Annotated in this window: 259 protein-coding genes, 5 tRNA genes and 6 pseudogenes (1 of these 270 only partly in view); 89 read left to right on the forward strand and 181 right to left on the reverse strand. The window is 52.6% G+C overall.

What is annotated here, in order from left to right:
* Positions 1 to 65: 65 nt before the first annotated feature.
* A complete protein-coding gene (gene mntP / locus FNY10_RS11315) occupies positions 66 to 632 on the forward strand; it encodes a manganese efflux pump MntP (RefSeq protein WP_160704496.1) in 567 nt (188 codons plus the stop codon).
* 3 nt (positions 633 to 635) lie between these two features.
* On the opposite strand, the gene rlmA is transcribed toward mntP, so the two are convergent.
* From rlmA to mgrB, 6 genes are all read right to left on the reverse strand, one after another.
* Entirely contained in the window at positions 636 to 1,430 is a 795-nt protein-coding gene (gene rlmA / locus FNY10_RS11320) for a 23S rRNA (guanine(745)-N(1))-methyltransferase (RefSeq protein WP_131047788.1), read from the reverse strand.
* A gap of 61 nt (positions 1,431 to 1,491) precedes the next feature.
* Complete coding sequence (gene ftsI, locus FNY10_RS11325; protein WP_100682333.1) at positions 1,492 to 3,237, reverse strand: peptidoglycan glycosyltransferase FtsI; 1,746 nt, start codon at positions 3,235 to 3,237, stop codon at positions 1,492 to 1,494.
* A 191-nt stretch (positions 3,238 to 3,428) separates the two neighbouring features.
* Positions 3,429 to 3,638 (reverse strand): transcription antiterminator/RNA stability regulator CspE, encoded by a 210-nt coding sequence (gene cspE, locus FNY10_RS11330; protein ID WP_001062678.1) that lies wholly within the window; start codon positions 3,636 to 3,638, stop codon positions 3,429 to 3,431.
* Between the two features lie 40 nt (positions 3,639 to 3,678).
* Entirely contained in the window at positions 3,679 to 3,795 is a 117-nt protein-coding gene (locus FNY10_RS11335) for a DUF2627 domain-containing protein (protein WP_049267871.1), read from the reverse strand.
* Between the two features lie 636 nt (positions 3,796 to 4,431).
* Positions 4,432 to 4,716 (reverse strand): YebO family protein, encoded by a 285-nt coding sequence (locus FNY10_RS11340; protein ID WP_100682332.1) that lies wholly within the window; start codon positions 4,714 to 4,716, stop codon positions 4,432 to 4,434.
* A 74-nt stretch (positions 4,717 to 4,790) separates the two neighbouring features.
* Entirely contained in the window at positions 4,791 to 4,934 is a 144-nt protein-coding gene (gene mgrB / locus FNY10_RS11345; RefSeq protein ID WP_002911375.1) for a PhoP/PhoQ regulator MgrB, read from the reverse strand.
* Between the two features lie 159 nt (positions 4,935 to 5,093).
* Between mgrB and FNY10_RS11350 the strand changes: the two genes are divergently transcribed.
* Positions 5,094 to 5,333 carry a YobH family protein gene (locus tag FNY10_RS11350; RefSeq protein WP_004863927.1) on the forward strand — a complete coding sequence of 80 codons (240 nt, stop codon included), beginning with the start codon at positions 5,094 to 5,096 and terminating at the stop codon, positions 5,331 to 5,333.
* A gap of 64 nt (positions 5,334 to 5,397) precedes the next feature.
* On the opposite strand, the gene kdgR is transcribed toward FNY10_RS11350, so the two are convergent.
* Entirely contained in the window at positions 5,398 to 6,189 is a 792-nt protein-coding gene (kdgR, locus tag FNY10_RS11355; RefSeq protein WP_100682331.1) for a DNA-binding transcriptional regulator KdgR, read from the reverse strand.
* A 177-nt stretch (positions 6,190 to 6,366) separates the two neighbouring features.
* Between kdgR and FNY10_RS11360 the strand changes: the two genes are divergently transcribed.
* Entirely contained in the window at positions 6,367 to 7,740 is a 1,374-nt protein-coding gene (locus tag FNY10_RS11360) for an MFS transporter (protein WP_100682330.1), read from the forward strand.
* Positions 7,741 to 7,816: 76 nt separating this feature from the next.
* On the opposite strand, the gene htpX is transcribed toward FNY10_RS11360, so the two are convergent.
* The 4 genes and pseudogenes from htpX to FNY10_RS11380 form a co-directional block, all read right to left on the reverse strand.
* Positions 7,817 to 8,698 carry a protease HtpX gene (gene htpX / locus FNY10_RS11365; RefSeq protein WP_004863936.1) on the reverse strand — a complete coding sequence of 294 codons (882 nt, stop codon included), beginning with the start codon at positions 8,696 to 8,698 and terminating at the stop codon, positions 7,817 to 7,819.
* A 236-nt stretch (positions 8,699 to 8,934) separates the two neighbouring features.
* The gene (gene prc / locus FNY10_RS11370; RefSeq protein ID WP_141964346.1) at positions 8,935 to 10,983 is read right to left on the reverse strand and encodes a carboxy terminal-processing peptidase; all 2,049 of its coding nucleotides are present in this window, start codon (positions 10,981 to 10,983) and stop codon (positions 8,935 to 8,937) included.
* Positions 10,984 to 11,002: 19 nt separating this feature from the next.
* Positions 11,003 to 11,677, reverse strand: coding sequence for an RNA chaperone ProQ (gene proQ, locus FNY10_RS11375; protein ID WP_004863942.1), 675 nt, complete (start codon positions 11,675 to 11,677; stop codon positions 11,003 to 11,005).
* An 81-nt stretch (positions 11,678 to 11,758) separates the two neighbouring features.
* Positions 11,759 to 12,272 (reverse strand): annotated as a pseudogene (locus FNY10_RS11380) (GAF domain-containing protein).
* Positions 12,273 to 12,404: 132 nt separating this feature from the next.
* Between FNY10_RS11380 and yebS the strand changes: the two are divergent.
* The 5 genes from yebS (at position 12,405) to FNY10_RS11405 (ending at position 18,436) form a co-directional block, all read left to right on the forward strand.
* Positions 12,405 to 13,688, forward strand: coding sequence for a membrane integrity lipid transport subunit YebS (gene yebS / locus FNY10_RS11385; protein WP_100682327.1), 1,284 nt, complete (start codon positions 12,405 to 12,407; stop codon positions 13,686 to 13,688).
* Positions 13,657 to 16,290 (forward strand): PqiB family protein, encoded by a 2,634-nt coding sequence (locus tag FNY10_RS11390; RefSeq protein WP_141964345.1) that lies wholly within the window; start codon positions 13,657 to 13,659, stop codon positions 16,288 to 16,290. The genes yebS and FNY10_RS11390 overlap by 32 nt, the downstream gene beginning before the upstream one ends.
* A 74-nt stretch (positions 16,291 to 16,364) precedes the next feature.
* Positions 16,365 to 17,798: a 16S rRNA (cytosine(1407)-C(5))-methyltransferase RsmF gene (gene rsmF / locus FNY10_RS11395; RefSeq protein WP_141964344.1), complete on the forward strand. Its 1,434-nt coding sequence runs from the start codon at positions 16,365 to 16,367 to the stop codon at positions 17,796 to 17,798.
* Positions 17,799 to 17,912: 114 nt separating this feature from the next.
* The gene (locus FNY10_RS11400; protein ID WP_100682324.1) at positions 17,913 to 18,152 is read left to right on the forward strand and encodes a YebV family protein; all 240 of its coding nucleotides are present in this window, start codon (positions 17,913 to 17,915) and stop codon (positions 18,150 to 18,152) included.
* A gap of 92 nt (positions 18,153 to 18,244) precedes the next feature.
* On the forward strand, positions 18,245 to 18,436 hold the full coding sequence (locus tag FNY10_RS11405) for a YebW family protein (RefSeq protein WP_100682323.1): 192 nt from the start codon (positions 18,245 to 18,247) through the stop codon (positions 18,434 to 18,436).
* On the opposite strand, the gene pphA is transcribed toward FNY10_RS11405, so the two are convergent.
* Complete coding sequence (pphA, locus tag FNY10_RS11410) at positions 18,433 to 19,086, reverse strand: protein-serine/threonine phosphatase (protein ID WP_131047781.1); 654 nt, start codon at positions 19,084 to 19,086, stop codon at positions 18,433 to 18,435. The genes FNY10_RS11405 and pphA overlap by 4 nt on opposite strands.
* Before the next feature lie 143 nt (positions 19,087 to 19,229).
* On the opposite strand from pphA, the gene FNY10_RS11415 reads away from it, so the two are divergent.
* Together FNY10_RS11415 and FNY10_RS11420 are read left to right on the forward strand one after the other, a co-directional pair.
* Positions 19,230 to 20,201, forward strand: a complete 972-nt coding sequence (locus FNY10_RS11415; protein WP_208764247.1) for a VirK/YbjX family protein — start codon at positions 19,230 to 19,232, stop codon at positions 20,199 to 20,201.
* 121 nt (positions 20,202 to 20,322) lie between these two features.
* On the forward strand, positions 20,323 to 20,466 hold the full coding sequence (locus FNY10_RS11420; protein WP_141964342.1) for an Ecr family regulatory small membrane protein: 144 nt from the start codon (positions 20,323 to 20,325) through the stop codon (positions 20,464 to 20,466).
* A 543-nt stretch (positions 20,467 to 21,009) separates the two neighbouring features.
* On the opposite strand, the gene FNY10_RS11425 is transcribed toward FNY10_RS11420, so the two are convergent.
* From FNY10_RS11425 to FNY10_RS11700, 56 genes and pseudogenes are all read right to left on the reverse strand, one after another.
* A complete protein-coding gene (locus FNY10_RS11425) occupies positions 21,010 to 21,249 on the reverse strand; it encodes a hypothetical protein (protein ID WP_160704492.1) in 240 nt (79 codons plus the stop codon).
* A 97-nt stretch (positions 21,250 to 21,346) separates the two neighbouring features.
* Positions 21,347 to 21,634, reverse strand: a complete 288-nt coding sequence (locus FNY10_RS11430) for a hypothetical protein (protein ID WP_160726281.1) — start codon at positions 21,632 to 21,634, stop codon at positions 21,347 to 21,349.
* Positions 21,635 to 21,643: 9 nt separating this feature from the next.
* Positions 21,644 to 24,487: a hypothetical protein gene (locus tag FNY10_RS27325; RefSeq protein WP_160726284.1), complete on the reverse strand. Its 2,844-nt coding sequence runs from the start codon at positions 24,485 to 24,487 to the stop codon at positions 21,644 to 21,646.
* A gap of 9 nt (positions 24,488 to 24,496) precedes the next feature.
* Entirely contained in the window at positions 24,497 to 25,540 is a 1,044-nt protein-coding gene (locus FNY10_RS11440) for a hypothetical protein (RefSeq protein ID WP_160705044.1), read from the reverse strand.
* A 1-nt stretch (position 25,541) separates the two neighbouring features.
* Positions 25,542 to 26,129: a DUF2612 domain-containing protein gene (locus tag FNY10_RS11445; RefSeq protein WP_160705045.1), complete on the reverse strand. Its 588-nt coding sequence runs from the start codon at positions 26,127 to 26,129 to the stop codon at positions 25,542 to 25,544.
* Positions 26,122 to 27,354, reverse strand: a complete 1,233-nt coding sequence (locus tag FNY10_RS11450) for a baseplate J/gp47 family protein (protein ID WP_160705046.1) — start codon at positions 27,352 to 27,354, stop codon at positions 26,122 to 26,124. The genes FNY10_RS11445 and FNY10_RS11450 overlap by 8 nt, the downstream gene beginning before the upstream one ends.
* Positions 27,355 to 27,361: 7 nt before the next feature.
* Positions 27,362 to 27,718 carry a hypothetical protein gene (locus tag FNY10_RS11455; protein ID WP_160705047.1) on the reverse strand — a complete coding sequence of 119 codons (357 nt, stop codon included), beginning with the start codon at positions 27,716 to 27,718 and terminating at the stop codon, positions 27,362 to 27,364.
* A gap of 89 nt (positions 27,719 to 27,807) precedes the next feature.
* Positions 27,808 to 28,188 carry a zinc ribbon domain-containing protein gene (locus tag FNY10_RS26910; protein ID WP_227699367.1) on the reverse strand — a complete coding sequence of 127 codons (381 nt, stop codon included), beginning with the start codon at positions 28,186 to 28,188 and terminating at the stop codon, positions 27,808 to 27,810.
* An 11-nt stretch (positions 28,189 to 28,199) separates the two neighbouring features.
* Positions 28,200 to 28,790, reverse strand: a complete 591-nt coding sequence (locus FNY10_RS11460) for a hypothetical protein (RefSeq protein WP_160705048.1) — start codon at positions 28,788 to 28,790, stop codon at positions 28,200 to 28,202.
* The gene (locus FNY10_RS11465) at positions 28,768 to 29,649 is read right to left on the reverse strand and encodes a baseplate hub protein (RefSeq protein WP_160705049.1); all 882 of its coding nucleotides are present in this window, start codon (positions 29,647 to 29,649) and stop codon (positions 28,768 to 28,770) included. Before FNY10_RS11465 ends, FNY10_RS11460 begins: the two co-directional genes overlap by 23 nt.
* Positions 29,646 to 29,951, reverse strand: coding sequence for a phage baseplate plug family protein (locus FNY10_RS11470; protein WP_160705050.1), 306 nt, complete (start codon positions 29,949 to 29,951; stop codon positions 29,646 to 29,648). The genes FNY10_RS11465 and FNY10_RS11470 overlap by 4 nt, the downstream gene beginning before the upstream one ends.
* A 1-nt stretch (position 29,952) precedes the next feature.
* A complete protein-coding gene (locus FNY10_RS11475; protein ID WP_160705051.1) occupies positions 29,953 to 30,792 on the reverse strand; it encodes a phage baseplate protein in 840 nt (279 codons plus the stop codon).
* 3 nt (positions 30,793 to 30,795) lie between these two features.
* Positions 30,796 to 32,754 (reverse strand): lytic transglycosylase domain-containing protein, encoded by a 1,959-nt coding sequence (locus FNY10_RS11480; RefSeq protein ID WP_160705052.1) that lies wholly within the window; start codon positions 32,752 to 32,754, stop codon positions 30,796 to 30,798.
* A 201-nt stretch (positions 32,755 to 32,955) separates the two neighbouring features.
* Positions 32,956 to 33,432 (reverse strand): hypothetical protein, encoded by a 477-nt coding sequence (locus tag FNY10_RS11490; protein ID WP_160705053.1) that lies wholly within the window; start codon positions 33,430 to 33,432, stop codon positions 32,956 to 32,958.
* A gap of 61 nt (positions 33,433 to 33,493) precedes the next feature.
* Complete coding sequence (locus FNY10_RS11495; RefSeq protein ID WP_160705054.1) at positions 33,494 to 34,024, reverse strand: KilA-N domain-containing protein; 531 nt, start codon at positions 34,022 to 34,024, stop codon at positions 33,494 to 33,496.
* A 177-nt stretch (positions 34,025 to 34,201) separates the two neighbouring features.
* Positions 34,202 to 34,645: a phage tail fiber protein gene (locus tag FNY10_RS11500; protein ID WP_160705055.1), complete on the reverse strand. Its 444-nt coding sequence runs from the start codon at positions 34,643 to 34,645 to the stop codon at positions 34,202 to 34,204.
* Complete coding sequence (locus FNY10_RS11505; RefSeq protein ID WP_160705056.1) at positions 34,646 to 36,127, reverse strand: DUF3383 domain-containing protein; 1,482 nt, start codon at positions 36,125 to 36,127, stop codon at positions 34,646 to 34,648.
* Positions 36,128 to 36,130: 3 nt separating this feature from the next.
* Positions 36,131 to 36,682 carry an LIC_12616 family protein gene (locus tag FNY10_RS11510; protein WP_160705057.1) on the reverse strand — a complete coding sequence of 184 codons (552 nt, stop codon included), beginning with the start codon at positions 36,680 to 36,682 and terminating at the stop codon, positions 36,131 to 36,133.
* Complete coding sequence (locus tag FNY10_RS11515; protein WP_131050691.1) at positions 36,664 to 37,032, reverse strand: hypothetical protein; 369 nt, start codon at positions 37,030 to 37,032, stop codon at positions 36,664 to 36,666. The genes FNY10_RS11510 and FNY10_RS11515 overlap by 19 nt, the downstream gene beginning before the upstream one ends.
* Positions 37,029 to 37,478, reverse strand: coding sequence for a hypothetical protein (locus tag FNY10_RS11520; protein WP_160705058.1), 450 nt, complete (start codon positions 37,476 to 37,478; stop codon positions 37,029 to 37,031). Before FNY10_RS11520 ends, FNY10_RS11515 begins: the two co-directional genes overlap by 4 nt.
* On the reverse strand, positions 37,471 to 37,875 hold the full coding sequence (locus tag FNY10_RS11525) for a DUF4054 domain-containing protein (RefSeq protein WP_160705059.1): 405 nt from the start codon (positions 37,873 to 37,875) through the stop codon (positions 37,471 to 37,473). Before FNY10_RS11525 ends, FNY10_RS11520 begins: the two co-directional genes overlap by 8 nt.
* A gap of 3 nt (positions 37,876 to 37,878) precedes the next feature.
* Positions 37,879 to 38,205, reverse strand: coding sequence for a hypothetical protein (locus FNY10_RS11530; RefSeq protein ID WP_160705060.1), 327 nt, complete (start codon positions 38,203 to 38,205; stop codon positions 37,879 to 37,881).
* Positions 38,205 to 39,224 carry a major capsid family protein gene (locus FNY10_RS11535; protein WP_160705061.1) on the reverse strand — a complete coding sequence of 340 codons (1,020 nt, stop codon included), beginning with the start codon at positions 39,222 to 39,224 and terminating at the stop codon, positions 38,205 to 38,207. Before FNY10_RS11535 ends, FNY10_RS11530 begins: the two co-directional genes overlap by 1 nt.
* The gene (locus FNY10_RS11540) at positions 39,224 to 39,721 is read right to left on the reverse strand and encodes a hypothetical protein (RefSeq protein WP_160705062.1); all 498 of its coding nucleotides are present in this window, start codon (positions 39,719 to 39,721) and stop codon (positions 39,224 to 39,226) included. Before FNY10_RS11540 ends, FNY10_RS11535 begins: the two co-directional genes overlap by 1 nt.
* Positions 39,721 to 40,905, reverse strand: coding sequence for a DUF2213 domain-containing protein (locus FNY10_RS11545; RefSeq protein ID WP_160705063.1), 1,185 nt, complete (start codon positions 40,903 to 40,905; stop codon positions 39,721 to 39,723). Before FNY10_RS11545 ends, FNY10_RS11540 begins: the two co-directional genes overlap by 1 nt.
* Before the next feature lie 11 nt (positions 40,906 to 40,916).
* Positions 40,917 to 41,093, reverse strand: a complete 177-nt coding sequence (locus FNY10_RS11550) for a hypothetical protein (protein ID WP_160705064.1) — start codon at positions 41,091 to 41,093, stop codon at positions 40,917 to 40,919.
* A gap of 60 nt (positions 41,094 to 41,153) precedes the next feature.
* The gene (locus tag FNY10_RS11555) at positions 41,154 to 41,963 is read right to left on the reverse strand and encodes a phage minor head protein (RefSeq protein WP_227699368.1); all 810 of its coding nucleotides are present in this window, start codon (positions 41,961 to 41,963) and stop codon (positions 41,154 to 41,156) included.
* Positions 41,920 to 43,347, reverse strand: a complete 1,428-nt coding sequence (locus tag FNY10_RS11560; RefSeq protein WP_160705065.1) for a DUF1073 domain-containing protein — start codon at positions 43,345 to 43,347, stop codon at positions 41,920 to 41,922. The genes FNY10_RS11555 and FNY10_RS11560 overlap by 44 nt, the downstream gene beginning before the upstream one ends.
* Positions 43,344 to 44,713: pseudogene (locus tag FNY10_RS11565) on the reverse strand (PBSX family phage terminase large subunit). Before FNY10_RS11565 ends, FNY10_RS11560 begins: the two are co-directional and overlap by 4 nt.
* Complete coding sequence (locus FNY10_RS11570; RefSeq protein ID WP_160705066.1) at positions 44,700 to 45,281, reverse strand: terminase small subunit; 582 nt, start codon at positions 45,279 to 45,281, stop codon at positions 44,700 to 44,702. The pseudogene FNY10_RS11565 and the gene FNY10_RS11570 overlap by 14 nt, the downstream one beginning before the upstream one ends.
* Positions 45,282 to 45,328: 47 nt before the next feature.
* Positions 45,329 to 45,544: a hypothetical protein gene (locus FNY10_RS11575; RefSeq protein WP_160705067.1), complete on the reverse strand. Its 216-nt coding sequence runs from the start codon at positions 45,542 to 45,544 to the stop codon at positions 45,329 to 45,331.
* A gap of 682 nt (positions 45,545 to 46,226) precedes the next feature.
* Positions 46,227 to 47,045 carry a hypothetical protein gene (locus FNY10_RS11580; protein ID WP_160705068.1) on the reverse strand — a complete coding sequence of 273 codons (819 nt, stop codon included), beginning with the start codon at positions 47,043 to 47,045 and terminating at the stop codon, positions 46,227 to 46,229.
* Between the two features lie 127 nt (positions 47,046 to 47,172).
* Positions 47,173 to 47,349, reverse strand: coding sequence for a hypothetical protein (locus tag FNY10_RS26610; protein ID WP_014837649.1), 177 nt, complete (start codon positions 47,347 to 47,349; stop codon positions 47,173 to 47,175).
* A 15-nt stretch (positions 47,350 to 47,364) separates the two neighbouring features.
* Positions 47,365 to 47,817, reverse strand: a complete 453-nt coding sequence (locus FNY10_RS11585; protein WP_160705069.1) for a lysozyme — start codon at positions 47,815 to 47,817, stop codon at positions 47,365 to 47,367.
* On the reverse strand, positions 47,804 to 48,121 hold the full coding sequence (locus tag FNY10_RS11590; RefSeq protein WP_160705070.1) for a phage holin, lambda family: 318 nt from the start codon (positions 48,119 to 48,121) through the stop codon (positions 47,804 to 47,806). The genes FNY10_RS11585 and FNY10_RS11590 overlap by 14 nt, the downstream gene beginning before the upstream one ends.
* A 398-nt stretch (positions 48,122 to 48,519) precedes the next feature.
* Positions 48,520 to 49,299, reverse strand: a complete 780-nt coding sequence (locus FNY10_RS11595) for an antitermination protein (RefSeq protein ID WP_160705071.1) — start codon at positions 49,297 to 49,299, stop codon at positions 48,520 to 48,522.
* Entirely contained in the window at positions 49,296 to 49,457 is a 162-nt protein-coding gene (locus FNY10_RS11600; RefSeq protein ID WP_160705072.1) for a hypothetical protein, read from the reverse strand. Before FNY10_RS11600 ends, FNY10_RS11595 begins: the two co-directional genes overlap by 4 nt.
* Entirely contained in the window at positions 49,451 to 49,585 is a 135-nt protein-coding gene (locus FNY10_RS27330; protein ID WP_160705073.1) for a YlcG family protein, read from the reverse strand. The genes FNY10_RS11600 and FNY10_RS27330 overlap by 7 nt, the downstream gene beginning before the upstream one ends.
* Positions 49,582 to 50,043 (reverse strand): hypothetical protein, encoded by a 462-nt coding sequence (locus tag FNY10_RS11610; protein ID WP_160705074.1) that lies wholly within the window; start codon positions 50,041 to 50,043, stop codon positions 49,582 to 49,584. Before FNY10_RS11610 ends, FNY10_RS27330 begins: the two co-directional genes overlap by 4 nt.
* Positions 50,024 to 50,215, reverse strand: coding sequence for a NinE family protein (locus tag FNY10_RS11615; protein ID WP_160705075.1), 192 nt, complete (start codon positions 50,213 to 50,215; stop codon positions 50,024 to 50,026). The genes FNY10_RS11610 and FNY10_RS11615 overlap by 20 nt, the downstream gene beginning before the upstream one ends.
* A 211-nt stretch (positions 50,216 to 50,426) precedes the next feature.
* Positions 50,427 to 50,849 carry a hypothetical protein gene (locus FNY10_RS11620; RefSeq protein ID WP_160705076.1) on the reverse strand — a complete coding sequence of 141 codons (423 nt, stop codon included), beginning with the start codon at positions 50,847 to 50,849 and terminating at the stop codon, positions 50,427 to 50,429.
* Between the two features lie 45 nt (positions 50,850 to 50,894).
* Entirely contained in the window at positions 50,895 to 51,137 is a 243-nt protein-coding gene (locus FNY10_RS26915; RefSeq protein WP_160705077.1) for a hypothetical protein, read from the reverse strand.
* The gene (locus FNY10_RS26920) at positions 51,130 to 52,197 is read right to left on the reverse strand and encodes a hypothetical protein (protein WP_227699369.1); all 1,068 of its coding nucleotides are present in this window, start codon (positions 52,195 to 52,197) and stop codon (positions 51,130 to 51,132) included. The genes FNY10_RS26915 and FNY10_RS26920 overlap by 8 nt, the downstream gene beginning before the upstream one ends.
* Positions 52,194 to 52,511 (reverse strand): hypothetical protein, encoded by a 318-nt coding sequence (locus FNY10_RS11640; protein ID WP_131050841.1) that lies wholly within the window; start codon positions 52,509 to 52,511, stop codon positions 52,194 to 52,196. The genes FNY10_RS26920 and FNY10_RS11640 overlap by 4 nt, the downstream gene beginning before the upstream one ends.
* A complete protein-coding gene (locus FNY10_RS26925; RefSeq protein WP_227699370.1) occupies positions 52,511 to 52,879 on the reverse strand; it encodes a hypothetical protein in 369 nt (122 codons plus the stop codon). The genes FNY10_RS11640 and FNY10_RS26925 overlap by 1 nt, the downstream gene beginning before the upstream one ends.
* Positions 52,872 to 53,096, reverse strand: coding sequence for a hypothetical protein (locus FNY10_RS11650; protein ID WP_160705126.1), 225 nt, complete (start codon positions 53,094 to 53,096; stop codon positions 52,872 to 52,874). Before FNY10_RS11650 ends, FNY10_RS26925 begins: the two co-directional genes overlap by 8 nt.
* Entirely contained in the window at positions 53,093 to 53,575 is a 483-nt protein-coding gene (locus FNY10_RS11655) for a class I SAM-dependent methyltransferase (RefSeq protein WP_160705127.1), read from the reverse strand. The genes FNY10_RS11650 and FNY10_RS11655 overlap by 4 nt, the downstream gene beginning before the upstream one ends.
* Positions 53,576 to 53,768: 193 nt before the next feature.
* Positions 53,769 to 53,972, reverse strand: a complete 204-nt coding sequence (locus FNY10_RS11660) for a hypothetical protein (RefSeq protein WP_160705128.1) — start codon at positions 53,970 to 53,972, stop codon at positions 53,769 to 53,771.
* Positions 53,969 to 54,565: a hypothetical protein gene (locus FNY10_RS11665; RefSeq protein WP_160726285.1), complete on the reverse strand. Its 597-nt coding sequence runs from the start codon at positions 54,563 to 54,565 to the stop codon at positions 53,969 to 53,971. The genes FNY10_RS11660 and FNY10_RS11665 overlap by 4 nt, the downstream gene beginning before the upstream one ends.
* A gap of 42 nt (positions 54,566 to 54,607) precedes the next feature.
* The gene (locus FNY10_RS11670; RefSeq protein ID WP_160704965.1) at positions 54,608 to 54,961 is read right to left on the reverse strand and encodes a hypothetical protein; all 354 of its coding nucleotides are present in this window, start codon (positions 54,959 to 54,961) and stop codon (positions 54,608 to 54,610) included.
* Between the two features lie 85 nt (positions 54,962 to 55,046).
* Positions 55,047 to 55,412 carry a DUF977 family protein gene (locus tag FNY10_RS11675; protein WP_160704966.1) on the reverse strand — a complete coding sequence of 122 codons (366 nt, stop codon included), beginning with the start codon at positions 55,410 to 55,412 and terminating at the stop codon, positions 55,047 to 55,049.
* A gap of 4 nt (positions 55,413 to 55,416) precedes the next feature.
* Positions 55,417 to 56,751 carry a DnaB-like helicase C-terminal domain-containing protein gene (locus FNY10_RS11680; RefSeq protein ID WP_160704967.1) on the reverse strand — a complete coding sequence of 445 codons (1,335 nt, stop codon included), beginning with the start codon at positions 56,749 to 56,751 and terminating at the stop codon, positions 55,417 to 55,419.
* Positions 56,751 to 57,641: a replication protein gene (locus FNY10_RS11685; protein ID WP_160704968.1), complete on the reverse strand. Its 891-nt coding sequence runs from the start codon at positions 57,639 to 57,641 to the stop codon at positions 56,751 to 56,753. The genes FNY10_RS11680 and FNY10_RS11685 overlap by 1 nt, the downstream gene beginning before the upstream one ends.
* Positions 57,634 to 57,777, reverse strand: coding sequence for a DUF2740 family protein (locus FNY10_RS11690; protein WP_160704969.1), 144 nt, complete (start codon positions 57,775 to 57,777; stop codon positions 57,634 to 57,636). Before FNY10_RS11690 ends, FNY10_RS11685 begins: the two co-directional genes overlap by 8 nt.
* A 24-nt stretch (positions 57,778 to 57,801) precedes the next feature.
* Positions 57,802 to 58,101 (reverse strand): CII family transcriptional regulator, encoded by a 300-nt coding sequence (locus FNY10_RS11695; protein ID WP_160704970.1) that lies wholly within the window; start codon positions 58,099 to 58,101, stop codon positions 57,802 to 57,804.
* Positions 58,102 to 58,237: 136 nt separating this feature from the next.
* Entirely contained in the window at positions 58,238 to 58,465 is a 228-nt protein-coding gene (locus FNY10_RS11700) for a YdaS family helix-turn-helix protein (RefSeq protein WP_160704971.1), read from the reverse strand.
* An 87-nt stretch (positions 58,466 to 58,552) separates the two neighbouring features.
* On the opposite strand from FNY10_RS11700, the gene FNY10_RS11705 reads away from it, so the two are divergent.
* Entirely contained in the window at positions 58,553 to 59,188 is a 636-nt protein-coding gene (locus FNY10_RS11705) for a S24 family peptidase (protein WP_202395539.1), read from the forward strand.
* A gap of 532 nt (positions 59,189 to 59,720) precedes the next feature.
* Here the strand turns inward: FNY10_RS11705 and FNY10_RS11710 are convergent.
* A complete protein-coding gene (locus FNY10_RS11710; RefSeq protein WP_160704973.1) occupies positions 59,721 to 59,945 on the reverse strand; it encodes a hypothetical protein in 225 nt (74 codons plus the stop codon).
* A 329-nt stretch (positions 59,946 to 60,274) separates the two neighbouring features.
* Here FNY10_RS11710 and FNY10_RS11715 point away from each other — a divergent pair, with 329 nt between their 5' ends.
* The 19 genes and pseudogenes from FNY10_RS11715 to FNY10_RS11805 all read left to right on the forward strand — a co-directional run bounded on the left by FNY10_RS11715 (position 60,275) and on the right by FNY10_RS11805 (position 68,976).
* Positions 60,275 to 60,637, forward strand: a complete 363-nt coding sequence (locus FNY10_RS11715; protein ID WP_160704974.1) for an antitermination protein — start codon at positions 60,275 to 60,277, stop codon at positions 60,635 to 60,637.
* Positions 60,638 to 60,647: 10 nt separating this feature from the next.
* Positions 60,648 to 61,091: a hypothetical protein gene (locus FNY10_RS11720; RefSeq protein ID WP_160704975.1), complete on the forward strand. Its 444-nt coding sequence runs from the start codon at positions 60,648 to 60,650 to the stop codon at positions 61,089 to 61,091.
* A 31-nt stretch (positions 61,092 to 61,122) separates the two neighbouring features.
* Positions 61,123 to 61,455, forward strand: a complete 333-nt coding sequence (locus FNY10_RS26935) for a transcriptional regulator (RefSeq protein WP_227699372.1) — start codon at positions 61,123 to 61,125, stop codon at positions 61,453 to 61,455.
* Between the two features lie 113 nt (positions 61,456 to 61,568).
* Positions 61,569 to 61,832 (forward strand): hypothetical protein, encoded by a 264-nt coding sequence (locus FNY10_RS11730; RefSeq protein ID WP_160704976.1) that lies wholly within the window; start codon positions 61,569 to 61,571, stop codon positions 61,830 to 61,832.
* A 39-nt stretch (positions 61,833 to 61,871) separates the two neighbouring features.
* Positions 61,872 to 62,393, forward strand: a complete 522-nt coding sequence (locus FNY10_RS11735; protein WP_160704977.1) for a pentapeptide repeat-containing protein — start codon at positions 61,872 to 61,874, stop codon at positions 62,391 to 62,393.
* A 100-nt stretch (positions 62,394 to 62,493) separates the two neighbouring features.
* Positions 62,494 to 62,745, forward strand: coding sequence for a hypothetical protein (locus FNY10_RS11740; RefSeq protein WP_160704978.1), 252 nt, complete (start codon positions 62,494 to 62,496; stop codon positions 62,743 to 62,745).
* 236 nt (positions 62,746 to 62,981) lie between these two features.
* Positions 62,982 to 63,311 (forward strand): hypothetical protein, encoded by a 330-nt coding sequence (locus FNY10_RS11750; RefSeq protein WP_160704979.1) that lies wholly within the window; start codon positions 62,982 to 62,984, stop codon positions 63,309 to 63,311.
* Positions 63,311 to 63,532 carry a DUF551 domain-containing protein gene (locus FNY10_RS11755; RefSeq protein ID WP_160704980.1) on the forward strand — a complete coding sequence of 74 codons (222 nt, stop codon included), beginning with the start codon at positions 63,311 to 63,313 and terminating at the stop codon, positions 63,530 to 63,532. The genes FNY10_RS11750 and FNY10_RS11755 overlap by 1 nt, the downstream gene beginning before the upstream one ends.
* 67 nt (positions 63,533 to 63,599) lie before the next feature.
* The gene (gamL, locus tag FNY10_RS11760) at positions 63,600 to 63,881 is read left to right on the forward strand and encodes a host nuclease inhibitor GamL (protein ID WP_160704981.1); all 282 of its coding nucleotides are present in this window, start codon (positions 63,600 to 63,602) and stop codon (positions 63,879 to 63,881) included.
* Positions 63,878 to 64,771, forward strand: coding sequence for a RecT family recombinase (locus FNY10_RS11765; protein ID WP_160704982.1), 894 nt, complete (start codon positions 63,878 to 63,880; stop codon positions 64,769 to 64,771). Before gamL ends, FNY10_RS11765 begins: the two co-directional genes overlap by 4 nt.
* Positions 64,764 to 65,246, forward strand: coding sequence for a siphovirus Gp157 family protein (locus FNY10_RS11770; RefSeq protein ID WP_160704983.1), 483 nt, complete (start codon positions 64,764 to 64,766; stop codon positions 65,244 to 65,246). The genes FNY10_RS11765 and FNY10_RS11770 overlap by 8 nt, the downstream gene beginning before the upstream one ends.
* Positions 65,247 to 65,544: 298 nt before the next feature.
* On the forward strand, positions 65,545 to 65,847 hold the full coding sequence (locus FNY10_RS11775) for a DUF5405 family protein (RefSeq protein WP_227699373.1): 303 nt from the start codon (positions 65,545 to 65,547) through the stop codon (positions 65,845 to 65,847).
* Entirely contained in the window at positions 65,844 to 66,485 is a 642-nt protein-coding gene (locus tag FNY10_RS11780) for a hypothetical protein (RefSeq protein WP_160704984.1), read from the forward strand. Before FNY10_RS11775 ends, FNY10_RS11780 begins: the two co-directional genes overlap by 4 nt.
* On the forward strand, positions 66,482 to 66,703 hold the full coding sequence (locus tag FNY10_RS11785; RefSeq protein WP_160704985.1) for a TraR/DksA family transcriptional regulator: 222 nt from the start codon (positions 66,482 to 66,484) through the stop codon (positions 66,701 to 66,703). Before FNY10_RS11780 ends, FNY10_RS11785 begins: the two co-directional genes overlap by 4 nt.
* Positions 66,703 to 66,960 carry a hypothetical protein gene (locus FNY10_RS26615; protein WP_202395546.1) on the forward strand — a complete coding sequence of 86 codons (258 nt, stop codon included), beginning with the start codon at positions 66,703 to 66,705 and terminating at the stop codon, positions 66,958 to 66,960. The genes FNY10_RS11785 and FNY10_RS26615 overlap by 1 nt, the downstream gene beginning before the upstream one ends.
* Before the next feature lie 110 nt (positions 66,961 to 67,070).
* Positions 67,071 to 67,349 (forward strand): hypothetical protein, encoded by a 279-nt coding sequence (locus FNY10_RS11790; RefSeq protein ID WP_160704986.1) that lies wholly within the window; start codon positions 67,071 to 67,073, stop codon positions 67,347 to 67,349.
* 50 nt (positions 67,350 to 67,399) lie between these two features.
* Positions 67,400 to 67,492: pseudogene (locus tag FNY10_RS11795) on the forward strand (DNA polymerase III subunit theta); the annotation flags it as partial.
* Between the two features lie 157 nt (positions 67,493 to 67,649).
* Complete coding sequence (locus FNY10_RS11800; RefSeq protein ID WP_160704987.1) at positions 67,650 to 67,922, forward strand: excisionase; 273 nt, start codon at positions 67,650 to 67,652, stop codon at positions 67,920 to 67,922.
* Positions 67,891 to 68,976, forward strand: coding sequence for a tyrosine-type recombinase/integrase (locus FNY10_RS11805; protein WP_160704988.1), 1,086 nt, complete (start codon positions 67,891 to 67,893; stop codon positions 68,974 to 68,976). Before FNY10_RS11800 ends, FNY10_RS11805 begins: the two co-directional genes overlap by 32 nt.
* Positions 68,977 to 69,313: 337 nt before the next feature.
* Here the strand turns inward: FNY10_RS11805 and FNY10_RS11810 are convergent, their stop codons facing one another.
* From FNY10_RS11810 to yobA, 3 genes are read right to left on the reverse strand one after another with little or no spacing between them, the layout of a single operon-like run.
* Positions 69,314 to 69,655 (reverse strand): YebY family protein, encoded by a 342-nt coding sequence (locus FNY10_RS11810; protein ID WP_131050311.1) that lies wholly within the window; start codon positions 69,653 to 69,655, stop codon positions 69,314 to 69,316.
* Positions 69,656 to 69,668: 13 nt separating this feature from the next.
* Positions 69,669 to 70,538: a copper homeostasis membrane protein CopD gene (gene copD / locus FNY10_RS11815; protein WP_141964341.1), complete on the reverse strand. Its 870-nt coding sequence runs from the start codon at positions 70,536 to 70,538 to the stop codon at positions 69,669 to 69,671.
* Between the two features lie 3 nt (positions 70,539 to 70,541).
* The gene (gene yobA, locus FNY10_RS11820; protein ID WP_142255865.1) at positions 70,542 to 70,916 is read right to left on the reverse strand and encodes a CopC domain-containing protein YobA; all 375 of its coding nucleotides are present in this window, start codon (positions 70,914 to 70,916) and stop codon (positions 70,542 to 70,544) included.
* A 126-nt stretch (positions 70,917 to 71,042) separates the two neighbouring features.
* Here yobA and FNY10_RS11825 point away from each other — a divergent pair, with 126 nt between their 5' ends.
* Both FNY10_RS11825 and exoX read left to right on the forward strand, forming a co-directional pair.
* On the forward strand, positions 71,043 to 71,273 hold the full coding sequence (locus FNY10_RS11825; RefSeq protein WP_004863978.1) for a DNA polymerase III subunit theta: 231 nt from the start codon (positions 71,043 to 71,045) through the stop codon (positions 71,271 to 71,273).
* Between the two features lie 78 nt (positions 71,274 to 71,351).
* On the forward strand, positions 71,352 to 72,011 hold the full coding sequence (exoX, locus tag FNY10_RS11830; protein WP_131050313.1) for an exodeoxyribonuclease X: 660 nt from the start codon (positions 71,352 to 71,354) through the stop codon (positions 72,009 to 72,011).
* 5 nt (positions 72,012 to 72,016) lie between these two features.
* Here exoX and ptrB read toward each other — a convergent pair whose 3' ends face one another.
* From ptrB to FNY10_RS11845, 3 genes are all read right to left on the reverse strand, one after another.
* On the reverse strand, positions 72,017 to 74,077 hold the full coding sequence (gene ptrB, locus FNY10_RS11835) for an oligopeptidase B (RefSeq protein ID WP_141964340.1): 2,061 nt from the start codon (positions 74,075 to 74,077) through the stop codon (positions 72,017 to 72,019).
* Between the two features lie 117 nt (positions 74,078 to 74,194).
* Positions 74,195 to 74,881: a tellurite resistance TerB family protein gene (locus tag FNY10_RS11840; RefSeq protein WP_141964339.1), complete on the reverse strand. Its 687-nt coding sequence runs from the start codon at positions 74,879 to 74,881 to the stop codon at positions 74,195 to 74,197.
* A gap of 97 nt (positions 74,882 to 74,978) precedes the next feature.
* Positions 74,979 to 75,371 carry a YebG family protein gene (locus tag FNY10_RS11845; protein ID WP_160704990.1) on the reverse strand — a complete coding sequence of 131 codons (393 nt, stop codon included), beginning with the start codon at positions 75,369 to 75,371 and terminating at the stop codon, positions 74,979 to 74,981.
* 134 nt (positions 75,372 to 75,505) lie between these two features.
* Between FNY10_RS11845 and purT the strand changes: the two genes are divergently transcribed.
* Positions 75,506 to 76,684, forward strand: a complete 1,179-nt coding sequence (gene purT, locus FNY10_RS11850) for a formate-dependent phosphoribosylglycinamide formyltransferase (RefSeq protein WP_141964337.1) — start codon at positions 75,506 to 75,508, stop codon at positions 76,682 to 76,684.
* A gap of 62 nt (positions 76,685 to 76,746) precedes the next feature.
* Here the strand turns inward: purT and FNY10_RS11855 are convergent, their stop codons facing one another.
* The 3 genes from FNY10_RS11855 to zwf all read right to left on the reverse strand — a co-directional run bounded on the left by FNY10_RS11855 (position 76,747) and on the right by zwf (position 80,936).
* Positions 76,747 to 77,388 carry a bifunctional 4-hydroxy-2-oxoglutarate aldolase/2-dehydro-3-deoxy-phosphogluconate aldolase gene (locus FNY10_RS11855; protein ID WP_100682312.1) on the reverse strand — a complete coding sequence of 214 codons (642 nt, stop codon included), beginning with the start codon at positions 77,386 to 77,388 and terminating at the stop codon, positions 76,747 to 76,749.
* A 39-nt stretch (positions 77,389 to 77,427) separates the two neighbouring features.
* The gene (gene edd, locus FNY10_RS11860) at positions 77,428 to 79,239 is read right to left on the reverse strand and encodes a phosphogluconate dehydratase (RefSeq protein WP_032686931.1); all 1,812 of its coding nucleotides are present in this window, start codon (positions 79,237 to 79,239) and stop codon (positions 77,428 to 77,430) included.
* Positions 79,240 to 79,460: 221 nt separating this feature from the next.
* On the reverse strand, positions 79,461 to 80,936 hold the full coding sequence (gene zwf / locus FNY10_RS11865; RefSeq protein WP_100682311.1) for a glucose-6-phosphate dehydrogenase: 1,476 nt from the start codon (positions 80,934 to 80,936) through the stop codon (positions 79,461 to 79,463).
* A 319-nt stretch (positions 80,937 to 81,255) separates the two neighbouring features.
* On the opposite strand from zwf, the gene FNY10_RS11870 reads away from it, so the two are divergent.
* A complete protein-coding gene (locus tag FNY10_RS11870; protein ID WP_160704991.1) occupies positions 81,256 to 82,161 on the forward strand; it encodes a MurR/RpiR family transcriptional regulator in 906 nt (301 codons plus the stop codon).
* A 126-nt stretch (positions 82,162 to 82,287) separates the two neighbouring features.
* Entirely contained in the window at positions 82,288 to 83,730 is a 1,443-nt protein-coding gene (pyk, locus tag FNY10_RS11875; RefSeq protein WP_100682309.1) for a pyruvate kinase, read from the forward strand.
* A gap of 61 nt (positions 83,731 to 83,791) precedes the next feature.
* On the opposite strand, the gene FNY10_RS11880 is transcribed toward pyk, so the two are convergent.
* Positions 83,792 to 85,135, reverse strand: a complete 1,344-nt coding sequence (locus tag FNY10_RS11880) for a 2-hydroxycarboxylate transporter family protein (protein WP_141964336.1) — start codon at positions 85,133 to 85,135, stop codon at positions 83,792 to 83,794.
* 424 nt (positions 85,136 to 85,559) lie between these two features.
* Between FNY10_RS11880 and FNY10_RS11885 the strand changes: the two genes are divergently transcribed.
* The 3 genes from FNY10_RS11885 to dcuR all read left to right on the forward strand — a co-directional run bounded on the left by FNY10_RS11885 (position 85,560) and on the right by dcuR (position 89,062).
* Positions 85,560 to 86,507, forward strand: coding sequence for an AEC family transporter (locus FNY10_RS11885; protein ID WP_100682307.1), 948 nt, complete (start codon positions 85,560 to 85,562; stop codon positions 86,505 to 86,507).
* Positions 86,508 to 86,580: 73 nt separating this feature from the next.
* Positions 86,581 to 88,266, forward strand: coding sequence for an NAD-dependent malic enzyme (locus FNY10_RS11890; protein WP_131050319.1), 1,686 nt, complete (start codon positions 86,581 to 86,583; stop codon positions 88,264 to 88,266).
* A 79-nt stretch (positions 88,267 to 88,345) separates the two neighbouring features.
* Positions 88,346 to 89,062, forward strand: coding sequence for a two-component system response regulator DcuR (dcuR, locus tag FNY10_RS11895; protein ID WP_160704992.1), 717 nt, complete (start codon positions 88,346 to 88,348; stop codon positions 89,060 to 89,062).
* A gap of 54 nt (positions 89,063 to 89,116) precedes the next feature.
* On the opposite strand, the gene lpxM is transcribed toward dcuR, so the two are convergent.
* The 3 genes from lpxM to znuA all read right to left on the reverse strand — a co-directional run bounded on the left by lpxM (position 89,117) and on the right by znuA (position 92,562).
* The gene (gene lpxM, locus FNY10_RS11900) at positions 89,117 to 90,091 is read right to left on the reverse strand and encodes a lauroyl-Kdo(2)-lipid IV(A) myristoyltransferase (protein ID WP_100682304.1); all 975 of its coding nucleotides are present in this window, start codon (positions 90,089 to 90,091) and stop codon (positions 89,117 to 89,119) included.
* Positions 90,092 to 90,282: 191 nt separating this feature from the next.
* Entirely contained in the window at positions 90,283 to 91,602 is a 1,320-nt protein-coding gene (gene mepM / locus FNY10_RS11905; RefSeq protein ID WP_160704993.1) for a murein DD-endopeptidase MepM, read from the reverse strand.
* A gap of 15 nt (positions 91,603 to 91,617) precedes the next feature.
* The gene (gene znuA / locus FNY10_RS11910; RefSeq protein ID WP_100682302.1) at positions 91,618 to 92,562 is read right to left on the reverse strand and encodes a zinc ABC transporter substrate-binding protein ZnuA; all 945 of its coding nucleotides are present in this window, start codon (positions 92,560 to 92,562) and stop codon (positions 91,618 to 91,620) included.
* 78 nt (positions 92,563 to 92,640) lie between these two features.
* On the opposite strand from znuA, the gene znuC reads away from it, so the two are divergent.
* Together znuC and znuB are read left to right on the forward strand one after the other, a co-directional pair.
* A complete protein-coding gene (znuC, locus tag FNY10_RS11915; RefSeq protein ID WP_131050322.1) occupies positions 92,641 to 93,393 on the forward strand; it encodes a zinc ABC transporter ATP-binding protein ZnuC in 753 nt (250 codons plus the stop codon).
* Positions 93,393 to 94,178: a zinc ABC transporter permease subunit ZnuB gene (znuB, locus tag FNY10_RS11920; RefSeq protein WP_131050323.1), complete on the forward strand. Its 786-nt coding sequence runs from the start codon at positions 93,393 to 93,395 to the stop codon at positions 94,176 to 94,178. Before znuC ends, znuB begins: the two co-directional genes overlap by 1 nt.
* 92 nt (positions 94,179 to 94,270) lie before the next feature.
* Here znuB and ruvB read toward each other — a convergent pair whose 3' ends face one another.
* From ruvB to aspS, 6 genes are all read right to left on the reverse strand, one after another.
* The gene (gene ruvB / locus FNY10_RS11925) at positions 94,271 to 95,281 is read right to left on the reverse strand and encodes a Holliday junction branch migration DNA helicase RuvB (protein WP_100682299.1); all 1,011 of its coding nucleotides are present in this window, start codon (positions 95,279 to 95,281) and stop codon (positions 94,271 to 94,273) included.
* An 8-nt stretch (positions 95,282 to 95,289) separates the two neighbouring features.
* Complete coding sequence (gene ruvA / locus FNY10_RS11930; RefSeq protein ID WP_160704994.1) at positions 95,290 to 95,901, reverse strand: Holliday junction branch migration protein RuvA; 612 nt, start codon at positions 95,899 to 95,901, stop codon at positions 95,290 to 95,292.
* 79 nt (positions 95,902 to 95,980) lie between these two features.
* Positions 95,981 to 96,502, reverse strand: a complete 522-nt coding sequence (gene ruvC / locus FNY10_RS11935; protein WP_100682297.1) for a crossover junction endodeoxyribonuclease RuvC — start codon at positions 96,500 to 96,502, stop codon at positions 95,981 to 95,983.
* Positions 96,503 to 96,539: 37 nt separating this feature from the next.
* Positions 96,540 to 97,280 (reverse strand): YebC/PmpR family DNA-binding transcriptional regulator, encoded by a 741-nt coding sequence (locus FNY10_RS11940; RefSeq protein WP_100682296.1) that lies wholly within the window; start codon positions 97,278 to 97,280, stop codon positions 96,540 to 96,542.
* Between the two features lie 61 nt (positions 97,281 to 97,341).
* Positions 97,342 to 97,785, reverse strand: a complete 444-nt coding sequence (gene nudB, locus FNY10_RS11945; RefSeq protein WP_131050325.1) for a dihydroneopterin triphosphate diphosphatase — start codon at positions 97,783 to 97,785, stop codon at positions 97,342 to 97,344.
* 1 nt (position 97,786) lies between these two features.
* Complete coding sequence (aspS, locus tag FNY10_RS11950) at positions 97,787 to 99,574, reverse strand: aspartate--tRNA ligase (protein ID WP_131050326.1); 1,788 nt, start codon at positions 99,572 to 99,574, stop codon at positions 97,787 to 97,789.
* Positions 99,575 to 99,842: 268 nt separating this feature from the next.
* Here aspS and FNY10_RS11955 point away from each other — a divergent pair, with 268 nt between their 5' ends.
* On the forward strand, positions 99,843 to 100,409 hold the full coding sequence (locus FNY10_RS11955) for a hydrolase (RefSeq protein WP_131050327.1): 567 nt from the start codon (positions 99,843 to 99,845) through the stop codon (positions 100,407 to 100,409).
* A pseudogene (locus FNY10_RS26940) lies at positions 100,406 to 100,501 on the forward strand (hypothetical protein); the annotation flags it as partial. The gene FNY10_RS11955 and the pseudogene FNY10_RS26940, both read left to right, overlap by 4 nt.
* 131 nt (positions 100,502 to 100,632) lie before the next feature.
* Here the strand turns inward: FNY10_RS26940 and FNY10_RS11960 are convergent.
* The 33 genes from FNY10_RS11960 to FNY10_RS12115 all read right to left on the reverse strand — a co-directional run bounded on the left by FNY10_RS11960 (position 100,633) and on the right by FNY10_RS12115 (position 128,471).
* Positions 100,633 to 101,691: a hypothetical protein gene (locus tag FNY10_RS11960; RefSeq protein WP_160704995.1), complete on the reverse strand. Its 1,059-nt coding sequence runs from the start codon at positions 101,689 to 101,691 to the stop codon at positions 100,633 to 100,635.
* A 46-nt stretch (positions 101,692 to 101,737) separates the two neighbouring features.
* Positions 101,738 to 101,977 carry a hypothetical protein gene (locus FNY10_RS11965; protein WP_160704996.1) on the reverse strand — a complete coding sequence of 80 codons (240 nt, stop codon included), beginning with the start codon at positions 101,975 to 101,977 and terminating at the stop codon, positions 101,738 to 101,740.
* Between the two features lie 97 nt (positions 101,978 to 102,074).
* A complete protein-coding gene (locus FNY10_RS11970; protein ID WP_160704997.1) occupies positions 102,075 to 102,362 on the reverse strand; it encodes a hypothetical protein in 288 nt (95 codons plus the stop codon).
* A 31-nt stretch (positions 102,363 to 102,393) separates the two neighbouring features.
* Positions 102,394 to 102,651, reverse strand: coding sequence for a hypothetical protein (locus FNY10_RS11975; protein WP_160704998.1), 258 nt, complete (start codon positions 102,649 to 102,651; stop codon positions 102,394 to 102,396).
* 10 nt (positions 102,652 to 102,661) lie between these two features.
* Complete coding sequence (locus tag FNY10_RS26945; RefSeq protein WP_227699374.1) at positions 102,662 to 105,514, reverse strand: SGNH/GDSL hydrolase family protein; 2,853 nt, start codon at positions 105,512 to 105,514, stop codon at positions 102,662 to 102,664.
* A gap of 80 nt (positions 105,515 to 105,594) precedes the next feature.
* Positions 105,595 to 106,056 (reverse strand): hypothetical protein, encoded by a 462-nt coding sequence (locus tag FNY10_RS11985; protein WP_227699375.1) that lies wholly within the window; start codon positions 106,054 to 106,056, stop codon positions 105,595 to 105,597.
* Positions 106,057 to 106,112: 56 nt separating this feature from the next.
* Entirely contained in the window at positions 106,113 to 106,817 is a 705-nt protein-coding gene (locus FNY10_RS11990; RefSeq protein ID WP_160704999.1) for a hypothetical protein, read from the reverse strand.
* A gap of 1 nt (position 106,818) precedes the next feature.
* Positions 106,819 to 108,237, reverse strand: a complete 1,419-nt coding sequence (locus FNY10_RS11995; protein ID WP_160705000.1) for a ubiquitin-activating E1 FCCH domain-containing protein — start codon at positions 108,235 to 108,237, stop codon at positions 106,819 to 106,821.
* Positions 108,234 to 108,566, reverse strand: a complete 333-nt coding sequence (locus FNY10_RS12000) for a hypothetical protein (RefSeq protein WP_098066412.1) — start codon at positions 108,564 to 108,566, stop codon at positions 108,234 to 108,236. Before FNY10_RS12000 ends, FNY10_RS11995 begins: the two co-directional genes overlap by 4 nt.
* Positions 108,563 to 109,279 carry a hypothetical protein gene (locus FNY10_RS12005; protein WP_160705001.1) on the reverse strand — a complete coding sequence of 239 codons (717 nt, stop codon included), beginning with the start codon at positions 109,277 to 109,279 and terminating at the stop codon, positions 108,563 to 108,565. Before FNY10_RS12005 ends, FNY10_RS12000 begins: the two co-directional genes overlap by 4 nt.
* On the reverse strand, positions 109,276 to 110,313 hold the full coding sequence (locus FNY10_RS12010; RefSeq protein WP_160705002.1) for a hypothetical protein: 1,038 nt from the start codon (positions 110,311 to 110,313) through the stop codon (positions 109,276 to 109,278). Before FNY10_RS12010 ends, FNY10_RS12005 begins: the two co-directional genes overlap by 4 nt.
* Positions 110,310 to 110,588: a hypothetical protein gene (locus FNY10_RS12015; protein WP_160705003.1), complete on the reverse strand. Its 279-nt coding sequence runs from the start codon at positions 110,586 to 110,588 to the stop codon at positions 110,310 to 110,312. The genes FNY10_RS12010 and FNY10_RS12015 overlap by 4 nt, the downstream gene beginning before the upstream one ends.
* Entirely contained in the window at positions 110,585 to 111,295 is a 711-nt protein-coding gene (locus tag FNY10_RS12020; RefSeq protein WP_160705004.1) for a hypothetical protein, read from the reverse strand. Before FNY10_RS12020 ends, FNY10_RS12015 begins: the two co-directional genes overlap by 4 nt.
* Positions 111,295 to 113,130, reverse strand: a complete 1,836-nt coding sequence (locus FNY10_RS12025; RefSeq protein WP_160705005.1) for a hypothetical protein — start codon at positions 113,128 to 113,130, stop codon at positions 111,295 to 111,297. Before FNY10_RS12025 ends, FNY10_RS12020 begins: the two co-directional genes overlap by 1 nt.
* Positions 113,131 to 113,253: 123 nt before the next feature.
* Positions 113,254 to 113,856, reverse strand: a complete 603-nt coding sequence (locus tag FNY10_RS12030; RefSeq protein WP_160705006.1) for a hypothetical protein — start codon at positions 113,854 to 113,856, stop codon at positions 113,254 to 113,256.
* Between the two features lie 3 nt (positions 113,857 to 113,859).
* Positions 113,860 to 114,297, reverse strand: a complete 438-nt coding sequence (locus tag FNY10_RS12035; RefSeq protein WP_160705007.1) for a hypothetical protein — start codon at positions 114,295 to 114,297, stop codon at positions 113,860 to 113,862.
* Positions 114,298 to 114,300: 3 nt separating this feature from the next.
* Positions 114,301 to 115,695 carry a hypothetical protein gene (locus FNY10_RS12040; protein ID WP_160705008.1) on the reverse strand — a complete coding sequence of 465 codons (1,395 nt, stop codon included), beginning with the start codon at positions 115,693 to 115,695 and terminating at the stop codon, positions 114,301 to 114,303.
* A 4-nt stretch (positions 115,696 to 115,699) separates the two neighbouring features.
* Complete coding sequence (locus FNY10_RS12045; protein WP_160705009.1) at positions 115,700 to 116,638, reverse strand: hypothetical protein; 939 nt, start codon at positions 116,636 to 116,638, stop codon at positions 115,700 to 115,702.
* On the reverse strand, positions 116,622 to 117,056 hold the full coding sequence (locus tag FNY10_RS12050; protein ID WP_160705010.1) for a hypothetical protein: 435 nt from the start codon (positions 117,054 to 117,056) through the stop codon (positions 116,622 to 116,624). The genes FNY10_RS12045 and FNY10_RS12050 overlap by 17 nt, the downstream gene beginning before the upstream one ends.
* Positions 117,053 to 117,481, reverse strand: coding sequence for a hypothetical protein (locus tag FNY10_RS12055; protein ID WP_160705011.1), 429 nt, complete (start codon positions 117,479 to 117,481; stop codon positions 117,053 to 117,055). The genes FNY10_RS12050 and FNY10_RS12055 overlap by 4 nt, the downstream gene beginning before the upstream one ends.
* Positions 117,478 to 117,960 (reverse strand): hypothetical protein, encoded by a 483-nt coding sequence (locus FNY10_RS12060; protein WP_160705012.1) that lies wholly within the window; start codon positions 117,958 to 117,960, stop codon positions 117,478 to 117,480. The genes FNY10_RS12055 and FNY10_RS12060 overlap by 4 nt, the downstream gene beginning before the upstream one ends.
* Positions 117,961 to 118,028: 68 nt before the next feature.
* Positions 118,029 to 119,060 (reverse strand): DUF2184 domain-containing protein, encoded by a 1,032-nt coding sequence (locus FNY10_RS12065; protein ID WP_160705013.1) that lies wholly within the window; start codon positions 119,058 to 119,060, stop codon positions 118,029 to 118,031.
* Between the two features lie 16 nt (positions 119,061 to 119,076).
* Positions 119,077 to 119,946: a hypothetical protein gene (locus tag FNY10_RS12070; RefSeq protein WP_160705014.1), complete on the reverse strand. Its 870-nt coding sequence runs from the start codon at positions 119,944 to 119,946 to the stop codon at positions 119,077 to 119,079.
* A 15-nt stretch (positions 119,947 to 119,961) separates the two neighbouring features.
* The gene (locus tag FNY10_RS12075; RefSeq protein WP_160705015.1) at positions 119,962 to 121,608 is read right to left on the reverse strand and encodes an NUDIX hydrolase; all 1,647 of its coding nucleotides are present in this window, start codon (positions 121,606 to 121,608) and stop codon (positions 119,962 to 119,964) included.
* Between the two features lie 12 nt (positions 121,609 to 121,620).
* Complete coding sequence (locus FNY10_RS12080) at positions 121,621 to 122,442, reverse strand: hypothetical protein (RefSeq protein ID WP_160705016.1); 822 nt, start codon at positions 122,440 to 122,442, stop codon at positions 121,621 to 121,623.
* Positions 122,439 to 123,854, reverse strand: coding sequence for an anti-CBASS protein Acb1 family protein (locus FNY10_RS12085; protein WP_160705017.1), 1,416 nt, complete (start codon positions 123,852 to 123,854; stop codon positions 122,439 to 122,441). Before FNY10_RS12085 ends, FNY10_RS12080 begins: the two co-directional genes overlap by 4 nt.
* Positions 123,855 to 123,865: 11 nt before the next feature.
* Positions 123,866 to 125,197: a terminase large subunit domain-containing protein gene (locus FNY10_RS12090; RefSeq protein ID WP_160705018.1), complete on the reverse strand. Its 1,332-nt coding sequence runs from the start codon at positions 125,195 to 125,197 to the stop codon at positions 123,866 to 123,868.
* Between the two features lie 2 nt (positions 125,198 to 125,199).
* Entirely contained in the window at positions 125,200 to 126,243 is a 1,044-nt protein-coding gene (locus FNY10_RS12095) for a terminase small subunit (RefSeq protein WP_160705019.1), read from the reverse strand.
* Between the two features lie 60 nt (positions 126,244 to 126,303).
* Positions 126,304 to 127,020, reverse strand: a complete 717-nt coding sequence (locus FNY10_RS12100) for a hypothetical protein (protein WP_160705020.1) — start codon at positions 127,018 to 127,020, stop codon at positions 126,304 to 126,306.
* A 138-nt stretch (positions 127,021 to 127,158) separates the two neighbouring features.
* Complete coding sequence (locus tag FNY10_RS26950) at positions 127,159 to 127,416, reverse strand: Rz1 lytic protein (RefSeq protein ID WP_416309058.1); 258 nt, start codon at positions 127,414 to 127,416, stop codon at positions 127,159 to 127,161.
* Positions 127,301 to 127,690, reverse strand: coding sequence for a DUF2570 domain-containing protein (locus FNY10_RS12105; RefSeq protein WP_160705021.1), 390 nt, complete (start codon positions 127,688 to 127,690; stop codon positions 127,301 to 127,303). The genes FNY10_RS26950 and FNY10_RS12105 overlap by 116 nt, the downstream gene beginning before the upstream one ends.
* Positions 127,690 to 128,256 (reverse strand): lysozyme, encoded by a 567-nt coding sequence (locus tag FNY10_RS12110; protein WP_160705022.1) that lies wholly within the window; start codon positions 128,254 to 128,256, stop codon positions 127,690 to 127,692. The genes FNY10_RS12105 and FNY10_RS12110 overlap by 1 nt, the downstream gene beginning before the upstream one ends.
* On the reverse strand, positions 128,256 to 128,471 hold the full coding sequence (locus FNY10_RS12115; protein WP_131050591.1) for a class II holin family protein: 216 nt from the start codon (positions 128,469 to 128,471) through the stop codon (positions 128,256 to 128,258). Before FNY10_RS12115 ends, FNY10_RS12110 begins: the two co-directional genes overlap by 1 nt.
* 84 nt (positions 128,472 to 128,555) lie before the next feature.
* Here FNY10_RS12115 and FNY10_RS26620 point away from each other — a divergent pair, with 84 nt between their 5' ends.
* A complete protein-coding gene (locus tag FNY10_RS26620; RefSeq protein WP_202395547.1) occupies positions 128,556 to 128,780 on the forward strand; it encodes a hypothetical protein in 225 nt (74 codons plus the stop codon).
* 371 nt (positions 128,781 to 129,151) lie between these two features.
* Here the strand turns inward: FNY10_RS26620 and FNY10_RS12120 are convergent, their stop codons facing one another.
* From FNY10_RS12120 to FNY10_RS12210, 19 genes and pseudogenes are all read right to left on the reverse strand, one after another.
* The gene (locus tag FNY10_RS12120) at positions 129,152 to 129,961 is read right to left on the reverse strand and encodes an antitermination protein (RefSeq protein WP_160705023.1); all 810 of its coding nucleotides are present in this window, start codon (positions 129,959 to 129,961) and stop codon (positions 129,152 to 129,154) included.
* On the reverse strand, positions 129,958 to 130,098 hold the full coding sequence (locus FNY10_RS12125; protein ID WP_160705024.1) for a YlcG family protein: 141 nt from the start codon (positions 130,096 to 130,098) through the stop codon (positions 129,958 to 129,960). The genes FNY10_RS12120 and FNY10_RS12125 overlap by 4 nt, the downstream gene beginning before the upstream one ends.
* The gene (locus FNY10_RS12130; protein WP_160705025.1) at positions 130,095 to 130,739 is read right to left on the reverse strand and encodes a phage N-6-adenine-methyltransferase; all 645 of its coding nucleotides are present in this window, start codon (positions 130,737 to 130,739) and stop codon (positions 130,095 to 130,097) included. The genes FNY10_RS12125 and FNY10_RS12130 overlap by 4 nt, the downstream gene beginning before the upstream one ends.
* Positions 130,736 to 131,329: a recombination protein NinG gene (locus FNY10_RS12135; protein ID WP_160705026.1), complete on the reverse strand. Its 594-nt coding sequence runs from the start codon at positions 131,327 to 131,329 to the stop codon at positions 130,736 to 130,738. Before FNY10_RS12135 ends, FNY10_RS12130 begins: the two co-directional genes overlap by 4 nt.
* Positions 131,330 to 131,495: 166 nt before the next feature.
* Positions 131,496 to 131,678 carry a hypothetical protein gene (locus FNY10_RS12140; RefSeq protein ID WP_160705027.1) on the reverse strand — a complete coding sequence of 61 codons (183 nt, stop codon included), beginning with the start codon at positions 131,676 to 131,678 and terminating at the stop codon, positions 131,496 to 131,498.
* Positions 131,679 to 131,821: 143 nt separating this feature from the next.
* Positions 131,822 to 132,091 carry a hypothetical protein gene (locus tag FNY10_RS12145; protein WP_160705028.1) on the reverse strand — a complete coding sequence of 90 codons (270 nt, stop codon included), beginning with the start codon at positions 132,089 to 132,091 and terminating at the stop codon, positions 131,822 to 131,824.
* Between the two features lie 77 nt (positions 132,092 to 132,168).
* Positions 132,169 to 132,564, reverse strand: a complete 396-nt coding sequence (locus FNY10_RS12150) for a hypothetical protein (protein WP_160705029.1) — start codon at positions 132,562 to 132,564, stop codon at positions 132,169 to 132,171.
* Between the two features lie 288 nt (positions 132,565 to 132,852).
* Positions 132,853 to 133,186, reverse strand: a pseudogene (locus FNY10_RS27335) (DUF550 domain-containing protein); the annotation flags it as partial.
* 461 nt (positions 133,187 to 133,647) lie between these two features.
* A complete protein-coding gene (locus FNY10_RS12160; protein ID WP_160705030.1) occupies positions 133,648 to 133,842 on the reverse strand; it encodes a hypothetical protein in 195 nt (64 codons plus the stop codon).
* Positions 133,842 to 134,507, reverse strand: coding sequence for an ead/Ea22-like family protein (locus tag FNY10_RS26960; RefSeq protein ID WP_227699378.1), 666 nt, complete (start codon positions 134,505 to 134,507; stop codon positions 133,842 to 133,844). Before FNY10_RS26960 ends, FNY10_RS12160 begins: the two co-directional genes overlap by 1 nt.
* A complete protein-coding gene (locus FNY10_RS12170) occupies positions 134,500 to 134,724 on the reverse strand; it encodes a hypothetical protein (protein WP_160705126.1) in 225 nt (74 codons plus the stop codon). Before FNY10_RS12170 ends, FNY10_RS26960 begins: the two co-directional genes overlap by 8 nt.
* Positions 134,721 to 135,203, reverse strand: coding sequence for a class I SAM-dependent methyltransferase (locus FNY10_RS12175; RefSeq protein ID WP_160705127.1), 483 nt, complete (start codon positions 135,201 to 135,203; stop codon positions 134,721 to 134,723). The genes FNY10_RS12170 and FNY10_RS12175 overlap by 4 nt, the downstream gene beginning before the upstream one ends.
* Positions 135,204 to 135,396: 193 nt before the next feature.
* Complete coding sequence (locus FNY10_RS26965) at positions 135,397 to 136,038, reverse strand: hypothetical protein (RefSeq protein ID WP_227699341.1); 642 nt, start codon at positions 136,036 to 136,038, stop codon at positions 135,397 to 135,399.
* Positions 136,035 to 136,859, reverse strand: a complete 825-nt coding sequence (locus FNY10_RS12185) for a ParB N-terminal domain-containing protein (RefSeq protein WP_160705119.1) — start codon at positions 136,857 to 136,859, stop codon at positions 136,035 to 136,037. Before FNY10_RS12185 ends, FNY10_RS26965 begins: the two co-directional genes overlap by 4 nt.
* The gene (locus FNY10_RS12190; RefSeq protein ID WP_160726286.1) at positions 136,852 to 137,064 is read right to left on the reverse strand and encodes a hypothetical protein; all 213 of its coding nucleotides are present in this window, start codon (positions 137,062 to 137,064) and stop codon (positions 136,852 to 136,854) included. The genes FNY10_RS12185 and FNY10_RS12190 overlap by 8 nt, the downstream gene beginning before the upstream one ends.
* Positions 137,061 to 137,351, reverse strand: coding sequence for a MarR family transcriptional regulator (locus tag FNY10_RS12195; RefSeq protein ID WP_160705117.1), 291 nt, complete (start codon positions 137,349 to 137,351; stop codon positions 137,061 to 137,063). Before FNY10_RS12195 ends, FNY10_RS12190 begins: the two co-directional genes overlap by 4 nt.
* Before the next feature lie 9 nt (positions 137,352 to 137,360).
* Complete coding sequence (locus tag FNY10_RS12200) at positions 137,361 to 138,449, reverse strand: hypothetical protein (protein WP_160726287.1); 1,089 nt, start codon at positions 138,447 to 138,449, stop codon at positions 137,361 to 137,363.
* 260 nt (positions 138,450 to 138,709) lie between these two features.
* Complete coding sequence (locus FNY10_RS12205; protein WP_160705124.1) at positions 138,710 to 139,135, reverse strand: toxin YdaT family protein; 426 nt, start codon at positions 139,133 to 139,135, stop codon at positions 138,710 to 138,712.
* Positions 139,119 to 139,346 (reverse strand): Cro/CI family transcriptional regulator, encoded by a 228-nt coding sequence (locus FNY10_RS12210; protein ID WP_160705123.1) that lies wholly within the window; start codon positions 139,344 to 139,346, stop codon positions 139,119 to 139,121. Before FNY10_RS12210 ends, FNY10_RS12205 begins: the two co-directional genes overlap by 17 nt.
* A gap of 79 nt (positions 139,347 to 139,425) precedes the next feature.
* On the opposite strand from FNY10_RS12210, the gene FNY10_RS12215 reads away from it, so the two are divergent.
* The 14 genes from FNY10_RS12215 to cmoB all read left to right on the forward strand — a co-directional run bounded on the left by FNY10_RS12215 (position 139,426) and on the right by cmoB (position 147,032).
* Positions 139,426 to 139,830, forward strand: a complete 405-nt coding sequence (locus tag FNY10_RS12215; protein ID WP_160705125.1) for a helix-turn-helix domain-containing protein — start codon at positions 139,426 to 139,428, stop codon at positions 139,828 to 139,830.
* 382 nt (positions 139,831 to 140,212) lie between these two features.
* Entirely contained in the window at positions 140,213 to 140,413 is a 201-nt protein-coding gene (locus FNY10_RS12220; RefSeq protein ID WP_160705130.1) for a hypothetical protein, read from the forward strand.
* Between the two features lie 127 nt (positions 140,414 to 140,540).
* Complete coding sequence (locus tag FNY10_RS27340; RefSeq protein WP_285236998.1) at positions 140,541 to 140,651, forward strand: hypothetical protein; 111 nt, start codon at positions 140,541 to 140,543, stop codon at positions 140,649 to 140,651.
* Positions 140,644 to 140,937: a host cell division inhibitory peptide Kil gene (locus tag FNY10_RS12225; protein WP_160726288.1), complete on the forward strand. Its 294-nt coding sequence runs from the start codon at positions 140,644 to 140,646 to the stop codon at positions 140,935 to 140,937. Before FNY10_RS27340 ends, FNY10_RS12225 begins: the two co-directional genes overlap by 8 nt.
* A gap of 71 nt (positions 140,938 to 141,008) precedes the next feature.
* Entirely contained in the window at positions 141,009 to 141,242 is a 234-nt protein-coding gene (locus FNY10_RS12230; RefSeq protein ID WP_160702600.1) for a hypothetical protein, read from the forward strand.
* Between the two features lie 14 nt (positions 141,243 to 141,256).
* Positions 141,257 to 141,703 carry an ASCH domain-containing protein gene (locus FNY10_RS12235; protein WP_160702602.1) on the forward strand — a complete coding sequence of 149 codons (447 nt, stop codon included), beginning with the start codon at positions 141,257 to 141,259 and terminating at the stop codon, positions 141,701 to 141,703.
* The gene (locus tag FNY10_RS12240) at positions 141,700 to 142,077 is read left to right on the forward strand and encodes a hypothetical protein (protein ID WP_160702604.1); all 378 of its coding nucleotides are present in this window, start codon (positions 141,700 to 141,702) and stop codon (positions 142,075 to 142,077) included. The genes FNY10_RS12235 and FNY10_RS12240 overlap by 4 nt, the downstream gene beginning before the upstream one ends.
* Positions 142,078 to 142,142: 65 nt before the next feature.
* Positions 142,143 to 142,367 carry a hypothetical protein gene (locus tag FNY10_RS12245; RefSeq protein WP_160702606.1) on the forward strand — a complete coding sequence of 75 codons (225 nt, stop codon included), beginning with the start codon at positions 142,143 to 142,145 and terminating at the stop codon, positions 142,365 to 142,367.
* Positions 142,368 to 142,463: 96 nt separating this feature from the next.
* Positions 142,464 to 142,706: an excisionase family protein gene (locus FNY10_RS12250; protein ID WP_160702608.1), complete on the forward strand. Its 243-nt coding sequence runs from the start codon at positions 142,464 to 142,466 to the stop codon at positions 142,704 to 142,706.
* 42 nt (positions 142,707 to 142,748) lie between these two features.
* The gene (locus FNY10_RS12255; RefSeq protein ID WP_160702610.1) at positions 142,749 to 144,014 is read left to right on the forward strand and encodes a site-specific integrase; all 1,266 of its coding nucleotides are present in this window, start codon (positions 142,749 to 142,751) and stop codon (positions 144,012 to 144,014) included.
* Positions 144,011 to 144,790: a DUF72 domain-containing protein gene (locus FNY10_RS12260; RefSeq protein ID WP_160702612.1), complete on the forward strand. Its 780-nt coding sequence runs from the start codon at positions 144,011 to 144,013 to the stop codon at positions 144,788 to 144,790. The genes FNY10_RS12255 and FNY10_RS12260 overlap by 4 nt, the downstream gene beginning before the upstream one ends.
* A 53-nt stretch (positions 144,791 to 144,843) precedes the next feature.
* A complete protein-coding gene (locus tag FNY10_RS12265) occupies positions 144,844 to 145,239 on the forward strand; it encodes an MAPEG family protein (protein WP_100682291.1) in 396 nt (131 codons plus the stop codon).
* Positions 145,240 to 145,278: 39 nt separating this feature from the next.
* On the forward strand, positions 145,279 to 146,022 hold the full coding sequence (gene cmoA, locus FNY10_RS12270) for a carboxy-S-adenosyl-L-methionine synthase CmoA (protein ID WP_141964331.1): 744 nt from the start codon (positions 145,279 to 145,281) through the stop codon (positions 146,020 to 146,022).
* Positions 146,019 to 147,032 (forward strand): tRNA 5-methoxyuridine(34)/uridine 5-oxyacetic acid(34) synthase CmoB, encoded by a 1,014-nt coding sequence (gene cmoB / locus FNY10_RS12275; RefSeq protein WP_141964330.1) that lies wholly within the window; start codon positions 146,019 to 146,021, stop codon positions 147,030 to 147,032. The genes cmoA and cmoB overlap by 4 nt, the downstream gene beginning before the upstream one ends.
* An 88-nt stretch (positions 147,033 to 147,120) precedes the next feature.
* Here cmoB and cutC read toward each other — a convergent pair whose 3' ends face one another.
* Positions 147,121 to 147,864: a copper homeostasis protein CutC gene (gene cutC, locus FNY10_RS12280; protein ID WP_131050330.1), complete on the reverse strand. Its 744-nt coding sequence runs from the start codon at positions 147,862 to 147,864 to the stop codon at positions 147,121 to 147,123.
* Positions 147,865 to 147,938: 74 nt separating this feature from the next.
* A complete protein-coding gene (locus tag FNY10_RS12285; protein ID WP_131050331.1) occupies positions 147,939 to 148,508 on the reverse strand; it encodes a VOC family protein in 570 nt (189 codons plus the stop codon).
* Positions 148,509 to 148,736: 228 nt separating this feature from the next.
* On the opposite strand from FNY10_RS12285, the gene argS reads away from it, so the two are divergent.
* Together argS and uspC are read left to right on the forward strand one after the other, a co-directional pair.
* The gene (argS, locus tag FNY10_RS12290; RefSeq protein ID WP_160702614.1) at positions 148,737 to 150,470 is read left to right on the forward strand and encodes an arginine--tRNA ligase; all 1,734 of its coding nucleotides are present in this window, start codon (positions 148,737 to 148,739) and stop codon (positions 150,468 to 150,470) included.
* 687 nt (positions 150,471 to 151,157) lie between these two features.
* A complete protein-coding gene (gene uspC, locus FNY10_RS12295; protein WP_100682285.1) occupies positions 151,158 to 151,586 on the forward strand; it encodes a universal stress protein UspC in 429 nt (142 codons plus the stop codon).
* Between the two features lie 35 nt (positions 151,587 to 151,621).
* Here the strand turns inward: uspC and otsA are convergent, their stop codons facing one another.
* The 5 genes from otsA to FNY10_RS12320 form a co-directional block, all read right to left on the reverse strand.
* A complete protein-coding gene (gene otsA, locus FNY10_RS12300; RefSeq protein WP_131050333.1) occupies positions 151,622 to 153,046 on the reverse strand; it encodes an alpha,alpha-trehalose-phosphate synthase in 1,425 nt (474 codons plus the stop codon).
* Entirely contained in the window at positions 153,021 to 153,824 is an 804-nt protein-coding gene (gene otsB / locus FNY10_RS12305) for a trehalose-phosphatase (RefSeq protein ID WP_141964328.1), read from the reverse strand. The genes otsA and otsB overlap by 26 nt, the downstream gene beginning before the upstream one ends.
* A gap of 161 nt (positions 153,825 to 153,985) precedes the next feature.
* On the reverse strand, positions 153,986 to 154,966 hold the full coding sequence (gene araH, locus FNY10_RS12310; protein ID WP_142255864.1) for an L-arabinose ABC transporter permease AraH: 981 nt from the start codon (positions 154,964 to 154,966) through the stop codon (positions 153,986 to 153,988).
* 14 nt (positions 154,967 to 154,980) lie between these two features.
* The gene (gene araG, locus FNY10_RS12315; RefSeq protein ID WP_100682281.1) at positions 154,981 to 156,495 is read right to left on the reverse strand and encodes an L-arabinose ABC transporter ATP-binding protein AraG; all 1,515 of its coding nucleotides are present in this window, start codon (positions 156,493 to 156,495) and stop codon (positions 154,981 to 154,983) included.
* A 62-nt stretch (positions 156,496 to 156,557) separates the two neighbouring features.
* Positions 156,558 to 157,538 carry an arabinose ABC transporter substrate-binding protein gene (locus FNY10_RS12320; RefSeq protein WP_100682280.1) on the reverse strand — a complete coding sequence of 327 codons (981 nt, stop codon included), beginning with the start codon at positions 157,536 to 157,538 and terminating at the stop codon, positions 156,558 to 156,560.
* 871 nt (positions 157,539 to 158,409) lie between these two features.
* Here FNY10_RS12320 and FNY10_RS12325 point away from each other — a divergent pair.
* Both FNY10_RS12325 and FNY10_RS12330 read left to right on the forward strand, forming a co-directional pair.
* Positions 158,410 to 158,913, forward strand: a complete 504-nt coding sequence (locus tag FNY10_RS12325; RefSeq protein WP_100682279.1) for a non-heme ferritin-like protein — start codon at positions 158,410 to 158,412, stop codon at positions 158,911 to 158,913.
* Between the two features lie 476 nt (positions 158,914 to 159,389).
* Complete coding sequence (locus FNY10_RS12330; protein WP_160703282.1) at positions 159,390 to 160,901, forward strand: MFS transporter; 1,512 nt, start codon at positions 159,390 to 159,392, stop codon at positions 160,899 to 160,901.
* Between the two features lie 48 nt (positions 160,902 to 160,949).
* On the opposite strand, the gene FNY10_RS12335 is transcribed toward FNY10_RS12330, so the two are convergent.
* Together FNY10_RS12335 and azuC are read right to left on the reverse strand one after the other, a co-directional pair.
* The gene (locus FNY10_RS12335; RefSeq protein ID WP_004864113.1) at positions 160,950 to 161,201 is read right to left on the reverse strand and encodes a DUF2766 family protein; all 252 of its coding nucleotides are present in this window, start codon (positions 161,199 to 161,201) and stop codon (positions 160,950 to 160,952) included.
* Positions 161,202 to 161,280: 79 nt separating this feature from the next.
* On the reverse strand, positions 161,281 to 161,364 hold the full coding sequence (azuC, locus tag FNY10_RS12340; RefSeq protein ID WP_015583995.1) for a stress response protein AzuC: 84 nt from the start codon (positions 161,362 to 161,364) through the stop codon (positions 161,281 to 161,283).
* A 207-nt stretch (positions 161,365 to 161,571) separates the two neighbouring features.
* Here azuC and FNY10_RS12345 point away from each other — a divergent pair, with 207 nt between their 5' ends.
* Positions 161,572 to 162,993 carry an MFS transporter gene (locus FNY10_RS12345; protein ID WP_141964326.1) on the forward strand — a complete coding sequence of 474 codons (1,422 nt, stop codon included), beginning with the start codon at positions 161,572 to 161,574 and terminating at the stop codon, positions 162,991 to 162,993.
* Between the two features lie 47 nt (positions 162,994 to 163,040).
* On the opposite strand, the gene FNY10_RS12350 is transcribed toward FNY10_RS12345, so the two are convergent.
* Complete coding sequence (locus FNY10_RS12350; RefSeq protein WP_100682277.1) at positions 163,041 to 163,679, reverse strand: RpiB/LacA/LacB family sugar-phosphate isomerase; 639 nt, start codon at positions 163,677 to 163,679, stop codon at positions 163,041 to 163,043.
* Between the two features lie 432 nt (positions 163,680 to 164,111).
* Between FNY10_RS12350 and ftnA the strand changes: the two genes are divergently transcribed.
* A complete protein-coding gene (gene ftnA, locus FNY10_RS12355; protein ID WP_100682276.1) occupies positions 164,112 to 164,609 on the forward strand; it encodes a non-heme ferritin in 498 nt (165 codons plus the stop codon).
* A 36-nt stretch (positions 164,610 to 164,645) separates the two neighbouring features.
* Here the strand turns inward: ftnA and FNY10_RS12360 are convergent, their stop codons facing one another.
* Entirely contained in the window at positions 164,646 to 164,885 is a 240-nt protein-coding gene (locus FNY10_RS12360) for a YecH family metal-binding protein (protein ID WP_100682275.1), read from the reverse strand.
* Positions 164,886 to 165,078: 193 nt separating this feature from the next.
* Here FNY10_RS12360 and tyrP point away from each other — a divergent pair, with 193 nt between their 5' ends.
* Positions 165,079 to 166,290: a tyrosine transporter TyrP gene (tyrP, locus tag FNY10_RS12365; RefSeq protein ID WP_131050337.1), complete on the forward strand. Its 1,212-nt coding sequence runs from the start codon at positions 165,079 to 165,081 to the stop codon at positions 166,288 to 166,290.
* A 25-nt stretch (positions 166,291 to 166,315) separates the two neighbouring features.
* Here the strand turns inward: tyrP and FNY10_RS12370 are convergent, their stop codons facing one another.
* The 9 genes from FNY10_RS12370 to uvrY all read right to left on the reverse strand — a co-directional run bounded on the left by FNY10_RS12370 (position 166,316) and on the right by uvrY (position 172,548).
* Complete coding sequence (locus FNY10_RS12370; protein ID WP_141964324.1) at positions 166,316 to 166,984, reverse strand: YecA family protein; 669 nt, start codon at positions 166,982 to 166,984, stop codon at positions 166,316 to 166,318.
* Between the two features lie 85 nt (positions 166,985 to 167,069).
* Positions 167,070 to 167,645, reverse strand: coding sequence for a DUF805 domain-containing protein (locus FNY10_RS12375; RefSeq protein WP_131050339.1), 576 nt, complete (start codon positions 167,643 to 167,645; stop codon positions 167,070 to 167,072).
* A 144-nt stretch (positions 167,646 to 167,789) separates the two neighbouring features.
* A complete protein-coding gene (locus tag FNY10_RS12380; RefSeq protein WP_285237205.1) occupies positions 167,790 to 168,809 on the reverse strand; it encodes a metallophosphoesterase in 1,020 nt (339 codons plus the stop codon).
* 208 nt (positions 168,810 to 169,017) lie between these two features.
* Positions 169,018 to 169,103 (reverse strand) — tRNA-Leu (locus tag FNY10_RS12385).
* Positions 169,104 to 169,116: 13 nt separating this feature from the next.
* Positions 169,117 to 169,190: transfer RNA gene (locus FNY10_RS12390), tRNA-Cys, on the reverse strand.
* A gap of 39 nt (positions 169,191 to 169,229) precedes the next feature.
* A tRNA-Gly gene (locus FNY10_RS12395) sits at positions 169,230 to 169,305 on the reverse strand.
* A 151-nt stretch (positions 169,306 to 169,456) separates the two neighbouring features.
* The gene (pgsA, locus tag FNY10_RS12400) at positions 169,457 to 170,005 is read right to left on the reverse strand and encodes a CDP-diacylglycerol--glycerol-3-phosphate 3-phosphatidyltransferase (protein ID WP_100682265.1); all 549 of its coding nucleotides are present in this window, start codon (positions 170,003 to 170,005) and stop codon (positions 169,457 to 169,459) included.
* A gap of 57 nt (positions 170,006 to 170,062) precedes the next feature.
* Positions 170,063 to 171,895: an excinuclease ABC subunit UvrC gene (uvrC, locus tag FNY10_RS12405; protein WP_131050567.1), complete on the reverse strand. Its 1,833-nt coding sequence runs from the start codon at positions 171,893 to 171,895 to the stop codon at positions 170,063 to 170,065.
* Positions 171,892 to 172,548, reverse strand: a complete 657-nt coding sequence (gene uvrY, locus FNY10_RS12410; protein ID WP_032686893.1) for a UvrY/SirA/GacA family response regulator transcription factor — start codon at positions 172,546 to 172,548, stop codon at positions 171,892 to 171,894. The genes uvrC and uvrY overlap by 4 nt, the downstream gene beginning before the upstream one ends.
* 463 nt (positions 172,549 to 173,011) lie before the next feature.
* Here uvrY and FNY10_RS12415 point away from each other — a divergent pair, with 463 nt between their 5' ends.
* Positions 173,012 to 173,236, forward strand: a complete 225-nt coding sequence (locus FNY10_RS12415) for a DUF2594 family protein (RefSeq protein ID WP_004864152.1) — start codon at positions 173,012 to 173,014, stop codon at positions 173,234 to 173,236.
* Between the two features lie 66 nt (positions 173,237 to 173,302).
* On the opposite strand, the gene sdiA is transcribed toward FNY10_RS12415, so the two are convergent.
* Complete coding sequence (gene sdiA, locus FNY10_RS12420; RefSeq protein WP_100682263.1) at positions 173,303 to 174,025, reverse strand: transcriptional regulator SdiA; 723 nt, start codon at positions 174,023 to 174,025, stop codon at positions 173,303 to 173,305.
* A 299-nt stretch (positions 174,026 to 174,324) separates the two neighbouring features.
* Between sdiA and FNY10_RS12425 the strand changes: the two are divergent.
* Positions 174,325 to 174,791 (forward strand): annotated as a pseudogene (locus tag FNY10_RS12425) (CoA transferase); the annotation flags it as partial.
* A gap of 54 nt (positions 174,792 to 174,845) precedes the next feature.
* On the opposite strand, the gene tcyN reads toward FNY10_RS12425, so the two are convergent.
* The 4 genes from tcyN to tcyJ form a co-directional block, all read right to left on the reverse strand.
* Complete coding sequence (gene tcyN / locus FNY10_RS12430) at positions 174,846 to 175,598, reverse strand: L-cystine ABC transporter ATP-binding protein TcyN (protein WP_100682262.1); 753 nt, start codon at positions 175,596 to 175,598, stop codon at positions 174,846 to 174,848.
* A complete protein-coding gene (gene tcyL / locus FNY10_RS12435) occupies positions 175,595 to 176,263 on the reverse strand; it encodes a cystine ABC transporter permease (RefSeq protein ID WP_100682261.1) in 669 nt (222 codons plus the stop codon). The genes tcyN and tcyL overlap by 4 nt, the downstream gene beginning before the upstream one ends.
* 15 nt (positions 176,264 to 176,278) lie before the next feature.
* On the reverse strand, positions 176,279 to 177,265 hold the full coding sequence (dcyD, locus tag FNY10_RS12440) for a D-cysteine desulfhydrase (RefSeq protein ID WP_160702616.1): 987 nt from the start codon (positions 177,263 to 177,265) through the stop codon (positions 176,279 to 176,281).
* A gap of 94 nt (positions 177,266 to 177,359) precedes the next feature.
* Entirely contained in the window at positions 177,360 to 178,160 is an 801-nt protein-coding gene (gene tcyJ, locus FNY10_RS12445; protein ID WP_100682259.1) for a cystine ABC transporter substrate-binding protein, read from the reverse strand.
* Between the two features lie 200 nt (positions 178,161 to 178,360).
* Between tcyJ and amyA the strand changes: the two genes are divergently transcribed.
* The gene (gene amyA / locus FNY10_RS12450) at positions 178,361 to 179,848 is read left to right on the forward strand and encodes an alpha-amylase (protein ID WP_202395300.1); all 1,488 of its coding nucleotides are present in this window, start codon (positions 178,361 to 178,363) and stop codon (positions 179,846 to 179,848) included.
* A gap of 45 nt (positions 179,849 to 179,893) precedes the next feature.
* On the opposite strand, the gene yedD is transcribed toward amyA, so the two are convergent.
* Positions 179,894 to 180,307, reverse strand: coding sequence for a lipoprotein YedD (gene yedD / locus FNY10_RS12455; protein WP_131050757.1), 414 nt, complete (start codon positions 180,305 to 180,307; stop codon positions 179,894 to 179,896).
* A 473-nt stretch (positions 180,308 to 180,780) separates the two neighbouring features.
* Between yedD and rcsA the strand changes: the two genes are divergently transcribed.
* Positions 180,781 to 181,404 carry a transcriptional regulator RcsA gene (gene rcsA, locus FNY10_RS12460; RefSeq protein WP_100682256.1) on the forward strand — a complete coding sequence of 208 codons (624 nt, stop codon included), beginning with the start codon at positions 180,781 to 180,783 and terminating at the stop codon, positions 181,402 to 181,404.
* Positions 181,405 to 181,458: 54 nt separating this feature from the next.
* Here rcsA and dsrB read toward each other — a convergent pair whose 3' ends face one another.
* Positions 181,459 to 181,647, reverse strand: coding sequence for a protein DsrB (gene dsrB, locus FNY10_RS12465; protein WP_100682255.1), 189 nt, complete (start codon positions 181,645 to 181,647; stop codon positions 181,459 to 181,461).
* A 167-nt stretch (positions 181,648 to 181,814) separates the two neighbouring features.
* Between dsrB and yodD the strand changes: the two genes are divergently transcribed.
* Positions 181,815 to 182,042 carry a YodD family peroxide/acid resistance protein gene (gene yodD, locus FNY10_RS12470; protein WP_100682254.1) on the forward strand — a complete coding sequence of 76 codons (228 nt, stop codon included), beginning with the start codon at positions 181,815 to 181,817 and terminating at the stop codon, positions 182,040 to 182,042.
* A 272-nt stretch (positions 182,043 to 182,314) separates the two neighbouring features.
* Here yodD and dgcQ read toward each other — a convergent pair whose 3' ends face one another.
* The 3 genes from dgcQ to FNY10_RS12485 form a co-directional block, all read right to left on the reverse strand.
* Positions 182,315 to 184,009: a cellulose biosynthesis regulator diguanylate cyclase DgcQ gene (dgcQ, locus tag FNY10_RS12475; protein ID WP_141964318.1), complete on the reverse strand. Its 1,695-nt coding sequence runs from the start codon at positions 184,007 to 184,009 to the stop codon at positions 182,315 to 182,317.
* A gap of 144 nt (positions 184,010 to 184,153) precedes the next feature.
* Positions 184,154 to 184,297 (reverse strand): YodC family protein, encoded by a 144-nt coding sequence (locus tag FNY10_RS12480; protein WP_160702620.1) that lies wholly within the window; start codon positions 184,295 to 184,297, stop codon positions 184,154 to 184,156.
* A gap of 76 nt (positions 184,298 to 184,373) precedes the next feature.
* Positions 184,374 to 185,285, reverse strand: coding sequence for a DUF808 domain-containing protein (locus FNY10_RS12485; RefSeq protein WP_141964317.1), 912 nt, complete (start codon positions 185,283 to 185,285; stop codon positions 184,374 to 184,376).
* Between the two features lie 228 nt (positions 185,286 to 185,513).
* Between FNY10_RS12485 and yedA the strand changes: the two genes are divergently transcribed.
* The gene (gene yedA / locus FNY10_RS12490; RefSeq protein WP_131050761.1) at positions 185,514 to 186,425 is read left to right on the forward strand and encodes a drug/metabolite exporter YedA; all 912 of its coding nucleotides are present in this window, start codon (positions 185,514 to 185,516) and stop codon (positions 186,423 to 186,425) included.
* Here the strand turns inward: yedA and FNY10_RS12495 are convergent.
* The 4 genes from FNY10_RS12495 to drpB form a co-directional block, all read right to left on the reverse strand.
* Positions 186,400 to 186,855: a very short patch repair endonuclease gene (locus FNY10_RS12495; protein WP_202395339.1), complete on the reverse strand. Its 456-nt coding sequence runs from the start codon at positions 186,853 to 186,855 to the stop codon at positions 186,400 to 186,402. The two genes, yedA and FNY10_RS12495, sit on opposite strands and share 26 nt — an antisense overlap.
* A gap of 19 nt (positions 186,856 to 186,874) precedes the next feature.
* The gene (locus FNY10_RS12500) at positions 186,875 to 188,275 is read right to left on the reverse strand and encodes a DNA cytosine methyltransferase (protein ID WP_160703285.1); all 1,401 of its coding nucleotides are present in this window, start codon (positions 188,273 to 188,275) and stop codon (positions 186,875 to 186,877) included.
* An 89-nt stretch (positions 188,276 to 188,364) separates the two neighbouring features.
* A complete protein-coding gene (locus FNY10_RS12505; protein WP_141964315.1) occupies positions 188,365 to 189,060 on the reverse strand; it encodes a phosphohydrolase in 696 nt (231 codons plus the stop codon).
* A gap of 42 nt (positions 189,061 to 189,102) precedes the next feature.
* Complete coding sequence (gene drpB / locus FNY10_RS12510; protein WP_100682246.1) at positions 189,103 to 189,384, reverse strand: cell division protein DrpB; 282 nt, start codon at positions 189,382 to 189,384, stop codon at positions 189,103 to 189,105.
* Between the two features lie 589 nt (positions 189,385 to 189,973).
* On the opposite strand from drpB, the gene FNY10_RS12515 reads away from it, so the two are divergent.
* Positions 189,974 to 191,044 carry a porin gene (locus tag FNY10_RS12515; protein ID WP_131050765.1) on the forward strand — a complete coding sequence of 357 codons (1,071 nt, stop codon included), beginning with the start codon at positions 189,974 to 189,976 and terminating at the stop codon, positions 191,042 to 191,044.
* Positions 191,045 to 191,134: 90 nt separating this feature from the next.
* Here the strand turns inward: FNY10_RS12515 and FNY10_RS12520 are convergent, their stop codons facing one another.
* Together FNY10_RS12520 and FNY10_RS12525 are read right to left on the reverse strand one after the other, a co-directional pair.
* On the reverse strand, positions 191,135 to 191,245 hold the full coding sequence (locus FNY10_RS12520; protein ID WP_131050768.1) for an IS3 family transposase: 111 nt from the start codon (positions 191,243 to 191,245) through the stop codon (positions 191,135 to 191,137).
* Positions 191,246 to 191,551: 306 nt separating this feature from the next.
* Positions 191,552 to 191,641 (reverse strand) — tRNA-Ser (locus tag FNY10_RS12525).
* Positions 191,642 to 191,728: 87 nt separating this feature from the next.
* Here FNY10_RS12525 and mtfA point away from each other — a divergent pair.
* From mtfA to FNY10_RS12540, 3 genes are all read left to right on the forward strand, one after another.
* A complete protein-coding gene (mtfA, locus tag FNY10_RS12530) occupies positions 191,729 to 192,529 on the forward strand; it encodes a DgsA anti-repressor MtfA (RefSeq protein WP_160702622.1) in 801 nt (266 codons plus the stop codon).
* Between the two features lie 100 nt (positions 192,530 to 192,629).
* A tRNA-Asn gene (locus FNY10_RS12535) sits at positions 192,630 to 192,705 on the forward strand.
* 288 nt (positions 192,706 to 192,993) lie between these two features.
* A complete protein-coding gene (locus FNY10_RS12540; protein WP_227699379.1) occupies positions 192,994 to 196,599 on the forward strand; it encodes an AAA domain-containing protein in 3,606 nt (1,201 codons plus the stop codon).
* A 418-nt stretch (positions 196,600 to 197,017) separates the two neighbouring features.
* Here the strand turns inward: FNY10_RS12540 and FNY10_RS12545 are convergent, their stop codons facing one another.
* Both FNY10_RS12545 and sfnG read right to left on the reverse strand, forming a co-directional pair.
* A complete protein-coding gene (locus tag FNY10_RS12545; protein ID WP_160702624.1) occupies positions 197,018 to 197,317 on the reverse strand; it encodes a hypothetical protein in 300 nt (99 codons plus the stop codon).
* A 19-nt stretch (positions 197,318 to 197,336) separates the two neighbouring features.
* A complete protein-coding gene (gene sfnG, locus FNY10_RS12550; protein WP_160702626.1) occupies positions 197,337 to 198,446 on the reverse strand; it encodes a dimethylsulfone monooxygenase SfnG in 1,110 nt (369 codons plus the stop codon).
* Positions 198,447 to 199,187: 741 nt separating this feature from the next.
* On the opposite strand from sfnG, the gene FNY10_RS12555 reads away from it, so the two are divergent.
* From FNY10_RS12555 to FNY10_RS12620, 14 genes are all read left to right on the forward strand, one after another.
* Positions 199,188 to 199,328 carry a hypothetical protein gene (locus tag FNY10_RS12555; RefSeq protein WP_160702628.1) on the forward strand — a complete coding sequence of 47 codons (141 nt, stop codon included), beginning with the start codon at positions 199,188 to 199,190 and terminating at the stop codon, positions 199,326 to 199,328.
* A gap of 10 nt (positions 199,329 to 199,338) precedes the next feature.
* A complete protein-coding gene (locus tag FNY10_RS12560) occupies positions 199,339 to 201,996 on the forward strand; it encodes a beta-N-acetylhexosaminidase (RefSeq protein WP_160702630.1) in 2,658 nt (885 codons plus the stop codon).
* A 673-nt stretch (positions 201,997 to 202,669) separates the two neighbouring features.
* Complete coding sequence (locus FNY10_RS12565) at positions 202,670 to 203,221, forward strand: fimbrial protein (RefSeq protein WP_141964313.1); 552 nt, start codon at positions 202,670 to 202,672, stop codon at positions 203,219 to 203,221.
* Between the two features lie 120 nt (positions 203,222 to 203,341).
* The gene (locus FNY10_RS12570; protein ID WP_160702632.1) at positions 203,342 to 204,067 is read left to right on the forward strand and encodes a fimbria/pilus periplasmic chaperone; all 726 of its coding nucleotides are present in this window, start codon (positions 203,342 to 203,344) and stop codon (positions 204,065 to 204,067) included.
* A gap of 34 nt (positions 204,068 to 204,101) precedes the next feature.
* Positions 204,102 to 206,636 (forward strand): fimbrial outer membrane usher protein, encoded by a 2,535-nt coding sequence (locus FNY10_RS12575; RefSeq protein WP_227699380.1) that lies wholly within the window; start codon positions 204,102 to 204,104, stop codon positions 206,634 to 206,636.
* 8 nt (positions 206,637 to 206,644) lie between these two features.
* Positions 206,645 to 208,003: a fimbrial protein gene (locus FNY10_RS12580; protein ID WP_141964310.1), complete on the forward strand. Its 1,359-nt coding sequence runs from the start codon at positions 206,645 to 206,647 to the stop codon at positions 208,001 to 208,003.
* Between the two features lie 13 nt (positions 208,004 to 208,016).
* On the forward strand, positions 208,017 to 208,697 hold the full coding sequence (locus FNY10_RS12585) for a fimbria/pilus periplasmic chaperone (RefSeq protein ID WP_131050462.1): 681 nt from the start codon (positions 208,017 to 208,019) through the stop codon (positions 208,695 to 208,697).
* 113 nt (positions 208,698 to 208,810) lie between these two features.
* Positions 208,811 to 209,779, forward strand: a complete 969-nt coding sequence (locus FNY10_RS12590; protein WP_013815099.1) for an IS5-like element IS903B family transposase — start codon at positions 208,811 to 208,813, stop codon at positions 209,777 to 209,779.
* A 127-nt stretch (positions 209,780 to 209,906) separates the two neighbouring features.
* Positions 209,907 to 210,512, forward strand: coding sequence for a helix-turn-helix transcriptional regulator (locus FNY10_RS12595; RefSeq protein ID WP_160702636.1), 606 nt, complete (start codon positions 209,907 to 209,909; stop codon positions 210,510 to 210,512).
* A 15-nt stretch (positions 210,513 to 210,527) separates the two neighbouring features.
* Entirely contained in the window at positions 210,528 to 211,847 is a 1,320-nt protein-coding gene (locus tag FNY10_RS12600) for a TolC family outer membrane protein (RefSeq protein ID WP_160702638.1), read from the forward strand.
* 15 nt (positions 211,848 to 211,862) lie between these two features.
* Positions 211,863 to 213,125, forward strand: a complete 1,263-nt coding sequence (locus tag FNY10_RS12605; protein WP_160702640.1) for an HlyD family efflux transporter periplasmic adaptor subunit — start codon at positions 211,863 to 211,865, stop codon at positions 213,123 to 213,125.
* Between the two features lie 24 nt (positions 213,126 to 213,149).
* Positions 213,150 to 215,315 (forward strand): peptidase domain-containing ABC transporter, encoded by a 2,166-nt coding sequence (locus tag FNY10_RS12610; RefSeq protein ID WP_160702642.1) that lies wholly within the window; start codon positions 213,150 to 213,152, stop codon positions 215,313 to 215,315.
* Positions 215,316 to 215,375: 60 nt separating this feature from the next.
* Complete coding sequence (locus FNY10_RS12615; RefSeq protein WP_131050457.1) at positions 215,376 to 215,804, forward strand: DcrB-related protein; 429 nt, start codon at positions 215,376 to 215,378, stop codon at positions 215,802 to 215,804.
* 200 nt (positions 215,805 to 216,004) lie between these two features.
* Complete coding sequence (locus FNY10_RS12620; protein WP_131050456.1) at positions 216,005 to 216,328, forward strand: colicin V synthesis protein; 324 nt, start codon at positions 216,005 to 216,007, stop codon at positions 216,326 to 216,328.
* 61 nt (positions 216,329 to 216,389) lie between these two features.
* On the opposite strand, the gene FNY10_RS12625 is transcribed toward FNY10_RS12620, so the two are convergent.
* Together FNY10_RS12625 and FNY10_RS12630 are read right to left on the reverse strand one after the other, a co-directional pair.
* A complete protein-coding gene (locus FNY10_RS12625; protein ID WP_160702644.1) occupies positions 216,390 to 216,863 on the reverse strand; it encodes a hypothetical protein in 474 nt (157 codons plus the stop codon).
* Positions 216,864 to 217,745, reverse strand: a complete 882-nt coding sequence (locus tag FNY10_RS12630; RefSeq protein ID WP_141964305.1) for a winged helix-turn-helix domain-containing protein — start codon at positions 217,743 to 217,745, stop codon at positions 216,864 to 216,866.
* Between the two features lie 401 nt (positions 217,746 to 218,146).
* Between FNY10_RS12630 and FNY10_RS12635 the strand changes: the two genes are divergently transcribed.
* A complete protein-coding gene (locus FNY10_RS12635) occupies positions 218,147 to 219,115 on the forward strand; it encodes an IS5-like element IS903B family transposase (RefSeq protein ID WP_013815099.1) in 969 nt (322 codons plus the stop codon).
* A gap of 619 nt (positions 219,116 to 219,734) precedes the next feature.
* Here the strand turns inward: FNY10_RS12635 and ldtA are convergent.
* Positions 219,735 to 220,490, reverse strand: the 3' portion of a protein-coding gene (gene ldtA / locus FNY10_RS12640) for a L,D-transpeptidase (protein ID WP_160703289.1). It continues 186 nt past the right edge of the window; 756 of the gene's 942 nt are visible here — the last part of the coding sequence; its start codon lies beyond the right edge, outside the window; it ends in the stop codon at positions 219,735 to 219,737.

A 220,490-nucleotide genomic window follows, 5' to 3' on the forward strand; every position in this document is an offset into this window, starting at 1 on the left:
GGGCTGCGTATATCTACTGGGGGCGGTGATGTGTCATATGGATTTTCCCCGGTCAGGACGCAATCATGAACATCTCCGCTACCATTCTTCTTGCCTTTGGCATGTCCATGGACGCCTTCGCGGCCTCTATCGGTAAAGGCGCTACCTTACACAAACCTAAGTTCTCCGAAGCGCTGCGCACCGGGTTAATTTTTGGCGCCATCGAAACGCTCACCCCGCTTGTCGGCTGGGGAATGGGGATGCTCGCCAGCCAGTTCGTGCTGGAGTGGAATCACTGGATCGCGTTCGTGCTGCTGGTCTTTCTCGGCGGACGTATGGTCATTGAAGGTTTTCGCGCAACCGAAGATGAGGCAAGTGAAGCGCCTCGCCGCCATGGTTTCTGGCTGCTGGTCACCACCGCCTTCGCCACCAGTCTCGATGCGATGGCCGTCGGCGTCGGCCTGGCGTTCCTGCAGGTGAACATTATCGCCACCGCGCTGGCTATCGGCTGCGCGACGCTGGTGATGTCGACGCTGGGGATTATGGTCGGGCGATTTATCGGCCCGATGCTGGGCAAACGGGCCGAAATTCTTGGGGGTATTGTCCTGATAGGTATCGGCGCCCAGATTCTCTGGAGCCATTTCGCCGGCTAATTCTCAGGCCTCACGCTGCCAGCAGTGGATCATAAAATCGGTCTGGCAGCGGAAAGTCGCCTGCGCGCGCAGCGTTTCACGCACCGCTGGCTTCGCCCGCCACGCGAATGGCGTCATCTGCAACAACGCTTCCGCCTCGGAGCCGGTCAGCTGCATCGGATAGGCCAGCTGCTGCTGCTGGTTTAATGTAAAACCGGCCATCTGTTCATGATTTTGCTCATGCAGACGCACCTCGTCATAAATCAACCCTTTCAGCTCCAGCAAATGACGCGGTCCCGGCGTGGCGGTAATGACCCAGCCGCCGGGCCTGACCACCCGCGCCAGCTCCTGCGCGTTACAAGGGGCGTAGATTCGGACCACCGCATCAAGGCTGGCATCTTCGAACGGCAGACGCTGGCTCGATGCGACGCAAAAATTGACCTGCGGATAGCGTCTGGCCGCCGCGCGAATAGCCGACTTTGAGACATCCAGCCCCCAGCAATGAGCGGCGATGGCGGCAAACGCGTGGGTGTAATACCCTTCCCCGCAGCCGATATCGAGCAGACGCTCAGGCGCGGCGACGCAGAGAAAGTCGCGGATCGCGTCACGCAGAGGCTGATAGTGGCCCGCATCGAGAAATGCCCGCCGCGCCTGCATCATCTCCGCGCTATCGCCCGGATCGCGAGACCGCTTAAACTGCACCGGCAGTAAATTGACATACCCCTCTTTCGCCAGATCGAACTGGTGCCGCTGCGGGCAGATATAGCTGTTATCGCGGCGGGAAAGCGGCGCGTGGCAAAGTGGGCAACTGTATGACATGACAACTCCGGTGTCGCTGAAAGGGCGAAAGTGTAGCGCTATTCGCCCTTTCAGACCACTGTTACAGCGCCGGCGGCGCGGCATCACCGTTATGCATCACAATCAGATTTTCCGAGCCTTGCGGCATACCGTCCGGCAGCACATTTTCCAGCCGCAGCACATCGCCCATGATCTGGCTAAAGACCGGTGCGGAAACCGCCCCGCCATAATAGGCACCATTGCTGGGATCGTTAATCACCACCACCAGCGCAAATTGCGGACGGCTGGCGGGCGCCACACCTGCGGTATACGCCACATATTTATCGATATATTTACCGTCGGGACCGATTTTTTTCGCGGTCCCGGTTTTCACCGCAATGCGATAATCGCGCACCGCCGCCTTGGTGCCGCCGCCGCCCGGCAGCGCCACGCTCTCCATCATATGCTCCACTTCATGCACGATGCTTTCCGGCATCACCTGCGTCCCGATGACCGGCGGATCGATGCGGGTAATCGAGAGCGGTCGCTCAATACCGAAACCGCCGATAGTGGCATAAACGTGTGCCAGCTGCAGCGGGGTCACCATCAGGCCATAGCCGAAGGAAAAGGTCGCGCGGTCCAGCTGGCCCCAATAGCGCCGTTGCGGCATCAGCCCGGCGCTTTCGCCGGTCAGCCCCAGCCCGGTCGGGTCGCCAAAGCCAAACGCTTTATAGGTATCGATCAGGTGTTGCACGGGCATAGCCAGCGACAGATGCGACACGCCGATATCGCTGGATTTTTGCAAAATACCGGTCAACGACAGTTCGGGATAATAGCCAACATCGCGAATACGGTGACCATCAAGCACAAAGGGGTGGGTATCCACTACGCTGTCCGGCTGCACAATCCCCTGCTGTAGCGCCGTCATCACCACCAGCGGTTTGACCGTCGAGCCCGGCTCAAAGGTATCGCTGATGGCGCGGTTGCGAAAATCATCCAGTTTGGCGTCGTCACGGTTATTGGGATTGAAGTCCGGATAGCTGGCCATCGCCATGATCTCGCCGGTATCAATCTTAACCAGTACCGCCGCCCCCGATTCCGCCTTATTCCAGTTTACGGCGTTATCCAGCGCATCTTCGGTGACCGTCTGCAGGCGCTCGTCGATACTCAGCTGAATATTATGCGCAGGCACTGCCGGCATCTCGGTGATATTTTCGATCACGTGACCATGACGATCTTTACGCACCAGCCGGCGCCCCGGCTTTCCGGTGAGCTGAGCATTAAAGCTTTTTTCAATCCCTTCAATGCCCTGGTTATCGATATTGGTAAATCCCAACAGGTTAGCCGCCACGTGCCCGGCAGGGTAAAAGCGGCGCGACTCATCACGCAGGTTAATCCCCGGCAGGTGCAGCTTGTCGATCCATTCGGCCTGTTCCGGGTTAACCTGGCGGGCCAGATAGATAAACCGCATATGCGGATGGCTCTCAACGCGTTTGGCCAGATCGCTCAGATTGAGGTGCAGCGCCTCCGCCATCCCCTGCCAGCGCGGGCCATAGCCGACGCCGCCCTTTTGCATAATGGTTTGCGGGTCGGCCCAGATGGCGCTCACCGGCACGCTAACCGCCAGCGGGCGGTTCTCACGATCGCTGATGGTTCCACGCTGCACATCGATGGGTTCTTCGCGCAACGAGCGCATATCTTCTTGTTTGACAAGGTTATCTGGAGAAATTATTTGTAGCCAGGCCACCCGCCCCAACAGTATTCCGAGACAACCGAGAATCGCCACGCACAACAGCCCAAAACGAAGAGGGGTGAAATGAGCAACTGACTTATTTTTGTACTTTAGCACCGTAGCTCCAGCATTATATTGCAACCCTCTGATTTAACAGAAAATCGGCACAACAGAATGCGAAACTATGCGAATAAGGATGTTGTTTTGCAACAAAGCGCGACGGAAGGGGAAAAATGGACATATTTTGCAATAAAGACTAAAAAGCCCCGCAGAGGCGAGGCTTTTCTTACAAGATGAGTGGTCTTGAATCAGATAGCAGTAACGTTAACTGCAGCCGGACCTTTCTGGCCGTCCTGAATTTCGAACTCAACGTTCTGGCCTTCAGCCAGAGTTTTGAAGCCATTACCCTGGATAGCGGAGAAGTGTACGAACACGTCTTTGCTGCCATCAGCCGGAGTAATGAAACCAAAACCTTTAGACTCGTTGAACCACTTAACTTGACCTTTAATCTTTGCCATTTGCAAAATTCCTTAGACTGTTTTCTTCGCCCACAGGCGCTTACATAGATAAAACTGACACGTTACTGCATGAGGCACTAATATAAGGTTCGGCAGAGAAGCGGTATTCAACGACAACGTGTTTACTCAGGACTTCTTTACTGAAAATGCCACACATAAACAGAACTGTACCTCGTTTAACCCGAAAGGTGTTATCACATACAACGTAAATAATGGCAAGCCATTTTTAAACGTGTCTCGATCCTTCGCACAAATTATAAGGGAATCATTTGATCACCTGCACATTTATGCGTCTTTACCGCCGAGGGCTACCCTTGCCGCTGCCACGGGATTCGCTCTATCGCCAACCCTATGGTTGCAACTTTTTTTACCCTAGCTCAACAACTTCGCTTCGTCCAGACAACGGGCTATTCTGCCAGCGCATTTCAGCAGCCAGGGTCAGGGCCGGTGCATAATGATGCGTATAAAAGGTCATATCTATAGTCGAAATTTCGCTTAAATTCTGCGGAGGTAGAGATATAAAATTGTCACACGATTACGTTATAAATATTATTTATATTACAATTCAAACATGAAGCATTCATGACGATATTTTTTCATCAGACAATTAAAACAGATTGTTATTATTTAATTTGAATAACTAAAAAATCAATGGCGTCAATAGCCAGAATTGGGAGCAGGGACACATTCAGCGTGCGAGGAAGTGTAACAAAACGATCGGAAAGGATAAGAAAAAGTTATAGAGCCCCATTGATCCAGGTGCACACCGAGGCGGTGCACACCTGTCAGTCAGTTACCGTTCGGCGACGAGACGGATAAAGTCGTCATCGTCTTTCTCTCCCGCCGAAGTCTTAGTAACCTCTTCTTTCTCAGGCTCATTGGCTTCACAGAGACGGCGCAGCAGCGCATTTTGCCGCTTTTGCTGGTCCAGTAACGCCTGCAGCAGTTCAATCTGCGCGTTGGTGCGCGAGCTTGCGCGATTAACAAAAAACCATAACAACAAACCGACAAGCAGCAGCACGACGGACAGTGCCAGCGATGCCAGATTTAAGAACCCAGGATTCAGTAACTCACTCATTTCACCACCTCAAAGAGAAGGCGTACATTCTACCACTCGCGCAGCAGAAGGAAATCGGTCGTCAGAAAAATGTCTTACCAGGGGATAAACTTGTTGATTGTGCAGATGCCGCTGAAAAACTGTACATCTTGATCGCACATTACGTTAAGCATCTGAGTCCACAGCAACAAACAGCCCGCTATGATGACTATCAGCAAAACCCAGCGTAATTTTTTCACTCCATTCTCCGCATCAGTATCAGATGGTTCCAGGATAACATGAGCATCTTAAACCGTGGCTAACTGTAATACGAAAGACAAGTTTAGGAATCATAGACTTGTTTCAAGACGTGTAGCTGGCAAAATAAACTCAGGGATAACGCAAACTATGAGGCAACAATGCGATTAATCATTCGTTCCATTGTCGTACTGGCTATTGTATGGATTGGGATATTATTGAGCGGCTATGGCATTCTGATTGGCAGCAATGAGAACGCTGCGGGGCTGGGGCTTCAGTGTAAATATCTGACGGCTCGCGGCACCAGTACCGCACAATATGTTCATTCTGATAGCGGTATTATCGGTGTTACCGACTGCCCGATTTTACGTAAAAGCGAAACCGTTATCGATAAAGGTTGATGCATAAACGCGATAGCGGGAAACGCATCCCCGCTGTCGCTCAACCGACCAGACCGCCATTCGGTCAGAATGGATAGTCGTTATACCCCATCTGCTCAGAAATCTTACGCGCCGCCGTGTGCAACATTGCCACGTATTCACTCAGACGCTCTTCGGAGAAACGCAGCGTCGGGAAGGAGATGCTCAGGCCCGCAATCACTACGCCAAAGCGGTCGAAAACCGGTACGCCGATGCAGCGCAGCCCTTCTTCCTGCTCTTCATTATCTTCGCCGTAGCCCTGCTGACGAACCTGATCCAGAACGCCCAGCAGCGCTTGCGTACTGGTAATGGTCCTCTCGGTGCTACGTTTGTATTCCACGCCTTCAAGAATCTGCTCAACTTCAGCGCGATCGCGCCACGCCAGCAGCACCTTACCAATAGCGGTGCTGTACAGCGGGTTACGGCGGCCAATGCGTGAGTACATCCGCAGGTTGTACATGGAGTCGATTTTGTGGATATAGACGATGCTGTCTTCATCCAGCGCCCCCAGGTGGATCGTCTCTTTGGTCAGCCGCGAAAGCTCGCGCATCTGGATGTCGGCGCTGCGGACCAGATCGACATTCTGTAGCGCACGCGCGCCCAGTTCGAACAGCTTGAGCGTCAGCGAGTATTTCTCAGATTCGCCTTCCTGCGCCACATAGCCCAGCGATTTCATGGTTTGCAAAAAGCGATAAACGGTGCTTTTTGACATCATGACGCGCTGGGACAGTTCGGTAATGCCAATTTCACGCTCTTCGCCAAGCGCCTGCAGAATGCCAAAAACCTTCAATACCGAAGAGACAGAATCTGGCTGTTTATCCAAATCTGCAACTGCCATTTATCACCTCATCGTAACTGTTTTATAAAAATCAGAACCGGTTTTTATTATAAATTCGCATCGCGCCCCTCGCAATCGTTCTTCTGCTCATTCGTTACAAATCTGCGACATACAGCTGAATAATCAATGCTAAAATCATTACTCAGAGAATAATTACCATCAAGAAGCATATTCAACATGGATAAAAATATTTCCGATGGCCTGCCTTTGCCGCAGCGCTACGGCGCAATGCTGACCATCGTTTTAGGGCTGGCCATGGCGGTGCTCGACGGCGCAATAGCCAACGTGGCTCTGCCGACTATCGCCACCGATTTAAACGCTTCACCGGCGGCGTCAATCTGGATTGTCAACGCCTACCAGATAGCCATCGTCATTGCCCTTCTGCCGCTCTCTTTTCTCGGTGATATGTTCGGCTATCGACGTATTTATAAAATCGGCCTTGCGCTGTTTACTCTCACTTCGCTCGCCTGCGCGCTTTCCCATAGTCTACAGATGCTGACGCTGGCCCGCGTCGCGCAGGGCCTTGGCGGCGCCGCGCTGATGAGCGTCAATACGGCGCTGATCCGGCTGATTTTCCCACAGCGTTTTCTGGGGCGCGGCATGGGGATTAACTCCTTTGTGGTGGCAGTTTCATCAGCCGCCGGTCCCACCATTGCGGCGGCGATTCTCTCGGTCGCCTCCTGGCAATGGCTGTTTTTTATTAATATCCCACTCGGGATTGTGTCGCTTATCCTCGCCCTGCGTTACCTGCCGGCGAACGTTGGCCGGAGTAAAATCACTCGCTTCGATCTCCCCAGCGCCATCATGAATGCGCTGACGTTTGGCCTGTTGATCACCGCTCTCGGCGGTTTTGCCCAGGGCCAGTCGGGACGGGTCGTGCTTGCGGAAGTGGTCGCGATGCTGGTCATCGGTTTTTTCTTTGTGCGCCGCCAGCTGCAGATGCCGGTCCCGCTGTTGCCGATTGATCTGCTGCGCATCCCGCTGTTTTCCCTTTCTATCTGCACCTCCATTTGCTCATTCTGCGCGCAAATGCTGGCGCTGGTTTCTCTGCCCTTCTTCCTGCAATCGATGATGGGCCGCAGCGAAGTCGAAACCGGCTTGCTGCTGACGCCATGGCCTCTGGCTACTATGGTGATGGCGCCGCTGGCGGGTTATATGATTGAGAAAGTACACGCGGGATTACTGGGGGCCATCGGCCTGCTGGTGATGGCCTGCGGTCTGTTTGGCCTCGCGCTGTTGCCCGCGTCGCCCTCCGATCTGGATATTATCTGGCGCATGGCGCTGTGCGGCGCGGGTTTTGGCCTGTTCCAGTCGCCGAACAACCATACCATCATCTCTTCCGCCCCGGGCCATCGCAGCGGCGGTGCCAGCGGAATGCTGGGGACCGCGCGTCTGCTCGGTCAAAGTACCGGCGCGGCGCTGGTTGCCCTGCTGCTTAACCTGCAGGGCAACAGCGGCACCCACAGCGCGCTGCTGCTGGCCGGTGGACTGGCGGTGATTGCCGCCGCCGTCAGCGGGCTCCGCGTGACTCAGCCTCGACCGGGACAGTAGCCGCTCTCGCCAGGCTGCGGCCATAAAAAAATCCGCTGCCCGAAGGTCGCGGATTTTTTATCTACTCTGCCACACGTTACTTCAGGTATTCACCGCTGCGCAGCGCTTCAATACGTTTATCCAGCGGCGGGTGCGTCATGAACAGTTCACTCATCGACTTCGCCTTGCCGTTAATGCAGAACGCCATCATGCTGCTGGCTTCCTGCGGCTCATAGCTGGTTTTCAGGCGCTGCAGCGCGGCAATCATTTTCTCACGGCCAACCAGTCTGGCAGACCCGGCATCGGCGTGGAATTCACGGTAGCGCGAGAACCACATGGTAATAATGCTGGCCAGAATACCGAACACCAGTTCCAGCACGGTCGCTACGGCAAAGTAAATCAGCGGGTTGCCATTGCTGCTTTCACTGTCATCCCGGTTTCCGCCCAAAAAGCCGGCGGCAATCTGCGCGATAACACGCGAGATAAAGATAACGAAGGTGTTCACTACCCCCTGAATCAGCGTCATCGTGACCATGTCGCCGTTGGCGATGTGGCTGATTTCGTGGGCGATGACCGCTTCAGCTTCGTCACGACTCATGTTTTGCAACAGCCCGGTGCTTACGGCGACCAGAGAAGCATCGCGGCGTGCGCCGGTGGCAAACGCGTTGATATCCGGCGCGTGGTAGATAGCAACCTGCGGCATGCCGATACCCGCCTGCTGCGCCTGCTGCGCGACGGTGTTCATCAGCCAGCGTTCTGTTTCATTGCGCGGCTGCTCAATGACTTCCCCACCTACGGATTTCAGCGCCATCCATTTCGACATCATCAGCGAAACGATCGAACCACCAAAACCAAAAAGCAGCGCCATGATCAGTAACCCGGTCATGCTGCTTGACTGAATTCCCGTCAGGCTTAACACCAGCCCGAATACCACCATCACTGCCAGGTTGGTCAACAGGAAAAGCGCGATTCGCATCATAATTTTCTTTTAACCTCGATTTAACAAAACGCACTATGCGATTACCCATATCGTATGGGTAGAACGTTAATTTTCAACGATCAGGCCCCGCTAAGTCACGAGAAAAACACAACTTTACATTTTGTCACATCGAACTGACATCCACATAAGTTGTTGACATTTTGTATGTATCAGAGAGGTCGTTCTGGCGGGTGACGGAAAGAAAAACGGGCACAATGATTGTGCCCGTTGGGTGCTTATTTGCTGACCGGCGGTTCTACCGCGGGCATCTCTTTCTCAAGATGCGCGAGGTCGACCGCAATGCGGACCGTCTCATCAAGATACGGATCCGGCTCCTGGTAGTCCTTCGGCAGATCGTCCAGTTTCTTCAGCAGCGGCTTACCTTCGCGTTTCAGGCGGTCGTTAATCCGTGCCAGGCGCGTCGCATCGTCTTCTTCGTTCTCTTTCTCACGCTGAGCGTAGTTGAGAGAAACAATATAACGCTTATCTTTCATTGCGTTATAGCGAGCGATGTCCTTCATGATGTACTGGAACTCAGGATCTTTGGCGATCCGCGCCTCGTGCAGCTTCAGCAACTGCGGATTAAACGGCTGTAAATCACCAGATTTCACGTAGGTCGCCGCATTGACGCTATCCCACGGCAGCGCGTTATCTTCATACTGCTCGCCGGTCTCACGCTCTTCGCTACCGGTCGGCATCATGATGTCCGGCGTGACGCCCTTGCGCTGAGTACTACCGCCGTTGATGCGATAGAATTTCTGGATGGTGTACTGTACGGAACCCAGCGCCGGCCAGTCAGGGCGCAGCATCTGATCGTAGATACGGTTCAGCGAACGGTACTGCTGGACGGTCCCTTTACCGAAGGTCGGCTCCCCGACGATCAGCGCGCGGCCATAATCCTGCATCGCAGCGGCGAAAATTTCAGACGCCGAGGCGCTGAAACGATCGACCAGCACCACCAGCGGGCCTTTGTAGTACACCACGCCATCGGTATCGCTGTCTTCACGCACCTTGCCGTTGTTGTCGCGAACCTGGACAACCGGGCCGGATGGAATAAACAGGCCAGAAAGCGAAACGGCTTCGGTCAGCGCCCCGCCACCGTTACCGCGCAGATCGATAACAATGCTGCTGACGTTTTGTTTCTCCAGCTTCTGCAGCTGCACCTTGACGTCATCCGTCAGGCCAACGTAGAAGCCCGGGATATCCAGCACGCCGACTTTCTGTTTGCCGACGGTTTTCACCGACATTTTCACCGCGCGGTCTTCAAGACGAATGCGCTCTCGGGTCAGCGTGACGATACGGGTTTTGGCACCCTTACCGGCAGGCAGAATTTCGAGACGCACTTTGCTGCCCTTCGGCCCTTTAATCAGCGCGACAACGTCATCCAGACGCCAGCCGATGACGTCAACCATACCTTTACCCGTCTGGCCGACGCCGACAATACGATCGCCGACGGCGATCGATTTACTCTTCGCCGCCGGACCGCCGGCAACCAGCGAATTGATGACCGTATAGTCGTCATCCATTTGCAGTACCGCGCCGATACCTTCAAGCGACAGGCTCATTTCGGTATTGAACTGTTCGGTATTGCGCGGGGAGAGATAGTTGGTGTGCGGGTCGATCTCGCGAGCGAAAGCGGTCATCGCCAGCGAGAACACGTCTTCGCTGTTGGACTGCGCCAGACGACGAATGGCGAATTTGTAGCGACGCGTTAAGGTATCGCGAATTTCTTTATCATCTTTGCCAGTGAGCTTCAGGCTCAGCTGGTCAAACTTAACCTTGGCGTCCCACAGCGCGTTGAGCTCGGCTTCGTCTTTCGGCCAGGGGGCTTTGCTGCGGTCAAGGTTAAAGTTGTCGTTGCCGGTAAAGTCCATCGGACGTTCCAGCACCTTTAATGCATACTGATAGCGCTCAAAACGACGCTTCTGCGCCAGGTTATACAGGTCGTAAAAAACGTCCAGCTTTCCCGTACGCAGCTCATCGCCGATTTGATTCTTCTTCGCCGAGAACTGAGCAACATCACTGGCCAACAGCACGTTGTGGCTGTAGTCCAGCAGATTCAGATAGCGGTCGAAAATTTTTGCCGAGAAGGCGTCGTCGAGATCAAATTGCCGATAGTGAGAACGGGTAAAGCGCGAGGTTACGCGCTCGCTCACCGTCGCGTGCTGCGGCTCTTCTTTCAGCACGGGGATTTGGTCAACTCGAGTGATATCGTCCACGGCGAACGCATGGCCTGCTATTGCCAGCAGGCCCGCAAACGCGGTGAGCTTAAAGAATTTGTTCATGCCTGGCCCGGCCTCCGTTTCAGAACACCAGGTGTTCTGCGCGTACAATCATTGACATACCAGAAGTCAGCTGTACACGAACGCCATCTTTGGTGATTTCCAGAACGGTGGCGTCCATGGCGTTGTTGCCTGCTTTCACCTTCAGAGCCTGGCCAACGCTTAACGCAGTCAGATCTGATACAGGGGTATGACGCTCTTCACGCGGTGCTTTCGCAACGGCTGGACGCGGCTTACGCTGTTCGGTGCCTTCTTTGCGACGAACCTGAGGACGCGGCTTGCGCTCACGACGAGCACCGTCTTCCTGCTGCCCCGCAGCCGCGGCGGCTTCGCGTTTTTTCGCCTGCTGGCTTGCGCGCTGCGCCTGAACGCGAGCTTTTGCTTCTTCGAGCTGCTGACGAGCGTGAGCAACATGCTGCTCTTCCAGTTCGCCGCACGGGTTGCCGTCAAGGTCAACGCGGACTGCGCCAGGCTTAACGCCGTACAGATAGCGCCAGCTCGAAGTATAAAGACGTAAAGCGGCACGAAGTTGGGTTTTGCTGAGATTCATCTCCCCCCCAACACGCTCCACGAGATCCTGAAAAATACCGACTTTCAGGGGGCGAGCTTCGCCTTCAGCGCTGAAGCACTGAGGGAAACGTTCGGCCAGAAACGCGATAACTTCTTTACTGCTATTCAACTTAGGTTGATTTTCCATGAAATTTCCTGATTACAACGGACGTAGCCAACAAGCCGCAGGCATGAACAGGCGTCATTATAATGACGCCATCGCTAAATGCTACGTTATCCGTTGATTATCCTGCGACGTGGGCGAATATTTTTTGATAGTCAGTCGCAGAAATGAGTTTTTCCAGATGCGCGACCAGCTCAGCCAGCCCCTGTTCATCCTCAGCGGTGAAGCGGGACGCGGCGGTGCTGTCGATATCCAGAACGCCAATAATCTGATTGTTAACCTGCAGCGGAAAGACGATTTCCGAATTGCTGGCGGCATCACATGCGATATGTCCCGCGAAGGCATGGACATCATCTACCCGCTGGACGCGATTTTGCGCCACGGCCGTGCCGCAAACGCCCCGCCCGACCGGAATCCGTACGCAGGCCAGTTTGCCCTGGAATGGTCCTAAAACCAGCGTCTCCCCTTCAAGCAGATAGAAACCTGCCCAGTTGACCTCGCTCAGACGCTCAAACAACAGCGCGCTGGTATTAGAGATCATGGCCAGAAAACTGGTCTCGCCTGCCATTAATGCCTGAAAATCACGGTTCAAGTCCGCGTAAAATTCTGTTTTGTTCATTATCCAGTCACTTAGTTGTCTTACAGCAAAATACGCATTGCCTAATAAAATAAGCATTAAATGCGTTCAGGCTCAAGATGAATTCATTCCTGGGTTAATATAGTGAGATACATTCATACCTGTACGTAATAAATGCCACTAAAAACACAACCGATAACACCGGCAAAAAAGATGGTCGTGCATGCGATAAGCAGTTCGCTGCCGCAGGCGCATTATCACCGCTGTCCGCAGTGTGACGTTCTTTTTCGTTTGCCGGTGCTGAAGCGTCATCAAAGCGCCTGGTGCCCCCGCTGCAATGCGAAAGTGCGCGATGGCCGTGACTGGTCTCTGACGCGGCTGGGCTGTATGGCCATTACCATGATACTCCTGATGCCCTTCGCCTGGACCGAGCCGCTGTTGCGTCTGCATCTGCTCGGCGTACGTATCGATGCCAACGTGATTCAGGGGATCTGGCAAATGACCGGTCAGGGCGATCCGCTCACTGCCGCGATGGTGCTGTTTTGCGCGATTGGCGCGCCGGCGCTGCTGGTCATCTCTATCTCCTATCTCTGGCTGGGAAACGTTCTGGGCATGAATTTACGCCCGGTGCTGCTGATGCTGGAGAAGCTCAAAGAGTGGGTGATGCTGGATATCTATCTGGTCGGTATCGGTGTGGCCTCTATCAAAGTGCAGGATTACGCCTTCCTGCAACCGGGCGTCGGGCTTGTGGCCTTTATCTCGCTCACCCTGCTGAGCATTCTGACTATCATTCATATGAACGTCGAAGAGTTGTGGGAGCGATTTTATCCCCAGCGACCCGCGTTTCGGGCCGACCCGGCGCTACAGGTTTGCACCGGCTGTCATTACACCGGCTTTCGCGATCCCCGCGGACGCTGCCGACGTTGCCATACGCCGCTCCACCATCGACGGCCGCAAAGCCTGCAGCGGAGCTGGGCCGGGCTGATTGCTTCGATGGTCTTCCTGCTGCCCGCTAACCTGCTGCCGATCTCGATTATTTACGTCAACGGCGCGCGCCAGGATGACACGATTCTGTCGGGGATCATGTCGTTGGCCAATAGCAATGTGGCGATTGCTGGCGTGGTGTTTATCGCCAGTATCCTGGTGCCATTTACCAAAGTTATTGTGTTGTTTACGCTGTTAGTAAGCATACAATTCAAGTGCGAACAGGGGCTGCGTACCCGCATCATCCTGCTGCGGCTGATTACCTGGATCGGCCGTTGGTCCATGTTGGATCTTTTTGTTATCTCATTAACCATGTCACTGATTAATCGCGACCAACTCCTCGCTTTCACGATGGGGCCTGCTGCGGTATATTTCGGCGCCGCGGTAATATTAACTATCCTTGCTGTTGAATGGCTGGACAGCCGCTTACTTTGGGACGCACATGAGTCAGGAAACGCCCGCTTCACCGACTGAAGCCAGAATTAAAACCAAACGTCGCATCTCGCCATTCTGGCTGCTGCCGGTAATAGCCCTGTTGATCGCCATCTGGCTGATCTGGACCAGCTATAACGATCGCGGAACGACCATCACCATCGACTTCCAGTCGGCCAACGGGATTGTCCCGGGGCGCACGCCTATCCGCTACCAGGGGGTCGAGGTGGGCACCGTCGAGAATATCTCGCTGAGCAAAGATCTGAGCAAAATTGAAGTCTCTGCCAGCGTGAAAGGCGATATGAAAGAGGCTCTGCGCAAGGATACCCAGTTCTGGCTGGTTACGCCGAAAGCCTCGCTGGCCGGGGTATCCGGACTTGATGCGCTGGTTGGCGGTAACTATATCGGTATGATGCCGGGCCAGGGCGACCCGGAGGACCATTTCGTCGCCCTCGATACCCAGCCGAAATACCATATCAACAACGGCGAGCTGATGATTCATCTGCAGGCGCCGGACCTCGGTTCGCTCACCAGCGGTTCGCTGGTCTACTTCCGCAAGATTCCGGTGGGCCGGGTTTACGATTTTGCGCTCAATGATAACAACCAGGGCGTCACTATCGATGTGCTGATCGAACGCCGCTTTACGAACCTGGTGAAAAAAGGCAGCCGCTTCTGGAATGTGTCAGGCGTTAAGGCCGATGTCGGCCTCAGCGGCGCGAAGGTCCAGCTCGAAAGCCTGTCCGCGCTGGTTAACGGCGCCATTGCCTTTGACTCTCCTGCCGATTCCCAGGCCGCGCAACAAAACGATGAGTTTGGTCTGTACGAAGATTTGGCTCACAGCCAGCGCGGGGTCCTGGTCACTCTGGAGTTGCCTGACGGCGAAGGTCTGAAAGCCGGCTCCACTCCGCTCATGTATCAGGGGCTGGAAGTCGGGCAACTGACCAAACTCAACCTTAATCCCGGCAGTAAAGTGACCGGTGAGATGACGGTTGATCCAAGCGTTGTCACCCTGCTCAGGGAGAAGACGCTTATCCAGATGAAAAAGCCGAAAATCTCGCTGGATAACCCCAGCCTCAGCGCCCTGCTGACCGGGAATACCTTCGAACTGGTGCCTGGAGAGGGAGAGACGCGGAATCACTTTGTGGTGCTTCCGGCCGATAAATCCCTGCTCGAAGAACCGGATGTGGCTACCCTCACGCTCACGGCGGCGGAGAGTTACGGTATTGATGCCGGGCAGCCGCTGGTGCTGCACGGCGTGAAAGTAGGCCAGGTTCTGGAGCGCAAGCTGACCGCTAAAGGCGTCACGTTCCAGGTGGCCATTACTCCTGAGTATCGCGACCTGGTGCGCGGCGACAGTAAATTTGTCGTTAACAGCCGCTTTGATGTGAAGGTGGGTTTTGATGGCATTAAAGTGCTGGGCGCCAGCGCCAGCGAGTGGGTCGAAGGCGGTATTCGCATTATCCCTGGCGAGAAAGGGGCCATCCAGGCCAGCTATCCGCTGTATGCCAATATGGAGAAGGCGGAAGAAAACAGCCTTAGCGAAGTGCCCACCACCACCCTCAGCCTGACGGCTGAAACCCTGCCGGATGTGCAGGAAGGCTCGGTGGTGCTGTACCGTAAGTTTGCCGTCGGCGAGATCATTTCGGTTAAACCCCGCCGCAATGCCTTTGATATCGATCTGCATATCAAGCCGGAATATCGCCATCTGTTGACCAACAATAGCGTCTTCTGGGCCGAGGGGGGCGCCAAAGTCCAGCTCGATGGCAATGGTCTGACGGTGCAGGCGTCACCGCTGTCGCGGGCCCTGAAAGGCGCGATTAGCTTCGACGATCTCAGCGGTAGCAGCGCCGGCGCGCGAATGGGCAACAAACGTATTCTCTACGCTTCCGAAACCGCCGCGCGGGCGGTCGGTGGCCAGATTACGCTGCATGCCTTTGATGCAGGTAAAATTTCCGCAGGAATGCCGATCCGCTATCTGGGCATTAATATCGGCCAGATCCAGTCCCTGAATTTGATTACCGCGAAAAACGAAGTTCAGGCGAAAGCGGTTCTCTATCCGGAGTACGTCGACACCTTCACCCGCGGCGGGACACGCTTCTCGGTGATCACCCCGCAGATTTCTGCGGCGGGCGTCGAACACCTGGATACCATTTTCCAGCCCTATATCAATGTTGAACCTGGTCGCGGCACGCCACGCCGTGATTTCGAAATTCAGGAAACGACCATTAGCGACTCCCGCTATATTGACGGTCTGAGCATCGTGGTTGAAGTGCCGGAAGCCGGGTCGCTGGATATCGGGACGCCGGTACTGTTCCGCGGACTGGAAGTCGGTACGGTCACCGGGCTGACGCTGGGCTCGATGTCGGATCGCGTGATGGTCAAATTGCGGATCAGCAAACGCTATCAGTATCTGGTGCGTAACAATTCGGTCTTCTGGCTCTCTTCCGGCTATAACCTCGACTTTGGCCTGATTGGCGGCGTCGTGAAAACCGGGACCTTTAACCAGTTCATTCGCGGCGGCATCTCCTTCGCCACCCCCCCGGGCACGCCGCTGGCACCGAAGGCGCAGGATGGCAAACACTTCCTGCTGCTGGAAAACGAACCAAAAGAGTGGCGTGAATGGGGCACAGCCCTGCCACAGTAAGCAAAACGCTCCGGTGTCCCCCGCCGGAGCGTTTATGATAAACTGCGCACCCTTTTTTCTTGTGGTGCGCACCCGTGGCTCAAAACGCAGTCTATTTTCCTGACCAATTCCTTGCTCAAATGCGTGACGCGATGCCTACGCATCTCTCGTTCGAGGCGTTTATCGCCGCCTGTCAGCGCCCGTTGCGCCGCAGCCTGCGCGTGAATACGCTGAAAATTTCCGTCACCGACTTTGTGCAGCGGGTAGCGCCCTATGGCTGGCAGCTGACGCCGATCCCGTGGTGCGAAGAGGGCTTTTGGATCGAACGCGATGATGAGGACGCCCTGCCGCTGGGCAGCACCGCCGAACATCTCAGCGGCCTGTTTTATATTCAGGAAGCCAGCTCGATGCTGCCGGTTGCCGCGCTGTTTGCCGATGGCGACATGCCGCAGCGGGTCATGGATGTGGCCGCCGCGCCGGGCTCAAAAACCACGCAGATCGCCGCGCGCATGGGAAATGAAGGCGGGATCCTCGCCAATGAGTTTTCCGCCAGCCGGGTTAAAGTGCTGCATGCCAATATCAGCCGCTGCGGCATCAGCAACGTTGCCTTGACCCACTTCGATGGCCGGGTGTTTGGCGCCGCGCTGCCGGAGTGCTTTGATGCCATCCTGCTGGATGCGCCCTGCTCCGGCGAAGGGGTGGTGCGCAAAGATCCCGATGCGTTGAAAAACTGGTCGCCGGAGAGTAATCAGCAGATCGCCGAAACCCAGCGGGAGCTGATCGATAGCGCATTTCACGCGCTGCGCCCCGGCGGCACGCTGGTGTACTCAACCTGTACCCTCAACCGGGAAGAGAACGAAGAGGTCGTGCAGTGGCTGTTGGCCCGCTATCCGCAGGCGGTCGAGGTGCTAGCGCTCGGGGCGCTGTTCCCGCAGGCGACGGATGCCTTAACCGCAGAGGGATTTCTCCACGTCTTTCCGCAGATTTTTGACTGCGAAGGCTTTTTTGTTGCCCGCCTCAAGAAAACCGCGGCGATCGAAGCGCTACCGGCGCCGGGTTACAAAGTCGGAAAATTTCCTTTCTCAGCGCTTAAAAGCCGTGAGGCAGCAGCGATTTCCGCCGCTGCCGCCGCCATCGGACTGCGCTGGGATGACGGTCATACGCTGTGGCAGCGTGATAAAGAGATTTGGCTGTTCCCGAAAGCGCTGGAATCATTGATAGGCCAGGTCCGTTTTTCGCGGATTGGCATTCGCCTGGCGGAAACCCATAACAAAGGCTATCGCTGGCAGTACGAAGCGGTCATTGCGCTCGCCGCGCCGGATGCCCCTTTTGAACTGACACCGGATGAAGCGCAAGAGTGGTATCGCGGCCGCGACATCTATCCGCAAACGCCGCCGCAGCAGGATGAAGTCATCGTCACGTTCCAGGGGGCGCCCCTGGGGCTGGCGAAAAAAGTCGGCTCCCGTTTGAAAAACAGCTATCCGCGAGAGCTGGTTCGCGACGGTAAACTTTTTGCCGGCAAGGCGTGATAGAGTGCAAAAAAACCGCATTTTTTTACTGGCGGTTTGTCCCCCGTTGTCTACGCTGAAAAATGTCGGCCCGACTGGTCGTACCACAACTCAGCGCAACAACGGGGTGAATTTATGCGTAAAACCAACATTCGAATCGGCGCATTTGAGATAGATGATGCCGAGCTGCACGGCGAACAGCAGGGAGAGCGAACGTTAAGTATTCCTTGCAAATCCGATCCGGACCTCTGCATGCAGCTGGATGGCTGGGATGCGGAAACCAGCGTCCCTGCCATTCTTGATGGCCAACATTCCGTCCTCTACCGTAAGCACTACGATCAACAATCCGATGCCTGGGTCATGCGCGTTGCCTGATTCAAAAAGAACCCGTCGCCTGAGACGGGTTATTTATTCCCGCCGTTTATGGGCTACCCTATACTGATAACAAACCCAAACATGGGGCCACGATGTTCGCCTTAGTTTTGTTTATTTGTTATCTGGACGGTGGTTGCGAAGATATTGTCGTCGACGTTTACGATAATGAACAACGGTGCCTTGTCGCGATGGACGATCAGCGGATACGCCATGGCGGCTGTTTTCCGGTTGAGGATTTTATTGATAGTTTCTGGCAGCCTGCCCGCGAATACAGCGATTTTTAAACCGTTGATTGCAGCTGTACCAGAGTCAGCGTACCGCCGAATACCGCCCCCGTATCAATATAATGTTGATTATCGCTATCATAGCGTTGCTTCAACGGCGTGTGGCCAAACCAGAAGTGGTCCGCTCCACCTATCGCGCCATGTCGACCAGCCAGATGATCCATCAGCCGTTGTCGGCTCCAGAGCACCTGTTGTTCGTCGACCGGCTGCTGCCAACGATAGGTCGCCGCCGGGTAATCGGCGTGGGCCACAATATGACGCTGCGATCCGGCGCTGAGTTCCACGATCAGCGGCAGCTGGCGACAGCTCCTGAGATGTTCGTCAATGTGTCGCCGTTCGCTGCGCGTGCTCTCCTGATACCAGTGGCCTCCGTTCATGGCCCATAGCGTCTGCACCCCGCTCTCCTGCGCATCCAGCGCCATCTGTTCATGATTACCGCGCACCGCACAGAACCAGCGGCAGTCGAGAAGCGCGAGACATTTCGCGCTTTGCGGCCCGCGATCGATCAAATCGCCCACGGAAACGAGAAGATCCTGGTAAGGGTCGAATTTTATATGCCGCAACTGGCTCATCAATAAGGCAAAGCAGCCGTGCAGATCGCCAATCAGCCAGATATTGCGCCAGGCCGAACCATCGATGCGTTGATACATATTTTGTCCTCCTGATGCAATTATAGTTAATTCGCTCCCCGGCTCTCCCGAAGATCCCCACCTCAATCAAATATAAACGAAACAGAAATATAGTCCGCCAGGATATTAATCTCACCTCACCGGACCCTTAAAATAGAGGCTAAATAACAACGAGGTATTTTATCGTGACGGACAATAGCCTGCACTCCGCCTTCGCACAACAGCCACGCACCCATCTTATTGCCGATCTGGTGATGGGCAGACTTATTCCCGCTCCGATTTGGCAAAAGCGTAATTACCGGCTTAAATTTTTATTGCGTACGGCCTTATTTTATACGCCAACGCGCGCGATGCTGGATAATCTTTCCGGGCGTCCTGACTTTAATCAGTTACTTGCCGCACAGGTCACCCTGCCGGGTAAAGTTCACCGCCAGTATCTGAGACGTGGGTTAAACGCCAGCCAGCGCGCCCAGGCGATTATCAGCCACTATCAGTTCATCGACTCACTGTCAGGCGCGAAGCTGGCTGCCGCGATGACCGCCGCCAACGAGACGACCCTGCTGGAATTGCAGGGCAAAGATGAGGCCCGCTTCACTCTCTCAGCCTCCTCCGCAGGTAAAGCCGAGCGCGAAGGCGAAACCACATTGTGGCTGCACGACGGCAACCAGACGCTGCTGGCCAGCGCCACGTTCAGCGTCGTGCGCCAGCAGGAGCAATGGCAGCTGGTTATCGGCGGACTGCAGGGGCCGCGACGCGATGTGCCGCACGAAGTCATCAAACTCGCCACCCGCGCCTGCTATGGTCTGTTTCCTAAACGCCTGCTGCTCGAATTTATCTGGGCGCTGGCCGCAAGAAGTCACATTCAGGCCATTTATGGCGTAAGCGATAACGGTCACGTTTTCCGCGCGCTGCGCTATCGTCTCAGCAAGGGGCGCCATTTCCACGCCAGCTATGATGAGTTCTGGCAGTCTATTGATGGCGTAGCCGATGGCGCCTGGCGCTGGCGCTTACCGTTACAGATGGAAAGAAAATCACTGGAAGAGATAGCCAGTAAAAAGCGGGCAGAATACCGCCGCCGTTTTCAGCTGCTGGACGAACTGACCGCGCAGGTCGCGCAGCTGACTCCCCAACTCTGACGGACTAACACCTGTTCATATCAAACAAACGCCGTTTTTAAATCACGGCGTTTGCATCTTATCCTGTGGTTTCGTTACTATCATACCTTCATCGTTTTCCTTTCGGGTAGTCATTGAAGTTATGAGTAAAAGTGAAATTGCCCTTCTGGTTATTGTGATAATAATTTTGCTCGCTGCGCTTTGGTTTATTTTCAGCGGTGAAGTTTGGGCCCTCGTCAGCTACCTTGAATCCCAGCTGTATCCGTCATTCACCGCCCCTGAATAATGCCTTGTTTTGATCACGCCACCTTCTTCACCCCGCCCTTTTATTTGCTATCAATAAGCAGCCAAATAGTTCGCCATAAAATCATATCCCGGCGTATATTCGGCGCCTGAATATCCCGCTCAGATGACGGCCTGCTCTCCAAAAGCGCGGTGCGTCATCGCCAGAGGCTGACCCGTAATCCGGCTCAGATTTTCTGTAAAGAGAATGTGAAGGCGTTTTTTGTTGTGGTATAAGGGGAAAAGACCGTAACGCGAAATGCGGGATGATTTGCGGTCTTATTGCGTAACGATTTGATAAGTTTCAGATAAAAAGAGACCGAACACGATTCCTGTTTATGGTCTATCTCGTTTTTATCTATATGCTTCAATAGCTTAACCTCATAAAACCATCAAAATATAGTTACCAACACTTACCAATTGATTCCTTCAAGATCAAACCGTTGCCATCTTATTCGGGATGGGCGACGGGAAAGTTTCGAGCAACACCCCTGTTGGTAATTTCAAAACTTCCTCTCATCACTCCTCATATCGCTGATCGCATGCGTTACAGCACCATCCCCATGTTTCTGAGCATCCACAACCGGTTTTCCGAATCGTCTGGCGTCTTGTCAACGAAGTATGTTTGATATCGCTCTATCCATTGGTTTGCTTCACGCCCCGAGAAATGAATCCCTTTACGCTGCAGTGCGCAAACGAAGTCCCTTGTGCGTAGATACCGATAGCCTTTCGGGTTAACCGTGATCGACTCACGGAATGCTTGTGTGATGTCTGATTGATGGAGCATGATCTGCCCTCCTTAAAACACTGTTTATACATACAGTAATTTCATTCAGGAGGCAGATCAAAGAGGCTGCGGCTATCAATTTTCTCTACAGGCGGCTTTATGAAGCAACTGAACCAGAAAACTCTTCCAGCTCCATAATTTGCGCTTCTGCCTGCTCAGCCCAGGATTTTGATGATGTGGTATCCAGCGTAACGGGGTAATCTCCCACCATGATTTTTGCCTGGTCATCGTAGCGCACGGATAGCGAAGCCTTGACCACACCAGCGTCGTCCTGCCGGACGCTTTCGACGGCATAAATCAGGTCGATTTCGATTTGCTTATCGCAGAGATACCCGCTGAGATAATGAATCTGAACGGTTTTGGGTGATGATAATTTGAAAGCCATAATTATTCCTCACGAAGGTAAGTAGTATTTTTCGCCGTAAATCAGTTTGCACAGACTAAATGCCGCTGCATCTGCGCCAGCCTTGTAACTGACGGTATAGCCGAGGTCATTCGGGTGGTTGTAGTTCGTACCGTCGAACAGCGCCGCCCAACCATGCGCTTCAACGCCATCCCGGAACCACGGTATTTCACATTCCATCAGGAATACCGCTTTATCTCTTGCCACAGACCGGAACATGCTGTTCACCATGCCGAATCGGGCAGCGCCTACGGTTTTGGTTCTGCTTCCAGACCAGTCCCGCTCGATAAATGATCGTGACGGAGGTGGCTCTAGAATCTCTTCGCGTAGGCTGTTAAGACCGATATGACGAATAGTCGTCTTTATGAGACCAGAAGCCGGGAAAGATTCTGCTACTGTGATGGTGTTCCGGTCGGCAGAAATGGCTGAGATTGTGTAGTCCCCCGCGTTTTCACCACTCAATACACGGAGCGTATGACCTACCTGAAGAATCTGGCCGCCCCAGCTGGTAGCGGCGTTGTCTGTCCCGTAGGAGAATGCCCCGCCATTGATGGTTCGCGCTGCCGCATCAAAGGTATAGTTTGTGTCAACGTTGAACGTCCTGACAGGCCATGAAACGTTCAGGCTGCCTAAGTCCATAGCCGTAACAGACGGGCTTAGTGGGTTGTGGTGTGGGCTGGTAGCAACAATCACTACCGCGCCTTTGGCTTTACACTCATCGATAAGAGCTTCAAGTTTTCCTTTTTGCGCAGGGAACGTTAGCCCGTTGTTAAAGTTCCCGACGGGCGCATCATTCATGCCGCCAATAATGAGTACAAAATCGGGCCAGTCATTCTCGTTTGTGCTGGTGAAGTATGGTGAGTTATGAAGTTGGGCAGAAAACTGCTGTAGCGCCTGAGTGGGAATACATTGGTTATCATTGATAAACTCAAAGTTACCGTACCCGGCTAACTGCGCTTTCATGGCCTCGACGAACAGCGAGTTAGGCGCAAATTTGGAACCATCAGAAGAACCCGCTCCAACACCGACTGACGAGCCGATTGAGGTAAATACCAGCCGACGCTTAACTGTGGTCCTTACCCCATTCGTGAACGATATCGAACCAAAAGGCCCGGTATTCGCGGTCGTACCATCGCCGATAATTTTTTTCGCCAGCTTCGCATACGGGTCGGTAAATGAGGCTTTGAGAGTTTCAACATCCGACTGGAGTTTTGCCACTGGAGTGGACAAATCGCCGGACGAAATGATTTTGAAGTTGTTTTGCGGTGCGCCGCGATACATCAGAAAAACTGGTTCTGCGTACTTTATCTCCCCACCTGTCAGCGGCGAGTTTGCACCCTTAAACACACTGCGTACAATCTTGTCGCCGTAACGGTTAACGACAGTGATGGCGACCGCCCCGGTATTCGTTGCTGGTGGTTCCAATACTACCAACGTGCCATTGCCGATATAACCATCAACCGTGACAGATAAATCATTCGGCGTACTGGCATCGCTGGTCATGGTTGCGCGAAGAACTGTACCGTAAATTTTTTCTCGCTCATCGGCATACGTCATTACCCGAAACTGATTAGCCCCTGCGTGCCAGTGCAGCAGATGCGCCCGGCCTGATGCCAGGTCTCCGGCAGCAACCTGCCCGCCATTAATATGTCTAATGTCATAGGCACCCCACGCATTGAGTTTCAGCTTGGGGGTACGGGTTGTATTTGCGGACGGCGGCGTAAACAGGAAGAGTCTCCCGCCCTGTAGCTCGCCGCTGGTGATGGATGATGTTGCCGTGTAAATGTCATCGGCAACACTGCCAACTGTCACCGGGATAGGCACCTGATTTTTCAGGGTGGCGGTCAGGGCATCATTAGTGGTCTTGTATGCGGTAAGGCTGGCTGCCACCTCCGACGCCATTGGGCCAGACGCTACCAGCATAAAATTGTTAATCGGTGCTCCCCGGTAGATACAAAGAACAGGATGGGAGACATTTAACTCCCCACCTGCTAGTGGTGCGTTTGCACCTCTAAGCACAATTCGATTAACGGTATTCCCCTTCGCGTCTGTCACGGTCACACTGACCGCCCCGGTATTCAGGATGGGGGACAGGAAATAAATCAGGCTGCTGTCAACAAGCAGGCCTGGAATAGTGATCGCGACCGTGTTTGCCGCGCTGCTACTGACTGCCGTTGCGGACTGGTATCCTGTAGGCATTGCTGAGGGCATTTTTCTGCCGGTTGCTACAAGCGTTCCGGAGTTGTTTGTGTACTCATCAGCTAAAGTAACGTCAGCATCGCTGGTTACCCAGCACTTACCGCCATTCAGGATATTACCCGCATCGGCATCAGCCTGAGCTGCAGCAAGAGAGGGAAACTCGCGAACGGTTCCTGTGATAGCGGCTGTACCCGGCTGCTTAGCCTGCAACACCGCGACACCGCCTTTGTTTTGGTACTGCCATGCTGCCGAAAGAGCATCAGGACCCTGCGCAACCCAGAACGACTGTCCGTCAGTTGTCGCTGCCAAGCCAGCAATAGTGCCGTCCGGATCGCTTGCGGTTTTGTAGAACGTGAATTTGTTGCGGGCGTAGTCTGATGCACCAGAAGCCGCCTCTACCGCCTCATCTCTTGCCGATTTCGCCTCAGTCGCAGCCTGCTGAGCATTGACCTCTGACGTCTCCGCACTCTGCTTAGATAGCAGGGCTGAATCGGCGGCGTCCTTCGCATCCTGAGATGCCGTACTGGTGTCCTCATATCCCTGCTGAGCTTCAAGCAGATATTGTTTTGCTTCTGCGGCGCTAACCGCTGCACTGGCCGCAAACTGCGCAGCTTGTTGGGTATCAGTAATTGCCATCTTTTATTCTCATGAATATTCGTAAATAACTACAATCCCAGACTTGCCGCGGGCACCATTTACTGCCGGAGATGAAGGTCGTTGCGATGAACCTGATGCGCCTGAGCCGTATGCCTGACCGTCTACTGCCGGGTCGCCAAATGACGGAACCCAGCCACCACCGCCATAGAAGCTGCTGGCACCAGGAGAGCCGAGAAATGACTGGGTTGCGTTCGCGTATGCGGGGATAGAAGGTGCGCCCGGTGAGCCGATGATGTTCGCCCCTGTCGGGCCGTTTGATGCAACGTTACCCTGGGGTGGGAATGGTGGATTAGCTGGTCCGGCAGAATAACCTCGCGTCCCGCCCGGGGCTGACATAAGAGAGCCAAAGGCACTTGCCACTCCTGCAGAACCCATTGGCGTGCCGACGACGCCGCCCTGCCCGCCAGTACCAACCGAAACCCAAACACTGGTGAAGTTGACCAGAAAGCGGCCTTTTGCATAAGCGCCCGCGCCGCCCCCGGAAACAATCGACACCTGCCCTGCCCCAGTGGCGGGAGCCATGTCACTACCGCCGCCGCCACCAACCATTTCAACGACAACAGATTTTGTGCCGGGGGTTGGCGTATAGTTGCCGGATGAAAAAAACGTCTGCACATTCAGTAGTCGTCCGGATGAATAATTAATCCAGCCGACACCACCTGCGTCAGGGTTAGTCAGGTTGTTTTCGACAATGCTCTGCCAGAATCCATCGCGGGATGAATTGATAAGAACAGCGCCCTTTGGGTATCCACCAATCGCCGCAGAAAAATCCGCGTCATACGGATACGAGCCGCCCGCCTGAGCCCACTGATGGCGCTTAAAGGAGTCATTGAAGATGCCGTTGAAATCCTCCCCTCTCGGCGGTTTACCGCCTGCAGCCAGAGGGATTCGAGTCAGGGGTGGGAATCCTGAGTCCATAGTTGCCAGTCCATCCGCGAGCGTCTCAGTGGTTGAATTGACGGGGATGGTATTTTTGTCGCCATTAGCAGAAAACACGACCGCCAGGCGTGACGGCATTGCTGAACTGTTCAATTCAGACCTCCTGAACAATATTAACTTTTACTCCGGGTGGAGACGGGAGTGCGCCGGAACTCTGGACAATGGCTAACTCTGATTCGGAAAGTGCAAACTCGAAGACGTAGCTCATGACGTGAGGGCCTTCATCGCGCACGTAAGCGCGACCACTTGAGCCAAACAGATACATCAGCATGCGGTTCATTACAGGCACTGTGCAGTCGCTAATGTTCGCCATTGCTTTGCACATAATCAGCTTGCGATAGGCGTCATTTGTCAGAACTACGGTATTTGTGTCCTGCACGCCGGTATAGAACGGGGCCTGATTAAAAGGCTGCGGGTCGGTTAGCTCTGCAGGTGTGCTGGTTGCCTCACCGAATCCGAAAAATTTCTCTGACGGGGTAACGGTTAACAGCCGGCTGACATCAACAATCTTCCCCCAGCACATCAGTCCGTAGTCTTCACAAGTCTCGATGTTGAAAACGAGGTCATAGAAGGTGTTTATCCACTTCTCCGGGGCGACGGAATCATTGAATGTGTCGATGAGGGCGCGAAGCTTTTGGGCGTTGACGTACTGAGCGTAAATAGTCCAGTCAACATTAATCATTGACCGCCTCCGTGAGGATGTTCGACGCATCAAGAGTCGGCTCCTGGTCAATGCCGATCGTCAGTGCGCTGGACCAGGTGGTGCCATCAAGGGAAATCTGCACAGACAGTACGTTCATGTTCTGCGTATCAATCGACTGAATGGGCCCGATATACCGGCTGCCGTAGATGCGAGCGCCACAACGAGCTCGGGTGCCACCATCAGAGCCAGTAAACGCATTCAGAACGGCTGTTTTAATCTGCGCGTTGATATCCGACGGAAGACCGTCGTTCTGTTCATACTCGACTTTGATATGAACGTTAACCGCGTTCAGGGACTGCCATTTGTAGCCGTAGCGCGGATAAGGCGGGTCGTAGTTTTCGGTGTCGTAAACGCTCGCCGTGGTGTTGCCGTTCATAACGGTGCCGGGCGGCAGCTTTTTGTTGATGGCTGCGGCTATATCAGCAGAAGCGCCACCGTACACGCCGATATAAATAGAGCTCGCCAGCAGCGTGTAATTCGTAGAGCCCTCGGTGACAGAATTGGGTTCTTTGTTGTCGATGACGTAAGCGTCAAGGACGCCTTCAACTTCCAGGATGGCAGCCCTTACGGCTGCAGCGGTGTTGAACGCATTACGCGCAACGGACTGGCGGCGGCGATACTCGAACGCAGAGCGCCCCTCAACGTCCGTACCAGGCACCCCTGCCGTTTCATTGGTGATACTCGACCAGCCGCTTACCGCGACGTAGATATTCGTCAGCGAGCCAATCGGGCAGGCTATCGCGCCGGTAGTCAGGTTCTGGAACTCAATCTTTACCGTGCCATCTGCGCCGATTGTGCCAGCCGCCAGAGACACATACATGTAGCCGTTATCATCAGTGGCGTATGACTGCGCCGGGATAACTGTCCCGACCGCACCTGAGCATGTCGCCGTAACCACTGTGCCAGCCGCGGCGATGCGATCGATAAAGTAGATGCGTCCGATGCCGTCCTGAAAGCGACCGGATGCAAAATCCGGATTCATGTTGTTGACGATAGCCAGGAGCTGATCGTTCTTATCTGCGATGATGGCTGTATCAGTGACAGCCAGTTGCCCTTGCGGGGTTTTGAGGTTAGTGCTCAGAGCGGTGCCGAATGCAGAGCCCATGTCTGCCTGGCGTCCGGCGAGGATGTCGCCCTCATCGGGGATATCCAGCCCAGTTAATGAGAATGTGACAGCGGGAACCGCTGTTGAAACTGTCGTCATTTTTCCCTCACAGGGCGATTTTTGAAATGAGTCCGTTGGTGTCGACTATGGTGATAACGCCAGTGGCGCGTCGTGTGTCGCGGTCGTTAACCAGAGTGGCTTCAGCCTGGGCGATGTAGTTCATCCTGAGCGCCTCAGTCTGAAGCGCTGCCGCCATAGCTCCAGTGCTGGCCTTGACGTTCAGCAGCTCTTTGTAATTAACGCCGGTGTCCTTCTCGTAAATGCACTCACCACGAATAGCCAGACATGCGGTCGCTACGTCCTGAGCGCAGGCGTAGGGGTTATCTACGGTGGCGATGTTTCCAAGCTCGTCGACAGTGAGGTCCCAGGTGTCGACATCCAGAAGTAATGAGGTCGTTTTCATGAATTGCGCCCATAAAAAAACCCCGCCGAAGCGAGGTTTGTGATTCTCTGTTTACAGAAAGAAAAAACCCACCTAATGGTGGGTTCTTTTCAGCTCTTTAGTGCACCGAATAGTATTGCCGCCACCACGATCCCACCTATAAGCATAAGAACCCTCTCCCACGCTATCTGAGTGCCGGTATATTTAGGTTTTGGCTCATCCATGGGCATTATCTCACTACCACAATGCTTACACTTTGTAGCCTGGTATTTAACAGGCTCTGCGCAGTATGGGCAATCCCTCATGGGGCTCGAGGTATCGGTAGCTACAGCACCAGAGGAATTAAGCGAGGGGACGAAAAGAACGTGAATAATTGCGACGATGAAAAGCAAGAAACCATAGAGCCACCAACCACCGAAAGAACGCCCCTTACTTTGCGCAATGAACGCAGGTATTAATCCTAGCAATGCTGCAATAACCAAGAACGACATTTTTATTCCCTCTATGCCGCCCCCAGAGGATTTGTGCGGCTTCCTCCCGATTCTACCCCGCCGTGGTCATGTCCATCAACGACTGAACCGTCGACTAACTGAAGTTTGCCGTTAGCCAGAATTTTCAGTCCGTTGATGTTAACGTCGCCAGGGCTTTTGATGGTTATGCCGCTGCCGGTGAACTCAGCGAACTCAGTTGGTTCACCGTTCAGGCTGGCGATCGCTGTGATGTAAACCGCATCAGAGTAGGAATGGCGGCGCTGAGTTGGCGCTGGGCCGCCGCGCTTTGACTTTCTTACGTTGGTTGTGTCTTTGTCACAAATGACGATCAGACCGATGTCGCCAGCCCTTGGTGTCATTTTAACAGCGCTATTACCAGCCTGAAGGCGCAGAAAAGGGATTTGGTATATTTCATTGTTTGAAATTGAACCGCCAGCCACGTTCACGTCATTCACAAGCGGAAGGATCGTTAAAGTGTCACCTTCAACAGCCTTTACCAGGACTATATCGATAAAAGCCAGACCGCTTAAGATGGAGCCTATAATTGACACCACTGCATTTCCTTGGCATGAGACGCTTTCAGGACTCTGATTGGTCAGCATTTCCCTCTCCTTTAATTAGATATCCCGGCGCAGCTACCACAAACGTTTCCCACAAGCCGCCTGGTATTTTGCACGAAAGATAATGCGTTGTTCCGGCCTGTACAATCCACTCACCGCTCGCGTGTGGAAGCATGGTTTCAAGGATGATCTTGGTGTTCAGTTTTATCGCCGGGGAATAGATGCAACGAAAGTTTATTCCCATGTCATAGAAAATTGGGTATCCAATTAGCCCATGTTCTGGAGAAATTAATGGAACCACTGAATCTGAAGGTTTTTTACCGGTATAGATTGTTACCGTGCCAAAATCGATATTTGCCGTGATTTTATGAGCAGAAGCGATCTCAAGTATCTGCTTTATGGCATTGCCCTTATAGACAGGATTGGACTCAATGCTTTTAACGTCAACATTGATAAATTTAAGTCCGACCTTGAAGGCAAGTGCACGAATCATGTCGGCAACTGCGACATCTCCACGAATCGATGTCGGTTCGCATGGAATGAGTCGCTCTTTACCAGCAGCGGCAGCCGTTATCTCTATGGGCGCGTCTGGCATCTGATTTAGATTTATTCGAGCAGATGTTATCGTTCCAGAGAAAACGCGGTCATCATCAGCATAAACCCGAATTGAGTTTTGTTCGGAAGCAATAATTTTTTGTGCGTTGGTGGTCAGTTTAGCCATATTATCGAGTGACAACCCCCACAGGCTTAGCTCAAGCATTGTTCCTGTAGCGCCACCAAAGGCAGATATTGCCGCTTCACACTTGAACCCCTTAACCGTTAGCGTATTACCAATCCCGCCGTCAAAAGTGCCGTTAGCCAGGGTGAAGGAGACTGTTAAATCCCTCTGCTTATAGGTCATCTCCCCACCTCATCACTCGTTGCGTAATACAGCTTAAAGCGCGTCCCGATGCCGTCATAGGTCGGGTCAACGTCACCTTTCGTGTCCACAAAAATCAAATCACCTTTAAAGCCAAGGTATGCATACCGCACAATGAAGGTGCAATTCAGGCAGAGGACGCCCTGAGCGATAGCCTTATCATTGATGTACACATCCGCATAAAATCCGGTTGATCGCTGATGTAATTTTATTGCGCAACTCTGGCCGCCAAGCGTTACGTACACCTTCTGTGAAAGTGACGGTGAGAGGCTAATTTCCTGCATGTCACATCACCTTTTCCAGAAAGTCAGACACAGTGCTCTTTATCTGCTTCGATACCGCCGTAGATGAGCTATCCCACACCTTAGAAACTGAATCTGCCGCAGAATTGACGTTTGATACGATTGCGGCACCCGTCGTCTGAAGAGCGCTAGATAGCGAGGTATCGGCGCTGGACCATGCGTTCTTCACATCGCTAAGCGAGACATCCTTTGTTGACCCGGTGACCACCTGCGTTGATGCGGCAGTTCCGTTGTTTGTTTTAGCGTTGTTGGTTGGCGGACCTTCGATTACGGCGTTGGATAGCATCACCTCGCCGGTATTCATGATTTCCTCAAAGGTGCAGTTCGCCATGAGAAGCGTCTGCCCTCGATAGGAACCGACAAAATAATCAAAGTGCGTCAAATCGTAGCCGTAATAAACCGTGTCGGGCGTCTCAATGTCATACGTGCTCGCCGTGTTTTTCATCTCATCCAGTTTTTGAATGAAATTACTACGGCTGAGCAGTGAGAAGTTGGTTAAATTCGGAAGCGCACCGGTATAGGCAGTCCAGCCCTCAAGAGCAAAAATAACTCTCAATTCTGAGGGTTGGCGCACTTTGTTATAAGAGGAATATTGTCCTTTTTCTACCGGCCCTTTCGTCACCACTGCATCACCGTAGCGGTCAACGCTAACCCAGCCGGAAGGAGAGAAAACCTCCTGACCGGCTGCGGCAGTTAGCAACGACTCATCTACCGTGTTGTAGGTGATTTTATACGTCGGAGACAATGCGCTGTTCAGCACAGATAACAGGCTTCCTCCCTGAATGGCGGAAAGCACTGTCGAGACATTCAGAGAAAACGACATGAGTTATTGTCCTGAGTAGCCAGCCAAAAGCATCACGCGGTTGTCGCCGTGCTTTTTGATGTCGCTGGTAAGCTGTTCCACGTTTTGGGCCTGTGTGGTGATTTTGGTGCCGAAGAATTGATACTTCGCACCTGATTGCCCAGGCATTGCCCGGTCAACCGCCATACCTGCGCCGGGGCGCATTCCGCCCATGACTTTAGGGATGTACTTCCGGGTCTCATCCGGCATGTTATCCATGCCTTTCTTCTGGACGTTTCCAAGCCCCCAGTTATAGGAAGCAAGAGTTTTCTCCAGATCGCCACCGGTAGCATCCAGTAGATAGCGAAGGTATCTTGCAGCGGCATCAGCTGACTTGTGCGGGTCATAAACGTCCATCCCCTTCAAACCCAAATCTCTGGCCGTTCCATCCATAAACTGGAATGGGCCTTTTGCTCCCTTGGGTGATTCGGCGTATGGGTCGCCACCGGATTCAGTAGCAGCCACTGAAGACAGCAGTCCGGATGGAAGCCCATACTTTCCTTCAAGTGCGCCAAACTCGCCAGTCATGGCCTGCAGGAATGCCCTTCCCTTCTCTCCCAGCTTGGCAGCCTGAGCATTAAGTGGGACATTCGGCTGGTATCCTCCGACATTTGGCTCCATAGAAGAAGCACCTGCGGGAGTAACAATGGCGTCCGCTATTTTTGACAAGAGACTCTTTGTCGCTTCCCAGTATGAGCGCTCATCCTGCTGCTGGCGGCGCTGGTCAGGAGATTGCTGAAAGCTAACAGAGTCCAGCATTTTTTGAGTAGCTAACTGTTGGGGGCTTAAAACTGGCGCGTTAGGGTCTGGCTTGAAATCAAGGGTTCCACCATTTTTTTTCAGCGACTGCTCTGCCGCTTTTGTCACGCCTGGAAGCGCATCTTTCCCTGTCGGTTTTCCATCCTCCGTTCCGTACCATGCTTTCTTGAACTCATCGGCAGCCTTGGAGAAGTTCCCGTTATTCAGATCATTTAAAGCATTGCCCAGGTGGCTCATGACTCTTCCGAGCATGGAAAAGTTATCCTTCAGGTCTTTTAGGTCAGCTGATAAAGTCCAGCTACCCAAATCAATTCCCGTAATATCGTTGATATCTTTCTTCAGTTCCTTAAAAAAAGACGACGATTTAACATTCCCTGATGACCACTCAATCAGCACTCCGTTGAGGTCCCTGATTGTCGGTATCAGTCCAACGAAGATCTGGTTTTTTACGGTATCAATATTCTGCCCAAGCTCAGCCCAAACAGCCGTGAACTCCTTGGCCCCCTTAGTGGATGCGTCAGTAATTCCAGAGCTTTTAGTCAGGCGATCCACATCAGGGAGAAACTTACCTTCCTGGTTGCGTTGTAATGTGGCGTCATCAAATCCGAGGCTTAGTCCAACCTGACGGCGTAGATTTGGATCGCTTATTTTCCGCAGAGCTTCGAGCGATGTGCGAGCCAGAGAATCGGCATCCTGCCCCCATACATCAAAATTCTGCCCGGTAAGCGCATTTAATTGAGCCAGCCCACCAAAAATAGAGCTGCTGTAGTCACCTACTCTTGCACCCTGTATTGCCCCCTGAAAACCCTGAAGAGAGGCGCTTATTTTCTCAGCAGAGCTTCCTGCTGCTTCCGCTGACTTTGACCATCCGTCAAGTTCACGTGCAGATAGCCCTAGCGCTTTCGACTGGATTGATAAATCCATCAACCCTGAAGTCGTGCCTTTGATAAAGCTCGTTAGGCCACCCGCTGTGACGGTAACACCCGCCAAAGCCAGAAGTTCAGCTTTGATGCTGCTGAAAAACGATGCGGCTCGCTTTCCTTGCTCCTCCATGTACTTTGCCGTTTTCCCGGCATCGTCACGCTGCTTCTTCAGGTCATCACTGACTTCTTTCTGCCCTTTGCGGAAGTTAGAAGCATCAAGCCCCAGCGTAACCAGGAGGGCGTCAATTACCGTTGCTGCCATCAGGATTCTCCGCTATGGCTCTGTTGGTGTTATCCACGGTCATTATTTCAATCAGCCACCACATGTCCTGAACGCTGTATACTGTGTCCAGTTCGTGGAGTGTCGCCATCTTCCCGGAGATTACCGCGGCGATACTGCGCGGAACGTTCACGTACTGCACAAATCCGCGAGAGGAATCATCCGGTGCCGACAGGGGTATTTCTAATTTGCGGTGGCTGCTACAAAAGCAATGTGGAGCTTAAAGGCTTCGACTTTCAGGCGGGACCAGGTGCTGATTTCCTCAATCTGACCGTCATCGACCAGCGGGGTTTCAATGCCGTTGCCTCCGACGAATTTCACGCAGCCCAGCAATTCATCCAGCAGAGGCTTGGACTGTGCAAACGGCACTTTTGCCAGCGAGGTAATACCCCAGTGAGCAAGTCCAGCCATACCGCTTGCCATCACGCTCTCGTACAACTCGCGGGCTTCTTCGTTTTCAGCAGAAGGAGCAGGAGCTACGGCAGCGCCAATGGCTGCCATCATATTGTCTGGGACTGTTACGCCAGCACCAATCACAGCACACGCCAGACGGATAGCCCACTCTTCAGCTTTTCGAGCTGGCATTTCGGTGATTTTGAACTGCTTACCCTTGTCACGGTTATCTGCTTCAACCGTAAATACGATGCTTTTACGCGCCATTTTGATTTCCTGAATTGATTATCTGGCAACAAAAAGCCCACCGAAGTGGGCTATTCCAAAATTATGCGATGCCTGGCAAATACAACTGCACTTCATCAGCTGCACGATCGCGTGCTGCGTGGAGCAATTTTTTACGTCCGCCAACACCCCACCTCGCCATCTGGCTGGCACACTGGCTAATCGCCTTGGTTTCGGTGTTGATGATATGGTCGATTTTGTTCAGGCGGGACATGGCACCGATCCCCATACGGACGACGGTTCGAAATACCTCGTACACCTCTATTTCGAACTCCGGCTTAATCCATGCTGCATAGCGTATGGCAAGCAGTTCAACTCCCCACACACCAGGCTCATCACCACCTTTAACGACCTTAAGTTGTTGAATTTGTTCCAAAGCACTTTTTTGGGCTTTGGCCTGCAATGCTCTGATGAATCTTTTAATCTGAGCACTGCGGAGAAATTTACTGGGCCTCTGGGACTCAGTTGCCTCTCCGTTGGACACGGCGGCTGCATGGAGATCATTGAGGCTGTAGCGACCTTCGTCGTCAACACGAACGGAAATGCCGTTTACTGATACAGTTGGGTATTGCATGGTGATTACCTTTCAAAAAAGAGACCCCTGTCTCACCAGAACGGCCATGCCCGAGCGCACCATGCTACGATGGCGTTCTCAGGGGTCGCTTTTGTGAATGGTCTCAGGACTGGAATGCGCGGTGAGTGCGCGGTGAAATTCGGGCGTCAAAAAGCCCGGATTAACCGGGCTGATTGCTTATGCTGAGTAGTTAGTGGGAGTGACGGTTTCCCACTGAATGAGGCCAGTCACCGGCTGAAGCACACGACCAGCAGATGGCATGCGGCGAGCACGCTGCAGGATTCCGTTGGTCATAACGTACTTTTTACCCAGAGATGGCAGGATGACCGTTCCGTTAACGCGCAGGACGGATTTAGCCGTCATCTGCGTGTTCTGCCATGTGTCGATGTAGCTGATTGACGGAGAAGAAGCTGCAAGGTGGAATGTCCATGGCAAGTCGCCATACACAAACCCACCCATCAGTTTACCGTCGGCCGTACGCTGATACTCCGCCATGTCGGTGTCGCCCATGTCGAAGATGTTCTGCGCTTCGAACTGTTCCAGGTTAAAGCCGGAGGGAAAGATCTCAGCAACGACCAGAGTAATAACCGCATCAGCCGAAGTGATGTTCTGATTGGACATTTACTGCACCTCCACGCTGTTAACGGTAATGCCCTGAATAATGCCGCCGTCGGTGTACCAGAAGTAAACCGCGGGCTTAGTACGCTGAGAGCGCATCGCGGCTGTGAACGGGCCGATGTAGATGTAGTAACCATCCGACATGAGAGCATCCGACACATCTACGCCTGTGATAGCGCGAATCTGGTCAAGCTGCGACTGGTCAAGGTTGGTGCCAGCGGTCAGGCCGCCCCACGCCCTGAACTGCTCAATCGGCGGCTTCATGCACGACTCAATACGAGCCTTGCCAGCGGTAGCGTAAGGGAGATTGCTCGCCTGCTGGAACAACGCGACGAGGGCCGCCTGCAGCTGAGCGTTAATCCACACCTGTCCCGCCCACGCATCCAGCCATGCGAAGTCACCCGTGATGGTGCCGGGGGTCCACTGGTTGGTTTCTACTGCATTAGCGGCGTACTTGCCGTAGAAGTTGTATCCGTTGGCTTTAGCGGCTTCATAGTCTGCGTCATTGCTGACCATCGGCAGTAAGCCGGATACCTGCCGGCCATTCAACGAACAGCGCCCGTTAGCCTGATTGAAGTTCAGTGCGGCTACGAATCCCATCGCGTTTGCTGCGTGGTTCGGATATCCGTATACCGGGCTGGTATCGTTGTATGCGTAGGTGTTGATGATGTCGTACACCAAAGGGTTAGTACTGCCCGCTACAACAGCGGTACCGGATGCATCCCACGGAACATAGGCAAAGCGGTGATTCTGGTTATTAGTCCAGAGTGCAAATGCGTTGGCCTGGTCTTTGGTAACTGCAAATGTGGTTGAGAACGTTACCCAGTTCTGCTCTTTTGCAAGGATGGCAGTAAAGATATCCTCAACCACCGCAGGCTCGGCACCCTGAGAAATCACCGCGCCGGTTGCCTCGGTAAGCTTGAGCCCGACCGCAAGAGAGCCATCATTCGCAAACGTAATCGAGCTTTCTTCGCCGGAGGTCGCGGATGTGATGATGAATTTCTTCAGTACACTGTCCCAGACCACATCGACGGATGCGCCAATGCCGGTTTCAATCAACGCTGCGGCATTATCGAAACTGGTCGCGCCGCTCAGGTTAATTACCGCCGACGTTTTCAGCGTACCATCAACCGTCAGAACTAGCGTGCCAGTCAGGAGTTTAAGCTGAGCGAGCGTAGTGACCGCATGTGAACCAGAGCGCAGGAATGCAGCTGCTTCACCGGTATTGAACCGACTGAAAAACAACTTGCCTGGAGTCTGCGTTTTATTGGCGTAAGCAGCGAAATACAGCGTTGCTGCGGTGTATTCAATCGACGCGCTGCCGAAGTACGCCTTTACCTCATCCGCACTGGCAAATGAGGGTACTGCACCAACCGGCGCGTATGCGCTGTCGGTCAGAAACAGGCCATTTAAGTCAATAGCTGTCCCTGTCGCCTTCAGAACTCCGGGGAGCATCTGAGCGATTTTTGATAGCGAAATTGCCATTTATTATTTCTCCGGAGGAAATCTCACGTCGACCGGCTGCGATATCACATTTGCGCCTGTCATAAACTGCTGAGGAACGCCGACAACAATCAGCGGGTTTGCATGGAATTCAAGTGTCCAGCGGGATTCCCACTGATTTTCACCGTTAATCATTGAGGTCTGGCGAGGGGGACCAGAGTAAAGCGGGACGAGCACATTCGCGTTTTCTCGGAACCAGGTACAGGCGAATTCTGACCGGGCGACACGGGAGAATATCGTGGCGTTGTTCTGTGCCTGCTCGCCGTAAAAATCAAGCTGGCATTGCCACTCATCCACGCGACGCAAATCCTCTCTTCCGTACTCGCCAATCCCGTCGTACTCATAGGTGACTGAGTTGGTGGAAAGGTCGGTTAGGAACAGCGGCGTCATGGTGATAAAGCCCCCCTTCGGCATCGGTGTCTGGTTCTGCTGACTCTGCCCTATATCGGCATCAGGAAAGAGCGCAGACAGGAAATCACCAGTCGCCTTGAACAGGTCGCTTTCCGTTACCTGCAGCGTTACGTCAATTGCTGACATGCGATAACCCTCGTCCAGTCAGGCCATATCTCTGGCACCGATACAACCAGCCAAACCTCGTCGCCAATAACGAACTTATCGCCGCCCTGTTGCTTGTTGCGGTTGATGCCGCACCAGTTGCCATCTGTCCAGATGCTGACCAGAATTCCCTGAATGTTCAGGTTGTCCATATGCCGAATGTCTGCCTGGCTCAGCGCCTGCTTCTGCACCATCATCGTGACGGGTGGCGCAAAGCCAGGAGTCGTCGAGTAATCAGGGTTTTTAACGGGGCCAGTGGAGCGGTAGATTTGCGCCTCAACCATCGGATTTACACGGCTGATGGCGTGAGAGGCTATGCGATGAAGGTTCACTCTTTCACCTCATAATTGACGCTGGTTATCATCACGCGAGTATCGACCAATGGTTTTGTTGACTTGTTGGGGAGCACCTTTCTGTTTCTGCGTCGAGAGAGGGTGGCTGGCGCAAGTGGTGGATCCATCAGGCTTGCAATAGACTGCTGGATATCCCCCTGTATTTTAGCCCCAACGGCATCAAGAACCGTTCTCGCATCAAGGCCAGACTCCATCCCCCTGGAGATAGCAGATGACCATTCCTCCTTATTCTCCGCAATAGCCGAACGGAAGAACGGACGAGGTGGCTGATTGCGCCCCGTGTCACCAAATTCGTTAGAGGCAGCTACCATTGCGACACTCGTTCCATCAGGATACGTGGCATCAGCAAAAAAACCGGCTTGCACCTCGGTTGCGTTAAGCCTCTCCTCTATCTCTTTCAGATAGCTTTCAAGCCCATCAGCCATAAGCACACCCCGGATAGTAATTAGCCATGCGGTAGACTTTCGTCGCCTGCCAGTAATCCATTCCGTAAGGGCTTTGGGTGTACCAGGCATAACGAAACTCTACTGGCCCGACATCAGCAGAAACAGAAACGCTCCCCTCGGATGCCGAGGATATTCTCCCAACCAGACCAGACCCTCCGTTACCTTTGTTGTCACCAAGCCGCACATATGCCAGATGCGCCATAAGCATGTAGAGCAGTCGCTCACGCCTGGCGGGGTCCATAACAAGTGAGTATTCGGTGTTGTCGAGGTAATCGGTGGCCTGGTCAAACAGGAAGGGTAAAAGCGGTTCGGCTACGTTTGAAAATTCAGGATACATGGCTCGGAACGTTGCAGCATTAAACGCAACGACAGCCATGATTTACTCCTCTTTATCTGGTGCTGTTTTCTGCTTTTGAGGGTCGAGTTGCTCCATGCCAGTTTTCTGCCCTTCTCGCTCCTGGGATGCATCTTTAGCCGATGCCTCATCTGCAACAGCAAATACGATGCCGTTTCGCAGTAGTGGCTGTTCGGCGAAGGTTTTTGCGAATCCTTCCCACAAATCTGCCGGTACGTCTCGGGTGATGCCAAATCCATTAATAAGCATGGAATCATTGGCACCAGTAAGTTTGAGTTTCTGACCTTCATGGCTGATAACAAGCCCCGCGGGGAGCTTGCAGCCGATGATATAAGTTGATGCTTTAGCCATTACGCCCCCAGCATTTGTGCAAATAAGAATGGCTGCGTAATTACTGCGCCATAAGTGGTGCCTGAATATTTCTGCTTGTAGTGAGAAAGCTCGGTAACCAGTGGGTGGGCGCGAAGTTTTTCGCTATACGCCATAAAGCCGACTTCCTGGCCTTGTGCCGTCTCAACAAACATCTGGATCAACTCACCAGCGGCGGTGCTGTACTGTGGCGCGGTCTCGATACGCATGTTCGGGAATGCCTTCTTCAGCATATCCTCCAGAGAGGTTGCGAAGATTTCGTTCGCAGACTTCAGGTTTACGCTGAGCTTGTTGGACATTGCCAGAACAAGATTAGAAGACATGTCTACGCCATCACCAACAATACCATTGGTACGTGCCACCAGGTCTTCGTACAGCGCCAGAATGTCGTTGTACTTATCGACAATCTGCTTATCTTTCCACAGCACACTGCCGCCAACGGTAAGCGGGGTAATTGGAGCGGGGAGTGATGGGTCGTTCAGCAGGCCGTAGTTACGCAGCCCGGCGATTCCGTAGAAATAGAACTTGTTCTGGTCCTGGTCGAGGACATTGACGGCTGCGCGTTGTTTTTTAGCAGCGTACGGCAGCATAGCCAGCCCATAGCGCTCCTGTTCCAGCTCGCCATACTGCACGACGGTCTGGTAACGGTAAACGTCACGATGTTCCCATGATGGCGTAACCTGCACCGCTCCCTGCTCGCTGTAGTCGTCATACGCTACAGTATCGCCCGTCTCTTCGATGCGCTGAATCATGAAGCTGTCCTGCGCCCATGCGCCACGCTTCTCCTCACGCCCCAGGATGGCTGTCGCACGGTTCGGGGTGAACAGCGTTTCAACGATGGTCGGATCGATGAAGGTGGAGACGATTGCCGGGATGCCGCCATTACCAGGAAGTGATGGCTGTGGGTCTGCATCCATTGCCAGTCGGTTAACGGAGGGCTGGAAGTAAATGCCCTGACCGTTGGCTACCTGGATAAAATCTTTAAAAGTTGGTTGTGGCATTATGCTTTGCTCCAGGAAGAAATGATTACCAGATCGCCAACTGCAGCGCCCTGAGAAACGTACCAGTCAGTTTCGACGCTACCAGCGACGGTTGCACCTGCGGCTGCGGTAGAAATGGTCCCATCCGTTACACTGGCGAACACCTTCTGACCAACCGTCGAGACAGTTTTTGACTTCACCCAGAAGTCACCGCCAACCTTCGGAGAGACTTCAACGCCGCCACGAATTAGCATGCTCGCGCTCTGACCATAACCGATGATCGCCTGTGCAAGGTTCTGGATGAATCCGACGGGCTTAGTTGTGGAAGTCGGTGCTACGTTGGTAACGATTTTGGGGTCGGTTGCATCACGAAATACGAATGTTGCGATGCTAACCCCTGCGGAGGTTGCCTTGAATGCGCCAGGGCCGCCAGCAGCAGCGATGATTGGTGAAGATGACGCCGGGTGGCCCACCTGACCGACACCACGATAGATGTCTACACTTTCTTGAAATGCCATTATGCTTTACCCCCGCGAATCATTTTCAGTACATCGGATTTGGTGTCGCCGCTCATATGGTGAGGGGCGGAGTCCTGAGCCATTGCAGGGGACTTGGAAAGTGCGTTAAACACTGAACGCAAGGCACCCTCCGGCAGAGTTGCATGGTCTTCACAGCCCATTTGCTGAAGCGCCGTCCGATAAACCTCTTCTGCAGTGTCGCAGGCCAGTTCACCGACGATAGGGCGAACATCGCGCTCAGCCTGGCGGAGAGCAGTGAATCGGGCTTCAACGCCTTTAATTGCTGCATCCATCGCTAACTTGCTGTCGTTCGCCATTTTCTCTTTCTCTTTCTTTTCGGCCTCTTCGTCTTCGGCCTTTTTATCTTTTTTCCCTTCCGGGTCGTCACCGCTGTCATCAGCACGGCGATCTTCTTTCCGGTCTTTGTTCTCGCGTTTTTCGCGGTCTTTCAACTCGCTTTCTTCGCGTTTCAGGCGCTCTGCCTCAGACTCGTTATCTTTCTCAGCCTGGGTGGCTTCGTCTTTGATAACGGCGTCGACTTTTTTTTCAACGTCTTCCGGCTTTTCATCGTTTGCCAGGTACGGCTTGATGACTGCCATCAGCTTCTCTTTCAGTGTCATTAGGATGCTTCCTGTTGGTTTGGAGTCATAAACAAACACGTCGGGGCCAGCCCGACCACTTGGCACGATAGCCACGTGATTACAAACGATGTCGCGCATAACTCCATCGTATGCCTCTCCCTCGTACACTCCCGGCGTCATGTCTAGTCGCCAGCGATAGGAGGATGAATTTTCTTTCTGCCGCTCAGTCTCAATACCCATGATGGAATCTACATCCCAGATAACCATTGAGTTTTTCAGATAGGTGCCGTCGAACGACGCGCTCTCACCTGTGGAGCCGATGATTGCGTCTTTTGGTGGGTCGATAACACTAACACCGATATGCTGGTTAAGGATCGGCTTGTTATTGAAGGTTGGGACAGCCTTGCGTAGCTCTTCAGGTTCACGCAGCAGCCTGTATGCTTTTTCAGGTATGAGACCCAATGCTTCTGCATCAGGAATCTCTTTGCCGTAGTAAACGCACACGTTGGCTTTGCTTATAGGCGTACTGCTTACATGAAGCATCCCATCGGCGTCATACCTGCGAACGCTGGACTTATCAAAGGCAAACCTCACATCGTTCATGCTCTTACCTTTTAGGGGTACACAAGACCCAGGCAGGGAATTTTGTTTTCGGCGATCGCATCAAAAAGAGCGCAGACATCATCGTAGTCTCTACCTCCATTAGGGAAGTATTCCTGCATAATGGAGACCGCCTTCTCTTTTTCCTGCTGGATGTATACGTCTTCGGCCGTCATTTTTTCTTTATTCATTTATGATTTCCTTCAGGCAATAAAAAAGGCCACCGAAATGACCTTGTGTTGTTTGTTAAATCAGAATGGCAGCACCGGCTTCCACGTACATCCGCATTCCACCTCTTCACCAGGGAGAACGTACTGCCCTTTATCGCCAACAGGGAGTCCAACATCTAAATCGAACTCTTGACCGTGAGCATGAACATGTTTCTTGCGAGGTCTATTGCTACCTCCGCTGTGAATCCAAATCCCTCGCTTTATCCCTGCGGCTTTTTGCCTCTGTCTTGAAAGAGATGCGGTCGCCTTTCTCACCTGGTCTCTGGCTATTCCTTCAGCCCTGCGCCTGGTGATGCCGTGGCGCTTACCAAAGTTAGCCTCAATCTCGTCAGCCAGTGCTTTACGGTCGCCGCCACGCGCAACCGCCCGGTAAACCATCCCCTCAACCTCAGTGAAATATTTCTCAGGGATAGAACGAATCAGCGACACATTCTCAGCAATGATGGCATCAACCTTCTCGGTCATTGCCTGAGTCCATTGCATGTTGATTGTTAGTCCATCAGCACGCGCAGAAGCCAGCAGACCTCGGTCAACAGCATTCGTGGTTTTCTTTACCAGAACATCAGATACTGGCAGAGCTTTATTGATGAAGCGATCAACCCATTTCCGAGCAAGGGAGTCAAGAACCCACTTAATCAACGAGACAGGACTTGCGTCCATTGCAAGGCTGGCATCCTGCGCCAGAGGGTTGTCGCGGATGATTTCGAGCACCTGCCGCCTAACGTCGTCGTTCATCTCGCGTATTTCTGCGAGCAACTCCCGCTGATACCACTTAATGTTTCCGGCGTTATAGTTGACTGCCTTCAGGCTCTTCGTCTTCTTCCGGCTCATAGTCACCATCCAGAGTTTCGAAACCGGCGTTTTCAATGCCCTTCAGTGCTTCACGCGCTTCTTCAGAGCTAACAAGTTGGCTGTCCGCGGCTACTGCAATCGTCTCTACACGCAACTTGGCGATTTCTGCGCTCTCTTTCTCGCTGATTTCATCCAGAGGCTTGAACTCAAAGTAGATGTCATCGTTGATAGCGCCAAACTCAGAGAGCTGAATCAGCTTGAAGATGTTTTCCAGTGGCCGGCGCATTTCACCATCCTGATACCCGGACACCGTTTCGTGCCAGGTAGCCAGTTCTGAGTCACCAGAAGCATTCAAGCCAGCGGGTGCGTTGCCGAGCAGCTTCAGGTTGGTGATGCGTGCAGGCATGCATAGTTGGTCCTGGTAGTTCGACAGCAAACTGGAAAGATCACTGAGAGAAGTCTGCATATGCAGCAAGTCTTCTTCTTTATCGATGGCCCATATACCAAAGTTATCCTGATACTGCGTGAACAACTTAATGCGCTTATCGAACGCCCCAGGCTCCTGTAATCGTGCATCCATATCGGTTTTCAGGGCTCGCATGCGCAGCGTCCGCAGAATCTTGATTACGTTCTTCTTGGCGTCTCGCCAGTCGTTAACGTAATCCTCCATCAGTTGCGTGAGCGACAGGCCGCCGAAGTTGTACGACGGCTTAAGGATGTCAGGTACCGGACGGCTAACGATATCCATAAAGCGGGACTCGTCGACCGTACCCCCCATAACAAACCATGCCTGCGGCTTGTAGAAGCCAGCGCGAAGAGGCCAGCGCGTATTGTAGAGGGCTGGGTATACCCAGGTCGGGTCAACCACGCGCAAGCCTTTAAGGGAGCCCTTTGGAATTTTTCTGGAGTCGAGGAACAGAGGCTTACTCAATTCCTCACCGATGGCCCCCACATCAATGAAGATATGCGCCACGCCAAACATGGAGTCCTGACGCACCGCTTCGTGCATCAGTCGCTTGATATCATATTTCTCAAGAGCCCGCTCCATCTCATCAATGGCCGGGTCGTGATCTCCTTCCTTGCGACTCTTAACCTCAATCCAGTTACGGGTCATCTCGTCAGCGAACACGTTGTGCATGTTCGAGTATTCCACCTGCTGAGACATTGCAGCCAGCGCCGGATAGCCACGAAATCCGGAATATTCGGTACCGGCATACATGGCATTGATCGCCTCGTAAGGCGTCGCATCCATAGCCAGAGTCGCTGTTTTTTTATCTTCAGGGATGACGCCAGGCAATGGCTCGTAGGTTTTAAACTCAGCCATCGGCGCGGCATCGTTCGCTACGGATGCTTTATCCAGATGAATCTGCGTTATCTTTGCTGGCTCCCGGCGAGGTGCCTGTGCGGCTTTACGTCTTGTCATTGAAGTATCTCGTCAGGGATATGGAATGGTTTATGCGCCGGAGCGAACGCCATAATCAATGAGTCGGCCATGTTGGGGGATGGTATCCCGCGCTTCTTCATGTCCTTTTTGCTCTCAACCTTTACGCGTCCGTTGTTGTCGTAGTCCACCCACGGGCGTGACAGTTCTGCCTTAAGGTATTCAAGCTGCTTGATATCGGATGAAAGGCTGATTAGTTGGTCGTCGGAGAAATGCCTCGCAAACTCGGTATCTTTCGGATTGGCTTCAAGGTGCTTAATCACACGCCAGGTGTTATAGAAGCGATCGCGCACTCCCCACCAGGCCTGCGCCTTGATGTTGGAGAACATGTCTTTATTGGTCTTTCCGTCTGCGTACTTAGCGTCGGGCTTAAATACCGACTCGCCGGCATTGAACCCGATGGCAGTGATTTTGCACACGCGCTTAAGGTGGGCTTTTACACCAGCCCCGACGCCGATGGAGTCATATACAATCTCGGTGGCTTTGACTTCTTCGGCATAGTTCTTAACGCGATCTGCAGAGGTAATGACGTCGCCTTTGTGCCATTGCTGGCAATCCATCACAACGGAGCCGTATGCCAGCGTAGTAGCGTTACTGTCCTCGCCCTCATCAGCCACATCGAAACCGACGCGCTTGCGTCCAGATGGCTTGAAGCCGATTTTAAGATGAGCATCTACGGCAGCAGCAATCCACGAAGGTTTTATAATTGCCATGTCGCTATCAGCGACCGGCTCACCCTCCCAAACGTGTAGATAGAGGTCATAGTCCTTTCTCTTGCACTCTTCCATCTCAAGGCGCAGAACGTCAGGAAACCACGGGTTATCGCTGTAGTTTACTGTCAGCAGGCAAATGTCATCGGGAGGAGAAATAACGAAACGCTGATGCGTGTCGTCGAGAATGTTTTTCGGGTTATAGCTCACCCATATTTCAGAGCCTGGCTTACGAATGGTCGGGATGAGAATGTCCCACGATTCTTTCGATACCGCTTCGGCTTCTTCCATCCAGCAGATATCAATGCCTTCAAGCGACTTAATTTTGGTTGGGTTATTTTTGATGCCGTAGAACATAAACTCGCTACCGGTAATCAGGTGGCGAATGCTGGCTCTTTGCACCTCAAACTCAGCCTGATAACCTTCGCGGGCTATCGTGTCGTCAAGAAGGCGGATTACTGAATCGCTGATACTGTTCTGAAGTTCGCGGGCGCAGAGAAAGCGATAGCACCCCCGACGAGATATCTCTACGAGTAACCGTGCAATAGTCCAGCTTTTCCCCGACCCGCGACCACCTTTGCCACTTTGTATCGATGCGGCTTGATGAATGGCCGGAATATGGGGTTAATCGCTGTCATCGTCGAATAGCTCGCTGAGGGATTTGTTCATGGTTAGTTTGGCAGCCAACTCTGTTTTCTTCGGAGCGTCCCAACCTTCCAGATCAGATAGCTGCCTGATAGCTGCTTTTGGATCGTGAAGTCTTATCGATATCCCACGCTTCCCCACCGTTAACTCCTGGATTGCAGATAGAGACACGGGGCTTTGCAGTGCAGAATCCTTAAATTTCCACGTTGCCTGGATAACTGGATTCCCTTCTTCATTCTCGCCAACAACCTGCTCAGAAAACTCTACTAAGTCTGATAGATTGGCCCGCCCAAGAGACGTAAGTCGCTCCAGCGCCTCTTTGCGCGTCATTACGGCGTCGCTTATCGCCGCCTCGCTGATTGCATCCAGAAATGCTTTGACCTTAGGATTACTTAAGATTTCACTTGCAGACGCGTGGGCGCTCTCTTCGGTTTTGGCCTTCCCGCCTGCTGCACGGTAAGCATCAATTTGGTTAAGCCCCCTCACAATGCCTAACGCAAAATTCTGCTGTAATTTTGTCATGGCATCGAAAAGAGCTTTTTGCGTATCTGTTAGCTCCATTTCGAATCCTCAGGCAAACAGCTCTTGTTTGTCTGTGAGCTTTGCCATTATTTTTCATCCAGATATACGGGTTCGATGCTGAAATGAATGGCTTCGGAAAGATTGACTCCTTCAGCGCATCCCTCTAGGGAAGTGTAAAGCAAAAAACCACTTTCAATGGTTGCTTTACAACTAGTGGTTGTCCCTAAAATTTTTTCAGGGAATCCATTTTCGAAAGCAGCTTTGCTTAATACCTTCACATTCCAGTATTTAATCATCTTCATGGGCTATCCCACTTTCTCGATTTTCTATAAATCCCGCTCAACAAAGCGAAGTTATCAACTTGTCAAATTGATATCGCTTATCATGAAGTAAGAGATTTCAGACCGATTAATGTATGTGGCGTTTTGCATATCCTGGGTTCGAGATATGACCAACCAAAAGCTATCAACATCACCACCCCTCAGAACGTAACCCTCTAGCAAGTCTCCAGAGCGAAGGCAAACAATAACCGCATAAATTTCTACACTTTGATTTGCTGCGCCATCGGATACACATTTTGTTTCCATATCAGAACTTCCTGCTGGTTGGATTTGTTATGTAGGGTTAAACCCCCGTAAATTTGAACGCATCAGAAATCACCATCGATACATAATTCTGTAAATGGTAATTTTCAGCACCCCTTACAGAATTTCATAAACCACATGAATTCTTCTTCCACGGCTTCATTGGGCCGCTATGAGCGTCTTAGCGCACTCCGTGGATGCGAGAAGAGGCGGAATTTATCGTTATTGATTATCCCCACACACTCGCGTTAAGGAGGGTCCCTTTCGGGCTACGGTCATGGTTAATGTGGGGATGCTGCGACGATACGGCGCGTGGTAAAGCATTATCGAAGCCACTCTGTGAATGGCTCCTGTAATGCCAATAAAAAAGGCCGCCGAAGCGACCTGTTTCCAGATATCATTATTCAGGGATGGCAGGGAGCGACATAACCTCTTCATCCTGGCTGCCGTGTTTTAACGTGCGCTTTGAGCTCCAGAGCTTACCGTCATACGCCACCCACCCTAACTTTTTCCACTCGCTGACTTTACTGGCATGTACGCCCATCGCTGCAGCAAATTTCCCGTTATTCCCGTCATAGTGCAGCCGAATATAACGGTCTAGCTCCATCGGCTTCGAACTGAAGAGGATAACGTCGCTTTCTTCCTGATTTAATTTTTTCAACTCTGCCATTGTAACGACAATGCGCTCATCGAGAACTAGTGTTGCGATGGCATCTACAGTGCCTCGACTCACACCAGCCTTCATATTCATTACGGCATGTTCGGATGCGCGATAAGTATTCCCATGCATATCGTCATCATCATCTGCGACAAAATCAGAGAGGACACCGAAGGCGATGCGAACCGGGCTCAGGATGATGCCATGCGGAGCCAACTCTTTAGCGACCGCGTCCTCATCATCTACAGAGTCAGAAGCCTCACAATCTGGCAGCAGGTCTTTAACCTTATCCCCGTAGACCGCACGCAAGATGTCTTTCGCGCTACGCCCTTGCAGCATGTTGAGGGCAATAGCGGCTTTCTGCTTGTCTGTCGGCTTGCGGTAGCCGGACATGCCTTTGATAGTGGCGATTATATCGTTAACTTTTTCGTTACAATTTTTGACCGCGAAATTTATCATTTCTGGCTCAAGACACCAGTTTTTTATGAAGAGAAAGTCAGCATTTTCACCAAAATTCTCTGCATGGTAGCTGTAGGCTTCAACAGCGAATTCATGATGCATTTTTACCCTCACGCGTATGTATTATGTTTGCGATGAGGTAATAATTACCGATAATCGGTAATTCGTCAAGTTTATTTAACGATTATCGGTAAATTTAGTGAGTTATTCGCAGTTGGTTGTTGATTGATTACTTCTTAACGCTGTCCGGCATTACCGCACCGACAACGCCCGCCAGCGCTACGCCGCCAGCAATGACTGTCTCCTGAATGCCCGGAGGCATCTGATAACCAAACACGCCAGCAACAACAAGAATGATGCCACGCCAAGTTGACGGCTCTTTCAGTCGATTAATGAGATAGTTCATAAATTACCTTCGCGTTCACGATAAAAAGACTTTTCTTTCAGCCTTGCGGCGATTGGTGAGACCCGGCATCTCTTTTCCGCCTGCTTTATTCCAGCGCAGGAACTCATCAGCTGCGCCTTTGATGTCGCCAGCATTGAGTTTTTTCAGCAGGGTAGATGTTGATAGCGCACGAGAGCCGACGTTGTAGGCGAACGATACCAGGGCATCAAACTGATTCTGAGTCAGCTTCACCTTCACTAATTTCAGCACGTCGTTTTCGTAGCTAACCAGCCCCGTCTTCAGCAGGCGATCAGCAGTAGACTGGTCAATGGTCATTCCAGGCTTGACAGGCTTGCCGTCAACAGGGAAAGTCCAGCCATAGCCAATAGTCCACGGAGCACCGCCAGTACCAGGGTCGGGATACGCGGTTAACCTGCATCCCTCAAAGTTTTTAATCAGGGCAATGCCGTTCTGGCTAATTTGCATCATCGACTCCCGCCTTTCTGGCTGCAAATTTCTTAATCAGACTGCCGATCGAGTCGGTTCCGATGTAGCCAATGAACACGCTGGCGACGTAGGAGAGATTGCTGCTCAGACCGGAAAAGTCGAGAAGGTCACGAACGAACCAGGCAATCATTGCGCACATTGCCGCATCGATTAATGTTTTAGCCATAGCGCCACCGTTATAACGCCCACGAAGGTAGGCCATAATAAAGGCCAGCATTGCGCCTATGCCCTGCTCCTTTGCTGCCAGCAGAGCGGCGATGAAATCTTGTTTATATGGCATTTTCATAATCCTCACCTCCGCGGTTACGGATGGCGCTGTGTTTGAAAGGGGTCAGGCTTCACGGGCTGGATTAACAACAACGCACGTCGATGATGATTCCCGTGAGCCTGAAAATAAAAAAGTCAGCATAATGGCTGACAATGAGGGTAAGGCGTTGGCTCTATGGCCTAGATTCCCAGCTGGCGGGATTCGATAATCTAGTCAGGACTCTCGCGTATGAGCTTCAACGTGTAGTGCGGCACGTATTCACTCAAGAGCCCTGAACAGATTGCAGAAACGAAAAAGCCCCACGGGGTTAACCGCAGGGCTTCTTTCAAATCCACCTTAACATCAGACGGATTTCTAGTGTTAGAACGATGATATTCTAGTTTTCGTCATTATGCAAGGTGCAATCGTTACCGGAACTAAACTTTGCTGGTAACTTTCGATAAAACCACATCAGCTGCAGACTCCTCTTTCTCGATTTCAGTGATGAGAGATTCGTAGAATGGCTTGATAGCCTTATCCCAAACACCCGGTGAAATTGCGTCAGTGAACTGGCATATCGCACGAAAGCATGATGCTGCAGGAATGCGCTCATAACCTCGTCCTGAGCACTGCTTGCAGGACGAATAAACCGGAGCACCCTGTAGGTCTGTTTTCTTCCTGTCCAGCGCAACACCTCTCCCCCTGCACTTAACGCAAGATGTCGATATGACGCCTGCGCCGTTGCATTTCGCACAGAGAGATTCCGTCATTTCTACCGCCGTTGTTGCTGGAGTTTTCTCTCCGCAGCCTGGATGCTTAACCACAACCTCCTTTTTGCGTAGTACGCCGCGCCCCTTACAGCATGGACACGTGACGCTACTCGCCGCTGAGCGGCAATAATCCTGATATGCAAAGGTTGCGAGTGTTTGCACCACTTTCCCTTTAACATTGGTTTCAAGTTTGCGTAAGGCTGCCACCTTGTCGCAATGCTTCATCCCATACTGTACCAGTAACTGAATAGCCTTCCGTTTGTCGTTATCGCTCAGGTTCATCTTGCCGCTGAAAGCACTGAACCCGAGCGGGGCGCGACTTTGCACCATACCGAACGCCGCCATAACATCCGTGCCGCTCAATGCTTCGGTGGCGGTGGCGCGTGGAGAATCTGAGAGTTGAGGTGATTTTGGGGAGTGGAATTTAACAGTACTTTCAAGCCTCATTTGACCAACCTCCAGAGCATTACGGGCCAAAATAACCCCGCCGTCAGCGCCACTTTAATCAGGTGAGTATTGATTCCTAGCTCCATCTGCCTTGTGTGAGACCACTCAGCCATCATCCCTGCCATAAACGAATAAAATACGAGAAATGCAGTCAGCATTCTGGCCCCCTGTATATCCGGTAAAACTGACGAAGAAGGATGTAGTTGTCTGGAAATGTTCTGCCGCGAGGAAATAGCTGGAGGCGAGTCCACCTGACGCGCAGTGCTTCGATGATTTCCTGCTTCATGCTGCCTCACCCATATGAACCACAATTCCCTCCTGATACCATTCAGGCAGTGTGAACTCGATACGCCCTACCTCACCTCCCGCTCTAAGCTCACGTAATCGCTTCAGTTCGCTTTTCATGTGCTGGTATAACTCATCCATCTGCCATGGTTTTAACCGCACAGGAACGCATGCCAGACGCGCCACTCGCTCTATCGTCATCTCCCCGTAGGCAATCTCCGCATGTGCGGTGAATTCGTAGGGGTCCTCCTCAAGCTTGCGATGACAACCTATGCAATGAGCGAATGCGTTATAGGGATGGTAGCGGGTTGATTTATGTCGGCGTGATTTGAAGTGTGAGCAGTGCAATTTGGCGTGCTCGTGGTGAAATGTTCGACCGCAATAATCACACTCCCAGTTTGTTCGCTCCCTGACTAGCTGGGAGAAAACGTCATCAAATTTATCGCGCTTTAACGCCATGTTTAGTCCTCGCTTTAACGCGCAACCAGCGTTTCGCCAGTAGCGGATATGTTGGGTCGTAGCTCTTTACTTCGGATGCCGTGGGGATCGGCTTAGGTTTGTTTCTGCTTCGTTTGGTGGGAGTGAATATGAGGCTGTCTAAAACTATTTGGGTTGGACTTCGTCGGCTCATGGCGTCACCCTGATTACTAGTTTGACGTAACTCTGCCCGTTGAGCGTTCTCTCCTGCTCAGGGAAGCACCCCATCTTTTTGTCTCGCCATTGATGGGCTATAACCCGGTACAGGTAATGCATCTTTCCGTGTTGGCAAATCATTGTGAATTTATGCCCGTTACGAACCAGACTAAACTTGGCTCCCGGCGGGATATCTCTTACTCGCAAGCTCACTCGCTTTGCCTCCGCTGTAATTCCCGGTACTCACAACCATCTGGAATTGTCAGTCGCAATCCCTTCTGATGCGCCCACTGGTCAATGTCGGTTAGGTATTTGTGCATCTCGCCGATATCCAGTCTCCGGGTTGATTTAACGTACCTGGTCATTCCTGAAATGGTTACCGGCTTGGCTGGGCAATACATATCCTTGAGCCACTCGTGAACCTCCTCATCGGAAAAGCGATCAGCACCGACAGCAGTAAGTTGCTCTGCTATTTCGGTGTTCCATTTCCAGAGGAGGCTGTTTTGTGGGAGCGAACGACGCTCGCGATACTCAGAGATTTTTATGCGCCAGCGTTTGCCGGTAGAGAGGATTTCTTTAAGAAGCGACCAGAGTTGAGCTTTATTCGTTTCGTGCAGGATGAACTCTTGCACTCATTACCTCCTGCGCGGCTTTGCGTTCTGCGGGGGATTTAGGCATCAGTCTTCATCCTCGTCTTCGTCGAAATCCGTCCACTCTTCATCATCAGCAATACCAGGACATAGCAACGGGTTTGTGGCTGCCAGCATTTCGCCAGCTGCGCCACGTCGTTGCGCGCGACGAAGGACCTCGTAGAGCTCGAACATTTCGGTTCGCTCATCACCAATATCAAGCTCACAGGCCAGCGTGTGGCATTCAGTAGCGAGTGCCGATATCTTCTGAAGTAATTCGACCTTATTCACCTTTAACCTCCTGCGGGGCGGCTGGCAGCGTATAGAATCCCTGCCCACTGCATTCCTCATACATCTGCCTGGCGGTAGCCAGGGCGCTATCTTTCTGCGCATCGTTAAGCAGATAGAAATCGTGACGGTAGCGCATAGCTATGCTGTTCAGATGGGCCTGGCTTGGCACCCTCGGAACCATCACGTAACCGGGAGGTGCAACGTAGCGAACCTCGACAGTGCGATCTGGACCGGATGCCGGGTCAATGCCAATTACCGGAGAGTTGCCAGCCAGTCCACGCAAAACAGCCTTAACAGCCTCAACTCGGTCATCGTCTTCACTTTCTGCTGTGCTGATGCGGTCAAGCATGATGATGGCGTTATCGATATCAGGGATGCCAGTCCATGCCTGTTTGGTATCCTCATTGGTGAGGGTGCCAACCTGAAGCATGGCGGCGCGGCTGGCGGAAATAACTTTCAGCAAGTAGTCATTGTTCGATATCACCGCCTGACGCAGAGATTCAGTGGCTGGTTCACCAGCAACCAGCGCGCACGCAACAAATGCAGCATTCTGAATAGCTAATTTGTTCAGATTATCCCAGCCACAGGGGAATGGGCATTGCACTACCGGCGCTGGCTGCGCTGGTGATGCCTCACGATAAACAGGAATATACCCAGGCCCAACGTCCTCACTACCAGCCTCGCCATCAACTACACCGCGAGCTAAATACGCATCATTGAGCCACGCTATTGGCTCACGTTCTGTTTCAGGCGCTGGCTGCGCGTGGCGATAGAGCACTATCTGACGACGCGGGTCAGCAAACTTGTTTGCTTCGCGGTCGATGCCAAACAGGTAACCGATTCCGGCGACATTTGCATCGCGCAGTTCTTCATCGTCAGTCCACGCCACCGGCTCGCTGTCCCTCTCGGCCTTGCGGCGTTCCTGCAGCTCACGCAGCGCCGCAGCAACATCCTGTAAGTCTTGCGACATATCTAAAGTGAATACGCCTACTTTTTCCAAAATCTGCTCAATGCGCAGGTCTGTTAACTGGTTCTGGTTCTGGTTCTGGTTATTGGTCATTGGTTGGCTCCTTCGGTAACAGGCATAAACGACAAGTCAGCAAAGAACTCACCAAACCCAAAGCAGACTGAATAGGCCAGGCGACCGTGAGGCTTGTAGCCAGGATTGGTGATATCGGTAGTCGCATATGTCGCGGTGATTTCTGCCACGACTTCTTCAGGTTTTGATGGAGACTCGACCCACGGAATACAAATAAGATCAAAGTCACGCGCCATCGTTCCGTGAATAGCCATTGCGTAACCGTGTTTACGGGCTATCTCCGCCAGTGCCGGATAAAGTGCGCAGTACACAGGGGCAAAGTTTGCAGGTTTCATCACTCCCCCTCCCACTTGATGCCAGCGTCGGTTAGCGCGGCAATTACATCATCCCGGTCGAGCATGTCGCCGTTTGGGTCTGGGGCGTTGTAACCCAGCTCGCAGGCGTAACGCTCCGGCAACTTCACGGTGACGGTGCGGGACTCCAGAATTTCCAGCTCAAGCTTGAGGTGGGCATTCTCAGCTAGTGCCGCTTCCCTAAATTCGATAGCGGTTTTGCTATAGGTCTCAAGCTCTCCAATCCGCTGCTGCGCCTTCTCCAGCGCATCTACCAGCGATAACGCGAGTTTTCGCAGATGGTCTTTGCTGCCAACTGCCGGATTTGAAAGCTCAGCACGCAGCTGCGCCAGTTCGGTGATATCAGTCATGGCTGGCCTCCTCGAATAACACTTCACCATCAATGCCGCCCAGGACATAAACGATCGAACCGTCATCCCGGTATTCGATAGGCATAGCGCTCCAGCCGTCACCTGCGGGTTCTTCATCATCGCCAACCAGAATAAAACCGCCGGCAGATTCTACCGCTTCGTAATATTCGCCTTCGGTCCACCAACCCTCGGTATCTTTGATGCATTTGACTTTCATGCTGCAGCCCCTTTCACGAAAATTACCCAGTGCGTTTTGTCCGCTTTCCCGGTGCGTTGCCAGATGACCGGCTTCTCGTCGGTCAGCGCCAGAATCTGGCTAACCGGTATCTGGGTTTCGTTCCATTTGAAGATGAGAACGCCGTGCGTCCGCAGTACGCGAAACGCCTCCTTGAAACCAGCACGTAGGTCATCGCGCCAGGTATCTTTGTTCAGGCGTCCGTATTTCTTACCCATCCAGGCGTTATCTCCGACGCGCTCAAGATGTGGCGGGTCAAACACAACAACAGGGAAAGAGGCGTCGGAAAACGGCAGTGCGCGGAAGTCGGCGATAATGTCCGGGCTGATAACCAGGCGGCGACCGTCGCACAGGGTGTGTTCTTCAGCGCGAATATCGGTGAACACTGCGCGTTCGTCCTGTTTGTCGAACCAGAACATGCGAGAACCGCAGCACATGTCCAGAATGGATTGCTCAGTCATTTGGCCCCCTCCATGTTTGCATGCTCTCGGATTTGCTCGATAAGCTCGTTGGCGTCAACCTCAAAGCACTCCAGAGTTTCGCATCCGCCAACCTTAGAGCCTGATATGCGGTGGCCACCGCTGTCATTACTGACGCAAAGAGACAGGCCGCCGCTCTGGTTATGACAGACCTCGATATAAACGTGATTCGGCTTCAGCATTTGTCGGCCCCCTCGCGCAGCGCAGCATAGATTGCATCCAATGCCTTGCGCTTATTCAGATACCCATCACCAATCCACTCTCCGTGCAGCATGGCGTAATATTTACCATCGTCATCATGGAACGGGCCACGAATTGACCAGTCTGTAGTGATGGCGTTGATGACATCCTGCACCTGCTGAAATTTCAAAGGTTTCATTTGGCCCCCTCGCGCAGCAAATAAAGCCCAGCCAGCAGCGCAGACTCTGCCTCTTCCAAACCAGGGTGATACCCGTAGACTGCGCCAGCCCGCTCCACTACACGACTCAAGAACCCGGGGTCGATAGTCCAGCCATTAGATGGGGTGCTATTTTTCGGGTATTCGATAGCAGCCTTAATCCCGGCAATTGCTGCGTTGGTAGCGGGGGTTTCGATTTCCTCAAATGCCGACATTGCTGCATCCAGAGCCGCTTGCTGGCAGACTACTGACTGCTCGTCATGAATACCACCGCCTGAAATCTCCAGGCCTTTGTACATGCCGAATAGTGTGTCGCCAAACGACTTCAGCGCCACATTCTCCGCAGCCAGTTGATCGCGTTCAGCGCGCAATTTCTCAATAGTCGCAAGTGCTGCTGTTGATTCAGCGCTACGGCCTTTCCAACCTTCCCACATCGCCCCCAGCGCAAGAAACCAATGCTCGCCACATGCTGATTTCTTCTCGTTAAAAAACCAGGTGACAAACTCAACGGTCATACCGTTCTGTTCTGCGATTTGTTCAATAGTCGCAAGTGCTGCTGTTAGTTCGTTATTCATGTTCATTACCCTCATAAAAAAGGCCCGCTAGATGCAGGCCTGTTAATCGTTGTTAACCAGTTTTAATTCCCCATACCACCAACCATCACCATTTTTCTCCAAGCGAATAAATGCCTTTTTCTCTCCGGAAGGGATGATCATTTCGCCAAATTTTTTGGATAATGAGAACGTGCCACCACTTGTGCCGGACATTTTTGCCCCTCTCTCGTTATTGGTTGGCATCAATCTGATTTTTCTAGAATCCTCATCAAGTTCTACGTAAATGAATCGTTGCTTATCCCTGATATCGACCCCTACATAACACTGAACAGAGCCAGACTGTGAGTATTTAATTGAGATTCCTGCCTCATCGCGTTTTCGACCCCTTCCACCGGTCACCACTGATACAAAAGCCATTACCATTTCCTCCGGGCATAAAAAAGGCCGATTATCGCAACGATACCGGCCATGCTTGCAGATAGCTCTGCTATGTAGATGTCTGTCATGATGACCTCCCGTAGATAGCCATCAGCCTCTGACGGGCCGGGCTTTTCATGTAGCTCTCAATTACTGTTTCCCGCTTTGGCCTGTAGACATCGGCCTTTTCCTGATGACGTATTTCTCTTGCCGCGGCGATTTTCTCCTGCATTTTCTGCATGCCGCCATTGCGGAACCAGGATTCATAATCCGCTCTACAGATAAACGTTCCGGCGCCAGATACGATGTAAATGGCTCTTAGCGTTCTTAGCCTTCGTCGCTCTTCACGGCAGAGATAACGAGAAATCCCGACAGCAGCCATGATTTCTTTTTCAGTTACTGGCTGGTTTTGTTTGATGAAGTCGATGATGCGTTGCTTTAGCGTGTCCACTGCATTACCTCCAGTCAGATTTTGCCGCTGGCTTATCGCTTTCTGCGCATTGCCTTGCCGCTTCTATCTGGTCAATGTTGACGAAATGCCCGTTCTTCCAGCCCATGTAGAACGTCTTCTTGGGCCCTGAACGGTATTTCCCAATGATGATTTCGGCAACGCCCTTTGCCGGGCTATTCTCGTTGTAATGCTCATCGCGATACGGAAATATCAGCACATCCGCATCCTTCTCGATTGAGCTTGAACCTGCCAAATCACCCATGTTAGGGCGCTTATCAACGCGACCATCAGCGTTGCGGTTCAGCTGAGCAACGAGGATTACCGGCACTTTGTTGCGTAGGCAGAATTGCTTTAACTTTCGGGTCACGATGGCGATTGAAAGGTCGTGGCGATCAGCTTTTGGCAGTCGTAGAATTTCAAGGTAGTCAATAGCCAGGAAGCTAAGGCCACCATCCATGTTCATCCTCTCAGCCTGAGCTATGCACTCATCAACACTGAACGAACCTTCGAGTACGTGGTTTTCTTCCTCCAGAAGCGTGCCTGTAGCCGCGGTTAGCTTCGTGTAATCCTCCTGAGCCATCCCCCTTGGCTGCCTGAGAGTCGATATTGATAATCCTGCCCGGTCAGCAATATGGCGTTCAACAACCTGCATTTCCGACATCTCCAGAGAGACAAGAAGCCCTCTCCCCCTTTGCTGGCCGATGGAGTTTGCAATGTTGATAGCCAGCTCCGTCTTGCCCATGCCAGGGCGGCCGGCGATGACGATAAGGTCCGTCCTGTCGAACCCTCCGTATGTGTCATCCAGTGGCGTTATGCCGGTCTGGAGGTAGAGGCCAGAACTCTCGCCTTCAAGGCGCTTGTCCAGAACGTTCAGGTAATCATCAAGCAGGTCGGAGATCTTTCTAGGCAGCTTGTCGTTCGATTCGAACTGTAGCTTCCCTGTACTGGCTGTTACTGCTGAAATTACATCGTCAAGATTATGCGTCCCTGCTGAATCCAGAAGGTCAGCGAACCGCCTGAACTCCGCAGCCCCTTTCCTCAGCATCCAGCACTGGCGAACTCGCTTGGCCCATGCCCGGATATTTGAAGCTGATACGCACTTGCAGGCCACCTCAAGCACAAGGTCTCTCGATGCGTCAGGAACAGCGTCCTTCACGGTGAACATATCGATTGGCTCTGACTTGTTCAGCAGTGCCACAATCGCCTTGTACATGCTTCGCAGGTGGAAGTTTTCAAATGCCTCGTCAGGGAGCTTTCCGGCAATTTCCCGGCAGTCGATGTGATCCCCTTTCACCATCATCGCGCCAACCAGTTGATACTCGTAATCGTAACTCTCCATCAGGAATCAGCCCCCAGAATCTGGTCAATCTTCTCCTGCCGAAGTGCGGTATCAATCCCGTATTTTTTACCGTCAGGGTTTTCACCGCACGACCAGCGCGTTGGCGTGTAACCATGCTCGATATAGCCATTCAGAATTGTGTCAGGGTCTTTTGGCTCACGGCCAAGTTCCTTGCACTGCTTCAGGTAGGACTGCCACAGGCGCTTGATGCCAGCCTCTGTGGTGGTTGTAATGCTTCGGATGGTTGGGATGCCGTATTTCTCGGCTTTGCAGTTCCACGTGCTCTTGAAACGCTCGCGGTCGAACTCTGGCAACTGAGAGCGTGGGTTAGTTTTTCTTGCTCTCGGATTTGTACCCTTTTGCCGTGGCGTTAATTTTTCCTCACCAGACAATCCCACTTCGTGGGTTTGGGTATTGTTTATTTCTTTCTTTTGAATAGTTTCTTTTGTGTGACTCTGTTTTGGTGACAGGTTAGTCACCGTTTTGGTGACAATTTTTGTAACCAATGCAGTGACATTATCACCATGGTAGTAACAGCCTTCTATTTTCCATTCCGAGATGTTCTTATTAGGCCCGATTTGACTGCCTTCACGAAGAATTACCTTCATGGTAATAAGCTCATTTTTAGCCTTGTTAACTTTCTGCCTTGGTAGGCGTGTAAGTTGTGCTAACTGGCTGTCAGAGATCCGATCTATCTTTTTCCCAAATCCGTATGTTTTTCTGCAGATAGCATGAGCAACCTTGCTCTGATTTTTCGTTAAATCTGCGCCAATAAGCTCGTCATACAGGGCGTTTGCAAGACGGGTATACCCATCTTCAATTTCTGCCACGCGACGCTCCACAGGCCGCTCTGCAGGCCTTAGCTGTGTTACTGTTGCGAGATTACTCATGACGCTTCCCCCTCAGCAGTTTTTTCCATTTTTCCAACTCAGCCCTAAATCGACCAGGCTGTCGGAAGCTGGAGAGATAGCGATCACGCAGTATGTGTTTGTGTAGTTTGTCCTGGTCAGAACTGAGTTTTTTCATGTATAATTACCTCGTTGAACGGTATTAGAATTCCATCGAAATCTGTTCTGAATCCCTGGTTGCCGCCGGGGATTTTTTCTTTGTAAGAACTGCCGCCACTTCCTTCGCCAGTCTTGCGATATCGTCATCAACGACACCCCACTCCAGAACGGCTAAGAGCATTGCCATCTTCGGTACCCAGCTTTCTTTCCAGCGTGAGACCTGCGATTTATCGACGCCCACAGCTTTTGCTACGTTGTTACCGCCGACAATGGCGATACGGTTGAGCAACCACGACTCAATGCGCTGAGCATTGGTCTTATTGCGTTTAATTGTGTTTTCCACTTGTCATAATTCCTTGGTGTTGAAAAATAGTTAGTTGTGGCTATGCGATAGACATACCCATAGTTTTTGTTTTGGTATTTTGGGATTCGCTTTTCAGCGACGTAGGACGAATGTCCGTTGTGAATTGCGGTGTTACTTATGCTGCGACTAATTCAGGCCAGATTTTTTCCCAATCGTCAGGCCGCAGATCTTTGCGGCTAACCTCGCGATTCGTTACGGCTTCGATTTCTACGCAACGAGTAGGAGAGATAGCGGTTTTCCCAGATGCCATCTGAGATAGGTAGGAACTTGAAATGCCAAGAGATGCAGCCAACTCTTTAACTTTTCCACGCTCCAGGCTGTCGATGTAGGTTTTAAGTTCCATGCATTCACCTCTGTTGTATGAAGTGAGTTTATTAAATGCTAAACACTTCGTCAAGTATTTGCTTATTTAGTTTTTGCTAATCATCATATGCACATGGACATTAAAGAGACTAGGCGCAAGCGCCTGCAGGAATGGTTTGAGAATCGAACCTTACCCGCAAAAGATAAAAGCTATATCTCGCAGATCATAACCGGGAAGAGTTCTCTTGGTGAGAAAGGTGCTTCGAGGCTAGAAAAAGAATACGGCATGCCCGTAGGCTACTTATCGGGTGAGGAATACAAAGAACACAGCAACGTCTCAAATATCCAGCAGTACACAAAAGGAACTCGATACCCGGTACTAAGCAAGGTCCAGGCGGGTACATGGGCTGAAGCTGTCGAAGCCTACACCCTGAAAGATATTGATATCTGGCTTGAGTCTGATGCTCATATTCAGGGGGATGCGTTCTGGCTTGAAGTGGAAGGAGACTCCATGACCGCACCGATGGGGCTGAGCATACCGGAAGGCACGTTTGTACTGTTTGATACCGGGCGAGATGCTGTCAATGGAAACCTGGTTGTGGCCAAGCTTCAGGATGACAATGAGGCGACGTTCAAGAAACTGATAGTCGATGGTAGCCAGCGCTATCTGAAAGGGTTGAATCCTCAGTGGCCTCTGGTACCTATAAACGGTAACTGTACGATTATTGGCGTGGCTGTAGAGACGAAGATGCGGCTATTGTAGAAATTTTGGATAGAAAAAGAATATGTGTAACTAGATCTTTTAATTGATGTTTTTCCTTGCCCTGGATAGGATCTAGTTGCTGCATTATTTTACTGATGCGGTAAATAGGAAGGCCCCGACAGCGTCAACTATCAGGGCCTGGAAAAACATCGGCTAGAATGTTTTCATTGAGATCTCGATTTTGAGATTACCTCAAGCGATATCCACTGTAAAGCAATCAGCGCCGAATATTAAATAGGTGCTTTATGCCAACTTGCGATAAAAATCATCGTCACAACCCTATGTTCAGTGTGTTGCCAGACAGTCAAGCGGGCAATGGAAGACATAAATGCACAGCCTGCGCATTCGAGTTAGGGCTGTTTAATAAGTCTATGGGTATTCCGCGCAGTTTAGATAGGTCGATACTTGACGATCTACCAGAAAGCCAAGCCGGAGAAGTTCGGCACAAAGATGCATTTGCGGCATACAACATGGCATACGATTACTAACAGCATCGATAACCGCTCATAAACCCGGCCACCGAGCCGGGTTTTTATTGCCCTTTCCTCACGAACGCAGCCGCGTCCCGCAGCAACCCCTTGTGAATTACGTTGCCTACGGCCTTGCGCTTTGCCTCCAGGTTATCAACAATCGCATCCCGATCAATTGCCGTACCGTTGATTATCAAATCAACAACAGCCCCGCCGATTTCGCCAGCAATGAACGCTGCGCGGTCTTCCAGTAGCTCATCCCGCCCCATATCCATGCCCTGCCCCATAACCGCGCCCTCATTGATGTTTTTTTGAGCATAGCACAAGCTCAAGAAGTAAAAATAACCATTAATTTTAAATGTTTAGTAATTTGTTTATAATTTTGTTTAGTATTTACTTGACGCAAATGTTTATTCTTTATTAAACTAATCCCATCAGCAGGACGCACTACTCACCAGGACGGTGAACCTACAACGATTCAGGTACGAGTCTACGCGGCTGAAAAGCCGGAAATACCAAAGTGAACTTTGGGGTGTGGAGTGTGGCGACAGCAAACACCCACATGACTTTACAGGGGAGTCACACGCACACCACCAAAGTTCATCAGGAGGTCTATATGTCTCGCAGAACATCATTTAGTGGTTCAGCATCTGGTCGTCGTCGTGAGCGTCGTGCAGCGCTTCAGGATGCGATTACTGTTAGCTCGGAAACAATGCATCGCCCCACCCTCAGCCGCGCACAAATTCAGGCTAAAGGTAAGCACCACACGCCAGAAAGAATTGAAGACGCTACGCCGATTAAATTCGTCGCTCAGGACGCCGTCTGGCAGCGCCGGGAATACAAACGCCAGATTGAGAGGGCGGCAATCGTTTATAGTAATGAGTTCGGTCACAAGCCTTTAGAAAACGGGATGTGCCTGCCGGATGTTGCGATGTATGCTGCTGGATACCGCAAATCTAAAGGCATAACAGCTCGCTAATGGTGAAAGGATGAAAAGTAATTTTAGCTACACAGCAATGAGAGTTAAGCAATACGGATATGTTCCTGCAGTCGAGGTGCGGTGTGTAAATGAGAGGGAAAAATCCACAACGGACTGCCTGTTGCTTTTCAAAAGTTTGGATGAAGTGATATTCCTTGGAGCGGATTACTTTCACCCTCTCGTTAAGGCTGAAATGAAACAATGCGCCATTGATGCCCTGCAGGTTGGGAAGGGGAAACTCCAGATTGAGGCCAAACAGCGAGTTGGTGAGCTTGAAAGCAGCAGGCTTCGGCAGGCTAGTAGAGCAAGGCAATTTAATGATGCCATAGCTGGATGGAGTCGAGAGCTTTTGTCTTTAAATATAGATATCCAGAGGGGACTAGACATCCCAACCATACGTTCAAGGATAGGGACCTTGGCAGAGAACATGGAAAAGTTGAAACCTAAGAAATAAAACCACTAAGCGGGGCTATTTGAGGCTCAATATGGCTAAAAAAACCGTTTTTATTAACGAGAATCACGGCAGGGAAACCCAGGAGCCGGACAGAAAGTTATCATCTCAGGACAGAAGAAGAATTGCCAGGTGGAAAAAGAGGATGGAATATGCCAAGGAGAATGGCATGTCACAAGGCTTCAAAGCCATCGACGATGGTCCAGACTACCAGATTAATGATGATCCAATGGACAAAGTCGATAAGGCCTTATCTACGCCGTTCCCCCGAGATGTTGAAAAGCAGGAAGAAGAAGTGCATGAGGATGTAATGCACAGGATTGTGAATCACGCGCACCAACGAAGTCCCAAAAAGAAATGGTCATAACCCGCTACGGCGGGTTTTTTATTGACTATACAAACAGCCAGGCGAGCGCGGCATTACTTGCAGCGGTCGGCAGAAGATGAAGGGTAGGTCGATACCGTTAATTTGAAGTGTCGGTGAAAAAGCAAACAAATAACAACGAGGAATATATGGCGATTAGTGGAACGGTAAAAATTAAATCTATTTCATCCATCACACCTAAAGGCGATGGATGGAATAGACAACTGGAAGTGGATATTGAGGATTTAGATATATCTGATGCATTCAAAGCAGATGAAATTGTTGGTGAGTATGAAGTTGACGATATCCTGGAGGCGATTGGGGAGTCTGATGTGGTCACGTGGCTTGAAGAGCAAGGATATGAAGTTTCTAACGGATAGGTCGCTTCGGCGGCCTTTTTTATTACAGAGGGTAAGAGAATGAACTCAGCAAATTTAGCAAAAATTCTTGAAGATCATAAATTATGGATTACATCGATGCGTGAAAGCGGATCGAGAGCCGACCTGCGCGGAGCCGACCTGCGCGGAGCCGACCTGCGCGGAGCCGACCTGCGCGGAGCCAACCTGCGCGGAGCCAACCTGCGCGGAGCCAACCTGTACGGAGCCGACCTGCGCGAAGCCAACCTGCGCGAAGCCAACCTGCGCGAAGCCGACCTGCGCGAAGCCAACCTGCGCGAAGCCAACCTGCCTGATCACACCTTCATTGTCATTGGTGAAAAATACGCCATCACTATTACGAATGGCGAATATGTTCGCGCTGGATGCCAAAACCACACGATTGAGAAATGGCGAAAATTCAGCAAGCAGGAAATAGCAGAAATGGACGGGCGTAAAGCGCTGAAGTTTTACCCTCGCCTTCTGGACATTATCGATTTCTATATCAGCAAAGGCCCACGACCTGAGTGGCTCACGCAGCCCGAATCAGAGGAGTGCGAAGAATGATTCGCGAAGAAGATAAACAAGCCTGGTTCCGGTTCAAAATTCAGCTATCGGTGATTATTTCACTGGCGCTGGTATGTGCGTATTTTTCGATGGAGGGAGTATGAGCAAACAAACAGGTGGACAAGCTTTCCCGCGTCAGCAGTGGGACTACGACGGTCAAAACAACGTCCTGCAATATCAGGAAGAAGGCATGACGTTGCGTGATTACTTCGCTGCCAAAGCTCTCTCTGGTTTGCTGGCAAATTATCCAGAGTCGAACTGTCACCCAGTGGCTGCTGGCAATGCCGATGAGGTAGCGAAGCAAGCATACATGTTGGCAGATGCAATGCTGAAAGCTCGGGGTGACGCATGAGCAGAAATGGCTGGCGTTCTATGAGCATTGCAGTTGCAGCATGCGCTTTAATCTGGAGCGCTGTTGCTTACCTTCTCGTTACTAACACATGGTTATGGTCATGATTAATCACAATCTGCTGAGAGCAGCACAGAGTAAGGCGGCTATAGCGATATTTCTGCGAGATGGGAATATGTGGCTAGAGGCTACAGAGCAAATGAAAGCTGCGGCTGGTATGCCGTGGTATAGGAGTGAAAATGCAAGAGTTTAAAGGTACGCCTGGGCCATGGAGATTCGATGAGCAGGAAGCATTATCTGGCGGTCCAGTGTTTTATATAGCGCAAGATGATAATGCCAAATACACACCAAATTATTCTGATGTCTCACAAACATGCAGCGGCGAAATAAAACACATTCAGAAGGCAAACGCTCAACTGATAGCAGCAGCTCCTAATTTACTAGAGGAGCTGCAAAAGCTTAGGGAGTACGTCATTAACGTATGCGACGTTGATGAGGAAGATTGCCATAGCGAGCATCCATTGATGTCGTCACGGGCAGCCATCAGCAAGGCTCTGGGGGAGGAGTGATGGAGTGGATTAAATGTTCAGAAAAAATGCCACTAGAGGTTTCTGGTTTTCATTGCTTCAGGACGAAAACTGTTGTCGTTTCAGATGGATTTGATGTTGGTATTTGCGATTGCCAGGCTGGGAATATGCCAAATGCTTGGGTTGGCTGGTCTATTCATGGAGACATTGACGCAGATAAGATTACCCATTGGATGCCACTTCCTACCCGGCCAGCCGAATAAACCAAACCAACTTAACCATGTCGGCTATTACAGCGACGGGCTTCGTGCATTCTGAACAGGAGGCGATATGAACGCATATTACGTGCAGGACAGGATTGATGCACAACAGGAGTCTGTGTATCAGGCTCGCATTCAGCGTGAACAATGGATTAAGAACCGCGCTAAGGAAATCATTGAAATCGCGCCAACTGAGCCTCTTGAGTTTACAGCCGGCTCGGTCAGCAAAGTTCTTCGCCTCGCTATTCAGTCAGAAAAATGCCGCGAAGCTTACAACGACTTTATTACCGCGATCGCTTATGACCAATCTGAGCGAGAGTGGGAAGAGCAATATGGATGGGCCGCAGAATGACCTCAATTGTTGAATTTGTCAGGCAACAGGAGCCGCTGTTCTGCGGCGCATTAACAGACCAGAGCGTTACTTGGGCAAAGGAAAGCCAGTTCGCTATTCAGTATTTTCAGAAGAATGACTTTCTTGCCAAAACGGCATTGGGAAATCCTACCAGTGCGCAGAATGCCATTATCAACGTGGCAGCTATTGGTATCACGCTCAACCCGGCCAGCAAGCTTGCTTATCTGGTGCCTCGTGACGGTATGGTGTGTCTCGATATCAGTTATATGGGCCTTCTTCACCTTGCCCAGGCAACCGGCTCTATCAAGTGGGGACAGTGCAAGCTTGTCTACTCGAACGATACGTATGAGTCGAACGGCCTCGATACTGCACCCACTCACAAATATAACGCCTTCGGAGACCGCGGCTCTGTAGTCGGAGGCTACTGTACGGTGAAAACATCAGACGGCGACTATCTCACGGAAGAGATGAGTCTCGCAGAAATTAAAGCCGTGGAATCAACCAGCAAAGCAAAGAATGGCCCATGGAAAACGTTCTGGGAAGAGATGGCTCGCAAAACCATAGTCAAGCGGGCAAGTAAATACTGGCCTAAAGCACAGCGTCTTGATAACGCGATTCACCTCCTTAACGAGGGTGAAGGCGTATTCCAGGAGCCAGTAATGCCGCATAAATCCGAGGAAGATATCCGCGAGGATGAGCGCCGTCGCCAGCAGGAAATTATCGATCACGTTCAGCAACTCTGTGATGACATGGCTCAGGCTGAGACCATGGATGACCTCAAGCGGGTATTTGCCGAGGCTTACAAACGCACATCAGGAATGAAGTTGCAGCAGAACGTTCAAGCCATTTACGCAGAATGCAAAGCAAAGCTGGAGGTGACCAGTGAGTAAGCTTTACGAAATCTCCAATGACTACGCGAAATTAATGGATGAGGGGCTAGAACCTGAGCTAATAGCCGACACTCTGGAAGGAATGGAAGGCGAGCTAACTGATAAGGTTGAGCAGCTTCTGGCCATCTGCAAAAACGAAACCGGGTACGCAGAACGCCTCAAGGAAGAGGCTAAGTCACTCAATGACCGTGCGTCAGCAACCCTGAATCGAGTCGAAAGAATTAAGGAATATATTTCGCGCTCTCTAACTACCGCGGGCATTAAGAAAATCAGGGCGGGAATTCACCAGGTCACTATCAGAGAGCCATCTGAGTCTGTAGAAATTGTAGATTCAAGTGCCCTACCAGCTAAATTCGTCGAATACGAAACCACCATCAAACCAGACAAAATGGCAATTAAGCATGAGCTTAAAGCAGGTCATCAAATCCCCGGCGCTCAATTAAAAATTGGAAAGCCATCTCTACTCATTAAGTGATTGTCGCAATGCAAAAGAAAAATATCTCCCCGGAAGACTTCCTCAGCGTCTGCGGGAAAATGGTTGCCTGCCGCGCAGCCGATAAGTTGGGAATTACCGTTGCCCGCTTCTACTACCTAGCTCAGAGATATCGCGTCAGTACAGCATTTGTCAGACCACTGTGGAGTGAAAGTGAGAATCAGCGGCTGATAGCTATGCGTAAAAGTGGGACGCCTGTTAAGAAGATAGCACAGGTTTTAAATCGCACCGAGGAATCAATTATTCAGAGGATTTGCGTACTGAGAAGGGATGGGCGGATATGACTGATTACGGAGAAAAAATAATGAGCAAAAACCTTCATATAGAAATCGGTGATAAATACGTCATCACCGGCTCAGTTCACGACCTGATTTTAAGCGAGAAGAAAAAAGTTACCGATGAAAAAAGTAAAAACTTCGGCAATGAAACCCTCTCTCGCATCGGTTACTACAGCAAGTTTGAGCACCTGGTGAAAGAACTGTGCCACCGGGAAATCCTGCAATCAGAAGCGCAGTCACTGGAAGAGTTGCGCGACTACATCTTTGCCCTCGGCGAAAAGCTGAGTAAGGCGTTGGAATCATGAAAGCACAGCCATCAGAAGACTTTACGCCAATGAATATGTCGCTTGAGCCTGATTATAAGGCGCGCTGGTACACGCCAGGAATTGTCGATAAGGACGGTTATTTGCAGCCAGCCAGTAAAGAGGTGTTTGGTGTTGCCAATGAAAATGAAGGGTATTCCTGCCCGTTCGGCGCCGTCGGCGACCGCATCTGGGTAAGAGAGGCGTTTCGGGTGCATAGTCGGGCTACAGACGTCGCTACCCTAGTATACAAAGCCAGCGAGCGAAATTCGTGGACGGAGCAAACCCACCGTGTACCCGTAGCTGTCTGCAATAAGCCGGCAACGCCTGAAAAGTGGACTCCATCGCTGCACATGCCACGCTGGGCCAGCCGCATTCTGCTGGAAATCACCGATGTCCGGGTGGAGCGACTGAACGCTATCAGCGAAAAGGATGCGGAGGCGGAAGGAATCGACATGGAGGCACTTTATGACTCTCAGGACTGTTACGACTGCATTGCAGACCACAATATGACCGGAAGGCCAACGGTAACAGGCGCATTCAAGTACCTGTGGGAATCCATCTACGGCGAGGAAAGCTGGAATGCCAACTCCTGGGTTTGGGTAATTTCGTTCAAGCGCGTTGAAGGCGGTGCAGCATGAGCGCAGAAATCATCGATCAGGCCAACGAACTCGAAGAGCTGCAGCGTGAAGCCGCCATAGCGAAGTATCGCATTAACCACAACGCTGTTTCGGCTACTCACTGCATTGATTGCGGTGATGACATTCCAGAATTGCGCCGGGTGAAGGTTCCTGGCTGCCAGCGATGCGCCAGTTGCCAGGGTGATTTTGAGCTTATGAAGAAGCAAGGAAGGATGTGATGGGAAAGGTAACTTTTGTCGTTGAGTTCGAAGATGGCAAGGAGCCACCGGTACATGCGAACATGGAAGTGTTCGGCGGGAAGGTTGTCGCGGTAGCGTTTCGTGATGCTCTCGAAGAGTCAGAATATCAGCGCGTTAAGTATGATTATGATCCGCATAAAATTAACGTTAACCTCTGCTATCTCTGTAATAGATATCACCCGATCGGTGTGGCATGCCCATTCAACACGATTACATCAGGGGTAAGCAATGAGTAAATCCCCCGCAGAACGCAAAGCCGCGCAGGAGGGTAGGTGATGGACTGGCCATCTTCATTTTGTTACGTTGTATAGCATTTGCTGTAGCATGGCTTTTCAGGGGGTAAATCATGCAAGTCAAAGATGTCAATAAAATCTCTGTTCTGAAGCGAATAGCTGAAATAGAAGCATCCGGACGCACAGGGACATGTTTTATTGGCTATGAAAACAGCGTCGGCACAGCCATGCCCGATGGATCGACAGAAAAGTTCCAGTTGTCAGTGATGAAGAATCTTATCAGTAAGCGGCTTGTCGATGGGTGCTGCTGCGGCTGCCGTGGTGATTTTACTCTCACGGAAAAGGGATTGCTGGCTCTGGATGCTGAATCAGACGATCGGAAAGAAACGTAACTGAACCACCAGTGATATATAATCCCATCCACACCAGAGGGAATTTTATTATGTCGAAGTGGAACATTGCAGCCAAACCGAAAGAAGAGCAGGACAAGGTTAACGTTGACCTTGCGGCCTCCGGCGTCGCGTACAAAGAGCGACCCTCGGTATATTGAAATGGCTGAGCAGAACGCCAAGAAGTAAACCAACCATCGAATGAACATAACCCGCCGAGTGCGGGTTTTTTATTGCCGGAGATAATGATGATAAGTTGCGTTCGTTTGCGCATGAGATGTGGACAATAGAGAGGAAATAATTATGGCTAAGTTGCTTACGTTACTTCAGTGGGCTGATGCGAACTACGAAACGCCGCCCTCATTGTCTACGCTACGGCGCTGGGCTCGCGAGGGGCGGATTTATCCGGCTCCTGAACTGCATGGCAAGGAATACAAAGTTATTCCTGATGCGTGTTACGTAGATCCCAGCAAGAAGAACCTGAAGCCTAAACCGAAGAATTTTGATGTACCCCGTAATGGTACTTTACTGGAGAGACTGACTCATGGCGAAAAGGCCCGCACGTTACGACGCTAACCTTCCACGTAACCTCACCTTTCGCAAGCGGGACAGCATTTTTTCATGGCGCAATCCGATAACCGGTCAGGAAATATCACTTGGCCGGATTTCCAGGAAGGACGCAATCAGCCAGGCGATCGAGGCTAACAATTACATTCATCAGAATTACATCCCCTCTTCTCTCCTTGATCGCATCAAAAACGTACCAACCTTTACTGTGTCGGCATGGCTGGAGCGTTATCAGGTGATACTTGAACGACGAGAGCTCAAGCCAAACACACTTAAAGTGCGTCGTAACCAAATAGCAACGATAGGCGATGAGTTTGGAAAATATGCGCTCGCCGCGGTCACAACAAAGGACATTGCCGAGTTTCTGGAAACGTATGTAGCTTGCGGTAAAAAAAGCATGGCGTCAGGGATGAGGTCAATACTGCTCGATATTTTCAGGGAGGCGATGGTGGAGGGACATATAGACAGGAACCCGGTTGAACCAACCAGAGCACCATCACCAGAAGTGAAGCGCGAAAGATTGCTTATTGATACCTTTATGGCTATCAGGGAGCATTCCCATAAACACTCACCATGGGTTATCAACGCGCTGGACCTGGCTCTGGTAACCGGGCAACGAAGAGAGGATGTTGCTGCATTCAGGTTTTCAGATGTTAAAGACGGCCGGCTTTATATCACTCAGGGAAAGACAGACCATAAACTGGCTATATCTGTTGATTTAAGGCTAGACGCTGCGGGAATAGTGTTGCAGGATGTCATAGAAAGGTGTCGAGAAAATAACCCGTCAGACTTCATGCTCTACTCATCAGTAAGGAGGGGCGGAAGGAAGCCGGGAGCATTAACACCTGACGGACTGACCCAGGCTTTTTCAGACGTCAGGGATATGACCGGGATTAAGTTCGGACCTAACCCGCCATCTTTTCATGAGATAAGAAGTCTTGCCAGCAGGCTATACAAGGATGAGCGCGGAGAAGAGTTTGCACAGCGATTACTTGGTCACAAGAATTTAACAATGACCAAAAAATACCTGGACTCTCGCGGCGCTGAATATGATATGGTTTAGATTGAATACGGAATATTCGAGTAATTTTCGTGTATTTTAGTGTTACAGGCTAAAAACACCAGTTAAAACATATAGATAAAAAGAGACCGAACACGATTCCTGTATTCGGTCCAGGGAAATGGCTCTTGGGAGAGAGCCGTGCGCTAAAAGTTGGCATTAATGCAGGCTAAGTCGCCTTGCCTTATAAGAATAGTTTACCGCGTCAGGTTTTCCAGTCCGCAACAAAAGTGGTCGAATAATTCCTGGCAAAATGGTCAGTGCCAACAAAAAACCGCCGCTTCCTGAGAGGAATGCCGGCGGTTTTTTATATGCTAATACAGTAAGATACGCGCGGGGATCAGCAAAGCTTCTGCGCGCGCTCAATAAATGGCGCCAGGCTCATTTTTTGTCCCGGATGTTGCGGATCGTCAACCTGGATCACAGAGATCGGCTGCGCGCTGGTTTTACCCGCTTTCACCTGCTGCTCAGCAACGTCATTCAACGGATACTGCACCAGCGTGCTGGGGTTAATGGCATACAGCGCATTCCCCGGGCGGCAGGTCAACATCACCTCCTCGCGATTGAACGCCCAATTATCCTTTCCCACTTCGAAGCGGCTAACGGTGATAATCTGCGGTGCCGCCAGCGCGACGCCGGAGCTTGCCAGTAACAACATAGTTAAAAGAGTTTTTTTCATGATTTAGCCAGTTAATTCAGTAAGGTTCCCAGGTTGCAAACAGGCTGACGGCCAGCAGCGCCAATGCTCCAAGCGCCATTTCAACCTGCGTGGTGCGCAAAATGAGCGACTCCGCTCGCGTTCCGTTCACCGACATACGTGGCACCAGAACATACCTGTTCACCAGCGCAATTGCTACCATCGCTGCGACCAGGGCACATTTGATCAATAACATCTCTCCCCACGGCGAATCACGGAATAATCCCCCCTGGATAAGCAACGCATTCACCACGCCGCTGGCAATCGCGCCGGCGACCGCCAGATGCCCGTAGCGAGAAAAGCGCATCATGGTGCCGATAGCGGCTTGCCGCCAGCGCCCGTGCGCCAGGCGCAGGCAGTAGATGAACGGCAGCAGCCCGCCAAACCAGCCGGCGACGCAGAACAGATGCACAGCGTGGTTAGTCCGCTGCGCCGCGCCGCGCACGCCCTCGCTCATGACCGCATGGCCCACGCCCGCCATCAGCAAGATCTGCGCGCACAGCAGTACCAGCAGTAAACGCGCCGGACGACGCGGTTTGAGCCACGCGATCGCCAGCGCAACCCACGCCAGCAGGATCTGCCAGATCCAGACGCTGCCAAAGCGGGTGCCCGCGACGGCTTGCCAGATAGCCGGTTGCCAGAGGTCCGGCCAACCGTTCCCCATCAGGCCGCCTTGCGCCATCAGCATCAGCAGCGCAGAGAGTGCGCTGAGCAGCAAAAGATGCCGCAGTAGCGGGAAGAAGCGCTGCATCAGCAATCGCCGCAAGGCCGGCGGCGCCCACCACGCGCCGTACAGCACGCAGCCAAACGCCACCATCAGCGAGAGAAAGTGGACGAAGCGCAGAGCGATATAGATTCCCGTGAGCATGGGTTATTTCACGGTAAAGTGGTATTGCCCTTTGGTTTTATGGCCATCAACAGAGACCACGTGCCAGTCAACGGTATACTCCCCCGCAGACAGCGACTGCGTCAGCGGAACAATCAGTTGCGCTTTATTGCTGTCGCTGCGCGCCAGCTTGCCGGTAGCAATAGCGTTCTGCTGCGGACCGGTCAGGGTCACTGCGCTAAAGGCGGTTTCAATACCTTCAGAAAAGCTCAGGGTCAGCGATGCGGGAGAAGCGGTGACAGTAGAATCCGCGGCCGGCGTTTGCTGTTGAAGATGCGCATGGGCAAAGGCCGCAGCGCTGACCAGGAAACCGGCGACAAAAACGGAGGCGCGCAGCGCACGCCCGGCGATGGTACGCATAATCGTCATTCCTTTTCGTTATGTATGTAGCACAGAGAATAACCCTGTATAATGGCGTAGTCGAGCGATGCGTCCCGGTCCGACGTCGCGCCCGATCGGTTTTCGGCATCATGAAGGAGAAACCATATGGAAAAAAATCTGGCCAAAATTTCGCAGGACGAGATGGACAAAGTGAACGTCGACCTTGCCGCAGCCGGTGTCGCCTTTAAAGAGCGTTACAATATGCCCGTGGTCGCCGATTTAGTGGAGCGGGAGCAACCGTCACACCTGCGCGACTGGTTCCGTGAACGCCTGATCGCCCATCGCCTGGCGTCTGTTTCGCTGTCGCGCCTGCCCTATGAACCCAAAGCGAAATAATTCCCGTCCCCTATGGACGTCCCGGTTGGCAAGCGCTGCGCATTCCATTACGCTGGTTTCTTTGGGCCGGAGTGAGCCATGCTACGCGTAATCGATACGGAAACCTGCGGACTGCAGGGAGGCATTGTTGAAATCGCCTCTGTTGATATTGTCGATGGTCAGATAACCAACCCCATGAGCCATCTGGTTCGTCCCGACCGGCCTATCAGCCCCCAGGCTATGGCGATTCACCGGATCACCGAAGAGATGGTCGCCGATAAGCCGTGGATTGAAGAGGTCCTGCCGCATTACATCGGCAGTCAGTGGTATGTCGCCCACAACGCCAGCTTCGACCGCCGGGTGTTACCGGAAATGCACGGAGAGTGGATCTGCACCATGAAACTGGCCCGTCGCCTGTGGCCTGGGATTAAATACAGCAATATGGGGCTGTATAAATCGCGTAAGCTGAGTGTCGCAACGCCTGCGGGGCTGCATCAACACCGCGCGCTGTACGACTGCTATATCACCGCCGCACTGCTTCTCGATATTATCAACGTTTCCGGCTGGCAACCTGAGGAGATGGCGACCATTACCGGTCGCCCGTCGCTGTTAACCACCTTTACCTTCGGTAAATATCGCGGCAAGGCGGTGGCCGAAATCGCAGAAAACGACCCAGGTTATTTACGCTGGCTGTTCAATAACCTGGATCGGATGAGCCCCGAGCTGCGCTTGACCCTCAAGCACTATCTCGGGGAGTAGCGATGCTAAACGTCCGCCTGGCCGGGTAACGTCCCCTGCGCCAGGCCAATCAAAAAGGCAAACTCCAGCGCCACCCCTTCATAGCTTTTAAAACGCCCCGACTTCCCGCCGTGCCCTGAATCCATATCGGTGCACAGCAGTAGCATGTTATCGTCCGTTTTCAGCTCGCGCAGCTTCGCCACCCATTTTGCCGGTTCCCAGTATTGCACCTGGGAATCGTGCAGACCGGTGGTAACCAGCAGGTGGGGACAGGCCTGCGCCGTGACGCCATCGTAAGGACTGTAGCTCTTCATATAGCGATAGTACTCTTCGTCCTGCGGATTTCCCCACTCCTCAAATTCCCCGGTCGTCAGCGGAATAGACTCGTCGAGCATGGTGGTCAGGACATCGACAAACGGAACCTGAGCGACCACCCCGTGAAACAGCTCCGGCCGCTCATTAATGGCGACGCCCATTAACATCCCGCCCGCGCTGCCGCCCATACCGTAGCACAGGCGAGGATTGCCATACCCCTGCGCCAGCAGCGCATCGCAGACATCGAGATAATCGTTAAAGGTATTTTTCTTACACAGGAACTTGCCGTCTTCGTACCACTGCTGCCCTAATTCACCGCCGCCGCGAACGTGGGCGATCGCAAACACGAAACCACGATCGAGCAGGCTCAAGCGGCTGGCGCTGAAATCAGCATCTTCACTGGCGCCATACGACCCGTAGGCATAGACCAGCAACGGACTGACGCCCTTGCGGAAATGCTCAAGCCGATAAACCAGCGAAACAGGAACCTCCACGCCATCCCGGGCCTGAATCCACAGGTGCTCGCTGCGGTAATGACTGGCCTCAAACCCTTTCACTTCCTGCTGTTTCAGTACCCGCCGCTCACCGGTATCCATATCCAGCTCAAACAGCGTATCCGGCGTGGTCATGGATGAGTATCCGTAGCGCAAGCGGGAAGTTTCCGGCTCCGGATTATAGGCAAGCCAGGTCACGTAGGCCGGGTCATCAAAGGCGATCCCAACCCCTTCCCGGGTCTTGCGGTTGATCTGACGCAGGCTGGTTAACCCGCGCTGGCGCTCCTCGACCACCAACCAGTCGGTAAACAGGGTGAATCCCTCGAGCATCACCTCCTGGCGCGGGGCAATCAGCGTCTCCCACTGCTGTTCGTCGCGTTCATGGGTACGATAGAGACCAAAGTTTTTCCCCTCGCGGTTGGAGCGAAGATAAAAAGCATGCTGGTAATGATCGAGACTGTACTCGTGATCTTTACGCCGCGGCAGGAAACATACCGGTTCCGCATCCGGCATTTCGGTATTCAGCAGCCGTACTTCGCTGGTGGTCGCGCTGGCAAGATAGATCACGGCGAATTGCCGGGAGGTGGTGGTATGGAGGCTGACGTAGAAGGTTTCATCCGTCTCCTCGTAGACCAGCACGTCGGAAAGCGGCGACGCGCCCACGGTATGCCGCCAGACCTGATAAGGCAGCAGCGTAGTCGGGTGCTTGCGGACATACCACAGCGTCTGCGAATCATTGCTCCAGGCAAATTCCGGCGAAACGTTTTCCAGCACTTCAGGGTACCATTCGCCATTTTGCAGATTGCACAAGCGCAGGCTATATTGCCTTCGGGAGAGATAATCCTCCGCCAGCGCCATGATCATGTTATCCGGCGAAATGCCCAGCCCGCCGAGAGTATAGAATTCGCTCTGCGCCGCGCGCTGATTGCTATCGAGCAGCACCTCCCATTCATCCCACTCCTCTTTCAGCACCGACTGGCGCTGATAGATAGCGTATTCACAGCCCGGCTCATACACCTGACGATAGCGGTAGCCATTTTTGCTGTAGGGCGCGGAGACTTCGCGCGGCGGGATACGGTCAATAATCTCTTTTAGTACCCGCTCCTGCAGGCTACGCTGAGTGGACATGACCTGCTGTCCGTACTCATTTTCCTCGCGAAGATAATCCAGCACTTCCGGCCGCGAACGTTCGTCGTCGCGCAGCCAGAAGTAATTATCGATACGGGTATCGCCATGAAGAGTCATGGCATGAGGGATTCGTTTTGCTTTTGGTGGCATCTTTTGGTCTTCTGCATCCGGTATTTCATACACAAAATCATTCAAGAAGCGGCTTGAAGGATGGCGTGTGTATAAGGGTGGCAAAAGTGGCCCGCGTTGCAAGCAAAACCTGCTGATTTAGGGAGAAAGCGCCTGTTTTTGCGCCTGAATATCCCGTTCGATGTCGGCACGCACTGCCTGCGGCAGCCCTAAAGCCTCACCGAGGGCATTGAGATAGCTGCGCTCCATAAAATGGTCGATATCGATCGCCGCGCAGCTGATGTAATAGATTTCCAGCGCCTCTTGCTCGCTGTTGAGGCCCTGCGCCAGGCGCTGCGGGTCAAGCGGCTGCGCCAGGGCACGATCGATCAATACACGCCCCTGCACGGCAATATCGGCGGCGCGCAGCTGCTCTTCGATGTTTGCCCGTTCGCTGTCATCGATGTGCCCGTCGCTTTTAGCGGCGAACACCAGCGCCAGAATGAGTCGTTCACTGCGCGCATCAAGCCCGGAGGCTGGCGAGGTTGACGACCCGCCAGGCTGTGCTGCGGAAGCGGCAGATTGCGCAGGGGAATTCTCCCGCATTTTCTGCTGATACTTGTTCCACAGCACGCTCCCCGCCACCGCGCCGCCGCCAACCAACAGTGCGCTGGTGCCATATTTGGCCAGCAGCTTGCGCGATGACTTACTCGCCACCAGCAGCCCCGCCAGCCCGCCCAGCGCACCGGGCAGAAGGAAGCTTTTACCATCCGGCCGCTCGCCTGATGAGGAAGACGGTCCCTGCTGGCCCAGCAGGGACTGGAGTTGATTAAGCCAGTTAGCCATGATTTCCCTCGTTGCTTATTACGCGATGTCATCAGCCTAAACGACGAGATGTCAGGAAATGTTATGAGCAACTAAAGATGCGCAAATTCGGCCGCACTCAGGCGGCCTTCACCTTGCGCGATGCTGCGGGCGCGGGTGCCGCGGGTGCCGCGGGTGCCGCGGGTTGTTCGCTCGCCCCCTCCGCTGCGGCCTCTGAGGCTTCAGCCGCGGCGCTCTCATCCTGGGAAACCTGCCCGCCCGTAGCATCTTCCGCTTCCGGGAGCTTTCCCGATTTCAGGATGTGGTTCAATGTCTCTTTGCGTTCCGCCAGCCACATTGCCATTTCATCGCGCTGGGTTTCGTCCAGCGTCAGCGGGCACGCTACCAGCCAGTCGTTGAGGACCTCGGCAAGATCGAGCATTTTGTCGTAAGCATCGGCCTCTTTTTTGCTGGTAAACGACATTTTTTCCTCACCTTCGCGGATCACCACATATTTAATTTCAACCGCCATTGTGCAGCCTCTTATACTGTATTTTTATACAGTATAGCAAATTTTCACCGGCGACTCAACCAACAGCCGTAAAGACAGACGCAAACGTTTTCGTTTATAATGCGACGCATGTTTTTTTACTGTGGAAAAGAGTCATGACGTTATTAGGCACAGCGCTGCGTCCGGCAGCGACGCGAGTGATGTTGTTAGGTTCCGGCGAACTGGGTAAAGAAGTCGCTATTGAGTGCCAACGGCTGGGTATTGAGACTATCGCGGTCGACCGCTATCCCGACGCGCCGGCCATGCAGGTGGCGCACCGTTCGCACGTCATCAACATGTTGCACGGTGAAACGCTGCGCGCGCTGATTGCGCAAGAAAAGCCCGATTTTATCGTGCCGGAAATTGAAGCCATCGCCACGGATATGCTGGTGGAGCTGGAGCAGGCCGGGCAGAAAGTCGTCCCCACCGCTCGTGCGGCGAAACTGACCATGAATCGCGAAGGTATTCGCCGTCTGGCCGCAGAGGAGCTGCAGCTTCCCACCTCGGCATACCGCTTTGCCGACAGCGAAGAGACCTTTCGCGAAGCCGTCGCGGAGATTGGCCTGCCCTGTATCGTGAAGCCGGTCATGAGCTCTTCGGGTAAAGGCCAGAGCTTTATTCGTCACTCTGATCAGTTGGCAGAGGCCTGGCGCTACGCGCAACAAGGCGGTCGCGCTGGCGCCGGTCGGGTTATCGTCGAGGGAGTGGTCAATTTCGATTTTGAAATTACCCTGCTTACCGTCAGCGCGATCGATGGCGTCCATTTCTGTGCGCCGGTCGGCCATCGCCAGGAGGATGGCGATTACCGCGAATCCTGGCAGCCGCAGCAGATGAGCGAGCAGGCGCTGGTCCGCGCGCAGGAGATTGCCAGCAAAGTCGTACTGGCGCTCGGCGGCTACGGTCTGTTTGGCGTGGAGCTGTTCGTCTGCGGCGATGAGGTTATCTTCAGTGAAGTCTCCCCTCGCCCGCACGACACCGGGATGGTAACGCTGATTTCCCAGGACCTCTCGGAATTTGCCCTGCACGTTCGTGCTTTCCTCGGCCTGCCGGTTGGCGCGATCCGCCAGTATGGCCCGGCGGCCTCCGCGGTCATTCTGCCGCAGCTCACCAGCCAGAACGTCACCTTTAGCAATCTTCAGGGCGCGGTAGGCGCGGGACTCCAGCTGCGTCTGTTCGGTAAACCGGAGATTGACGGTTCTCGTCGGCTGGGCGTCACGCTGGCCGTCGCCGATAGCGTCGATGAGGCGGTGGCGCGCGCGAAAGCCGCCGCGTCGGCCGTGCTGGTTCAGGGATAAAAAAAACCCGGTCGCGTCAACGCGATCGGGTCTGGACTTCGCGATTGTTCAGGGCGTGAAAATTACTTCGCGCCTTCAACCGCTTCGCGAGCAATTTTGGTAATACGCGCGTAATCGCCGGCTTCCAGCGCATCCGCCGGAACCAGCCAGGAACCGCCGATGCACAGCACGCTGTTCAGCGCCAGATAGTCGCGGTAGTTCGCCGGAGAGATCCCGCCAGTCGGGCAGAAACGGATATGCGCGAACGGACCGCCAATCGCCTGCAGCGCTTTTACGCCGCCGTTAGCTTCTGCCGGGAAGAATTTGAACTCTTTCAGGCCATACTGCATGCCCAGCATCAGTTCGGAGACGGTGCTGATCCCCGGGATCAGCGGGATGGTCCCTTCTTCAGTCGCCGCTTTCAGCAGGGATTCGGTCAGACCCGGGCTGATAGCAAACTGCGCGCCAGCCTCGGTGACCGCTTTCAGCTGCTCTACGTTTGTGACGGTACCTGCGCCGACAATCGCCTCCGGCACTTCTTTCGCAATCGCGCGGATCGCATCAAGTGCGCATGCGGTACGTAGCGTGACTTCCAGTACGCGTACGCCGCCGGCAACCAGCGCTTTGGCCATCGGCACAGCGTGTTCCAGCTTTTTCACCACGATCACCGGGACAACCGGGCCGTTGGTGAGGATTGCTTCTGCAGTTGTTTTCCAGTTTTTCATCAGAGTTTCTCTCTCGCCAGATCTACAAATTGTATCGTCTTAAAAAGTGATGCAGGTTGCGCCCTGTTCTGCTCCGGAGAGTTTCTCACGCAGCGCTGCAAACATTTCCCTGCCGCTCCCGACGCGCGAACCGCTGAGGTCAGGAACATGCGGCTGGCGTGCCGCCAGTTCAGCGTCATCCACCAGCAGCGTCAGTTCGCCCGTCTGCCCGTTAACGCGGATGATGTCGCCATCACGTACTTTTGCCAGCAGCCCGCCATCGTACGCTTCAGGCGTAACGTGGATTGCTGACGGGACCTTGCCTGATGCACCAGAGAGTCGGCCATCGGTCACCAGCGCAATTTTGAAACGGCGGTCCAATAATACACCAAGTGGCGGCATAAGTTTATGTAATTCTGGCATGCCGTTCGCTTTTGGCCCCTGATGGCGAACAACCACCACACAATCCTTGTCCAGCATGCCAGCTTCGAAAGCAGGCAAGACGTCGTGCTGGCTTTCAAACACCACCGCTGGCGCTTCAATGATCTGGTTCTCAACCGGTACGGCCGAGGTTTTCATCACCGCGCGCCCGAGGTTGCCACTGAGCACTTTCGTCCCGCCATGGCGAGAGAATGGCTTGTCGAAAGTGGCAATAACCTGATCGTCTAAAGGCGCCGTCGCCCCTTCGCGCCAGTCCAGCTCGCCGTTATTCAGCCACGGCTCCATGGTGTAACGGGAGAGACCAAAACCGGCCACGGTGTTGACATCTTCGTGCAGCAGGCCGCCTTTGAGCAGCTCACGTACCAGCACCGGTACGCCGCCCGCGGCCTGGAAGTGGTTAATATCCGCCGGGCCGTTCGGGTAAAGGCGCGCCAGCAGCGGCACAACGTCGGAGAGATCGGAGAAATCATCCCAGTTAATGATAATCCCCGCCGCGCGAGCCATCGCCACCAGGTGCATTGTATGGTTGGTCGACCCGCCGGTTGCCAGCAGCGCAACGATCCCGTTGACCACCACTTTCTCATCAAACATTTTGCCTAACGGCATCCATTCATTGCCGTTACCGGTCATGCGTGTCACCTGCCGTGCGGCGGCGGCGGTCAGCGCCTGGCGCAGTTCGGCATCCGGATGCACAAACGACGAGCCCGGGAGCTGCATGCCCATAAACTCCACCACCATCTGGTTGGTGTTTGCCGTACCGTAAAATGTGCAGGTACCCGGCGCGTGGTAGGACGCCGCTTCAGATTCCAGCAGCGCCATACGATCGACTTTCCCCTCGGCATACAGCTGGCGGATACGGACTTTTTCTTTATTTGGCAGACCGCTGGCCATCGGGCCAGACGGTACGAACACTGACGGCAGGTGGCCGAAGGAGAGCGCGGCCATCGTCAGGCCGGGGACGATTTTGTCACATACGCCCAGATACAGCGCGCCGTCGAACATGTTATGCGACAGGCCGATAGCGGCCGACATCGCAATCACTTCGCGGCTCAGGAGCGAGAGTTCCATCCCGTCCTGCCCTTGAGTGACACCGTCGCACATCGCCGGAACGCCCCCCGCGACCTGGCCTACCGCATTTACCGAATGCAGCGCTTTGCGAATGATATCCGGGTAATACTCATAGGGCTGGTGGGCGGACAGCATGTCGTTGTAAGAGGTAATAATGGCAATATTGTTACGCAACATGCTTTTCAGCGAGGCTTTATCGTCCGACTGACAGGCAGCAAAGCCGTGGGCGAGATTACCGCACGCCAGCTGTGCGCGATGGACGGTATCGGTCTTCGCCTGGTTAATCCGTGCGAGGTAGGCAGTGCGGGTATCGCGCGACCGTTCGATAATGCGATTTGTTACCCGTAACATTGTCGAATTCATAAAGGCTCCTGAATTTTTATCTGTCCGGCCACAGCATTTTAACAACTTCTTAAAAGGTGAAAGGCACCAATACTGCAGCTCAGCGGCAAAATATCTGTTCGCAGTGTAATAAAAAAAGCCCCGGGGGTGAATCCTCCCGGGGCTTAAAAGAGCAAAAATTATGCGACTTGCTGCGTCAGATCATGTTACCGGTAAAATAACCCATCCGGATAACATCCGCACTATTCAAATTCGTTCCAGGAACGACCGTCACGGGTGATCATCGCCACCGAAGCGACCGGTCCCCAGGTACCAGCCTGGTAAGGCTTCGGCGCATCGCGATCGGCAGCCCAGGCTTCAGTAATGGAGTCAACCCACTTCCACGCCTCTTCGACCTCATCGCGACGCACGAACAGCGCCTGGATACCGCGCATGGTTTCCAGCAGCAGACGTTCATAGGCATCCGCCAGGTGAGTCTGGTTGAAGGTTTCTGAATAGCTCAGGTCCAGCTTGGTTATCTGCAGATTGTGTTTGTGGTCAAGCCCCGGCACTTTGTTGAGTACCTGAATATCCACCCCCTCATCCGGCTGCAGACGAATCGTCAGCTTGTTCTGCGGCAGCTCCTGCCAGTTCTCTTTAAACAGGTTCAGCTCGGGGCTTTTGAAATACACCACCACTTCAGAGCATTTGGTCGGCAGACGTTTACCGGTACGCAGGTAGAACGGCACGCCGGCCCAGCGCCAGTTATCGATATCCACGCGGATAGCCACGAAGGTCTCGGTATTGCTGGATTTGTTCGCCCCCTCTTCTTCGAGGTAGCCCGGGACTTTTTTACCCTGGGCGAAGCCGGCGGTGTACTGACCGCGGACCGTTTTCTCACGCACGTTGGAACGGTCGATACGGCGCAGTGACTTCAGCACTTTTACTTTTTCATCGCGAATGCTGTCGGCAGTGAGGTCTGACGGCGGCGACATCGCTATCATGCACAGAATTTGCAGCAGGTGGTTCTGGATCATGTCGCGCATTTGCCCGGCCTGATCGAAGTAACCCCAGCGGCCTTCGATGCCCACTTCTTCCGCGACGGTGATTTCGACGTGGTCGATCGTGCGGCTGTCCCAGTTATTGACAAACAGGGAGTTCGCAAAGCGCAGCGCCAGCAGGTTGAGCACCGTTTCTTTGCCAAGATAATGGTCAATACGGTAAACCTGACACTCTTCAAAGAATTCGCCGACCTGGTCGTTGATCTCGCGAGAAGTATCCAGAGAGGTACCCAGCGGTTTTTCCATCACCACGCGCGCAGGTTTGGCGTTCAGTTTGGCTTCACCGAGGCCTTTGCAAATGGCACCAAAGGTGCTCGGCGGCATCGCGAAATAGTTGATGGTGACACGTTTTTCCTGATCCAGCATTTTGCCCAGACGGGAAAACGCTTTGGTATCGTTCACATCAAGGTTACAAAAATCCAGACGTCCGCTCAGGGTTTCCCACAAACCTTCATCAATCTTTTCCTTCATGAAGGTTTCAAGCGCCTCACGTACGACCCTGGTGTAAGCATCTTTATCCCAGTCAGCACGTCCGACCCCGATAATCCGGGTCTCCGGGTTGATCTGGCCAGCTTTTTCAAGCTGATACAGGGAAGGCAACAATTTACGACGCGCCAGGTCACCCTTAGCGCCGAAAATGACCAGATCGCATGCCTGGGCCGTTTGCGTTACCGCCATGTCATTCTCCTCAGTTGATAGACTGGTGCTTATGCCAGGCTATATTTGTAATTTTCTTACACTACACTGTACTGTGTTTACGAACTTCCCGAAACCCTCAGGCCGCCATTCCCGACGTTAAACCGCACGTGGCGAAAACTTCCGATGACTATTCAGGCAAACGGCCAGACTTGTTCGTTCTTACGACCGGTTTCAGGTTAATAAAATACGACTCTGATCATGTAATGAAAAAAAACAACATTTTTTAACGTTATTCTTCCCCGCTTGTCATAACGGAGAGGTATATTCTTGCTAAAACGCCTGATGATTTCATCCATTAATGAAATCGCTTCCACTGATGAGCGCTCCGTTACCCATGAACATGCTGGAAAAAATCCAGTCCCGACTGGAACACCTTAGCAAATCCGAACGCAAAGTGGCGGAAGTCATTCTTGCTACGCCTGCTCAGGCGATTCATTCAAGCATTGCGGCCCTGGCGCTGGAGGCGGGCGTCAGCGAACCGACCGTTAACCGCTTTTGCCGGAGCCTGGAAACCCGCGGCTTTCCCGATTTTAAACTTCACCTGGCACAAAGCCTGGCACACGGTACTCTCTATGTTAACCGCAATGTCGATGAAGACGACAGCGTAGAGTCCTATACGGGAAAAATTTTCGCGTCCGCCATGGCCAGTTTAGATCAGGTCCACCACTCTCTCGATATGTCAGCGGTGAATCGCGCCGTCGACCTTCTGACGCAGGCCAAGAAAATTGCCTTCTTTGGCCTCGGCTCTTCGGCCGCCGTCGCGCATGACGCCATGAACAAATTTTTCCGTTTTAACGTTCCGGTTATCTACTCCGACGACATTGTCCTGCAACGCATGAGTTGTATGAATTGCAATGATGATGACGTGGTCGTGATTATCTCACATACTGGCCGGACGAAAAGCCAGGTCGAACTGGCGCGGTTGGCGCGTGAAAACGATGCCATGGTCATCGCCATTACATCACCGGGGACCCCGCTGGCGCGAGAGGCGACGTTGTCGATTACGCTTGATGTCCCCGAAGATACGGATATCTATATGCCCATGGTTTCACGTCTTGCCCAGTTGACGGTGATAGATGTGCTGGCCACCGGCTTTACCCTCCGTCGGGGAGCGAAATTCAGAGATAACTTGAAGAGGGTCAAGGAAGCATTGAAAGAATCGCGTTTTGATAAAGAACTGCCTGTACACAGCGATAACCCATAAAACTTGATAATTAGGTAGTGACCCATTACACCTTCGGTTACGTTCCGGCATAGCGACATTGCTGGCCGGCACAGCCGATTCCATGTTCACGCAACACCAAAGTTGTTTTAGTCAACGGAGTATTACATGTCCAGAAGGCTTCGCAGAACCAAAATCGTAACGACCTTAGGCCCGGCAACCGATCGTGATAACAACCTTGAAAAGGTGATCGCCGCAGGCGCTAACGTAGTACGTATGAACTTCTCTCACGGTACCCCGGAAGATCATCAGATGCGGGCGGATAAAGTCCGTCAAATCGCGGCAAAACTGGGCCGTCATGTGGCCATCCTGGGCGATCTGCAAGGCCCCAAAATTCGCGTTTCCACCTTCAAAGAAGGTAAAATTTTTCTTAATATCGGCGACAAATTCCTGCTTGATGCAGAGCTGGCTAAAGGCGAAGGCGACAAAGAGAAAGTCGGTATTGATTATAAAGGCCTGCCGGCGGACGTCGTGCCTGGCGATATCCTGCTGCTGGACGATGGCCGCGTACAGCTGAAAGTGGTCGAAGTTCGGGGTCTGAAAGTGTTCACCGAGGTCACCGTCGGCGGACCGCTGTCAAACAATAAAGGCATCAACAAACTGGGTGGCGGCCTGTCCGCTGAAGCGCTGACGGAGAAAGACAAAGCGGACATCGTCACCGCGGCGAAAATCGGCGTTGATTACCTGGCCGTCTCCTTCCCACGCTGTGGCGAAGACCTGAACTATGCCCGCCGTCTGGCGCGCGAAGCCGGTTGCGATGCCAGTATCGTGGCGAAAGTCGAGCGTGCGGAAGCGGTTTGCGATCAGGACGCGATGGACGATGTTATTCTGGCCTCTGACGTCGTGATGGTTGCCCGTGGCGACCTTGGCGTTGAAATCGGCGACCCGGAACTGGTGGGTATTCAGAAAGCGCTGATCCGCCGCGCCCGTCAGTTGAACCGTTCGGTCATCACCGCGACTCAGATGATGGAGTCGATGATTACTAACCCGATGCCAACCCGCGCGGAAGTCATGGACGTCGCCAACGCCGTCCTCGACGGTACCGATGCCGTGATGCTCTCAGCGGAAACCGCCGCTGGCCAGTATCCGTCGGAAACCGTGGCCGCGATGGCGCGCGTCTGTCTGGGCGCAGAAAAAATCCCGACCCTCAACGTGTCCAAGCACCGCCTGGATGTCCAGTTCGACAACGTTGAAGAGGCGATTGCCATGTCAGCGATGTATGCGGCGAACCACCTGAAAGGCGTCACCGCGATCATCACCATGACCGAGTCGGGTCGTACCGCGCTGATGACTTCACGCATTAGCTCTGGCCTGCCCATTTTCGCCCTCTCCCGCCATGAACATACCCTGAACCTGACCGCCTTGTATCGCGGCGTAACGCCGGTTTACTTCGACAGCACCAACGACGGCGTCGCTGCGGCGCACGATGCGGTGAACCTGCTGCGCGATAAAGGCTATCTGGTTTCGGGTGACCTCGTTATCGTCACTCAGGGTGACGTCATGAGCACCATCGGCAGCACCAACACCACGCGTATTCTGACCGTCGAGTAATACCGCCCCCATCGTGCCCCCTACCTGCCAGCCTGATGCTGGCAGGTTTTTTTATCCTTAATCAGACAATCCAGCTCAGCAGCAGCGTCGCCGCGATCACCGTTGAAGCACCGCCAATACGGGTGGCAATCTGTGCAAACGGCATCAGCGACATGCGATTCGATGCCGAGAGTATCGCCACATCCCCGGTGCCGCCCAGCCCGCTGTGGCAACTGGTGACGATCGCCGCTTCAACGGGATACATATTCAACCGGGAAGCGATGAAAAACCCGCTCAACGCCATGGCAATGACGATGGAACCGCACACGACGACATAGCCGATGGAGAAGACGGAAACCACGCTCTCCAGCGGGACATACAGCATTCCAAGACCGATCATCAGCGGCCAGACGAGAGCTGCGGAGACGAATTTGTAGCAGCTGTGCGCCCCCAGCTCCATCGCGGCGGGGATAATTTTGCTGTATTTGCACAGGACGGCGGCCAGAATCATCAATACCGGTCCCGGAATATGCAGCACTTTCTCCAGCAACCCGCCAACGATGAAAAATGCGCAGATCATTAACAACCCGGCTCCCATCAGCTGGAAGTCGGTGGACTGCCCTCCCTGCGACTGCGAGAAAACGTGGTTATCATCATGGCTACGAATCAACATGCCGTCGCCGGACAGCGCCGGGCGGCGGACACCCAGGCGTGCCAGAAAGCCCGCGCAGATGATGGCGAAAATGTTCCCTACTACCGCGGCAGGTGCCAGCTGCGCGACATACACGTCCGGCGTTTGCCCGAGGATCGCAGAATATGCCAGCGACAGCGGCAGGATCCCTTCCCCAATGCCGCCGCCGATAATCGGCACAATAATAAAGAAGAAGGTATGGTATATGCTGTAGCCGAACAGGCTCCCCACCAGCAGACCCGTCGCGATCGCCGCCCCGGTCCCCACAATCAGCGGAACGAACATGCGCACCATACCCTGAATAAGAATGGTTCTGTTCATGCCCAGAATACTGCCGACCACCAGGCAGGCGATGACAAAATAGAGTAAATTGGCCTCTTTCATCAACAGATGCACGGTGCTCAGCGTATGGGGATCAAACGCCCCGAAATAGACCAGTACCGACGGCATCATCAGACACAAAATGGCCGGGCCGCCGATATCTTTAAGCACCGGTACCATTCGCCCGATTTTGGCCAGAGCGAATCCGAGGGTCATGATGACCGCCAGTCCGCCAATCATATTCTTTGGCAGTAGTCCCGCCATTGCAGAGACAGCGACAATCGTCGCGATACCGACAAACAACGTTAAAGGTACGGCGCCGACGTCAACGTTGGAAACATTGGATAAGAAGCGTGGAGCTTGCCCGCTCGAGTGCGTTTGTTCTACCGGATGGTTGAGTGAATTATTTTTCATGTTTCACCTGCATTGTGATAGATGGCGTAGGGTCGTCGCGCAATATTAAAATTGCGCAGTCAAATAATAATAAAAAGCAAAAAATGAAGAGGTATTCGAATTAAAAACATAAAAACGGTAGCACAGGGCTTTCCGTTAAAAAAGAAAATAACAGACTGCGCTCACGACTTTGTGACTGAGTTAGAAAGTCCACTTTAAGTAATTTAAATTATCACGGCGTAGTTAAAGTTATTCATCACAACATTTAGTTATCCGCAACCATGAAAAACAAGGAGTTAATCGCTGAGGTCGCATTTGTAAGTAAAGTTCCCAAAGCGAAATTATTTAAACAACCGCCACTGTGATTTCAATCACCTTTCATACCATAGGGGATCGCTAGATTAAAAAACACAACGAACCCTACACACTATTTTCAGGATAATTTATGCCTACGCTGCTATTGCAATCATTGTTCCCATTAGTGTTTATCATGTTACTCGGTTGGCTCAGCGGTAAGTTAGGCTATACCCGTCGTGAAGACGCCTCGGTGTTAGCCACCGTCGTCATCCGGTTTGCTCTGCCCTTTCATCTTTTTATTGGGGCGTTAAATACCAACCCGGATAAAATTAAAAACTTCGCCTTTATGGCCGTATTAGTGATTGGCCTGATGGGGTCCTATTTTCTTACCCTGCTGATCTCGCGCTACGTTTTCCGCCATGATATCAAAACCAGCGCACTCCAGTCCCTGGTATGCGCATTTCCTGATATGGCCTATTTCGGCGCGCCGGTCCTTGCCGTCCTGATTGGGCCTGAAGGGTTTCTTGGCGTGCTTATCGGCAACTTAATCACCAGCGTCTTCATGATTCCCCTGACGATAATCCTGATTCGTATGGGCGATAAACATGCCGCTGATGATGGAGAGGATATTCATGCCGGTAAGCTGATTGCGCAAAACCTGATGAAGGCTATCAGAAACCCTATCGTCTGGATTCCCATCACCGGGGTGCTGCTGAGCCTTGCTGGCGTACAGCTGCCGCATATGCTCAGCATGCCGATTGAAATGGTCGGGAAAATTGCCGGCGGCCTGTCGCTGTTCGCGCTTGGTCTGCTGTTTTATGGAGAACGCCCGACGGTCAATATTCAGACCTGCACCAACATCAGTATTAAAAATCTGATTCAGCCCGCCATGATGGCCGTGGCAGGCCTGGCTTTCGGTCTTAGCCACACGCTGATGCAGCAGGTCATTATTATTGGCGCAACCCCTTCGGCCATCGCCGCCGGAATGTTTGCGCTACGCAGCGATACCTATATTGAACCGGCCTCATCCTCAATTTTACTCGGCACCGCCATTGGGGTGGTTACCGAAGGCATCATGATTTATTTAATTTCTTAACTGCCGTCCCCGGCGAAATAGTATTTACCGGGTTAAACCTGTATTTATTTAAACAATGTTCAGGAGTCACGAAATGTTAGCCAAAGAAACATTATATACCCCTTACAATGGCGCAGTTCTGCTGGAAAATCCGCTATTAAATAAAGGACTCGCTTTTACCGAGGGGGAAAGAACGGCTTTTAATCTTCAGGGATTACTGCCGCATAATGTCGAAACCATCGAAGAACAGACGGATCGCGCGTGGAAGCAGTTCAGTGAATTTAAGCGTGACATTTCCCGGCATATCTATCTGCGGAATATTCAGGATACTAACGAGACGCTCTTTTATCATTTGCTGCGCAGCCATATGAAAGAGATGCTGCCGGTCATTTATACGCCAACCGTTGGAGAAGCCTGCGAACACTTCTCCGAGATTTATCGCCGCGGGCGCGGTCTGTTTATTTCCTGGCCTAACCGCCATCACATTGATGAGATGCTGCAAAGCTTCTCCCGCAACGATATTCAGGTGATCGTCGTCACCGACGGCGAGCGTATTCTTGGTCTGGGCGATCAGGGGATCGGCGGGATGGGGATTCCGATTGGCAAACTCTCGCTGTATACCGCCTGCGGCGGCATTCATCCTGCATCGACGCTGCCTGTGATGCTCGATGTCGGAACCAACAATGCGAAGCACCTGGAAGACCCGCTGTATATGGGCTGGCGTCATCCGCGCATTAATGACGATCAGTATATGGAGTTTATGGATATGTTTGTCGATGCGGTAAAACGTCGCTGGCCGCATGTCCTGCTGCAATTTGAAGATTTTGCCCAGAAGAATGCCGGCCGCCTGCTTAAACGTTATCGCAACCAGCTGTGCTGCTTCAACGATGACATCCAGGGCACAGCCGCCGTCACCACCGGTACGCTGATTGCCGCCGCCGCAGTGGCGGGCACCCGTATACGCGACCAGCGGGTTGTTTTCCTCGGCGGCGGCTCCGCCGGCTGCGGGATTGCCGAAAAAATTATTGCGCTGATGGTGGATGATGGTTTGTCGGAGAAAGAAGCCCGCAACAAGGTCTTCATGGTCGATCGTTTTGGTTTACTGACCGACGAGATGCCCAATCTGCTCGATTTTCAGCAAAGCCTCGTGACGCCGCGAGACACCATTGCCCACTGGGATGTGACGTCTGCCAACCTGTCGTTGATGGATGTCGTGCGCAATGTGCACCCGACCGTACTCATTGGCGTCTCCGGCCAGCCGGGTCTGTTCAGTGAAGAGATTATCAAAGAAATGCATCGCCACTGCCCGCGGCCAATTGTGATGCCGCTCTCTAATCCGACCTCCCGTGCCGAAGCGCAGCCGAAAGAATTGCTCGAATGGACCCAGGGCAGCGCGCTGATCGCCACCGGTAGCCCGTTTGAACCGGTGTTTTGCCAGGGTGAGACCTATGATATCACGCAGTGCAACAACGCCTATATTTTCCCCGGTCTGGGGTTAGGTATCCTGGCGGTCAAAGCGGAGCGCGTCACCGAAGCCATGCTGATTACCTGCAGTAAAACGCTGGCGGCCCACTCGCCGTTAGCCACCACCGGCAAAGGCGGATTATTACCGGCGGTGGAAGATATTGAGATGATTTCCCGGGCCATCGCCCTTGATGTCGCCCTGGTGGCCCAGGCCGAAGGCGTCGCCGCCAAACTCAGCGAGGAAGAGCTGATCGCCAATATTGATAAAACGTTCTGGCACGCGCGTTACACCTCCTATAAGCGTTCATCGCTGTAGCCACACCGTCCTTCATTAAACCTGCGGGAAGCATCCAGACGTCGACTCCCATGCTTCCCGATAGTCTAAGGAACCGCGCATGTTCAATGTGCTTATTGTGGATGATGATTCGATGGTTGCGGAGCTGAACCGGCTGTTTATCAGCCGGGTCGCCGACTTTCGCTGCTGCGGTATCGCCTCAACGCTGGGGGAAGCCGAGCAGATGCTGAATCATACGCCCGCGATCGATTTAGTCCTGCTGGATGTGTATATGCAGCAAGAGAGTGGGCTGGATCTGCTGCCCACCCTACGTACCAGCGCCCGCAGCATCGATGCAATCATGATTACGTCCGCCGCAGATGCGGCAACCGTCCAGACGGCGATGCACTATGGCGTGGTGGATTACTTAATTAAACCTTTTCAGTTCCCGCGCTTTGAAGAGGCGCTGCTGACATGGCGCAAACGACGCGAGCTGCAACACGCCAAATCCTGCTTCGAGCAGTCCGATGTTGACGATTTACTGCGCAGCGGTATTCAGCGCCCGGATAACACCCGCCGCTTACCTAAGGGATTAACGCCGCAAACGCTGCGCCTGGTGTGCCAATGGATTGATAGCCATCAGGAGAACGCTTTTTCAACCAATGAGATAGCCAACGCACTGCAAATCTCCAGAGTTTCGTGCCGTAAGTATTTAATCTGGCTGGAAAAGACGGGGATCCTCTTCACCAATAACCACTATGGTCTCACCGGCCGCCCGGAATACCGCTACCGGTTGATAAGCGAGCATATGGCTTTACTCCGACAATACAGCCAATGAACCCGCCAGGTTCATTGGCTCTCTGTGGCTGGGCCGGGAAGATGCAGGCAGGCGCTACTTCTTTCTCGCAAAGAGCTCTTTGCGCTGATAAGGCTCGATTTCCCCCGGTTTACGCGTCTTCAGCAATTTGAGGATCCAGGTATATTGCTCGGTATGCGGCTTGACGAAAATCTCGACCTCTTCATTCATTCGTCGCGCGATCGTGTGATCATCGGCATCCAGCAGATCATCCATCGGCGGACGCACCAGCACCGTCAGACGATGCGTTTTGCCATCATAAACCGGGAACAGCGGTACCACGCGCGCGCGGCAGACTTTCATCAACCGGCCAATCGCCGGCAGGGTGGCTTTATAGGTCGCGAAGAAATCGACGAACTCGCTGTGCTCGGCGCCGTGATCCTGGTCGGGCAAATAGTAGCCCCAGTAGCCCTGGCGGACCGACTGGATAAACGGTTTAATGCCGTCGTTGCGCGCATGCATACGCCCACCAAAGCGACGTCTGACGGTATTCCACACGTAGTCGAAGACCGGATTCCCCTGGTTATGGAACATTGCCGCCATTTTCTGACCGCCCGAAGCCATCAACATCGCCGGAATATCTACCCCCCAGGCGTGCGGCACCAGAAAGATCACCTTTTCGTTATTACGCTGCATCTCTTCGATGATCTCTTTGCCCTGCCAGTCGACGCGGGAGAGAACATGAGCCGGATCCCGCAGCCCCAGCTCGGCCATCATGACCATCGCCTGCGGCGCCGACATATACATTTCATCGATAATTGCCTCGCGCTCCTGCTCGCTCTTTTCCGGGAAGCAGTACAGCAGGTTTATCTGCGCACGACGGCGTGAGCTTTTCGCCAGCCGACCCACCGCACGTCCCAGTTTACCGAGGATCGGATCGCGAAAAGAGGGAGGCGTCAGGGCGATGCCGGCAAACGCAAAAACCCCCAGCCAGGCGCCCCAGTAGCGCGGGAGTAAAAAGGATTTGTCAAATTTTGGAATAAACTCAATATTATTTTTTTTCGTTTCCATGCCCAGTCCACAGCCGTACTGCATAAAAAAAGATAATGGGGGTAGTCCCGTCAAACCGCACCGTCAAACCGCAAGTTGCAGCCTCAGAAGCCGTAAGGCGACTTATTGTGGGTATAGTTTAGCGATACGACGGGGAACCTACAAAAGAAAAAGCCGGCGCGCGACAGGCACCGGCTTGCATTGAGATCCTGCTAGTCAAACCGCAGCTGCGGCATAACCTCTTTGACCTGCGCCAGGTAATCGGTGCGATCGGAACCGCTCAACCCTTCGGTACGCGGCAGTTTCGCCGTTAATGGGTTCACGGCCTGCTGGTTAATCCACACCTCATAGTGCAGGTGCGGGCCGGTAGAACGACCGGTGTTACCTGACAGCGCAATACGATCGCCGCGTTTCACTTTCTGCCCCGGTTTCACCAGCAGTTTACGCAGATGCATATAGCGGGTGGTATAGGTACGACCATGGCGTACGGCCACATAGTATCCCGCCGCGCCGCTGCGCTTAGCCACCACGACCTCACCATCGCCGACCGCAAGAACCGGCGTCCCCTGCGGCATCGCAAAATCGACGCCGCGGTGCGGGGCCACGCGCCCGGTCACCGGATTCAGACGACGCGGATTAAAGTTCGATGAGACGCGGAACTGGCGCGCCGTCGGGAAGCGCATAAAGCCCTTCGCCAGACCGGTACCGTTGCGATCGTAGAACTTGCCGTCCTCCGCGCGAATCGCGTAATAATCCTTGCCCTCTGAGCGCAAACGCACGCCCAGCAGCTGGCTCTGTTCCCGTTTACCGTCAAGCATTTCGCGCGACATCAGTACCGAGAACTCATCGCCTTTTTTCAGCTTGCGGAAGTCCATCTGCCACTGCATCGCTCTGATCACTGCGCTCACTTCCGTGCTGGTCAGCCCGGCTTCACGAGCGCTGGCGACAAAGCTTGCGCCCACGATGCCTTTCAGCACGTTGTTGACCCAGTCCCCTTTCTGCTGCTCGCTGCTCATTTTAAAGCCGTTCGCGACCCGGTCATAGGTGCGGGTTTCACGGCGCGACATTTCCCATGTCAGGCTTTGCAAATCCCCTTCTGCCGTTAAGGTCCACGAAAGCTGTTGGCCGATTTTCAGGTTTCGCAACTCTTTGTCGGCGGAGGAGAGCTGGGCGATATCGCCCATATCAATACCGTACTGGTTGAGGATGCTGCTCAGCGTATCGCCGGTGGAGACCACGTATTCGTGGCCGCCTGATTCGCTATCGGCTTTATCATCAAGTTCATCTTGAGGAATGGCTTCTTCTTCCTGCGGCGCCTGGTCGATAGGCTCGGAGGCTTCCGGCAGCAGTGAGCGGATTTCGCTTTTTTCCAGCTCGATAGTCCTGACGATAGGGGCGGATTCCGGATGGTAGATATAGGGTCGCCAGACGGCGACCGCTAATGTCAGAACGCTCAACGACCCCAGCATGACGCGATGAGGTCGTGGCAAATTGTTGAATGCCTGAGAGACAGCGCGGGCTATCTGTTGCACGTATTCACTTCCTCGTTAATCTCCTTTCAGGCAGCTCGAATACTGTTTCGCCAGTTGGTCGAGGAACTGCGGGTAGCTTTCTTTACCCAGCTTAATTCCGCTACCGAGAGGGTCCAGAGTTCCCATGCGCACAGAGGTGCCTCTGGCAACAGCTTCTATAACGGCTGGCCTGAACTGTGGCTCAGCAAAAACGCACGTCGCTTTTTGCTCAACCAGCTGTGTTCTGATTTCGTGTAAACGCTGCGCACCGGGCTGTATTTCAGGGTTTACGGTAAAATGCCCCAGCGAGGTCAGACCGTAGTGTTTTTCAAAGTAGCCATAGGCATCATGAAAAACGAAATACCCTTTGCCTTTCAGCGGTGCGAGCTCGTTACTCACCTGCTTATCGGTTGAGGCTAAATTTTCCTCAAATTCTTTCAGGTTGGCGTCAAGTCTGGCTCGACTCTGCGGCATAAGTTCCAATAATTTATCGTGGATTGCAACCGCTGAAAGCCGCGCTATCTCTGGGGATAACCATAGATGCATATTGTAAACACCATGATGGTGATCGCCGTCACTATTTTCCCCTGCGGCGTGTTCATGGCCATGATCGTCATCGTCGTCATCCGCCCCTTTCATGAGCAACGGTTTCACGCCGGCAAGCTCAGCGATGGTCACCTTTTTATTCGCCGCAATGCTTTGCGTTGACTTGTCCATGAACGCTTCCATCTCTGGACCAATCCAGACCACTAAGTCTGCGTTCTGTAAGCGTTTTGCATCAGAAGGACGCAGTGAATAATCATGCTCTGAGGCTCCGTCAGGCAGGAGCACCTGCGTCTGCGTAACGCCATCAGCGATAGCGGAAGCGATAAAGCCTAAGGGTTTCATTGAGGTAACCACGGCGGCATTTGCCGCAGAAGTCTGAGCGAACAAAAAAACGGCGCTAAGTCCAGCGCAAAGAAGCGTATTTTTATGTAACATAATGCGTCTAGTCATCGTAATGAATGAGAAAGATGTGATATTATAACATTCACTAGCTTGTGCAACCCCTAATTTGACATGACAAATCTTGTAACTCTTGAAAACGTCTCGGTCGCCTTCGGCCAACGACGCGTACTGTCTGACATTTCGCTGACGCTAAAGCCCGGCAAAATTTTGACCTTACTCGGCCCTAATGGCGCAGGTAAATCCACGCTTGTGCGGGTGGTTCTTGGCCTCGTAGCACCGACGGACGGTGTTATCAAGCGCGAGAATCATCTGCGGATTGGCTACGTCCCGCAAAAATTGCATCTTGACGCCACGATGCCGCTGACCGTCAGCCGATTCATGCGCTTACGTCCCGGCACCCGCCAGCAGGATATCCTGCCAGCGCTGAAACGTGTGCAGGCCGGACACCTGATTGAAGCGCCGATGCAAAAACTCTCCGGTGGCGAGACCCAGCGCGTGCTGCTGGCCCGGGCCCTGCTCAACCAGCCGCAACTGCTGGTGCTGGATGAACCCACGCAGGGCGTCGACGTTAACGGCCAGGTGGCCCTCTACGATCTGATAAACCAGTTGCGTCAGGAGCTTAATTGCTCGGTGCTGATGGTCTCCCACGACCTGCATCTGGTGATGGCGAAAACCGATGAGGTGCTGTGCCTGAATCAACATATTTGCTGCTCTGGCACCCCGGAAGTGGTCTCCATGCATCCGCAGTTTATCTCGATGTTTGGCCAGCGCGGAGCGGAACAGCTGGGAATTTATCGTCACCATCATAATCACCGCCATGACCTACAGGGGCGGATTGTACTGCGTAGGGGAAATGAGCGCTGATGATTGAACTCCTGTTACCCGGCTGGCTGGCCGGGATTATGCTTGCCTGTGCGGCAGGCCCGCTCGGGTCGTTTGTGGTCTGGCGCCGGATGTCCTATTTCGGCGACACCTTAGCTCACGCCTCTTTGCTTGGCGTGGCCTTCGGACTGCTGCTTAACGTCAATCCGTTTTATGCGGTGATCGCCGTGACCTTAATGCTGGCAGGCGGCCTGGTGTGGCTGGAAAAACGCCCGCATCTGGCGCTTGATACCTTACTGGGGATTATGGCGCACAGCGCGCTGTCGCTTGGCCTGGTGGTGGTCAGTCTGATGTCGAATATTCGCGTCGACCTGATGGCCTATCTGTTTGGCGATTTACTGGCGGTGACGCCGAAAGATTTGATCTCTATCGCCATTGGCGTGGTGATTGTGCTGACCATCCTGCTCTGGCAGTGGCGCAATCTGCTGTCGATGACCATCAGCCCCGATCTGGCGTTTGTCGATGGCGTAAAGCTACAGCGGGTGAAACTGCTGCTGATGCTGGTCACCGCGCTGACCATCGGCGTCGCCATGAAGTTCGTCGGCGCGTTGATTATTACCTCGCTGCTGATAATCCCTGCCGCGACGGCGCGCCGCTTTGCCCGCACGCCGGAGCAGATGGCTGCGACAGCCGTTGGCGTGGGCATTCTGGCAGTCAGCGGCGGGCTGACCTTCTCGGCGTTTTATGACACCCCCGCCGGCCCGTCCGTGGTGCTGTGCGCCGCGCTGCTGTTTATCTTCAGCATGATGAAAAAATCCGCAACCTGAGCCCCCTCTCCTCCCCGGTCACGGCGTGTCGACCGGGGCCGTCATCCCTGCCCGCTCGGGACGCGGCCATCGCGCCCCTGCCGGGCGCCAGGCTACGGCATCTCCGGCGGCGTGATGCCGAAGTGATTCCAGGCGCGTACCGTCGCCATGCGCCCGCGCGGCGTGCGCTGCAAAAAACCTTGCTGGATCAGATACGGTTCCAGAACGTCCTCGATAGTTTCCCGCTCTTCGCCAATCGCCGCCGCCAGGTTATCCAGGCCAACGGGACCGCCGAAGAATTTATCGATCACCGCCAGCAGAAGTTTGCGGTCCATATAGTCGAACCCTTCCGCATCAACATTGAGCATGTCCAGCGCCTGAGCGGCAATCTCCAGCGAAATGGTGCCATCATGGCGCACCTCGGCAAAGTCGCGCACCCGGCGCAGCAGGCGGTTAGCAATACGCGGCGTTCCGCGCGCGCGCCGGGCGACTTCCAGCGCGCCTTCGTCGCTCATATCCAGCCCCATGTAGCGAGCGCTGCGGCTGACAATATGCTGCAGGTCAGGAACCTGGTAAAACTCCAGGCGCTGTACAATACCGAAGCGGTCACGCAGCGGCGAGGTTAATGACCCCGCGCGCGTGGTGGCGCCAATCAGGGTAAACGGCGGCAGATCGATTTTTATAGAACGCGCCGCGGGCCCTTCGCCGATCATAATATCCAGCTGATAGTCTTCCATCGCCGGATACAGCACCTCCTCCACTACCGGTGAAAGGCGGTGTATTTCATCAATAAACAGCACGTCGTGGGGTTCGAGATTGGTGAGCATAGCGGCCAGGTCGCCCGCCTTCTCAAGCACCGGACCGGAGGTGGTGCGCAGGTTGACGCCCATCTCATTGGCGACGATATTCGCCAGCGTCGTTTTCCCCAACCCCGGCGGGCCAAAGATCAGCAGGTGATCGAGCGCATCGCCGCGCAGCTTTGCCGCCTGGATAAAAATCTCCATTTGCGAGCGCACCTGCGGCTGACCGACATACTCTGCCAGCAATTTCGGGCGGATTGCGCGGTCGGCCGTCTCTTCAAACCCGGCACTGTCTGCCGATACCAGCCTGTCTGCTTCAATCATCCCTTACCTCACAACGCGGCGCGGAGCGCTTCGCGAATTAGCGTTTCACTGTTGGCATCCGGGCGCGCGATTTTGCTTACCATCCGGCTGGCCTCCTGAGGTTTATAGCCCAGCGCCACCAGCGCAGCAACCGCTTCCTGCTCCGCGTCATCATCAGACGGGCCAGCAGGTGACGTCAGCACCAGATCCGCCGCCGGCGTAAACAGATCGCCGTGCAGACCTTTGAACCGGTCTTTCATTTCCACGATCAGACGCTCAGCGGTTTTCTTACCGATACCCGGCAGTTTCACCAGGGCCGCCAGCTCCTCACGCTCCACGGCGTTAACAAACTGCTGCGCCGACATACCGGAGAGAATCGCCAGCGCCAGCTTTGGCCCGACGCCGTTGGTTTTAATCAACTCTTTGAACAAGGTGCGTTCCTGCTTGTTATTAAAACCATACAGCAGCTGCGCATCTTCGCGAACGACAAAATGGGTAAAAACGGTGGCCTCGTTGCCCACATCCGGCAGTTCATAAAAACAGGTCATTGGCATATGTACTTCATAGCCCACGCCTCCCGTTTCCAGTAACACAAGCGGGGGTTGTTTTTCGAGAACGATGCCTCTGAGTCTGCCTATCACATGGAGCTCCTGCGTTAAGGGCTAAAGTATCTGCGGTATCATAAAAAAAGGCTGGATGAATATCCAGCCTGATTTGGGGTCATCGTAAGCGCCCACGCGCCAGATTGAGCCGCGTCTCGCTTATCTGAGCCACGTTCTGACTGACATGGCAGTGGGTAATGGCGATAGCCAGCGCATCCGCCGCGTCCGCCTGGGGGTTGGCGGGAAGCTTAAGCAACGTGCGCACCATGTGCTGCACCTGACTTTTTTCCGCGCTGCCGATGCCGACAACGGTTTGCTTAACCTGCCTCGCGGCATACTCAAACACCGGCAGGTCCTGATTCGTCGCCGCGACAATCGCCACGCCGCGCGCCTGCCCCAGCTTCAACGCTGAGTCGGCGTTTTTCGCCATAAATACCTGCTCAATGGCGAAATAGTCCGGCTGAAACTGGGTGATAATTTCCGTCACGCCAGCATAAATCAGCTTCAGGCGCGACGGTAAATCGTCAACTTTGGTCCGGATACAGCCGCTGCCAAGATAGCTCAGCTGCCGCCCGACCTGGCGAATCACGCCATAACCGGTAATGCGTGACCCCGGGTCAATACCGAGAATTATGGCCATCACGCACCTCCGGTTAGTGATTTAACGGTCAGCAACATTAGAGCGTTGCGGCGACCTCATCAGAGATCTCGCCGTTATGATACACTTCCTGCACGTCATCGCAGTCTTCCAGCATATCGATTAGACGCAGCAGTTTCGGTGCGGTTTCCGCATCCATATCCGCTTTGGTCGACGGAATCATCGATACTTCGGCCGCGTCAGCCTTCAGGCCAGCCGCTTCCAGCGCATCGCGCACCGCGCCCATCTCTTCCCATGCGGTATAGACGTCAATCGCGCCATCGTCATAGGTCACCACGTCTTCCGCACCGGCTTCCAGCGCCGCTTCCATGATCACGTCTTCATCGCCCGCTTCAAAAGAGATGACCCCTTTTTTGCTGAACAGATAGGCCACGGAACCATCGGTACCGAGGTTGCCGCCGGTTTTGCTGAAAGCGTGACGAACTTCGGCAACGGTACGGTTGCGGTTGTCACTCAGACATTCAACCATGACCGCGGTGCCGCCAGGGCCGTAACCTTCATAAATGATGGTTTCCATGTTCGCGTCTTCGTCGCCGCCGACGCCACGGGCGATAGCGCGGTTCAGCGTGTCGCGGGTCATGTTGTTGGACAGCGCTTTATCCACTGCCGCGCGCAGACGCGGGTTGGAAGCGGCATCGCCGCCGCCCAGACGCGCTGCGGTAACCAGCTCACGAATGATTTTAGTAAAGATCTTACCGCGCTTGGCATCCTGTGCCGCTTTACGGTGTTTGGTGTTGGCCCATTTACTATGACCTGCCATAAAAAACTCTCCAAAAATGCCTGCTTCCCGCAGCCTTTCGACCTGCGAATGGCCGGGAAGATTAGTCGGCGTTAATTACAAATTCTTCAATCGCCTGCCGGTTACTCCACGACTTGGTCAAGGCGGCGGCCTCTGCCGCATCGACCCAGCGGTAATCCAGATGTTCCGTGAAGACAATCTGGCGTTCATGAGGGAGCGCAAGACAGAACCAAAACTCGGTATTGCGCTCAACGCCCGGCGCGTAGCGATGACGTAAATGAGAAAATATCTCGAAATCCACCGTGCGCTGACAGTCCATTAAGGTCAGTTGCTCATGAGCAACATCAATCTCGACCTCTTCCTTTACTTCACGCTCGGCGGCTTGCGCTGCGCTCTCCCCCGCTTCCAGGCTGCCGGTTACCGACTGCCAGAAGGCGGGATCGTCGCGTCGCTGCAACATCAGCACCCGCTTCGTATCTTCGGCATAAATGACCACCAGAACGGAAACGGGAAGCTTGAATGACATCTTACTTATTCTCCGCAGACTCTTTTGTCTCTTTCGCCACAACCTGAATACCTAACTCGCCCAGCGAAGCCGGGTTAGCAAAGCTCGGCGCTTCGGTCATCAGACAGGCCGCCGCGGTGGTTTTCGGGAAGGCAATAACATCACGGATATTATCGGTACCGGTCAGCAGCATGGTCAGACGGTCAAGACCGAAGGCCAGACCGGCATGCGGCGGCGTACCGTATTTCAGCGCGTCCAGCAGGAAGCCGAATTTTTCACGCTGTTCCTGCTCGTTGATGCCCAGAATACCGAAAACGGTCTGCTGCATGTCGCCATTATGGATACGCACGGAGCCGCCACCCACTTCATAGCCATTGATGACCATATCGTAAGCGTTCGCAATCGCCGTTTCCGGCGCCGCTTTCAGTTCATCCGCGGTCATGTCTTTCGGCGAAGTAAACGGATGGTGCATCGCGGTCAGTCCGCCTTCACCATCATCTTCGAACATCGGGAAGTCGATAACCCACAGCGGTGCCCATTTGCTTTCGTCGGTCAGGCTCAGGTCTTTACCCAGCTTCAGACGCAGCGCGCCCAGCGCATCGGCCACTACTTTCTTGTTATCCGCGCCGAAGAAAATCATATCGCCATCCTGGGCGCCGGTGCGCGCAAGAATCGCTTCCACGATGTCTGCGTCGAGGAATTTCGCCACCGGGCTGTTGATGCCGTCGAGACCTTTCGCACGCTCGTTGACTTTCATGTAAGCCAGGCCTTTCGCGCCGTAAATCTGAACGAACTTGCCATACTCATCAATTTGTTTACGGGTCAGCGCCGCGCCGCCAGGCACGCGCAGCGCGGCGACGCGACCTTTGGCATCATTGGCCGGGCCGGAGAAGACGGCAAACTCGACGGCCTTCACCAGGTCGGCGATGTCGACCAGCTCCATTGGGTTGCGCAAATCCGGCTTATCAGAGCCGTAGCGGCGCTCGGCTTCCGCGAAGGTCATCACCGGGAAGGCGCCCAGGTCGACGCCTTTCACGTCCAGCCACAGTTTGTGAACCAGATCTTCCATCACTTCCCGCACCTGCGGCGCGGTCATAAAGGAGGTTTCGACGTCGATCTGGGTGAATTCCGGCTGGCGGTCCGCACGCAGGTCTTCGTCACGGAAGCATTTCACTATCTGATAGTAACGGTCAAAGCCGGACATCATCAGCAACTGTTTGAACAGCTGAGGAGACTGCGGCAGGGCGTAGAATTTGCCTTTGTGAACGCGACTCGGCACCAGATAGTCACGCGCGCCTTCCGGGGTTGCTTTGGTCAGCATTGGGGTTTCGATATCGAGGAACCCGTGGTCGTCCATAAAGCGGCGCACGAAGCTGGTGATTTTCGCACGGGTTTTCAGGCGCTGAGCCATTTCCGGACGACGCAGGTCCAGGTAACGGTATTTCAGTCGCGCTTCTTCGGTGTTGACATGATTGGAGTCAAGCGGCAGCGCTTCTGCACGGTTGATGATTGTCAGCGAAGAAGCCAGCACTTCGATGTCGCCCGTAGCCATCTCGCTGTTGACGTTTTTTTCGTCGCGCGCACGCACGGTACCGGTGATTTGGATGCAAAACTCATTGCGCAGTTCGGAAGCCAGCTTTAACGCCTCCGCACGATCCGGATCGAAAAACACCTGCACGATGCCTTCGCGGTCACGCATATCAATGAAGATAAGGCTTCCAAGATCACGACGACGGTTGACCCAACCACACAGAGTCACCTGCTGCCCCACGTGGGACAGACGTAGCTGTCCGCAATATTCTGTACGCATGAGATATCCCTTAACTTAGCCGCAGGCGGATTGTTGCCTGCCTCGCAGGCGACGGAGTCGCAGCTTTAGCTGAATGTCACAACTGAATGAAAAAAGGCGGTCATTATAATAGAATTTCCGCCGCACGATAAGCCCGACGCAGTTTGTACGTTGCTTTGCTGTACGCTTATTGCCTGTGCTCACAAAAATTAACAAAAATTGTTACCCTTGAGCCGGATCGGCAACGGTATTGTAACGGCCAAACCACAGAAGAAGATACGGGGATACCATGCCAGAACTCAACGCAAAAAAAACAGCGCTCGTCGTCATCGATCTGCAAGAGGGCATTTTGCCCTTCGCCGGCGGGCCGCATCGTGCCGATGACGTGGTAGCGCGCGCGGCTCGTCTGGCTGAAAAGTGCCGCCAGCACGGTTCACCGGTCATCATGGTCCGCGTAGGCTGGTCCGCTGATTTTGCCGAGGCGCTAAAGCAACCGGTTGATGCTCAGAGCGCCGCGCATGCGCTGCCGGAAAACTGGTGGGCCTGGCCGGCAGCATTAGGCAAGCAGGAGAGCGATATCGAGGTCACTAAACGCCAGTGGGGCGCTTTCTATGGCACCGACCTCGAGCTGCAGCTACGCCGTCGCGGTATTGATACGATTATTCTCTGCGGCATCGCCACCAACATCGGCGTTGAATCCACCGCGCGCAATGCCTGGGAGCTGGGTTTCAATCTGGTTATTGTTGAAGACGCCTGCAGCGCCGCTTCAATCGGGCAGCACCAGGGCAGCATGACGCATATTTTCCCGCGCATCGCTCGCGTGCGCAGTACCGAGGACGTTCTCGCCGCCTTATGATTTATATCGGGCTCCCCCAATGGTCGCACCCTAAGTGGGCGCGTCTGGGCATCACCAGCCTTGAAGATTATGCTCGCCACTTTAACTGCGTGACGCGGTAAATTTAAAAATCGACAAATATCGTCCAGGAGCGCCATTTTTATGGCTGGAGATAGCAATCAATATCGGTTGTTTGCAATGTTTGGCGACTTTTGCTGATTTCTAATGCCCCATCAGTGCCCCATTAAGCCAATTCCTCGATAATAACGATCCCATTCTGACCATCTGCACCAGGATTCACCGGCCTTAAAGGACCGTTGGAACATCCAGACGCGCCGCCGCCATATCCACCGCCATTGTTAGCTGGATTGTTTATGGCCGGAATTGAGCCCCCTACGCCAAGTTGACTATTTGCTCCACGCGACGCGATTGCATATTCAGTTGAAATAGCTGATGCACACTCAGAGCCCGGCCCACTTATCCCGACAATATTCCATCCGGTAGGGCTGTTCGAGTTTGTGTTCGCCACCGGCTGAAATGGAGGATTAGCCGGACCCGCAGGCAGGCCCGCTTTGCCGCCGGGAGCGGAAATAAGCGTTCCTACGGAGCTGGTCCCGCCATCTTCCCCATAAAGTGAGGATGCAGTCCCGCCTTTCCCGCCCAGGCCAATAGTGATCATTACTGAGGTTAATGCGGATACGTCATAAATTCCCTCGGCGTATGCGCCAGCGCCGCCGCCATTGCTAATCGAAACCTGACCAGCACCGGTCGCCGGCGCAGCAGAGCTACCTCCACCGGCACCCAAAATTCTGATCCTCCATTTTGTTGCGCCAGGTGTTTTTGTGAACGTCCCGCTGCTCGTAACGACGCGCGGAACGCCCATAAGGCGACCATTGATCGTGCCATCTGACGAGCCGAGATTTAATAACGCCTGTCTTACCGCCTCACTTCCTTCGGCTGCAATTTCAGAAAAATTATTTGCGATCTGCAGGCAGGAAAGGAAAGACCCCGCGGTCAACATATTTGCCACAATATCATTCGTTGACCATACTCTTGCCGTGGTCCCTTCCTGTCCTCGCTGCACAGTCATCACATCACCAGAGACAGAGGTAACGTGCATTATTTCCGTAATTAATTTAGTCGCGGCATCAACAATGGTTAATTTGAAATAGCTTTGACCTGATATGGGCTGAGGGAATAAGGCACCTGTCCCGCTACTTACTGTAATAACAGTAGCTGATGCGCTAATTCCTGCCGCGAGAACGCTTTTAGCGTTATTGTTTGCTAAAAGTCTAAGAGCCATTAATCCTCCCAAAAATATCTACAATTAAGTTGAGGTGGAAAGTCAATTACAGCACCATCCCCATATTGCGAAGCATCCAGAGCCGGTTCTCTGACTCGTCTGGCGTCTTGTCAACGAAGTATGTTTGATAGCGCTCTATCCACTGGTTTGCTTCACGCCCCGAGAAATGGATTCCTTTACGCTGTAGCGCACAAACGAAGTCCCTTGTGCGTAGATACCGATAACCTTTTTGGTTAACGGCGATCGACTCACGGAATGCTTGTGTGATATCTGACTGACGAAGCATGATCTGCCCTCCTGAATATACTGTTTATACATACAGTAATTTCATTCAGGAGGCAGATCAAAGAGGCTGCGGCTATCAATTTTCTCTACAGGCGGTTTTATGAAGCAACTGAACCAGAAAACTCTTCCAGATCCATAATTTGCGCTTCTGCCTGCTCAGCCCAGGATTTTGATGATGTGGTATCCAGAGTAACGGGGTAATCTCCCACCATGATTTTTGCCTGGTCATCGTAGCGCACAGATAGCGAAGCCTTGACCACACCAGCGTCGTCCTGTCTGACGCTTTCGACGGCATAAATCAGGTCAATACTGATCTCTTTATTACATAGGTAGCCGCCGAGATAATGGATTTGAACGGTTTTGGATGATGATAATTTGAATGACATGCTTACTCCTTACCATTGAATGAATTTACTGTCATGGGTTGAATTCTGGCAGCAACTTTATTTCATCTTCCGCCGCTGATATATCTGATTCGGAATTAACATCCACCATATAAATACCGTGGTAGATATCGCACCCATCTGAACATGTAGCCCAAAGATGTGCGTAGTATCGCTCTTCACCATCAATTCCAAATAGCTTTTTAATGATGTCTTTGACATACATAGTCAACCATGCATCATCAGGAATATTATCGGTTACATGAATAAGTGGCGAGTGTTTAAATGACATAATTCCCCCGTTAATTGTGTATTACTTGCCTGCCAAGATAAATTTGCTGGGCGTAGAAATTCGCGCATTCACGAATAGGTTTGCCCATCGCGGTATAACCATAATCATTAAAATGGTTATAGTTAGCAGGAATATACACCCCGGACCACCCCACTGTTTCAACGCCTCGCATAAAAGATGACTCACAATCGGCAAGGTAAACGTTTTTATTTCTGGCTGAAGACCGGTAAGAATTGTTCGACATCCAGAAACGCACATCACCGGAGACCTCAACTCCGCTACCGGTCCAGTCTCGGGTTACGACAGACTCAGACGGAGGCGGTTCGAGAACTAGTTCCATATCCATATTAACATGCATAATATTCACAGTCGCGCTACTAGCGGCTGGAATGGGCTGGTTAACAGTAACCACCCTTCGGTCTGTTGATATTGAGGCTATTGTGTATGTGCCAGCATTGGGACCAGACCCAACTTTTAATGAATCACCAGGTTTTAATATATTCCCGCCATATAAAGAATTGGCAAACGCATTCTGAGTAATAGTATTTTCAACCGGGTCAAATACAAAACTTGTTGAGACGTTAAAAGTCCTTATTGGATATGATGATGCTACGCCATTTGGCAATGCATAGGTTATTTTAGTCACATCATTATGTGGCGACGTGCAGACTATTGGAATAGCCCCGCGAGCCAGACACTTATCAATGATGGCATCAAGGGTGTTGGCGGCACCCGGATACGTTTCACCAGCGTTGAAGTTAGCTACCGGAGCGTCATTCATTCCCGCAACAATCAAAACAAAGTCGCTGGTCGCATAGGGAGACGCATCGAGTTGCGCAGAAAACTGTGAAATAGCCGTGGTTGGCACGCACTGGTTATCATTAATGATTTCCAGATTGCCGAAAAACTTTAGCTGTTTTTTCAGCTGATCAACGAATTGAGCATTTGGCGCATAGACAGACCCATCACTCGAACCAGCACCCACGCCAATCGATGAACCTATAGACGTACAGATAATCTGATTTGGGGTAATGGTTCTGACGCCAGCCGAAAAAGAAATATTCCCGAACGGAGACGTTACCAGCTTTGCCTTTAATGATGCCAGAGGGTCACTGACCGCCCCTTGCAGAGCCGTAATACTTTTCCCCAGGTTAATAATTTCAGTAGTTGGATCGCCCGAATACAAAAGCTTAAAGTTGTTAACGGGAGAACTGCGATACTGAACTGTTGCGGGTTTTGCTGCCTGCAACTCGCCTCCCGTCAGCGCGGTGTTTGCCCCTTTTAGCAGATTGCGCGTTACGGAGTTCCCGTACAGGTCCGTAATCACCAGCGTCGTTGCGCCGGTGTTCGCCACTACAGGTTCAAACGTAATCTGAGTACCGTCACCCAGCAGGCCGGGAATGGTTACGGATACCGCGTTAGGGCTGGCGCTGTCGCTTGTTACCGTTCCTTTGGTATAGGCGTTGAGAATACGTACCCTGTCACCTGGGTAGGTCAGCAGACGAAAATCAGAAGAAGCGGCGTTGTACATGAGGAAGCACGGGTTACCCGATACCAGGTCCCCGACAGCCAGAGCAGTCCCGCCCGCCTGCTTAATCGTGCGTGGCGTCCACCCGTTCAGCGACAGCGTCGGTGTTCTCGTGGTATTGGTCGCGCTGGGTGTAAAAACAAACGCACGACCGGTCACAAGGACCTGTGATGAGGTGGTGTTAGCGGTGACTCCCGTATAGGCGTCGGCTGATGCTGCGACAGAAGATACAATGGTCAGTGAGTTCAGCTCAAGACTCAGCAGGCGTGCATTCAGCTCGGATGCCACCGGACCGGATGCCACCAGGACAAAGTTGTTAGCAGTGCCTGTTCTGAACTCCATTAACACCGGTTGATTCAGCAGTAATTCATTGCCAACCAACGCCGCATTATTTTGCTTTTGAATCGCCCTGACAACCGAGTTCCCTTTCGCATCGGTCACCGTGACATTGACAGCACCAGTATTCAGGATCGGGGACAGGAAATAAATCAGGCTACCGTCAACAAGCAGACCAGGAATAGTAATAGCGACCGTGTTTGCAGCGCTGCTGACTGCCGTTGCGGACTGGTATCCTGTAGGCATTGCTGAGGGCATTTTTCTGCCGGTTGCTACCAGCGTACCGGCGTTGTTAATGTACTCATCAGCTAAAGTGACGTCAGCATCGCTGGTTACCCAGCACTTACCGCCATTCAGGATATTACCCGCATCGGCATCAGCCTGAGCTGCAGCAAGCGTGGGAAACTCACGAACGGTTCCCGTGATAGCGGCCGTGCCCGGCTGCTTAGCCTGCAGCACCGCGACACCGCCTTTGTTTTGATACTGCCATGCTGCCGAAAGAGCATCAGGACCCTGCGCAACCCAGAATGACTGATCATTAGTCGTCGCAGCCAAGCCAGCAATAGTGCCATCTGGATCGCTGGGAGTTTTAAAGAACGTGAATTTGTTCTGCGCGTACTCAGAGGCATTATTTGCATACTCTTGGGCCTCCTGCGCTGAACTGGCTGCCTGATTTGCAAAATCAGCGATAACATTTAACGTATCGGCCGTCATCATGTTGGCGACCATATCATTGGCCGCCCATGCACGTGCTAATGTCCCTTCCTGCGCGCGCTCAATAGTGAAGATATCGCCAGCCTTAGCTGTCACGTTCACGATCTCAACCTGTGAGCCTGTAGCAGCATCGGTGATAGTCAGTTTAAAGTAACTCTCACCAGCCACAGCGTCAGGGAACTCGGCACCAGTTCCAGCGCTAACGATCAGCGACGTGTCGGTAGCGCTGATAGCAGAAGCCAGAACGCTTTCTGCGTTGTTTGTAGCCAAAAGGGTTAGTGCCATGTCTCCTCCGGGATTTAGGCATTAAAAAACCCGCCGAAGCGGGTTGGTGTAATAAATAAGTTTAAAGATTTAATAGCAGCTTACCACTGATTATTTTTATCTGCCTCATTCATTTTTCTCCTGAAAATTTTATTGTATTTTTTAATGTAAATATCAGGACTGGCCCTGCATTTCATTTGGAAATCTCTATCAAAGTCATCGGTATTTTTGTTTATGCCAAATACAGCATCACTTTTAATAAGTTCTTTCACCATGGTCCTGTATTCATCATGAGGTATAAGGAGAACCCTCCCTAGAGCTAGATCGCCATTGTAGGTGCCTGACGCTGCGTCTTTAGCAGCATTAACCATAAGAAGAGATGAAGCATAGCAAATATTATATATATTTGAATCAGTGGGTTTTAGACCATTCTGATTTATTTCATTAATTATTTCATTCATCTCTGTTGACTGCTCCTGAGTTAACCCTGGGACTAAATCTTCTGAAATAGCAAATGGTGAAGCAATAAATAACAGAATAACACTAAGAATTCTTCGTTTCATTTTACCATCTCTAAATATAATAGTTATGGTTACAATATACTTTCAAGATTATTTTATCAATCAATAATATCAACTGTAATTGACTGATAGAAAGGCATATGCAGCAGGCCGCTATCCATGGCCTGCTTGAAGAAAATGGCGAACTCGAAATCCTCGGTTATCACAAAAGCCGTGTCCTTCTGGTTGTACTTCCTTGAGTTATAGGCCGAAGCGTTATAGATGGCACTCCTGGTGAACTGCCGGCGCCCCTTGTAGATGGAAATCACAATGCCGCCATCGACAAACTGGATAGAGATACTCCAGCGCTGGTCGTTGAGGATGTCTGTGCCGTTTATGCCCAGAAGAAAGCGAAGAATTCTCCGCTTAATCCAAGGAATAGAGAAGTAAAATCCATCGCCCTTGTAAAAATTCCAGGTCATGATCCGCTTAAAGAGGTCATCAGAGACAACCACCTGGTCTGACTGGCTAATAACCCGGTATTCATTGAAAGCCAGTTGGTTAAATTCCAGGGTGTTATATGGCCCTATCTCCCTCTGCTCACTGCTGGAGATTACCGGGGGCAGCACGCCATAGATACCATGGGCAATCCACCGAAGCTGATCTCCGGTGTTGTATTCTCCGATAAACACAGGCAGGTTGGCATTGACCATCCAGTCATAAATCCCCTGCGCCATAGAGTTATACGCAGTGAAGAATGCCCGCAGATTGTCATCATCATTATATTGCGTATACATATACGACCTAATGATACTGTCAAGCATGCTACGCTCCGTTAACGATCACGCCATCTGACGCAATATAGAAGTAACTGAACCTGTCGCCGCTGATGATATTGGTCCCGGCATCAGGATCGGTTATCACACCGTTGATTGTGACCACGACATTTAATGTGCTTATCAGCGCCATATCGATTGTCGAGTTAATCGCCTTCAAAAATGCGTCTTTCAGATTGTTAACGTTCAGCGGCTTGCCGGCAAATATGCCGTTCACATACTGAATGGTGGGTGCCGAGACCAGGGAGGCGACAGTAGCGTCCGTCAGGTAGTTAATGCTTTCGGTTCCCCACTGATATGTCACGGTAACGCGCTGCAGTAACGGCGTCACAAATGGGATCACGTAGTTATCAGGCCAGTCGTTAACCGTCACGGTGTTGTTTCTGACGTTCGGCGTCACTTCTCCGCCGCCGCCCCACGTTCCGGCTGAGGTCGTATTGATGCCAATAGAAAACGTGTGAGGCGATAGCACTGTAACAGTCAGCGGCACGTCATTAATGCCGGTCATTCCAGTTACGCCAGTAATCCTGATAACCTGCCCGTTAGTGTAACCATGAGTCAGGTCGGTACTCACAACGCCAGGGTTGGCATTCGTGATCCCCGTTACGCTCAATGAACACCCTTTCAGCCGACTGATATCCCCGGCTGACTTATATAGCGCTCCAGCAATATCATATATATCGCCGCCGGCGCACATGACTATCCACTTATCCCCGTCCTGAATGACGGAAACGAGCCTCACCTGCACGTTATCAAGGCTGGTGAGGTGCTGCCTTATAAAACCCGGATATCCCTGAACAGTAGCCATTTGGGCCTGCCATACCCTGTCGCGAAACTGATAGTTCGTCTCAGGGTCCGCGCCCGGGGTACCGGCGATCGTATTTGTGCAGGTGATGGTAATATCAGACGGAAGGCTGGTAATAATCTGATTCACCGTATTAACTGGTACGGCCCAGGTACCCGTCTCCGTTCCCTCACACGTTACGTTAGCCGACACGCCAGAAGATGAGATGATCGTCGCATCACTGACTGAATAGGTATAAGTCCCATCAGAAACGATAAATCCTTGCGGGATAACAAACCCGGCTGGCCCGGAGAACTGAATGGGGACCGTTGTCGTGCCTGCGGTTTTCTGTCCAGGGATGCCGGCCTGCTGTGCGAGAAGCTCCAGCATGGACTGATTTGCTTTTAATGGCCCTACCGAGTTAATCAGGTCTACCCTTGCCTGGTCACAGACGATCAGCGCGCCAACATCGGTACTTACCACGTCCTCAATCAGCGAGCCTGGTAATTCAGTCGTAAGCCCTGGTGATAAGGCAATAGCCTGGGAAACGAGCTGGGCGCGCAGCTCTTCCGCCGTCATCGGCACAGGGCCTGCTGACGTATAACTGACCGGTAAATCGCTCATATGGCCACCTGAGTAATAATTTTTGAACCTGCGTTTGTGATTGCCGAGATGTTATAAACAGGCGGATCATCGCTGATTAACGCAATCTGCAACGAAGAGAAATACTGGCTGAATTGCTTCTGAATACGGTTAACGTAATACGTCGGCAGGATTTGCTGTATCACAGACCCGGCAGCCGGGATGCCGTTGTTTGCGTAAAAAGGTGATTCCTGTGGAGCCAGTTTTAGATTCTGGATCAGGGTGGTTAAATACACCGAGTCATTAAACCCATTTTCATCTGTTTCCACCAGGACCCACTTTCCCTCAGAGTTTCGGCCATAGGTTCTCACTCGGTGATACTCCCGTTAAACGTTGAAGTCGGCCCCCCGGTATCATTGCCGTCGTTACCGTTGGAATGTTCATGGCTGTTCAGCCACGCCACAAGGGACTCCCACCCGGCGTGCATGATGGCCGGGCTGGTGCTGGCCACTGAATCCTGCAGGTGACCGGCATCTCCCGAAAGGCTCCATTTGCTACCCGTCAGCGCGAAAACTGTCCCGCCAACGGTGACGGTGAAGCTGTCAGGTGTGGAAATAGCGATGCTGTCAGGCTTTAACAGGAATGTAGTGTTGCTGCCGCTATCGCGCAGCGTTACCCCCTCCGGCCCGTACACCGTCACCACCTGACCGTCGACGTCCTGCCACTCGGTATTGCTGATCGGTAAGAACACCAGCGAGCTGAGGTTTGCCGGCGGCGTCATATCAGCTACGCCGCCACCCTGACCACTAACACCGCCAATATAAGTATCAGCTGGAATAACAATTCCTTTATCCCCTGGTTGCATAGGGTATCGAATATATTGAGGCCCGAATAAAGGGATTGTGACCTGAGGAAGCACGTAAGGAATATCCCTTAATTCAAATGCTACCGTAATCATTTTTCCATTTTGTTTAACCACACTTACCGGGAGTATTTTTCCTGCTTTTTGCAGGGCGTTATCAACTTTTCGCTCAGTAAACCGGTTCATACTTGAACCAAAGTTCAATTTGTTATCTATACTCATTTTTTACCAACCCGCACAAATGGGTATGCCTCAATAATTGTCACCCACGCCTCAGCTGTTGGTTGTCTGCTATTACCAATCAGCCTCACAGAACTTACTTCAAACTCTCCAGAAAATGCAGAATCTTCCCGATATTGTGAATACGAAGAGGATCTAATTAATGGTGTCGTTTTTTTAGGCATAAGGATATGATCGCCAACCTGAATATCACCTCTCATTACGCAGGCAAGACTTATTGTCTTAAACGCAACCCATGTAGGCTGACCTATCAAGTCCTTGAATTCTATCTGTGTCGGGCTCTTACTTCTTGCTACTGCACTTGAAGGAGATGTCTTGTCTGGATGATTATCATAGTCGTTATCCCATACGCGTATCTCGTTTCCGTTAACTATTGCTATCTCTACTCCAGAGTAGCCGCTATCCCTTATTCTTGAACGTGAGAAATCCTTAAGGTCTTTGGCGAGCGATACAATATCATCACAGAACAATCCTCTATAATGATTTAGGATTAATCGATCACTGATATTTATATTGAAACTATACCCATTGATATTCATAAAACACTGCGTTAGCGCAACCGATAACTTTTGCCCCTCTTTCCAGTCAAAGGTAAGCGGAAGTGGAGCAGGCTTGTTATTATCAGCATTCTTAACCGGCCCTACGACAATGATAAGATCAAGTCTTAGTTCTACCCCTTGCCAGTTCCCAAAAACCTGGTTTATCACCCCCTCAAGAACAAGCTTAGGAATTGTCACCTTCCCTGCCAGCGGTAATCCATCCTTCATCCCAAGGTGAATTTTTATCTTTTTTCCAAAAAGATTCTGCCGTGCCTGTTGCATGTCCTGCGGCCCGATACCCCAAATGGTCAAATGTGTCTCCCCTTGTGGGGTTGACTCTCCATACCTAAGAATATCGAATTCAATCATCAGAGCACCGGGATTATAAACCCCATTTTTATGGCTACTATATTTAATCTTTCTTTCGGGATTAGTGCCTTCACCTGGAATAGTTATTTCAATGTCATAATATCTCATGGGCTATCAACCTCAATATGGCCGTTTCTCTCTCGCCAGTACATGGCTGTTGAAGTAAACACCACGGATATAATATTAATTCCACCTGATGAACCCGAACCAACAATAGGGGTATTCAATACAACGTTCCCCGACCCGTCAGTTATCAATAAATACCATCGCAAAGCGGCAACATTCCACTTAATCTGGCAGTTATAAACAGTACCATCGAGAATGGGTGTAAATGTCATGCTTTGCCGTTCATTTCCAGTAAAGGGGTAGTTTTGTGTTGTCATGACCCCACCCCCAGCTTTCCTAGGAGCCCAGTGATTGCTTCTGAAACAGAGCTGCCAAGAGGAGTATTCCCTAGGGCGTTAGCTGTATTGGTCCATGAAGGTTCGGTTACCATATCACCAGCACCAATCTTGTTCAGAAAGTTGTTAACCGCTTGTTCAGCACCACTTTCTGTGATTAGTGGCTGCTCAAAATCCCACATCCATGAGCGCTGAGGAAGTGCATCATTGCCTGCGGTTATATCCTTTACGGTGCGTAAAATACAGTTGCTATAGATTACCGAAGGTGTGGCCACAACAAATGTGCCGCCTAAATTAGAGTGTGCCTGTAGAACTGATTGAAGAGCACTCATTGTCACAAGCTTGGTCATGGCCCCTGTATTTTGATTAACAGGAGCCTCCATGACTAAAGAAACACGCAAGGGCTGCGCAAGCAAAGCATTAGCGGCAACAACCTGGTTGGCGAACGGATACCTGGCAATATCGTAATCCACCATAGTAGCCCCTTGCACAGGGCGCCAGTGACAGAAATATTTATCCAGATCTGTCAGGTTTATAGCCCCACCAAGCAACCCCGTTACAAAGCTGGCACTTTGCGTCAAAGCGACTATCGGGAGCATGCCTCCTGGAATTGCTTGGGCTATACCATCGCAGAGTATTACTGGGGATATTTCGAATCCCAGCTTATACATTTCACGTGTGAACCCCATTACCTGCCTCCCAGTTGCGCGGAGGTAACGACTGCATTCCCGCCGGTATTGTTATAGATTTGAATTACTGTACTCTCAGAAACTCTGCTACCAGCACCTTCTTTTTGCGACATAGCAGAAATGAGTTTTGCAACGACCTGGGGATCACTGAGGTTAAGCTTCTGGTTTTCATTAAAGCCCGTAACCTTAACAACGTGCCTGATATACGCTTCAGTATCATTGTTATCATCACCGGCCTGTTTTGGTGGAGGAGCCCATTTGGTGGTTATTCCCCTGACGGTGTCGATACCCTGAGTGCCATAAATTTGAAGCTGTTTTGTGGCCGCAAGGACACCTTCATCCAGTGTTGGGAATACAGCGAACTTTCCGTTTCGCGTATTCTCGCTGCTATATCCTTCTGCCCACCGCAAATTACCAGGGTTATTGAATCGATCGGCAATGGTTCGATTTTTATCAGCGGTATTGGAGGGTGTCGGATCAACAGCCTTTACAGTGCCGTCATCAAAAAATCGCCTTACGCCTTTAAGCCACCCCCAGACATGAGGGTCATCGTTGCTCCCAGGCGTATAGGATTTACCGGTTTGTGGGTCGACTCTCTGCTCTGGGTTAAGAATGGTCGAACCGGACGAAACATCAGATGTGGTAATACTGGTTTTCCCGGTAATCCAGTCAATCACCCTGCCAATGAGATTTCCCATCCTCTCTATTTTCGACATGAAATTATTTACATCAGTCGTAAATTCAGGGGAGGAAAGATAATTACCAAATCGCTGTATTCCAGATGCCAGTCCATCAATCCATTTACCCAGCTCAGGTGATTTCAGGACAGTATCGATCGCACCCGACAGCGCGTCAGACAGCTTACTCAGTTGCGGTGTAAGCGGCCCCAGCCCGCGCACAAACGTGTTTCGTATACTCTGGCTGCTGTAGTCGAGCTGGACGTTGAAGTCCTGCCACTGGCGCGCCTGCTGGTCAGTGATTTGCAGCATGCGGGAGTCTTGCTGCGCACGCTTCTCCATGGCGGTGATTTCTTCATCGCTCATGTTTTTGAAGCGGTTCAGGTCGTCCAGGGTAAAGAAGTTGGTCAGGCCGTGCGCCTGCGCTCCCTGCAGCGTACTGCCATTCTGCACGAAGATATCACGCGCGCTGCGGATCATCTGCGGAAGAAGCTTTGCCGGGTCCTGATCGGGGTTGTTAATCCCCATCGCCTGAAACGTCCAGCGCTTCGACAAGTCCATTTGCGAGTCGCGAATAGCGCCGAGTGTCCCGGTCGGGTTGCCCAGCGCTTTCTGGTAGTTAATGGCCGTGGAGTCCAGCGCGCCGATACTGGTCCCAAGGCCAAGAGAGGTAAACCGCTGTGCGCCGGTCGTGGCCGCCAGCCGGTTCAGCCCGAACAGGCCGCCGACGCCGAGAACGCCCGAAAAGACCCCGACGATGCTACCCCACGAAAGAAGGCTGACTGTCGCATCTTTAATGTGAGCGGCCAGCGATTTGGCATCCTTCGTGGCGTCGCTGATGAATCCCTTTCCAGAGCGGGCGCTTTTATTGAACTCATCCTGCTTTTTCTTCGAATCGTCGAGGTTGTTATTCAGCCGGTCGAGACCGCTGTTAATGGTCAGGATGGCTTCGGCAACGGCATTAAACTCCGCGCCTAATTCCTTCGCCTCACCTTTGGCCTTCTCGGTCTCTTTGCTGCCCTCGCCAATGCCGACAGCGGCCACGCGCCAGGCTTCAGGTAAATCCTCCAGCGCGCTCTGGTATTCGCGAAACCGCTCCATAAACGCGACAAACTTGTCGTCATTTACGTCAATGTCGACGATCGACTTAGCTACCATTGAAAAAACCTCTTTCTTTGAGTGCTGACAGAATGAAACGCTGGCGATACTGAGCCGGGCTGGCGTACTCCTCGCCAGTTATTTCCCGGATAACTCGCCAGAATCCCTCATTCGACGCCCAGTCTAAGAGGGTATATATGACGTTTCCGGCTGGGCATTCTGGGTCTGGGTATCGGTATCCGGCTTCGACGTCAGCAACGAATCGCGAAACGCCGTAACGCTCGATGAGGTGAGTTGCCCATCGTACATTTTGATCACCGTTCCCACGGTTGGAGCGATCAGGTTCGCTTTCTGAATGGCAGAGGAAACCATAAAAAAAACCACCTCCCCCTCAACCTCGCGGTATTCGTCAGGGTCAATAACCCCCTGTTTGAATGCCACCTCAAGCGGCGCGGTCTTCCATTGGCCATCGTCGCTATAGACAACCACGGTCAGGCGCTGAATCTCGTCGACGATGGTTAAGGTTTGTGGAGGTTCGGCCAGGCTCTGATTGTCCTGTTTTCTCGCTTCCAGATCCTGCCTGAGCCTTTTTCTCAGCATCATGGCGGCTACGCGCGCAGAGCCGAGAGGGCCAACCTGTGCAATGAAGTTGGTAAACAGGTTACCCAGCAATACACAGTATTCTTCTACCACTTCATACGGGAACGGCGTGACATGCAGATAGACGATAGAACCATCACCGCGGGTGATGTTGCTAACGAGGTTCAATTTTTTATCGATTTTCATGCATTACACCCACATGCTGTCGTTGGTGTTCATGTAGCCGCTGATGGTCACCACAAACGCCGGGTCCATACCGCTGAAGGTAAGTTCGTTGAAGTTGACCAGATAGCAGTTAAGCAGCGTCAGGTTGCCGAAGGTGTTTGCATCCGGCGTCACCACGACTTCACCCAGCGCGGTATCGGTCAGGAAGCGCTGGCGATAGCTTTCACCCAGCCCCTGGGTTTTGAGAAGATGCACGGTCAGCGTAACCTGCTGATACGGCGCCTGGCTGCCGACAGTGCCGGTCAGCGTCGGAATAATATCGGTCGCCGGACCGTCCGGACGCAGGCTGATGGCGTCTTTTGCCAGGTATGAGGCAGAGACGTTAAGCGCGGGGGTATCCGTGACAGAAATAGCCCCGCGAACGCGGTTAAGAAAGCCCTGCGGTACTAATGGGTTGCCCATTTTTTACGCCCCTACAAAGTTCGTTACGTTCACATTGAACGTGATGGATTCAAAGCCTCGGCGAGGAGTCATGACGGCGCTAAGTCCGTTGTACTTCCCTTCCTGATAATCTGACGGGTTCAGGCTGGTATAGTTGCTGAACGGAACGGCGTTGATTACGGCGTTCCCGGCGTAAGTGCCTTTATCGTACTCGGTGTTGAAATCCTGCTGAATCAACTGCGTGTCAATGACACGACCGAGGATCAGGCCGTAACTGATGCCGTTGCGCATCGTTTTAAGCGCACGGCGCTGTAGGCGGTCGATACCCTTCTGCTCATAGTAGAGCGGGTTAACCGTCGTGTTAGAGCCGTTGATAATCTCGTTCGCCAGATCGAGCTCAAGGTTAATCGCGGTCCATGCCACTGAATACCAGTAGTTGAACGGGTTCCCGTCCAGCATGCGTCCGGAGAAAAGAACCTTGTTGCTCAGGCCGCCTTCCGCGCCAGTACCGATATAGTTGATGTTGCTGTCCTGCAACGATTTCAGCAGCGCGCTGTTGCCTTCAAGAGGATATTCAGTCAGGCCGTACATGAAGCGGTACGCCATCGGCGGCACCATATTGCTGGAGCCCGGGTCGTTAGCCAGAGACGACTGAAACGGACCGGCCATGGAAAACTCGCTGGCCGGGATATCTGGTGACTCTACGCCAGCGAACACTGTTTTATTTTTCGTTGCCACCCATGCCTGATAGGTGGCGATCGTCGTGGTAACGAAGAAATAAACCAGACTGCCCGGGGAGGTATAAAGTCCGGTCAGAGTTTTAAAGCTGGCGTTCGACTCCCACTCCCGAGGGACAAGATAGGAGAAGAATTTCTGATAGGTATTGCCAAGAGACACATCCCCGGCAATGAAGGCGGTCAGAGCAGTCACGGCGTCAGCAATGGAAACATCGCCCAGCTCAAGCACATACACCGATCGGGTTTTCCCCTGCGACCAGAACGAGGTGTTCATTTGAGAAATTTCGTTCGCCACGACTGTTTTCACAGAGCCCATGGTTGTCGCGGTTCCGGGATTGGTCGTCAGCGGATAGGTGAAGGTATTAGCCCCCGTCACTGTCGCTGTATAGGCGCCATTGTAGCCTGCTGGTGCTGATCCGGAGATAAGCACGGGAACCTGCGATTCGTTCGCCCAGCCATGCGCGGCAGAAAGCGTTACCGTCACCACACCGGTCGCCCAGGCAAGAGACGAAATTGATTTTGCCGGAGCCAGAATGCTGGCAAGGTCGCTTTCATTGGTCAGCAGCTGATATTCACCTGCATTCAGCGTGGTGCCACCCATGGAAATCATCGCCCCGGACTTTAACAACTGCGAGGGCTTCGGCGGATTCGTCACCGACACGTTAATATTAACAATTGCCATTTACTTATTTCTCCGGGTAAATGTTCGGAATTGCAGATGTGATCAGCCGGCGCGACAGGTCACGCATCCGTTGCTGGTAGTAGTTAATTTTGAATTTGATGGTTTTGCGCATGGCGATGATGTTCAGCTCGTTCTGCGTGACGCGCTCATCCTGCACAACTGGGATGTTCATGATCCCCATCTCCGGGGCATCGCCGGTCGTGTGGTCCTGCACATACCGCACAAAGTCTTCAATGCTGGCGTTACGCAGGCCGGTGACCGATAGCGTCACATCTTCCGATACCAGCTGATACTGATTTTGCTTTTCGTCCAGATAGAATGCGCCGGCGATCGGAGACGTGTTGCTGCATTTCACCGTCGCATAGGGCGGCGAAAGGTTTTGCGTTGAGAGCATCGCCGGAAACATCGGCATGTACTGATTCAGGGCCAGCCAGATCGGCAGAGAACTAGACACCACCACATCAGACAGGTCTATATCGTCAGCAGAGTTGATGATCTGCGACCGCATGTGCGGGAAAATGGCCTCTCCGGTGTAGTGGTACAGGTTTGCTGGCTCATTCAGCCCGGTACGCCGGGAGAACGAGAACTGAACGCCAAAAAACTCGCCGATGTAGAGCACCTCTGACCCGATATCGTTGAACGGGTCGATGTCCGCCTGCGCAGTGAACGTCACCACATTGCGGTCGTACAACTGCTCGTCGTCCTGGATTGTTTCTGTCGTCAGGTGCAGATATCCCTTAACATCCACCGTATCAGGCTCGTTGTTCGGATCGTCCGACAGAACCGAGGCTTTAACCCAGAAAACGAAGCCATCTAGCGGAAGCACCTTTCTGATGTACTTCGTGAAAGTCACTATCTGGAACCGGCTCAGATCATCAAGACCTTGCGTCAGGGTGGCGTTCAGTTCCGTTTTGGCATTCTGTAACTCACTCAGGGAAGGCATTCAGCACCCCGCTTACCCAGGCTCGCATTGCTGCCTGATAGGTTCCTGTATCAATGAACGAAGGGCGAGGCGGCCCTTTTTTGTTCTTGAAGCGTTTTGATATACCCTCGAGCGCCCGGCGAGTTGGGACGCCAGGTAATCCATTCATTTCTGAATTATCAAGAAACCCAACGAATAGATCGTGAACTCTTGACATTGACTCAGCGAGGGGGTCTTTCGTTGGCGGCGCACCCGCGAACATGTTTTCGAGGCTGTTGGCGAGATCTTTACTCATCAGGTCGGCAATATCGTTTCCGTAGCGGTCAAAAAACGTCTGCATAATGTGATATTTCCTCTCAAGGCGCTCCGCCACATCTCCGGTGGTGGTGTTCTCGTCCTCGTATGGAATATCGATAACACCCAGATGAAGAGTGATCATGACAACCCCCAAAGGCTCCCGAACTGCTGCGCGATCATCAGGTAGCGACGCCCCCAGGGGTCCTGAAGCATTTGCAAATCAGCCAGTGAAAGGTCTTTGAAAAAGTCAGGGACCAATCGCTGAGCGCTGGTCGAGTTATCCCCGGCGCCCGTGATGACTCCCGCCTTGAAATCGTTCAGCCCATGATCCTTGCGGAACTGAGAAAAAACAGACTCCGTGCCGTAATTGATGAGGAATGACGCACCCAGGTTGTAAACGGCGACGCTGTACATATTAGGCATAACACTCGCGATGTCAGGGTTTACCCATTCAACTGCGGCGTTATATGCAAGAGAGAATGACGGCGAGTCATAGGGAACCTGGTCGGCAGTCACACCCACTTCGGTACGAATGAATATGATAAATGCGGCCAGGTTTGTACTCATTTTCTCTTGCTCCCAGCTTTCGGCGTGGCGATAGTTTCGCTGATGGTCGGCTCGTCGTCCTGCTCGTCACGACCCTTGGTCTGCTCTGCGTTAAATTCCATATCTCCGCCATAGCCGATCCCGCTTTCGCGAAGCTTGCTGTCCAGCGCAGCGATAGATGCCTGCCGGCGTCCATGCGCACCACGGGTAAGATGGTTGTCGTTATCGCGAATGGTTTTCTCGATAACGCTGGCAGAGACAGGCTTATTAATGCTGTAGCACAGGCCGACAAACGCCTGGCTCTGGTCGATTTTTGTTGAATCGATCAGACCGTAAACCTGATGGTGTTGAATGACCGCCTCGACCTCTTCTGTTGATCCTTCCAGCACTACCATTTGCGATCCGTGGTCGATAGGGATTTGACGCAGGCGCCCGGTTTCCATCATGCGGAAAGTGAAAATATGGCGCTGTTTGGTGGTATTGGCGATATAGAGTTGCATTGATTACCCTCATAAAAAGCCTCTGCATGGTTTCCCCTGCAGAGGCTTTAACGCTGAAAAAATTTGAATCAGGAGCTATATGCCATCGACAGAATGGTGATAGCTTCCGGACGGATAGCCCAGCCAGACGTAGAGCGCATTTCAGACAATACGTCGATAGCGCCTCCGGGAATTGGTGTCGGGATTTCCATCGGTGCCGCCATATCGGTGAACATCAGGGCATTCGCCGAAAGAGACGGGGTCAGTTTGGCAAATTCGTTGGTGTTCACAGTCGAGTTGACCATTGGCACTTCAACTTCAGGAATGGTGATAACCACCGCGTCCGTACCACCAGCGCCAGCCCCGATAAGCGTATCGTCATACACCCAGTCAACTTGAATATTTGCGCCACCCAAAACGGTCTTCACCGTTCCGCCGACGGTATCAGTACCACCGCCAGGACGCTGATAAGATGTCAACTGAACGATCTGCTGAATCTCCATCGAACCCAGAACACGCTGCGGACCGAGGATAACAACGCGCTGCTGACGACCGAGCTGCATAGTTCGGGTCATGGCGGCCTGCACATGCCCAAGCAGGTAAACTGCCATCTGACCGTGGTCATAGGTCAAAACAGTGGTATTGCCTGTACTGTCAGCCGGCAGGGTTTCAGTAGTCGCACCCGCGGTGTTGAGGAGTCCTTCACCACCAGCAGGATTCATCCCGTACAGCAGTGCTCCGCGAAGTTGCTGGAAGATACCCTGTCGCATGCCCAGGCGTTGAGCTTCTGGGAGCGCGAAGTTCCAGTTACCGGCGGCAGCCATATCGTGATGGTCATAAATGCCGCGGCAACGGAACAGGTAGGTTGGAGTGGAAATCATGCGCGCGTCGAGTGCAACGCTCGGTAGCTGGTTGCCGTTACCAGACTGACTAGATGTAGTCTGGGTGCGGATATCCAGGCGGCGCATATAGACGTACTGATCGCCTACGCCGAGGCGAACCTGCGGGTTACCGCTGGCGATGGTTTCAAACGCACCGGACGCCTGCTGGTAACCAATGATCATCTCCGGCGCAATATACGACGGATTGACGATGGTGTAGCTGGGGGTAATTGCAGCCATTTAATTCAGCTCCCGATTAAAGTAAGACCAGCGCGCAGCTGTCGGTGTTGTTCCAGGTAAGGAATCCCGTATCGCTGTCGTAGTTGACAGTTTTGGAGTTCCCGGACTCAATGGATATAACCTTCACCGGCAAGGTGTAGGAAGCTACCGCCGACGAATTAGGCGCACTGACAGTACCCTGAGTGGAAGCATCACCTGTTGGCGCTACAGCCGGAATAAAAGTCAGAGAAAGTGCGGTCGGGACGGAGGCTACGTAGTATGTGCCATTGAATGCCGTCGGCACTGCGCCGCTGATGGTGATGTATTTTCCGGCAGTGATTCCGTGCGCGGATGCAAAGCCGGCCGTTGCTACACCGTTATTAAACGTCAACTCAATGGTCGTCAGCTCGGCACCGGAATATGCGGCGGCGGCGGCAGTCGTCAACTGGTTATTAACGAAGTCCCACGCCAGGGGAGTTTTAACTGATGCGCCAGTAGTTCCCAGCGCTACAACCTGTGCAGACGCTTTCAACGGAACGCGCATGTTTGAACCGAAGCGATAGAAAGAAACGCTCATTCCAGCCGCATACAGAGGTACTGGTGACTGCGGAGTGGTCAGCCCATTGTGAGCCTGGTTGAAGACAGTGAACCCTTCCATTTCAGCAAGCGACACGGCCCTGCGAATGGACGAACCGCGCGGACTGGATTTGATACCCGGAAGCAGCTCAGCGACAGGAATACCACCCCACATCGGTTTGGTTTCGGTTGGAGCGACAGTGCCGGAGGCCAGGTTAAAACGGTTAGCCGGGTCATCCAGAGCAACGCCCTGAATTAGGCCATCTGACTGCACACCGAAGGAACCCAGCGCGTTCGTGGTTGCCATCGGGTTAAGAGATAAGTTAGCCATGCTTGAGAACTCCCGTTAAGCCTGGTTGTTAAAACTGGTGACCTGGCGCTTGCCAGACTGGAACGGCGCCCAGGTAGCGGCAGGATCGCCTTCAAAGGTGCTGATTTGTCGACCGGTTGCATCGGCGCGCTTAATCTCGCGCAACATACCCGGACCTACTGACAGGCTGGCTGCCTTCTGCGCGTCGGCATAGATATGCTTTTCGGCAGTGCTCAGCAGTTGAGAATCGGCGATAGAAGAGAGATCGACGGCTTTGTAGTCCGGCGAATGCTCCTGCAGTTGAATCATCAGCCGGCGCCGGTAAGCCATCGGCTTTTCTCCAGACAGAGGGACTGGCGCTCGCTTGCCGAAGCTGGAGAAGACGCTATCGGCCTTAACCTGTGCATCAGCAACTTCGTTACGCTCCTCATCGCTCAACTCGGTGGGGATTCGAGAGCGCAGTTCGGCGATTTCCTGGCGTAACTGAGAGTCAGCTTTTTCACGCTCGCGCTCTTTCCGCTCACGTTCCAGTTTGTCATCTTCGCCCTTGGCTTCGTTCTCCCGCTTTTTCAGCTCGCTTTCATCGGCCTTGTCTTTAGCTTCGGCATCTGCCTTTTCCTTAGCGGCCTTAGCCTCTTCAGCCTCTTTTTCTTCTGCATCCGCCTTTTCTTTCTTGGCGGCCTCTTCGGCATCCGCTTTCTCTTTGGCTTCTTTGGCCTCGGAGTCTGCTTTAGCCATGCGAGCATCCATGCACTTATTGAATAGCTCTACAAATTTTTCCTCGTCCATCTTTTCAGCCTCTTTGGGAATGGAATCAGATTTAACACCGGTGGGGTTAAGGAGCTTGTCCCATACACCCTGTTCACAAATTGCAACGTGGTCGAGCAGCTCGGGGGATGGCTCCACCAGTAGAGGCTGACCGTCGACAATGATTGATTTAGCAACCTCTGAGAACCTCACAGTTGGCGAGGTGCTTAATTGCCTTGTTGCCATAATTTCAGCAGCTTCGGCGTCGTACACACGCGCAACGGCCCACACTTCGCCCTTATCGGCAACCCAGGCATTTGTCAGGGTGCCAATAACGCGCTTTGAGAACTCGTCACTATCAAGTGTTCTTTTTTCAGGGTGAAGCCAGATAAGTGGTACTCCGGCTACCCTCTGGAGAAATTCTGGGGTGAGATAGTCGTCCGGGTTACGGAACGTCATCTCCTGATCTGCAGATCGCCAGGTGACCCCTGTACCCGTCACCCGGATGGCGAACAGCCACATGTTGATAAAGTACTGCGGGCTGCTGAGCGTTCCGTCAGCGATGAGCGTGGCCACGTCGGTTTCGTTGAGCGCCTGCTGCGCCAGCATTTCAGCGAAAGGCTGGTGAAGCGGCTTTGGCAGATCGTCAATATGAAACCATCCGGCTGCCAGCGATTCGTCGTTTAGCTTAGCTTCGAACTGCTCCGGCACGTCTGCTCGGTATGTCAGGTAGTCACCATATACGCTGTGCGGCGTCAACGGGCCATCGTACTGATAGCCTGTTTCCTCCAGCACCTCGCGCCGTGCGGCGTCTATGGCTAACTCTCCTGCCTCTATCGTTCCGCCAGGCTGGCACCATGTGCCATCATCTGAGCGCTGGATCAGGAAGACGAAATTCCCCTGACGAAACATTATCCCGCTGCCAAAAATAGCCACGTTTTAATGCTCCTATGCTGCTTTCATAGACTCCAGAAACTTGCGACCCTTCTGGGTCAGCATGTACTCAGGAATGCTGCGGATGTTGTAGATGTAAGTCACGTAACAGCGACAGAAAACCTCTTCGCCGGGCTGCGTGATTTCATCGAGATAGCCAGCCGGACCAGCTTTGACATAACCGTTTTTCTGCGCCCAATTCCCGCGAATCAGGTAATACAGCAGATCGCGCTCCTTGTGGTCCTCACGGTAGTCATAGTTTGGCTGGCGCCAGTGGCTGTGCCATATCGCCGCTATCGCGTTATTGCTGGTTGCAATCACATTATCGATATTGGCGATCAACTTATGGTTCTGGTCAATCATCACTCGGCGCGCTTCGAAATCCATTTGCTCGGCGGATTTCTGAATATGCGTCGCTGTTTCCAGCATCGTTCCCTGAATACCGCGCAGAGCAATGCTTTCAGCAGAAGGAATGCTACTGGCCCAGCCACTAAAGCGGGATAGCGTGGTATCAATGGCTTTCTGCCGATTGAGCCTTATCAGGTCAACGCTGGCCAGTATTCGCCGGTCAAGCTCCGTCCTGACTTTTGGCTCAAGATAGTTAAGCGTGAAGCGGGATATTCCAGGATGCCTCTTTAGCGCATATGCGCGCCCTACCTGCAGGTCATACGCATGGGTGAGGTTTCTGGTCACCATTGCCGCGTAATCTTCAGAGGTTTCGCTCTCAGCGGCCTGCCTGATGATAGATTGCCAGCGTTCAAGCTCCTCACGCGACGTGTACCCGTTGCGAAGAAAGAACTTCACCGCTTCCCGTACCCTTCGCGTGAAAGTTTTCATAGCATCATCCCGCCGCCCGGATCTTCAGGTTTTTGTTGCTCTGGTCGATTATCCCTGAGCGAATCAAAGTCCAGATCAAGGCGCTGTGGGAACAGGCTTTCATTGGCGTTCGCATTGGCCTGAGCCCATTCAATCAGCGAAGTCCTGTTTTCGTCATCGGTATTTACTTGCGGGAGCAGTACTTCAAGCATGCTGACAATTGCCTTAAAGCGAATTTCATCAACCTTCACCTTCTCGCTTTCCGGTTCCTTAAGGGAGGATGGCCAGCGATATTCGAAGTTGTTTATCCATTTCGCAAAATAAAGGCTGTACGTATTTCTCAACTCAGGGAAATCAGCACGAAGGGACTGGAAAAATTCAATACTCCAGGCACGATACTGGCAAATGCGGATGAAATAATCGTACAGCGGCTCAAGCCACTCGCGGATGTTGTCGATGTAGACAGCAACAGAACGCGCATCTTCCGTCCCTTCACCAAATCCCTGAGCGAACGTCTCAGAGTTTAGGATGATCGCCGGCATGTCAGCCGCCGCAGCGATGTTTTCCAGAATGTGATTGCGCGCAGAGTCAAGAGGCTTTTCGAGATTGCTCAGGTCAATAGACTCGATCGTATCTTCATGACCTATCTGCAATACCTCGCCTGTCTTACCCCTTTTCAGCATCATGCGCTTAATACCGCCTAATGCCTGCATAACCTTATTGACCACGGCCCCGGCGTTTTTAATCCTGGTGATCAGCAAGCCGCCTTTCACTGCCACCATGTCGTCAGTGCGCATGGTCTGAATGAATGATTTCAGCGGAAACAGCGCACGCTGGTAAACGCTCCGCCCCGTAAAGCCGAATGCTGCAGGGTTGTACGCCAGATAAATAGGGTCCTCGTTTTGTACGACGACACAGCGCGATTTATGATACGGCTTGCCAGCCACCCGGATGCCGTCAACCTTCTGGAAATCTTGAGCGTTAGGGTCCTGGTTCAGAACGATACTGCCCGCGGTATTCAGCGGATCGAGAATATTAAAACTGATGTTGTGCTTGTAGAGCGTGCGATAGTCCAGCGATATGTTTGGTTCCTGGTTATCCACCAGCATAGCTATCGCAGAAACGCCATAAATACGCGATATACGGGCCGCGTTGGCGATATGCCGGTCCGCCCCGATCGATTTCCACTCCCGCTCAAAAGCATCGCGCAAACGCTGCTCAAGTCCGTACGACTGAGCAACATGTACAGATCGCGGTTCGTTCATTGCCATTTTGATCGGGCGGTCTACCATCTTCCCGCCTAACGGGTGAAACAGGTAAATCGTTTTGCAGGTCTGATATCCAGCCGACATACCAGGCTTGATATCGTCGCTATCCAGGAGCGTGATCAACTCCGGCGAGCAGCTGCCGATTTCGATATCATCTTCATTCATTGATTTTCTCGTCAGAGTGCGTCGCCGTTACCGAACGCGATGATTAGCCCGTAGGTGTAACAATCCAGTAAATCGTCGGCGCGCTTATGCGCTTTCTTGTCGGCAAGGTGGAATCGGGAAACCTGCTTGTGCAGATGGTTTGCTGTTTCGCCTTTAAAGGCCGCTGTCTTTTCGTAGGCGTACCGGGATATCTTCGCCAGGCAGCGGTAGTGATAGCCGGACGCCATAATTGCGCGTTCGTCTTTACCTTTGCTGGTCAGGTCGGACTCAATTTTGTTGACCGGCCATCCCAGGCTTTCGCCTTTCTGCAGGAGGATGCTGCCCATGCTGGCGTCTTCGATGAACACGCCGATATTGCCGTTTACAGCAACGCACTGCCCAGAAAGATCATTGAGGCGTTCGAATACCGACGGCATCCATGTTTCCAGCAGCGCGCCGTCTATCTGCACTACATCCCAGTCGAGAATTGTCAGGCGCTCCATGCCTGGGCGCTGGTCTAATGCGTAATAAACTACTGCAGTGCCGTCATGCTCAGTACCACCTTTAACGGCGGTGTCCATGACAGCGAAGACGGCCTGACACATTTCAGGGTATTCAACAGGCTGGTCCTGATTCTCGCCATCAAACCATTTGCGAACGTCGAACAGCGACGCAGCAGACCAGTCCACGAACTCGGCAAGGAACTCCTGCCGGAACACGCGCGGATCGTTGTTCTGCCTCTCCTTCTCCAGTTCTTCTGGCGGAACGAACGGGTTAGAGGATGTCGGGGCATGGTGCTCGATAAAGCCCAATGATTTGTCGTGACAGATGGCGTAAAAGAAGTTTTCCTCGTCCACCCCATCTGGTGTTGAAAATACGTAGGCACGGCCTTTTGTCGTCAGCAGTGTGGGCTTAATCGACTTCGGCCAGATTTCCTTCAGCATTTCAGGCGACTTGGTAAACGCTGCCTCATCGATCAGGATGATTTCGTACTCACGACCACGACCGGCCAGCTTGTTGTCGTTGGTGACCCAGAAGTCTATTTTTCCGCCATTCTTCAGCAGCAGGCGCTTTTCCTGCCGGCTAAAGCTCTTTTTCAGCGGCAGAAGGGTTTCTTCAAGCTTGTCGTATATCTCCTGATACTGGCGATATTCAGCAGTGAAGATGCCAACGCGGCCGCCTAGCATAATATCCATGCCTGGGCGCTTAAACGGAGCGGTCGCATAGGTAACAGCTGCACTCGACAGCATGAAGGTTTTACCCCATCGGCGACCACAGCGAACCGCATGCAGCGGAAAATCCCAGGAGTCTGACCAGACCTTTAATTGACCGTCATGCAGCGTAGGAAGGTAAATATCGGCCATGATTATCGCCCAGGTATTGGCAATGCGTTATGCACAACGATCGCGTTGTCTTTGTCTCCATCCTTCATCAATTCAATCTCGTGACGAAGTTTCTCGTTCTGCAGTTCCAGGCGCTCAATATCAAGCTGCGCCTGACGGTCGTTAGTTGCGCGCAAGAGAATAAGGCGAGCCAGTTCTTTACGGGCGCTATCCTTATCCGAGGTAAGAATTTCTATCCCAAACTTGCCCAACTTTACGCCTTGCAGCAGATAGCGGGCATCGCCTTCCAGATCTCGCGTATCAGCAAAAAAAGGTTCCCCATTGCCTTCACCGTTACAACGTGGGCATTCGGGGTTAGGGTCTGAGTTATCGATAAACCCAATTCCCCCTGAGGTATCAGGAGGTGCTACGCCATCTTTCTCTGCCTTTCTCTCGGCAGCCAATTGTTCGGCAATATCACGCCACTGGTATTTATGCTGATGACCCCAGCAGTAACGACAGTTAACACGGCGGTATTGCGCTATCTCGTTTGGGTCTGCGTTGATGATCGCAGTCAACTGCCCGATAACATCATCAAGCTCTGCCGCATAACGTTTCTGGCGTTCGTTGCGGAGGTGATGCACATAGCGAGAAACCCTGGCATTTCTAAGCATCCGCGATGCGTTCGAATATGCCGTTGCCCCCTCTCCCGAGTATCCGGCTTCCCTATAGGAATCCACCCTTGATTTACCATCGACAATGAATTGTGCGAATTTGGCTTGCTGGTCAGATATCCCAAAAAAATCAATATCTAACGAAACAATTTCAGGTGTGATATTTTCGGTAATTAGCGCCCTTGCAGGTGGTGGTGATTTTTCCTTGCTTTGCGGTTTTCCCTTCTGCGAATTCGCAGTTTTATTCGCAGTTTTTTTTTGCGAATTCGCACTACGTTTCGCAATTCTGATATACCGCTTTGCGCTTGAGTATTTCAGCCCCCGCGATTCACACCAGACCTCGGGAGAAATGCCGGTTTTGGCATGGTCGGACAGGAACTGTAGCTGAAGCTCGCCCCAGTCCAGCTTTGCCATATGTAGATCCTCGCCTTGACATTATCGAGCCACCTCGTGAAGTGGCTCTGTAATGCCCAATCAGTCCTTAATGAACTCTTCCGTGTGAATACCGATCTCACCAGTAAGCAACTGAGCACTGGTTGCATCGATGTTCACTGATGTATGAGGGTTGGCGTTTTCGTTAAGCCATTTGATTACCGGCTTCACTACGCCTTCGAAGGAGGAACTGCGAGCCTTATTAACGTCGGTCACGTGGCAGTCACCGAGGCACGGACCTTTATCGGTAAAGCAGTTTATGCAGGCGTGATCGTGAATTTTCTCAGGGGCGCTAAAAGTCTCTTGAAAACCATGCCCCTCGTTATACCAACTCCCGCAGAGGCGATATTCGTAATCAATTGCCTCTTCATGAAAGAAGGTTAGTAACCCTGGATTTGCAATGAGCTCAGGGACACAAGGTTGGTAACCTTCCCCAATAGCCTGCTTGATATACTCAATCATGGACTTTCGTGATGGCGACTTAGTATCCTCACCCGGCGTTCCGTCAGTTTCATCATCACCCTCACACACCGGAATACAGCGCACGCCGTCAATGAGGTGGTCACGGAAGATGCGGGTTTCCAGCGAGTCGGGTGCTATACATAACTCAATATTTACTCCTGAGCCCAGCTTGATGTAGGGTTTACCATTTGAGTAACCTTCAAATAACAGAGTTTCGATTGGCTTGCGGTCTTCGCTAATCCCGAAAGCCTGAGAAAGCTGCAGAAGCTGAACTTTCCAATATTTGATAACTTTCATGCTGTTTTCCTTTTAGATGTGAGCCTGTCGTACAGGAGCGCCGCCCGAGAGAGGTCGCCACCTTTAACGGCGTTCCTCAGGCTCACGACTGAAAGACTCTCGATGGTTTGCGTGTACGATACGCATTAAAAAGCCCCGCTATTGCGAGGCTCGTTGTTTCTCTGCTTGCCTGATATCAGCCTTATCCCTGTTGCACTGCCCCAGCGCCGACAGCAGGCTGACGTTCAGATCCAGACTCTGACCCCACGTCAGATTGTCAGGTATTTCTGGCTGCGGTGTATCAGCTGTCAGGCTGGCCGGTAACAGCACCACCGGCACTTTGACGTAAACCGTTCGCGTATTGTTGCAACCGCTTAACTGCGCCAGCAGGCACATGGCGATTAGTGCAATCATCACTCGCAATAGCCACTTTGATGTCTGCCGAGGCTCCCGATGCGCCCAGTGCGATCTGCTCTTTTGCATGCTGATTGGCCTCTGCGATGGAATTGAAAATTGACATAGTGGTCAGGACGTTTGAGGTAATGGCCTGAGCGGTGTTTACCTGCAACTCTGCTGTTTCGGCTCGGGTTTCCTGCTGACTGGCGGCATTGTGGTAATGCATTGCCAGCCACCCGAGACAAACAATCAAGCAGATAACCACTGCACTGATAATTGCGGTTAAGCGGCTCATCAGAATACTCCCGGAGCAGATGGCGGAATGCCGGGATTTAATGGCCCGAAGCCATCATCTACTTTCTGTGGTTTTTCATCCCATAGACACACTTCGCGCTCAATCTCTCGGCGCGTTACCAGGCCCTTCCACTCTTTGCCACCGGCATAGGTCCAGCGTCGCAATTGGTCACACGCGCCTTTCTGGTCGCCCTGATTGATTTTGCGCAGCAGCGTTGAGACCTGGAAATTGCCAGCGCCAACGTTATACGCGAACGAGTACAGCGCCCCACGCATCGTTTCGGGGATTGGCTGTTTGATATACGGGTTAATCTGGCGGGCGACGGTGTTCAGGTCTTTCCTGAGCAGAATGCGGCACTCTGTTTCGGAGTAGGTTTTCCCCAACATGATGTCTTTGCCAGTGTGGCCATAGCAGACCGTCCAGACGCCGACTACATCCTGGTACGGCTTATACCGTACACCCTCAAGACCATCATTGCCGGTCGAGCCTGTGATAAGCGCAGAAGCGATAGCAATAGCGCCACCGCCAACAGCTGCAATGACACTTTTTCGAAGTGCTGGAGACATTATTCACCCCTTGCAGCTTTACGCCGGTCTTCTTTGATTTTGAAATACAAATTTGTCAGGTAGGTAAGAAAACCGAATACCAGACTCCCAAGAACGCCAATGGCAGCCCACTGGGATGGGGATACTTTGTCGAGCAGTTGTAGCATCCAGAACCCCGCGCTACCTGCGGACGAGCCGTAGGCAATGCCTGTAGTGAGTTTGTCCATTCTGTGCATGCTCCACCTCCGTTGTTGACGGATGGCGCTGTGTGTTTGAAAGGGGTCAGGCTTCACGGGCTGGATTAACAACAACGCACGTCGATGATGATTCCCGTGAGCCTGAAAATAAAAAACCCGCTCAAGGCGGGAAGGAATACCAGGGGTAAAAATGACGGCTGTAGCCGTAATGGTCCCACGGTAGAGGGATTTGATGTGGTGGCTGGAATCGAACCAGCTTCCATTGGTGCGCTGCCAATTGCAGTACGCGCAGCGTTCCGCTACATGACTAGTATTTTCACGGTCGCTTATCTGCTAGCTCGCCATTGAGCTTCACCACAACGATAAACCAACCCGCTTGTTGCCATGAATCGTACAATTCAAAGCTGGCAAATTGATTTACCTGTTGTGTGCTCCGTTTCGTGGAGCTGACGCCGCCGGAATTACACCGGCAGAATCTTCACAGGAGTATGGGGCAGCAATCTGGTTAAGGACTCTCGCGTATGAGCTTCAACGTGTAGTGCGGCACGTATTCGCTCAAGAGCTCTGACCGGATTGCAGATACGAAAAAGCCCCGGTTATTACCGAGGCTTTGAATTTCTTCGCTTACGAATAGGCAGAAAATCCCATCGTTGGTAAAATCCTAACCACTTTTTTTGAAGATTGCAAGCATCGTGTCGTTAAAATACATAAAAATGACGCTAACATGTGACCTTCCTCAATTGCGCTTCAGCATAAGCCTCTTCCTGCCAGCATTTCGTCACCAGCTTATCAATGACTTCTGCATACCCGCTGTACCACTGATATTTCGTAAGGTCAGGCACAATTTTTTCCACAACGAAACGAGCAAGACTGGTCGGGATCCTGCTATAACGATTGCCATTGCAGCGCCCGCATATCTTCGTTACCGGCACTCCGAGCAATTTACTTCTCTTTTCATCAAACACAGTCCCCTTACCTTTGCATCCACGGCAGGCTGTGCTTATTTCACCCTTCCCGTCACAGTGATCGCATATCACTTTTTCCAGGCCTTTCACGTCCACCCATTCCTCCCAGTAGGACGGATAAACACCTTTCGTTGCGGCGGCCCATTTGGGAGGCTTTCCATCTGGATACTGGACCTTTCTCGTACTGATATCACGATATACAAACCCGCTCCCCTTGCAGTGCGGGCATGATGCTTTACTGGCTGCGGATCTGGAATAGTCCGCATAAGCAAACTGCACCAGCACAAGCAAAATTTCAGTGCGAGCTTTATCGCTAAGCTTCATCAATACCGGGTTACGAAGCGTTACTGCGTATGCCATTAACCCATCTATCGCAATTTGTGGATCAGAAATGCCTACCTTTGCCAGAAACAAAGAGAATCCCAAGGGGGCCTTTGACTGAACCATTCCCTGTGCGGCCATCACATCCGTTATTGTTAACGCATCACTACTGGTTGCCGGAGTTTCATCATTAAGCTTCGGTGATTTTGGCGAATAGAACTTAGGCAATGATTCAAGATTCATGCTGTCTCTCCCAGGGACTGATAAATACGAACGTAATTTCTGAGGATGCGATAGTCGGTCATCACCGTTCCCCGGTGCCGGCAGAGGCGGAGCTTTTGCCAGCGCTCCCTGATGCGCTCTATTGCGTCACGGTTCATATGGTCACCTTTTTACTAATGGCAAACTGCGCCAGTGCCATAAAGGCGCGGCCCTTTGATTCGAGTTCAGTTCGATTGATGTAACTAAAATGCTCTCCGCGCCATGACTTATCGAACACAACAATGGCACCAGCGAAAAATGCGCTGGTTGGCTTTTGTTTGTCGTCGGCAGGGGTAAACCAGAGAGGCAAATCGAAACCAATTCGCCCACGAATAAAGCAGACATGGTCCGCACCTTCCGGCCACCACGTTTCACTCGTTGCGGATTTAACCAGGAAGACGTAGCGACCGCCCTTCTCACGTTGAGCGACTGCGTAATTCATGATGTGTGTCATGCCAGTGATGGCTTGCTTTTCGTGGTACTGAGAGCGGCTATATGGAGGATTACCGAATGCTGCCCCTCCGAGTTCAGTCAGACGGCCAGACCAGTCTTGCACCAGCGCATTGTCTTCAGCGGTATACCAGGCTGGGCATTTTGCGTTGCTATCGTCAGCGAACAGGTCCAGAACTAACGGGCCAAACATCGCATTGATTCCCCAGAACAGCGGATCCGGGGTGCGCCATTGGTCACCAACCTCTTTTAAATAATGGGATGGTGCTACGCGTTGATCTGCCAGGGATTCGCAGTAAGAATTAGTCATGCCGCCTCCTGTGATTTTTTAAGTGCGCGTAAGTCGGCGTATGCTTCGGTTCGGATGGCTTCCAGTTCTTCAATAGTCCAGCGGTGAATCCGGTTGTCGTTATCAAGCTCCTGTACAGTAGCTTCACCGTATTTTCCCACCAGCCCGACGCGGTAGGCTTTGATGTTCCCTGACTTGCCTACGTTGCAGTCATCGCACTGAAGATTGATATTGATGCGGGTAAACCGCAGGTGAGAGGCTTTGGCAACGGTTCGATAATGTCCAGCATGCCATATAGCGGCCTGGTGAGTTCCACATGAAATACAGCCCTCTCCATTGGCAAGGGCCATTTCACGGCAAAGGGTATTCACAACCCGCTCTGTGACTTCCAGCCAGTGACTGAGGGGCTTTTGCGCCGTCTTTGGCTCAGGACGGATATGGTGAACGGGTTTATTTTTTAACCGGTCTTGCGCTTTTGCTTTTTGCTTTTCGCGCTGAAGCGCTAGGTACTGGCCTTTATGCTCTTCACAGCACCAGTAAACGTTTGAGAAGGTAAGGTTAAACCACGCACCGCAACCGGGTGCTTTGCATCTGCGACGGGGATCTCTCATATCGCACCGCCCTGGTGCGACAGACGTACAGAAACACCAGCGTTGGGATTGGCCGGTGTCAGGAGGTAGGGCTTTTGAGTGTGTTTCTTCTGCGCCATCGGTTTTTCTCCGTGGCACAGCAACTGGTAAGCAGGGTTGTTCAGACCCGTAATTAATATAGCTAATTTTATTCTTGAATTACAGGGGGCAATCCAGCTTTCTTACAAGCTTCATCAAGGGATTTAAGGGAGGTCACAAACTCATCCTTTCGAAGTGGAAAACCCCTCTTTGCGGTTCCTTTATCGAAGTAAATCAGAACCGGTCCAACGTGATCATTCAGTCCCGGAAACAAATCGTCTGGAATCTCCATTCAAGCCCCTTCAAAGCCGCACCCGTCAGGATCCTGTAGCTCCAGAGGGTTATTACTGTATATAATTACAGTATCATTATGGTCAAATGAACGGGTTTTGCAATGATTTAAGGCTACTAATTGTCAGTAGCCCAGGGTGCTTTTTATTGCGGCGTCTTAGCATCGACCTTGTTGTGAATCTCCCAAAGGCTAATCCCGCAACTTGCGCAGAAACTGGCGAGATAGTCCAGCCCTGACCACTCGCGGATACCACCGCGAGCAGCCTCAACAAAAACCGCGATCTCCTTATCGCGCCACAGGCCAAACAATCGCCAGCCACCGCCGTCAGGCCTTTTTACCGCGGCGACTCGTGTCAGGACGCCGGTCTGATATAGCTCAGTAAAGGCCGGCTTCTTTCGCGTTATCATTCGCATAAATAACAAACCTTAGATTTGTTGATTACAAATAGCGTGTTTGCGTTTTATGGCTTTGCGTTCTGCGGGGGATTTACTCATTGCTTTATCCCCTGCTCGGTATTTTTCAGGTCGTTTTCCGCGAAGAGGATCGACGTTCTGGCAGAGCGTAGCCGGGCCTTTGCGTTTTTCTCTTCGCGTTCGAGGTTGGCTACGGCCTCGCGTAGTTCGTCCCGGCGGTTATGAAGCTGCTGAATCTCTCTCACCACAGCCTCGCCATCAGTCGCGCACTGAAGAACGTACAGGAAAGGGTCTACAGCGCAGCCACATTGCAGGCACAGAATGACCCGCCCCTTCTCATCGACTTCAACGGCTTTATGCTTGCAGTGCTGTTCCCTATAGCCCTTCCTGTCAGTTACGGTGATGTTCAGCAACCTCTCTTCATCACGCTTTGGCTGAACCAGAGTGATGACGTTGTCGCTATCTTTGTCCATCTGGTACCTCCTGCGGGGCTGCTGCGAGCATGGCCTTATGCATAGCATCGTAGCCATCTTCCTCGGCGCGCATGGCGGCATCAATCATCGCGCGGGTGGCATCAATCGGCACCATTTTCCAACCATCCGGAATTACCGGAGAGTTGCCAGCCTGTATGGTACCTTCATTGGCGAGGGTACCAGCCTGGAGCGTGGCGGCGTTCCAGATGTCCCACGCGAAGTCTTTCAGTTCGTCATCCTGCGCCAGAGGATGGGTATACGCTGACCAGAATTCCTCAAAGTCGCCATAGGCTACCGGCGCTGGCTGCTCTTTGATGTGCAACCGCGGCTCACCGTCTTTTGGCGCCGGCCACTCGCGCTGTTTATTCACCGCCAGCTTTTCGATCATCGCCTGGGTAATCTGCTCGTCAGTGATACCAGCACGGCGCTGAGCATCCCACAGCAGAAACTGCATATCAGCCCACTCGCTCAGGTCGTCGGGTTCAGTAGCAGCCTCCAGCGCTTCTTTACTGAGGTGCTTCAGCGGGCCAACCGGACCGACATCGCCGAACGTAGCCTGTGACCATTCGGCGTGCTCGCGGCGTACTTTGTCACGGTCCAGCGCTGGCTGCGGTGCTGTGTATGGTTCGTCATCGAGATCAATTGGTGAGTTGCAGTTCGGGCAGTACCCATCACAATCACCAATAGCAGAAATCTCAACCTCATTTTTGCAAGACCAGCACGCCACTTTTTCCGCCACCGGCTCGCTGTCACTCTCGGCCTTGCGGCGCTCCTGGAGTTCGCGCAGGGCCGAGAGCATTACGCCGTGGATGATTGTCTGTACCTTATTCCCTTCTTTTGAGTGGTAATCAAACGTAGTACGGCGAAACTCGATTAGTTCCTGTAGCGTTTCGTCGTCTAACTTCTCACTGGCTACGGTCGGGTGAACAGGCGGCTTATCTCCTTTACGGCGTTCCTGTAGCTCTGTAAACGCATGGCGGAGATTGGCTTCTGTGCTCGATGATAATGGGTAGCCGGACGTTGCCAGGCGAAAAGTTTCCGCCAATTCATCGTCAGTCAGTCTGGTTAATTTGCTGGTCATTTCTATGGCTCCATCGCTACAACTGTGAGATTGTCGAAATCATCCCTGCCTGAAAACTCATCAGATGCGTCATATACATGGCCGACTGAATTGTTAAATTCACCCTCTCCCTGGTCGTGGTCTTTCCAGATAACAATCGCATCTGGAGGCATTTTTCGTAATTTGTTAATCAATTGCTTCACTGTTAGTTGAGCCATCACTCCCCCTCCCACTTGATGCCAGCGGCGGCACCTATGCGCGCATAAACGATCACGCCATCCTCGGGGCGCTTGCGCGGTAAAAAGATATCAGGGCGAGGCCACAGAGCAATAAAGCGGCATTCGCTGTTTTCAAGACGGTGAAATGCCTGCTCGCTCATCACGCCGACTGGTCGAAGATGCTCCTGTTCGCGCTCCAGCTCGGCGATGCGCTGGCGCAGTGCTGCGATCTCCATCTCTGCAGCATCGGCATAATGGACGTTTTCATGCTCCAGCGGCGGCAGGTCTGGAGTATTCACACCAAACAGCGCCGCCAGTGCTCGATAGTTCAGCTCGCTGTGATAGCGACCTTTGCAGCGGACAAGTTTTTCGGCGGCAGTGCGAATAGCTTCAAGACCTTCTCTCTCTACGCGAAGACGACCAACTGTAAGCATCAAGTCCTGATTTTCTTCGTCGCGCTCTTTGGCGTACTGTTGCGCCTTCTCCAGCGCCTCTACCAGCTCAGCGCTGGCCGCTTTCCATGCCGTCCACATGCAGGTGTAAATCTGCTCGGAATAGCCTTCGGTAGTGCGCCGCTTTTTGAGGTAGCCCCACGGAGCCGCGCAAGCATGTTCTGCCCACGCTTCGAATTTCTCTCTCTGCGCCAGTTCGGTGATATCAGTCATGGCTGGCCTCCTCGAATAACACTTCACCATCAATGCCGCCCAGGACATAAACGATCGAACCGTCATCCCGGTATTCGATAGGCATAGCGCTCCAGCCGTCACCTGCGGGTTCTTCATCATCGCCAACCAGAATAAAACCGCCGGCAGATTCTACCGCTTCGTAATATTCGCCTTCGGTCCACCAACCCTCGGTATCTTTGATGCATTTGACTTTCATGCTGCAGCCCCTTTCACGAAAATTACCCAGTGCGTTTTGTCCGCTTTCCCGGTGCGTTGCCAGATGACCGGCTTCTCGTCGGTCAGCGCCAGAATCTGGCTAACCGGTATCTGGGTTTCGTTCCATTTGAAGATGAGAACGCCGTGCGTCCGCAGTACGCGAAACGCCTCCTTGAAACCAGCACGTAGGTCATCGCGCCAGGTATCTTTGTTCAGGCGTCCGTATTTCTTACCCATCCAGGCGTTATCTCCGACGCGCTCAAGATGTGGCGGGTCAAACACAACAACAGGGAAAGAGGCGTCGGAAAACGGCAGTGCGCGGAAGTCGGCGATAATGTCCGGGCTGATAACCAGGCGGCGACCGTCGCACAGGGTGTGTTCTTCAGCGCGAATATCGGTGAACACTGCGCGTTCGTCCTGTTTGTCGAACCAGAACATGCGAGAACCGCAGCACATGTCCAGAATGGATTGCTCAGTCATTTGGCCCCCTCCATGTTTGCATGCTCTCGGATTTGCTCGATAAGCTCGTTGGCGTCAACCTCAAAGCACTCCAGAGTTTCGCATCCGCCAACCTTAGAGCCTGATATGCGGTGGCCACCGCTGTCATTACTGACGCAAAGAGACAGGCCGCCGCTCTGGTTATGACAGACCTCGATATAAACGTGATTCGGCTTCAGCATTTGTCGGCCCCCTCGCGCAGCGCAGCATAGATTGCATCCAATGCCTTGCGCTTATTCAGATACCCATCACCAATCCACTCTCCGTGCAGCATGGCGTAATATTTACCATCGTCATCATGGAACGGGCCACGAATTGACCAGTCTGTAGTGATGGCGTTGATGACATCCTGCACCTGCTGAAATTTCAAAGGTTTCATTTGGCCCCCTCGCGCAGCAAATAAAGCCCAGCCAGCAGCGCAGACTCTGCCTCTTCCAAACCAGGGTGATACCCGTAGACTGCGCCAGCCCGCTCCACTACACGACTCAAGAACCCGGGGGTCGATAGTCCAGCCATTAGATGGGGTGCTATTTTTCGGGTATTCGATAGCAGCCTTAATCCCGGCAATTGCTGCGTTGGTAGCGGGGGTTTCGACCTGCCACCACAGCAGATGCATATTCGGCCCATCAAAAGCGCCATCAGACTCATAACCACGCAATTCCTCAGATAGGCAATCGTTCATTACCTTCAGCCCCACATTCTCCGCAGCCAGCTGCTGGTACGCTTTCGCTAAGTCCAGATACTTCCGCTCTTTAATCGAAAGCTCGCCCACGCTCTCAAGCGACTGAATAATCTCGTTTACTGTTGAGATGTTCATGCTGCCGCCTTACTGCGATCCGCAGCGATTTTTTTCTGTTCGTCGATAATTTCCAGCATTTCAGCCAATGCAAGACCGTCCAGGGCAATAACGCCTTCGTCACTGATTTGTGCCAGCGCCAACAGCTCTACCGCGCGGCGGGCTTTTTTCACGCTGATTTCCGGCGACACAAACGATTTAGTGACCTTTTTCACACCAGCAGCGGCGGCTTTTGCCTTGTCCTGTGCCAGCACTTCGCCAGCTTTTTCACCGTGCTCTTTGATACGGTCTACCGCCACGGATGCCGATACCTCTCCAGATTTAACGCTCTTCTGAATAGCGTGGTCCGCCGTGCTGAGCGTCAGCAGCTTCTCGATTGTCGGGATCGACTTGTGCACCAGCTTTGCGATTTCCGCAGTGGTAAGGTTGAATGCTGCCAGGTCTTTCACCACAGCAGCCTGTTCAACCGCAGTCAGAGGCAACTGGTTATTGCTCGTCATGATGCGGGCAATACGCTCAACGTCATTGCCGGTGAAGGAAATAATCTGGATGCGCTCAACCGGTTTCCCAGCCTCACGGCAGCGGAGATATGCGCGATGCCGACGATGCCCCTCGACAATCCACACCCCACCCTCATCACGAACAACAACTTCCAGCGGAGGAACCGTGCCGCCGTTCATCAGATAATTAAATAATTCGTCATCAGCCTGACGTGTGCGCTCATCATCCTCGCGGCGATTGAAGTCAGGTTTTACATGCAGCTCATCAATGCGGATGAACATGCCACTATCGGTGCGCTTGATGATGTCGCCGTCTCGCATTTGTCTGAATGAATTAGCCATTTTTAACCTCGCTGTTTTTTACCGCGTCTATCCATTTTTTCTCAATTTCCTTCCTGGCATTTTCTTTGCCACCAGCCCAGTAACCATGACCAACGCGATAGTGGTAGTACGGGCATTTCAGGGCGACGAAACAGGAACCGAATGAGTTGTTCTTCCAGTGAAACTCCGGATCGAGTCCACACTCAGGGCATGCAGGTAATTTCATCGCGCAGCCCCTCGGTGTTCTCTCAGGAGGGTCTCAAACATCAGACGCTCCCGGTTGCTACAGCCAAATGGCATGTCGTTAATGCGCCACACGGTCACGCCATCCCGGAGGCCGCCAGGGATGATGCGGTGCATCCCCCGTAACTGGCGGATCTGGCCGGATACTGACGGCATACGGCGGTTCAGTGCGCTGGCAATCTCTGCCGCTGTCATGTCTGGATTGGCCGCGATAAAGTCGAGCATCGGTATTTCGCTAGCCTGCTGTGTTTTGGATTTTGTTGTTTTCATGAGAAGTCCTTAGCCCCGAAAGCCTTTCGGGATGTTGGTATCTGGTTTGCCTATACCGAACGAGCCGCTGGTTGCCAGGTTTGCCGGGCATAACTTCAGGGCCAGCTCTTGCCATTTGCTGCGTAGGGTTTTCATGGATTGAACTCGGGAGCACCAGAACTGATCGCGCTGAATGCGCTCAATCATGGTGCGGATTTGGTCATGGCTGCAGCCGTGCTCCTGGCGCAGCATGCAAATTTCTTGCGCCCAGGCTGCGAAGTTCGGCTCTCTTGGTTTTGCCAGAGTGCCGTCGAACTCTGCTGCGCGTTCGTACAGCTCGATGATGGTCGACCAGAACCACGTAGCGAGGTCGAAATCATCATCGGTAGCCAGGTTACTGGCTTCGGTAGCGCCAGGAATGACTGCTTCCGGGATGGCGGTTTTCTGAGTCGATTCAGAAAAGTTATCCACAGGAGAAATCTCTCCCGCGAGGTTTTTATGATCTGTATGTAATGATCTGTTTTTAAGATCTGTATAGAGATAGGATTCGGCTTGAGAGCCGTTTCCAGGATTCGGCTCATGAGCCGTTTCCATTCGGCTCTTGGGACGAATGCATTCGGCTTGAGAGCCGTTTCCATTAGTTTCAATAACTTGCTTCGATTCGGCTTTTGGGCCGTTTCCATTCGGCTTAAGAGCCGTTTCCATACCTTTCAATGGTTTATTCCCATTCGGCTCTTGAGCCGAATCCAGTATTTGCGGGAATACCCTGGAAATGAGTGCATCCTGATCAATGCGGTAGTGTTTTTTAGGTGTACCACCCACCTGGCGAAGCTCTTCTTCGATAACTCCTGACAGGTACTGCTCCGTAATTTTGAACATCGCTTTTCGGACCACATCGCCGTCTTTGGCCCGCACTTCTTTTGCAAGCGCAGCATGCTCTTTGTAAAACCAGCCGTTCTCCAGGCTTGACTTGCCCGACCAGAACACCAGCTGATTCAGGATGGCCGCCAGCAAATGCTGCTGCCGGTCACCGGAAAATAAATCCAGATACGGTCCGGGGATCGTGACGCAATTCCCCTGCCCCGACATGGCCTGAACAATTTCAAAAACCTTGCTCATACCGAAACCTCATTGTGTAACCGTAAAAACTCTCTTAACCCCACCCAGCCAATAGCCCCGCAGGCTTTGCGGTAGGAAACATATTTCTCAGTCGCCGTGATTACCGTCACCATGTGTCCCTTGTGCCTGTGCTGGAAACGCGAACCGGCTTCAGGGATACCATTGCAGGCGTTATCCCCTTCAGAAGGTACATACGCCGGATAAGCTCATTTCAGGCGAGCAATCAATTCAGCAGCAGACGGGTTGCACATAGTCACCTCTTAGTGGATCAACGCATTGCCAGATGAACCCCCACCAGCGACCCGGCTGGACAGGGAAATCATGGCGCCGAACAGCGCTTCAACTTCGTTATCAATCCGCTCTTTGCGCGACAGCAATTCACGGAAGGTGTCTGAGTAGTAACTCCGCATGCGGGCCAGCAGTAACGGCGGCATCGCATATTCAATCGCCGGCAGCAGCTGGTTAATTTTTTCGACTGATGCTGCAGAGTCACTTTCAACCCAGCGGTAAATCTTCTGGATATTGCGGCTCAGTGCGTCAGGGTGGCCTTCGTCATAAAGCTCAGGGGATTTCATGCCCAGGGCAAAATACGCGGCGACAATCGCGGCTACAGGCGTTTTACGGCCGCCGGGATAAAGCGCCCAGGCGTTCATGGCCTCGCGAATGCGCTCATGCCTGATTTTCATGATTCACCTCACCAGCGCGTTTTGCTTTAGCATGTTGATCGTAAACTTCGGGGTCGTATTGCAGGACTCCCCCTGAAGCCAGTTGCAGTCTCATCGCATTTTTTTCAGGAACCAGGTCGCCCCAAACAGAAACTGACGCGGGGGCGACGCCCGCAGCTTTGGCTAATTTCGACTTGCTGCCGAAGTAATTAATTGCATCTTGTTTAAACACAGGCTTATCTCCTTAGGTTTTCCTAAGGATATTTGATCGTAGAGAAACTTAAGTCAAGAAAATTTAGAATTCTCTAATGATGGAAAATAAAACCTTTGGCTCGCGCCTTCTTGAAAGGCGAAAACAGTTGAAACTCTCTCAGTCCGCTCTTGCTAAGCTGGTCAAGGTTTCGCACGTCACGATTTCTCAGTGGGAAAGGGATGAAACCCAGCCCGCTGGTAAGCGGCTGTTTGCTTTGAGCAGTGGGTTGCAATGCAATCCGACGTGGTTACTTTATGGTGATGATGACCAGATCCCTGGTGAGCCCATCCCAAACCAAGAAAAAGAGCTATCGGAGGAACAGCAAGAATTGCTGGGGCTTTTTGATGCACTTCCAGATTCTGATCGAGAAGGATTTCTCAATGAATTGCGCGCTCGTGTCGAGATGAACAACCAGCGATTCGAAGAATTACTAAAAGTCAGAAAACGCACCTCAAAAAAGTAACCTCCCCTGAATTTTAAGTAACTCATTTTAATCAATGAGTTACTTAAACACGCTCTCAAATTTAAGTTTTTCTACAAAATAACTCTTGATTGAAAACTTAAGTTATTCTAAGTTTACCCCATCGAAACCAATCACCGCACAGTGACTGGCAAGCAGAAAACGTTCGGTTGGCCGCCTGAAGGCCAAAACAACAGACTTTGCAATGTGGTGAATGCGGCTATGCGCACGCGGTTCAGTTAAAGCGGTACAACAACGGTCATTCATGTTGTGGGGAAAAAGCAGGCCGATACCAGTTGTTAACTGGCTGGTATCACCGGGAGGCACCCGGCACTGCATTGCAAAGTCTGTTGGTGCACAAATTCAATGGGGTAAGGATTTAAAAATGGAAAAGTTCGAACTCGTTGCAGAAATGACAAAAGCGGTGACCGCAAAAAAATATGCCCTTGAATGTAAGGCTGAGTATCACCGTTACCGCGAAAATTGCCGCAATACTCGCCGAGGTTTAGGTATTCACGGTCTGTGGGTTAGGTTGGCATGGCTTAATCGTCGTTGCGCAAGAGCATGGGCCTCTCAGTCTGTATAAGATTAATTTTTGAGGTGTTGAAAATGATTCGAGAACATGAAGTTCCTGCATGGCATCGGTTCTGCATAAAGGTTGCCTTGTTTTTGGCTGTAGTTGTCGTTATCAGCTTCCCATTCTGGAGTAACAAATGAGCAGAAACGGCATTCGTTCACTGATTTACTGCGTCGCTATCGGGATTGTTGTCTGGTCAGCGGTGATTATCAAAATTCTGCATGTTGCGGGGGTGTTTGATGGCTAGTTTACCGAAGCGCAACCCTCACGTTCAGGCAGCTCAAAGCAAGCTCGCTATTGCGCAATTTATTGGCAACAGAAACATGTGGGCTCAGGCCATGGAATCAATGAAAGATATTCATGATGCCGAAAAGCACGCAGAAGACAATATGTTTTGTGGCCGCGTAGAGACGCAGTCAGGACTTAAATTTAGAGATGTCGCTTTAAATTATGATATGTACGGAGACTTAATTTCTGTCGACGCTGATTCGCTTGCAGCTCAATATAAAGTTAATACTGAAGTTTCGTTTTAATACCAACCAATTTAATTAATGCCTTAACCGGCAGGTATAAACACAAGCAAAATATATCCGGAGATATATAAATGGAAGATTCTAAAATCCGTTGCTACGGCTGCGGCGGTGCATTTACACGCGAAGAACTACAATACCGACCCTCCGGCAAAGGTGCATTCCGCAGGGAAACTTATTTCTGCGTCGCCTGCAATGAACGTGAAAAGAAGAAAAATGCACTGAAAGCCGCAGAGTCTTCATTCCGAAATTCATTACCAAAAAGACCAATCGGTTTTCAATTACGACCAGCTGCGTGGAATAAATAATCGGAGGACGAAATATGAAAGCTCTCTCTGTGCGCCAGCCGTGGGCCTGGCTCATCGTGAATGGCTTTAAGGACATCGAGAACCGGAACTGGGACACGAAATACCGTGGGCCGGTACTCATTCACGCTTCCAGCAAACGACCTACTGTGGACGAGGTGAAAGAAGCTCGTAGCATTCTGGAGAGGACAAACGGCCATATCGCGGCGCTTATGATGCCTTCCGCCAACAACTTCCAGTTGGGCGGTATCGTTGGGGTTGTCCGCATCGACGGAACTACCCGACTCAGTGACTCGCCGTGGTTTTTCGGCCCGGTCGGAATTCAGTTGAACTACGCGAAGCCACTGCGATTCGCACCCATGAAGGGGCGATTGAGCTTTTTCCATACAGGTATGCGCCCCCACGGCGTTTTCAATTTCCTTGTCCCTGAGGGCTATCAGGATGCGACGGAGGGGACGTTATGAGCTGCGGATATCAAGGTTATGAATTTGGCGCGCATTACCCGGATAGTCTTTGCTGTGATGGCTACCTATGGGATTGCGACGCATACGAAGATGGCATGCTCACGAATGGTGGTGACATTCCTTGTCCTGTCTGTAATCGCAAGCAGTGGCTGGCCTTCTACCGCGATCACATCATTGAGTGCGGAATGATGCAGTCAGAGCGTAAGCATGGGCCTAGAACCGTGAAATACGGCGGCTTCCCGGAACCTGTTCGTGGGGACGCAAAGGCTATGCGTACTATTCGTCGCTGGCTGCGTCGTGGTTGGTACCAGGGCAGAAAATATGATGCAGAAGCGCATAAGGAGGCGCGCCATGTGCCAGGCGCTAATTCTTAAATACTCAAACGCCGAACCTGAGCAACTGATAGGCGTCATTCCTTTGGAATGATGTTGTCGAGCTGATGCGGCTACGTATCCGTCAACAGGTTCAAAATGAAGTCGAGTCCGAGCTAATGGATCGCATTTCAAATGCGGAGGACGACGCCAGAGAGGCAGAAAGCCGCGCCGATTATTGGCAAGGGGATGCAGAATGGCTGTGCCAGTCCATCAAGGATGCCTTAAATCAGGACTGGGAAACCGCGAAAGAAACACTCAGAAGTGCGCTTAATAATTCACAAGCAGGTTAATTCAGTTCAAACAATGTAACAGCACACTGCATGATTTCTAATAATCAACATTAAACCGGGGAACTGATTATAGTTTCCCGGCCATGAGGTATTAGCATGGCGACAATAATCAAAATCGAGCCAAACGAATGGGTCTCAGAAGACTTGCTGATGGCTATCACAGGTATGAAACGAGGCACCATTACCCGCGCCCGTAAATTCTCCTGGCTTCTAGGTAGGGAGTATAAACACGTATCTCCTGAGGGTGATCCAAAGCCCACCAATGAATGTATGTATAACCGCAAAGCAGTAGACGCATGGATTCACGCGCAAAAACCATTGGGTGATCGGGCGCTATGAAACATGTAAGCTTGCTGCGCTCCTGGGCATCGGGAGGGAACAATGAGTAAAGAATCATACCCAACGGGCGTTGAGAACCACGGAAAATCAATCCGCATATGGTTCATTTTTAAAGGTAAGCGTGTAAGGGAAAATCTCGGTGTCCCTGACACTGCTAAAAACAGGAAAGTGGCTGGGGATCTGCGAACGTCAGTTTGTTTCGCTATCCGTATGGGGACCTTTGACTATGCGGCGCAATTCCCCAACTCGCCAAACCTGAAAATTTTTGGCATCGGTAAGAAAGATATCACCGTGAAAGATCTGTCTGAAAAATGGCTTGAGCTGAAGCGGATGGAGATCTGTGCCAATGCAATAAACCGGTATGAGTCGGTGGTGAGAAGCATGCTGCCGAGGATTGGCGTGAAAAAGCTGGTTTCGGGTGTGACAAGGGAAGAATTGCTCTATGTCAGGAAGGATATGCTGGCGGGATCAGGTGATAGAGGTTTGAGCGTGGTCACCGTGAACTACTATATGACCACTATGGCGGGAATGTTTCAGTTTGCTGCTGACAATGGTTATGTGAGTGAAAACCCGTTTAACGGTATCAAACCGCTAAAGAGGGCCCGGGTAGAACCAGATCCGCTCACACGTGATGAATTCGTTCGCTTCATAGATGCCTGCAAGCATCAGCAAACGAAAAACCTGTGGTCTATCGCGGTATACACAGGGTTACGTCACGGTGAGCTGGTCTCCCTTGCATGGGAGGATATAGATCTGAAAGCCGGAACGATGACCATACGCCGGAATTATACGAAACTCGGTGATTTCACTCTACCAAAAACCGAAGCCGGTACCGACAGGGTTGTCCACCTGATCAAGCCCGCCATTGATGCCTTGAGGAATCAGGCAGAAATGACCCGGCTCGGTAGACAACACAAGGTTGAGGTACAACTGCGGGAGTATGGCCGAAAGGCTATTCATGACTGCACATTTGTGTTCAATCCTCAGTTGGTTAAAAAAAGTGGCAACGTGGGATATCTCTACAAAGCAGATTCAGTTGGTGACTCATGGGATGCGGCGCTTAAACGGTCAGGTTTAAGACACCGCAAGGCGTATCAGTCGAGACACACTTACGCTTGCTGGTCATTGTCGGCCGGATCCAACCCGAGTTTCATTGCAAGCCAGATGGGTCACGCCAGCGCCCAGATGGTTTTCAATGTTTACGGTGCCTGGATGGCCGACAGCAGCAGCGATCAGATTGCCATGTTGAACCAGAAATTATCGGACTTTGCCCCATCCATGCCCCAAAGCATGGCTATAGGAATATGAGAATGATAAAAATCAGCAAGTTAGTTAAACATTCACGTCATATTAACTGCGTGGAAGGCAACACGACCCTGTACGCCCTGCCGAAGGCTGAAATAGTCAGCCGTTGGTATGAGCAAACCCACGATAATTTTCGCTTCTGTTTTAAGTTCCCGGCGACGATTACGCACCAGGCCGCGCTGCGTCATTGTGATGATTTAAGTCGTGAGTTTTTTGACCGTCTGGCGCCGCTGGAAACGCGTATTGGCCAGTACTGGTTGCAGCTGCCCGCCACCTTTGGCCCCGGCGATCTTCCTGCCCTGTGGCAGTTTCTCGATACGCTGCCGGCCCATTTCACCTATGGCGTCGAAGTGCGGCATCCGGAGTTTTTCGCCAAAGGAGATGCCGAAAAGGCGCTCAATCGCGGGCTGCATCAACGTAACGTGAATCGCGCCATCCTCGACAGTCGCCCGGTGCATAGCGCCGTCGCGAGAAATCCGGCGATGATTGACGCCCAGCGTAAAAAGCCCAAACTCCCGGTTCATGCCGTGGTTACCGCGGGTAATCCGCTGGTACGCTTTATCGGCAGCGACGACATGGCCCATAACCACCGGCTGTTTGGCGTGTGGCTGCAGACCTTAGCGAAATGGAGCCCGTCGACGACCCCCTATTTATTTCTCCACACCCCGGACATCGCACAGGCCCCGGAGCTGGTCAGCACGCTTTGGCAAGATTTACGCCGGGTAATGCCTGAGGTCGGAGACGCACCGTCAATTCCGCAGCAAACCGCGCTTTTCTGATATCCTGCTATGCTAATCGGAGCCATCTGAAAGAGTAAAAGGGAGTTTTTTGTATGGTCAGCGCGCTGTACGCGGTGTTGGGTGCGTTATTGCTCATCAAGTTTTCTTTCGATGTTGTACGCCTGCGCACGCAATACCACGTCGGGTATGGTGACGGAGGGTTTAGCGAGCTGCAGGTTGCTATCCGCGTGCACGGCAATGCCGTTGAGTATGTGCCCATTGGTATCATTCTGTTGCTGTTTATGGAGATGAATGGCGCGCAGAACTGGATGGTGCACCTCTGCGGAATGTTGCTGATTGCCGGACGACTGATGCACTCTTACGGTTTTCACCACCGGCTTTTCAGCTGGCGTCGCTCCGGAATGAGCGCCACCTGGTGCGCCCTGCTGCTGATGGTACTCGCGAATCTGTGGTATATGCCCTGGGAGTTGGTTTTCTCCTTACATTAGCGCACAATACGCCGTTTTCGTTTTTTCGGGTTTAACGTTATGTCTCACCGCGATACGCTTTTTTCCGCGCCGATTGCCAGCCTTGGCGACTGGACCTTTGATGAACGGGTTGCTGAAGTCTTCCCGGATATGATCCAGCGCTCCGTGCCCGGCTATTCCAATATCATTTCTATGATCGGCATGCTGGCTGAACGCTTCGTTCAGCCCGATACCCAGGTTTACGACCTCGGCTGCTCGCTTGGAGCGGCGACGCTCTCTATCCGGCGTAACATTGCCCACCCTGGCTGCAAAATTGTGGCGGTGGATAACTCTTCGGCTATGGTCGAGCGCTGCCGTCGCCACATCGATGCCTACAAAGCGCCAACGCCCGTTGAGGTTGTGGAAGGCGATATTCGTGATATCAGCATCAACAACGCCTCCATGGTGGTGCTGAACTTCACCATTCAGTTTCTGGCACCCGATGAACGCCAGGCTATTCTGGATAAGGTTTACCAGGGGCTGAACCCCGGTGGCGCGCTGGTGCTGTCCGAAAAATTCAGTTTTGAAGATGCGCATGTTGGCGAGCTGCTGTTCAACATGCATCACGACTTTAAGCGTGCCAATGGCTACAGCGAGCTGGAAATCAGCCAGAAGCGCAGCATGCTGGAAAACGTCATGTTGACCGATTCGGTCGAAACGCACAAAGCCCGCCTGCATAAAGCCGGTTTTGAACATGCCGAATTGTGGTTCCAGTGCTTTAACTTTGGTTCACTGGTGGCGGTGAAATCAGAGGAAAAAGCATGATCGATTTCAATCATTTTTATCAACGTATCGCTCTCAGCCCGCTATCTCACTGGCTGGAGACCCTCCCCGCGCAGGTAGCGGCCTGGCAACGGGAAGCTCTGCACGGCAAATTCCGCGAGTGGGAACGGGCGGTGGAGTTTCTGCCCGAGCTGGCCCCGTATCGCCTGGACCTGCTGCATAGCGTCACCGCCGAAAGCGAAACGCCGTTAAGCGAAGGCCATCGGCTGCGCATAGAAAACCTGCTGAAAAACCTGATGCCCTGGCGCAAAGGGCCCTACTCGCTTTACGGGGTGAATATCGATACCGAATGGCGTTCTGACTGGAAATGGGAACGCGTGTTGCCGCACCTCTCCGACCTGACCGGGCGCACGATTCTCGACGTTGGCTGCGGCAGCGGATATCACATGTGGCGCATGATCGGCGCCGGCGCGCATCTGGCGGTGGGGATCGACCCGACGCAGCTGTTTTTATGCCAGTTTGAAGCGGTGCGTAAGCTGCTGGGTAACGATCAGCGCGCTCACCTGTTGCCGCTGGGCATTGAGCAGCTTCCGGCGCTCAACGCCTTCGATACCGTCTTTTCGATGGGCGTGCTGTACCACCGCCGCTCGCCGCTCGACCATTTATGGCAGCTCAAAGATCAGCTGGTCGACGGTGGCGAACTGGTACTGGAGACGCTGGTTATCGCAGGGGATGAAAATAGCGTGCTGGTACCGGGCGACCGCTATGCGCAGATGCGCAACGTCTACTTTATTCCGTCGGCCGCGGCGTTGAAAATGTGGCTGGAGAAGTGCGGATTTGTCGATGTGCGGATTGTCGATGTCTGCGCCACCACTACCGAAGAGCAGCGCCGTACCGAATGGATGATTACGGAGTCGCTGGCTGACTTCCTCGACCCCGACGACAGCAGTAAAACGCTTGAAGGTTACCCGGCGCCGGTGCGCGCGGTGATTATTGCCAACAAACCCGAAACCCAACAGTCGCTGGCGAAAAAGTCAGTGCTGCGCAAATAAAGGTCAAAAAAAGACCCCTGTTGAAATTGCAGGGGCCTGGTACGGGCAATCATCATATTGGGCGACATGATGTGCAGCAAAAAACGGTTTAACTTCTCTGCGCAGAAATGATTTGCTTCATTTCTGCCACCGCTACGCCATTAACGGCATAGCGCGAATATTCATCTGCGTCGGCATCGGCGGACATTGATAACCCGGAATGACGAAAGCGCATTGGCGATGGCACCCAGTGCCCGGCCGAGCTGTGCACCTCTTTGACGCCAGCCTGGAGAAACTTTGCCAGGTTGGCTGCTCGAACACCTGCACCAGCCATAACTGTTGGAGTATCCCCCAGGGCAATAAGTTCCATAATTAATGAAAGACCTTTTTCAGCGCTCGCCTGCTGACCCGATGTCAGGATACGGGCGACGCCGGAATCGGCCAGCGCACGATAAGCCTGATACGGATCCGCACACATATCAAAAGCCCGATGGAACGTAACCGCCAGCGAACCGGCCGCCGCCATGATTTTGTGCATGCGCGCGCTATCGACCTGACCATCGACATCCAACACGCCAATGACCACGCCGGGAAAACCCAGCTCCCTGACCGTCGCTACATCGTCGAGCATCGCCGCAAACTCGCTTTCGGTGTAGCAAAAATCACCACCGCGCGGGCGAATAATCGGATGCACCGGAATGGTCACCGTTTCACGTACTGTTTTCAACACGCCCAGCGACGGGGTTAATCCCCCTTCATGCGGCGCGGCGCAGAGTTCAATGCGATCGGCGCCGCAACGCTGCGCCTCTTGCGCACAGGCCATGCTATAACAGCAGACTTCCAGTAGCGTCATTTCCTTCTCCTTACGCTGCGGGCAACACAGCATGTCATGATTTATCCGTTCAAATACCGCGTCGCTTCACACTGTTACGCATCAGATTGTTCGCTGGCGACAATTTGCTCAATTGACCACGGGTGAAATTTAATCGTGACGCTGCCGTCCGTCACCGCCAGAGTCGGGTTTGGCAGCCGTTCGCGCGCGCCTTTCGGCGAGCTGGTTTTGACAAAAATCCCCGGCTGACTCAATCCCTCATCAGACAGCAGCGCCAGCGCGCGGGCATTGAGCGCATCCGGCTCGCCCGGCAGCACGATTTCAACGTGTTCCCATCCTTCATGCGGATAGCGTTTTTCCCCCGGCCACGGCAGCTCAACCACGCTGAAACGCCAGTGGGCCACCGAAACCGGCTCATTCAGTTTGAACAGGCAGACAGGTCGACCGTTGATGGTATTTTCCGACAGCAGCGTGCCGCACTGTTCAAAACCGCGACGCCAGCGCTCCGCCGTGGCGTTCTGGTGACAGCGCAGGGAAATATGGTCGGCATCCAGCGGGGCGATATCCAGCCCAAGTCGCCTGGCCAGCCCGCTTAACGCGTCGGTGAAACGCGGCAGATCCGCGGAAATATCGTTTAGCTCATCAATTTGCTGCCAGTTTGCCATACTGCACCTCAATACACGTCAAAGGGGGGTAATTTATCGTGTTTCCCGGCGGCGACCAACCGGGAATCTTCCACGGGGCGCGCCGAGTGGCGATTCATTAAGCGTGCCGCCCGGCAACGCGCGCGGTGCTGACGCATGGGCGCAAATGCAGTATACTCCTGCCCTAATTTGTCCACATTCCGGCGCCGCCCCGCAGGGGTTATAGCGCCTTAAACGTAAGGTATTCCGGTGAATATTCAGGCTCTTCTCTCAGAAAAAGTCAGCCAGGCCCTGATCGCGGCAGGTGCGCCTGCCGATTGCGAACCTCAGGTCCGCCAGTCAGCAAAAATCCAGTTCGGCGACTATCAGGCCAACGGCGTGATGGCAGTAGCGAAAAAACTGGGTATGGCGCCGCGACAACTCGCAGAGCAGGTACTGTCTCATCTCGACCTTAACGGGATTGCCAACAAGGTTGAAATCGCCGGGCCCGGCTTTATCAATATTTTCCTCGATCCGGCCTTTTTAGCGGAAAATGTGAACAGCGCGCTGGCATCAGAGCGCCTGGGCGTCGCTCAGCCGCAGGCGCAAACTATCGTCGTTGACTACTCCGCGCCAAACGTCGCCAAAGAGATGCACGTCGGCCATCTGCGTTCCACCATCATCGGTGACGCCGCCGTCCGTACGCTGGAGTTTCTCGGTCATAAGGTGATCCGCGCGAACCACGTTGGCGACTGGGGTACCCAGTTCGGTATGCTAATCGCCTGGCTGGAAAAACAGCAGCAGGAAAACGCCGGCGAGATGGCGCTGTCCAATCTCGAAGGCTTCTACCGCGATGCGAAAAAGCATTATGACGAAGATGAAGTCTTTGCCGAACGTGCCCGTAACTACGTGGTAAAACTCCAGGGTGGCGACGCGTACTTCCTGGAGATGTGGCGCAAGCTGGTTGATATCACCATGACCCAAAACCAGATTACCTACGATCGTCTGAACGTCACCCTGACTCGCGATGACGTGATGGGGGAAAGTCTCTACAACCCGATGCTGCCAGGTATTGTTGCCGATCTGAAAGCGAAAGGTCTGGCGACCGAGAGCGAAGGCGCGACCGTGGTATTCCTTGATGAGTACAAAAACAAGGAAGGCGAACCGATGGGCGTCATCATCCAGAAAAAGGATGGCGGCTACCTCTACACCACGACCGATATCGCCTGTGCGAAGTATCGTTATGAAACGCTGCACGCCGACCGCGTGCTCTACTATATCGACTCCCGTCAGCACCAGCATCTGATGCAGGCGTGGACTATCGTGCGTAAAGCGGGCTACGTGCCGGAATCGGTACCGCTGGAACATCACATGTTTGGCATGATGCTGGGCAAAGATGGTAAGCCGTTCAAAACTCGCGCCGGCGGTACCGTGAAGCTTGCCGATCTTCTGGACGAAGCGCTGGAGCGCGCGCGCCGCCTGGTGGCCGAGAAGAATCCGGAGATGCCTGCCGATGAGCTGGAACAACTGGCCAATGCGGTCGGTATTGGCGCAGTGAAGTACGCCGATCTGTCCAAAAACCGGACCACCGACTACGTGTTTGACTGGGATAATATGCTGGCGTTCGAAGGCAACACCGCGCCGTATATGCAGTATGCCTATACCCGCGTGCTGTCCGTGTTCCGTAAAGCGGAAGTTGATGCGCAGGCGCTGGCTGCGGCGCCGGTTATCATTAGCGAAGAGCGCGAAGCGCAGTTGGCCGCGCGCCTGCTGCAGTTCGAAGAGACGCTGACCGTTGTGGCCCGTGAAGGGACGCCGCACGTCATGTGTGCCTATCTCTACGATCTGGCCGGCCTGTTCTCCGGTTTCTACGAGCACTGCCCGATTATCACCGCCGAGAGCGAAACCGTACGCAACAGCCGCCTGAAGCTGGCGCAGCTGACGGCCAGAACCCTGAAGCAAGGTCTGGATACGCTGGGGATTGAAACCGTCGAGCGTATGTAAGTCAGGCCGGTGATTTTGTAGCCCCGGCAGGCCCCGCGCCGCCGGGGAAATGCCGATGGCGCAGGAGTTGTAGCCCCGGCAAGCCCCGCGCCGCCGGGGAAATGCCTGATGGCGCAGGATTTGTAGCCCCGGCAAGCCCCGCGCCGCCGGGGAAATGCCTGATGGCGCTGCGCTTATCAGGCCTACAAAAAATACACCCGGCAGCGACACCACCTGGCGCTGCTAAGAATCAAACCCGGCGATGTCGGGTTTTGTTGCCTGGGGATTTGTAGCCCCGGCAAGCCCGCGCCGCCGGGGAAATGCCGATGGCGCTGCGCTTATCAGGCCTACAAAAAATACACCCGGCAGCGACACCACCGGACGTTGCTAAGAATCAAACCCGGCCATGTCGGGTTTTGTTGCCTGGGGATTTGTAGCCCCGGCAAGCCCGCGCCGCCGGGGAAATGCCTGATGGCGCTGCGTTTATCAGGCCGACGGACACGCATCACCGGTTTATAAAACGGCACTTCCTTTATCGAAAGACAGATAACCAAAACTAAACCCCGGCGGGCGAAAACGTGATTGCTCCCGCCTAAAAACCGGGCGCCTGATGTGTGATGGACAGACCTTGCGGGAGATAAAAAATGGGAGTAAAGAAAGGAGGAAGGGTTATTTCGCGTATCGATTCGCGTATCTCAAGGAGGCCTGATGCCATATTCTCATCTGCTCGTTGCCGTCGCCCCAACGCCGGAAAGCCGCGTGCTTATCAATAAAGCGGTCTCTATCGCACGCCCGCTGGATGCCAAAGTCAGTCTGATTACGCTGGCCACCGACCCGGAGCTATATAACCAGTTTGCGGCGCCAATGCTGGAAAACCTGCGGGACTTAATGCATGAAGAAACGCGAGATTTTCTCTCCGCTCTGGCGAAAGAAGCCGATTACCCTATTGATAACGTAACGATTGCCAGCGGCGAACTGAACCACCACATCAAGGATTTTTGCCAACAGCATCACGTGGACCTGGTGATATGCGGCAATCACAACCATAGCCTGTTTTCGCGCGCCACCTGCTCGGCGAAAAGTATCGTCGGCAGCAGCGGCGTGGACGTTTTACTGGTCTCCCTGGAAAAAGGCTGACGCCAGGGCGTCAGCCTGTATCGCGCTTACCTCACTTATGCCAGTCTGGGGAAAGTCGAGACTTTGCGTTGCAATTGGCTCTCCTCACTACGCGGTTCCACCTGCTTCAGATCGGCGATAAACCGCTCCTGCCAGCGATGGATATCATTATCCTTGATGACCGCCAGCATCTGCGCATGACGCGCAATCCGTTCCGCCAGCGGCATCGTCAGGCCGCGATCCAGCGCCGCGGCCACCTCGTCGCGATCGTAGGGATTGACGATCAGCGCACTGGTCAACTCATTTGCCGCGCCGGCAAACTGCGACAGAACCAGCACGCCGGGATCCTGCGGATCCTGGGCGGCAACAAATTCTTTCGCCACCAGATTCATCCCGTCACGTAGAGGCGTCACCAGTCCGACATCGGAATAGCGGAAGACCTTCATCAGCAGTTTGCGTTCAAAATGTTGATTCAGATAGTACAGCGGCGTCCAGCCCAACTGCCCGTACTGGCCATTGATTCTGCCGCTGGCGGTCTCCAACTGATGGCGAATATCCTGATAGGCCTGCACCTCACCGCGGGAGGTTGGCGCAATCTGCGTATAGCGAATCTTACCGTGATGCTGCGGGTATTTTTCCAGCAGGGCTTCATAGGCGAGAAAGCGTTCCGGCAGACCTTTAGAGTAATCCAGCCGCTCAACGGAGAAGATATTTTTTACCCCCTTGAGCTCGCTTTTCAACTGCGCCAGTTTGGGCGGCAGCGGCCCCTTCGCACTCCGCGCAATCTCGTCAGGATCGATGCCTATCGGATAAACCCCGGTACGGAAATGTTTACCCCATGCCTCATGATGTCGGCCATCTCGCGTCACCACCCGGGTCTGTAGCGAGATGCTATCAAGAAACGCCAGCCTGTCGTTATCAGTCTGGAAGCCAAGCAGATCGTAGTCGCAGAGCTGTTCCAGCAGCTCGGCATGCGGGGGGAGCGCATTAAAAATCTCTGGCGTCGGGAACGGGATGTGCAGAAAGAAGCCGATACGGTTATTGACCCCAAGTTTGCGCAGTTCGCTGGCAAAAGGCAGCAGATGATAATCATGAATCCACAAAATATCATCGGGCTCAATCAGCGGCAGCAGCTTTTTCGCCAGGTTGGCATTGACCCGCAGGTAACCGTCCCAGGATGGGCGCTGGAAGTCCACCAGATCCAGGCGATAGTGGAATGCGGGCCACAGCACGGCGTTGGAAAACTGGTTGTAGTACTCGTCATGATCCCGTTCATTGAGCGTAAACGAAGCCCAGGTGATATTCCCTCGCGTCACCGTGTTTAGCGGCTTCTGGTCATCCCCTATCTCTCCGCTCCAGCCAAACCATAATCCACCGGCAGCCTTCAGCGCGCCCAAAATGCCCACGGCCAGGCCGCCCGCACTGGCCTTTTTATCATTCGGCGGCGCAATACGATTAGATATTACGATTAAGCGCCCCATAACCCTCTCTCCTGTCATTTTGCGCATCTGGTTGTAGCTTATTATTTGCGATGCTGATTAACCAATGCTGAACGGCCGCGACATCCGGCAGACGCCATTGCGCCTGGGTGTCGCCCTTGCCAACTTTTATCGACATGCCGCCGAGCTGATTCACAACGCTAAACCCGGCTTCGTCCGTCAAATCGTCGCCAACGAATAGCGGTTTGCGCCCCTGAAACGGCGCCTCCTGCATAAACGTCGCGATCGCTTCCCCTTTATTGACCCCACGCGGCTTAATCTCCACCACGCACTTACCCAACTGCAATGCGAGGATCGGATAACGTTTGACAATCCCCTGCGCCAGCGACAGCGCCGCGCTCTGGTACGCCGGCGCCTGGCGATAATGCAGCGCAAACGCCATCCCTTTGTATTCAAGTTCACACCCCGGCATCGTCTCCAGCGCCGCCCGCAGCTGCTGATCCAGTTCGCGGAGCAGCGCATCAGGAAGCGTGACGATGTGCGTTTTACCATTGATATCGCGGCGTTCTGCCCCGTGAACACCGGCCAGCGGCAGCCGGTATGGATGGGTAAGCGCATCAAGTTCAACCATGGAGCGCCCTGAAATCAATGCCACCGCCCCACTCTGCTGCTGCGCAAGCTGCCGCAGCGCCTGAAGCGCTTGTGTGGGGATAACAACCTGATCGGGATGAGGTTTGATATCGGCAAGCGTGCCGTCGAGGTCAAAGAAAAAGGCATGATGTTCGGTTGGCACAGGCGGTACAGATATCTTGTCAGCCACCCTGTTTTCCTCCTTTCATGGCCAGCGCAACGCTGGTTGTTAACGGATTGTTAGCCATGTAAGTATAGACAGTGTGACCGTGATCGCCATTTTTGATAGCTATCGCCAGCACAGCGGGCGCTGGCGATAATCGAGGAGTAGACTAAAAGGTTGGGAGGGCGTTAAGCCGTCCGTTTTGCTTTTTGTTTGTAACGGTCGAAGATAACCGCCGCCAGCAGAATCACGCCGCGCACCACGTACTGAGAGAACGGCGAGATATTCAGCAGGTTCATGGCATTCTCGACGGTGCCAAGGATCAGGATCCCGGCAACCACATAAGAGATCTTACCGATCCCGCCTTTCAGCGACACGCCACCCAGCACACAGGCTGAAATGACGATCAGCTCATAGCCAATCGAGGTCATCGGCTGGCCGCTGGTCATGCGCGAGGCGAGAATGATCCCCGCGGCGGCAGACACCAGGCCTGAGATCACGAAAATAATAATTTTGGTCCGCACCACCGGCACGCCCGCCAGTCGGGCCGCCTCTTCATTGCCACCGATAGCCAGCGTATTGCGGCCAAAGGTGGTTTTGTTGAGCAGCAAACCAAAAATAATCAGGCAGGCGACGGTCAGCCAGATGGGGGCCGGCAGGCCAAACCAGTTGGCATAGCCTAAGGTAAAGAAACGCTCATCTTCAATACCGACCGCCTTGCCGTCGGAGATGATATAAGCCAGGCCGCGCACAATCTGCATTGTGGCAAGCGTGGTTATCAGGGCGTTAATTTTCAGACGGGCAATCACGAAGCCGTTAACCAGCCCGCTGATTGCCCCCAGCAGCAGACCGGCGGCAATCCCTATCCACATGCTTTCCGTCATATTAATCACCACGGCCGTCGTTACGCCTGCGCAGGCGATAACCGATGCCACCGACAGGTCAAAATCTCCGGACGCCAGGCAAAACAGCATACCGCAGGCCACCATACCGGACATTGAAATCGCCAGCCCCAGACCTTTCATATTGATAAACGAGGCAAAATTGGGCACAAAAATCACGCAGCCGATAAACAACACGGCAAAAACAACCAGCATGCCAAACTGATCCCAGATTCGGGCAAAGCTAAACGAAGTCTGGCGGGCATTAGGGGTGGTAACAGAGGACATCATTGACTCCTTACTCAGGCGACCGCCTGGCTCACTTTTGGCATCGCAAGGCTTAACGCCTGCTGTTCATTGGCATCGTCATGCAGCAGTTCGCCTGCCACCTCGCCTTCGCGCATCACCACAATACGATCGGCGACACCGAGCACTTCGGGTAAATCGCTAGAGGCGAAAACGACGGCGACGCCGGAGGCCGCCAGGGCATAGATAACGTTATAAATTTCATGCTTAGCGCCCACATCAATACCGCGGGTCGGCTCATCCAGCAGGATCACTTTCATCTCTTCCGACAGCCAGCGCCCCAGAATCGCTTTCTGCTGGTTGCCGCCGGAGAGATTCATAATCAGCTGCTCCGGGCCTGGGGTTTTGATATTGAGCGACTTAATATGCCGATCGGCATTGTGCGCTTCCCAGCCGTTATTAATGATGCAGCCCGCGCGAATATGCCGGCGACGCGCGCTGATATTGATATTGTCGCGTACGGAGTGCACCGGAATTATGCCCTCCGCTTTGCGGTCTTCCGGGCACAGCATCATTCCGGCCTCGATAGCCTGCGCCGGTTTACGAATATCGATCGCCTGGCCGTCGATATACACCTGACCACCGGTGATCCGGGTTCCGCCAAACAACCCTTTCATCAGCTCGCTGCGCCCGGCCCCGACCAGCCCGAACAGGCCGACGATTTCCCCGCCGCGCACCGAGAGATCGACCGGCTTACGCACGCCGGGTGCTTTGACCTGCTCCAGACGCAGACGCTCTTTGCCATACTCACGCGGTTTCCAGCCGTAAACATCGCCCAGCTCACGCCCCACCATCGCCTGCACCAGCGCATCATGATTCACGGTCTGCATATCATCGAAGGTACGGACGTAGCGGCCATCTTTAAATACGGTGATCGCATCGCTGAGGGCAAAAATCTCCTCCATGCGGTGCGAAACATAAATAATCACGCGCCCTTCCTCGCGCAGTTCGCGGATGACGCGAAACAGATGCTCTATCTCGCGCGCCGAAAGAGAGCTGGTCGGTTCATCAAACGCGATGACCTTGGCGTTACGGGTGAGCGCTTTGGCAATCTCTACCATCTGCCACTGGCCGATGGAGAGGTATTTCAACGGCGTTTCCGGGTCGATATCCAGCCCCAGATGCTCCAGCTGCAGGCGAGCTTCGTAGTTGAGCAGCGAGCGGTTCACTAACCCGTACTTATGCGGGATTTGGCCGAGGTAGATATTTTCTGCGACGGTCATCTCCGGAATCAGGTGCAGCTCCTGATAAATTATCGCCACTCCGGCGTTAAGCGCTTCGGTGGTGTTGGTGAATACGCGCGGCTGACCGTCTATCTGCAGATCGCCGGCGCTAGGGATATAGTTGCCGCTGAGAATCTTCAGCAGCGTCGATTTTCCGGCACCATTTTCCCCCATCAGGGCGTGGATCTGTCCGCTGTAGCAGTCAAAGCTAATATCAGACAGCGCCTTAACGCCGGGAAAGGTCATGGTAATACCGCGAAATGAGAGATAAGGGGTAGACTGTTGCATAACAACTCCGCTCTTCTATGCTCAGCCTCCCGCAGAGTGCGGGAGGCAGGGTCAACCAGGCCTTACAGCCCTTTTTTCGCCAGCTCTTCTTTGAAGTTGTCGCGCGTGATCAGCACCACATCGGTCACCGCAGTGAATTTCGGCGGTTCGACGCCTTTCGTGACCCAGTTGTAGAGCATCTCACTGGTTTTATATCCGTGGATGTCCGGGCTAGGCAGCAAAGAGCCGTAGAAACCGGTCGCCTGCGCTTTGGAGAGTTCATTAACCGCATCCACACCATTGATGCCAATGCCGATCACATCCCCGGCTTTAAAACCCTGGCCTTCGGTTGCGCGCACGCCGCCCAGCACGGTGTTGTCATTCATCCCCACGATCAGCCAGTGTTTCACCTGAGGATGCTGCACCAGCATGGAGTTACCGGCGTCGAAGGCGCCCGGGATATCGTTGGATTTGGTCGGAACGCGGTAGATCTGTTTATCCGGGAAGCCGGCCGCTTTCAGCGCGTCAATGGAACCGGTGGTACGACGGCGGGCGGTATCGAGTTCATCGGCGGTAATCGCCATCACACCGGTATCCTTCACATCCCAGCCGCGTTTTTGCATCTCTTTATACAGCTCCTGCCCCTGACGAGCGCCAATTTCACTGGCGGCCATCATCACCAGCGGCACGCTCTCCATCGGTTTACCTTTGGCATTAACAAACTGGTCATCGACGGTGATAACTTTCATATCGTATCCGCGGGCTTTGGCGACAATCGCCGCGCCGAGTTTCGGGTCAGGCGTACAAATAACGAAGCCCTTGGCCCCGCTGGCCGCCAGGCTGTCGATGGCGTTAAGGGTCTTCTCGCCATCCGGAACCGCAATTTTAATCACCTCAAAACCCAAATCTTTGCCGGCCTTATCAGCAAATTTCCACTCGGTCTGAAACCAGGGTTCTTCAGGCTGTTTCACCAGAAATCCGAGTTTAAGTGTTTCAGCCATAGCTGATTGTGACATAACCGCAGCGAGACCGATCGCCGCCAGCGCTTTAGTAAATTTGTGCATGGTAAACTCCAGCTTTATTTCGCATTTCTGTAGGGAAGTATCGGACTTAATTTTTTTATCAGACTTAAAACAAGGCATTAGAAAAATCGCACACCGCACTGCCGTTGTTCATTAAGTAATAACCGGAAATCAATTCTCCATACGAGAGCATTATCACATCGCGGAATTACAGTAATTGCGTGCATAGATTTAGCGAAAAATGACATAAAAAAAGCGCTAATTGTCAGACAATTAACTCTGAATGTAGCAAATTTATCCATATCATCAGCAGACTTATCCTTGTGGCTATCGTCGCCCCCTTCTCAGCGGGTTTGCCGAAAAGCGCAGCGCCCCTTCTTCAGCCGTTTCCTTTACCGATATGGCTTCTCACCAGATGAAATATCGCTCAGGGAAATTTTATTACCGTTAATAACAGAATACACTTCATAACTCCGTTTATCCCATCCGGTAAAAATGGCGTCATTACCATTGACCATGATGTGATATGACCGAATTATGACCAGAGGATTAAATTCATATTTAATAAATATGTCGTAGATATCATCCATAGCATAAAAAACCCGCAATTAATAAAAGCAAATAAAATCAATGAGGTAAATAAATATAAAACGACAAGGAGAGTTAAAAAACGTGCTTTTCAGGCATATTGTAACTAAAAGTAAAACAAGGCCAGTTGAGAGTTTTCTTAGCCTGCCCTTGGGGGTATTCTGTATATATCGGTAGTCACTAATTAATTACCGATACACATAGGGAAATTGCGAATTCATTATTTTGCCGACAATGTTACGCGTAAAAAATCTCGCATTTTATCGTCACCGGCGAAGATTCTCGACGCGCGAATGATAACTCCAGCTTAATAAGGATATTTTTTATGGTCGTTCCTGGAATGGCTCAAAAGCTCAATAATCAGATGAACCTTGAGTTTCGTGCATCAAATTTATATCTGCATCTCAGCGAATGGTGCGAACAACAGCGTCTGAACGGCACCGCCATCTTTTTGCGCTCCCGGGCACAATCCCACGTGACGCAGATGATGCGCGTATTCGATTTTATGAAGACCGGCGGAAGCTGGCCGATCGTCAAAAATGAAGGCAGTTACAGCCATAGCTGTCACTCCCTCGAAGAGCTGTTTACCGCGACTCTGGCCGATTATGAACAGCGCAGCAGCATGCTGTCCGGGCTGACCGAAGAGGCCAAAGCACAACGCGATGACACCACCTGTCGCTTCCTGGCGCTGCTCGCGAAAGAGCAGCAGCAAGACGGCATGCTGTTGCAAAGCGTACTTGAAGAGGTCCGTAACGCGGATAAAGCCGGTTTATGTATGCTGCAAACCGATCGCCATCTGCTCAGTCTGGTAGCGCACTGCGAGGATTAAAACCGTAGCGGTGAACGCCACATCCACGGTTCCCTCAGGGAGGATGAAGCCTGAGGGAATGTTCAGTACCATCTGATCGCCCTCGCCCTGACCGGCGCACTCACCCGACGTTTACGATAGAACCGATGCAAATCACAGTATGCTCGTAGTACCGCTTCGCGGATAAACGCCACCCGCCTGTCAATCTCCTGCTTTACGCCCCCCCATCGCCGATTACGTTCCAGCGCTCGCCATTTCCGCAACATCATATTCGGCGCTCAGGCACCGTTCTTATTCCTGAAAAGCATTAAAAACTTTTAAGCCGATCGCATTACTCCGCCGTGTAATCACATAGCGGATGATTAGTGATGGCGATCACTTTTCATCATCGGATTTAATAATATAAAAACATCGTTTCAAAAATTTAAAACATGGGGTTTATATTAATGGCAAGATACGCGGCTTCAACCTCACCAGGGTTGCAGGGAAGACCGATTTTGTTACGCCATCAGCTAGCTTACGGCGGCGGGAATTTACTCGGGAGCGGCGCGCTGGCGATCAGCGGCGCCTGGCTACTTTATTTCTACACCACCTTCTGCGGACTGACGCTGATTGAGGCGTCATTCATTTTTTCTGTCGCCAGCATCATCGATGCGATCAGCAACCCGTTAATGGGCTATCTGACCGATAACTTCGGGAAAACGCGACTCGGTAAACGCTTCGGACGCCGACGTTTCTTTTTATTGATTGGCATTCCGCTGATGATGTTTTACCCGCTGCTGTGGGTTGAGGGCCCAGGATTCTGGTATTACCTCTGCACCTACGTCGTCTTTGAGATTATTTATACCTCAGTCATGGTGCCTTACGAAACCTTAGCCACCGAAATGACCGACGACTTCTCATTACGCTCTAAACTAACCGGCTATAAAGCCATTTTTGGCAAGCTGGCCAACTTCCTGGCGGCGTTTATCCCTGGTCAGTTTATCCTTTTATATGGCAAAGACTCCGCCACGCCATTCTTCCTGACCGGGCTGACCTACGGGTTTATCCTGATTATCGCTATCTCCTGTCTGTGGTATTGCAGCTGGGAGCGCCCGCATGAAGAAGAGGCTCGGGTGAGCGAGAAAAAAGGCCTGCTCACGACCCTGCTGATGCTGGCGAAGGATATGCGTTCAACCTTCTCTCTGCGCGTGTTTCGCAAGCATCTGGGCATGTATCTCTGCGGTTTCGGCGCCGAATGGTTGTTTGCCTCAGTCTTTACCTACTTCGTTATCTTTGTCCTGCAGCACGATCCGGCGATGGTTGCCGGGCTGAACAGCCTGAACTCGATTCTGCAACTGCTCTCTACGGCATTGTTTATCGGTCTGTGCGTGAAAAAGGGGTTCAGCAAGCCCTATATCCTGGCGCTGAGCATCGTGATTTTCTCCGTGTTGCTGTACACCTCGCTGTGGTTTTTCCACCTGCCTGCCCATCTGGCTACCATTCTAATGTTCGGGATCACGGTCCTGTTTGGTCTCGGGACCGGTGGCGTGTACTACATTCCATGGACCGTTTACACCTTCCTCGCCGATGTTGATGAGATCTATACCGGTCGCCGTCGCGAAGGGATCTATGCGGGCGCCATGACCTTCTCCGGCAAGATCCTGCGTTCGATTATTGTCTTCACGATGGGAGCCATTCTCAGCTTCTACGGGTTCCAGTCGAAAGCGCATACGCAACCAGAAAGCGCAGTCACCGCCATTGCGGTGGTGTTCTGTAGCGGCGTGATCCTGCTGGCGCTGGCGGCCATTGTCTTCAGTAAGCAGATGAAGCTGGATCGTCAAGCGCACCAGGTGGTATTACAGGAAGTGGCGCGGATTAAAGCAGGTGGTAAGGTTGGCGATATCCCGGCCGATGTGCGCAGTATTGTGGAGGATTTAGTCGGCCACCGTTATGAGGAGTGCTGGGGCAACAGTAAGCGATTTAAAGATGAGCAGCCAGCGCCAGCAAGGACCGCTATCTCGCATTAACATCGGGTTTTCGCCCCGCCATCGCCAATGACAGCGGGGCGAAACAACTTAGTGAGCTTCACCCTGCGGCGTAAACTTAAGCTCAATCAGCGCAATCGCTTTTTGGACCGCACGCAGCGTCACCGGATCGGCCGAAGCCGGATGGCTGGCAAAATCGATGGCTTTCAGTTGCGTGGTCATTTTTTCGCGCACTTCAACAGGGGCGATGACATCAATGACGTCGAGAATCTGTTTGATAACCAACTGGCAGGCGACAACGTCAGAAACCAGTTCGTCTTGTTCGGTGAGATGTTGAGACATTTATTACTCCTTTTTCGAGGAGCGTCATAGTAACCTAAATCCCGCGAGATAAAAAAACCTGCCGCAGCAGGTTTTTTTATCAGAACATACCGGCCGGCGGTACATCTTTGAATGTTTTGCAGTACTGCTCGAACATGCTCTTCAGAATTTTGCGCAGCTTCATGAAGCGACTCCGGTTTTGTTATGCAGGTGTTACCATTTATGGGCTTATAATATGACTTGCATCACATAAATCAATAGAAACATGCTTTATCTCACAATTTTTTCACAAAAATAATTTATGAATTAAACAAAATTGAGAAAAATCGCAGAGTGAAACGCCCGCGCGTTTTTCCCGCGATCGGCATCTCACCTGGCGATGGCTGACACCATGAGTACAGATATCTCTTCACGGGAAGGCCGCGCCTTCTCCGCTCCCGCCCTGCTGGTCGCCGGGGCATTTTTCATGGAATTTCTTGACGGGACGGTGATCGCGACCGCCCTGCCGGACATGGCAACGGATTTTGGCATGGCGGCGGTTGACCTCAATATCGGCATCAGCGCCTACCTGATTACGCTGGCGGTGTTGATCCCGGCCAGCGGCTGGATTGCCGATCGTTTTGGCGCACGTAAGATCTTCACGCTGGCGTTGGCCATTTTTACGCTTGCCTCCGTTTTTTGCGGCTTTTCCACCAACGTGAACACTTTTGTCGCCATGCGTATTCTGCAGGGGATCGGTGGCGCGTTGATGATTCCCGTCGGCCGTCTGGCGGTCCTGCGCACCACACCGAAAGATCGACTCATCCAGGCCATTGCGACGCTGACATGGCCGGCGCTGGTTGCGCCGATCATCGGCCCGCCGCTGGGTGGCTTTATTACCCGCTACGCCAGCTGGCACTGGATATTCTTTATTAATGTTCCTTTGGGATTGATAGCGATCGCGCTGTCGCTGCGTATCATTCCCGATATCCGGGAAGAGGAGCGGCGCCCCTTTGACCTCCCCGGCTTCCTGGCGACATCGATTGCCATGGTGAGCCTGGTGAGCGCCATGGAGCTGCTTAGCGATACCCGGGCGCAAGGCTGGGCAACCCTGGCCCTGCTGGGGCTTGGGACAGGATGTATGCTGTTCGCACTTCGCCATTTTCGCCGGGCGGACTGGCCAATGGTGCGTCTGGATGCGCTACGGGTACCGACCTTTCGGGTGACGATGTACGGAGGATCGCTTTTCCGCGCGTCCATTAGCGCCGTTCCGTTTCTGCTGCCGCTGCTGTTTCAGGTCGGCTTTGGTATGGACCCTTTCCATTCCGGGCTGCTGGTGCTGGCGGTGTTTGTCGGCAACCTCACCATTAAACCCATGACCACGCCACTCATCCGTTGGCTCGGCTTCCGCCGCCTGCTGCTGATAAACGGGACGCTAAACGTCATCTCCCTGCTCGCCTGCGCTTTTTTCACGCCGCAGACTCCGGTCTGGCTCATCTGCCTGATCCTGTTTCTCGGCGGCGTGTTCCGCTCGATTCAGTTTACCGGCGTGAGCACGCTTGCTTTTGCCGACGTCCCACCGGCGCAGATGAGCTACGCCAATACGCTGTTCAGTACCGCGTCGCAGCTGGCCGTGGGCATGGGGATCACCCTTGGCGCGATCGGCATTCGCCTGGGTGAAAAAGCCAGCGAGTGGTTAAGCCTCACCGCATTGCCGGGGATCAGCTTTCGGCTCTCCTTCGTCTTTATTGCCTTAATTTGTCTGGTGGGAATGGTGGATAGTCTGCGGCTGAGCCAGGAGGCCGGCAGCAGCGTCTCTGCGAGGAAGAAATAAGCAAAAAGGCCAGCGGAAGCTGGCCTTATCGGGACAAAACCAGGGACTTAGCCGACTATCTGGCGGACAAAAGCCTCGATCTCTTTATCCTGGCCGTTCTCGAAGAAGCACTGCTGGAAACGCGGACCGGAGACCGCCGTTTTAACCAGTTCCGCGTCGATAGCACGCAGCGTATCCAGATAGTTATCTTTCACCACGGCGGCTTTCACCGCATTCAGGATACCGGCGTTACGCACCTGCGGCTCTTTACGCTCCGGTGGATAACCTTCGCCATTGCGACCGGTGAAGGCTTTTTCAAAAATAAAGCGCACGTTCAACTCGGCGCCCCAGCCAAAACCTTTGGCAAAAGGCAGAGACAGCGCGTTACCGTTATTAATTTGCGCGAACAGGAAAGCATCTGCCGGATCAATACAGTAGCCACACACTACGCCTGGGTGGATGTTCAGCGACATCAGCGCTCCCTGGCCTGTGCCGCAGCCGGTCACCACGAAATCAACCGCTTTCGAATTCAACAGAATGCTGGCCATAATGCCCAGATGAATATAGGTCAGATGATGGTCGTGCTCATCACTCATCCCGACGTTGTAAACCGGGAAGCCTTTTTCATCGGCAACGGCGTTTAACTGATTGAGGATGATAGCGTTTTTGCTGGCCTGGCTGTTTTCCATCATCAGTGCAATTTTCATGCTTTACTCTCCTGAATGCTGTGCGGACACTCCCGCGATCGTTCGTTAGCGTTGTGATGGACTTTACTACTTAATAAACACACTTTCAAATTTTATGAAAAGATGTTTTATAAATTACGTTACGCTTCACATTTTTGCCCGTGGACCCCGCCCTTCCCGCGCCCGCCTCAGCGGGCACCGACAAAGCTCCGCTCAGGCAGTCCATTTTTCTGCCTGCACCAGATACCTTATTTCGGTTTTTATTTTGATAATATGCCCTGGCTAAAATATTAAACCGGAACCATTCTCATTACTTATTAAATTGCCAATGCGTTTTATTCCCATTTTCATTTTTAATAAATAAGTTTTTTAATTTACTTTTTGCAAATAAATTAATAACAAATTATAGTGGCGGCACCCTTATGTTACGTCTTTATTTTCGGAGCACACGCGATGCTGAAAACAGAAATGATCGATAAACTAAATGAGCAGATGAATCTTGAGCTTTATTCTTCTCTGCTTTATCAGCAAATGAGCGCATGGTGCAGCTACCACAGCTTTGAAGGCGCCGCCGCATTCCTCCGCCGTCATGCGCAGGAAGAGATGACCCATATGCAGCGCCTGTTTGATTATTTGACCGATACCGGCAGCCTGCCTTGCATCAACGCCATCGCCTCGCCGTTTGCCGAGTATGCATCGCTGGATGAGCTGTTCCGCGTCACCTACGAACACGAACAACTGATTACCCGGAAAATTAATGAGCTGGCCCACGCCGCCATGACGAATCAGGATTATCCGACGTTTAATTTCCTGCAGTGGTATGTGGCTGAACAGCACGAAGAAGAGAAATTATTTAAATCTGTCATTGATAAACTGACCCTCGTCGGTAAAAGCGGCGAAGGCCTGTACTTTATTGATAAAGAGCTGGCGACGCTCGACTCGCAGAATTAATTCTCCCGGCGGCGAAGTTTCGGCTTCGCCGCTAAATTAATGCCGACAAATTTTACTCTCACGCGTATTAAACCCCGCCTCTACGGCAACAAACTTCCCCTTTTTCTGTAGAAACGCCACCAGCTCCGCCGCGCTTAAATTTTCTGCCGAGCAGGTGTGAAAACGGGCATCTGCGCCGAAGCGCGCGACGATTGCCGCCTCAAGGCTGGCCGTCGAGTAAGGTTCGCCCGAGGCGAGCATCATCTGCAGCACTTCATGACCATGAATCGATTGCATAACTCCTCCTGTAAAACGCCCAGAATAGCCCGACGGCTGGCAGGAAGCTTTGCGCCAGCGCAGTCTTCAGGCGGCCCGCGCGAGTGTAAACATTCAGTTACAACCACTGTAACCCTCATTTGACGAGAATGATAATTTCACATACTCTGCGCGACACATTTGATTGTTAATTCCTTCATGGATAGAGAGAAACGTGAAGAACCGCACTCTGGGTAGTATTTTAATCGTGGCCGGAACCACAATCGGCGCAGGGATGTTGGCAATGCCGCTGGCTTCTGCGGGCGTGGGTTTCGGCGTCACCTTCTGCTTACTGATCGCGCTGTGGGCGATGATGTGCTACACCGCATTATTACTGCTGGAGGTCTATCAGCACGTCCCTGCCGATATGGGACTCGGTTCGCTGGCGGCACGTTATCTCGGGCGTTACGGGCAATGGCTGACCGGTATCTGCATGTTATTTCTGATGTATGCGCTGACCGCTGCCTACATCAGCGGCGCGGGCGAATTGCTGGCCTCCAGCCTTAACCAGTGGCTGGACTGGTCGCTGCCTCCTGCGGGCGGCGTGCTGCTGTTTACCGCCGTCGGCGGCGCGGTAGTCTGCCTCGGCACATCGCTGGTCGATCTGTTTAACCGTTTCCTGTTTAGCGCCAAGATCATTTTTCTCGCCATTATGCTGGCACTGTTGTTGCCGCATATTCACCGGATCAACCTGCTGACGCTCCCGCTCCAGCAAGGTCTGGCGCTGTCGGCAATCCCGGTGATTTTTACCTCTTTCGGTTTTCACGGCAGCGTGCCGAGCATCGTCAGCTATCTCAACGGCGATATTCGCAAGCTGCGTCGGGTCTTTATCATCGGCAGCTTTATCCCGCTGGTGGCCTATATTTTCTGGCAGCTGGCGACGCTCGGCAGTATTGACTCACCCGCCTTCACCGCGCTGCTGGCGCAAAATGCCGGGCTGAACGGACTGCTGGACGCGCTGCGCGAAGTCGTGGCGTCGCCGCACGTTGAACTGGCGGTGCATCTCTTCGCCGACCTCGCGCTGGCCACCTCGTTCCTCGGCGTAGCGCTTGGGCTGTTTGATTATCTGGCAGACCTGTTTCAGCGCAAAAACAGCCCCGTCGGTCGTCTGCAAAGCGGAGCAATCACTTTCCTCCCGCCGCTGGCGTTTGCCCTGTTTTATCCGCGCGGTTTCGTGATGGCGCTGGGCTATGCCGGCGTCGCGCTGGCGGTGCTGGCGCTCATCCTGCCCTCGCTGCTGGCGATGCGGAGTCGAAAACAGCACCCTGACGCTCCCTGGCGGCTCGCAGGGGGAACACCGGCGCTGTGGCTGGTTCTGCTGTGCGGTATCGCGATTGTCGCTATTCAGTTTTGCATCGTCGCGGGTCTGTTGCCGGCGGTAGGATAAACAAAGGGGCCATCAGGCCCCTTTGTTATTTCGCTAAGCAACACTGCTTATATTTTTTACCGCTGCCACAGGGACAGGGATCGTTACGCCCGACCTTGACTTCATTGCGGATCGGTTGCGGCACGACGTCCGGCTCAGCATGTTCGGTCCAGTATTGGTACAACGAGAGCGCTGCCGGGCGGATACGGTCCACGCTGGCGATAAACTCATCGACAGAGAGCGCCTCAACCGCCGTGAACTGCGCTTCCGTGCCGTGTAAAGCAATGCTGTCCAGCGCCGTCTGCGGCTCTTCCGGCAGTGCAGGCCAGTTCCCGAGAGTGACGCCGCGCATGTAGCCGAAGCACCACTCCTCAACAATCGTCAGCTCCTGACCTTCCTCTTCGCGGGTTCCAAACAGCGGTTCAAACTGATCGGGATATTCGTCCAGACGCTCAGCAACATCGCTCATGTGCTGCAGAGTCAGGTTAACGAAGTGGTCACGCTCGCGGTCATTCGCCCAGCGCGGCACATTGTCCGCTCCGCCCCAGATGGCCAGCAGCCATTGAGCCGGTTCAATCTCTTTCGGACCGGAGAGGATGGCCGTCAGCAGGCCGTCAAGCTCTGAGACATCAAGGATGGCGCCCTCGGCGGCATATTTCGACAGGATATCGTCCAGCCATTCAAGTTCGCTTTCGTTCAGGGGTCCGGTTTTCATAAACGGGCTCGTCGTGGTAGAAAAATGGCGCATACAGTAGCGGAAATGCCGGGAGAAAACTACCCGGCAGCGTATTCAGCAAGCGTTAAATGTCTTTAATGATGCTGGCGCGCATCGTTTCGTATTCGCTCTCGGTGATGGTTCCGTCAGCAAACATTTTTTTCGCCTGCGCGAGGCGTTCCCGGACATCATCGGCGGAAGAGAGCGGCGCGCTCTGCCGGGCAGCGAGCGAGCTGTATTCGCTCTCTTGCTGGATGTCGCCATAGCGATTCGCTCCGTCGGTGCCGCGGGCAAACAGTAGCCAGACAGACAGCGCCAGCGCCGCTATGCCTCCCGCCGCCGCTATCCATACCCAGACAGCCGCCTCGCCGCTTTCAACGGTGGCGATAATACCGATCAAGCCAACCAGCAGAAGAGCATACGGTGACAGCAGCCACCAGCCTGATTTGTTCAAATCGTGCAGACGACGCACCGCAACCGCGATACCGGGGATAATGATTATCAGACTAAACAGGCCACCCACGATCGGAATCAATCCCAGTACGGCCGAAAGCACAAAGTTGGCGACGGTAAAAACCACATACTCCTTGCGCGCCGAACGCCCGCGAAAGGTGGCGTATTTGCGCAAGCAATCACCGTAGCTTTCAAGCAATGTAGCCATAAGATCCCTCATTTAAATTGTTTTTATTGCCATAACGGCATTCCGTTCCCAAAGGATAGTATTCCGGCGAACCGGAGCGCTATTTTACCGCAGTTTGACCGTGCCGCGCCTGAGAAAAATGGGAGGGAACGCTGAATACCGCTGCTAGCCAGCACAGCGGCGGAAGGCGGGCTCGCGGACAAACGACCCTGCCACCGCGGGTAGCCGGCCCGGTTCCTGAATCCAGGCGCAAAGCGGGTTATCGGCTTTTGCCGCGTTGTAATCGACGCAGACAACACGATCGCTCAAGGTGTGAGGTTCGCCGGATAAGGTGTAGTGACCGATCACCACCGGAACATCTGTTCTGTCGAGAAGGGTCCGTGAAAGGGGTATATCCGGAATCCGGCTAACCATTTCCGGCTGAACCTGGGCTATCTGACGATAGGTTTTTGCATCATCCCGCCACCAGCGTACACGAATATGGCGGCGCTCAACGCCCGTCTTATCGACGAAACTAAAACCCGCAGGTAATGACAGCTCCGGTCCTTTAAGCACGGTCTCGATCATCCGGAACAGCGGATGCTGTTTATTAAAAGCATCGACCCAGCTTTCGGGTTTCAATCGATTCTGTTCATCCAGCCACGGCCGCAGGCGGGTCATGGTCTGCTCTTCCCAACAGGCATGTACCGCCCGAATATCGCCATAATCAACAAACAGCGGCAGCGTTTTAAACCAGTCGATCCAGAAATTATGCGAAGGCGTGTCTTCGACGACATCGGCCAGAAACGCCTGATGCTGACGGCGATTATTCTGCGAATGCGGCCGCAGCGGCTGAGCGCTAAGCGGATGGCGCATTGCCCAGCCAACGGCGTTAAATTCATGATTGCCCATCAGACATATCGCATGCCCCGACGCCACTTCCGCCCTCACCCGCTCCAGCACCGCCAGGTGGTTGATCTGCGCCCCAGGCTGATTATCAATCAGATCGCCGACAAAGATCAGTATACGATCATCCCGTTGGTACAGAGTATCAAGGTGTTCCAGCAATGCGCAGAGCTTGCGGTACTGACCGTGGATATCGCCGATGAAGATTCTGCGCTTCTCCGGCAGGCCAGAATGCAGCATATGAATACCTTTTTCGAGGAACAGAGGCGTTGATGATATCAGCTTAAGCGGATGGCTCACCGGGATTTTCGCCCGGTGTAAAATTGTCCCGCTATGACGTCAGCGGGAGACAGCCCGTGATGAGCAAATAATGGCGCTCGTTGCGCCAGTCGGTGGACCGTTCGACGCGACAAATATGAGGCAGGGGGAGGTTTCAGAAATGAAAAAACCACCCGTAGGTGGTTTCACGACACTGCTTATTGCTTTGATTATTCTGCTTTTATCCCAATGGTACCCGGAACGAGACTTGAACTCGTACAGCCTATGGCCGAGGGATTTTAAATCCCTTGTGTCTACCGATTCCACCATCCGGGCTCGGGATGTAAATTGGAGGCGCGTTCCGGAGTCGAACCGGACTAGACGGATTTGCAATCCGCTACATAACCGCTTTGCTAACGCGCCTTAATGCTTAAACACCCGCAGCTGCCGATGTTTTTAATCTGGAGCGGGAAACGAGACTCGAACTCGCGACCCCGACCTTGGCAAGGTCGTGCTCTACCAACTGAGCTATTCCCGCATCACCAAGCAAATTTGCTAATCACTTGATTTTGTTATCGTCTGGCAAGCTGTGCTGCCGTTCGATGCGATGCATTCTACTTACCTGGCGAAATGAGTCAACGATATTTTTTAAATCCCTGTGTCGTTTGCTGAAATTTGCGGCGAAACGATCACTGTTCAAGCAAATCTCCGCGCGCGGCGTTCAAATACTGCAGCATAGACCACAGCGTCAGCACCGCCGCCACGAGGAACAGGGCGATTCCGGCCCACTCGACCCACGCGTTTGGCCGCCACAACATCCACACCAGCGCCGTCATCTGCGCGGTCGTTTTGACTTTCCCGATCCAGGATACCGCCACGCTGCTGCGTTTACCCAGTTCGGCCATCCACTCACGCAGCGCAGAAATAATAATTTCACGAGCGATCATGGTCGCCGCCGGCAGGGTTACCCACCAGGTGTGATAGTGCTCAACCACCAGCACCATCGCAATCGCCACCATCACTTTATCGGCAACCGGGTCAAGGAAGGCGCCGAAACGCGTGCTCTGATTCCAGCGGCGGGCCAGATAACCATCAAACCAGTCGGTAACGGCAGCGATAAAAAAGATCAGGGCGCAGGCAAAAGGCGCCCAGACGAAAGGCAGATAAAACGCCAGCACAAAGAACGGTATCAGGATGACGCGAAACAGAGTAAGCAATGTAGGGATATTAAATTGCATAGTGACAGGTAACTATCTGTTAGAAGTAAAAATTAGCCCTATGTTGCTACAGAGCCCCTAATGTTTCAACGAGTAGAAGATCTTTTCTGCCAGACCGTGAGATATCCCCGGTACTTTGGCTATCTCCTCGACGCTGGCCTGCTGTAACCCTTGCAGTCCGCCCATATACTTCAGCAGCATCTGGCGGCGTTTCGGCCCTACCCCTTCGATAGTCTCCAGTGAACTGGTGCTTTTCACTTTTGCCCGTTTTTTACGATGCCCGGCAATGGCATGATCGTGGGATTCATCGCGAATATGTTGAATAACGTGCAGCGCAGGCGAATCAGGCGGCAGGTTAAACCCCTCGCCTTCTGGTTCGAAGAATAACGTTTCCAGCCCGGCTTTACGATCGCTACCTTTTGCCACCCCCAATAAGAGAGGATGCTGTTTATCCCATGGCACATCCAGCCCGGCAAAAACGCTTTTCGCCTGTCCAAGCTGGCCTTTACCGCCGTCTATCAGGATAACGTCAGGAATCTTGTTCTCTTCTATCGCCTTACCGTAGCGGCGGCGCAGAACCTGATTCATCGCCGCATAATCATCGCCCGGCGTAATGCCGGTAATATTATAGCGTCGATACTCGGCGCGCAGCGGCCCGTTACTGTCGAACACCACACAGGAAGCCACCGTTTGTTCACCCATCGTATGGCTGATATCAAAGCATTCCATGCGTTTAACGGTCGGCAGTTTAAGTACGCTAGCCAGGGCCTGTAGACGTTGCTGGATAGTCGACTGCTGGGAAAGCCGGGTCGTCAGCGCCGTTGCCGCATTGGTTCGCGCCAGCTTCAGATAGCGAGCGCGGTCGCCGCGCGGTTTCGTCTGGACGTTCACCCGACGCCCCGCCAGTTCGGAGAGCGAATCCGCCAGCAAGGTTTTATCGCCAAGATTAAAATCGAGCAGAATCTCTCCCGGCAGGGTACGCATCTGGCTGCCCTGCAGGTAGAACTGGCCGACAAACGTTTCCACCACTTCGCCGAGTTCCGTACCGCCGGGCACTTTCGGGAAATAGCTGCGGCTGCCGAGGACTTTCCCCTGACGGATAAACAGCACGTGGACGCAGGCCATGCCTGCATCAAAGGCGACGCCGATAACGTCGAGGTCATCGCCGGTATTCGAGACGAACTGTTTCTCGGTCACCCGGCGTACGGCCTGAATCTGATCGCGAATGCGCGCGGCCTCTTCAAACTCCAGCGCCTGGCTGGCTTTCTCCATCCGGGCAATAAGCTGCGTCAGCACCTGATCATCTTTGCCCGCGAGGAACAGCCGCACATATTCCACCTGCTGCGCGTACTCCTCTTCGCTCACCAGCCCTGACACACAGGGCCCCAGGCAGCGACCAATCTGATACTGCAGGCACGGACGCGACCGGTTACGGTACACGCTATTCTCGCACTGGCGCACAGGGAAAATTTTTTGCAGCAGCGCAAGCGTCTCGCGAACCGCATAACCATTCGGGAAAGGACCGAAATACTCGCCCCTGGCGTGTTTCGCACCGCGGTGCATGGCCAGACGCGGGTGGGTATCGCCGCTAAGGAAAATAAAGGGATAGGATTTGTCATCGCGCAGCAGCACGTTATAACGCGGCTGATACAGCTTGATGTAGTTGTGCTCCAGCAGCAGCGCTTCCGTTTCCGTATGGGTTACGGTCACATCGATTTGCGCAATCAGTGCCACCAGCGCTTCGGTTTTACGCGAAGCCAGGTTGCTCCGAAAATAGCTGCTCAGCCTTTTTTTCAGATCTTTTGCTTTGCCAACGTAGATGACGGTACCGCCAGCATCATACATGCGATAGACACCCGGCTGGCTGGTTACCGTTTTCAGGAAAGCTTTTGCGTCAAAAACATCACTCACTGACTTGCTAACGACTCCGCATTGCACAGACCATGACGAATGGCCAGGTGGGTCAACTCGACGTCACCGTGGATGTTTAATTTACTGAACATCCGGTAGCGATAGCTGTTCACGGTTTTGGGGCTCAGGTTTAACTGCTCTGAGATCTCATTCACCTTCTGACCCCTGGTGATCATCAGCATAATCTGCAATTCGCGTTCAGACAAACTGGCAAAAGGCGATTCGGTCTTTTCCGGTTCAATCTGACTAAGCGCCATTTGCTGGGCGATATCGGAAGCAATATAGCGTTGGCCGGACGCCACGCAGCGAATGGCATTCACCACTTCCTGCGGCGCAGCACCTTTACTCAGATAGCCTGCGGCGCCAGCCTGCATCACTTTTGCCGGCAGCGGGTTTTCAGTATGCACGGTGAGCATAATCACTTTGGTGTCGACAATGGAACGCGCAATCTTGCGCGTGGCTTCCAGACCGCCAATCCCCGGCATGTTCATGTCCATCAGAACAACATCAACGGAATTGGCGCGACACCATTTCACGGCATCCTCGCCGCAGCAGGACTCACCGACAACTTTAATCCCTTTTATATCTTCCAGAATGCGTCGTATCCCTGCGCGCACTAGCTCGTGGTCATCAACAAGAAGGACGTTGATCAAAGGAATAATCTCCAGAATTAGGGACAACGCTACGGATAGCTTATCTCATACATATTACCGGGTTTTATCGTCACTTTAAAAGCCAAAAAAATGCCCTACGGAAAGTTTCTTTCCCGGATATGTCAATCTGTCTGCACAGCAACTGGAAACTTATAGATAACAGTAAGTTGTATTACGCTTCATTTTTAACATTTGCCCTACAAAAACATCCGCTTGGCGCGGCGATAGCACATGGCTAAATACGAAACTAAAGATGTAACAATAATTAACTATGAAAAACAGCAGCGCAAAATTAACCGGCGACGCGAGTGCAGAGTACGTATTATTCAGACAATTAATCCGCCAGCACCTCTGATGAGAGAACATAAATCACGCGCTCCTTTTTTTCTCGTCGCTTGTGGTATACTGCGTCGCCTTAACATTTAGTATTGCGCAAAAGCGCCGATAGCAAACGAGGATATCGATGAGCACTCCAGATTTTTCCACTGCAGAAAATAATCAAGAACTGGCGCAGGAAGTGACCTGCCTGAAAACGCTGCTGACGCTGATGCTCCAGGCAATGGGCCAGGCGGATGCGGGTCGGGTGATTATTAAAATGGAAAAACAGATCACGCAGATGGAAGATGAGGCTCAGGCTGCCGTATTCTCCAGCACCGTTAAGCAAATTAAACAGGCTTACCGCCAGTAACAGTCAACCGGCTGTGAATTCAGCACAGCCGGTCCCTACGTCTGACACGCAGAACGTCCTGCCCGCTCAAATTAAACCGGTCGCCACCGCGTAACAGGCGATTTGCGTTTTATTTGGCGCATTGAATTTGCGTTGCATATTTTTTTGATGGAAATTAACCGTATTTTCTGAGATGGAGAGAATAATCGCCACTTCAGCCGATGTTTTTCCCTCTGCCGTCCATTTCAATATTTCCAGTTCGCGACGACTAAACTTCATTTCCGGCGGCATGACCATCGCATCTTCCAGACGCAATAATGTCAACAGACTCAACTCAATCAGCGTTCTTAAGCGCATCTCCTGCTCGTCTTCATGAAAAGGCCCTGCGCTATGGTTTTGGCCGGAAACGGACAAAAAACCCTGAGCATGATTAGGCAAGATCAGACACTGGGTAACCCCCTTGTTCAACCCGTGATCGCGCGCGCTATCCCACAATTCCGGCGTATCGCGAAAGAGCCCGTCATCCCACGGCAGATGGCCACGAAGAAAGTTTTCAGGGCGCAATACCGGATCGATAGCAAAATAATTCTCAGCCTGGTAGTGTGTCATCCATGCTTGCGGATAGGTCGATTGCAGCGTAATCCTCGGCCGGGTAAACGGCACGGGATGGCGTACGCAAAGCGCAAAATAGTCATATTCCAGCCCTTCTGTTTGTTGTTGCAGGAGATTATAAACATCCCCTCCCGCGGTGATTGACTGAAATTGTTGCAGCATTTCCCGCCGCCAGCTGAAAAAATCATTGTCCCTCATAACCGACCAAATAACTCCTGAGTAATAATCATTATTAGAAATACAGAAAACTAACACATAAATCTTATTTATATGTATAAAATATCGTATGCATCGCACTTATTAGATCATGACTGGCGCTCTTCACCCGTGCCAGGAGAAAAGTATGTCGGAGCCTTTTTCGCTGACCACGATATATTCCCTTCTATGGCAAGCCTTTAGTTCCCTTCCGGCCCCGGAAATCGAATTTACCCAGCCGGGGGCGCTGCGTTCCTGCTTTGCCGTCACCGATTCTCCGCCTCTATCCCGTCGACAGGCGTCTGCCTCGCAGCAGGCCGCTGCCCGGCATTCGGGTGCTCGATCTGACGCGGATTATTGCCGGACCGGTAGCCACTCGTCTGCTCGCCGGCCCCGGTGCGCAGATGCCGCGGCTCGATCCGCCAGACTGGCATGAGCCGACGCTCGAAGAAGAAATCACGCCCGGCAAGCGCTGCGCACGGCTGAATATAAAAACGGCCAACGATAAGCAACGTTTAATAGATTTGCTCTGTCAGGCTGACGTTCTCGTACACGGTTACCGTGCCGATGCGCTGGACGCCCTGGGATTAGATAGCGAGACGCGGGCGCAGCTCAGGCAGGACTGGTCGATGTCTCGCTGAATGCCTGGGGATGGAGCGGCCCGTGGCGCAACCGCCGCGGTTTTGACAGCCTGGTGCAGATGGCCTGCGGGATTGCCGCCGCCGGTCAACAGTGGCGCCAGGCGGATAAACCGCTGCCGCTACCGGTGCTCTGGTCGCGGCCGTCCTCACCGCTGGGGACGGCCGCCGCGAGCGGGTAAACATTACTGCATCAGAAATTTTTCAAGGAACTGGCGGGTGCGCGGCTGCTGCGGGTTGGCAAACAGCGCTTTCGCCTCACCCTGTTCGACGATACGCCCCTGGTCCATAAAAATTGCGCGGTCCGCAACATCGCGGGCAAAGCTCATTTCATGAGTCACGATGACCATCGTGCGCTTCTCCTGCGCCAGCTGGCGAATGGTGTTCAGCACCTCGCCAACCAGCTCAGGATCGAGAGCCGACGTCGGCTCGTCAAACAGAATCACATCCGGGCGCATCGCCAGCGCCCGCGCAATGGCCACACGCTGCTGCTGACCACCGGACAGGCGACGAGGATAGCTGTTTTCTTTGCCGCTCAGCCCCACTTTCGCCAACAGTTCCCGGGCACGGACCATGGATTCGTTTTTATCCTCACCCTTAACGATAACCGGCCCTTCAATGATGTTTTCCAGTACCGTGCGATGCGGGAACAGGTTGAAATTCTGGAACACGAAGCCCACATGCTGACGCAGGCGGCGAATCAACCCTTTTTGCTGGCTGAAACTGCGCGCGGTATCAATGGTCACATCGCCCACCCGGATGGTTCCGCTTTCCGGCTGTTCCAGCAGGTTAATACTGCGCAGCAGCGTTGTTTTACCGGACCCGCTAGGGCCGATGATCGCCACCACTTCCCCCGCCTGCACATTGAGGTCGATACCGTGCAGTACCGTCTGGCCGTGGAATTTTTTCACCAGGTTTTTGACTTCAATGGCACTCATTTTGGATCACGCTCCTGGCGATTCAGCTGGTTTTCAAAATAGTTTTGCAGCGAGGACAGCACCGTCGCCATCACCCAGTAAATCAGCGATGCGGCCAGATACATGGTGAACACTTCCAGGGTGCGCGAGGTAATCAGCTGCGCCTGACGGAACAGCTCCGGAACCTGAATGGTGGCCGCCAGAGAGGTATCTTTTACCAGACTGATAAAACTATTGGAGAGCGGCGGCAGCGCCACCCGCGCAGCCTGCGGCAAAATCGCCCGGCGCAGGGTCTGCCACGGCGTCATACCGATACTGGCCGCCGCTTCCCACTGCCCTTTGTCAATCGAGGCAATCGCCGCACGCAGCGTTTCCGCAGCGTACGCTGCGGTATTCAGCGACAGGCCGATCATCGCCGCCGGAATGGGGTCAAGCTCAATGCCAAACTGCGGCAGACCGTAATAGATCATAAACAGCTGGGCAATCAGCGGGGTACCGCGGAAGATGGAGATATACATTCTCGCCAGCCATTTCACCGGCCACAGAGGCGACATGCGCATCAGTGCGAGGATAAAGCCCAGCACCAGGCCAAAGAACATACCGCCGATGCTCAGCTGTAACGTAAACACCGCGCCTTTGAGCAGAAAGGGCGCGGAATCAATAACCAGTTGGATACTCTCTTGCATTCTGTATGTTCTGCTTTAGATATGGGGATGATAGGCAAACAGCGCCGGCGCTCCACCCGTGTGGATAAATAAAATCGGCCCTTCATCCTTAAAGCGCTTCTGATTAATGCCGTCGATCAACCCGGCCATCGCTTTACCGGTATAAACCGGATCCAACAGAATGCCTTCCAGCTGCGCCAGCAGCTTCACGGCCTCCATTCCTTCGTCGTTCGGCGTGCCATATCCTGGCGCAAAATAGTCATCCCACAGCTGAATCCTGGCCGTGGCCTGTAGCTCCAGGCTGTTCGCCACCGCCTGCTGAAGCGCAACGACTTTCGGCAACTGATCCGCCGCCTTGCGTGATACGGTGACGCCAATCAGCTCGGCCCTTGGCATCAGCTGTTCCAGTCCTACGGCCAGCCCGGCATGAGTCCCCGCGCTGCCGGAGGCGACCACGATGGAAGAGAGCTCAACGGCGCCTTCGCACTGCTGGGCGATTTCGAGGGCGCTTTCCACATAGCCCAGCGCGCCAAGCGCGTTTGAGCCCCCCACCGGAATGACATAGGGCCGATAGCCCTGCGCTTCGATGCGGGTTGCCAGTTCTTCGAGCTGAACATTGGGCTGAGTCAGCGCATCACACATCTCCACCTGGGTATTAAACAGATCAAGCAGCAGGCGGTTACCGTTGGTCAAATAGTTCTCGGCGCGGGTGCCAATGGGGTTTTCCAGCAGCGCAACGCAGTGCAGACCCAGTTTCGCGGCCACCGCCGCCGTTTGACGGACGTGGTTCGACTGAATCGCGCCGGCGGTGATTAAGGTATCCGCCCCTTCACGCAGCGCATCTGCCGCCAGGAACTCCAGCTTACGCAGCTTATTGCCGCCCATCGCCAGCGGGGTCACGTCGTCGCGTTTAATAAAAATCTCGCGCCCCAGATGATCGGACAGACGCGGTAGATATTCCAGCGGCGTCGGCGCGCCAATCAATTCCAGGCGCGGGAAGAGCGTTAAATTTTGCAGTGACATGGTACCTCCTGACTGAATTATCTTTATTATGCACACACTGGCGTACGAAATAAAAAAAGGCGCTATCAATAGCGCCTTTTTTCACCGCCAGCCGTTACTTCGTCACGTCAGCGCCAAACCATTTTTCCGACAGCGCTTTCAGGCTGCCATCTTTTTGCATATCGGCAATGGCGCCATCAATCGCTTTCAGCAGGTCTTCGTTGCCTTTACGCAGCGCCACGCCAGACTCCTGACGAGAAAACGCTTCGCCGGTCACCGCCAGGGTATTGCCGGTTTTCTTCACCAGATCCAGCGCCGCCAGGCGATCGACCAGAATCGCGTCAATACGACCCACGCGCAGATCCTGATATTTCGTCGGGTCATCATCATAGGTACGGATATCTACGCCCTGAACGTTCTGGCGCAGCCACTCTTCGTAGTTAGTCCCGAGACCGACGCCGACTTTTTTGCCTTTCAGGTCAGCAGGTGTTTTGATAATGCCTTCGTTGCCTTTTTTCACCAGCGCCTGGATACCCGACACCGTATAAGGGGTAGAGAAGTCATACTTTTGCTTACGCTGGTCGGAAATGGTGACCTGGTTAATCACCACGTCAATACGTTTAGAATCGAGGGAAGCCAGCATGCCGTCCCATTTGGTCGGTTTCAGATCGGCCTTCACGCCCAGATGTTTCGCCAGCTCATTGGCAAAATCGACCTCGAAGCCGGTCAGCTTACCGTCGTCGCCCTGATAGCTAAACGGCGGATAGGTTCCTTCCAGGCCTACGCGCAGCGTCCCGCGCTCTTTAATCTGCCCCAGCAGATTTTCCGCCGCAAACGATTTTGCGCTGACGCCAGCCATTAAAACTACAGCCATCGCGCCCATCAGCGCCTGACGACCCAGAAGTGCTAATTTCATAGATGCCCCTGATAAATGAGATTTTCCCGTAGTGTAAGGCGTTTAGCGTCGCCCACCAACACCTATACGCTACAACTTATAGCGAAACATTATATACGCAGCGATTTAAGACATAGCGAAAAGAGCACCAAAATTCATCGAATTTGCTGGATATATCTCATACTGCAAAGGTCAGCTTGATGACGTCTGGAGCATGGAAGATGAAAAACCCCACGTTACTGCAGTGCTTTCACTGGTATTACCCCGCCGGCGGCGAGTTGTGGCGCGAAGTCGAAGCCCTGGCTCCGAACCTGAATGAAATTGGCATTAACATGGTTTGGCTACCGCCGGCTTACAAAGGCGCGTCCGGCGGATACTCCGTCGGCTACGATAGTTACGATCTGTTTGACCTCGGCGAGTTCGAGCAAAAAGGCTCTGTTGCCACGAAATATGGTGATAAAGCGCAGCTGCTTGCCGCCATTGCGGCCCTGCGCCAGCACGATATTGCGGTCCTGCTTGATGTGGTGGTCAACCACAAAATGGGCGCAGATGAAAAAGAACCGGTTCGCGTGCAGCGCGTCGATGAGCAGGACCGGACGCAAATCGCCGAGGAGATTATCGAGTGCGAGGCGTGGACACGCTACACCTTCCCGGTCCGGGGCGGGCAGTATTCTCAGTTTATCTGGGACTACAAATGTTTCAGCGGCGTCGATCACATCGAAAATCCCGACGAGGACGGCGTTTTTAAAATTGTGAACGACTATACCGGCGAAGGCTGGAGCGATCAGGTCGATGATGAAATGGGTAATTTCGATTACCTGATGGGCGAGAATATTGACTTCCGCAATCATGCGGTCGCCGAAGAGCTGAAGTACTGGGCTCGCTGGGTTATGGAGCAAACCGGCTGCGACGGTTTCCGTCTCGATGCGGTGAAACATATTCCCGCGTGGTTTTATAAAGCGTGGATCGACCACGTCCAGCAAGTGGCGACAAAGCCGCTGTTTATCGTGGCGGAGTACTGGTCACACGAGGTGGATAAGCTCCAGCAATATATCGAGCGCGTCGACGGTAAAACGATGCTGTTTGACGCCCCGTTGCAGATGAAGTTTCACGAAGCGTCACGCCAGGGTCGCGACTACGATATGAGTCAGATTTTTAGCGGCACGCTGGTTGAAACCGATCCGTTTCATGCCGTCACGCTGGTGACCAACCATGACACTCAACCCTTGCAGGCGCTGGAAGCCCCCGTTGAGCCGTGGTTCAAACCGCTGGCCTATGCGCTCATTCTGCTGCGCGAAAACGGCGTCCCCTCGGTTTTTTATGCCGACCTCTTCGGCGCCAGCTATGAAGATACCGGCGGCGATGGCCAGACCTATGCCATCGAGATGCCGGTTATTGAACAGCTGCATGAGCTGATTGACGCCCGCCAGCGTTTCGCCCACGGCGTCCAGACGCTGTGGTTCGATCATCCCAACTGCATTGCCTTTAGCCGCAGCGGCACCGATGAGGATCCGGGGTGCGTCGTTGTATTGTCTAACGGCGATGAGGGAGAGAAGCTGCTGGCGCTGGGTGCCAACTATGGCAATAAGCGCTGGAAGGATTTTCTCGGCAATCGTCAGGAGGTGGTGGAAACCGACGACGAAGGCAACGGCACCTTCACCTGCAACGGCGCAAGCGTCAGCGTCTGGGTCATCGAAGAGGTGCTGTAGTCCTTGAAAGCACGCGGGCTGAACGTCGATTCAGCCCGCCCTGCATTAGTGCACGCTTTTCCCGGCAGCGGTTTTTTTCCACGCCTGCTCGCACTCGGCGGTCAGGCGGTCAACGCGAGTCAGGGTCATGCGATCGTATTGCAGCGTGTTGCCTGAGCGCTCAACAGGGTAAACCTCAAGCCTGGAGGTGACGTTGTAGACCTGATCATCGCGCTGCATTAATTTACCCGGCGTGGCGATGACGCGCTGCCACTGACGACAATCCAGGGTGTCGCCATTTTTCGTCACGATCAGGCTGGCAATCGCGTCCGGACTCATCATTTCACTCTGCGGACCTTTTGACTGCCAGTATCCCTCTAACCCGGCTGGCGCTGGCGCTTTGACGACGGTATCGTAATTATCAACCTGGACACACCCGGCCAGCATAAACAGCGCAGCGGCAATCACTATCTTTTTCATCATCCATCCCACAAACCGATAAAAAAGTATTGTGGCATTAAAGCGTTAAGCCCGCCACCCCTCCCGCAGAGCCGCAGCAAACTTGCCAACATCCGCGCGCGCACAACGCCACCGTTGCCCCCCGGAGAAGAATTATCCCGCTCGCCGTCGCATTATTAAATAACGAGAATGAAGAACTGCTGACAATATGCTGACTATTTACACAACCAACATAAGGAAAATCCTAAAAATATTTATTATTTGCCTTCCGAATTATCTGAAAAACAGGCAATTTTGCTTTTAATTCCCTTACATAACCCGGTCTCACATTACTTTGGGAGTATTCCTGGCAAATTATGGGCAATATTACGGAATAGTTTAGACTGCCGCATAGTTCCTGTGCTGAACCGGGTTTTTATTACCCACTTAAATGGATTTCATCGTGCTTGTCGGCGAGAGATAAATTATCGTTACGTGTTGATTGAGGATGGGTCATGTCAACGATTATCATGGATTTGTGCAGCTTTACCCGACTGGGACTGACCGGGTATCTGACAAGCCGGGGGATAAAGAAGCGCGACATTAGTGAAGTACATTCTGTGGAATGCCTGCAAGAGGCCTGTGAATTCATGCGTCCGGCAGTGGTATTTATCAATGAAGATTGCTTTATTCATCATCCGGATAGCAATGAGCTTATCCGCCATATCATTTCCCGGTATCCCGGGACGTTATTTATTATCTTTATGTCGTTAGCTAACATTCATTTTGATCACTATCTGCTGGTACGTAAGAATTTGCTTATTAGTTCAAAATCACTGACGCCAAAAGACCTTGATGAAATCCTGGGTAATCGCCTTAAATACGATAACTACAGCAACGCCCGCATCAATATTCCGACACTGTCGCTCAGTCGTGCCGAATCGAATATGTTGCAAATGTGGATGGCGGGCTATAGCACGACGCAGATTTCAAGCCAAATGAACATTAAGGCGAAAACGGTTTCGTCGCATAAAGGAAATATTAAAAAGAAAATTCAGACCCACAATAAACAGGTGATTTACCACATCGTTCGCCTGGCGGAAAACATTACCAGTGGTATCCACGTTAACCTGCGCTGAACCAGGCGCCGGCAAAACTGGCGGCGCACTCCGCCAGTTCGGATGCCTCACGAACTAATCTTCTCTCTCAACAAAGATCCCGTCCGGATGCCCTGCTTCGTTAAAAAACCAGATCCCCAGCGGATAGTCTTCCAGCGCAACCAGATACATGGTCCCTTCACTAAACGACTCTATTGCCAGAACTACACCCGATCGACGAGGGCCACCGTCGGTCTTCACCGTGACACGATCGTTCACCTGCATAACTTATCTCCTCTATTTTTGAGCCAGTGTAGAACAAAACTGCCCGCTGTGCAGCGCCCTGCCCGGCGAGTGGCGTTTTTATAGACCGTCCGGCATGGCGGCCAACCCCCTCTGATTTTATGCCTATACTTAAAGAGGCACGATCTGAGCCAAGCGAGGTAGGCATGATGAAAACCGCCAAAGGTAGTGGATATGCAGGAAGTCACGGGGTGAATGTCGATGTTGATGCCCTGCTGGCGGCGATTAATGAAATCAGCGAGAGCGAGATACGGCGTTCGCGGGACGATCCGCATCACGTCAGCGTTGATGGCCGCGACTATCACACCTGGTGTGAACTAGCGGAAGCGTTTGAACTCGATATTCATGACTTTAGCGTCACGGAGATCAACCGCTAGCCAGGTACAGGTGAAAAAAATCCCGACTCGCAGGAGTCGGGATGAAACTTGCTAATGCAAGAAGCACTTGAAAATTCGTTACACCGGGATATCCGTTGCCGGGAAACATTATCCTCAATTATTTTGTATGACAAGAGCTATTCATGAGGAAAATAATTGAGAAATGGTATGAACTTACTGTCGCCCTGCCGGGATGCTGATGGCGTAAGGCTTTGTGGCGATCGTTTTTCTCTGGCCGCGCGTTGACCCCGGGCACTTTTTTAAGATAAATCTCATTTTCCCATACCGTCACGCAAGAATAAATCGTTAAAGCACACTCGGTTGCGTCCATTTTGTTTGGCGAGATAGAGCCGGCGATCGGCCGTTGACTGCAGGCTTTCAAAATTAAACCCGGCAGAATCATCGCTGCTGCTCACCCCCAGAGAGGCGCTGATCCGCAAACTGGTGTCGTTGCAGAGGAGAATTTCACGGTTGTAAATGCGGATGCGGATACGTTCGGCGATGGCTGTCGCCATCTGTAACGTGGTGTCAGGCATCACAATACAGAACTCTTCCCCGCCGACGCGGCCAGCCAGATCGCCTTCACGGATATTGCTCGCAATAGTACTGGCAACCAGCGACAGTACGCGGTCTCCCGCCTGGTGTCCGTGCTGGTCATTAACCTTCTTAAAGTAATCGAGATCGAGCTGGATAACCGAGACTGGCCGGGCTGTCCGCTCGCACACCCTGGTGATGGCGATGGCCCTGTCAAATAAGGCTCCGCGATTCAACAGGCGAGTTAACGCATCATGCCAGGCCTGCCACTCCAGCGACTTTTGCATAACGCTCATGTTACGCACCATCCGCAAAATCACCTGCCAGGAGATGATCAGCATCAGCGTAAAGAACAGCCACATCAGCGTCAGCGCAATCGTAATGCTCCCGAAAGCACCGCGCACGCCTTCCTGGAGCGTGTGGGTCCTCAGCAGCACGCCATCAAAGTTGTTTAGCTTCTGCCAGCTGATATAGCGCGTTAATAAACGGATACTGCCCTGGTTTTGATGCGAAAACGCGTAGCTAAGCATTGCCTGTTCACGGGCTGACAACAGGGTCAGGACATTCCCCGATGCTGAAGAAGCGATCAGGTTAAACCGACTGTCATACAGCTGGTATTCCCCCTCCTGGCCCCCCTTAATGGCGCTGACCAGAAACGCCTTCATCTCTCGCACTGAAAAATCCATCGACAGCACGCCGAGCCAGTCATGGCGGAAATCAAGGGGAACGGAGGCCGTCACCACCGGGTCGTCGTTTTGCTCGTGCCCATCAAAAACGGTTTGCCAGAGCACGCCGCGACCGGGATTGTTCCGCTGCGATTGCCGGGTAAACCACGGCGCGGCGATCGCATGGGTGTAGCGCGCCTGGGCCTGTACCGCGTTTTTTGGCAATGTGGTGCCGGTAAAAAAACCGCTGCGCGAAATGTACAGCATCCCTTCGTTAAACCCGCGGTTTTCATCGACCAGACGCAGGAGATAGCCCAGCTCAAGAGCCGCCATCAGTTCATTACCGGTCCGGGCGTCGTGACGGGACAGCATACTCTGGCTGTCGACAAAGGCATCGGAGACGCCATACACCGGAAGAGTACGCCGGTTATGTAACGCTACGGACCAGATCGGGTCATGGCGTTTGCTCATGTATTCCTGTTCTGCATTGCGCAAAATCTCGAAATCCAGCGGCGTTTCAAGCGCCGACTGCATCCCGTTGCGAAAAAACACCATTCTGTCGATGTTGAACAGCAGCAGACTGTCCATTTCGTGGGCGACGTTTTCAAGGTTGTTGCGCTGGTTGGTGACATACGCCTCTTCCAGCACCGCCACTTCGCGCCAGATCAGGAGCGTAGAAAAAAAGAGTACTGCGACAAAGCAATAATTAACCACATGTCCCGGGCCAGAAACGCGGCGAAGTTTTCTTACCCACAGTGGTTTATCCATTGTTCTCTCGCAGTACAATCCAAACGACAAACGTCATCCACGCTGCCTGTGGGTGAAACAAGCAGTTAAACGATAAAACGCCCGGCTTTTGCCGGGCGCGATAGAGGGTCAGGCACGCTGCTGTCGCTGTCCTTCCCCACGTACTCACTCATCTTCGCGGAACGCCTCGTGTTTAACGCCATAACCGTCATACCAACAACACTCGACCATTCCGCTGGCGAAGCCCGTCACCACCATGCGCGGCCCCCCGCTCTTTCGCCTCACTTCATCACTGACCAACAATACCATTTTTTAGTCCGTCATCCGGGAGAAACTGTTTCACCATAGACGACACGGAACGATTTTGCATAATCAGCGGCCGATTTTACTGCGCCGCAGCGCGAAACCCGGTAATGACCTTCACGCCAGCCAGCACCACCGCGCCGACGATAAAGCCCAGCACCAGATTGACGCCGGTCGGCAGCAGCGAGGCGATGAGAGCCGACTGTTCACCTGCCCATTGTTCAACCGCATGATGAAGGGGCGCGATGCCGTGTACGATAATGCCGCCGCCGACCAGAAACATCGCCAGGGTCCCGACGATGGAGAGCAGCTTCATCAGACGCGGCGCAACCGCCAGCAATCCGTTACCGACCGAGCGCGCCAGCGCGCTACTTTTTTTCACCAGCCAGTAGCCCATATCATCCAGCTTCACGATAATGCCCACCAGACCGTACACCCCGACGGTCACCAGAATGGCAATCCCCGAGAGAATCAGAATCTGATTGAGCAGCGGCGCATCGGCCACGATCCCCAACGTAATGGCCACGATCTCAGCAGACAGAATAAAGTCAGTGCGTATCGCTCCTTTCACTTTATCGCGTTCGAATGCCAGCGGATCCTGCTCCGCCAGCGCTTCCAGGCGCTGCTGACGGGCCTGCGGATCTTCCTTGTGTTTGCGCGCCTGCAGGCTGTGCAGCACTTTCTCAACGCCTTCGTAGCACAGGAATGCGCCGCCGAGCATCAGCAATGGCGTAATCGCCCAAGGAATAAACGCGCTGATCAGCAAGGCCAGCGGCACTAAAATCACTTTATTGACGAACGAACCTTTTGCCACGCCCCAGACAACGGGGAGCTCGCGATTGGCGCGAACACCCGTCACCTGCTGGGCATTGAGCGAGAGATCGTCTCCCAGTACGCCGGCCGTTTTTTTCGCTGCCAGTTTTCCCATCACGGAAATATCGTCAAGCAAGGTGGCGATATCATCCAACAGCGTTAAAAGACTACTTCCTGCCAAAATGGTATTCCTTCATTTATTGCGGATAAACACCCTGACGCTCCGGCCGCAGCCTGAACGCGTAGCGGTCATGTCCGCCTAAGTATGAGGTAAAAGTGCTTTTTCGCCCAGAGATGCACAGAGTCAATATAAATTTAACAATTACCGATCGATTAAAGCGCTCGCCAGCGCAGTTGTTTTCACGTTTACTGTATGTCCCTTTCTGTCTCTGTACCGTCGTGAGGACGTATGTCTACCCGCCAGCTTCTGCCCCTAATCGGAGCCCTGTTTGCGCTTTATATCATCTGGGGATCGACCTATTTTGCCATTGCCATTGGCGTCGCCAGTTGGCCCCCGTTGATGATGGCCGGGATCCGTTTTCTCTCCGCCGGCGGGCTACTGCTCGCTTATTTGCTGGCAACCGGCCACTCGCTTCCAGCGCTCAGACCGCTGCTCAATGCGGCACTGATCGGCATCCTGCTGCTGGCCGTGGGAAATGGCTTTGTCACCCTGGCCGAGCACCAGCATGTGCCTTCAGGCATTGCGGCAGTGATGGTCGCGACGGTCCCGCTCTTCACGCTCTGCTTTAGCCGGTTTTTTGGTATTACCACTCGCAAGATCGAGTGGCTGGGGATTGCTATCGGTCTGGCGGGCATCATTCTGCTTAACAGCGGCGGGAACCTGAGCGGCAATCCGTGGGGGGCGCTGTTGATCCTTATCGGTTCAATGAGCTGGGCATTTGGTTCCGTTTACGGTTCCCGAATTGAGCTACCGACAGGCATGATGGCCGGCGCGATTGAAATGCTCGCCGCGGGAATCGTCCTGGCGCTCGCCTCCTGGGCGACTGGTGAAACCCTGAGCCAAATGCCGTCGTGGTCCAGTATTTTTGCCGTTGCCTATCTGGCGATTTTTGGCTCTCTTATCGCCATTAACGCCTACATGTATTTAATTCGTAACGTCACTCCCGCCGTCGCCACCAGCTACGCTTACGTCAATCCCGTGGTGGCGGTCCTGCTGGGGACCGGATTTGCCGGAGAGAGCCTCTCGTCCATCGAGTGGCTGGCGCTGGGCGTGATTATTTTTGCCGTTGTGCTGGTCACGCTGGGAAAATACCTGTTCCCCGCCCGCGCTGAAGTTACGCCTTGTGAGGTGGAGAAGTAAGCTCTGATTCACCAATGCCCTGCGTGTCGATCTGCGCGCGGTCACCGCCGCCGCAGATCCACTCTTCCAGGCGCTCAGTCAGCGCCTCATCGCTGAGTTTCAGTCGCCCGCGCAGCGCGCACTCCCAGACGATCAGCACCCGCCATCCCTGCTCTTGTAAGCGCATGATATCGCGCCTATCGCGCGCGACGTTGTTGCCGATTTTAGCCAGCCAGAATTCGGTACGCGTCGCGGGTACTTTAAACAGATAGCAGCGATGGTGATGCCAGAAACAGCCGTGAGTAAAGATAACGCAGCGGTACTCTGCCACGACAAAATCCGGGCGCCCCGGCAGCGTCGCATCCTGAACAGTAAACGTAAACCCGGCCTGAGTGAGCAGCGCGGCCAGCCGTTTTTCGATCGCCGTATCGCGCTGGCCAATCGCCCGCATGTTTTTACTGCGCGTGGCTTTATCGTGGACGTCCACCGTCTTGCTCCTCGGATTCACGCCGCGCCACGGCCTGCGCGATTCGCGGCGCAAGTAATTTCGCGACCGCCGCAAACACCGGCACCACCACCGAATTACCGAACTGGCGATAGGCCTGGGTATCGGAAACCGGAATGCGGAAGCGATAGCCCTGCGGGCTTTCAAACCCCATCAACCGCGCACATTCGCGCGGCGTCAACCGGCGCGGACGACGAAGCTGATTTTGCGCATCGTCGAAGTGTTGTTCACCCAACGGGCGGTCCCAGCCGCGATCGACCAGAATCTCGGCGCCGTCTTTGTAATAGCGCGCGGACAGCGTGCGCGCCACGCTCTGAGGATTGTGCGGATCGACCAGGCCGTAACCAAACCCGTTGCCCAGCGCCTGATGCTTGCGCGCATAGTGATAGAGATACTTCCACAGCACCGGCGTCAGAATAAATTTAGCCTCCACCGTCGGTTCCAGCAGATCGCCGAAGGTCGGCCGCACGGCCGGGTAAAATTTTGAAATATCGCGCAGGGTAAAACCGTCGTGCAGCTGGAGATCGCGGCGAAAGCCCACCAGCACAATACGTTCGCGGTGTTGGGGTAAGAAATGACGGCCATCGATCACTTTCGGATCGTCGACGCCGCTGTGGTCAGCGTCGGAGACCTCATAGCCCAGTTCATCCAGCGTCTGCATGATAATGCGGAATGTCCGTCCTTTATCATGGCTTTTGAGGTTTTTGACGTTCTCCAGTACGAAGATGGCGGGCCTGCGGGCGGCAATAATTCTGACCACATCAAAGAACAGCGTGCCCTGGGTTTCACAGGCGAAACCGTGGGCCCGGCCCAGCGCATTTTTCTTCGATACCCCGGCCAGCGAAAAAGGCTGACAAGGAAAGCCCGCCAGCAGCACATCGTGCGCGGGGATCGTCTCGCGAATATGCCGCGCCGCGTGTTCATCGCCCACCTCCGGGCGATGGCTGAGGGTAACATCACGGATGTCTTCATTGAAACGGTGCTGATTCGGATCGCAGTACCAGTTGGCTTTGTAGGTTCGCACCGCGTGCTTATTCCATTCACTGGTGAAAACGCACTGCCCGCCAATCGCCTCAAAGCCGCTGCGAATCCCGCCGATTCCGGCAAACAGATCGACGAAGCGGAAAGCATAATGGGGATGATGGGCCGGCGGTGGCGGCAGCAGCGTTGCCAGACGAGCATACTCGTTGGCCGTAATACGATTGGCCGCCCGCTCAACCGTCGCCACGCGCTTTAATATTGCCGGACTCCAGTGACGATCGCCAACGGTCAGCAAAATGCCCACCAGCGTTTTCACATCGTATATTGCCATCAGCTGGCGTAATAGCGCCTGTGCCTCTTCCCCGGCATGTTCCGGAGGCGACAACAGGCTCTTTTCCTTCGATAAATTTTGCGGCATACCCTCAACCAGCCCGGACAATTTTGCAGAGATTACCACAAATCATGCGGGCAGTTTCAGGCCAGTGGCTCAAAGCGCCTTAAAACCGCCTCATCCACCGACAGCGGGTCGCCGCGAAGTTCAGCGCTCAGCTTCGCCATAAATTGCACGAGGAAGCGCGCATTGTGTACCGCCATCTCTTTGCCTTTGTCCGTTTGCATCGTGTCGGGCAAACGCAACAGCTTGCACTGGAAATGGTCCAGCGCATATTTCTTGTCATCCAGCTTACGCCGGTCAGCAAAGGGATCGTCCGCATCAAACAAGATGTTGTTCAACGACCCGGAGACCGCAAAGACGCGGGCCAGACCAATTGCACCAAGCGCCTCCAGCCGATCGGCGTCCTGGACAATTTTCGCCTCCGTGCTCTGCGGGGTAATACCGGCACTGAAACTGTGCGCCTCAATCGCATGATAAACGGCAGGATAGCGGTCGCGCGGAAAATCAGGGAATGACGACTGGAGAATAGCCAGCGTTTTTTCTGCCGCCATCACCGAGGAGCGGCTGCGCTCGGGATGGTTTTTCGGCAGGCTAACAATGTCATGGAAATAACAGGCGGTCACAATGACCAGACGATCGACCTGACTGTCTTCAGCCAGCCGTTGCGCGGTGCCCCACACGCGACGGAAGTGCGAAATGTCGTGAGCCGAGTCGCCCTGGGTGAGATGTCCCGTAAGCCAGGTTTCAAAGCGTTGCTGCCAGTCAAATTGCTCCATACGCGTTCCTCTGAGATAAGGTCAGCGTTGAGCATAGCAACTTTAATCGTGTTGTTCATGAATCCTGGGGTCGGGACGGGTGTACCAGGCTATCGCCCCGAGGATGGCGCCAACAAGGCTCAGCACCAGGAACCCGAGCAGCGCGCCAAGCCACTTCCCTGACGTCGACCCCAGATCGCCGTCAATTGTCGCGCCGGGGACACTTTCAATTTTACCAACGACCCACCAGTAGCGCGCCATTGCCCACAGAAAGTAACCACAAAAGGCATAAAAGACCCACAGGGCCAGCTTCCCGCCCGGGCTTCGTTTCGCTTTCTGCTCCATTAACTCCTCTCCTTTAACTGACCACGAAACAGCGGCACCTCGCAAAAAAGTGACGCAAGTCACATTATACTGTGAAAAAGATAACGAAACAGCACCTTCCCCCCATCAACGACGGCTTTTAGCCGGCGCGAGATCCTGGTGCTTACGCGCCAGCGCCACAAAATATATTATTTATTGCCGTCAACGCGCGGCAGACAATAATAAAACCACAGTTTAAATATATTTCCCCGCGTTAAAATCCACATGAAGATGAATGTTTGCTCAGGCATCAAGCATGACCATAAGAGTAAAATAACCCAGCCAAATCATTTAAATGTCGCCCATAATTCAAAAGCATTTAATCAGTAACATAAATACATCCCTTAAAACACCTAACACATTGTTATTGAAAATAATAAACAGCAAAAATGCATCATTCCAAAACGATAGATTTTTAATATATCAATGCAAACTGAAACATTTTGTAATATTGGATATAATTTATTTACATTTTTATTTTAAATAAAATTGAACCTTACCGATAGTATGAAATTGCTTTCAGCAATACTCACCTCCATTCATATTAATGATGATTAAAAGGGAATATATAATGAAAAGAAAAACACTGGCACTTCTGGTTCCGGCATTACTCGTGGCCGGAGCCGCTAATGCGGCAGAAATCTACAACAAGAACGGAAACAAGCTCGATTTCTACGGCAAAATGGTCGGCGAACACATTTTAACCAACACCGATCGCGACAACAGCGACAATAACTCCAGAGATACCACTTACGCCCGTTTCGGCGTAAAAGGCGAAACGCAGATTAACAGCGAGCTGACTGGCTATGGCCGTTTTGAATACAACATCAAAGCGGATAAACCAGAAGGCGAACAGGGTAGCGCAACGCGTCTGGCGTTTGCCGGTTTAAAATTCGCCAACTACGGCTCATTTGATTATGGCCGTAACTATGGTCTGGTTTATGACGCGGCGGGTTATACCGACATGCTGGTCGAATGGGGCGGCGATGGCCTGGTGGCGACCGACAACTTTATGACCGGTCGTACTAACGGTATCGCCACCTACCGTAACAGCGACTTTTTCGGTCTGGTTGATGGCCTGAATTTCGGGCTGCAATACCAGGGTAAAAATAATAACCGCGATCGTTTAAAAGCTAACGGCGACGGCTATAGCACGTCTGTCGATTACAGTATCGATGGATTTGGTTTCGCCGCCGCATACAGCAATTCAGATCGTACCGACGAACAGGCGGCAGACCGTAAAGGCGAAACCGCCGAAGTCTGGAGTTTAGCCGCGAAATATGATGCCAATAACCTTTACACGGCGGTGATGTATGCCGAATCGCATAACATGACGCCAATGGCAAATGGCATTTTCGCCAACAAGACGCAGAATATCGAGGCCGTTGTCCAGTACCAGTTTGATTTTGGTCTGCGCCCTTCCCTCGGCTATGTCTATGCGAAAGGCAAAGATCTCGGTATAAACAGCGGCAAAGATGCTGAGATTATGAACTATATTGAACTGGGCACCTGGTACTACTTCAACAAAAACCTGAATGTCTACAGTGCTTACAAATTTAACCTGATCGATCGCAAAGACAGCATCATCACTGGCGCCGCTGAAGACGATCAGTTTGCTGTCGGTATTACCTATCAGTTCTGATGCGATTTATGCTTTAACGTCCGCCGGGTGGGCTGATCCTCTAAAACAGGACAGTTCATGTTAAGCGGCTTCCTCGGCCTGAGTCCGGTATTATTCCGGGCTCAGGCCTTTTAATTTCAGGCTTATCCGTTCATGGTTGTCGTCATGGGCATAGCCCTCTATCACCAGCTTTAGCTCACTCAGACTGCCGAGCGAGCACAGATAAAAACACTCCGGTTGCTACGTTTCGAAGAAGTTCTCCATGAGCGCATTATCCTGGTCGTTTGCGACTGATGATTGCGGCTTTTGCCGTTTGTCTCGCTGAACTAAGGCCTTCAGCTTTTTATATTGATAAGGCCAGAAATCTTCTGCCTACAGGGAGTATTCAGATATCATCGAGACGAGATCTTCCCGTCAATGAGAAATCAGAGGATGATGATTGATGGACATTCGACGCCCCGTTATACCAACACAAGAGAAGTGTGTGACGCGGGTCGTTGAAAGGAATTGACGTAAGTGTTTGAATAGTGGCGGAGAGAGGGGGATTTGAACCCCCGGTAGAGTTGCCCCTACTCCGGTTTTCGAGACCGGTCCGTTCAGCCGCTCCGGCATCTCTCCGCTGAGGTTGCTATAATGCCAGGTTCTTTGGCACTTTAATAGTTCCTGTCTCTTTAATTATGTTCAAGTGACGACTTTGCGAGCAATATGATGTTTAAATGGCCCTGGAAAGTAGATGAAGAGTCCGGCAACGCAGAAATGCCTTGGGAACATGCGCTTGCCATTCCTGTTTTAGCCAATCTTTCTGCACAAGAACAGCAGGAACTGGTGCAGATGGCGGCACGCTTTCTGCAACAAAAACGTCTGGTCCCCCTGCAAGGGCTTGAACTCACCCCGCTGCAAAACGCCCGCATTGCGATGTTGTTCTGTTTGCCGGTTCTCGCGCTTGGCATTGAGTGGCTGGATGGCTTCCACGAGGTGCTCATCTACCCTGCCCCATTTGTGGTGGATGATGAGTGGGAAGACGATATTGGTCTGGTCCACAATCAACGGGTCGTACAATCCGGCCAGAGCTGGCAACAAGGCCCCATCATCCTGAACTGGCTGGATATTCAGGACTCTTTCGATGCATCGGGTTTCAATCTTATCGTGCACGAAGTCGCACATAAGCTGGATACCCGCAATGGCGATCGCGCCAGCGGCGTGCCGTTGATTCCGTTACGCGAAGTCGCCGGCTGGGAGCACGATCTCCACGCAGCGATGAATAACATTCAGGATGAGATCGATCTGGTTGGGGAGAGCGCCGCCAGTATTGACGCCTATGCGGCGACCGACCCGGCCGAGTGTTTTGCCGTATTATCGGAATATTTCTTTAGCGCACCGGAGCTGTTTGCCCCGCGCTTTCCGGCGCTCTGGCAGCGCTTTTGCCATTTCTATCGTCAGGACCCCTTACAAAGATTACGTGAAAATGGCCTGCTGGATACTGACGACGGGTACACTGTGCACTAAAACAACGAGTTGACTTAAATTTAGCCATTTGAATCAGTGAGTTAATTTTAGTGTTGACACAAAAATGCCAGGCCAGTAGTATGCGCCTCGTTCACACGATTCCTCTGTAGTTCAGTCGGTAGAACGGCGGACTGTTAATCCGTATGTCACTGGTTCGAGTCCAGTCAGAGGAGCCAAATTTAAGAAGCCTGCGTTTAAAGCAGGCTTTTTGCTTTTCAGTATTACCCCCGTTTGCTCAAGATGGATCCCCGCCTGGCAGGCCCTTCATTCGCAGCACCATCAGGATGCGTTCAGTTGTTTGAACACCAACTTCTCTCAGTCAAACAGTAAAACTCATTAGCCTCTGTAACTAATATTATACCTACATACAAAGAAGCCCCCATTGACAGGGTTAAAATATCTGCCTCTGTGTTATTATCTAACCATTAAATTCAGGGAGATACTCAGGTTAAGGCTCTTTTAGCATGATGCAAAACTCGTCTAAAGATATCCTTTCAGCGTGGCATGATTATGTGGAATTCAGTGGCGCAGAAAAGAGTAAAATACCGGCCAGCAAGGTGCATGAGTACCAACAACTCATGCTCGATATAAATAACTGTGAAGAAAACCAGAGCGGAGTAGTACTCCGTGTTACGCCTGAAATGCGCAACCACTGGCGCGGGCGTTTCGTCAAATATGACGAAAAGGGTAAAATTACCCATATTGAGCCTGTTAACCTGCTATTTCCGGTACTGCGCTGTATCGAAAATGAGCGAGGTAAAGCCAATGTAAAATACCTTCCGCTGTTCTCTTTCCCCCTCCCAAAATCATTTTTTGAACAGAACGAAAACACCTTGCTAGTTCCCGTCAAAGATGGACAACTTGTTAGCGCATTCCCCTTCGCTTTTCGCGAAATGTTTGGTGTTCAGCTGGATGAGCTCGGTGAAAACCGTCATATGATGAGTATCGTCAGCGCGCTCACTGGATGTAAATATGACACGTTCCTTGAGGCGTTTAAGGCTCTTCTGAAATGGGTCACTCAGCAATCAAACAGTAAATATCAGGGGTTGGAAACTGCGTTTAATGCCCTGGTGGCTCCGTTGCATAATGAGGATTACAACCTCAAGCGTGATGCGGAAGATTTCACCTGGCTTTGTGATAACGCGGTTGGTGACTTCCCGTTGCTGGAGCAGTATCTCAGCCATATCCATAGTGACGAGAAGGCCCCGCATATTCACGAAGTGGTGACTGGCGGTTTGTTTGAAACGCAATATCCTCTGGGCCATGGGCAGATGGCGGCAATACAGGCGATTAATCAGGATGAGCGCCTGATTGCCGTACAAGGTGCGCCGGGTACGGGTAAAACCACGCTATTCAAGTCACTCATCGCACAACAACTGGTTGCCAGAGCACTGGCGATTGCTGATGGAAAGGACCAGAACTTCGGCATGCTGGTCACGTCCACTGCAATAAAAGCGGTAGAGAATATCATTGACGATCTGCGCAGTGACCCTGCAACTCAGGATCTAGACTGGTTATGGTTTCATAGCGGCTCGAACGAACAGGTTCAGCATGAGCTTACCCGGCTTGAGAAACTGATTGGTCGCTGGCGACAGGAAAGCTATGACCAACAGCAGCAGCACGATTTTTTAGCGGTTTTACTCAAGCATCGCGACGAGATGAACGCTTGTTACCGGGCGTATCTGAATGAAAAGGCAGTCGCGATACAATCTGTTGTGGATTGTGGTCTGGACACCCGACTAGCAAAAGAGTTACCGGCTCGTTTCATGGAAAAAATTTCCCCGCTCGCCGCTCATGCACAGGTACTCGGCATTGATGTTTCGCTTCATCACCCCGACGACCTGGATACCTTAGCCTGTCAGTTAGAACAGCGCCTGCAGGAATTTAGGGAGATAAAAACGCAGCGTCTACAGGCCAGCAGAATTTACCAGACGTTGCAGGCGACATGGCCGCAGCAGCATAGTCTGGAGCAGATACTTAGCTGGATGGATTCACCGCTACGCCCGGCCCTGGAACTGCATTACCGCGACTATCCGCGTAAAGGGATAAAGCGTTATCTGGCTCGTTTTTTCGAGAGGCAATATCCAGCAAGGTTGCAACAAATGAGCCTTGCTGCACCGGAGGACTTTCACAAATTCAGTCTTTCTTCCCTTTCCCATCGTCAACTGGCTGCTCTGGTTGATGCTGGGAAAATGCTTTCACAGCAAGAAGACAGCTTAGTGCTACTGGAGCTGCTCCTGCATGCGGAACCCGAAGCTCAGCAGGAAGTTGACCTGCTAGCTCTTAATACTGAAGTAGCAGAATTGCAGGCACAATGGCGTCAGGTCATCCGGGCGCAACAGCTAACGTCACAGTATCAACAGCTTTATCCGGAAGGTAACTGGTGCGACATTTTGCGTAAACGCTTTATCAGGCAACACCGGGAAATGTTCGAAGCCGCTATCGGTTATCTCTGGCAAGAGCAACTGAAGCGGAAAATTGAGCTGGAAGAGGTACTGACTCACTGGCGGGCGTTGATGAGTAAGCGTCTCAGTGCGGGCTATTATCGCTGGCTGGATAAGCTTGATGATTTCTATCGCGCACTGTCTCTTGTATATCCGGTAATGGCGACCACGCTGGTTTCCGCGTGTAAGGTTGCTGGTTATCGTAAGCTCGATGCACTCAAGGGGCATAAACCGTGGCACCTGGCGCTGTGCGACGAAGCGGGCATGATTTCGCTTGAATCCCTGGTGCCCCTATTGAGCCGCAGTGAGAAAGCGATGATTGTTGGCGATCCTCTGCAAATTGAACCCATCAGAAACCTGTCAGAAAACCTGCAAACACAGTTGCGTGAGCGCCATTTCGCCAGCAACAATACGTTGTATGAACGTGTCTCGCCTGCAAGCGTCACAGGATGGCACCGTGCTGCTGGTACGCTTTCCGGCAAGGTAGACGATACTGGTAATGGCATCATTCTCGATGAGCATCGCCGGTGCCAGCAACCTATTGCCGACCTTTTCATCCGACTGGCAGGCTATCATGGCGTCAGCGTGGAAACGGCCCCCCCTTCCAGTCGTATTGCCAGCGCGTTTGAGAAATCAGGCGGACATCATTTGATGTTCTACAGCGTCGAAGGCCAGAAAGGCGAGATGGTTAATACTAATCTGGATGAAATTGATGCTATTGAGCTATTGCTGGATAAGCTGGAAGAAGCCGGTTACGATCTGACTGCCGATGTTGGCATCGTCACTCCCTATAGTAATCAGAAGTCATTGTTGATTAAACGTCTTGCACAACGAATGAATCACTGGCAGAAAAACTGCATTGGTACAGTGCATCAGTTCCAGGGCGTAGGCTTTGAGGTCATCATTTATAGTCCGGTAATTTTTCATCCCCTTGATAATCCGAATTTTCAAAACGACGCACCAAACATGCTGAATGTCGTGGTTTCACGCGCAAAGCAGCAATTTATCGTCGTAGGTAACCATCATCGATTGCGGCAAGCAGGTGGATACCTGAAAGTCCTTGCGGATAGCGTTGCCGAAAGCTTCCTTCTTGAACAAGGTAGCCAGCATCCGAATTTTGCCAGCCTAAGCCAGACCCCCCGTCTACAGCGTTATTATCGCGACTGTGAACATATTGCCGCATTTAGCGCGCTGGCCAGCCAGTGTGAACAGGAGTTGGTTATCATCGCTCCGTGGATCCGCCGGGGAGGTAAGCATTATCAGAGGCCGGAACTGGCGCAACTGGTAGCAACACAGCAGCGCGGAATCAGGGTAAAAGTCTATTACGGCTACTATCATCAGCGCCTGGATCGTACGGGTGATAATGATGAGACTCTGGTTGCTGAATACTGCGAACAACTGGGAAAAGACAATGTTATCCGCCTGGCCGAAGGCACCCACGAAAAGGTGCTGATGATCGATGGCCGCTACATTGTTCTCGGGAGTTGGAACTGGCTGTCTCATGGTTATCATCATAGTTGCGAGCGCAGTGAACAATTCACTAATGCGATTCGTCATGAGATCAGCGCAGAGCTGGATGATGCGTCGCTGGTGAAGGAACTCAGGGACAGGCTGAAGCTGGAATAAGATCAGAATTCCTCGTTTAACTGACTTATGAGCCAGTTACTGGCAAAGGCGATCCCAGTCAGAGGCGTTATATTTAAGAAGCCCACTTAAGGAAACTTAAGCGGGCTTTTTGCATTCATGCCTTCTCACGAATCATTATCTGCTGTTGATTCAACAAGACCGTGATGACCGCATTAATCACTGGATTTATTCAGACGGCGAGCGCCGGAAGGCGGCGCGGTCCCTGAAGACCTGGACCGCTGATGTCGTCCCGGGCAGGGAAAGGACATCGGGCAGGCCCTGACCGTCGTTGCCAGTATGTTGGGTCAACCCGTCGACTACCTGGGAAATAGCAGTCTGTCCTCTGGTATCACCGAGACGTTCGGTGAGATGAGCAGACCTTGCCGTGAAGACAGAATGGCTGGCCAAAAAAAATCGATTACCGCATTAGCCTGTTACTGGTGGCTGACCGTCTCATGCCGCGCGCGCGACAAACCGAACACCTCACTGAACAGCGAAGTTTGCTGGCACCGTTCGGGCCAATACTCGCCAGCAGTTGTGATGGACCGGCCTGCTGCAAGATATCGGTTAACGCGCCGACGTCAGCAAAAGAGAGGCCCCCGGAAAGCGCCACAGACAGGCCGCGATGCCCGGCGTTGATCGATTCCGCATCGCCCTGCGCCGCCAACGCCTGCTGAGATGCCGTCAACGAGGAAGGCAATTTTTCTGATAACATCATAATAATCAGTGAATTACCATCAGATAACCGGGGCAATGGCGGGCTGAGATTGCTTTTCCAGCTCACGTACCAGAGGGATCACTTCCCTTCCGAAAAACTCGACTTCCTCCTGGAAATGCAGGAAAGCCAGCAGCAGCAGATTGACGCCAGAATGTTTGAGCGCAATGATGCGCTCTGCGATCTGCTGCGGCGTGCCAATCAGGTTTGTTTTAAAGCCGTCGTTGTATTGCACCAAATCGTCAAAGGTGGATTTGGCCCAGTTGCCCTCCCCCTCCGGCGATGCGCTGCCGGCGTTTTTCACTTCATGCTGGAACCCTTTCACCGCCTCCGGATTGGCGTTATCAATAATTTCCCGCAGCACCGCCTGCGCCTCTTTTTCGCTTTCACGCGCAATAACGAAGCCATTAACCCCGATCTTCACCTGATGCTGGTTTTGTGCCGCCTTACGCTGGATGTCATCCACCTGTGCTTTGATGCCTTCAGGCGTGTTGCCGTTGGTGAAATACCAGTCTGAAACACGTGCGGCCATATCCCGCGCGGCACGCGAACTGCCGCCCTGGAAAATTTCCGGCAGCGCCTCCAGCGGCTTGGGCTTGAGGGAATAATCGCGAAAGCGATAGAAATCGCCGGCAAAGGTAAAGCTGTCTTCCCGCCAGATGCCCTGCAGACAACGGATGAACTCTTCTGAACGCAGGTAGCGCTCTTCGTGGTCGAGCCAGGGTTCGCCGATGGCTTTAAACTCTCCACGGAACCAACCGCTGACGATATTAACCGCGATGCGCGGGCCGTACAGGTGACTGATAGTAGCAATTTGTTTTGCCGCCAGGGTGGGATTCCAGGGGCCGGGAAGCAAGGCGGCGATCACTTTCAACTTTTCCGTCGATGCCAGCAGCGCCTGGGAAAAAGAGACCGACTCATGCTGGTTGTCGGCCCCATAGCCGGCCGTAAAACGGATCTGCGTAAGCGCATAGTCAAAACCGGCGCGTTCGGCAATTTGCGCCAGTTTACGGTTGTAGTCGATATCCCAACTGGTGCGCTGCGGAATATTGCTGATCACTAATCCGCCCGACACGTTCGGTACCCAATAGGCGAACTGCAGCGGACGATTAGCTGGCTCTGAAATGGACATAGGACGCCCCCGTCTTTTATTGATGCATTTTCATATCCGCCATACAGCACGTGCAGGCGAGTTGCTTTAGCCGCGAATTATCATTTTTCTATATAACGTTTAATGCTTTATAAAAATAAAAAGATAATTTTTGGCTATAAAGGTATTAGCAGAATCTATGCCAAAACAGACCGTGATATAATTTCTTTATAATCATGATGTTATAAAAAAAGCGAGGAACGTTCCTGCTGCATTTGCAACATACTTAGTTACCCATATGTTGCAAATACAACTGATATACACCTGGCTGGAAGATAAATTTTATCCCGACGCTAGCCTGGCCGAAAGAAGGTCTGTTGCGAAGCGGCGCGGGAACGGCAGATCTTGCACATCCGCTGCCGTCTCGTTTGACACAGCATATTTTCACGACGCGAATTATTCTCACTTATAGTGAGGAAAAATCTTATTCGTCGACATTATACCCGCTTAGCCATAAACCAACCAAAAAACCAAAAACAAACCTTATAAATCAATTAACTACAACAAACTCACATCAAATCACAAGCATAATAAACAGCAATATAATATGTGCGTTTTGTCATAGAATTCGCTTTTTAACAGAAAAACAGATTGATAATTCGCGTCGCGAAAAATATGGTATCCATGCTTTCTACATGGTTTATCCCGTTTATTGTTGTCTCATTTTTTACTTTTTCGCGGCCTTCCCTGTTCCGCATTTTTAAACGTCAAGAGGATGTTCACATGCCTACCGTTACAGGAAAACGTCGTCCCCCGCCGCTGGCCATTGACGGGCCAGGCTGGACGGTTTTTCCGCAGACCAACGCAGAAGGTTTGTCTGCCGATTCCAGTATGAGCGAGCAAGGCCGCGCCGATAATCATTAAGGAAAATGACATGAAATCATTAAAAACAGGCCTGTTGGCAACCGCAATTGCTGGGTTAATGAGCAGCGGCACGGCCCTTGCCAACCAGCAAACCGTCGACCAAATCAGTCAACTCAAGTTTAACTATACCATCGTGGATAACCACGCGGCGCTGCAGGGCGTTGACTGCGCCAGGCTGGGCGCGGACTGGGCGTCCTGTAACAAGGCCACCATCAGGCTGACCAATGATGGCGAGGCGATTACGGGTAAAGACTGGGCGATTTACTTCTCCAGTATTCGCCGGATTCTGAGCGTGGATAATGCCCAGTTTAAGGTTACGCACATCATCGGAGACCTGCACAAACTGGAGCCGACTGATAAATTTACCGCATTCCCGGCGGGGCAAGCGGTGGATATCCCGATTATTAATGAATACTGGCAGCTGTTCATGAGCGATGTGATCCCACGCTGGTACGTCACGGCCGCCGATGCGCAGCCCAAAGTGATAGCCAGCACCGATACGGAAGATCTCAATCAGATTGTCACGCCCATTAGCGGTGATTTGTGGAAAAGCACGCCAGCCGACAACAATGTCCTGATGACCGCCGAAGTCCGCTTTGAGAAAAACAGCGATGTGAAATTGCTGAATGCATCGTCTCTACGCGGCCAGATTGTGCCAACGCCGCGGGTGGTTAACGTGCATAGCCGGGATGTTGATCTGAGCCACGGGGTTAAGCTGGATCTTTCTGCGCTGCCGCAGCCGTCAGCAGAGGCGATTACTGCGCGCTTCGCCCTGCTGGGGCTGAAAACCGATCAAGGTTACCCGGTACGTAGCGAGATTTCTGTGGCCTCTTTCCAGGGTCAGGACGCGGTACCGGGAGCTTATACCCTTAAGATTGACGAAAAAGGGGCGCAGGTAACAGGTTACGATCGGGCCGGGGTATTCTACGGCCTTCAGTCCATTCTTTCACTGCTCCCGGCAGAGGGGCCGATGAAGATAGCCGCTCTGGAAGCCAGAGATGCGCCGCGTTTCCAGTATCGCGGTTTATTTATCGACGTTGCGCGTAATTTTCACAGTAAAGCGGCTATTTTGCGGGCACTGGATCAGATGGCTGCGCTGAAGCTGAATAAATTCCATCTCCATCTGAGCGACGATGAAGGCTGGCGTATTGAGATCCCCGGCCTGCCTGAACTGACGGAAGTCGGAGGAAAGCGCTGCCATGATTTGACGGAAAAAACCTGCCTGCTGCCGCAACTGGGGTCAGGCCCGGATAGCAGCACGCACGGTAGCGGTTGGTTCAGTCGTGCGGATTACATTGAGATACTTAAGTATGCCAAAGCACGACAGATTGATGTCATCCCGGAAATTGATATGCCCGCGCATGCCCGGGCGGCAACGATATCGATGGAAGCGCGCTACGACCGTCTGATGAAAGAAGGTCAGGAGAAAGCAGCGAATGAATTCCGTCTGCTCGATCCTGACGATACTTCTGTCACCACCGGGGTTCAGTTCTACGATCGCACCGGTTACCTGAATCCGTGCCTGCCGTCGTCTCTTCGTTTTGTCGATAAGGTGATTGGCGAAATCCAGAAAATGCACCAAGAAGCGGGACTGCCGCTGACGACCTGGCATTTTGGTGGCGATGAAGCGAAAAATATTTATCTGGGCGCCGGATACACCGATAAAAACAATCCGCAGGAAGGTAAAGGGCAGATTGACCAGCACAAACAGGATAAACCGTGGGCAAGGTCGCCGGTGTGCCAGGCAATGCTGAAAGACGGCAAAGTAGCCGATATTGAACATCTGCCGAGCTGGTTCGCCGTGGAGGTCAGCCAACTGGTCAACCAGCATGGTATTGAGAAGATGCAGGCCTGGCAGGATGGGCTGAAGCACGCTCAGGGCGCGACCGATTTTGCCACCAAAAAAACGGTGGTCAATTTCTGGGATACGCTGTTCTGGGGCGGTGCGGCGTCGGTTAATGACTGGGCGAACAAAGGTTACGAAGTGGTCATTTCCAACCCGGATTATGTCTATCTGGATCACCCTTACGAAGTGAATCCTCAGGAGCCAGGCTTCTACTGGGCAACGCGCTTTAGCGATGAGCGTAAGATCTTCGGATTCACCCCGGATAACCTGCCGCAGAATGCGGAAACGTCACTCGATCGTGACGGTAACCCGTTTGAAGGCAGGGCAGATACAAACTGGCCGGGAGCGTATGGCCTGTCGGCTCAGATATGGAGCGAAATCGTCCGTACCGACGAAGAAATGGAGTATCGCCTCTTCCCGCGGCTGTTCTCCGTTGCCGAACGCGCATGGCATCAAGCGCCATGGGAGCAGGATTACCAGAAAGGGAAAACCTATAAAGCGGGCGTGACGCATCATGTTGATGTGAAAGCGCAGAACAAAGACTGGACTCGCTTCGCGAATATCCTGGGCCACCGGGAGCTGGCCAAGATGGAAAAAGCCAGCATAGCGTTTCGTCTTCCGGTACCGGGGGCGAAAATCACCCAAGGCAAACTGGAAGCGAACACCAGTTTCCCAGGGATGGTTATTGAGTACTCCACCGATGGCGGCAACAGCTGGCAACGTTATGATGACAATGCGCGGCCACAGGTGCAGGGCAAAGTGAACGTACGTACCGTCAGCGCCGATGGTAAACGCTTTAGCCGTATCGATACCGTCATGTAACGGGTTAATAACCGGTGAGGATACTCACCGGTTTCTTATGGCCTACGGGTAATCGATACATAAATTCCATAAAGCCTCAACATCCGCTCAAGACCCAATAAACGAATGACATCGGTCCATCAGGCGATATATTTTGCCACTAATAAAAGAGTCATCCCCCGCTAAAGCCCGTTTAATACGCGATCGGCTAACGACCATCTTTTACCCTGCACAATAAATTCACCTCCCGCACAAAATAAAAACCCGACCTCTCCCATATCATCCCCCTGAACTATTAAGCATCTGCTGCATCGTTAATCTTTGCCGTAACTTCAACAGCCAACGAAAACCGGTGAATGCCGGGCGATATGACCTTATCATTTGTGAAGCCAGCTGCAGAACGCCCAGGATAAGATTTTTTCACATTTTCAAATGTGCACTTCATGTTTCATCAGATTAAATCACTACACAATTTCGGCCCTCAACACCAAGATACTCCGGCAAGCTAGAAAGCGCTGTGCGTTTTATTTTAGTTGCACTGATGTTGGAATTTACACCGACTGTTGTTTTATGCGTTAGCCCTTAGCATACGTATAAAACGAAGCGTTAATTCCAACATTGAATTTAAAGGAAGAAATTACACTCACCAACCTAATACATGTAGGTTGATTATTTTTCTAAAGGATATTTTGCAATGAAAAAAAGTTTGATGTTGATCCCTGTTACTGCGATGTCTCTCCTGATTAGTGCACACGTATCTGCTGCTCCTAATACAGTGACTTTCCTCGGAGAAGTCACCTCTCAAACCTGTACCGTGGCAATTAACGGCAACACAGTTAGCCCGGTCGTTCTGCTGGCTGCCGTTAATAGCTCTGAGCTTACTACTGCGGGTAGCGTTGCGAAACCGACCACTTTCGATATCAGCGTAAGCGGTTGTACTGCTAACCCTGCGGCAGCAACGACGATTTCCAGCCGCTTCGCGGGTAACAGCATCACTGCTGGCGGTAACCTGGGCAACGTGGCAACCGGGACGACTGCGGCAACGAATGCTGACATCCAGATTCTGGATACCGCTGCAGCGCCTATCGACTTTACCACTCCCTTCACCGCATCAGGCGATCTGACTCTGCCGATCGGCGCAACCAATGCTTCGGCAACCTACACCGCGCAGTACGTCAGCGAAGCCGGCGCCGCCACCCCAGGCGCAGTGCAGGCCTCCATGCAGTACGCCGTTAGCTACAACTAATCAGGCGTTAAATCAGGGATTCAATATCTCTTAATCGATATTTAGATAAATTAAGACCAGGGATGGTCTTAATTTATTCTTTCCGGGTTGTCAGAAAATAATTTCCAACAGGTGGCTGATATGTCTCGCTTACAATGGCGTAGCATTTTCTTATTTATATTATCCCTCTATTTTTGTCAGTCAGCATTTGCCAGTGTGGTCATGACCGGCTCGCGGGTAATTTATCCCTCTGACGCCAAGTCCGTTGATCTAAGACTTAGAAATGATGATGATTTTCCTTATGTGATTCAGGCCTGGTTCGACAGCGGAGATCCCTCCTCCACGCCTGAAACAGGAAAGGCTCCCTTTATTGTCACACCGCCAACGTTTCGCATCGCGGCAAAAGAGGGGCAAGTATTACGCGTTTTCTTTACGCCAGATAAACCGCTGCCGCAGGACCGGGAGTCTGTTTTCTATTTCAACTTCCTGCAGGTCCCTCCGGCAAACATCGGCGGTGATAAAGGCAACAAAATCGTTTTGATGTTGAAAAACAGAATGAAAGTGTTTTATCGGCCAGCGGGTTTAAAAACCAACCCGAAAATGATTTTCAACTATCTGACGGTCAGCAACATGTCAGCAAATAGCATCCGGGTTACTAATACGTCCCCCTATTACATCTCATTAAGCAAGGTTAGCGTCAACGGTGTTAACGCAAAGTATAAACCACCGATGATTGAGCCTTTTGCTGCAGTAGACATTGCGCTTAATGCCGGAAAGGTGACTGACCGGAGTGCTAAGGGAATAGAGATCGGTCTGGTTAATGATTATGGAGCAACGGTAAGCCATGTATATCCAATTCAAAAATAAGGAAGTTTATTTTCGTCTTGCATTAATAACCTGCATGATTAAAGCCTCTCTGTTTTCGCATTCGGCCTTTGCGGAAGAGTATCGTTTTGACAACAATTTACTCGCTGGTTCAGGGTTTGCTAAAGGTATCAGCCTGGAAAAATTCAACGATACTGAGGTTATCATTGCGCCGGGGCAGCAGAATTTAGACCTGGTACTCAATGGTATTAAAATCAAAAGCCAGGTCCCGGTTAAATTCCAGAAGGTCAATCCGACCGACAAAAGCGCGCAGCTGTGCCTTGATGCTGAGCTAATCAAACTGTTACAGCTAAAAATCCAGCCCGCCTCCCTTCCCAATGTCCAGTGTTTAACTTTAGCGGATATTACCCGGCAGGGAAGCTGGCGGATTAAGCCGTCAACGCTGTCGGTGGAATTTTCCATCCCACAAATTATGCTCAACCGACAGCCTCGCGACTCTATCCCGGTTGCCGAATGGGATGCCGGGGCGCCGCTGCTATTTTTACGCCATAACACCAGCTACACCCGTAATATTCTGCGTGACATTAACTACAGCTATCTGTGGAGTATGATCAACGCCGGCGCAAATATGGGGATGTGGCAATTACGTCACCAGGCTAATCTGCGTTACATGCAGAGCAGCATTGCCGGCAGTGCCTATAAATGGAACTCGGTGAGAACCTGGGTACAGCGCCCGCTGCCCGCCATTTCCAGCGAGCTGATGGTCGGCGATACCTATACCGACAGCGCCATGTTTGGCTCTATCGCTTTTAATGGCATCAAGCTGTATACCGATCAAAGCATGTGGCCACAGGGTAAACTGGGCTACGCGCCCGAGGTACGTGGCGTGGCAAATACCAATGCCCGGGTTTTGATCCGCCAGGCGGGCAATATTATTTACGAAACGCAGGTTCCCCCGGGACCCTTTCTGATCGACGACCTCTACAACACGCGCAGTCAGGGCGATATAGAGGTGCAGATCATTGAAGCCGATGAAAAATCGTCCTTCTTCGTTGTGCCTTACGCCGCCGTACCGGGCTCCATGCGTCCGGGCAATATGAGCTATCAGTTTGCCGCAGGTAAAGTCAGGAATTATTACTCCGTACAGAATGCCTTCACCGAAGGCGTATTGCAGTACGGGGTGAATAACCGTTTTACCGCCAACACCGGCGCGCGATTTGCTAACAATTATCAGGCATTGCTCGCCGGCGGCGTTTTCGCCTCCGAACTCGGCGCCTTATCGCTCAATACAACCTGGTCACATGCGCAGGTGGAAAACAATCAGTCCAAAAGCGGCTGGCGGGCCGAGGCGTCATACAGCAAAACCTTCCCGAGCAACACCAATATAGTGCTGGCAGCTTACCGCTATTCCACCGCCGGATACCGCGATCTCCAGGATGTTCTGGGCGTGCGGCGCCAGCAACAGCACGGTGATAATTATTACTCCGACACGCTTAAGCAACGTAACCGCTTTACCGCGACGTTAAGCCAGAACATGGACGACTACGGTACTTTCTCGCTCAGCGGCAGCAGCACCGACTATTACAACAACCGTTCGCGCATCACCGAGCTACAGCTGTCCTACAACAACATGTGGAAAAAACTCAGCTACAACATCAACGTCGGCAGGCAGCGTTCCAGCTGGAGTAACACAAATTATATCCATAGCGTCAATGACGCTGAATATGATTCCAGTCGTTATCAGAAATATACCGAGAACGTCATTTCCATCGGTTTTTCCATTCCGCTTGACTGGCGTGACTCTCGCTCAAACGTGTCGTTCGACATGACGAAGAACAAAAATACCCGAACGGCGATGACAACGCTTTCCGGTTCCGCAGGTGAAGAAAATGATTTCACCTATTCCCTGTACGCCAATCATGACAAGTACACCGAACTGGAACAGGGCCGAAGCCATACCATGCGCTGGGGCGTGAATGTGCAGGAGCGTACCCGCTCAGGAACAATGCGCGCCTCCTATGCTCACAGCGGTAAAGATCACCAGCTGGGGCTGGGAACCGCAGGTACCCTGGCGCTGCACAGCGGTGGCGTAACCTACGGTCCGTATGCCAGCGATACCTTTGCTCTGGTTGAAGCCAAAGGCGCCAGCGGCGCGCGAATTAACAATGCGCAGGGAGCCAGAATTGATGTCTTCGGCTATGGGATTGCGCCTTCTCTGGCGCCGTACCGCTACAACACCATCAGCATTGACGGTAATTCCCTGGACCAGAACGTCGAGCTGGAAGGCGGAAACGTACGCGTGGTCCCGGTGCGGGGCGCGGTGCCGAAAGTGGCGTTCAATACTCTTGGCGGTACCCCTGCCCTGATCGCGGTCATGATGCCCGATGGCTCTCCGGTACCGATGGGCGCGGAGGTTCAGGACCGGGATGGGAAAAACCTCGGAATGGCCGGCCAGAATGGACAGGTCTACGCGCGCCTGCCTGATGCCTCCGGAACCTTATTTATTCGCTGGGACAACAAGCAAACCTGCCGCGTCAATTACCAGATGCCCGCACGGAATCAAGCATCAGGCAATAACTTCATCCATTTAAATGGTATCTGCGTACAGTGAGATAACACATGAAATTTCCAGTCATTCAGTTAAAACACGGCCTGATTGCCGCACTCCTGATAACCAGCACCCCCTGGGCTCAGGCGGAGTGTCGCAGAGTGTCCTCAATCGGCAATGGAAACAACGCGATTCCTCAGGAAGTTGCCAATATGGGCTACACCGCCTTCTCCCTGACAACGAATGGTGATAATGCCCCTATTAACTTCGGGGTACTCAGTATCGGAACGGGGTCGGTAACAATGGCCCCTCCCGGTACGCAGCTAGCCACGGCAAACGTAGACGTTATTAGTTCCGGTCTACACGCTCCCTATGCGCCGAATCAAATCTTATACAAATGCCCTTTGTCCGATGCGGATTCGCTCTATGAAATGTACGCCACGGTTGGCAACTTAAACTTTTATGGCGGGATGTCGGTCAGTGATGTTGAAGGCGGGTATCTTACGCCGGCAAAAAATGTCGCTTTTCGTATTCTGAATCAGAAATCAGGGTTGTATTACACCAGGGTTTGGCAGGAACGTAAATTATCTCCTACGGAATATTTTATCGTCGGTTCCTCTATCTATGTTCCAGCTTCCGCATTCAGCAATATCACCTTTGAGTTGCTTAAAACCAACGAAAATGGCGGTCTCGCATATGCTGAGTCACGTAACACATTAAACACCATGAACCAGGCGCAAGCTACCGTGCGCTTTAAACCGGTTTTCGGTGCGGTCAGCCCCTCCGTGGGGGATGTGGGAACTAGCCCCTCAGCTACTGCGGTAGACATAGTGGCGGTATGGGGAATGAGACATGGGGTTAACACCGTCATCCACGGCGAGACCTGCATAGTCAGTGATTTTGATCAGATTGTTACCCTCCCCCCTATCGGGGTGGATGAACTCAACGCCAGCATGACCAGCACCAACAATTTTAATGTCACGCTTAAATGCGATGCCGGCGCGACATCCGGGACGGTAACAAACATCACCAAGCCCCCCGTGGCCATGGGGTTCCTGGTCACCCAGCCCACGGCGCTTGCCCAGGCCGATACGCTGGGGCTGAAAAACGCGTCTGGCGGCATCAGCCATTTACTGGACAATAACTACGGAACAACCGGCGTGGCTTCAGGCGTCGGCATCCGCATTTATAAAGCGGGAGAGAGTACACCGCTCACTCTGCTGTCCTCCAATACCACCACCGGAACAGGCAATGCCGCAGGCTGGTACGGCTTTACCGATTTGCTGCCCGACAGCGCCGCGATGACGGGTGCAAGTGGTGGCATTCAATATAGCGGATTATTCACCGCCTCTCTTGAGAAGCTTCCGGGATTACCAGTAACGGCAGGGTCGGTCAATGCGCAAGCACAGATTTTTGTCAGTCTTCAGTAAGCCTGTGCTGATAATGACGCTCTTGCTGAGTGCCGGCTACGCAGGCGCGGTGGTCAACAGCACGCAAAGCCGGCTGGTGTTTAATGAAAATAGCCTCGCCGAGACGCTGGTGCTGGTGAATTCAGAAAGAGCGCCGGCGCTGGTGCAGGTCTGGAGCGATGATAACGATCCGCTGGCTCTGCCGGAGAGTATCAATACGCCTCTGGTTGTGGTGCCGCCGCTGTTTAAGCTGGAGCCGGGGGAGTCCCGCAATCTGCGCGTCATGCTCTCCTCGCGTCAGGAAATTGCGGCCGGCCGCGAGCGCGTGTACTGGCTGAATATCTATCAGATCCCGCCGAACACGCAATCTGACGACACAAAGGGTAAAAAAATCGTTTTGCCTCTGCGCATCCGTTTAAAGGTTTTTGTCCGCCCTGCGGGACTGAAAGCGCCGGATGAGCATATCGGCGAGTCGCTGGTATTTACGCTGAAAGAGCACAGCAGCACAAGCCGGTCGCTGCTGATTACCAACCCTACGCCCTACAACATGACGTTAGGAGAGCTACGTCTGGGAGAAAAACAGCTGACCACCATGATGATTGCGCCCGGCGCTTCCACCACTGTCCCGCTTTCGCCTGCGAGCGCTTCCGGGCTGTTGACCTGGTCAATCATCGATGATTACGGCAAACAAATCTCTTATACGCGCCAATTATGAAGTTAAGCCCTTCTCCCCCGCCCACTCGCGATGGCCGGGGGAGAAGCGCAGAGGCGATGTAACACGGTTTATTAAATTCGAGGCTTTGTTGAATAAATCGAACTTTTGCTGAGTTGAAGGATCAGATCACGTATCTTCCCGACAACGCAGACCGTTCCGTGGCAAAGCAAAAGTTCAAAATCACCAACTGGCCCACCTACAATAAAGCCCTCATCAACCGTGGCTCCATAACTTTCTGGCTGGATGATGAAGCTATTCAGGCCTGGTATGAGTCAGCAACACCTTCTTCACGAGGCAGACCTCAGCGCTATTCTGACCTTGCCATCACGACTGTGCTGGTCATTAAACGCGTATTCAGGCTGACCCTGCGCGCTGCGCAGGGCTTTATTGATTCCATTTTTTCTCTGATGAACGTTCCGCTACGCTGCCCGGATTACAGCTGTGTCAGCAGGCGGGCAAAGTCGGTTAATGTCAGTTTCAAAACGCCCACCCGGGGTGAAATCGCACACCTGGTAATTGATTCCACCGGGCTGAAGGTCTTCGGTGAAGGCGAGTGGAAAGTCAAAAAGCATGGCCAGGAACGCCGCCGTATCTGGCGTAAGCTGCATCTCGCCGTTGACAGTAAAACACATGAAATCATCTGCGCTGACCTGTCGCTGAACAATGTGACGGACTCAGAAGCCTTCCCGGGTCTTATCCGGCAGACTCACAGAAAAATCAGGGCAGCATCGGCAGACGGCGCTTACGACACCCGGCTCTGTCACGATGAACTGCGGCGTAAGAAAATCAGCGCGCTTATCCCTCCCCGAAAAGGTGCGGGTTACTGGCCCGGTGAATATGCAGACCGTAACCGTGCAGTGGCTAATCAGCGAATGACCGGGAGTAATGCGCGGTGGAAATGGACAACAGATTACAACCGTCGCTCGATAGCGGAAACGGCGATGTACCGGGTAAAACAGCTGTTCGGGGGTTCACTGACGCTGCGTGACTACGATGGTCAGGTTGCGGAGGCTATGGCCCTGGTACGAGCGCTGAACAAAATGACGAAAGCAGGTATGCCTGAAAGCGTGCGTATTGCCTGAAAACACAACCCGCTACGGGGGAGACTTACCCGAAATCTGATTTATTCAACAAAGCCTAAATTCGACACAATTATAGTCTCCCATGCAAAACATGACGCTTAACATTACCTACTTTCATAAGTATTTCATGACCTATGACCTCATCACCACCTGTTTGCAGCGTGAACTCCCGACACGCTATTTAACGCTACATCATTTACCCGATCTGAACACTCTGTTAAGCGCGGTTGAAAATAATAAAATAGATATTCTGATGATTAATTCATCCTGCCTCTTCGATGGTTTTTTCCACGAAACGGAAATCAGAAAGATGCTTTCCGTTATTTGCCCCCACCAGCAGATGGTGACAGTGCTCTTTGCACAAAATATGAAGCCGATGTTGCTGAGGAAAATGGTGCATTCAGGAATGAATATTCTGATAAGCCCCCATGATACTCCGCATGAATTGCTGAAGGCATTGATGAGCGCAATCGCCTCCCCACACGCAGAACCTTATGTATCACAGACTATTAGAGAACTTTTGCAACACCCATCGGATGAACTGACCACCAAAGAGTGGGAAGTTCTCAATCTGATCAATCAGGGTTATTCGCTGTCACAAATAGCCTCAAAAAAATGCCGTGCGATGAGTACCGTCTCGACGCAGAAGCGTAAAGCGATGGATAAGCTCCATCTCACAAACGAAAGTGAATTACGCCGTTTTTTACATCAGAACACCTTTTTTAATCACTAAGTCCCGTGGAACACCATGTTTAACAAAATACTTATTTCGCTTACCGTCGGATTATTGTGGTGCGGGAATGCTTGCGCGCTGTCGCTTCAGCAGGCCCTGCTTGCAGCCAGTGCTTATAACGCAGAATTTAATGCGGCACGCAGAGTGCATGACGCAGATGGACAAAAGAAATATCAGGGATTTGCCGGATTACTGCCGGTCGTCACCCTCAACGCCGCCTGGAATAAAGCCGACCAGCCGGACGCCGCCTATTCGGCGGGCGTCACCCGGCATAATTACAGTTTTAATCTGACACAGCCTGTTTTTGACGTCGCCAGATATGCCAACTGGCGTAAAACCGTGGTCATCAGCGATTTGGCCGATGTGAATTACCTGATCGCGCAGCAAAAAATGATCGCTGATGTGGTAACGGCTTATTACAGCGTGGTGTATCAGCGCAGCGTCCTCGAAACCCAGCGCAAAATCCTTACCGCGTTTGATGCGCGGCTGCAACAGGTACAAAAATCGTTGAAGTTAGGCGACGGAACGCGGCTGGATGAAGCGGAGGCGCAGGCTAATTATGACAAAGCGGTCGCTGATGAACTGGCAGCTGAAAACACGCTTAATGATGCCAGAGTGGTTTTTCATCAGTTGACCGGTCTGGATGCTCAGGACATTGCCGATCGGAGGCTGGACTGCGTTCGCTACGCTGACGACATGAATCCGGAGCAATTAAAACGCACGGCGGCGGCGAGCAATCTTGAGGTGCTCGCCGCCCTGCAAGCCATTAAAGGCAGCGAAGCCGATCTGGTTACGGCCACGGCCAACCATCTGCCGGTCGTGACCCTGCAGGCCGGTTATGGCAAAAACTGGAGCCGGGCGGAAGGCAGTAACGTACTTGACGACCTGTTCGGCACCACCGCCAAAACAGACAACACCACCATTGGCATCAATATCGCCATCCCCCTGTTCGCCGGCGGAAGCCACATTTCACAGAGTCTGGAAGCGGCCCATCGCTTTGAACAAAGCAAAGATCTGCTGATTGATGCGCGTCGCAAAGCGGAACAGCAGACCTTACAGGCGATATCGGGGGTACGAAACGCCCGGTCGCTGATTAAAGCCTACCAGCGGGCGATCGGCTCGGCAGGTAAGCGGTTGACCTCAACCCGCTATGGACGGGAAATCGGCCAGCGGACACTGATCGACGAATTTAATGCAGAAAATGAATATTACCGGGCTATTCAGGACCTTGCTCAAACTCAGAACGCGCTGATTCAGTCGATAGTCAATCTAAAATCAGCCACTGGAACGCTGGATTACGCCGCGATGCGCAGTCTTGATTGCCGTGCCACGTAACCGGAGCTTTCGACAATGAATCACGACTTATTTCGTAAAGAATCACTGGATGCGAACAAAACCAAAGTGTTAGGTCCGGTTGCACTTTACTGCCCCCCCTTCCGCTGGCTGATCGTGGCGATGGTATGCGCCCTGACGATCGCGCTGGTCGGTTTTTGCAGCCTCGGAAGCTACACCAAACGTGAAACGGCGAAAGGGGTACTGACCCCGGAAACCGGCATTATGACCATTACCGCCATGACGGCTGGCACCGTTACCGCCCTCCCCGTCCGCGAAGGTCGTGGGATAAAAAAAGGCGAACGTATTGCCACGGTCTCTTCCGAAATCTCTACCGCGCGCTATGGCCAGACGCGCGAGGCGATAGCCAGACAGCTTGAGATCCAGTCCCAGGGGGTGACTCAACAGTTAACCAACCTCGAACAACGAAATGTTGAAGCGTTGAAGTCCTTACAAGAAAGAAGCAGCCTGCTGGCGCAACAAACGACGGAGCTGGATACCATTTATCGCCAGCGTCAGCGGCAAATTGCGCTGAGCCAAAAGCAGGTCGACAAAATGACGGCAATGCGCGCCGAAGGCTACGCCTCTAATACCCAGGTCGAACAGCAGGAGAGTGAACTGCTGGATGCCAAAGTACGATTACAGGACGTTGCCCGCCAACGTATTGAAATCAGGCAACAGCACGCGCAAACACGCCAGCAGCTGCGTGAGCAGCCTCTTACCTACTTTCAGCAAAAGAATGACCTGCAGCAAAAGCTGTCGGATATCACGCAATCGATGATGGAAAACGAATCACGCCGGTCGGTGGATCTGCGCGCGCCGGAACAGGGGACGGTAAGCGCCGTGCTGGTGAAGCCGGGGCAGATAGTCAGCGCCGGGCAAACTATCGCCATGCTCCTCCCGGACAACGCTCATCTACAGGCAAGGATCCTGCTCAGCAGCCGGGCCATCGGTTTTATCCAGAGCGGTCAGCGGGTGGTGCTGCGCTATGAATCCTTTCCCTGGCAAAAATTTGGGCAGCACTCTGGCGCGGTCAGTGAAATCTCGACATCCCCTCTGTCACCTCAGGAGGTCGCCAGCCTCACCGGCAATACCCAGATTCAGGAGCCGCTTTATCAGGTCAAGGTCACGCTCGATAGCCAGTCGGTGCAAGCCTACGGCAAACAGTTCGCCCTGCGTCCCGGTAGCGCGCTCGATGCGGATTTTATCGTCGATAAGCGCCGTATCTACGAATGGGTTCTCGAGCCGCTTAATGCGCTTGGCAAAATGACCTCTTTATAATTTCAAATGCTAACTCAGGTGATCATGGATCTCTTTCATAAACTTAATTTGTCGTTTCGCCATAAACTCCCCGTCCTGCGACAAACTCAGGCCGCGGAATGCGGGCTGACCTGCGTCGGGATGATCGCGGGCTATTACGGCCATCAGATAGATATGGTGTCCCTGCGTCATCGTTTTCCCTCATCGCAAAAAGGCAGCACGCTGGCCGATGTGATGTCTTTTACGCAAAAGTTAGATATGGGCTGCCGCGCGGTCCGCCTCGAACTGGATGAACTCAATAAGCTGAAGCTGCCCTGCATCCTGCACTGGGATATGAACCATTTCGTGGTGTTGAAAAGCATCAACAAAAATACCATCGCTATCCACGACCCGGCGCGCGGCGTGCGTAAGGTGGCGATGGATGAGGTATCACGATCCTTCACCGGCGTGGCGCTGGAACTCTATCCTGCCGCCACCTTTGAGCGCAAGGATGAGAAAAAATCGATCTCGATGCTGAGTCTTATCCGTAACGTCTCGGGTATCGGTTCGGCATTTATTCAGGTGGCGCTGCTCTCTCTGGCGCTCGAGTTCTTCGGCATCATTACGCCCTTTTATATGCAGTGGGTCATTGACCAGGTGCTGGTCTCCGCTGACCGGGATTTGCTGACGCTGCTTGGCGTCGCGTTTATTTTTATTACGCTGTTCCAGAATCTGATTGGCGCGCTGCGCAGCTGGGTGACGACCTGGTTCTCCAGTATGCTGAGCGTGCAGTGGTCCAGCAATCTGTGCGCTCACCTGCTGGGTTTGCCGCTGAGCTATTTTGAAGATCGCCACGTGGGCGACATCCTGTCACGCTTTGGCTCCATCGCGAATATACAAAGCACGCTGACCGGCCGGTTTATCTCCTCCATCTTCGACGGCATCATGGCTATGGTCACCCTGGGCGTGATTTTTGCCTACAATGCCACCCTGACCTTTATCGTTATTGGCCTGTTCCTGCTCTATGCGCTAATCCGCTGGATCTCATTCGAACCTTTTCGTCAGGCAAGCGAAGACCAGCTGCTGGCTTCGGCGCAGGCACAGTCGCAACTGCTGGAGTCCATTCGCGGGGTTCAGGCGATCAAGCTCAACAACAAACAGGATTTGCGCGTTTCAACCTTTACCAATGAGACCGTACAATCCACCAACAAAGGCATTACCACCCAAAAACTCTCTATTGGTTTCAGTACGTTACAAAGCATCATTTCAGGCACCGGTAAAATCGTACTGATCTGGCTGGCCGCCGCACAGGTGCTGGATGGCAACTTTACCAGCGGGATGCTGGTCGCCTTTATCAGCTTTTCCGACCAGTTTATTTCGCGATCTGCCGGTCTGATTAATGCGCTGATTGACTTCAAAATGCTGCGTTTGCATGGCGAACGCCTCTCGGACATTGTGCTGAGCGAAAAAGAAGCGGACCTGGCAAGCAGCGTCGCGCTGCCTGAGCAGGAAGGATCGGTGCATCTGGCCGTCAATCAGCTCTCGTTTCGCTACTCCGCTACCGATGCAGAAATTTTCACGGGCTTTAATCTGGAGATCGCGGCCGGCGAATCGGTAGCCATTATCGGCCCTTCCGGGCAGGGTAAAACGACGCTGGCAAAACTCCTGTTAGGCTTACTTAAGCCAGGGAACGGCAGCATCTGTATCAACGGCATCGACCACGGCAAACTCGGGATGACGCTCTACCGCGACCTGATCGGCAGCGTGATGCAAACCGACCAGCTCTTTGCCGGTTCGATTATCGATAACATCAGCTTCTTTGATGCCAGCCTCGATCGACTGCGGGTGGAAAAGGTGGCCAGAATCGCGCAGATTCACGATGACATCATGGCGATGCCCATGGGTTACAACAGTATGGTCGGCGATATGGGATCCTCCCTCTCTGGTGGGCAAATACAACGCGTTATTCTCGCGCGGGCACTGTATCGAAACCCACGTCTGCTGATTCTTGATGAAGCGACCAGCCACCTGGATATAGCCCGTGAAAGCGCCATCAATGACGCCATCAGGCAGATGAATGTCACCCGGATTATTATTGCGCACCGTCCGGAAACCATATTAAGCGCTGACCGTATTATTGAGATCCATCGCCACGGCGTCATTGAAGTGGCAAAGCGCGATTTTATCCATGCCATCAAACATTCTCAGGCAGCCCTGCAGGCTGACTGGTGATTAAAAATGGGGTCTCTCCCACCCCTTCGCCACTCCATCGTCTTACATTCAGGAGACAGTATGAGCAACCATTTAGTATGCCTTGAAGGAACCGTAGATTTTGAAGAAGAGATTAGAAACCAGGCGGTTAATATCATCTCCTTCCGCCATGGCCAGCAAATCACCATCAATCGCGACCGCATGATGCCCGGCTGGTCTTTTGCGGAACAGATGTCTTTACAGTTAGACAACGCGCAAAAAATATTTAAGCAATTTAATTTTGTGAAAATGGATAAGTGGCAAGGCGACGATGCATTTGGTGAAACAATAGAAGTTGTCTTTACCTTCGTATCCGCTAGCGGGCAACGTGTCTGGCAGGTTACCTTCGCATCCTGCATCGCCGGACAGGATATTATCAATTTTACCAGCGTATATCCGGATAAAGAGAGCATGGAAAACGAAATTGGCCGACTTCAACGCTGTGTGAAACGATTCATTTTAAATACCTGATCTCCCCCGTTGCCGCTCTTACATTAGCCGCAACGATTTTAAAATTACAAAAACCGGTAACCAGGAAAGGTAAAATAGAAGTAATTCTATTTATTTACATATATGCCATGGGCATAATCAATACATCAGAAATGACGGCAAAAATGAATGCCGGGATATTTCTGTAACGACGCTTTATAGTTAACTAAAGGAAGAACCAAATGCGCGAATTAAATGTAATGGAAATTGATGCTGTCTCCGGGGCAGGTCTTTTTAGCTCTCTGACCAGCGCTATTCTGGGCGCCACCGCAGCAGGATGCGCTGGTGCGATCATTGGCGGCATGCACGGCGGTGACGGCGGCGGTCTCCTCGGCGTTGGCTCCATCGGCCAGCTGGTAGGCATGATTGGCGGCGGCCTGATTGGCGTCGTAGCTGGTGCCATCGGTGGCGCCGTGGTGGGCTGGGATGACCCGAATGCCGTGACTTCTACCGTGCTCCAGTTTGCTAACAACGTCAGCAACGGGGATTTCATGCGGGCTGCCTGATTTGCCGATTAACCACAAGGTGCAGATCATTCTGCACCTTTTTCTTTTCTGAAACGCATGATTAGTCAGCGACATTACAGATATAGGTAGGAAGCACTGAGATCATAAAGAGATAGTTGCCACTTTTTTGTTGGTTTATCCGAATATGAAGGCTCTTATCCGGGTAAACGAAAAAATCAGGCTCGTACTGACTCAACCAGCCATCATCCACATTATCATCCGGAAACTTAAGATTCTTCTCTGATGTCAGATAATAGATGTACTGATGTCTGCGCATGGAAAACGATATCTTCCGGTTAAAAACCTTCTTCGCATCAGATTGTGCACGGCCATTAATACTCACCACCCCAGCCTTGCCGTTAAACATAAAGCGCAGGGAAACATCAATATTTTCATTCTCATAATGCTGAGAAAAGCTGGCAACACAGGAGAATTCGTCGAGTCGATTTTTATTCCATAATGAATAAATAGACACCGCGGCAGTCGCTATCGCTAATACCGGCAGCAGTACCTTCAATATACGGCTGGTTCTCACTTACTGGACCTCAAAAAAATAATCAGAAATACAGCTGTTCGGTTCGTTCATCTGCCTGTCACAGCGAATAACGGAGGTTCTCGGCAGCATAGGAAAACGGGTAACATATACCCATGGATAATTTGTGCAGTTATCCAGGAACTGGCTGGCTCTTCTGAGAGCGGTAGAACGCTCTTTATCAGTGGTGATGCCGTCCGAGAGATAGATGTGACAACCCTCGATGGTTCTCAGGAAATCGTAGTGAGAAAAGTACTGGTTTTGCCCTTCAGCATAACGACTCACCGCGATATATCCTGCCAGAAGAAGAATAATCGACAGCAGTGCGCCAACTATTATGCCTGGCAACCGGCGACGACATTCTGTTTTTCTCTCTGTGTCCTGGCGTTCCGGGAGGAGTACCTCTTCTTTATGGGTTATCAGCGCGTCGACATCATCCTCAGATGACGGCGGAGGTTGCGTTTTAAGTTTCTTCTCCAACTGAGTCTCAGCAAAAGAGAGACTGTGAGAAGGCATAGGGCTGGTTTCAACCTGCTGTTCAGAGGTTAATTTTTTAATATATACACCGCTGGCCAGTGTTAACCCCACTCGCGAAATCGTCACAACCAGCTCTTCATCAAGGCCCGTTTTTTTAAGGCCTTTACGCAGAATAGAAATATTTTGATAAAATGTATTAGTGGATACCTGCATACCACATTTTGTCCAGACAATATCCAGAAACTCTTGCTGGGTGACGATACTGCCAATCCGTTCAATAAGCAGCAATAAACACCGACTGGCCGGTGAATTTAAGATAATAACATTGTCATGATTATTAAGATCGCGCAACGTACTGGTTGCCGGATGAAACTCAACGGTTCCATTTATTATGTAACGGTTATGCATACGTTTACGTCAAAGCTCCGGGTAAAATTCAGGAATTGCAATAATCCGTTACGTACAACAATCCCGTCAGAGATTATTTTATTGTTCAGATAACGGATTACAGGACATCCTGATACAACATGACTCACGATGAACAGATGAAAACAATACCACTAACACTAATACAGTTATCATTAATACAAATTGCTATGCATTTACCCTGCGCTGTCATCTGACAAGCAAAAAATCACAGTGCAATACGCAATTACACTTCATCTGTCATTTGGCAAATAAAAAAAACACAACAGATATTTCGCTTAATAAATATTAAAACAATCTCAGTATAATCACACCATCAACAGGCGGACTAACTGTTTTTAACCGACGGATGGCTTTGTTGAATAAATCGAACTTTTGCTGAGTTGAAGGATCAGATCACGTATCTTCCCGACAACGCAGACCGTTCCGTGGCAAAGCAAAAGTTCAAAATCACCAACTGGCCCACCTACAATAAAGCCCTCATCAACCGTGGCTCCATAACTTTCTGGCTGGATGATGAAGCTATTCAGGCCTGGTATGAGTCAGCAACACCTTCTTCACGAGGCAGACCTCAGCGCTATTCTGACCTTGCCATCACGACTGTGCTGGTCATTAAACGCGTATTCAGGCTGACCCTGCGCGCTGCGCAGGGCTTTATTGATTCCATTTTTTCTCTGATGAACGTTCCGCTACGCTGCCCGGATTACAGCTGTGTCAGCAGGCGGGCAAAGTCGGTTAATGTCAGTTTCAAAACGCCCACCCGGGGTGAAATCGCACACCTGGTAATTGATTCCACCGGGCTGAAGGTCTTCGGTGAAGGCGAGTGGAAAGTCAAAAAGCATGGCCAGGAACGCCGCCGTATCTGGCGTAAGCTGCATCTCGCCGTTGACAGTAAAACACATGAAATCATCTGCGCTGACCTGTCGCTGAACAATGTGACGGACTCAGAAGCCTTCCCGGGTCTTATCCGGCAGACTCACAGAAAAATCAGGGCAGCATCGGCAGACGGCGCTTACGACACCCGGCTCTGTCACGATGAACTGCGGCGTAAGAAAATCAGCGCGCTTATCCCTCCCCGAAAAGGTGCGGGTTACTGGCCCGGTGAATATGCAGACCGTAACCGTGCAGTGGCTAATCAGCGAATGACCGGGAGTAATGCGCGGTGGAAATGGACAACAGATTACAACCGTCGCTCGATAGCGGAAACGGCGATGTACCGGGTAAAACAGCTGTTCGGGGGTTCACTGACGCTGCGTGACTACGATGGTCAGGTTGCGGAGGCTATGGCCCTGGTACGAGCGCTGAACAAAATGACGAAAGCAGGTATGCCTGAAAGCGTGCGTATTGCCTGAAAACACAACCCGCTACGGGGGAGACTTACCCGAAATCTGATTTATTCAACAAAGCCCCGACGGATACTCGATATTTGATAGGTAAAACAAATCATCAAGAATATAGTTATTGTTGTTATATTTCATATGGCAATTAATAGAATTATTAATTCAGATTTCATTAAGATAATTTTATAAATAATCATCATTAAGGTGATTGATTTTCATGCTTACTTTTACATGTATTGATCCAGATCAATGATCTGGCCATTACAGAACAAAACAAACCAATCAGGATTTTTTATCTTTCCTGAAAGCACCGCCCGTCGCTCTCACACGAAAGCGCCTCCCCATTCCTGAAAAAAATCGGGATATAAGGCGTCTGCCATCATGATTCCTCCCGGCGAAATAAGAATATTCCCTGCTTTGAAAGGGTATGCTGGCGAAGTCAGGTTTTGCTTGTATTTTTACTGCGATGGGTTTTGCTGCCGATTTTCGTTTCGCTCACCGTTCAGCCCGTTAGCGGCAGAGACGATACCGGACAGAGGAACCCTGTTTAAGAAGCCCACTTAAGGAAACTTAAGCGGGCTTCTTGCTCTTCTGCTTTGATCTCACCTCAATGGGTGACAGCCGCGCGACGCTAGCTGCCGATATGGCCTGGCGTTCCGGCCTCGCTGATATTGACCGGCATTCCGGAGCGTCGTTCAAGGGCCTGTTCCGCCCGAAGCACATTGACGCCTGTTCCTTTTACAAACTCCTGCATGCCGGTGGTCATGGGTAACGGTACTTTTCTGTCAGATTCGTATTCTGCACGGTTACGCGACAGTGGCTCATGCACTTCAACCCAGCGGCTACCGTCCGGCTCTTCGGTAAACTTCACCGGCTGATCGATAATCTGCACGCGGGTGCCAACCGGGACATTGTCGAACAGATATTTGATATCGTCATTACGCAAGCGAATGCACCCCTGACTGACGCGCAGCCCGATACCAAAATTGGCATTGGTGCCATGAATCGCGTACAGCCTGCCGATATAAATCGCGTACAGTCCCATCGGATTATCCGGCCCGGCCGGAACAAACGCCGGCAGACTCTCGCCTCTGCGGGCATATTCACGCCGCGTATTGGCCGTTGGCGTCCAGGTCGGCGCTTCCTGCTTACGTTCTACGGCCGTGACCCAGTTGCGCGGCGTTTCACGCCCCGCCTGGCCGATGCCAATCGGCAAAACTTCAACGCTATTTCCTTCCGGCGGGTAGTAATAGAGGCGCATTTCCGCCACGTTGACCACAATGCCTTCGCGAACCGTGGCAGGCAAAATCAGCTGCTGCGGGATAACCAGCGTGCTGCCCGACCTCGGAAGAAAGACGTCAACGCCGGGGTTCGCTTCCAGCATGTT

The sequence above is a fragment of the Klebsiella sp. Lac1 genome (assembly GCF_009825425.1).
GTDB classification, from domain to species: domain Bacteria; phylum Pseudomonadota; class Gammaproteobacteria; order Enterobacterales; family Enterobacteriaceae; genus Klebsiella; species Klebsiella electrica.

Excerpts from the sequence above, each read along its gene's own strand:
- FNY10_RS11430 (WP_160726281.1), bottom strand. The coding sequence starts at position 21,634 with ATGGCTTTCAAATTATCATCACCCAAAACCGTTCAGATTCATTATCTC.
- aspS (WP_131050326.1), bottom strand. The coding sequence starts at position 99,574 with ATGCGTACAGAATATTGCGGACAGCTACGTCTGTCCCACGTGGGGCAG.
- FNY10_RS11505 (WP_160705056.1), bottom strand. The coding sequence starts at position 36,127 with ATGGCAATTTCGCTATCAAAAATCGCTCAGATGCTCCCCGGAGTTCTG.
- FNY10_RS26615 (WP_202395546.1), top strand. The coding sequence starts at position 66,703 with ATGGGAAAGGTAACTTTTGTCGTTGAGTTCGAAGATGGCAAGGAGCCA.
- FNY10_RS12540 (WP_227699379.1), top strand. The coding sequence starts at position 192,994 with ATGATGCAAAACTCGTCTAAAGATATCCTTTCAGCGTGGCATGATTAT.
- tcyL (WP_100682261.1), bottom strand. The coding sequence starts at position 176,263 with ATGCAAGAGAGTATCCAACTGGTTATTGATTCCGCGCCCTTTCTGCTC.
- FNY10_RS11390 (WP_141964345.1), top strand. The coding sequence starts at position 13,657 with ATGAGTCAGGAAACGCCCGCTTCACCGACTGAAGCCAGAATTAAAACC.
- yebS (WP_100682327.1), top strand. The coding sequence starts at position 12,405 with ATGCCACTAAAAACACAACCGATAACACCGGCAAAAAAGATGGTCGTG.
- FNY10_RS11765 (WP_160704982.1), top strand. The coding sequence starts at position 63,878 with ATGACCTCAATTGTTGAATTTGTCAGGCAACAGGAGCCGCTGTTCTGC.
- FNY10_RS12285 (WP_131050331.1), bottom strand. The coding sequence starts at position 148,508 with ATGGCAAACTGGCAGCAAATTGATGAGCTAAACGATATTTCCGCGGAT.
- FNY10_RS27330 (WP_160705073.1), bottom strand. The coding sequence starts at position 49,585 with ATGAAGCAGGAAATCATCGAAGCACTGCGCGTCAGGTGGACTCGCCTC.
- FNY10_RS11570 (WP_160705066.1), bottom strand. The coding sequence starts at position 45,281 with ATGGAGCTAACAGATACGCAAAAAGCTCTTTTCGATGCCATGACAAAA.
- FNY10_RS12110 (WP_160705022.1), bottom strand. The coding sequence starts at position 128,256 with ATGTCTCCAGCACTTCGAAAAAGTGTCATTGCAGCTGTTGGCGGTGGC.
- FNY10_RS11560 (WP_160705065.1), bottom strand. The coding sequence starts at position 43,347 with ATGACAAGACGTAAAGCCGCACAGGCACCTCGCCGGGAGCCAGCAAAG.
- lpxM (WP_100682304.1), bottom strand. The coding sequence starts at position 90,091 with ATGGAAACGAAAAAAAATAATATTGAGTTTATTCCAAAATTTGACAAA.
- proQ (WP_004863942.1), bottom strand. The coding sequence starts at position 11,677 with ATGGAAAATCAACCTAAGTTGAATAGCAGTAAAGAAGTTATCGCGTTT.
- FNY10_RS11615 (WP_160705075.1), bottom strand. The coding sequence starts at position 50,215 with ATGAGCCGACGAAGTCCAACCCAAATAGTTTTAGACAGCCTCATATTC.
- FNY10_RS11985 (WP_227699375.1), bottom strand. The coding sequence starts at position 106,056 with ATGAAACGAAGAATTCTTAGTGTTATTCTGTTATTTATTGCTTCACCA.
- znuB (WP_131050323.1), top strand. The coding sequence starts at position 93,393 with ATGATTGAACTCCTGTTACCCGGCTGGCTGGCCGGGATTATGCTTGCC.
- FNY10_RS12205 (WP_160705124.1), bottom strand. The coding sequence starts at position 139,135 with ATGAAAATCAGGCATGAGCGCATTCGCGAGGCCATGAACGCCTGGGCG.
- FNY10_RS12065 (WP_160705013.1), bottom strand. The coding sequence starts at position 119,060 with ATGGCTGCAATTACCCCCAGCTACACCATCGTCAATCCGTCGTATATT.
- pgsA (WP_100682265.1), bottom strand. The coding sequence starts at position 170,005 with ATGCAATTTAATATCCCTACATTGCTTACTCTGTTTCGCGTCATCCTG.
- FNY10_RS11420 (WP_141964342.1), top strand. The coding sequence starts at position 20,323 with ATGAGTAAAAGTGAAATTGCCCTTCTGGTTATTGTGATAATAATTTTG.
- FNY10_RS11640 (WP_131050841.1), bottom strand. The coding sequence starts at position 52,511 with ATGAAACCTGCAAACTTTGCCCCTGTGTACTGCGCACTTTATCCGGCA.
- FNY10_RS11885 (WP_100682307.1), top strand. The coding sequence starts at position 85,560 with ATGCCTACGCTGCTATTGCAATCATTGTTCCCATTAGTGTTTATCATG.
- FNY10_RS12190 (WP_160726286.1), bottom strand. The coding sequence starts at position 137,064 with ATGAAATTACCTGCATGCCCTGAGTGTGGACTCGATCCGGAGTTTCAC.
- FNY10_RS27325 (WP_160726284.1), bottom strand. The coding sequence starts at position 24,487 with ATGGCAATTACTGATACCCAACAAGCTGCGCAGTTTGCGGCCAGTGCA.
- FNY10_RS12095 (WP_160705019.1), bottom strand. The coding sequence starts at position 126,243 with ATGGCAAAGCTGGACTGGGGCGAGCTTCAGCTACAGTTCCTGTCCGAC.
- FNY10_RS11845 (WP_160704990.1), bottom strand. The coding sequence starts at position 75,371 with ATGGCGGTTGAAATTAAATATGTGGTGATCCGCGAAGGTGAGGAAAAA.
- FNY10_RS11685 (WP_160704968.1), bottom strand. The coding sequence starts at position 57,641 with ATGAGTAATCTCGCAACAGTAACACAGCTAAGGCCTGCAGAGCGGCCT.
- FNY10_RS12135 (WP_160705026.1), bottom strand. The coding sequence starts at position 131,329 with ATGAGAGATCCCCGTCGCAGATGCAAAGCACCCGGTTGCGGTGCGTGG.
- FNY10_RS12230 (WP_160702600.1), top strand. The coding sequence starts at position 141,009 with ATGGAAGATTCTAAAATCCGTTGCTACGGCTGCGGCGGTGCATTTACA.
- FNY10_RS12595 (WP_160702636.1), top strand. The coding sequence starts at position 209,907 with ATGACCTATGACCTCATCACCACCTGTTTGCAGCGTGAACTCCCGACA.
- FNY10_RS11460 (WP_160705048.1), bottom strand. The coding sequence starts at position 28,790 with ATGCTGACCAATCAGAGTCCTGAAAGCGTCTCATGCCAAGGAAATGCA.
- FNY10_RS11500 (WP_160705055.1), bottom strand. The coding sequence starts at position 34,645 with ATGTCCAATCAGAACATCACTTCGGCTGATGCGGTTATTACTCTGGTC.
- FNY10_RS11360 (WP_100682330.1), top strand. The coding sequence starts at position 6,367 with ATGGATAAAAATATTTCCGATGGCCTGCCTTTGCCGCAGCGCTACGGC.
- FNY10_RS12035 (WP_160705007.1), bottom strand. The coding sequence starts at position 114,297 with ATGGGCAACCCATTAGTACCGCAGGGCTTTCTTAACCGCGTTCGCGGG.
- FNY10_RS11580 (WP_160705068.1), bottom strand. The coding sequence starts at position 47,045 with ATGCATCATGAATTCGCTGTTGAAGCCTACAGCTACCATGCAGAGAAT.
- FNY10_RS11800 (WP_160704987.1), top strand. The coding sequence starts at position 67,650 with ATGGCTAAGTTGCTTACGTTACTTCAGTGGGCTGATGCGAACTACGAA.
- edd (WP_032686931.1), bottom strand. The coding sequence starts at position 79,239 with ATGAATTCGACAATGTTACGGGTAACAAATCGCATTATCGAACGGTCG.
- tcyJ (WP_100682259.1), bottom strand. The coding sequence starts at position 178,160 with ATGAAATTAGCACTTCTGGGTCGTCAGGCGCTGATGGGCGCGATGGCT.
- mtfA (WP_160702622.1), top strand. The coding sequence starts at position 191,729 with ATGATGTTTAAATGGCCCTGGAAAGTAGATGAAGAGTCCGGCAACGCA.
- FNY10_RS12565 (WP_141964313.1), top strand. The coding sequence starts at position 202,670 with ATGAAAAAAAGTTTGATGTTGATCCCTGTTACTGCGATGTCTCTCCTG.
- dsrB (WP_100682255.1), bottom strand. The coding sequence starts at position 181,647 with ATGCAGGTGAACGATCGTGTCACGGTGAAGACCGACGGTGGCCCTCGT.
- FNY10_RS11690 (WP_160704969.1), bottom strand. The coding sequence starts at position 57,777 with ATGAAAAAACTCAGTTCTGACCAGGACAAACTACACAAACACATACTG.
- FNY10_RS11990 (WP_160704999.1), bottom strand. The coding sequence starts at position 106,817 with ATGCTTGACAGTATCATTAGGTCGTATATGTATACGCAATATAATGAT.
- znuA (WP_100682302.1), bottom strand. The coding sequence starts at position 92,562 with ATGTTACATAAAAATACGCTTCTTTGCGCTGGACTTAGCGCCGTTTTT.
- FNY10_RS26920 (WP_227699369.1), bottom strand. The coding sequence starts at position 52,197 with ATGACCAATAACCAGAACCAGAACCAGAACCAGTTAACAGACCTGCGC.
- FNY10_RS12060 (WP_160705012.1), bottom strand. The coding sequence starts at position 117,960 with ATGCAACTCTATATCGCCAATACCACCAAACAGCGCCATATTTTCACT.
- FNY10_RS11960 (WP_160704995.1), bottom strand. The coding sequence starts at position 101,691 with ATGGCTCTTAGACTTTTAGCAAACAATAACGCTAAAAGCGTTCTCGCG.
- FNY10_RS12030 (WP_160705006.1), bottom strand. The coding sequence starts at position 113,856 with ATGAAAATCGATAAAAAATTGAACCTCGTTAGCAACATCACCCGCGGT.
- FNY10_RS11350 (WP_004863927.1), top strand. The coding sequence starts at position 5,094 with ATGCGATTAATCATTCGTTCCATTGTCGTACTGGCTATTGTATGGATT.
- yedD (WP_131050757.1), bottom strand. The coding sequence starts at position 180,307 with ATGAAAAAGATAGTGATTGCCGCTGCGCTGTTTATGCTGGCCGGGTGT.
- FNY10_RS12560 (WP_160702630.1), top strand. The coding sequence starts at position 199,339 with ATGAAATCATTAAAAACAGGCCTGTTGGCAACCGCAATTGCTGGGTTA.
- FNY10_RS12115 (WP_131050591.1), bottom strand. The coding sequence starts at position 128,471 with ATGCACAGAATGGACAAACTCACTACAGGCATTGCCTACGGCTCGTCC.
- exoX (WP_131050313.1), top strand. The coding sequence starts at position 71,352 with ATGCTACGCGTAATCGATACGGAAACCTGCGGACTGCAGGGAGGCATT.
- FNY10_RS12105 (WP_160705021.1), bottom strand. The coding sequence starts at position 127,690 with ATGAGCCGCTTAACCGCAATTATCAGTGCAGTGGTTATCTGCTTGATT.
- ptrB (WP_141964340.1), bottom strand. The coding sequence starts at position 74,077 with ATGCCACCAAAAGCAAAACGAATCCCTCATGCCATGACTCTTCATGGC.
- FNY10_RS12120 (WP_160705023.1), bottom strand. The coding sequence starts at position 129,961 with ATGAATCTTGAATCATTGCCTAAGTTCTATTCGCCAAAATCACCGAAG.
- FNY10_RS12585 (WP_131050462.1), top strand. The coding sequence starts at position 208,017 with ATGACGCTCTTGCTGAGTGCCGGCTACGCAGGCGCGGTGGTCAACAGC.
- FNY10_RS12195 (WP_160705117.1), bottom strand. The coding sequence starts at position 137,351 with ATGAAAACAACAAAATCCAAAACACAGCAGGCTAGCGAAATACCGATG.
- FNY10_RS11755 (WP_160704980.1), top strand. The coding sequence starts at position 63,311 with ATGGAGTGGATTAAATGTTCAGAAAAAATGCCACTAGAGGTTTCTGGT.
- araH (WP_142255864.1), bottom strand. The coding sequence starts at position 154,966 with ATGTCCTCTGTTACCACCCCTAATGCCCGCCAGACTTCGTTTAGCTTT.
- FNY10_RS11735 (WP_160704977.1), top strand. The coding sequence starts at position 61,872 with ATGAACTCAGCAAATTTAGCAAAAATTCTTGAAGATCATAAATTATGG.
- FNY10_RS11780 (WP_160704984.1), top strand. The coding sequence starts at position 65,844 with ATGAAAGCACAGCCATCAGAAGACTTTACGCCAATGAATATGTCGCTT.
- FNY10_RS12545 (WP_160702624.1), bottom strand. The coding sequence starts at position 197,317 with ATGATGTTATCAGAAAAATTGCCTTCCTCGTTGACGGCATCTCAGCAG.
- pyk (WP_100682309.1), top strand. The coding sequence starts at position 82,288 with ATGTCCAGAAGGCTTCGCAGAACCAAAATCGTAACGACCTTAGGCCCG.
- FNY10_RS12580 (WP_141964310.1), top strand. The coding sequence starts at position 206,645 with ATGAAATTTCCAGTCATTCAGTTAAAACACGGCCTGATTGCCGCACTC.
- FNY10_RS12375 (WP_131050339.1), bottom strand. The coding sequence starts at position 167,645 with ATGGCTACATTGCTTGAAAGCTACGGTGATTGCTTGCGCAAATACGCC.
- gamL (WP_160704981.1), top strand. The coding sequence starts at position 63,600 with ATGAACGCATATTACGTGCAGGACAGGATTGATGCACAACAGGAGTCT.
- FNY10_RS11405 (WP_100682323.1), top strand. The coding sequence starts at position 18,245 with ATGTTCGCCTTAGTTTTGTTTATTTGTTATCTGGACGGTGGTTGCGAA.
- FNY10_RS11520 (WP_160705058.1), bottom strand. The coding sequence starts at position 37,478 with ATGGCTGATGGGCTTGAAAGCTATCTGAAAGAGATAGAGGAGAGGCTT.
- FNY10_RS11805 (WP_160704988.1), top strand. The coding sequence starts at position 67,891 with ATGGCGAAAAGGCCCGCACGTTACGACGCTAACCTTCCACGTAACCTC.
- FNY10_RS11700 (WP_160704971.1), bottom strand. The coding sequence starts at position 58,465 with ATGGAACTTAAAACCTACATCGACAGCCTGGAGCGTGGAAAAGTTAAA.
- FNY10_RS11890 (WP_131050319.1), top strand. The coding sequence starts at position 86,581 with ATGTTAGCCAAAGAAACATTATATACCCCTTACAATGGCGCAGTTCTG.
- FNY10_RS11715 (WP_160704974.1), top strand. The coding sequence starts at position 60,275 with ATGTCTCGCAGAACATCATTTAGTGGTTCAGCATCTGGTCGTCGTCGT.
- FNY10_RS12360 (WP_100682275.1), bottom strand. The coding sequence starts at position 164,885 with ATGCAATCGATTCATGGTCATGAAGTGCTGCAGATGATGCTCGCCTCG.
- FNY10_RS12235 (WP_160702602.1), top strand. The coding sequence starts at position 141,257 with ATGAAAGCTCTCTCTGTGCGCCAGCCGTGGGCCTGGCTCATCGTGAAT.
- nudB (WP_131050325.1), bottom strand. The coding sequence starts at position 97,785 with ATGTCATTCAAGCTTCCCGTTTCCGTTCTGGTGGTCATTTATGCCGAA.
- dgcQ (WP_141964318.1), bottom strand. The coding sequence starts at position 184,009 with ATGGATAAACCACTGTGGGTAAGAAAACTTCGCCGCGTTTCTGGCCCG.
- FNY10_RS11495 (WP_160705054.1), bottom strand. The coding sequence starts at position 34,024 with ATGCAATACCCAACTGTATCAGTAAACGGCATTTCCGTTCGTGTTGAC.
- FNY10_RS12250 (WP_160702608.1), top strand. The coding sequence starts at position 142,464 with ATGGCGACAATAATCAAAATCGAGCCAAACGAATGGGTCTCAGAAGAC.
- tcyN (WP_100682262.1), bottom strand. The coding sequence starts at position 175,598 with ATGAGTGCCATTGAAGTCAAAAACCTGGTGAAAAAATTCCACGGCCAG.
- FNY10_RS11475 (WP_160705051.1), bottom strand. The coding sequence starts at position 30,792 with ATGTCGTTTTCTCTGAATGTCTCGACAGTGCTTTCCGCCATTCAGGGA.
- cspE (WP_001062678.1), bottom strand. The coding sequence starts at position 3,638 with ATGGCAAAGATTAAAGGTCAAGTTAAGTGGTTCAACGAGTCTAAAGGT.
- FNY10_RS12615 (WP_131050457.1), top strand. The coding sequence starts at position 215,376 with ATGAGCAACCATTTAGTATGCCTTGAAGGAACCGTAGATTTTGAAGAA.
- dcyD (WP_160702616.1), bottom strand. The coding sequence starts at position 177,265 with ATGTCACTGCAAAATTTAACGCTCTTCCCGCGCCTGGAATTGATTGGC.
- FNY10_RS12100 (WP_160705020.1), bottom strand. The coding sequence starts at position 127,020 with ATGAAAGTTATCAAATATTGGAAAGTTCAGCTTCTGCAGCTTTCTCAG.
- FNY10_RS26945 (WP_227699374.1), bottom strand. The coding sequence starts at position 105,514 with ATGGCACTAACCCTTTTGGCTACAAACAACGCAGAAAGCGTTCTGGCT.
- znuC (WP_131050322.1), top strand. The coding sequence starts at position 92,641 with ATGACAAATCTTGTAACTCTTGAAAACGTCTCGGTCGCCTTCGGCCAA.
- FNY10_RS11530 (WP_160705060.1), bottom strand. The coding sequence starts at position 38,205 with ATGGCTAAAGCATCAACTTATATCATCGGCTGCAAGCTCCCCGCGGGG.
- azuC (WP_015583995.1), bottom strand. The coding sequence starts at position 161,364 with ATGAAGCTGCGCAAAATTCTGAAGAGCATGTTCGAGCAGTACTGCAAA.
- FNY10_RS11600 (WP_160705072.1), bottom strand. The coding sequence starts at position 49,457 with ATGCTGACTGCATTTCTCGTATTTTATTCGTTTATGGCAGGGATGATG.
- cutC (WP_131050330.1), bottom strand. The coding sequence starts at position 147,864 with ATGACGCTACTGGAAGTCTGCTGTTATAGCATGGCCTGTGCGCAAGAG.
- FNY10_RS12350 (WP_100682277.1), bottom strand. The coding sequence starts at position 163,679 with ATGAAAATTGCACTGATGATGGAAAACAGCCAGGCCAGCAAAAACGCT.
- FNY10_RS12070 (WP_160705014.1), bottom strand. The coding sequence starts at position 119,946 with ATGGCTAACTTATCTCTTAACCCGATGGCAACCACGAACGCGCTGGGT.
- FNY10_RS12265 (WP_100682291.1), top strand. The coding sequence starts at position 144,844 with ATGGTCAGCGCGCTGTACGCGGTGTTGGGTGCGTTATTGCTCATCAAG.
- FNY10_RS12055 (WP_160705011.1), bottom strand. The coding sequence starts at position 117,481 with ATGAGTACAAACCTGGCCGCATTTATCATATTCATTCGTACCGAAGTG.
- FNY10_RS12515 (WP_131050765.1), top strand. The coding sequence starts at position 189,974 with ATGAAAAGAAAAACACTGGCACTTCTGGTTCCGGCATTACTCGTGGCC.
- FNY10_RS12610 (WP_160702642.1), top strand. The coding sequence starts at position 213,150 with ATGGATCTCTTTCATAAACTTAATTTGTCGTTTCGCCATAAACTCCCC.
- FNY10_RS26610 (WP_014837649.1), bottom strand. The coding sequence starts at position 47,349 with ATGAACTATCTCATTAATCGACTGAAAGAGCCGTCAACTTGGCGTGGC.
- FNY10_RS11870 (WP_160704991.1), top strand. The coding sequence starts at position 81,256 with ATGAAATCGCTTCCACTGATGAGCGCTCCGTTACCCATGAACATGCTG.
- FNY10_RS11825 (WP_004863978.1), top strand. The coding sequence starts at position 71,043 with ATGGAAAAAAATCTGGCCAAAATTTCGCAGGACGAGATGGACAAAGTG.
- dcuR (WP_160704992.1), top strand. The coding sequence starts at position 88,346 with ATGTTCAATGTGCTTATTGTGGATGATGATTCGATGGTTGCGGAGCTG.
- rcsA (WP_100682256.1), top strand. The coding sequence starts at position 180,781 with ATGTCAACGATTATCATGGATTTGTGCAGCTTTACCCGACTGGGACTG.
- FNY10_RS11955 (WP_131050327.1), top strand. The coding sequence starts at position 99,843 with ATGCCAGAACTCAACGCAAAAAAAACAGCGCTCGTCGTCATCGATCTG.
- pphA (WP_131047781.1), bottom strand. The coding sequence starts at position 19,086 with ATGTATCAACGCATCGATGGTTCGGCCTGGCGCAATATCTGGCTGATT.
- FNY10_RS11940 (WP_100682296.1), bottom strand. The coding sequence starts at position 97,280 with ATGGCAGGTCATAGTAAATGGGCCAACACCAAACACCGTAAAGCGGCA.
- FNY10_RS12175 (WP_160705127.1), bottom strand. The coding sequence starts at position 135,203 with ATGACTGAGCAATCCATTCTGGACATGTGCTGCGGTTCTCGCATGTTC.
- FNY10_RS11720 (WP_160704975.1), top strand. The coding sequence starts at position 60,648 with ATGAAAAGTAATTTTAGCTACACAGCAATGAGAGTTAAGCAATACGGA.
- cmoB (WP_141964330.1), top strand. The coding sequence starts at position 146,019 with ATGATCGATTTCAATCATTTTTATCAACGTATCGCTCTCAGCCCGCTA.
- FNY10_RS12010 (WP_160705002.1), bottom strand. The coding sequence starts at position 110,313 with ATGAGATATTATGACATTGAAATAACTATTCCAGGTGAAGGCACTAAT.
- FNY10_RS11575 (WP_160705067.1), bottom strand. The coding sequence starts at position 45,544 with ATGAAGATGATTAAATACTGGAATGTGAAGGTATTAAGCAAAGCTGCT.
- FNY10_RS12415 (WP_004864152.1), top strand. The coding sequence starts at position 173,012 with ATGAGCACTCCAGATTTTTCCACTGCAGAAAATAATCAAGAACTGGCG.
- sdiA (WP_100682263.1), bottom strand. The coding sequence starts at position 174,025 with ATGAGGGACAATGATTTTTTCAGCTGGCGGCGGGAAATGCTGCAACAA.
- ruvC (WP_100682297.1), bottom strand. The coding sequence starts at position 96,502 with ATGGCCATAATTCTCGGTATTGACCCGGGGTCACGCATTACCGGTTAT.
- mntP (WP_160704496.1), top strand. The coding sequence starts at position 66 with ATGAACATCTCCGCTACCATTCTTCTTGCCTTTGGCATGTCCATGGAC.
- FNY10_RS12335 (WP_004864113.1), bottom strand. The coding sequence starts at position 161,201 with ATGTCTCAACATCTCACCGAACAAGACGAACTGGTTTCTGACGTTGTC.
- prc (WP_141964346.1), bottom strand. The coding sequence starts at position 10,983 with ATGAACAAATTCTTTAAGCTCACCGCGTTTGCGGGCCTGCTGGCAATA.
- FNY10_RS11340 (WP_100682332.1), bottom strand. The coding sequence starts at position 4,716 with ATGAGTGAGTTACTGAATCCTGGGTTCTTAAATCTGGCATCGCTGGCA.
- FNY10_RS11650 (WP_160705126.1), bottom strand. The coding sequence starts at position 53,096 with ATGAAAGTCAAATGCATCAAAGATACCGAGGGTTGGTGGACCGAAGGC.
- FNY10_RS12320 (WP_100682280.1), bottom strand. The coding sequence starts at position 157,538 with ATGCACAAATTTACTAAAGCGCTGGCGGCGATCGGTCTCGCTGCGGTT.
- htpX (WP_004863936.1), bottom strand. The coding sequence starts at position 8,698 with ATGATGCGAATCGCGCTTTTCCTGTTGACCAACCTGGCAGTGATGGTG.
- FNY10_RS12185 (WP_160705119.1), bottom strand. The coding sequence starts at position 136,859 with ATGGCTAATTCATTCAGACAAATGCGAGACGGCGACATCATCAAGCGC.
- FNY10_RS12015 (WP_160705003.1), bottom strand. The coding sequence starts at position 110,588 with ATGACAACACAAAACTACCCCTTTACTGGAAATGAACGGCAAAGCATG.
- FNY10_RS12215 (WP_160705125.1), top strand. The coding sequence starts at position 139,426 with ATGGAAAATAAAACCTTTGGCTCGCGCCTTCTTGAAAGGCGAAAACAG.
- rlmA (WP_131047788.1), bottom strand. The coding sequence starts at position 1,430 with ATGTCATACAGTTGCCCACTTTGCCACGCGCCGCTTTCCCGCCGCGAT.
- FNY10_RS26910 (WP_227699367.1), bottom strand. The coding sequence starts at position 28,188 with ATGTCGTTCTTGGTTATTGCAGCATTGCTAGGATTAATACCTGCGTTC.
- FNY10_RS11705 (WP_202395539.1), top strand. The coding sequence starts at position 58,553 with ATGCACATGGACATTAAAGAGACTAGGCGCAAGCGCCTGCAGGAATGG.
- FNY10_RS12090 (WP_160705018.1), bottom strand. The coding sequence starts at position 125,197 with ATGGCCGATATTTACCTTCCTACGCTGCATGACGGTCAATTAAAGGTC.
- FNY10_RS11775 (WP_227699373.1), top strand. The coding sequence starts at position 65,545 with ATGACTGATTACGGAGAAAAAATAATGAGCAAAAACCTTCATATAGAA.
- FNY10_RS11975 (WP_160704998.1), bottom strand. The coding sequence starts at position 102,651 with ATGTCATTTAAACACTCGCCACTTATTCATGTAACCGATAATATTCCT.
- FNY10_RS12005 (WP_160705001.1), bottom strand. The coding sequence starts at position 109,279 with ATGAGTATAGATAACAAATTGAACTTTGGTTCAAGTATGAACCGGTTT.
- zwf (WP_100682311.1), bottom strand. The coding sequence starts at position 80,936 with ATGGCGGTAACGCAAACGGCCCAGGCATGCGATCTGGTCATTTTCGGC.
- FNY10_RS12555 (WP_160702628.1), top strand. The coding sequence starts at position 199,188 with ATGCCTACCGTTACAGGAAAACGTCGTCCCCCGCCGCTGGCCATTGAC.
- FNY10_RS11840 (WP_141964339.1), bottom strand. The coding sequence starts at position 74,881 with ATGGCTAACTGGCTTAATCAACTCCAGTCCCTGCTGGGCCAGCAGGGA.
- FNY10_RS11880 (WP_141964336.1), bottom strand. The coding sequence starts at position 85,135 with ATGAAAAATAATTCACTCAACCATCCGGTAGAACAAACGCACTCGAGC.
- FNY10_RS11595 (WP_160705071.1), bottom strand. The coding sequence starts at position 49,299 with ATGAGGCTTGAAAGTACTGTTAAATTCCACTCCCCAAAATCACCTCAA.
- FNY10_RS11540 (WP_160705062.1), bottom strand. The coding sequence starts at position 39,721 with ATGGCATTTCAAGAAAGTGTAGACATCTATCGTGGTGTCGGTCAGGTG.
- FNY10_RS11660 (WP_160705128.1), bottom strand. The coding sequence starts at position 53,972 with ATGAAACCTTTGAAATTTCAGCAGGTGCAGGATGTCATCAACGCCATC.
- amyA (WP_202395300.1), top strand. The coding sequence starts at position 178,361 with ATGAAAAACCCCACGTTACTGCAGTGCTTTCACTGGTATTACCCCGCC.
- FNY10_RS12150 (WP_160705029.1), bottom strand. The coding sequence starts at position 132,564 with ATGGACAAAGATAGCGACAACGTCATCACTCTGGTTCAGCCAAAGCGT.
- FNY10_RS27340 (WP_285236998.1), top strand. The coding sequence starts at position 140,541 with ATGAGCAGAAACGGCATTCGTTCACTGATTTACTGCGTCGCTATCGGG.
- FNY10_RS12605 (WP_160702640.1), top strand. The coding sequence starts at position 211,863 with ATGAATCACGACTTATTTCGTAAAGAATCACTGGATGCGAACAAAACC.
- FNY10_RS26935 (WP_227699372.1), top strand. The coding sequence starts at position 61,123 with ATGGCTAAAAAAACCGTTTTTATTAACGAGAATCACGGCAGGGAAACC.
- FNY10_RS11965 (WP_160704996.1), bottom strand. The coding sequence starts at position 101,977 with ATGCTTCGTCAGTCAGATATCACACAAGCATTCCGTGAGTCGATCGCC.
- FNY10_RS11335 (WP_049267871.1), bottom strand. The coding sequence starts at position 3,795 with ATGTGTGGCATTTTCAGTAAAGAAGTCCTGAGTAAACACGTTGTCGTT.
- FNY10_RS11535 (WP_160705061.1), bottom strand. The coding sequence starts at position 39,224 with ATGCCACAACCAACTTTTAAAGATTTTATCCAGGTAGCCAACGGTCAG.
- FNY10_RS11555 (WP_227699368.1), bottom strand. The coding sequence starts at position 41,963 with ATGAGCCGGAAGAAGACGAAGAGCCTGAAGGCAGTCAACTATAACGCC.
- sfnG (WP_160702626.1), bottom strand. The coding sequence starts at position 198,446 with ATGTCCATTTCAGAGCCAGCTAATCGTCCGCTGCAGTTCGCCTATTGG.
- FNY10_RS12130 (WP_160705025.1), bottom strand. The coding sequence starts at position 130,739 with ATGACTAATTCTTACTGCGAATCCCTGGCAGATCAACGCGTAGCACCA.
- FNY10_RS11670 (WP_160704965.1), bottom strand. The coding sequence starts at position 54,961 with ATGGCTTTTGTATCAGTGGTGACCGGTGGAAGGGGTCGAAAACGCGAT.
- FNY10_RS11750 (WP_160704979.1), top strand. The coding sequence starts at position 62,982 with ATGCAAGAGTTTAAAGGTACGCCTGGGCCATGGAGATTCGATGAGCAG.
- FNY10_RS12600 (WP_160702638.1), top strand. The coding sequence starts at position 210,528 with ATGTTTAACAAAATACTTATTTCGCTTACCGTCGGATTATTGTGGTGC.
- FNY10_RS12240 (WP_160702604.1), top strand. The coding sequence starts at position 141,700 with ATGAGCTGCGGATATCAAGGTTATGAATTTGGCGCGCATTACCCGGAT.
- FNY10_RS11470 (WP_160705050.1), bottom strand. The coding sequence starts at position 29,951 with ATGCAGGAAATTAGCCTCTCACCGTCACTTTCACAGAAGGTGTACGTA.
- uspC (WP_100682285.1), top strand. The coding sequence starts at position 151,158 with ATGCCATATTCTCATCTGCTCGTTGCCGTCGCCCCAACGCCGGAAAGC.
- FNY10_RS11455 (WP_160705047.1), bottom strand. The coding sequence starts at position 27,718 with ATGAAAACGACCTCATTACTTCTGGATGTCGACACCTGGGACCTCACT.
- yobA (WP_142255865.1), bottom strand. The coding sequence starts at position 70,916 with ATGCGTACCATCGCCGGGCGTGCGCTGCGCGCCTCCGTTTTTGTCGCC.
- FNY10_RS26960 (WP_227699378.1), bottom strand. The coding sequence starts at position 134,507 with ATGACTGATATCACCGAACTGGCGCAGAGAGAGAAATTCGAAGCGTGG.
- FNY10_RS12505 (WP_141964315.1), bottom strand. The coding sequence starts at position 189,060 with ATGGAGCAATTTGACTGGCAGCAACGCTTTGAAACCTGGCTTACGGGA.
- FNY10_RS12575 (WP_227699380.1), top strand. The coding sequence starts at position 204,102 with ATGATTAAAGCCTCTCTGTTTTCGCATTCGGCCTTTGCGGAAGAGTAT.
- FNY10_RS12045 (WP_160705009.1), bottom strand. The coding sequence starts at position 116,638 with ATGCCTTCCCTGAGTGAGTTACAGAATGCCAAAACGGAACTGAACGCC.
- FNY10_RS11480 (WP_160705052.1), bottom strand. The coding sequence starts at position 32,754 with ATGGCAGCAACGGTAATTGACGCCCTCCTGGTTACGCTGGGGCTTGAT.
- FNY10_RS11590 (WP_160705070.1), bottom strand. The coding sequence starts at position 48,121 with ATGAAAATGCCATATAAACAAGATTTCATCGCCGCTCTGCTGGCAGCA.
- yedA (WP_131050761.1), top strand. The coding sequence starts at position 185,514 with ATGTCTACCCGCCAGCTTCTGCCCCTAATCGGAGCCCTGTTTGCGCTT.
- FNY10_RS26965 (WP_227699341.1), bottom strand. The coding sequence starts at position 136,038 with ATGAACATCTCAACAGTAAACGAGATTATTCAGTCGCTTGAGAGCGTG.
- FNY10_RS12495 (WP_202395339.1), bottom strand. The coding sequence starts at position 186,855 with ATGCGGGCGATTGGCCAGCGCGATACGGCGATCGAAAAACGGCTGGCC.
- FNY10_RS12325 (WP_100682279.1), top strand. The coding sequence starts at position 158,410 with ATGGTCGTTCCTGGAATGGCTCAAAAGCTCAATAATCAGATGAACCTT.
- FNY10_RS11585 (WP_160705069.1), bottom strand. The coding sequence starts at position 47,817 with ATGATGCAAATTAGCCAGAACGGCATTGCCCTGATTAAAAACTTTGAG.
- FNY10_RS12620 (WP_131050456.1), top strand. The coding sequence starts at position 216,005 with ATGCGCGAATTAAATGTAATGGAAATTGATGCTGTCTCCGGGGCAGGT.
- FNY10_RS11710 (WP_160704973.1), bottom strand. The coding sequence starts at position 59,945 with ATGGGGCAGGGCATGGATATGGGGCGGGATGAGCTACTGGAAGACCGC.
- FNY10_RS11545 (WP_160705063.1), bottom strand. The coding sequence starts at position 40,905 with ATGAACGATGTGAGGTTTGCCTTTGATAAGTCCAGCGTTCGCAGGTAT.
- ruvB (WP_100682299.1), bottom strand. The coding sequence starts at position 95,281 with ATGATTGAAGCAGACAGGCTGGTATCGGCAGACAGTGCCGGGTTTGAA.
- FNY10_RS11790 (WP_160704986.1), top strand. The coding sequence starts at position 67,071 with ATGCAAGTCAAAGATGTCAATAAAATCTCTGTTCTGAAGCGAATAGCT.
- FNY10_RS11785 (WP_160704985.1), top strand. The coding sequence starts at position 66,482 with ATGAGCGCAGAAATCATCGATCAGGCCAACGAACTCGAAGAGCTGCAG.
- FNY10_RS12170 (WP_160705126.1), bottom strand. The coding sequence starts at position 134,724 with ATGAAAGTCAAATGCATCAAAGATACCGAGGGTTGGTGGACCGAAGGC.
- FNY10_RS12630 (WP_141964305.1), bottom strand. The coding sequence starts at position 217,745 with ATGCATAACCGTTACATAATAAATGGAACCGTTGAGTTTCATCCGGCA.
- FNY10_RS12050 (WP_160705010.1), bottom strand. The coding sequence starts at position 117,056 with ATGATCACTCTTCATCTGGGTGTTATCGATATTCCATACGAGGACGAG.
- FNY10_RS12085 (WP_160705017.1), bottom strand. The coding sequence starts at position 123,854 with ATGAATGAAGATGATATCGAAATCGGCAGCTGCTCGCCGGAGTTGATC.
- FNY10_RS26620 (WP_202395547.1), top strand. The coding sequence starts at position 128,556 with ATGATGATTCCCGTGAGCCTGAAAATAAAAAACCCGCTCAAGGCGGGA.
- FNY10_RS12040 (WP_160705008.1), bottom strand. The coding sequence starts at position 115,695 with ATGGCAATTGTTAATATTAACGTGTCGGTGACGAATCCGCCGAAGCCC.
- otsA (WP_131050333.1), bottom strand. The coding sequence starts at position 153,046 with ATGGGGCGCTTAATCGTAATATCTAATCGTATTGCGCCGCCGAATGAT.
- FNY10_RS11610 (WP_160705074.1), bottom strand. The coding sequence starts at position 50,043 with ATGGCGTTAAAGCGCGATAAATTTGATGACGTTTTCTCCCAGCTAGTC.
- FNY10_RS12260 (WP_160702612.1), top strand. The coding sequence starts at position 144,011 with ATGAGAATGATAAAAATCAGCAAGTTAGTTAAACATTCACGTCATATT.
- FNY10_RS12160 (WP_160705030.1), bottom strand. The coding sequence starts at position 133,842 with ATGGCTCAACTAACAGTGAAGCAATTGATTAACAAATTACGAAAAATG.
- FNY10_RS11680 (WP_160704967.1), bottom strand. The coding sequence starts at position 56,751 with ATGGAGAGTTACGATTACGAGTATCAACTGGTTGGCGCGATGATGGTG.
- FNY10_RS12080 (WP_160705016.1), bottom strand. The coding sequence starts at position 122,442 with ATGAAAACTTTCACGCGAAGGGTACGGGAAGCGGTGAAGTTCTTTCTT.
- kdgR (WP_100682331.1), bottom strand. The coding sequence starts at position 6,189 with ATGGCAGTTGCAGATTTGGATAAACAGCCAGATTCTGTCTCTTCGGTA.
- FNY10_RS11855 (WP_100682312.1), bottom strand. The coding sequence starts at position 77,388 with ATGAAAAACTGGAAAACAACTGCAGAAGCAATCCTCACCAACGGCCCG.
- FNY10_RS12255 (WP_160702610.1), top strand. The coding sequence starts at position 142,749 with ATGAGTAAAGAATCATACCCAACGGGCGTTGAGAACCACGGAAAATCA.
- FNY10_RS26925 (WP_227699370.1), bottom strand. The coding sequence starts at position 52,879 with ATGACTGATATCACCGAACTGGCGCAGCTGCGTGCTGAGCTTTCAAAT.
- drpB (WP_100682246.1), bottom strand. The coding sequence starts at position 189,384 with ATGGAGCAGAAAGCGAAACGAAGCCCGGGCGGGAAGCTGGCCCTGTGG.
- FNY10_RS11465 (WP_160705049.1), bottom strand. The coding sequence starts at position 29,649 with ATGACCTATAAGCAGAGGGATTTAACAGTCTCCTTCACCCTGGCTAAC.
- FNY10_RS11550 (WP_160705064.1), bottom strand. The coding sequence starts at position 41,093 with ATGAATAAAGAAAAAATGACGGCCGAAGACGTATACATCCAGCAGGAA.
- FNY10_RS12480 (WP_160702620.1), bottom strand. The coding sequence starts at position 184,297 with ATGGTATTGTTGGTCAGTGATGAAGTGAGGCGAAAGAGCGGGGGGCCG.
- FNY10_RS11445 (WP_160705045.1), bottom strand. The coding sequence starts at position 26,129 with ATGATTAATGTTGACTGGACTATTTACGCTCAGTACGTCAACGCCCAA.
- FNY10_RS12570 (WP_160702632.1), top strand. The coding sequence starts at position 203,342 with ATGTCTCGCTTACAATGGCGTAGCATTTTCTTATTTATATTATCCCTC.
- purT (WP_141964337.1), top strand. The coding sequence starts at position 75,506 with ATGACGTTATTAGGCACAGCGCTGCGTCCGGCAGCGACGCGAGTGATG.
- FNY10_RS11740 (WP_160704978.1), top strand. The coding sequence starts at position 62,494 with ATGAGCAAACAAACAGGTGGACAAGCTTTCCCGCGTCAGCAGTGGGAC.
- FNY10_RS11970 (WP_160704997.1), bottom strand. The coding sequence starts at position 102,362 with ATGTCATTCAAATTATCATCATCCAAAACCGTTCAAATCCATTATCTC.
- FNY10_RS12020 (WP_160705004.1), bottom strand. The coding sequence starts at position 111,295 with ATGGGGTTCACACGTGAAATGTATAAGCTGGGATTCGAAATATCCCCA.
- FNY10_RS11655 (WP_160705127.1), bottom strand. The coding sequence starts at position 53,575 with ATGACTGAGCAATCCATTCTGGACATGTGCTGCGGTTCTCGCATGTTC.
- FNY10_RS12125 (WP_160705024.1), bottom strand. The coding sequence starts at position 130,098 with ATGAACCGTGACGCAATAGAGCGCATCAGGGAGCGCTGGCAAAAGCTC.
- FNY10_RS12345 (WP_141964326.1), top strand. The coding sequence starts at position 161,572 with ATGAGTACAGATATCTCTTCACGGGAAGGCCGCGCCTTCTCCGCTCCC.
- FNY10_RS12220 (WP_160705130.1), top strand. The coding sequence starts at position 140,213 with ATGGAAAAGTTCGAACTCGTTGCAGAAATGACAAAAGCGGTGACCGCA.
- FNY10_RS12245 (WP_160702606.1), top strand. The coding sequence starts at position 142,143 with ATGCGGCTACGTATCCGTCAACAGGTTCAAAATGAAGTCGAGTCCGAG.
- yodD (WP_100682254.1), top strand. The coding sequence starts at position 181,815 with ATGAAAACCGCCAAAGGTAGTGGATATGCAGGAAGTCACGGGGTGAAT.
- FNY10_RS11490 (WP_160705053.1), bottom strand. The coding sequence starts at position 33,432 with ATGGCGCGTAAAAGCATCGTATTTACGGTTGAAGCAGATAACCGTGAC.
- FNY10_RS12140 (WP_160705027.1), bottom strand. The coding sequence starts at position 131,678 with ATGGAGATTCCAGACGATTTGTTTCCGGGACTGAATGATCACGTTGGA.
- FNY10_RS11995 (WP_160705000.1), bottom strand. The coding sequence starts at position 108,237 with ATGAGCGATTTACCGGTCAGTTATACGTCAGCAGGCCCTGTGCCGATG.
- FNY10_RS12145 (WP_160705028.1), bottom strand. The coding sequence starts at position 132,091 with ATGCGAATGATAACGCGAAAGAAGCCGGCCTTTACTGAGCTATATCAG.
- FNY10_RS12370 (WP_141964324.1), bottom strand. The coding sequence starts at position 166,984 with ATGAAAACCGGACCCCTGAACGAAAGCGAACTTGAATGGCTGGACGAT.
- FNY10_RS11450 (WP_160705046.1), bottom strand. The coding sequence starts at position 27,354 with ATGACGACAGTTTCAACAGCGGTTCCCGCTGTCACATTCTCATTAACT.
- FNY10_RS11665 (WP_160726285.1), bottom strand. The coding sequence starts at position 54,565 with ATGAATAACGAACTAACAGCAGCACTTGCGACTATTGAACAAATCGCA.
- FNY10_RS11425 (WP_160704492.1), bottom strand. The coding sequence starts at position 21,249 with ATGCTCCATCAATCAGACATCACACAAGCATTCCGTGAGTCGATCACG.
- FNY10_RS12200 (WP_160726287.1), bottom strand. The coding sequence starts at position 138,449 with ATGAGCAAGGTTTTTGAAATTGTTCAGGCCATGTCGGGGCAGGGGAAT.
- FNY10_RS11510 (WP_160705057.1), bottom strand. The coding sequence starts at position 36,682 with ATGTCAGCAATTGACGTAACGCTGCAGGTAACGGAAAGCGACCTGTTC.
- araG (WP_100682281.1), bottom strand. The coding sequence starts at position 156,495 with ATGCAACAGTCTACCCCTTATCTCTCATTTCGCGGTATTACCATGACC.
- FNY10_RS12225 (WP_160726288.1), top strand. The coding sequence starts at position 140,644 with ATGGCTAGTTTACCGAAGCGCAACCCTCACGTTCAGGCAGCTCAAAGC.
- copD (WP_141964341.1), bottom strand. The coding sequence starts at position 70,538 with ATGCTCACGGGAATCTATATCGCTCTGCGCTTCGTCCACTTTCTCTCG.
- ftnA (WP_100682276.1), top strand. The coding sequence starts at position 164,112 with ATGCTGAAAACAGAAATGATCGATAAACTAAATGAGCAGATGAATCTT.
- cmoA (WP_141964331.1), top strand. The coding sequence starts at position 145,279 with ATGTCTCACCGCGATACGCTTTTTTCCGCGCCGATTGCCAGCCTTGGC.
- FNY10_RS11525 (WP_160705059.1), bottom strand. The coding sequence starts at position 37,875 with ATGGCTGTCGTTGCGTTTAATGCTGCAACGTTCCGAGCCATGTATCCT.
- FNY10_RS11400 (WP_100682324.1), top strand. The coding sequence starts at position 17,913 with ATGCGTAAAACCAACATTCGAATCGGCGCATTTGAGATAGATGATGCC.
- FNY10_RS12025 (WP_160705005.1), bottom strand. The coding sequence starts at position 113,130 with ATGGTAGCTAAGTCGATCGTCGACATTGACGTAAATGACGACAAGTTT.